General features: G+C 32.6%; 188 protein-coding genes, 5 tRNA genes and 1 other RNA gene (2 of these 194 running past the window's edge). 80 read left to right on the forward strand and 114 right to left on the reverse strand.

The window, feature by feature from the left end; all coding sequences use genetic code 11:
- From C8C83_RS15560 to C8C83_RS15570, 3 genes are all read right to left on the reverse strand, one after another.
- Nucleotides 1–221: the 5' portion of a DUF6691 family protein gene (locus C8C83_RS15560; RefSeq protein WP_121329341.1), read on the reverse strand. Its footprint begins 259 nt before the window's first position; the window shows 221 of its 480 coding nt (coding positions 1–221); its start codon is at nucleotides 219–221; its stop codon lies off the left edge, out of view.
- A gap of 28 nt (nucleotides 222–249) precedes the next feature.
- Nucleotides 250–813, reverse strand: a complete 564-nt coding sequence (locus C8C83_RS15565) for a YeeE/YedE thiosulfate transporter family protein (protein WP_121329342.1) — start codon at nucleotides 811–813, stop codon at nucleotides 250–252.
- 95 nt (nucleotides 814–908) lie between these two features.
- Nucleotides 909–2321: an MBL fold metallo-hydrolase gene (locus tag C8C83_RS15570; protein WP_121329343.1), complete on the reverse strand. Its 1413-nt coding sequence runs from the start codon at nucleotides 2319–2321 to the stop codon at nucleotides 909–911.
- Nucleotides 2322–2556: 235 nt separating this feature from the next.
- On the opposite strand from C8C83_RS15570, the gene C8C83_RS15575 reads away from it, so the two are divergent.
- The 3 genes from C8C83_RS15575 (at nucleotide 2557) to cydB (ending at nucleotide 5872) form a co-directional block, all read left to right on the forward strand.
- Nucleotides 2557–3150 carry an HD domain-containing protein gene (locus C8C83_RS15575; protein ID WP_121330068.1) on the forward strand — a complete coding sequence of 198 codons (594 nt, stop codon included), beginning with the start codon at nucleotides 2557–2559 and terminating at the stop codon, nucleotides 3148–3150.
- A 296-nt stretch (nucleotides 3151–3446) separates the two neighbouring features.
- Nucleotides 3447–4793, forward strand: coding sequence for a cytochrome ubiquinol oxidase subunit I (locus C8C83_RS15580; RefSeq protein ID WP_121329344.1), 1347 nt, complete (start codon nucleotides 3447–3449; stop codon nucleotides 4791–4793).
- 2 nt (nucleotides 4794–4795) lie between these two features.
- Nucleotides 4796–5872 carry a cytochrome d ubiquinol oxidase subunit II gene (cydB, locus tag C8C83_RS15585; RefSeq protein ID WP_121329345.1) on the forward strand — a complete coding sequence of 359 codons (1077 nt, stop codon included), beginning with the start codon at nucleotides 4796–4798 and terminating at the stop codon, nucleotides 5870–5872.
- A gap of 124 nt (nucleotides 5873–5996) precedes the next feature.
- On the opposite strand, the gene C8C83_RS15590 is transcribed toward cydB, so the two are convergent.
- Nucleotides 5997–6800: a hypothetical protein gene (locus C8C83_RS15590; RefSeq protein ID WP_121329346.1), complete on the reverse strand. Its 804-nt coding sequence runs from the start codon at nucleotides 6798–6800 to the stop codon at nucleotides 5997–5999.
- Nucleotides 6801–7180: 380 nt separating this feature from the next.
- Here C8C83_RS15590 and C8C83_RS15595 point away from each other — a divergent pair, with 380 nt between their 5' ends.
- From C8C83_RS15595 to C8C83_RS15605, 3 genes are all read left to right on the forward strand, one after another.
- Entirely contained in the window at nucleotides 7181–7771 is a 591-nt protein-coding gene (locus tag C8C83_RS15595; RefSeq protein ID WP_121329347.1) for a Crp/Fnr family transcriptional regulator, read from the forward strand.
- Between the two features lie 100 nt (nucleotides 7772–7871).
- Nucleotides 7872–8630 (forward strand): glucose 1-dehydrogenase, encoded by a 759-nt coding sequence (locus tag C8C83_RS15600; RefSeq protein ID WP_121329348.1) that lies wholly within the window; start codon nucleotides 7872–7874, stop codon nucleotides 8628–8630.
- A gap of 198 nt (nucleotides 8631–8828) precedes the next feature.
- Nucleotides 8829–9242, forward strand: coding sequence for a helix-turn-helix transcriptional regulator (locus C8C83_RS15605; RefSeq protein WP_121329349.1), 414 nt, complete (start codon nucleotides 8829–8831; stop codon nucleotides 9240–9242).
- Between the two features lie 250 nt (nucleotides 9243–9492).
- Here the strand turns inward: C8C83_RS15605 and C8C83_RS15610 are convergent, their stop codons facing one another.
- Nucleotides 9493–10278 carry a sulfite exporter TauE/SafE family protein gene (locus C8C83_RS15610; protein WP_121329350.1) on the reverse strand — a complete coding sequence of 262 codons (786 nt, stop codon included), beginning with the start codon at nucleotides 10276–10278 and terminating at the stop codon, nucleotides 9493–9495.
- Between the two features lie 256 nt (nucleotides 10279–10534).
- Nucleotides 10535–11161: a Crp/Fnr family transcriptional regulator gene (locus C8C83_RS15615; protein WP_121329351.1), complete on the reverse strand. Its 627-nt coding sequence runs from the start codon at nucleotides 11159–11161 to the stop codon at nucleotides 10535–10537.
- Between the two features lie 719 nt (nucleotides 11162–11880).
- Between C8C83_RS15615 and C8C83_RS15620 the strand changes: the two genes are divergently transcribed.
- From C8C83_RS15620 to C8C83_RS15650, 7 genes are all read left to right on the forward strand, one after another.
- The gene (locus tag C8C83_RS15620) at nucleotides 11881–12192 is read left to right on the forward strand and encodes a rhodanese-like domain-containing protein (RefSeq protein ID WP_121329352.1); all 312 of its coding nucleotides are present in this window, start codon (nucleotides 11881–11883) and stop codon (nucleotides 12190–12192) included.
- A 77-nt stretch (nucleotides 12193–12269) separates the two neighbouring features.
- Nucleotides 12270–13850, forward strand: a complete 1581-nt coding sequence (locus C8C83_RS15625) for an NADP-dependent glyceraldehyde-3-phosphate dehydrogenase (RefSeq protein ID WP_121329353.1) — start codon at nucleotides 12270–12272, stop codon at nucleotides 13848–13850.
- 154 nt (nucleotides 13851–14004) lie between these two features.
- A complete protein-coding gene (locus C8C83_RS15630; protein ID WP_121329354.1) occupies nucleotides 14005–14616 on the forward strand; it encodes a tetratricopeptide repeat protein in 612 nt (203 codons plus the stop codon).
- Between the two features lie 172 nt (nucleotides 14617–14788).
- Complete coding sequence (locus C8C83_RS15635; RefSeq protein WP_121329355.1) at nucleotides 14789–16660, forward strand: M1 family metallopeptidase; 1872 nt, start codon at nucleotides 14789–14791, stop codon at nucleotides 16658–16660.
- Between the two features lie 319 nt (nucleotides 16661–16979).
- Complete coding sequence (locus tag C8C83_RS15640) at nucleotides 16980–18236, forward strand: alpha/beta hydrolase-fold protein (RefSeq protein WP_199735292.1); 1257 nt, start codon at nucleotides 16980–16982, stop codon at nucleotides 18234–18236.
- A 22-nt stretch (nucleotides 18237–18258) separates the two neighbouring features.
- Entirely contained in the window at nucleotides 18259–18651 is a 393-nt protein-coding gene (locus tag C8C83_RS15645; protein WP_121329357.1) for an ACT domain-containing protein, read from the forward strand.
- A 173-nt stretch (nucleotides 18652–18824) separates the two neighbouring features.
- Nucleotides 18825–19451 (forward strand): hypothetical protein, encoded by a 627-nt coding sequence (locus C8C83_RS15650; protein WP_121329358.1) that lies wholly within the window; start codon nucleotides 18825–18827, stop codon nucleotides 19449–19451.
- Nucleotides 19452–19499: 48 nt separating this feature from the next.
- On the opposite strand, the gene C8C83_RS15655 is transcribed toward C8C83_RS15650, so the two are convergent.
- Nucleotides 19500–20063: a porin family protein gene (locus C8C83_RS15655; RefSeq protein WP_121329359.1), complete on the reverse strand. Its 564-nt coding sequence runs from the start codon at nucleotides 20061–20063 to the stop codon at nucleotides 19500–19502.
- 200 nt (nucleotides 20064–20263) lie between these two features.
- Here C8C83_RS15655 and C8C83_RS15660 point away from each other — a divergent pair, with 200 nt between their 5' ends.
- The 5 genes from C8C83_RS15660 to C8C83_RS15680 all read left to right on the forward strand — a co-directional run bounded on the left by C8C83_RS15660 (nucleotide 20264) and on the right by C8C83_RS15680 (nucleotide 27216).
- Entirely contained in the window at nucleotides 20264–20668 is a 405-nt protein-coding gene (locus C8C83_RS15660; protein ID WP_121329360.1) for a GNAT family N-acetyltransferase, read from the forward strand.
- Between the two features lie 259 nt (nucleotides 20669–20927).
- Nucleotides 20928–21311 (forward strand): hypothetical protein, encoded by a 384-nt coding sequence (locus C8C83_RS15665; RefSeq protein WP_121330069.1) that lies wholly within the window; start codon nucleotides 20928–20930, stop codon nucleotides 21309–21311.
- Between the two features lie 177 nt (nucleotides 21312–21488).
- Nucleotides 21489–22571 (forward strand): efflux RND transporter periplasmic adaptor subunit, encoded by a 1083-nt coding sequence (locus tag C8C83_RS15670; protein ID WP_121329361.1) that lies wholly within the window; start codon nucleotides 21489–21491, stop codon nucleotides 22569–22571.
- Between the two features lie 33 nt (nucleotides 22572–22604).
- Nucleotides 22605–25772: an efflux RND transporter permease subunit gene (locus C8C83_RS15675; RefSeq protein WP_121329362.1), complete on the forward strand. Its 3168-nt coding sequence runs from the start codon at nucleotides 22605–22607 to the stop codon at nucleotides 25770–25772.
- Nucleotides 25765–27216, forward strand: a complete 1452-nt coding sequence (locus C8C83_RS15680) for a TolC family protein (RefSeq protein WP_121329363.1) — start codon at nucleotides 25765–25767, stop codon at nucleotides 27214–27216. Before C8C83_RS15675 ends, C8C83_RS15680 begins: the two co-directional genes overlap by 8 nt.
- Before the next feature lie 463 nt (nucleotides 27217–27679).
- On the opposite strand, the gene C8C83_RS15685 is transcribed toward C8C83_RS15680, so the two are convergent.
- Nucleotides 27680–29149 (reverse strand): ATP-binding protein, encoded by a 1470-nt coding sequence (locus C8C83_RS15685; RefSeq protein ID WP_347812785.1) that lies wholly within the window; start codon nucleotides 29147–29149, stop codon nucleotides 27680–27682.
- Nucleotides 29150–29444: 295 nt separating this feature from the next.
- A complete protein-coding gene (locus tag C8C83_RS15690; RefSeq protein ID WP_121329365.1) occupies nucleotides 29445–29645 on the reverse strand; it encodes a hypothetical protein in 201 nt (66 codons plus the stop codon).
- Between the two features lie 952 nt (nucleotides 29646–30597).
- On the opposite strand from C8C83_RS15690, the gene C8C83_RS15695 reads away from it, so the two are divergent.
- Complete coding sequence (locus C8C83_RS15695) at nucleotides 30598–31245, forward strand: hypothetical protein (RefSeq protein ID WP_121329366.1); 648 nt, start codon at nucleotides 30598–30600, stop codon at nucleotides 31243–31245.
- A gap of 442 nt (nucleotides 31246–31687) precedes the next feature.
- Nucleotides 31688–32059: a hypothetical protein gene (locus tag C8C83_RS15700; RefSeq protein WP_121329367.1), complete on the forward strand. Its 372-nt coding sequence runs from the start codon at nucleotides 31688–31690 to the stop codon at nucleotides 32057–32059.
- Nucleotides 32060–32211: 152 nt separating this feature from the next.
- Here C8C83_RS15700 and C8C83_RS15705 read toward each other — a convergent pair whose 3' ends face one another.
- Nucleotides 32212–32961 (reverse strand): DeoR/GlpR family DNA-binding transcription regulator, encoded by a 750-nt coding sequence (locus C8C83_RS15705; RefSeq protein ID WP_121329368.1) that lies wholly within the window; start codon nucleotides 32959–32961, stop codon nucleotides 32212–32214.
- An 86-nt stretch (nucleotides 32962–33047) separates the two neighbouring features.
- Between C8C83_RS15705 and C8C83_RS15710 the strand changes: the two genes are divergently transcribed.
- Nucleotides 33048–33584 carry a 5'(3')-deoxyribonucleotidase gene (locus tag C8C83_RS15710; RefSeq protein ID WP_121329369.1) on the forward strand — a complete coding sequence of 179 codons (537 nt, stop codon included), beginning with the start codon at nucleotides 33048–33050 and terminating at the stop codon, nucleotides 33582–33584.
- Nucleotides 33585–33656: 72 nt separating this feature from the next.
- Here the strand turns inward: C8C83_RS15710 and C8C83_RS27240 are convergent, their stop codons facing one another.
- The 10 genes from C8C83_RS27240 to C8C83_RS15755 all read right to left on the reverse strand — a co-directional run bounded on the left by C8C83_RS27240 (nucleotide 33657) and on the right by C8C83_RS15755 (nucleotide 41016).
- Nucleotides 33657–33821 (reverse strand): hypothetical protein, encoded by a 165-nt coding sequence (locus C8C83_RS27240; protein ID WP_158598159.1) that lies wholly within the window; start codon nucleotides 33819–33821, stop codon nucleotides 33657–33659.
- 72 nt (nucleotides 33822–33893) lie between these two features.
- Nucleotides 33894–35243, reverse strand: coding sequence for a GH1 family beta-glucosidase (locus tag C8C83_RS15715; RefSeq protein WP_121329370.1), 1350 nt, complete (start codon nucleotides 35241–35243; stop codon nucleotides 33894–33896).
- 219 nt (nucleotides 35244–35462) lie between these two features.
- Complete coding sequence (locus tag C8C83_RS15720; protein ID WP_121329371.1) at nucleotides 35463–35672, reverse strand: hypothetical protein; 210 nt, start codon at nucleotides 35670–35672, stop codon at nucleotides 35463–35465.
- A 27-nt stretch (nucleotides 35673–35699) separates the two neighbouring features.
- The gene (locus C8C83_RS15725; protein WP_233566095.1) at nucleotides 35700–36122 is read right to left on the reverse strand and encodes a hypothetical protein; all 423 of its coding nucleotides are present in this window, start codon (nucleotides 36120–36122) and stop codon (nucleotides 35700–35702) included.
- A 216-nt stretch (nucleotides 36123–36338) separates the two neighbouring features.
- Nucleotides 36339–36548 carry an NINE protein gene (locus C8C83_RS15730; protein ID WP_121329372.1) on the reverse strand — a complete coding sequence of 70 codons (210 nt, stop codon included), beginning with the start codon at nucleotides 36546–36548 and terminating at the stop codon, nucleotides 36339–36341.
- 3 nt (nucleotides 36549–36551) lie between these two features.
- A complete protein-coding gene (locus C8C83_RS15735; RefSeq protein ID WP_121329373.1) occupies nucleotides 36552–37154 on the reverse strand; it encodes a PH domain-containing protein in 603 nt (200 codons plus the stop codon).
- Nucleotides 37155–37166: 12 nt separating this feature from the next.
- The gene (locus C8C83_RS15740; RefSeq protein WP_121329374.1) at nucleotides 37167–38222 is read right to left on the reverse strand and encodes a type I restriction endonuclease; all 1056 of its coding nucleotides are present in this window, start codon (nucleotides 38220–38222) and stop codon (nucleotides 37167–37169) included.
- 164 nt (nucleotides 38223–38386) lie between these two features.
- Nucleotides 38387–39055 (reverse strand): response regulator transcription factor, encoded by a 669-nt coding sequence (locus tag C8C83_RS15745; protein WP_121329375.1) that lies wholly within the window; start codon nucleotides 39053–39055, stop codon nucleotides 38387–38389.
- A 7-nt stretch (nucleotides 39056–39062) separates the two neighbouring features.
- Nucleotides 39063–40772, reverse strand: a complete 1710-nt coding sequence (locus tag C8C83_RS15750) for an ATP-binding protein (RefSeq protein ID WP_121329376.1) — start codon at nucleotides 40770–40772, stop codon at nucleotides 39063–39065.
- A gap of 52 nt (nucleotides 40773–40824) precedes the next feature.
- Nucleotides 40825–41016: a hypothetical protein gene (locus C8C83_RS15755; protein ID WP_121329377.1), complete on the reverse strand. Its 192-nt coding sequence runs from the start codon at nucleotides 41014–41016 to the stop codon at nucleotides 40825–40827.
- 348 nt (nucleotides 41017–41364) lie between these two features.
- On the opposite strand from C8C83_RS15755, the gene C8C83_RS15760 reads away from it, so the two are divergent.
- Complete coding sequence (locus C8C83_RS15760; RefSeq protein WP_121329378.1) at nucleotides 41365–42465, forward strand: hypothetical protein; 1101 nt, start codon at nucleotides 41365–41367, stop codon at nucleotides 42463–42465.
- Nucleotides 42466–42611: 146 nt separating this feature from the next.
- Nucleotides 42612–43028 (forward strand): lipocalin family protein, encoded by a 417-nt coding sequence (locus C8C83_RS15765; protein WP_121329379.1) that lies wholly within the window; start codon nucleotides 42612–42614, stop codon nucleotides 43026–43028.
- Nucleotides 43029–43107: 79 nt separating this feature from the next.
- Here the strand turns inward: C8C83_RS15765 and C8C83_RS15770 are convergent, their stop codons facing one another.
- From C8C83_RS15770 to C8C83_RS15790, 5 genes are all read right to left on the reverse strand, one after another.
- Nucleotides 43108–47127, reverse strand: a complete 4020-nt coding sequence (locus C8C83_RS15770; protein WP_121329380.1) for a PAS domain S-box protein — start codon at nucleotides 47125–47127, stop codon at nucleotides 43108–43110.
- Nucleotides 47128–47139: 12 nt separating this feature from the next.
- Entirely contained in the window at nucleotides 47140–47589 is a 450-nt protein-coding gene (locus C8C83_RS15775; RefSeq protein ID WP_121329381.1) for a response regulator, read from the reverse strand.
- 369 nt (nucleotides 47590–47958) lie between these two features.
- Nucleotides 47959–49299 carry a hypothetical protein gene (locus tag C8C83_RS15780; protein WP_165877243.1) on the reverse strand — a complete coding sequence of 447 codons (1341 nt, stop codon included), beginning with the start codon at nucleotides 49297–49299 and terminating at the stop codon, nucleotides 47959–47961.
- 25 nt (nucleotides 49300–49324) lie between these two features.
- Entirely contained in the window at nucleotides 49325–51727 is a 2403-nt protein-coding gene (locus C8C83_RS15785; RefSeq protein WP_121329383.1) for a TonB-dependent receptor, read from the reverse strand.
- Between the two features lie 303 nt (nucleotides 51728–52030).
- Nucleotides 52031–52786 carry a LytTR family DNA-binding domain-containing protein gene (locus tag C8C83_RS15790; protein ID WP_121329384.1) on the reverse strand — a complete coding sequence of 252 codons (756 nt, stop codon included), beginning with the start codon at nucleotides 52784–52786 and terminating at the stop codon, nucleotides 52031–52033.
- A 168-nt stretch (nucleotides 52787–52954) separates the two neighbouring features.
- On the opposite strand from C8C83_RS15790, the gene C8C83_RS15795 reads away from it, so the two are divergent.
- On the forward strand, nucleotides 52955–53422 hold the full coding sequence (locus C8C83_RS15795) for a transcriptional regulator (RefSeq protein ID WP_121329385.1): 468 nt from the start codon (nucleotides 52955–52957) through the stop codon (nucleotides 53420–53422).
- Between the two features lie 53 nt (nucleotides 53423–53475).
- On the opposite strand, the gene C8C83_RS15800 is transcribed toward C8C83_RS15795, so the two are convergent.
- The 13 genes from C8C83_RS15800 to C8C83_RS15860 all read right to left on the reverse strand — a co-directional run bounded on the left by C8C83_RS15800 (nucleotide 53476) and on the right by C8C83_RS15860 (nucleotide 76705).
- Complete coding sequence (locus tag C8C83_RS15800) at nucleotides 53476–54795, reverse strand: RagB/SusD family nutrient uptake outer membrane protein (protein WP_121329386.1); 1320 nt, start codon at nucleotides 54793–54795, stop codon at nucleotides 53476–53478.
- 12 nt (nucleotides 54796–54807) lie between these two features.
- Entirely contained in the window at nucleotides 54808–58152 is a 3345-nt protein-coding gene (locus tag C8C83_RS15805; RefSeq protein WP_121329387.1) for a SusC/RagA family TonB-linked outer membrane protein, read from the reverse strand.
- 29 nt (nucleotides 58153–58181) lie between these two features.
- Nucleotides 58182–60782, reverse strand: coding sequence for a zinc-dependent metalloprotease (locus C8C83_RS15810; protein WP_121329388.1), 2601 nt, complete (start codon nucleotides 60780–60782; stop codon nucleotides 58182–58184).
- A gap of 106 nt (nucleotides 60783–60888) precedes the next feature.
- The gene (locus tag C8C83_RS15815; protein ID WP_121329389.1) at nucleotides 60889–62451 is read right to left on the reverse strand and encodes a histidine kinase; all 1563 of its coding nucleotides are present in this window, start codon (nucleotides 62449–62451) and stop codon (nucleotides 60889–60891) included.
- A gap of 394 nt (nucleotides 62452–62845) precedes the next feature.
- Nucleotides 62846–63400 (reverse strand): GNAT family N-acetyltransferase, encoded by a 555-nt coding sequence (locus C8C83_RS15820; protein ID WP_121329390.1) that lies wholly within the window; start codon nucleotides 63398–63400, stop codon nucleotides 62846–62848.
- 272 nt (nucleotides 63401–63672) lie between these two features.
- On the reverse strand, nucleotides 63673–65223 hold the full coding sequence (locus tag C8C83_RS15825) for a DHA2 family efflux MFS transporter permease subunit (RefSeq protein WP_121329391.1): 1551 nt from the start codon (nucleotides 65221–65223) through the stop codon (nucleotides 63673–63675).
- Nucleotides 65224–65388: 165 nt separating this feature from the next.
- Nucleotides 65389–65838 (reverse strand): PaaI family thioesterase, encoded by a 450-nt coding sequence (locus C8C83_RS15830; protein WP_233566096.1) that lies wholly within the window; start codon nucleotides 65836–65838, stop codon nucleotides 65389–65391.
- Between the two features lie 65 nt (nucleotides 65839–65903).
- Nucleotides 65904–66494 (reverse strand): TetR/AcrR family transcriptional regulator, encoded by a 591-nt coding sequence (locus tag C8C83_RS15835; RefSeq protein WP_121329392.1) that lies wholly within the window; start codon nucleotides 66492–66494, stop codon nucleotides 65904–65906.
- 453 nt (nucleotides 66495–66947) lie between these two features.
- A complete protein-coding gene (locus tag C8C83_RS15840; RefSeq protein ID WP_121329393.1) occupies nucleotides 66948–70163 on the reverse strand; it encodes a TonB-dependent receptor in 3216 nt (1071 codons plus the stop codon).
- A 1010-nt stretch (nucleotides 70164–71173) separates the two neighbouring features.
- Nucleotides 71174–72541, reverse strand: coding sequence for a HAMP domain-containing sensor histidine kinase (locus C8C83_RS15845; RefSeq protein WP_233566097.1), 1368 nt, complete (start codon nucleotides 72539–72541; stop codon nucleotides 71174–71176).
- Entirely contained in the window at nucleotides 72538–73230 is a 693-nt protein-coding gene (locus tag C8C83_RS15850; protein WP_121329394.1) for a response regulator transcription factor, read from the reverse strand. The genes C8C83_RS15845 and C8C83_RS15850 overlap by 4 nt, the downstream gene beginning before the upstream one ends.
- Nucleotides 73231–73261: 31 nt before the next feature.
- Nucleotides 73262–74179 (reverse strand): bestrophin family ion channel, encoded by a 918-nt coding sequence (locus tag C8C83_RS15855; protein ID WP_121329395.1) that lies wholly within the window; start codon nucleotides 74177–74179, stop codon nucleotides 73262–73264.
- A 177-nt stretch (nucleotides 74180–74356) separates the two neighbouring features.
- Entirely contained in the window at nucleotides 74357–76705 is a 2349-nt protein-coding gene (locus tag C8C83_RS15860) for a mechanosensitive ion channel domain-containing protein (protein ID WP_121329396.1), read from the reverse strand.
- Between the two features lie 374 nt (nucleotides 76706–77079).
- Here C8C83_RS15860 and C8C83_RS15865 point away from each other — a divergent pair, with 374 nt between their 5' ends.
- The gene (locus tag C8C83_RS15865; RefSeq protein WP_121329397.1) at nucleotides 77080–78681 is read left to right on the forward strand and encodes a Na+/H+ antiporter; all 1602 of its coding nucleotides are present in this window, start codon (nucleotides 77080–77082) and stop codon (nucleotides 78679–78681) included.
- 1 nt (nucleotide 78682) lies between these two features.
- On the opposite strand, the gene C8C83_RS15870 is transcribed toward C8C83_RS15865, so the two are convergent.
- Together C8C83_RS15870 and C8C83_RS15875 are read right to left on the reverse strand one after the other, a co-directional pair.
- Nucleotides 78683–79936, reverse strand: a complete 1254-nt coding sequence (locus C8C83_RS15870; RefSeq protein WP_121329398.1) for a restriction endonuclease — start codon at nucleotides 79934–79936, stop codon at nucleotides 78683–78685.
- Between the two features lies 1 nt (nucleotide 79937).
- Entirely contained in the window at nucleotides 79938–82499 is a 2562-nt protein-coding gene (locus C8C83_RS15875; RefSeq protein WP_121329399.1) for an AAA family ATPase, read from the reverse strand.
- A 401-nt stretch (nucleotides 82500–82900) separates the two neighbouring features.
- Here C8C83_RS15875 and C8C83_RS15880 point away from each other — a divergent pair, with 401 nt between their 5' ends.
- The 10 genes from C8C83_RS15880 (at nucleotide 82901) to C8C83_RS15925 (ending at nucleotide 95071) form a co-directional block, all read left to right on the forward strand.
- Complete coding sequence (locus C8C83_RS15880) at nucleotides 82901–84463, forward strand: type I restriction-modification system subunit M (protein ID WP_121329400.1); 1563 nt, start codon at nucleotides 82901–82903, stop codon at nucleotides 84461–84463.
- A gap of 38 nt (nucleotides 84464–84501) precedes the next feature.
- Entirely contained in the window at nucleotides 84502–85740 is a 1239-nt protein-coding gene (locus tag C8C83_RS15885; RefSeq protein ID WP_199735293.1) for a restriction endonuclease subunit S, read from the forward strand.
- A 20-nt stretch (nucleotides 85741–85760) separates the two neighbouring features.
- Nucleotides 85761–85988: a hypothetical protein gene (locus C8C83_RS15890; protein ID WP_121329402.1), complete on the forward strand. Its 228-nt coding sequence runs from the start codon at nucleotides 85761–85763 to the stop codon at nucleotides 85986–85988.
- Nucleotides 85985–86686 (forward strand): hypothetical protein, encoded by a 702-nt coding sequence (locus tag C8C83_RS15895; RefSeq protein WP_121329403.1) that lies wholly within the window; start codon nucleotides 85985–85987, stop codon nucleotides 86684–86686. The genes C8C83_RS15890 and C8C83_RS15895 overlap by 4 nt, the downstream gene beginning before the upstream one ends.
- Before the next feature lie 16 nt (nucleotides 86687–86702).
- Complete coding sequence (locus tag C8C83_RS15900) at nucleotides 86703–89582, forward strand: type I restriction endonuclease subunit R (RefSeq protein WP_121329404.1); 2880 nt, start codon at nucleotides 86703–86705, stop codon at nucleotides 89580–89582.
- Between the two features lie 590 nt (nucleotides 89583–90172).
- Nucleotides 90173–91627 carry a glycosyltransferase gene (locus C8C83_RS15905; RefSeq protein ID WP_121329405.1) on the forward strand — a complete coding sequence of 485 codons (1455 nt, stop codon included), beginning with the start codon at nucleotides 90173–90175 and terminating at the stop codon, nucleotides 91625–91627.
- 460 nt (nucleotides 91628–92087) lie between these two features.
- Entirely contained in the window at nucleotides 92088–92684 is a 597-nt protein-coding gene (locus tag C8C83_RS15910) for a TetR/AcrR family transcriptional regulator (RefSeq protein ID WP_121329406.1), read from the forward strand.
- Between the two features lie 6 nt (nucleotides 92685–92690).
- Nucleotides 92691–92918 (forward strand): hypothetical protein, encoded by a 228-nt coding sequence (locus C8C83_RS15915; protein ID WP_121329407.1) that lies wholly within the window; start codon nucleotides 92691–92693, stop codon nucleotides 92916–92918.
- Nucleotides 92919–92940: 22 nt separating this feature from the next.
- Complete coding sequence (locus tag C8C83_RS15920) at nucleotides 92941–94188, forward strand: MFS transporter (RefSeq protein WP_121329408.1); 1248 nt, start codon at nucleotides 92941–92943, stop codon at nucleotides 94186–94188.
- A gap of 283 nt (nucleotides 94189–94471) precedes the next feature.
- Nucleotides 94472–95071, forward strand: coding sequence for a murein L,D-transpeptidase catalytic domain-containing protein (locus C8C83_RS15925; protein WP_121329409.1), 600 nt, complete (start codon nucleotides 94472–94474; stop codon nucleotides 95069–95071).
- A 260-nt stretch (nucleotides 95072–95331) separates the two neighbouring features.
- Here C8C83_RS15925 and C8C83_RS15930 read toward each other — a convergent pair whose 3' ends face one another.
- From C8C83_RS15930 to C8C83_RS16060, 27 genes are all read right to left on the reverse strand, one after another.
- Nucleotides 95332–96159, reverse strand: coding sequence for an NmrA family transcriptional regulator (locus C8C83_RS15930; RefSeq protein WP_121329410.1), 828 nt, complete (start codon nucleotides 96157–96159; stop codon nucleotides 95332–95334).
- 72 nt (nucleotides 96160–96231) lie between these two features.
- On the reverse strand, nucleotides 96232–97110 hold the full coding sequence (locus C8C83_RS15935) for an AraC family transcriptional regulator (protein ID WP_121329411.1): 879 nt from the start codon (nucleotides 97108–97110) through the stop codon (nucleotides 96232–96234).
- A 383-nt stretch (nucleotides 97111–97493) separates the two neighbouring features.
- Nucleotides 97494–98525 (reverse strand): hypothetical protein, encoded by a 1032-nt coding sequence (locus C8C83_RS15940; RefSeq protein ID WP_121329412.1) that lies wholly within the window; start codon nucleotides 98523–98525, stop codon nucleotides 97494–97496.
- Entirely contained in the window at nucleotides 98516–99754 is a 1239-nt protein-coding gene (locus tag C8C83_RS15945; RefSeq protein ID WP_121329413.1) for a hypothetical protein, read from the reverse strand. The genes C8C83_RS15940 and C8C83_RS15945 overlap by 10 nt, the downstream gene beginning before the upstream one ends.
- A gap of 382 nt (nucleotides 99755–100136) precedes the next feature.
- On the reverse strand, nucleotides 100137–101009 hold the full coding sequence (locus C8C83_RS15950) for a hypothetical protein (RefSeq protein WP_121329414.1): 873 nt from the start codon (nucleotides 101007–101009) through the stop codon (nucleotides 100137–100139).
- A gap of 17 nt (nucleotides 101010–101026) precedes the next feature.
- Nucleotides 101027–103240, reverse strand: coding sequence for a hypothetical protein (locus C8C83_RS15955; RefSeq protein ID WP_121329415.1), 2214 nt, complete (start codon nucleotides 103238–103240; stop codon nucleotides 101027–101029).
- 59 nt (nucleotides 103241–103299) lie between these two features.
- On the reverse strand, nucleotides 103300–105549 hold the full coding sequence (locus C8C83_RS15960) for a hypothetical protein (protein ID WP_121329416.1): 2250 nt from the start codon (nucleotides 105547–105549) through the stop codon (nucleotides 103300–103302).
- Between the two features lie 17 nt (nucleotides 105550–105566).
- Nucleotides 105567–107627 carry a hypothetical protein gene (locus C8C83_RS15965; protein WP_121329417.1) on the reverse strand — a complete coding sequence of 687 codons (2061 nt, stop codon included), beginning with the start codon at nucleotides 107625–107627 and terminating at the stop codon, nucleotides 105567–105569.
- A 53-nt stretch (nucleotides 107628–107680) separates the two neighbouring features.
- On the reverse strand, nucleotides 107681–108076 hold the full coding sequence (locus tag C8C83_RS15970; protein ID WP_121329418.1) for a hypothetical protein: 396 nt from the start codon (nucleotides 108074–108076) through the stop codon (nucleotides 107681–107683).
- Between the two features lie 122 nt (nucleotides 108077–108198).
- Nucleotides 108199–108669, reverse strand: a complete 471-nt coding sequence (locus C8C83_RS15975) for a phage holin family protein (protein WP_099708945.1) — start codon at nucleotides 108667–108669, stop codon at nucleotides 108199–108201.
- Nucleotides 108670–108684: 15 nt separating this feature from the next.
- Nucleotides 108685–109149 (reverse strand): hypothetical protein, encoded by a 465-nt coding sequence (locus C8C83_RS15980; protein ID WP_121329419.1) that lies wholly within the window; start codon nucleotides 109147–109149, stop codon nucleotides 108685–108687.
- Between the two features lie 82 nt (nucleotides 109150–109231).
- Nucleotides 109232–111769 carry a hypothetical protein gene (locus C8C83_RS15985; protein WP_121329420.1) on the reverse strand — a complete coding sequence of 846 codons (2538 nt, stop codon included), beginning with the start codon at nucleotides 111767–111769 and terminating at the stop codon, nucleotides 109232–109234.
- A 32-nt stretch (nucleotides 111770–111801) separates the two neighbouring features.
- Nucleotides 111802–112464 carry a hypothetical protein gene (locus C8C83_RS15990; protein ID WP_121329421.1) on the reverse strand — a complete coding sequence of 221 codons (663 nt, stop codon included), beginning with the start codon at nucleotides 112462–112464 and terminating at the stop codon, nucleotides 111802–111804.
- Between the two features lie 15 nt (nucleotides 112465–112479).
- Nucleotides 112480–113547, reverse strand: a complete 1068-nt coding sequence (locus C8C83_RS15995; RefSeq protein WP_121329422.1) for a hypothetical protein — start codon at nucleotides 113545–113547, stop codon at nucleotides 112480–112482.
- Nucleotides 113548–113750: 203 nt separating this feature from the next.
- On the reverse strand, nucleotides 113751–114053 hold the full coding sequence (locus C8C83_RS16000; protein ID WP_121329423.1) for a hypothetical protein: 303 nt from the start codon (nucleotides 114051–114053) through the stop codon (nucleotides 113751–113753).
- Nucleotides 114040–114342, reverse strand: coding sequence for a hypothetical protein (locus C8C83_RS16005; protein WP_121329424.1), 303 nt, complete (start codon nucleotides 114340–114342; stop codon nucleotides 114040–114042). The genes C8C83_RS16000 and C8C83_RS16005 overlap by 14 nt, the downstream gene beginning before the upstream one ends.
- 234 nt (nucleotides 114343–114576) lie before the next feature.
- Nucleotides 114577–114909, reverse strand: coding sequence for a hypothetical protein (locus tag C8C83_RS16010; RefSeq protein WP_121329425.1), 333 nt, complete (start codon nucleotides 114907–114909; stop codon nucleotides 114577–114579).
- 6 nt (nucleotides 114910–114915) lie between these two features.
- Nucleotides 114916–115386, reverse strand: coding sequence for a hypothetical protein (locus tag C8C83_RS16015; RefSeq protein ID WP_121329426.1), 471 nt, complete (start codon nucleotides 115384–115386; stop codon nucleotides 114916–114918).
- 4 nt (nucleotides 115387–115390) lie between these two features.
- On the reverse strand, nucleotides 115391–115873 hold the full coding sequence (locus C8C83_RS16020) for a M15 family metallopeptidase (RefSeq protein ID WP_132011806.1): 483 nt from the start codon (nucleotides 115871–115873) through the stop codon (nucleotides 115391–115393).
- Between the two features lie 436 nt (nucleotides 115874–116309).
- Nucleotides 116310–116660 carry a hypothetical protein gene (locus C8C83_RS16025; RefSeq protein WP_121329428.1) on the reverse strand — a complete coding sequence of 117 codons (351 nt, stop codon included), beginning with the start codon at nucleotides 116658–116660 and terminating at the stop codon, nucleotides 116310–116312.
- Nucleotides 116661–116797: 137 nt separating this feature from the next.
- Entirely contained in the window at nucleotides 116798–117334 is a 537-nt protein-coding gene (locus C8C83_RS16030) for a hypothetical protein (protein WP_121329429.1), read from the reverse strand.
- The gene (locus C8C83_RS16035; protein ID WP_121329430.1) at nucleotides 117331–118212 is read right to left on the reverse strand and encodes a hypothetical protein; all 882 of its coding nucleotides are present in this window, start codon (nucleotides 118210–118212) and stop codon (nucleotides 117331–117333) included. The genes C8C83_RS16030 and C8C83_RS16035 overlap by 4 nt, the downstream gene beginning before the upstream one ends.
- 36 nt (nucleotides 118213–118248) lie before the next feature.
- Complete coding sequence (locus C8C83_RS16040; protein WP_121329431.1) at nucleotides 118249–118593, reverse strand: hypothetical protein; 345 nt, start codon at nucleotides 118591–118593, stop codon at nucleotides 118249–118251.
- Between the two features lie 426 nt (nucleotides 118594–119019).
- Nucleotides 119020–119445, reverse strand: coding sequence for a hypothetical protein (locus C8C83_RS16045; RefSeq protein WP_035684757.1), 426 nt, complete (start codon nucleotides 119443–119445; stop codon nucleotides 119020–119022).
- Nucleotides 119446–119572: 127 nt separating this feature from the next.
- The gene (locus tag C8C83_RS16050) at nucleotides 119573–120733 is read right to left on the reverse strand and encodes a DUF2586 domain-containing protein (protein ID WP_121329432.1); all 1161 of its coding nucleotides are present in this window, start codon (nucleotides 120731–120733) and stop codon (nucleotides 119573–119575) included.
- Between the two features lie 304 nt (nucleotides 120734–121037).
- Entirely contained in the window at nucleotides 121038–121217 is a 180-nt protein-coding gene (locus C8C83_RS16055; RefSeq protein ID WP_110889218.1) for a hypothetical protein, read from the reverse strand.
- A gap of 112 nt (nucleotides 121218–121329) precedes the next feature.
- Entirely contained in the window at nucleotides 121330–121905 is a 576-nt protein-coding gene (locus tag C8C83_RS16060) for a hypothetical protein (protein WP_121329433.1), read from the reverse strand.
- Between the two features lie 284 nt (nucleotides 121906–122189).
- Here C8C83_RS16060 and C8C83_RS16065 point away from each other — a divergent pair, with 284 nt between their 5' ends.
- Nucleotides 122190–122990, forward strand: a complete 801-nt coding sequence (locus C8C83_RS16065; RefSeq protein WP_089350580.1) for a S24 family peptidase — start codon at nucleotides 122190–122192, stop codon at nucleotides 122988–122990.
- A gap of 94 nt (nucleotides 122991–123084) precedes the next feature.
- Here the strand turns inward: C8C83_RS16065 and C8C83_RS16070 are convergent, their stop codons facing one another.
- The 15 genes from C8C83_RS16070 to C8C83_RS16140 form a co-directional block, all read right to left on the reverse strand.
- Entirely contained in the window at nucleotides 123085–123753 is a 669-nt protein-coding gene (locus C8C83_RS16070) for a hypothetical protein (RefSeq protein ID WP_132011807.1), read from the reverse strand.
- 75 nt (nucleotides 123754–123828) lie between these two features.
- Nucleotides 123829–124482 carry a hypothetical protein gene (locus C8C83_RS16075; RefSeq protein ID WP_121329435.1) on the reverse strand — a complete coding sequence of 218 codons (654 nt, stop codon included), beginning with the start codon at nucleotides 124480–124482 and terminating at the stop codon, nucleotides 123829–123831.
- Between the two features lie 61 nt (nucleotides 124483–124543).
- The gene (locus tag C8C83_RS16080) at nucleotides 124544–125506 is read right to left on the reverse strand and encodes a hypothetical protein (protein ID WP_121329436.1); all 963 of its coding nucleotides are present in this window, start codon (nucleotides 125504–125506) and stop codon (nucleotides 124544–124546) included.
- A gap of 11 nt (nucleotides 125507–125517) precedes the next feature.
- Nucleotides 125518–126147: a DUF4280 domain-containing protein gene (locus C8C83_RS16085; RefSeq protein ID WP_121329437.1), complete on the reverse strand. Its 630-nt coding sequence runs from the start codon at nucleotides 126145–126147 to the stop codon at nucleotides 125518–125520.
- 3 nt (nucleotides 126148–126150) lie between these two features.
- Nucleotides 126151–127149: a hypothetical protein gene (locus tag C8C83_RS27340; RefSeq protein ID WP_199735294.1), complete on the reverse strand. Its 999-nt coding sequence runs from the start codon at nucleotides 127147–127149 to the stop codon at nucleotides 126151–126153.
- A 10-nt stretch (nucleotides 127150–127159) separates the two neighbouring features.
- Complete coding sequence (locus C8C83_RS16095) at nucleotides 127160–128464, reverse strand: hypothetical protein (protein ID WP_121329438.1); 1305 nt, start codon at nucleotides 128462–128464, stop codon at nucleotides 127160–127162.
- A complete protein-coding gene (locus tag C8C83_RS16100) occupies nucleotides 128457–129014 on the reverse strand; it encodes a DUF6046 domain-containing protein (RefSeq protein ID WP_121329439.1) in 558 nt (185 codons plus the stop codon). The genes C8C83_RS16095 and C8C83_RS16100 overlap by 8 nt, the downstream gene beginning before the upstream one ends.
- A 21-nt stretch (nucleotides 129015–129035) precedes the next feature.
- Entirely contained in the window at nucleotides 129036–129506 is a 471-nt protein-coding gene (locus C8C83_RS16105; RefSeq protein ID WP_121329440.1) for a hypothetical protein, read from the reverse strand.
- A gap of 67 nt (nucleotides 129507–129573) precedes the next feature.
- Nucleotides 129574–129768, reverse strand: coding sequence for a hypothetical protein (locus C8C83_RS16110; RefSeq protein ID WP_121329441.1), 195 nt, complete (start codon nucleotides 129766–129768; stop codon nucleotides 129574–129576).
- 392 nt (nucleotides 129769–130160) lie between these two features.
- On the reverse strand, nucleotides 130161–132392 hold the full coding sequence (locus C8C83_RS16115) for a pyocin knob domain-containing protein (RefSeq protein ID WP_121329443.1): 2232 nt from the start codon (nucleotides 132390–132392) through the stop codon (nucleotides 130161–130163).
- Nucleotides 132393–132880: 488 nt separating this feature from the next.
- Complete coding sequence (locus C8C83_RS16120; RefSeq protein WP_121329444.1) at nucleotides 132881–134593, reverse strand: leucine-rich repeat domain-containing protein; 1713 nt, start codon at nucleotides 134591–134593, stop codon at nucleotides 132881–132883.
- 378 nt (nucleotides 134594–134971) lie between these two features.
- The gene (locus tag C8C83_RS16125) at nucleotides 134972–137557 is read right to left on the reverse strand and encodes a hypothetical protein (RefSeq protein WP_132011808.1); all 2586 of its coding nucleotides are present in this window, start codon (nucleotides 137555–137557) and stop codon (nucleotides 134972–134974) included.
- A 237-nt stretch (nucleotides 137558–137794) separates the two neighbouring features.
- A complete protein-coding gene (locus C8C83_RS16130) occupies nucleotides 137795–137986 on the reverse strand; it encodes a hypothetical protein (RefSeq protein ID WP_121329446.1) in 192 nt (63 codons plus the stop codon).
- A 34-nt stretch (nucleotides 137987–138020) separates the two neighbouring features.
- Nucleotides 138021–139289: a hypothetical protein gene (locus C8C83_RS16135; protein WP_132011809.1), complete on the reverse strand. Its 1269-nt coding sequence runs from the start codon at nucleotides 139287–139289 to the stop codon at nucleotides 138021–138023.
- A gap of 37 nt (nucleotides 139290–139326) precedes the next feature.
- Nucleotides 139327–139944, reverse strand: a complete 618-nt coding sequence (locus C8C83_RS16140) for a hypothetical protein (protein WP_121329448.1) — start codon at nucleotides 139942–139944, stop codon at nucleotides 139327–139329.
- A gap of 477 nt (nucleotides 139945–140421) precedes the next feature.
- Between C8C83_RS16140 and C8C83_RS16145 the strand changes: the two genes are divergently transcribed.
- Both C8C83_RS16145 and C8C83_RS16150 read left to right on the forward strand, forming a co-directional pair.
- Entirely contained in the window at nucleotides 140422–144474 is a 4053-nt protein-coding gene (locus tag C8C83_RS16145; protein ID WP_132011810.1) for a hypothetical protein, read from the forward strand.
- Between the two features lie 180 nt (nucleotides 144475–144654).
- A complete protein-coding gene (locus C8C83_RS16150) occupies nucleotides 144655–145725 on the forward strand; it encodes an ankyrin repeat domain-containing protein (RefSeq protein ID WP_121329452.1) in 1071 nt (356 codons plus the stop codon).
- A gap of 141 nt (nucleotides 145726–145866) precedes the next feature.
- Here C8C83_RS16150 and C8C83_RS16155 read toward each other — a convergent pair whose 3' ends face one another.
- Complete coding sequence (locus C8C83_RS16155) at nucleotides 145867–146841, reverse strand: hypothetical protein (RefSeq protein WP_121329453.1); 975 nt, start codon at nucleotides 146839–146841, stop codon at nucleotides 145867–145869.
- 423 nt (nucleotides 146842–147264) lie between these two features.
- Between C8C83_RS16155 and C8C83_RS16160 the strand changes: the two genes are divergently transcribed.
- From C8C83_RS16160 to C8C83_RS16170, 4 genes are all read left to right on the forward strand, one after another.
- Complete coding sequence (locus tag C8C83_RS16160) at nucleotides 147265–148875, forward strand: hypothetical protein (RefSeq protein ID WP_121329454.1); 1611 nt, start codon at nucleotides 147265–147267, stop codon at nucleotides 148873–148875.
- A gap of 192 nt (nucleotides 148876–149067) precedes the next feature.
- On the forward strand, nucleotides 149068–149205 hold the full coding sequence (locus C8C83_RS27245; RefSeq protein ID WP_158598161.1) for a hypothetical protein: 138 nt from the start codon (nucleotides 149068–149070) through the stop codon (nucleotides 149203–149205).
- A 96-nt stretch (nucleotides 149206–149301) separates the two neighbouring features.
- A complete protein-coding gene (locus C8C83_RS16165) occupies nucleotides 149302–155448 on the forward strand; it encodes a M4 family metallopeptidase (protein ID WP_121329455.1) in 6147 nt (2048 codons plus the stop codon).
- Nucleotides 155449–155518: 70 nt separating this feature from the next.
- Complete coding sequence (locus tag C8C83_RS16170) at nucleotides 155519–156157, forward strand: porin family protein (protein ID WP_121329456.1); 639 nt, start codon at nucleotides 155519–155521, stop codon at nucleotides 156155–156157.
- A gap of 365 nt (nucleotides 156158–156522) precedes the next feature.
- On the opposite strand, the gene C8C83_RS16175 is transcribed toward C8C83_RS16170, so the two are convergent.
- From C8C83_RS16175 to C8C83_RS16185, 3 genes are all read right to left on the reverse strand, one after another.
- On the reverse strand, nucleotides 156523–158340 hold the full coding sequence (locus C8C83_RS16175) for a hypothetical protein (protein WP_121329457.1): 1818 nt from the start codon (nucleotides 158338–158340) through the stop codon (nucleotides 156523–156525).
- Between the two features lie 239 nt (nucleotides 158341–158579).
- Nucleotides 158580–158975, reverse strand: a transfer-messenger RNA (tmRNA) gene (gene ssrA, locus C8C83_RS16180).
- 229 nt (nucleotides 158976–159204) lie between these two features.
- On the reverse strand, nucleotides 159205–160407 hold the full coding sequence (locus C8C83_RS16185; protein ID WP_121329458.1) for a serine hydrolase domain-containing protein: 1203 nt from the start codon (nucleotides 160405–160407) through the stop codon (nucleotides 159205–159207).
- A 240-nt stretch (nucleotides 160408–160647) separates the two neighbouring features.
- Between C8C83_RS16185 and C8C83_RS16190 the strand changes: the two genes are divergently transcribed.
- On the forward strand, nucleotides 160648–161850 hold the full coding sequence (locus C8C83_RS16190) for an NAD(P)-dependent oxidoreductase (RefSeq protein WP_121329459.1): 1203 nt from the start codon (nucleotides 160648–160650) through the stop codon (nucleotides 161848–161850).
- Nucleotides 161851–161984: 134 nt separating this feature from the next.
- On the opposite strand, the gene fumC is transcribed toward C8C83_RS16190, so the two are convergent.
- Nucleotides 161985–163370, reverse strand: a complete 1386-nt coding sequence (fumC, locus tag C8C83_RS16195; RefSeq protein WP_121329460.1) for a class II fumarate hydratase — start codon at nucleotides 163368–163370, stop codon at nucleotides 161985–161987.
- A gap of 409 nt (nucleotides 163371–163779) precedes the next feature.
- Here fumC and C8C83_RS16200 point away from each other — a divergent pair, with 409 nt between their 5' ends.
- The gene (locus tag C8C83_RS16200; protein WP_026984685.1) at nucleotides 163780–163953 is read left to right on the forward strand and encodes a hypothetical protein; all 174 of its coding nucleotides are present in this window, start codon (nucleotides 163780–163782) and stop codon (nucleotides 163951–163953) included.
- Nucleotides 163954–164257: 304 nt separating this feature from the next.
- On the opposite strand, the gene C8C83_RS16205 is transcribed toward C8C83_RS16200, so the two are convergent.
- Nucleotides 164258–166768 (reverse strand): outer membrane beta-barrel family protein, encoded by a 2511-nt coding sequence (locus tag C8C83_RS16205; protein ID WP_121329461.1) that lies wholly within the window; start codon nucleotides 166766–166768, stop codon nucleotides 164258–164260.
- A gap of 92 nt (nucleotides 166769–166860) precedes the next feature.
- Nucleotides 166861–167205 (reverse strand): arsenate reductase (glutaredoxin), encoded by a 345-nt coding sequence (gene arsC / locus C8C83_RS16210; RefSeq protein ID WP_121329462.1) that lies wholly within the window; start codon nucleotides 167203–167205, stop codon nucleotides 166861–166863.
- A gap of 146 nt (nucleotides 167206–167351) precedes the next feature.
- Here arsC and C8C83_RS16215 point away from each other — a divergent pair, with 146 nt between their 5' ends.
- Entirely contained in the window at nucleotides 167352–168281 is a 930-nt protein-coding gene (locus tag C8C83_RS16215; RefSeq protein ID WP_121329463.1) for a CPBP family intramembrane glutamic endopeptidase, read from the forward strand.
- Nucleotides 168282–168288: 7 nt separating this feature from the next.
- The gene (locus C8C83_RS16220) at nucleotides 168289–169329 is read left to right on the forward strand and encodes an AMP-binding protein (RefSeq protein ID WP_121330073.1); all 1041 of its coding nucleotides are present in this window, start codon (nucleotides 168289–168291) and stop codon (nucleotides 169327–169329) included.
- Nucleotides 169330–169906: 577 nt separating this feature from the next.
- On the opposite strand, the gene C8C83_RS16225 is transcribed toward C8C83_RS16220, so the two are convergent.
- From C8C83_RS16225 to C8C83_RS16235, 3 genes are all read right to left on the reverse strand, one after another.
- The gene (locus C8C83_RS16225; protein WP_121329464.1) at nucleotides 169907–171136 is read right to left on the reverse strand and encodes a methyltransferase domain-containing protein; all 1230 of its coding nucleotides are present in this window, start codon (nucleotides 171134–171136) and stop codon (nucleotides 169907–169909) included.
- Between the two features lie 145 nt (nucleotides 171137–171281).
- The gene (locus C8C83_RS16230) at nucleotides 171282–173255 is read right to left on the reverse strand and encodes a KUP/HAK/KT family potassium transporter (protein WP_121329465.1); all 1974 of its coding nucleotides are present in this window, start codon (nucleotides 173253–173255) and stop codon (nucleotides 171282–171284) included.
- A 134-nt stretch (nucleotides 173256–173389) separates the two neighbouring features.
- Nucleotides 173390–174709 (reverse strand): hypothetical protein, encoded by a 1320-nt coding sequence (locus tag C8C83_RS16235; RefSeq protein ID WP_121329466.1) that lies wholly within the window; start codon nucleotides 174707–174709, stop codon nucleotides 173390–173392.
- A gap of 122 nt (nucleotides 174710–174831) precedes the next feature.
- Between C8C83_RS16235 and C8C83_RS16240 the strand changes: the two genes are divergently transcribed.
- Nucleotides 174832–175893, forward strand: a complete 1062-nt coding sequence (locus C8C83_RS16240) for an oxidoreductase (RefSeq protein WP_121329467.1) — start codon at nucleotides 174832–174834, stop codon at nucleotides 175891–175893.
- Nucleotides 175894–176188: 295 nt separating this feature from the next.
- Here the strand turns inward: C8C83_RS16240 and C8C83_RS16245 are convergent, their stop codons facing one another.
- The 5 genes from C8C83_RS16245 to C8C83_RS27405 all read right to left on the reverse strand — a co-directional run bounded on the left by C8C83_RS16245 (nucleotide 176189) and on the right by C8C83_RS27405 (nucleotide 179247).
- A complete protein-coding gene (locus tag C8C83_RS16245; protein WP_121329468.1) occupies nucleotides 176189–176647 on the reverse strand; it encodes a sensor of ECF-type sigma factor in 459 nt (152 codons plus the stop codon).
- Nucleotides 176648–176662: 15 nt separating this feature from the next.
- The gene (locus C8C83_RS16250) at nucleotides 176663–177082 is read right to left on the reverse strand and encodes a hypothetical protein (RefSeq protein WP_121329469.1); all 420 of its coding nucleotides are present in this window, start codon (nucleotides 177080–177082) and stop codon (nucleotides 176663–176665) included.
- Nucleotides 177083–177115: 33 nt separating this feature from the next.
- Nucleotides 177116–177658, reverse strand: coding sequence for a sigma-70 family RNA polymerase sigma factor (locus C8C83_RS16255; RefSeq protein ID WP_121329470.1), 543 nt, complete (start codon nucleotides 177656–177658; stop codon nucleotides 177116–177118).
- A 69-nt stretch (nucleotides 177659–177727) separates the two neighbouring features.
- Nucleotides 177728–178867: an SRPBCC family protein gene (locus tag C8C83_RS16260; RefSeq protein WP_121329471.1), complete on the reverse strand. Its 1140-nt coding sequence runs from the start codon at nucleotides 178865–178867 to the stop codon at nucleotides 177728–177730.
- Between the two features lie 191 nt (nucleotides 178868–179058).
- Nucleotides 179059–179247: a hypothetical protein gene (locus C8C83_RS27405; RefSeq protein WP_089354292.1), complete on the reverse strand. Its 189-nt coding sequence runs from the start codon at nucleotides 179245–179247 to the stop codon at nucleotides 179059–179061.
- Nucleotides 179248–179329: 82 nt separating this feature from the next.
- Between C8C83_RS27405 and C8C83_RS16270 the strand changes: the two genes are divergently transcribed.
- Nucleotides 179330–179710 (forward strand): nucleoside triphosphate pyrophosphohydrolase family protein, encoded by a 381-nt coding sequence (locus tag C8C83_RS16270; RefSeq protein ID WP_099708895.1) that lies wholly within the window; start codon nucleotides 179330–179332, stop codon nucleotides 179708–179710.
- A gap of 353 nt (nucleotides 179711–180063) precedes the next feature.
- Here C8C83_RS16270 and C8C83_RS16275 read toward each other — a convergent pair whose 3' ends face one another.
- Together C8C83_RS16275 and C8C83_RS16280 are read right to left on the reverse strand one after the other, a co-directional pair.
- Nucleotides 180064–181038 (reverse strand): integrase core domain-containing protein, encoded by a 975-nt coding sequence (locus C8C83_RS16275; protein WP_121331222.1) that lies wholly within the window; start codon nucleotides 181036–181038, stop codon nucleotides 180064–180066.
- A gap of 141 nt (nucleotides 181039–181179) precedes the next feature.
- Complete coding sequence (locus C8C83_RS16280; RefSeq protein WP_121330074.1) at nucleotides 181180–182250, reverse strand: branched-chain amino acid aminotransferase; 1071 nt, start codon at nucleotides 182248–182250, stop codon at nucleotides 181180–181182.
- A 307-nt stretch (nucleotides 182251–182557) separates the two neighbouring features.
- Here C8C83_RS16280 and mnmD point away from each other — a divergent pair, with 307 nt between their 5' ends.
- Together mnmD and C8C83_RS27410 are read left to right on the forward strand one after the other, a co-directional pair.
- Nucleotides 182558–183223, forward strand: coding sequence for a tRNA (5-methylaminomethyl-2-thiouridine)(34)-methyltransferase MnmD (gene mnmD / locus C8C83_RS16285; RefSeq protein WP_121329473.1), 666 nt, complete (start codon nucleotides 182558–182560; stop codon nucleotides 183221–183223).
- Nucleotides 183224–183389: 166 nt separating this feature from the next.
- Entirely contained in the window at nucleotides 183390–183587 is a 198-nt protein-coding gene (locus C8C83_RS27410; RefSeq protein WP_017496117.1) for a hypothetical protein, read from the forward strand.
- Between the two features lie 32 nt (nucleotides 183588–183619).
- Here the strand turns inward: C8C83_RS27410 and C8C83_RS16295 are convergent, their stop codons facing one another.
- The gene (locus tag C8C83_RS16295; RefSeq protein WP_121329474.1) at nucleotides 183620–184561 is read right to left on the reverse strand and encodes a LysR substrate-binding domain-containing protein; all 942 of its coding nucleotides are present in this window, start codon (nucleotides 184559–184561) and stop codon (nucleotides 183620–183622) included.
- Between the two features lie 107 nt (nucleotides 184562–184668).
- Between C8C83_RS16295 and C8C83_RS16300 the strand changes: the two genes are divergently transcribed.
- The 4 genes from C8C83_RS16300 (at nucleotide 184669) to can (ending at nucleotide 188059) form a co-directional block, all read left to right on the forward strand.
- On the forward strand, nucleotides 184669–185148 hold the full coding sequence (locus tag C8C83_RS16300) for a Dps family protein (RefSeq protein WP_121330075.1): 480 nt from the start codon (nucleotides 184669–184671) through the stop codon (nucleotides 185146–185148).
- 133 nt (nucleotides 185149–185281) lie between these two features.
- Complete coding sequence (locus C8C83_RS16305) at nucleotides 185282–185566, forward strand: hypothetical protein (protein ID WP_121329475.1); 285 nt, start codon at nucleotides 185282–185284, stop codon at nucleotides 185564–185566.
- Nucleotides 185567–185648: 82 nt separating this feature from the next.
- Complete coding sequence (locus tag C8C83_RS16310; protein WP_121329476.1) at nucleotides 185649–187298, forward strand: SulP family inorganic anion transporter; 1650 nt, start codon at nucleotides 185649–185651, stop codon at nucleotides 187296–187298.
- Between the two features lie 122 nt (nucleotides 187299–187420).
- The gene (can, locus tag C8C83_RS16315) at nucleotides 187421–188059 is read left to right on the forward strand and encodes a carbonate dehydratase (protein WP_121329477.1); all 639 of its coding nucleotides are present in this window, start codon (nucleotides 187421–187423) and stop codon (nucleotides 188057–188059) included.
- 34 nt (nucleotides 188060–188093) lie between these two features.
- On the opposite strand, the gene C8C83_RS16320 is transcribed toward can, so the two are convergent.
- Both C8C83_RS16320 and C8C83_RS16325 read right to left on the reverse strand, forming a co-directional pair.
- Nucleotides 188094–189296: an LETM1-related biofilm-associated protein gene (locus tag C8C83_RS16320; protein WP_099708888.1), complete on the reverse strand. Its 1203-nt coding sequence runs from the start codon at nucleotides 189294–189296 to the stop codon at nucleotides 188094–188096.
- Nucleotides 189297–189402: 106 nt separating this feature from the next.
- A complete protein-coding gene (locus tag C8C83_RS16325; RefSeq protein WP_121329478.1) occupies nucleotides 189403–189930 on the reverse strand; it encodes a superoxide dismutase family protein in 528 nt (175 codons plus the stop codon).
- Between the two features lie 211 nt (nucleotides 189931–190141).
- Here C8C83_RS16325 and C8C83_RS16330 point away from each other — a divergent pair, with 211 nt between their 5' ends.
- The 4 genes from C8C83_RS16330 to C8C83_RS16345 all read left to right on the forward strand — a co-directional run bounded on the left by C8C83_RS16330 (nucleotide 190142) and on the right by C8C83_RS16345 (nucleotide 192679).
- Nucleotides 190142–190576: an META domain-containing protein gene (locus C8C83_RS16330; RefSeq protein WP_121329479.1), complete on the forward strand. Its 435-nt coding sequence runs from the start codon at nucleotides 190142–190144 to the stop codon at nucleotides 190574–190576.
- Between the two features lie 37 nt (nucleotides 190577–190613).
- Nucleotides 190614–191132, forward strand: a complete 519-nt coding sequence (locus tag C8C83_RS16335) for a DUF4251 domain-containing protein (protein ID WP_121329480.1) — start codon at nucleotides 190614–190616, stop codon at nucleotides 191130–191132.
- Between the two features lie 80 nt (nucleotides 191133–191212).
- On the forward strand, nucleotides 191213–192091 hold the full coding sequence (locus C8C83_RS16340) for a transporter (protein WP_121329481.1): 879 nt from the start codon (nucleotides 191213–191215) through the stop codon (nucleotides 192089–192091).
- Between the two features lie 96 nt (nucleotides 192092–192187).
- Entirely contained in the window at nucleotides 192188–192679 is a 492-nt protein-coding gene (locus tag C8C83_RS16345; RefSeq protein WP_121329482.1) for a hypothetical protein, read from the forward strand.
- A gap of 63 nt (nucleotides 192680–192742) precedes the next feature.
- Here the strand turns inward: C8C83_RS16345 and C8C83_RS16350 are convergent, their stop codons facing one another.
- The 10 genes from C8C83_RS16350 to C8C83_RS16395 all read right to left on the reverse strand — a co-directional run bounded on the left by C8C83_RS16350 (nucleotide 192743) and on the right by C8C83_RS16395 (nucleotide 205454).
- Nucleotides 192743–193639 carry a mechanosensitive ion channel domain-containing protein gene (locus C8C83_RS16350; RefSeq protein ID WP_121329483.1) on the reverse strand — a complete coding sequence of 299 codons (897 nt, stop codon included), beginning with the start codon at nucleotides 193637–193639 and terminating at the stop codon, nucleotides 192743–192745.
- A complete protein-coding gene (locus tag C8C83_RS16355; protein WP_121329484.1) occupies nucleotides 193640–195229 on the reverse strand; it encodes a hypothetical protein in 1590 nt (529 codons plus the stop codon).
- A gap of 91 nt (nucleotides 195230–195320) precedes the next feature.
- Complete coding sequence (locus C8C83_RS16360; protein WP_233566099.1) at nucleotides 195321–196334, reverse strand: glycoside hydrolase family 18 protein; 1014 nt, start codon at nucleotides 196332–196334, stop codon at nucleotides 195321–195323.
- A 344-nt stretch (nucleotides 196335–196678) separates the two neighbouring features.
- Nucleotides 196679–198484 (reverse strand): acyl-CoA dehydrogenase family protein, encoded by a 1806-nt coding sequence (locus C8C83_RS16365; RefSeq protein ID WP_121330076.1) that lies wholly within the window; start codon nucleotides 198482–198484, stop codon nucleotides 196679–196681.
- 32 nt (nucleotides 198485–198516) lie between these two features.
- Nucleotides 198517–198882 (reverse strand): four helix bundle protein, encoded by a 366-nt coding sequence (locus C8C83_RS16370; protein ID WP_121329486.1) that lies wholly within the window; start codon nucleotides 198880–198882, stop codon nucleotides 198517–198519.
- A gap of 126 nt (nucleotides 198883–199008) precedes the next feature.
- Complete coding sequence (locus C8C83_RS16375) at nucleotides 199009–200190, reverse strand: acetyl-CoA C-acyltransferase (protein ID WP_055096034.1); 1182 nt, start codon at nucleotides 200188–200190, stop codon at nucleotides 199009–199011.
- A gap of 102 nt (nucleotides 200191–200292) precedes the next feature.
- Nucleotides 200293–202683, reverse strand: a complete 2391-nt coding sequence (locus tag C8C83_RS16380; RefSeq protein ID WP_132011811.1) for a 3-hydroxyacyl-CoA dehydrogenase/enoyl-CoA hydratase family protein — start codon at nucleotides 202681–202683, stop codon at nucleotides 200293–200295.
- A 56-nt stretch (nucleotides 202684–202739) separates the two neighbouring features.
- Complete coding sequence (locus C8C83_RS16385) at nucleotides 202740–203198, reverse strand: MarR family transcriptional regulator (protein ID WP_121329487.1); 459 nt, start codon at nucleotides 203196–203198, stop codon at nucleotides 202740–202742.
- A 246-nt stretch (nucleotides 203199–203444) separates the two neighbouring features.
- Nucleotides 203445–204458 carry a WYL domain-containing protein gene (locus C8C83_RS16390; protein WP_121329488.1) on the reverse strand — a complete coding sequence of 338 codons (1014 nt, stop codon included), beginning with the start codon at nucleotides 204456–204458 and terminating at the stop codon, nucleotides 203445–203447.
- 381 nt (nucleotides 204459–204839) lie between these two features.
- On the reverse strand, nucleotides 204840–205454 hold the full coding sequence (locus C8C83_RS16395) for a hypothetical protein (RefSeq protein WP_121329489.1): 615 nt from the start codon (nucleotides 205452–205454) through the stop codon (nucleotides 204840–204842).
- A gap of 126 nt (nucleotides 205455–205580) precedes the next feature.
- On the opposite strand from C8C83_RS16395, the gene C8C83_RS16400 reads away from it, so the two are divergent.
- From C8C83_RS16400 to C8C83_RS16485, 18 genes are all read left to right on the forward strand, one after another.
- Entirely contained in the window at nucleotides 205581–207098 is a 1518-nt protein-coding gene (locus C8C83_RS16400; protein WP_121329490.1) for a TROVE domain-containing protein, read from the forward strand.
- 733 nt (nucleotides 207099–207831) lie between these two features.
- Nucleotides 207832–208362 carry a hypothetical protein gene (locus C8C83_RS16405; RefSeq protein ID WP_121329491.1) on the forward strand — a complete coding sequence of 177 codons (531 nt, stop codon included), beginning with the start codon at nucleotides 207832–207834 and terminating at the stop codon, nucleotides 208360–208362.
- A gap of 64 nt (nucleotides 208363–208426) precedes the next feature.
- Nucleotides 208427–209197, forward strand: a complete 771-nt coding sequence (locus C8C83_RS16410) for a hypothetical protein (protein WP_121329492.1) — start codon at nucleotides 208427–208429, stop codon at nucleotides 209195–209197.
- A gap of 265 nt (nucleotides 209198–209462) precedes the next feature.
- Nucleotides 209463–210479, forward strand: coding sequence for an RNA ligase (locus tag C8C83_RS16415; RefSeq protein WP_121329493.1), 1017 nt, complete (start codon nucleotides 209463–209465; stop codon nucleotides 210477–210479).
- A 1-nt stretch (nucleotide 210480) separates the two neighbouring features.
- On the forward strand, nucleotides 210481–211353 hold the full coding sequence (locus tag C8C83_RS16420) for an AAA family ATPase (protein ID WP_121329494.1): 873 nt from the start codon (nucleotides 210481–210483) through the stop codon (nucleotides 211351–211353).
- Between the two features lie 315 nt (nucleotides 211354–211668).
- Nucleotides 211669–212469: a TatD family hydrolase gene (locus C8C83_RS16425; RefSeq protein ID WP_121329495.1), complete on the forward strand. Its 801-nt coding sequence runs from the start codon at nucleotides 211669–211671 to the stop codon at nucleotides 212467–212469.
- A gap of 196 nt (nucleotides 212470–212665) precedes the next feature.
- The gene (locus C8C83_RS16430) at nucleotides 212666–213607 is read left to right on the forward strand and encodes a multicopper oxidase domain-containing protein (protein WP_233566100.1); all 942 of its coding nucleotides are present in this window, start codon (nucleotides 212666–212668) and stop codon (nucleotides 213605–213607) included.
- Nucleotides 213608–213625: 18 nt separating this feature from the next.
- On the forward strand, nucleotides 213626–214054 hold the full coding sequence (locus C8C83_RS16435) for a hypothetical protein (protein WP_121329496.1): 429 nt from the start codon (nucleotides 213626–213628) through the stop codon (nucleotides 214052–214054).
- A 40-nt stretch (nucleotides 214055–214094) separates the two neighbouring features.
- Complete coding sequence (locus tag C8C83_RS16440) at nucleotides 214095–215570, forward strand: tyrosinase family protein (RefSeq protein WP_121329497.1); 1476 nt, start codon at nucleotides 214095–214097, stop codon at nucleotides 215568–215570.
- 123 nt (nucleotides 215571–215693) lie between these two features.
- A complete protein-coding gene (locus C8C83_RS16445) occupies nucleotides 215694–216506 on the forward strand; it encodes a hypothetical protein (protein ID WP_132011812.1) in 813 nt (270 codons plus the stop codon).
- A gap of 20 nt (nucleotides 216507–216526) precedes the next feature.
- Complete coding sequence (locus C8C83_RS16450) at nucleotides 216527–217216, forward strand: hypothetical protein (protein WP_132011813.1); 690 nt, start codon at nucleotides 216527–216529, stop codon at nucleotides 217214–217216.
- Between the two features lies 1 nt (nucleotide 217217).
- Entirely contained in the window at nucleotides 217218–218588 is a 1371-nt protein-coding gene (locus C8C83_RS16455; protein ID WP_132011814.1) for an SDR family oxidoreductase, read from the forward strand.
- 4 nt (nucleotides 218589–218592) lie between these two features.
- Nucleotides 218593–218664: transfer RNA gene (locus C8C83_RS16460), tRNA-Trp, on the forward strand.
- A gap of 2 nt (nucleotides 218665–218666) precedes the next feature.
- Nucleotides 218667–218741: transfer RNA gene (locus tag C8C83_RS16465), tRNA-Gly, on the forward strand.
- A 91-nt stretch (nucleotides 218742–218832) separates the two neighbouring features.
- A tRNA-Ser gene (locus C8C83_RS16470) sits at nucleotides 218833–218906 on the forward strand.
- A gap of 110 nt (nucleotides 218907–219016) precedes the next feature.
- A tRNA-Trp gene (locus tag C8C83_RS16475) sits at nucleotides 219017–219091 on the forward strand.
- Nucleotides 219092–219315: 224 nt separating this feature from the next.
- Complete coding sequence (locus C8C83_RS16480) at nucleotides 219316–220404, forward strand: metallophosphoesterase (protein ID WP_121329501.1); 1089 nt, start codon at nucleotides 219316–219318, stop codon at nucleotides 220402–220404.
- The gene (locus tag C8C83_RS16485; protein ID WP_132011815.1) at nucleotides 220401–224003 is read left to right on the forward strand and encodes a hypothetical protein; all 3603 of its coding nucleotides are present in this window, start codon (nucleotides 220401–220403) and stop codon (nucleotides 224001–224003) included. The genes C8C83_RS16480 and C8C83_RS16485 overlap by 4 nt, the downstream gene beginning before the upstream one ends.
- A 114-nt stretch (nucleotides 224004–224117) precedes the next feature.
- Here C8C83_RS16485 and C8C83_RS16490 read toward each other — a convergent pair whose 3' ends face one another.
- Both C8C83_RS16490 and C8C83_RS16495 read right to left on the reverse strand, forming a co-directional pair.
- Complete coding sequence (locus tag C8C83_RS16490; protein WP_121329504.1) at nucleotides 224118–224516, reverse strand: helix-turn-helix transcriptional regulator; 399 nt, start codon at nucleotides 224514–224516, stop codon at nucleotides 224118–224120.
- Between the two features lie 128 nt (nucleotides 224517–224644).
- A complete protein-coding gene (locus C8C83_RS16495; protein WP_121329505.1) occupies nucleotides 224645–225520 on the reverse strand; it encodes a hypothetical protein in 876 nt (291 codons plus the stop codon).
- Nucleotides 225521–226934: 1414 nt separating this feature from the next.
- Between C8C83_RS16495 and C8C83_RS27250 the strand changes: the two genes are divergently transcribed.
- From C8C83_RS27250 to C8C83_RS16515, 4 genes are all read left to right on the forward strand, one after another.
- Nucleotides 226935–227006: transfer RNA gene (locus tag C8C83_RS27250), tRNA-Pro, on the forward strand.
- 271 nt (nucleotides 227007–227277) lie between these two features.
- Complete coding sequence (locus C8C83_RS16505; RefSeq protein WP_121329506.1) at nucleotides 227278–227847, forward strand: hypothetical protein; 570 nt, start codon at nucleotides 227278–227280, stop codon at nucleotides 227845–227847.
- Nucleotides 227848–227957: 110 nt separating this feature from the next.
- Nucleotides 227958–228743, forward strand: coding sequence for a hypothetical protein (locus C8C83_RS16510; protein WP_121329507.1), 786 nt, complete (start codon nucleotides 227958–227960; stop codon nucleotides 228741–228743).
- A 927-nt stretch (nucleotides 228744–229670) separates the two neighbouring features.
- Nucleotides 229671–230686: the 5' portion of a slipin family protein gene (locus tag C8C83_RS16515; RefSeq protein ID WP_132011816.1), read on the forward strand. The gene runs 82 nt beyond the window's last position; the window shows 1016 of its 1098 coding nt (coding positions 1–1016); the start codon lies at nucleotides 229671–229673; the stop codon falls past the right edge of the window.

The following is a 230686-nucleotide window of genomic DNA, read 5'->3' on the forward strand; positions in this document are numbered from 1 at the left end:
ATTCCAACTACAACAGCGCTTCCAATTACGCCATACATAAAGAAAGATTGTAGTTGAAACATTTCCTGAATACGAAACCAACTAATGATTTCGGCTTTTACGAATACAATTCCAAAGAAGATTCCAACGATTAAATACTTAAGATTTGAGAATCCCGAATCTTTGATTTGGCTTCCGTTTATTCCTTCAGTATCTGTATTTTTATTTTCTAAATTATTCATTTTTGAAATTTTAAAGTGAAAGGATATCTTAAAGTGAAAGGATATAAGGCAGAATCAAATTAGCCATAATAAAACCACCAATCATAAAACAGATTGTGGCAACCAATGAAGGCCATTGCAAGTTTGAAATTCCCATAATCGCGTGTCCGCTTGTACATCCGCCCGCATAACGCGTCCCAAAACCAACCAGAAATCCACCAACAACAATCATGATAAAACCACGAAGCGTAAATAGACTTTCCCAAGAGAAAAGCTCTTTTGGCAATAATCCCGAATGATCCGTGATTCCGTAACTCGCTAATTGGTCTGAAAGTTTAGCGGTAATTTCAACCGGATTTGGATTTGCCAGAAAATTTGCAGCGATAATTCCGCCAAGAAAAATTCCGAAAACGAAGAATAAATTCCAGCTTTCTTTTTTCCAGTCGTATTTAAAGAATGAAATATTTGCCGGAATACAAGCCGCACAAATATGTCGCAATGACGAACTAATCCCGAAAGATTTATTTCCGATAATCAATAAAATAGGAACAGTTAACCCAATTAAAGGTCCTGCAATATACCAAGGCCATGGTTCTTTTAAAATTTCTAACATATTTTTTAAGGTTCTAAGTTGCTAAGGTTCTAAGTTACTAAGGTTTCTTTTAAGTTCAAAGACTAAAATCTTAGAACCTCAGCACCTTATATTTATTACAATACTTTACTTTGACAAACGAAATCTGATTTTGGAATATTCGTTTTTGAAATCGCTGCAAAACCGCCTTCAATTTCAGTGAAGTTTCTAAAACCGCGAGCTTGCAAAATCGAAGAAGCAATCATACTTCTGTATCCGGCAGCACAATGTAAATAGAAATGCTCATTTGGATTAATATCTTTTACCCAATCATTAATAAAAGCCAACGGTTTATTGTAAGCTTCATCAATATGTTCGGCGCTATATTCTGTTTCTTTTCGAATGTCGATTACTTTATCTTCTTTAAGATTTAATTGACTCGCAAATTGTTCCGCTGAAATTCGGTTTACCGTATCGATTTCAAAACCCGCTTTCTGCCAAGCTTCAAAACCACCTTCAAGATGTCCAACAATTGCATCAAAACCTACACGGCTTAAACGCGTTACAGTTTCTTCTTCAAGACCAGCTTCTGTTACTAATATTATAGGTTGTTTTACATCTGCAATCAAAGTTCCAACCCACGGCGCAAAATCTCCGTTGATACCAATATTAATAGATTGCGGAATAAATCCTTTATAAAAATCAACATTTTTTCTAGTATCTAAGATTAAAGCTCCGGTTTCTTCGGCTACAGCCTCAAAATCTTCTGCTTTAATAGCTTTCATTCCGTTGTGCAAAACCGATTCGAAACTTTCGTAACCTTTTTTATTCATTGCCACATTCATACTGAAATAAGCTGGCGGAGGTAATAATCCGTCTGTTACTTCGGTAATAAATTCAGCTTCAGTCATATTTTCGCGTAAAGCGTAATTCGTAGCTTTTTGATTCCCAATAGTCGAAACTGTTTCTTTACTCATGTTTTTTCCACAAGCGCTTCCTGCTCCGTGCGCAGGATAAACAATTACATCATCTGCAAGTGTCATGATTTTGTCTCTTAACGAATGAAATAAAATTCCCGCCAATTGATCCTGAGTCATTCCCGCAGCTTTCTGAGCCAAATCAGGACGACCAACATCGCCAATAAACAAAGTATCTCCAGAGAAAATCGCGTGATCTTTTCCGTTTTCGTCAATTAGTAAATACGTTGTACTTTCCATCGTGTGACCCGGAGTATGCAACGCTTTTATCGTAATATTTCCGATTTTGAATTCCTGTCCGTCTTTTGCAGAAATGCAATCAAATTCGCAAGCAGCATTTGGTCCGTAGACGATTGGAGCCTGAGTTTCTTTGCTCAAATCGATATGACCGGAAACGAAATCAGCATGGAAATGCGTCTCAAAAATATATTTCAATTTTACGTTATCGCGCTCTAATCGATCTAAATAAGGCTGAATTTCTCTAAGCGGATCAATAATGGCCGCTTCACCATTTGAAGTAATATAATAAGCACCTTGCGCTAGACATCCGGTGTAAATTTGTTCTATTTTCATGATATAAAATCTAAAATAATGAAGCACAAAGGTAACTCGGTTTTTTGGTAAATTAAGTGACTATTGTTACAGAAATTTGCTTTTTGTGTAAAAAAAACATTTGACGTTTTACCATATAAACCCTATAGGAAATTCAAAACGCGATATAATCTGCGTCAGGCTAAAATGAACTTAAATAACTTATATGGTGAGAAAAAAAATCTGCGTAATTTTACAACTGACGAAAATTATTGATATGAAAACAGAAGATTTATTCAATCAAATTGCTTTTATAAAAGAGATTGATAAAGTAAAATACATTCAGCGAAGAACAAAGCTTTTTAATAGTGACCGAAACGAAAATGATGCTGAACACAGTTGGCATTTGGCTTTGATGGCGATTGTTTTGGCTGAACATTCAAATGAGCCAATTGATGTTTTGAAAGTCGTAAAAATGGTTTTGATTCATGATATTGTTGAAATCGATGCCGGAGATATTTTTCTATACGATACGCAAATAAATCACGATAACACCGATCAAGAACGATTGGCGGCAAATCGTATTTTTGGTTTATTGCCTAAAAATCAAGCCGACGAAATGATCGCAATTTGGGAAGAATTTGAAACCGGAGAAACCAACGAAGCAAAATTCGCAAGATCTATGGACAGATTAGAACCTTTATTACAAAATACTTCTAACAATGGAGGAACATGGAAGGAATATGGCGTGCCTTATAGTAAGGTTTACGAAAAAAAGAGTGTTATAAAAGAAGGATCAAAAGAGATTTGGAATTACGCAGAAGGATTGATTAATGAAAGCGTCGAAAAAGGAATTCTCAAAAAAGAGTAATTTTTTAAACACAGAGCTCCAAGTCCAATATATCTACGATATTGTCATTTCGACGAAGGAGAAATCTTCGCAAGTAACTCTGCAACGTAAACCCAATCTTTGTCGAGTTTCTCGTGAAGATTTCTCCTTCGTCGAAATGACAAACTTTGTGGGCATCAGAATTAAATATAAGTGTTTTTTATACATATTAAATTGTTGAAAAGTTTAACAAATGTTGAGCGATAAACTTTTTTTTAAGGCAGGAATTTCGGGTTTTAATGGGTAAATTTGTGGGACTTCATAAATAAAATACCACTATGGAAGAAATGCTTTTTTATGACCGAATGCAATTCGCCTTCACAATTACTTTTCATTATCTTTTTCCGCAACTTACAATGGGTCTTTCGCTGATCATTGTTTATTTTAAGTGGAAATATCTAAAAACTCAAAACGAACAATATAATCACGCCACGCATTTCTGGATGAAAATTTTTGCCTTGAATTTTGCGATGGGCGTTGTAACCGGAATCCCAATGGAGTTTCAATTTGGAACCAATTGGGCAAAATTTTCGGAGTTAACTGGCGGAATCATTGGACAGACGCTGGCAATGGAAGGAATGTTTTCTTTCTTTCTCGAATCTTCTTTTTTAGGTTTATTTTTATTTGGAGAAAAACTCCTTGGACATAAATGGCATTTTGTAACCGGATTATTGATTTGCATTGGTTCTTGGGCAAGCGGATTTTTAATTATTGCCACACATTCCTGGATGCAGAATCCTGTAGGTTACGAAATCCTTGAAAACGGAAAATTTGTCCTTAATAATTTCCAGGCTTTATTCCTTAATCCTTGGTTGTGGCCATCTTATTTGCACAATCAGGCAGCTTCATTAGTGACAAGTTCGTTTGTTGTGGCGGGAATTGGATCTTTTTATATTCTAAGCAAAAAGAATGTTTCTTTTGGAAAATTGTTTTTGAAAACCGGTGTTATCTTCGGATTGATTTCGTGTATAATTGTAGCGGTTCCAACAGGAGATTTATTAGCTAAAAACGTAGTGAAATATCAACCTGTAACTTTTGCAGGAATGGAAGGAATTTTCCATACCGAAAAGAAAGGTTCTGAAATTGTCCTGATTGGTCAACCTGACGTAAAAGACAAAAAATTGGACAATAAAATCGCGGTTCCAAATATCCTGAGTTTCCTGACTTATGGAAACTGGAATCAGGAAATAAAAGGTTTAGATCAGTTCGAAGAAGATTTGCATCCAACCAATATTTCGGGATTGTATTATGCGTATCATATTATGGTAGGTTTAGGAACGCTTTTTATTGGATTAATGGTTTTAGCGCTTTTTCAATTAATTAGAGGGAAATTATTCGAAACCAAATGGATTTTATGGTCGCTTATGTTTATGATGCCATTTCCGTATATCGCAAATACAACCGGCTGGTACACCGCCGAATTAGGAAGACAACCTTGGCTGGTTTATAATTTATTGCGAACGGCTGCGGGAGCATCACCAACGGTTTCGTCCGGAAATACCTTGTTTACTTTACTGGGCTTTATAGGATTGTACCTTTTACTGGGAATGTTGTTTTTGCTTTTGATTGGAAAAATCATCAATAAAGGACCTCATAATGTTGAACTGAATTCAGAAAAAATATAGTTATGGAATTTTTTTGGTACGTAGTTTTAATGGGAATTCTGGCCGTTTATATTGTATTAGACGGTTACGATTTTGGAGCAGGAATAATTCATTTATTTTTTGCCAAAACAGAAAAAGATAAAAAAGCAATCACAAATGCGATTGGACCGTTTTGGGATGCCAACGAAGTTTGGATTATTGCCGCGGGAGGAGTTTTGTTTTTTGCTTTTCCAACTTTATACGCTTCGTCATTTAGCGGATTTTATTTGCCGTTGATTATGATTTTATGGCTTTTGATTTTCCGTGCAATTGGTCTCGAAATGCGCGGACAAGTGCATCATCCAATGTGGGAAAGTATTTGGGATAAAGCATTTGGAATCGCAAGTTTGCTTTTGGCATTGTTTTTTGGGATCGCCTTAGGAAATATTGTTCGAGGCGTGAATCTTGGAATGGTAACCAACGGAGTTTCGACGCAAGAAGCGCATTTTTTCTTTTTGCCTTTATGGAATCCTACTTTCAGTCCGCAAGCGAATGAATTGGGAATTATCGATTGGTTTACACTTTTCCTCGGAATTGTAAGTGTTGTCGCTTTGACGATTCATGGCGCAAACTGGATTATCTTTAAAACGAATTCTTCTTTAAATACTCAGCTTAAAAATGTAGTGTTTAAACTGAATATTGTTCTTTTGATTTTGGTTTGTATTTCGTTGCAAATCTGGCATTTTATTGAGCCAAAACCATTTCATAATTTTATTGAAACGCCAATTCTTTGGTTTTTTCCTCTAATGACTTTTGTTGGAATTTTAGGATTATTCAAAATACGTTCGTTTAAAAAAGACGGTCATGGATTTATATTTTCGACCTTATTTTTAGTTGGCGGATTTGCTTCAACAGCGGTTTCGATTTTTCCGAATGTTTTGCCTTCGACCAATAATGTAAATCCATCATTAACGATTTACAATACTGCAGCCGGAGAATACGGATTGAATGCCGGAATGAGTTGGTTTTTTATCGCTTTGTTTCTGGTGATTATTTATTTTATTATTCAATATCGCGTTTTTAGCGGAAAAATGGATGATATTGGATATGGGGAACATTAAGTTTTTTTGCCACTAATTACACGAATTTTTACGAATTAAATATTATGAATAGCCGTTGGTTTTAACCAGCGGCTTTTTGTTTTTAAGAAATAAGGCTTTAGCCAAAATGTAGCGATATAAAAACTTAATTCATTAAAAATTCAGTTTTATTAATGAGATAGGTATTCAAAACTTTTTGAAAAGACGTTAATTCGATGTTTTCAGATTTGATTATTTTTCCATCGCTGTATATTTCATATTGACCATTATTAGGAGATTTTTTGGTCCATAAAATTCCATTTTTGATTTTGCCTAATTGGTCAGTTTTTAAATATGCAGTTACGTTTTCTCCAGATTCAGATTTTATTTTTTCTCTATACTTGCTTAAATAAATTCGGAGAAGTGCATCTTCCTGAGAGAAAAAATCTGCTATTTCATTAAAAAGTAAATCAATATTTACGTTGTTTTCGGATGTTTTTAGAAAGACATATAATTTATAGCTTTTTTCATAATCGCCTTCGGGGAATTTGTCGAAATAATTATTATACAAATAGCTAAAGTTTTTATTGTCTGATATTTTGCTGTAAATCAAACTATTCGAAGGTAGATTGCTAATTTTAAAATCAAAAAATTCTATTGAGGAAATAAGGTTGCCTTTATAAAAAAACTCACTAACTTTTTTTTGATTCTTGACATATATCTTTATAACAGCGTCTTTTTCGATCTCATTTTTAATAATTATCGTGTCTTTTTCTTTAGTAAAAAAATAAATATTACCATAATAAGCAGCAGAAACCTCAACCGAAAAACTCTCGAGTTTATTATCAATATTGTATTGTTTAATAATTGCTCCGCTTTCAATATCAATTTTTTCGGTTTTCGAGTTGTTCGCTTCTTGTGCGAAAACGGAGAAACTGAATAATAACAATATTATTATTTGTTTTTTCATTCGTTTTATATTTTATCAGATTATTCTCTGTAATATCAAAAGTAGCTTATCGAATGATAAAATGTTTCTATCTCTGGGAATTATTTTTTCTCAAGTGTATGTTATAGTTTTGTTTATTCGAAAAAAGGATATATTTGGCTAAAGCCGAAATCGAATGTTTCCTAAATTCCGTTGGTTGAAACCAGCGGCTATTCAAATGTAATATCGATTATTTTTTCTAGTGTGGTTGCTTCGTTCCTCGCAATGACGTAGCGTGTGTCTTTGCGAGGAACGAAGCAATCTCATGCTTTGTGCACGTTTCGAATAGTTCTAGTATTAATATCATTTTTTGGAATAAATTTGTAAAACTATCAAGCTGCTCTAAAAATAATTAAAATTCCATGGAAGACCTGACATCATTTATTGAAAACATTAATAAGAAAGTTGTTTTGTTACCAGACGAAATGGATGTTTTATTGTCTGAGTTTAAAGTTCGGAAAATAAAGAAAAGACAATTTATTGTACAACCGGAATTTGTAAACAAGCAAAGAACTTATGTGCTTGAAGGATCTTTTCGGGCTTATGTTGTCGACGAAAAAGGTACGGAACATACGATTCAGTTTGCTATTGAAGATTGGTGGATCGCAGATTACAATAGTTATATCTACCAAACTCCGGCAACGATGTTTATTGTTGCGCTTGAAGATAGTGTGATTCTACAAATAAATCATGAAGCAGAGCAGAAACTGAAAGCGTCCAGTCATAATCTTGAAACATTATTTCGTTTAATGGCCGAAAAATCTGCGGCATTTTATGCGCGTCGGATTATTGCAATGCTTACGCAAAATGCCGAACAACGTTATAGCGAGTTTCTGGAAAAGTTTCCAAAAGTTGCGCAACGCCTTCCACAATACGCTCTTGCGTCTTACCTTAATATGACGACAGAGTTTTTATCTAAGATTCGTAATGAAAAAGTCAAGAAAAAAGGTTGAACTAGTTCAACCTTTTTTCCTAAGATACTTCAACTTTTCAGCTTGACTTAATACCCAACTTTGCTTTATCAATTAACAACTTATAATTAATAAAGTAAAGATGGAAAATTTAGGAAAATTAAACGGGAAAGTAGCATTAATAACTGGCGCATCAAAAGGTATTGGTGCAGGTATCGCTAAAGCATATGCAAATCAGGGCGCGACTGTAATCGTAAATTATGCAAGTAGTAAGTATGATGCAGATAAAGTCGTTGAGGAAATAATTGCTAACGGCGGAAAAGCAATTGCAATACAAGGGAATGTCGAAAAATCAGCAGATGTAAAACGCATTTTTGAAGAAATCGTAAAATCATTTGGAAAACTGGATATTCTAGTAAATAATGCCGGTATTTATAAATTTGCAGGAATTGATGATATTACTGAAGAATCATTCCATAATATGTTCAACATTAATGTATTGGGAAGCGTACTTACGATTCAGCAAGCGGTGAAATTATTTGGAGACAAAGGCGGCGTAATCATTAATACGGGTTCTATAGTTTCGACGCTTGATATGCCTACGACATTAATTTACACGCAAACAAAATATGCTGTTGATGCAATGACGCGCATTCTTGCCAAAGAACTTGGCCCGAAAAATATACGTATCAATTCTATTAATCCTGGATTGATCGAAACGGAAGGTTCTCATAGTTCCGGAGTTATGAATGGAGATGCAGAAAAATGGCATGTTTCTGAAACACCACTTGGGCGAGTAGGAAAACCAGAAGATATTGCAAAAGTTGCGGTATTTCTTGCTTCCGAAGATTCTAACTGGATTACTGGCGAAACCATTGCCGTTTCTGGTGGACAACGCTAAATTGAACTTTGGTTCTCAAAAACATTAAAGACAAATCCGTTTACTCTTAGGAATAAACGGATTTTTTAATTTTCATCTTTGTCAAAGTTTTAAACTTTGACAAAGATTGCGGATGAATTGTAAAATGTATCTTACAAAATAGAAGATGTATTTTATCATACCTGTAATTTTCTAAAGAATTTTAAATATCTTTGAATTATGAGCACAGCAACAAAACCAAAACATATTGGGCGAAATATTAGCCGAATCAGAGAACTTCGCGGAATGAAACAAGAAGCGCTTGCACAAGCAATTGGTTCAAACCAACAAGCGATTTCCGGAATTGAATCTAGTGAGGAAATTGATGCTAAAAAACTGGAACAAATTGCAAAAGCACTTGGAGTTACAGTAGAAGCAATTGAGAATTTTTCGGAAGAATCGGTTTTTAATTTCTTTAATAACTTTTACGATAATAGTGCAAGTAATGGTCAAGGTTCATCTGGACCTATTTTTACTTTCAATCCTCTAGATAAAGTAGTTGAACTTTATGAACGTTTGATTCAGGCTGAAAAAGAATTAGTTCAGGCAGAAAAAGAAAAGGTTGAATATCTTGAAAAGCTTTTGAAAAAATAAAAATATTAAGGGGCTTTAAGATACCTGAGTTTGCGTTAGGGATAGGAGTGATATCTCCCGAATTAGAAAAACAAGGCTTTTTAGCCGTAGTTTTTGTTAATCGGGAATTTAGTGGATAGCCCGACCGAAGGGAACGCCCAAAAAATACAAATCCGTTTACTCTTAGGAATAAACGGATTTTTTAGTTTTCATCTTTGTCAAAGTTCAAAACTTTGACAAAGATTGCTCTACAAGTAAAACTAAATTTGAATTAAAATAAAACCTCTTTTGTAATAATATAAAATCCCATTACGAGAACAAACCATCCAAAAATGGGTTTAAGTTTTGTGCCGTCTATTTTTTTAGAAAGCTGACTTCCAAGTAACATTCCCAGAAGTGCCATTGAGGAAACGCCTAATAAAAAAGTGTAATTTATGGGAGTTCCAATGTATAAATCGCCTCCAAAACCTATTGTGGAATTTATGGTAATAATCAATAATGATGTTCCTACGGCTTGTTTCATAGGTAAATTTGCAAAAAACAACAAAGCAGGAATTATTAGGAATCCACCGCCGGCACCAAGAAATCCGGTTATGATTCCAACGATGAAACCTATTATACTTAATTGTGTGTAATTTGTTTCGGTTGCTTTTATTTCGGTTTTGTTTTTTCGAATCATCGAAATCGAAGCTGTAATCATTAATATCGAAAAGATTATCATGATCAGAAAATCTTTGGAAACAGAATATGACGCAATGCAAAATAGAGTAGAAGCGATTTGAGGAAATATTACTTCACGAATAATCAGAATCGAAACCACAGACGGAATCGCAAAATACAATGCCGATTTAAGTTTTAGATTTCCCATTTTGTAATGGTTGTAACTTCCAAATAAAGCGGTTAATCCAACAATAAATAAGGAATATGAAGTGGCTTGCTCCGGATTTACTTTGAACAAATACACCAAAATAGGAATTGTCAATATCGATCCGCCGCCACCAATTAAGCCCAGTGAAATCCCGATGATGATTGAAGCAAAATAACCTAAATATTCCATTGCATTTGTTTTGATGCAAAGGTGGTTTGTAAAATAAAAACCCACAGTAACATTTATCACACAAGGATGTTTTTGTTACGGATTTATATATTGCCCGCGGATTTGGCGGATTAAACGGGTTTTCGCAGGTTTTTTCTTTTTTCTATTGATGATTAAATTTATCAATTGGAAAGTTTACGGATTAAGAGTTTTACAGTGCAAAAAAAAAAATCAGTAAAATTCAGTTTAATCCGCCAAATCCGTGGGCAAAAAAAACTTATTTTAAAAGTTCTATTTGGTTTCGGTTTAGTTTGACCAAACCTCTTTGTTCCATTTTTTTGAGTAATCTCGAAACGACTTCTCTTGAAGTATTTAATTCTGAAGCAATTTCCTGATGTGATAAATTTACTTCAGAACAACCACAAGCGTCGGAATGTCTTTTGAGATAAAATTCTAAACGTTCATCCATAGAACGGAAAGCGATATTGTCGACAACTTCTAAGACTTCTTCAAATCGATTTCTGTAGGTTTCGATTACGAATTCGTACCAGGATCTGTGTTCCATCATCCATTTATCCATCATTTGCAACGGAATCATCATTACCGAAACATCTTCGACAACTTTTGCCATAATCTGACTTTTCTCGCTTTTAGTGGCACAAATCATCGAAATGGCGCAAGCCTGACCTGGTTGTAAATAATACATTAGAAATTCGCCGCCATCTTCGCCTTCGCGATAGATTTTGATTTTTCCTTTGGTGATCAAAACTGTATTCTTAATATATTGTCCGGTTCGCATTAAAATGGTTCCGGCTTCGTAATGCTGTAAACTTCCGTTTTCTTCGATTGTCGAAATAAGTTCGTTGGAGAAATTTGGGAATATATTTTTTAATGAATTTTGCATTGGTTAAGTGTTGAAATTATTGGGCCACGGATTTTACGGATTGAACTGGTTTGCACAGATTTATTTATTTTTTTGCCACGAATTTCACGAATCAACACGAATTAATTAGTGAAAATTTGTGCAATTTGTGGCGAACAATTTTAATCCTTTAATCTGTGGCAAAAAACTATTTTTATCCACTAATTTTGGGAATCAGCAATTATTAATTCGTGCTAATTCGTGCAATTCGTGGCGAACCTTTTTAATTATTTTAATCCTTTAATCTGTGGCAAAAAACTATTTTTATCCACTAATTTTGGGAATCAGCAATTATTAATTCGTGCTAATTCGTGCAATTCGTGGCGAACCTTTTTAATCATTTTAATCCTTTAATCTGTGGCAAAAAATAAATTTTAGTATAGTAAATTAGTGAAAATTAGCGAAATTAGTGGCAAACATTTTTTATCAAATTAAAGTTAAAAACTATAATTTTTTACAAAGATAGCAGATTGGAATGGTTTAAATTATCAGAAAACTATATTTAAGATGTAAAAAGGAAAATGAAAAAATCCTATTTTCGATCGAGTTTATAGACTATATTTTTAAAAATAGTAAGTAAATTTGTCTTTCACTGATTATAATCCTTTCTCTAAAACGTTTTCTGAGAATAATAATCGAAATCGCATTTGGCACGTTTTTAATTAATAGAAACGTCGTAATTTTACAAAAACACATTTATTATGAATTTATCACAAGAAGATTGGGTTAATCAGCTAGCTGCTGACGAGAATGCAGTTATACTTGACGTAAGAACTGAAGACGAATTTAATGACGGCTATATCGAAAATGCCGTAAATATCGACATTAATAAAGGACAAGGTTTTATTTATGAAATCGAAGAATTAGATAAAAACAAAAACTATTATGTGTATTGTCGTTCTGGTGCCAGAAGTGCTAAAGCATGTCAGATAATGAATGAGTTAGGTATAAATAATGCCTACAATTTGCTTGGTGGAATCCTGGACTGGGAAGGGGAAACAGTGAATCCATAAAAGATAGAAAAAGAGGCGCGAAAAGCCTCTTTTTTCGTTTAAAATGCTATTAATAACCAAACATAAATTACCAAATTATGAGTTTAATACCAGAAGAATATCAAATTAAAACTCTTATAAATCAAGATACTTATCTTGTAAACGGAGAACTAAAACAATGGACAGGGCAAACTACACCTGTTTTTTCTACAATTTCATCTACAGAAAAATATACACCAACATTATTAGGATCGATTCCGTTTATGGCAGAGAAAGAAGCTGCCGAAGTTGTTGAAGCTGCAAATGCTGCTTATAATAAAGGACAAGGTTTATGGCCAACTATGAAAGTGGTTGATCGTATTAAATGCATGGAGAACTTCGTAAAACAAATGAAGGAAACGCGTCAGGAAGTTGTGAAGCTCCTAATGTGGGAAATTGGAAAAAATCTTGGTGATTCTGAAAAAGAGTTTGACAGAACTGTTGAATATATTTACGATACGATCGCCAGCTATAAAGAATTAAACGGACGTAGTGCGCATTTTGAAAAAGTACAAGGTGTAAACGCTATGATTCGTCGTGGACCTCTTGGAGTTGTATTGTGTCTTGGACCTTACAATTATCCGCTTAATGAAACTTTTTCTTTGTTGATTCCGGCTTTGATTATGGGAAATACTGTAATCTTTAAACCTGCAAAACATGGCGTTTTATGTATTTCGCCATTGTTGGAAGCGTTTAGAAGCAGTTTTCCAAAAGGTGTTATTAATATTGTTTATGGTAGAGGTCGTGAAGTGGCTTCTCCAATCATGAAATCTGGAAAAATTGATGTTTTGGCATTAATCGGAAACAGTAAATCTGCGATTGCATTGCAAGATCAACATCCAAATAAAAACAGATTGCGTTTGATTCTAGGTTTAGAAGCAAAAAATCCAGCGATTATTTTACCTGATGCCGATTTAGATTTGGCAATTCAGGAATGTATTGCAGGAACTTTATCATTCAACGGACAACGTTGTACGGCTTTAAAAGTACTTTATGTTCATGAATCTATTGCAGAAGAATTTAACAAACGTTTCTCTGAAAAAGTAGATGCATTGGTATTTGGAAATCCTTGGGAAAAAGGAGCTTCGTTAACACCACTTCCAGAGACTGAAAAACCAGCTTATATTCAGGGATTAATTGATGATGCAACACATAAAGGTGCAAAAATATTGAACGAAAAAGGAGGAAAACATACCGATAATTATATTTTTCCAGCGGTTCTTTATCCTGTAAATAAACAAATGCGTGTGTATCACGAAGAACAATTTGGACCAGTTGTGCCAATTATTTCTTTCAAAGATATTAGCGAACCTCTTGAAGATATGGCCGAATCAAACTACGGACAACAAGTAAGTTTATTCGGGAAAGATATTAAAACTTTGGCACCGCTTATCGATGCTTTAGTAAACTTAGTTTGTAGAGTAAACCTCAACAGTTCTTGTCAGAGAGGTCCTGATGCATTCCCTTTTACTGGTCGTAAAGATTCTGCTGTAGGAACTTTGAGTATTCCTGATGCTTTGCGCTCATTTTCAATTCGTACGTTCGTGGCTTCAAAAGATATCGCTTATAATAATGAAATTCTGCAAGAGCTATTAAATAGCAAAGAATCGAATTTTATAAATACCGATTATATTTTGTAATTCCGAGGTTATATATTAATTGTAGACGCCGTCTTTTTCTTTTTGAATTAGACGGTTTTTATTTTCTAAATAATATTAGGTGTATTTTCTTTCAAAATAAATATATTGTATTACTTTTACTACATTTTTAATTTAAAAAAAAATGAAGTCTAAAATGAAACAATCTATAATTGCATTTCTTCTCTTATTTGCATTAAACTCGTGGTCTCAAAACGATAAAAAATTATGGCTTCAGGAAAATAAGTATAATTTAGGATTATCTTACTTTCAGAAAAAACAATTTAATAAAGCTATTGAGCCTCTTTTATTTGCCTATAAAATCAATCCCGAATCGGAAATTGGCAAAGAATCAAAAATTAAAATTGATTTACTCAAACCAATTCTTAGAAATAATTTCATGAATAAGATAATTGGAACTTGGAATTTAAGTGGTAGTGAACCAACGTGGGTATACAAAGATTTAAAAAACATTAGGCTTAATGATACCTTGATGGTTGTTACAAGTCAAGAAATTGCTTTTTACGTAAAAAATATAAAAACAAAAGAAACCAGACTGATTAGAACAGATAAAATGGAATTTTATGACGTTCTTGAAAATAATAATTCAGTTACAGAAATTGTAAATTCAGATAACGAATTATGGGCTTTTATCGTAGACGAATCTCTAAATGGTCTTCATTTAATTCATAGTGGTGATGTGACTTCTTCAGGAAAAAAAGCGATCGATTTAGATAATAAAGAAGCGTATTATAGTAGAGTTAAATAAAATGAGATTCCTATTGCTGGTTTTTATATTTACAAACATCTTTTTCTTTTTAAGAATTAGATGTTTTTTTTATTTAAAAATGATATAATTTTATACAGAATTGTAACATTCATTGAGAAAACTTATCTAATATGATAATCAGTATTAAACAATCAAAATTTTGAAACCACTTATGGAAAAAAAAACATTCCAATTTGTATTTATTACATTGTTGTTTTTGGCGCAAAATGGCTTTGCACAGGAGCTTTATATGCCTAGAAATATAAAAGAAGCTTACGCAAAAGGTACACGTTCAAAGGACGGAAAACCAGGAAAAAACTATTGGCAGAATCATGGAAAATATACAATGGACATTTCTGTAGATCCAAAAACTAAGCTTGTTAGCGGAACAGAAACTATCGTTTATGAAAATAATAGTAATGATACGCTAAGAAATCTGGCTGTTAGATTTGTAAATAATCTTCACAAACCTTCTTCGCCAAGAAGCGGAAGTGTAAATGATGATTTTTTAAGTAACGGATTAACGATTACGTCTTTTAAAATTGAAGGTGATGTTTATAAAGAAGATGCCAGAAGCTGGGGAACAGTTGGAAATGTAAAAATGAACAAACCAATTTTGCCTCATTCTAAAGCTACAATTTCTATTGATTGGAATTATCCATTATCAAAAGAGAGTGGGAGAGAAGGACAAATCGATGAAACTACTTTTTTTGTAGCGTATAGTTATCCACGTGTTTCTGTTTTTGATGATTATAATATGTGGGACAGATTGCCGCATACAGATCGTCAGGAGTTTTATAATGATTTTAATGATTATAGCTTTACTGTAAAAGCGCCGAAAAACTACGTGGTTTATGCAACCGGAGATTTATTAAATCCTGATGAGGTTTTGCAGCCTGAATTTTCAGCTCGTTTGAAAAAATCATATGTTACAGATGAAATTATGCATATCGCAAACGAAGCGGAGTTAAAAAGTGGAGTTGTAACCAAACAAAATGATTGGAATGTTTGGAAGTTTGAAGCCAAAAATATCTCAGATGTTTGTTTTGGATTAAGTGATCATTATTTATGGGATGCGAGCAGTGTTTTGGTAGATAAAAAGACAAATCGTCGTGCAAGTGTTCAGGCAGCTTATGATGTAAAAGGAACTGATTTTGTAAACTCGATAAAAAACAATCAATTTGCTTTAGATTTCTTTTCGAATAGCTGGCCGGGAGTTCCGTATCCGTTTTCTAAAATGACTGCTTTTCAGGGTTTTGCAGATATGGAGTATCCAATGATGTGTAACGATTCACAAATAGGAGACCCTGTTTTTTCACAATTAGTTCAGGATCACGAAGTGGCACATACCTATTTTCCATTTTATATGGGAATCAACGAAACTCGTTATGCCTTTATGGATGAAGGCTGGGCAACTACTTTTGAGTATTTAATAGGTATTGCTGAACATGGTAAAGCAGCTGCGGATAAATTCTATCAGGATTTTAGAATAAAAGATTATATAAGTGATGTTTCTACAGAAGAAGATCAGCCAATAATCACAATGTCTACACAAGTTTCTGGCGCAGGTTATGGAAATAATTCATACGGAAAAGCGTCTCTTTCTTACCTGGCTTTAAAAGATATGCTTGGAGATGATTTGTTCAAAAAATCATTACACGCTTACATGGACAATTGGAATGGAAAACACCCAATTCCGTGGGATTATTTTAATTCGATGAATACAGCTTCAGGAAGAAACCTGAATTGGTTCTTTAACAACTGGTTTTTTACCAATAACTATATTGATCTTTCGGTACGAAATGTAAATCAAAATGTTGTTACTGTTGCAAATGAAGGAGGTTTTGTGATTCCGTTTGACGTGGTTGTTACTTATCAGGATAATACGAAAGAAACGATACATCAAACGCCGGCAGTGTGGGAAACAAATCAGAAATTGGCAAAAGTTATTTTGAAAAACAAAAAAACAATCAAGCAAGTTATTTTAGATGGAGGTATTTTTATGGATGCCACGCCTTCAAATAATACTTGGTCTGCTAATTAGAAAAGACATAAAAAAAGGCGCCTTTTTCAATAGAAAAGGCGCTTTTTTGTTTGGGACAAATTGATTATTAAGTTTTGAGATTTATTGATATCAATTGAAGATTGAATTGTGCCTTTAGGCACTAAATATTGGTAGAAAACATTAATTGGAGCAAATCTAGCGTGCCGTAGGTACGCAATAACGGTCGTTTTGTTGCGTACCTGCGGCACGCTAACAAATTTTAAATTTAAATAACTACCAATATTTAGTGCCTAAAGGCACATTTCATTTCTTGATTTGTAATTATTAACTAATCGATAATAAATTAAAATATATATGTATGAATTACTTAATAGATACTTTTAGAAAAAAGATAATAGTCGTAAGTTTTTTTATGTTATTGACCAGTTTTGCTTTTGCTCAGAAAAAAGACAAAATCGAAATTGGAACAGTTGATAGTATTGCTTCCAAAGTTTTAAATGAGAATAGAAAAATTTGGGTTCATTTACCTAAAAGTTCACAAAATAATGGTTTTGCAAAACAAAAATATCCAGTCGTTTATGTACTTGATGGTGACGGACATTTTAGTTCTGTTGTGGGAATGATTGAAGAAATGAGCGAAGTAAACGGAAACACAAACTGTCCCGAAATGATTGTGGTGGGAATTACGAACACCAACAGAAATAGAGATTTAACGCCTACACATTCAGATATTGATCTTCCTTTTGTGCCTAAAAACTTAAGCGAACAATCTGGTGGAGGTGAAAAATTTGTCGAGTTTCTTGAAAAAGAATTGATTCCATATATCAATAATAAATATCCTGCGGCACCTTACAAAACCTTAATTGGACATTCTTTTGGAGGATTAACAGCGATTAATATTTTGACAAATCACAGCAATTTATTCAACTCTTATATTGCTATAGATCCGAGTATGTGGTGGGATCATCAGAAATTTTTGGCTGAAACTGAGAAAAAACTAGCAAATAAAAATCTAGCAAACATTTCGCTATTCATGGCAGCTGCAAATACAATGGATGATAATATGAATGTTGTAAAAGTTCGAAAAGATACTACAGTTTTTACAAGACATATCAGAGCAATTTTGGATTTGAATGATTTTTTCGCCAAGAATAAAAAAAGCAATCTGAATTATGATTATAAATACTATAACGATGATAATCATGGATCAGTTCCATTGATCGCTACTTATGATGGTCTTCGGTTTATATTCAAATTCAACCAATTAAAACTTTCAGTATCGGAACAAATTAATTTTAATAAAGATGTTTTTGCTAAAATTGAAAAGCATTTTAAAAATGTGTCGAAACATTTAGGTTACAAAGTAGCTGTTCCTGAAAACACGGTAAATACTTATGGTTATCAGTCTTTGGGTAAAAAAGATATGGATTTAGCTGGTTATTTGTTTAAAATGAATGTTGCAAATTATCCGGATAGTCCAAATGTTTATGATTCTCTTGGGGATTTTTATGAAGCAAATGGAGATAAGAAAAATGCCATTGCGAGTTATGAAAAAGCATTGGTTTTGGATAAAAACTTTCAGGAAACAAAAGGGAAATTAGAAAAATTAAAATAATTGTTATTTAATAAAGTTTAAAATGTCGGGAGAAAAAAATCTGGAGAAATTGCTTAAGAGCATGAAACCTCAACATAATTTAGGAGAATATGTTTTTTGTAAAGTGGAGAAATTAGGAAATCTTAACTTGAATGATATCGAAATGTTTTTTAAAGAAAAAGAAGCTATTACATTAATTCTTAAAAAAGAAATAGCAGAACAATTAAATCTGGAATATTCGGTTGTAATGTCATGGTTAACGCTTACTGTTCATTCGTCATTAGAAGCTGTTGGTTTGACCGCGGCATTTTCTAAAGCACTCTCTGAAAATGGAATTAGCTGTAATGTTGTAGCGGCTTTTTATCACGACCATATTTTTGTGAATGCAAATGATACAGACAAAGCAATGAAAGTTCTAAATGCATTTTCAGAATAAGTTTCAGTATTTTTTTTGGTTAAATAAATAACATCAAAAGGTAGTTTAAATTTAATAGATTCCTTTCTAAGACTTCTATTAAGGTTAATGTGTTAAAATAAATAGAAATATGGAAAACCATAAAAGGTTGTAAGATTAATAGGTTATGTTTGTGGATAAAACATACGAAATAAATGAAAAACCTCTACTTTTTTATTGTTATCTTATTATTAAATATTCAGGTTTTTGCTCAGAACAATTCTAAGGTTACATTCCAAAAAAACAGATATGAATTAGCTGTTTCTTATTTTAAGAAAGCTGATTTTAGTAAAGCTATTGATCTATATTACATTGCCGCCAGGGTCATACCAGAGAATGAGATTGGTATTGCATCTCTTAAAAAAGTAGATTCTTTGCGAGTTATTTTAAGAGAGCGATTATTAGATAAAGCATTGGGTACCTGGAAAAAGGTTGGAGACAAACCAGGTTGGGCTGTCGATCAGGCAAGTATTAATGCAGGAAAAACTTCGGATAAGCTTGTAGAAATTAATAAAACGCAGATTTTATATTTCGAAAAAAATAAGAAAACACAAGAAAAGAAACTGATAAAAACAGAGGATTTAGTTTATTATAATGGAGAGAATTCAGAAGATGCTTCATTCTCGAATGTAATCTTATCAGATGGTAATGTTTGGCATTGTTCCATAAATGACAGTTCAGATGAAATGCATGTAATTAAGATTGCTAAAAAAGATGAAAATGGTACTGAAGAAATAAAAAGCGATAATGAAGAGCGATTTTATATCAAAGTAGAAGAATAAAAAAAGGGAATCAAAATTTTGATTCCCTTTTTTGTATGATAAAATATTTTACAAGAACTTAAATCCAAGCGAGAAATTTGAAACTGCAGTTTTTATATTTCTTCCTGAAGGATCAAGATCTGTAACGCCTGCAAGATATCTGTAATCGAGAGTAAGTTTCCATAAATCGACACCAACACCACCAAGAATACTGCTATTGTTTTTTTTGAAAGCAACAATATTTAGATTATTATTTGCACTTATATCCGAATAATTCTTCCAGTTGTATCCGGCAAAAAGGCGTACGTTTCCAAGTTTTCCTAAAGGAATGATTTTGAAACCAACAAGGATAGTTGCATCGCTTCCTGCTAACTCATAATCAGTTTCACCAATTCCTGTTTGCGAAAGGCTAAATTTTGATTTAGCATATCCGAGCTCGCCCTGAGCGTACAACATTAACAAATTAACGCGAACAAATCCGGCAACGCCATAGCCGGTTCCAGAGCTTTTTGAACTAAAATCATCAGTAAGAGGAGAAGTTATGTTATAAGAAACCTGAGGTCCAAATTGTATTAATTGTGCAAAACCATTTACACTAATACATAGTAATACTGCTAAAATGAATTTTTTCATAACTGTGGCTGTTTTTTTTAGATGCTATAAAAATAGATATTATTAATGTAATTCGAAAGATTTATCTTATTTATTTGGCGTTAATCTGAGTTTTTAATTCTGTATGTTTTTGATAATGAATAAAATGCCATTACAGGCGTTTAGGAAAGATGTAAGCTTAAAAAATATTAAATTTGAAGACTTCAAAAGATAGAAAAATAATGGAAATTAAAACAATCAATGCATCTCAAACCTGGGAAATCAGACATAAAGTAATGTGGCCGGATAAATCTATTGCATTTGTACAATTAGAAGAAGATAATTTGGGATTACATTTTGGAGTTTTTGATCAGGAAAAATTAGTATCTATTGTTTCTTGTTTTGTTGATAATCAGGAAATGCAATTTAGAAAACTGGCAACTTTAGAAGAATATCAAGGTAAAGGAATTGCCTCTGAATTGTTAAATTTTATTTTTGAAGTTGCTAAAAAACAAAATTTGAGCAAAATATGGTGCAATGCAAGAAGCAATAAAAAGTCATTTTATGAGAAATTTGGAATGATAGATACACATAAAATTTTTTCTAAAGAAGGACAGGAATTTACGATAATGGAAATTTTTTTATAGAAAAAGTATCGGATTTTATTGAAATAAGATAAAGACTATCAGGTATTTGTGAATTTGTTCAGTTTCTGTTGGTATACTTCTGAAAAAGACAATAGTTAAAAGCTTCAATCATTCTTTTTTGCCATTTTAGCATAAAACGCTATGTTTAATTATTGAATAAGGAATGTTAAAAAATGAAAACGTTTTCGTTTGTTTCTACATGTTAAGACTTTCTTATTTTATTTTTTTTGTTCCAATCTTTTATTACTTTCGCACCCAAATGAGAAAGTTAATAGTATTTTTAGTATTCATGAATATGCTTCTGTTCGGCGGAGGGCAATATCTTAATGCTGGTACTCCTCAAAACTTTCATCAACATACTCTTGAGAAAAAGCACCGGGTAAAATTCACAAATCAGGATCAGGGATCTTCAATTATCGAAGATGCTGATGTAGATCTTGAAGAGGAATATCTTGGAAGTGATGATCTTAAAGATGGACTTACGAATAAATTTTTTGCAACAAACTACAGTTTACTTGACAATTGGTATCTTTCCTTTTCAAGTCAGACTATTGTAAATAATTACAATCGTTTTAAATTCTTCGTGCCATTCTGTGGCAACTCAAATCCTATTTACATTACCCAACAGGTTTTAAGAATTTGATTCAACAGTATACATTGGTTGCCTAAGTTGTGATCTGCATATCTTGTTGATGTATATTTTTTTTCTACTTCTTCTTGTATGAAAGTTTAGTTATAACTAAGGTTAGCTGATGCATTTTTTCATCTAAAGGAATCACTGTATTCCAAGCATTCAATCGCTTAATTTCCAAACTAAATCATGAAAAGAATTATCTTGTTCACAGGCTTAATTGGCCTAGTGTGCCTTACTAGTTGTACAACTAAAAAAGAAGAAAAAGAAGAAGTGGAAAAATTTACCGCAACAAATCCGGTACTAATTGACACTTCGTTTGTAAAAGAATATGTTTCTCAGATTAAATCTGTACGTAACATTGAAATCCGTGCTCAGGAAAAAGGATTTCTACAAAACATTTATGTTGATGAAGGGCAGTTTGTAAAAAAAGGACAACTGTTATTTAAAATTATGCCAAATATGTATCAGGCTGAATTGCTTAAAGCACAGGCTGAACAAAGATCAGTAGAGATAGAATTGCAAAATTCAAAATTACTGGCAGATAAAAATATCGTTTCTAAAAACGAATTAAGTGTAGCTCAGGCAAAACTGCAATCAGCAAAAGCTGAGGTTGCATTAGCAAAACTTCACTTATCATTTACAGAAATCAGAGCTCCGTTTGACGGAACTATCGATCGTATTCCATTAAAATTAGGAAGTCTTATTGACGAAGGCGAATTAATGACAAGTCTTTCAGACAACAGTCAGATGTTTGCGTATTTCAATGTTTCAGAGCCAGAATACATCCAATATCAAACAGATGTGAAAGATCGTGCTGATAATAAAGTAAGCTTGGTTTTGGCTAATGGTGATACTTTTAAAGAACAAGGAAAAGTAGAACTTATCGAAAGTGAATTTAATAATGAAACCGGAAATATCGCTTTTAGAGCAAGATTCCCTAATTCAGGAAAATTGCTTAGAAACGGAGAAACAGGACAAGTTAAAATGTTAGTGCCTCTTAAAAATGCGATTATAATTCCGCAAAAAGCAACTTATGAAATTCAGGATAAAAAGTATCTTTTTGTTATTGATAAAAACAACAAAGTAAATTCGAGAGAGATTACAATTACAGGCGAAATTCCTGATTTGTATGTAGTTAAAAGCGGAGTTACTCAAAATGACAAAATTTTACTTGAAGGAGTTCAGAAAGTAAAAGAGAACGACAAAATTAAATATGAATTCCAATCTCCAAAAGAGGTAATGAATCATTTGCGTACAAAAGCAGAATAGATTTAACTGGTTTAATCATTAAAAAAATATAAAATGTTTAATAAATTTATTCAAAGACCTGTATTGTCGATAGTAATATCGCTTATAATTGTCTTTTTAGGGGTATTGTCGGTATTAAGTTTGCCTATTACACAGTTCCCTACAATCTCACCACCAATGGTGAATGTTACCGCAGATTATCCAGGATCTAACGGTGAATTAATGATCAAAGCGGTTGTTATTCCTCTTGAAAGAGCTTTAAATGGAGTTCCTGGAATGAAATATATGGCTTCTGATGCCGGAAATGATGGTGAAGCTACTATAAAAGTTGTTTTTAACTTAGGAACAGATCCAAATCAGGCTGCGATCAACGTTCAAAACCGTGTAGCTTCGGTTACCAATAAATTACCTCCATTAGTTATTAGAGAGGGTATTAAAATTACCCGAGAAGTGCCGAGTATGTTGATGTACGTGAATCTTTACAGTACAGACAAAAATACCGACATGAAGTTCTTGTATAACTATGCTGATATCAACGTACTTTCTGAATTAAAAAGGGTAAATGGTATTGGTTCCGGAGATATCTTAGGAACACGTGAATATGCAATGCGTATTTGGTTGAAACCAGATCGTATGTTGGCTTATAAAATTTCTGCCGATGAGATAATGGATGCATTATCAAGTCAGAGTTTGGAAGCTTCGCCTGGTAAAACAGGAGAAAGTTCTGGTAAACGTTCTCAGGCTTTTGAATATGTATTAAAGTATTCAGGACGTTTTACAACAAAAGAACAATACGAGAACATTATTGTAAAATCAAATGCTAACGGGGAACTTTTACGTTTGAAAGATGTTGCCAAAGTAGAATTTGGAAGTTCGATGTACGATATTTATTCGAATTTGAATGGAAGACCTTCTGCGGCTATTGTATTGAAACAATCGTTTGGTAGTAATGCCAATCAGGTTATTGAAGAGGTAAAAGCTAAATTAGAAAAAATCAAGCAAAGATTCCCTAAAGGAATGGATTATGAAATTTCGTATGACGTTTCTAAATTCCTTGATGCTTCTATCGAAAAAGTAATTCACACTCTTGTAGAAGCTTTTATTCTGGTAGGTATAGTAGTATTCCTTTTCTTGGGAGACTGGCGTTCTACGGTTATTCCGGCAATTGCGGTTCCGGTATCTTTGATCGGAACGTTTGTATTCATGACATTCTTTGATATTTCATTGAACTTAATTACATTATTTGCTTTAGTTCTAGCGATTGGAGTTGTCGTCGATGATGCGATTGTGGTAATTGAAGCTGTTCACGCCAAGATGGAGGAAGAGCATCTTTCGCCACTTAAAGCAACTAAAAAAGCGATGCATGAAATTGCAGGAGCGATTATAGCGATTACATTCTTAATGGCTGCGGTATTTATTCCTGTAGCGTTTATGTCTGGTCCGGTTGGGGTATTTTACAGACAGTTCTCTGTAACTATGGCAACGGCAATTATCCTTTCTGGTGTTGTGGCTTTGACTTTGACACCGGCACTTTGTGCGATGATGTTAAAAAACAATCACGGTGAGGTTAAAAAGAAAACACCTGTAAACGTATTTATTGATGGATTCAATAATAAATTCAATTTAGCGCAAGGTAAATACCAAAATTTATTAGGTAAAATTGTAAATAGAAGAGCCGTTACTATTATTGCACTTCTTGGATTTTGTGCCGGAACATGGATGATTAGTAGTACAGTTCCTTCCGGGTTTATCCCGAATGAGGATCAGGGTATGTTTTATGCTGTTATTCAAACGCCACCGGGTTCATCATTAGAAAGAACCAATAATATTGCAGAAAGACTTCAAAAAATTGCAGAAAAAATTGATGGAGTAAAATCAGTTTCTTCATTAGCAGGTTATGAAATTCTGTCTGAAGGTACAGGTTCTAACTCAGGAACTTGTTTGGTGAATCTTAAAGACTGGAGCGACAGAAAGCATTCTGTTCTTGAGATTATGGCCGAAATGGAAGAAAAATCTAAAGATATTGCAGGTGCAAATATTGAGTTTTTCCAACCGCCTGCTGTACCAGGATATGGTGCTGCCGGAGGATTTGAGCTTCGTTTATTAGATAAAACAGGTTCTGGAGATTACAAAAAAATGGAGCAGGTTAATAATGATTTTGTTAAGGAGTTAAATACTCATCCGGAATTATCAAACGTGTTCAGTTTTTATAGTTCTAGTTTCCCTCAATACATGATGAAAGTAGACAACGATATGGCTCAGCAAAAAGGAGTTTCTATCGAAAACGCCATGAATACTTTGTCAACTCTTGTGGGTAGTAACTACGAAATTAGTTTCATTAAATACGGAATTAACTATAAAGTAATCGTTCAGGCTTCTCCGGAATACCGTGCTCAGCCAGATGATATCTTGAAGTTGTATGTAAAAAACAATCGGGATGAAATGGTTCCTTTTTCTGCTTTCATGAGATTAGAAAAAGTATACGGACTTTCTGAGATTACAAGACATAACATGTACACTTCTACACAAATTAGTGGATCTGCAGCACCGGGATATAGTTCTGGTACAGCGATTAAAGTAATTCAGGAAGTTGCAGCTAAAAAATTACCTAGAGGTTATGATATTGACTGGGCAGGTATCTCTGCCGATGAGGTTGCTCAGGGTAATCAGGCTATTTGGGTATTCATGATTTGTTTAGGATTTGTTTACCTGGTTTTGGCTGCTCAATATGAGAGTTTTATTTTACCACTTTCTGTAATCCTTTCTTTGCCAGCAGGTATTTTTGGAGCTTTCTTATTATTGAAATTAACAGGATTAGAAAACAACATTTATGCTCAGGTTGCCATGGTAATGCTTATTGGTTTATTGGGTAAAAATGCCGTACTGATTGTAGAGTTTGCGATACAGCGACATGCTGCAGGCAAAACAGTTCTTGAAGCAGCAATGGAAGGAGCGAAAGCGAGGTTCCGTCCAATTTTGATGACTTCATTTGCGTTTATTGCCGGATTATTGCCACTTGCTTTTGCTACTGGTCCGGGTAAAATTGGTAACAGAACCATTGGTACTGCCGCTGCCGGAGGTATGCTTATCGGAACTATTTGTGGTGTATTTGTAATTCCAGGATTGTATTACATTTTTGGAAAAATTGCAGAAAGACACAAATTAGTTAAACATGAAGAAGAGAATCCATTAACAGAAGAAATTGATAACAATCATGTATAAATTCAAATCATATCAATATGGTATTGCATTAGGTTTATGTTTTACGGTTGCAGGGTGTAAAGCCCCTGCGCCTGAGGCAGCGCCTACTACAAGTACGCCAGTTCCTGAATCATTTGGTCAGACTGCCCAAACTCAGGACGCAAACAATAATACATCAGCATTGCAATGGAAAGATTATTTTAAAGATCAAAACCTTGTTGACCTGATCGATGTTGCATTAAAAAACAATCAGGAATTAAATATCACTTTGCAGGAAATTGAAATCGCAAAGAATGATATCCGAGTTAAAAAAGGACTTTTATTGCCTACAGTTGGTGTTCGCGCCGGAGCTGGAGTAGAGAAAGTTGGTAGATATACAAGCCAGGGTGCGGGTGATGCTACAACAGAAATTAAACCTGGAGTAGAAACTCCTGATCCGCTTGGGGATTTTACAATTGCGGCTTATGCTAATTGGGAAGTTGATATCTGGAAAAAATTACGTAATTCTAAAAAAGCAGCTTTAAACAGATATTTAGCTACAGTTGAAGGTAAAAACTTCGTGATTACAAATCTTATTGCTGAAGTTGCTGATTCTTATTATGAATTATTGGCTTTGGACAATCAATTGGATATTATAAATCAAACGATCAAATTGCAGTCAAACGCTTTAGAAATTGTAAAAATTCAAAAGCAGGCTGCAAGAGCAACAGAACTTGGAGTTAAGAAGTTTGAAGCCGAAGTTTTGACTTCAAAAAGTATGGAGTTTGATATTCGCCAGCAAATAAAAGAAGCGGAGAATAAAATCAACTTTTTGTTGGGTAGATATCCACAGGAAATTAAAAGAACAAGCAGTACCAATTTCTTAAGTTTATTGCCTGCAGCAGTTAGTTCTGGAATTCCGTCTCAATTATTAGCAAATCGTCCTGATGTTAAACAAGCAGAATTAGAGCTTGTAGCAGCAAAATTAGACGTAAAAGTCGCTCGTGCTGAGTTTTATCCTTCATTGGATATTTCAGCAGCGTTTGGAATACAAGCATTTAAGCCAGCTTATTTGTTTACATTTCCAGAGTCAATTTTATATTCTATTGCAGGAGATTTAGCTGCGCCATTGATTAACAGAAATGCAATTAAAGCTGAATTTGCAAGTGCAAACGCCAGACAACTTCAGGCATTATATAATTATGATCGTACGGTTTTGAATGCTTATTTAGAGGTTTCAAACCAACTTTCTAAGATTGAAAACTTACAGAAAGGATACGATCTTAAATCGCAACAAGTTGATGCTTTAAACACATCAATTGATGTTTCTAATGATTTATTTAAGTCAGCGAGAGTTGATTATTTCGAAGTTTTAATGACTCAACGTGATGCATTAGAAGCGAAATTAGAATTAGTAGATACTAAAAAGGAACAACTGAATGCGGCGGTCCATGTTTACAGAGACTTAGGCGGCGGTTGGAAATAGAATGCCTATTTTTTAATTAGTTATTAGTAGGAGAGCCTTCCAGAAGTAAAATTCTGGGAGGTTTTTTTATGTTAAAAAAAGTCAGCTGTAATTAAAAATTAAACTTTTTTATGAAAATTGATGTCCTGGTCCTGATAGTTCCTAAGTGTTTGGAGAAAATTTTTTTGTGGCGGTCCAGATAGTTATCGCGCAATGTTATTAAATTAAAGGGAAATCTAAAAAAAAATACTTAACAGTTTAATAAAGAAAGTAATTAGAAAATCCGTTTTTATCAGCGTTTTCGCTTTAGCGAATCAGTAAAATCAGCGTCTAATTTTGACGCGGATAAAACAGATTTACTTTGTAAAAACGCAGATAAAAACGGTTTTTATTTTCTAAAAGCTTAACTTAATGACATTGTACGAACGATAGCGAACTGACTAATCAAATAGTTACTTATAAAATAATAACTAATAATTTATATTTATTTAGGAATGGATATTTTTGCTCTAAAGCCTTTATCAGGTTCTGTTTCAAAATCAATAGTTCCTTTTACAGCTTGAATGCGGCTTTCCATGTTTTTGAGACCATTTTTTACCATCTTTGTTTTTTCGGAACCTTTACCATTATCAGTATAGTTTATTAAGATTGATTTTGGATCATTTTCAAATTTTATAACAACCAGCTTTGCCATACTGTGTTTCTTCATATTCACCATTAATTCCTGTAAAATTCGGCTAATAGTGACTTTTTTGGTGTCGTCGATGAGTTCCCAGTTTATGTCATCCAAATTAGTAATCATGATATTTCTTTCGCTGGTATTGTAAGTCGAAAGCATTTCTTTTATGGTGGAAGTAAAATTTATGCCAGTATCAATTTTATTATTTTCTTTTGAAATACCTCGCACACGTCCGTAAATATCGTCTAATTTCTGTAATAAATTCTCTTTAGTGTTTTCGTGAGATAATGTTTGAGATTCGGCAAAAGCAATCACATGATACACATCGTTTGCTAACTCATCATGAATTTGTTTAGCAATTCTAGCTTCTGTATTGTACGAAGTCTTAAATTCTATAGCTTTGTTTTTGTTTTTATAATAACGGATTAAAATCGCTATTAGAATAACTAAAAAGATAAAAATGATAACAAAGACAATTCGTAGATATGTAGCTTTTTGAAGTGATAATTCGTTTTCGGCTTTTTCTAAACGAAGTTTTACATTTTCGTCTTTTTCTTTTTTGGCATCGTATTTTATTTTGGCAAACTTGTTTTTAAAGTTATTTCTAACTTTAATAAGGCTGTCGTTTAAGGTAAAATACCTTTGCACATATTTGCTTGCTTGGTTTTTATGGTTATTAGAGATTAAAATTTGCAGCGCTTCTAATCTTTCGTCAACACTATTTAGTTTTGTAGATGTATTATAAGCAGCAAGAGCATTTTCATCTGATTTCTCTATGTCCTTTTTAGCATAATAATCGGCAAGATGTAAGTAGCTCTCAATACTTCCATAAGTATCCTTAAATTCAATTCTGGTCTGGAGTGCATCCTTCATTAAACGGAATCCTTTTTCGTCTTTGCCATTTTTAAAATAAGCATAACCTAAGTTGTCCAGAAGTCTGGCTTCACGAATTTCTTGACCTTTTTCCTTTAATAATTTTTTGCTTAAAAGAGATTCTAAAAGAATGATTGCGTTATCATATTTTTTTTGTTGGATATAAACAGCCGCAATATTACTTAAGGGGTTAAGCTTATAAATGGGATCTTTAAACTCATTAGCAGCTTCTTTATAATAATGAATAGCATCGTTATAAAAAGAAAGTTCTTTGTCAGCGACGCCTAATATATTCTTTATTGCCGCCTTATCCTCACTTCTTTTTTTAACATAGAGTAATGCTTCGGTAACTGTTTCCTTACTACCATAGTAATCTCCGTTGACTTGCTGAATTGCTGCCATTTGGATAAGTATATACCCAATATTAGCACTGTCCTTTAAGGTTTCAAAAAGTTGTTTAGATGTATTATACTCGTAAAATGAAGTGTTGAAATTTTGTTTGCCGTAATCTTCAATTGCTTTATCTCGTATACGATATGCTTCTTTTTGTAGTGATTCTGTGTTGGTAGAAATGGTCTTTTTTTCAGTACACGAAAAAAGAAAAAGAAAAAGAAATGTAATAAAATAAAAAAACGGGGACCGTAACATATAAATTTACTTTCCCCGAAAATAGTAATTAATTAGATACTAAAAATATTTATTTAGGTTTTGGAATGACAGTAGGTGGTTTCGTAGGATCCGTGCCATCACCAGGACCTTCCGTGCCTTTGTCTCCTGCTTGCAAAGAATCTTTTATTTTTTCTGTTTTCTTTGTTGGCGGTGTCTCGTACTCATCAGGAGTACAAGAAAATATCGTGAATAATGACGCAATAGCGACAAAAAGTATTAGCTTTTTCATTTTGATTTAATTTAGAAATTAGACATAGGTATTGCTGTCCGGAGTTCACCCAGAGTTTTTGGTTGGCAATACCAAATTGGTTTTTGGGAAGTAAACCGTGTAGAACTGTAAGACGTTTTTTTATACTTCCCGAATAAATCCGGTCTTACTGTTTTTTACACTGTTAATTAGAACTAGTTTTTATTATTGTTTTAGTCTGCAGACAAAACTTGAACTAATTTCTATGGCAAAGAAAAGGCGCTTTGAGCCCATTGTTTATAGGGGATTCCCAGAATTCCCGCGTTTTCCTGAGATTCCCAGGAATTCCTGAAAAAAGAATATAATGCACAATAAATTTAGGCTCGTAAGAGCTTGTTATGTGAATAAAAAACTAAACTTGACCTTTATTTAATAGAGGCAAAAAGTCTTAAAAAGGTTGGTTTGGACTATTAAAAAAAACATAAAAATGTATATTGAAGAGATCAATAAATTGATTTTAATATTGGAGCAGGTTTAATTGTTGGAAAACGAGAAATAAAGATTAGAATTAGATACTAAAAATAGATTAGTTTTTGGGCAGATTTTCACACTCATGGCGGTAGAAGAGAATAAAGCAAATAGTAAATTGGAGGCTATAAAAAATATTTTTTTTCATTTTGGTTTAGATTAAAAATTAGGCATGAGTATTGCTATCCAGAGTTTATCCAGAGCTTGTTAATAGTAGTTCCAAGATTGATTTTTGGGGAAGTAAAGTAAGACGTTTTTTATACTTCCCGAATAAATCCGGTCTTACGGTTTTTTACACTGTTAATTTGAACTAGTTTTATATTTTTGTTTTAATCTGCAGACAAAACATGAACTAATTTCTATGATAAACGAAAGGCATTTTTGAGACTTTTGTTTATAAGAGATTATCAAAATTTCTGCGGTTTACTGAGATTCCCAAGATTTCCTATAAAAAACCATATATACCATGCATTCCAAGACATTAGAAGAATATAAAAAAGGCATTAAAATTAAATATGAGATCGTAAAAGAAGGAGAACACTTCGATTACTTATACAATCCTTCTCGTGGAAAACTCCGCGATTTGTGTTGGCTTATTTTTGAGAATAACCCAACTCAAGATGATTTAAATGTCTTTAAGAATTTATTGTGTTTAGATTTTGATCATACTAAAAAGAATAAGTTTAAGGAGCAAAAAGATAAGTTTAGGCCTATTGAGACCTTCTTTAAGGGCGAAACAGATCCGTTGAATATTGATGCAATAAATCTTGCGGCAGTTATAGTTGATTTTCAACCGCGTCCTTTTAAAAAGTTCAACGAAAAGTGTAGAATTGGAGAAACCCAACAAATTAAGAATGCCGATAAAGCGGAGATAGTCGTTGAAAGTGAGAAAGAAATCATAGAAGTAGATGGTTTTGTGAAAAATGAAAATGAAGAGTCGAAAGAGGATCTTAAAAAAGGAAATTTGTATTCTAATTTTCAAGATGTATTTTCTAAAATAAAAACTCAGAAAATAAATCCGGAAAAAATAATTATGGTTGGAATTGGAACAATAGCTTTGGTTTCTTCAGCATGTTTAAAAAAATTAGATAGAATGATTTCTAAATCTAAATAAAGCTGAGAAGAAGCATTGCGAAAAATAAAATGCTTAAAGAAGTAAAAGGAATGATTTTTTGAGAAGTAATTCTGGAGTTTAAAAAGTCTGTTTTTCGGCATATATTTATTGTTATTTACACTATAAAGATAAGCAAAACTTATCAGAAAACCTAGTAAATACGGGAGAAATTGCCGTTTTTTGTTGCTTTTTTTACAGGTTTTTTTTAATTTTTTTTTAAAATTTTTTGCCTGCAATAACGGATTTAAAAAGCCGTAAAATTTGCTTTTTTGAGGTAATTGGATTGTAGTAGAATTAGTTTTTACAAAGTAAATTTTTCACGCAGATTTAAAATAATTTAAGCAGATACACGCAGATTTATTTTCTTTTTAATTTGCTTAAATCTGTAAAATCTGCGTGAAACAAGAAGGTGTTTTTAATCATCAATAGAAGTCAATAAATAATGAGAAAGTTATTAATCTTAATAGTCATGTTTTTGTCAATAAGCTGTACTCAAAAAGAGTTTATAATCTCTATTGAACAACCACATGAGAATAAACTTGATGGTTTGAAAGTTGAAATAAATTTAGATGAAAATAAAGCAAAAGAGTTTCATTTAAAGTCAACAAATATTGCGCCTTCTTATGAAACGACTCATTTTTTAATTTCGGAAGAAGGGAAACATCATTTAACCGTCAAATTAAAAGATTCCGTGTATAAGTATCAAATATATTATCCATCAGAAAAATACATTATTATAGGGCCTTATTTAAAAAAGAATGGTAAAATTCGGCTTGGTATTTTAAAACAAAAAGAGAAGTTTATTTTTCATTAAATAATTATTTCAATATTTCTGATAAAATGAATGCCTAGCCCTGATAGAAGTGGAAATCCTTTTGCTTTTTTCTTTAAAAAGCAAAAGATTGAAACGTATAGCAGGAAATAGCTCCTTATAAATATTGTACAACCTAAAAATAAACTCTAGAATTAAACAATTGTTACACCAGAATTTCTGTAAGGCTTTAAAATTTCTTCTTCTGGTGAAGCATTTGTTACCAGAACATCAATATTGCTAATTGGTCCAATAAAATAAGATTCGGCGGTATCTACTTTTTCAATTGAACTCAATGCTATGACGTAATTAGAATTTTGAATCATAGTTTTTTTAATCTGAGAATCTTCGTGTATAACGCCTGTAAGCCCGCGTTCGTGATGTATACTGCAAACACCAAGAATACAGATATCGGCTCTAAAATTGCGGAAGAAATCTATAGTTTCAATACTTGCCGTAGTAAAGGATGTTTTGCACATTTTTCCGCCTGCAAAAATCAGATCAATATTTGGTAAATCTTCGATTAATGCTGCAACGGGAAAACTGTTTGTAATAACCGTTATTTTTAAATCGTATGGAAAACTTGCGACTAAAGCCAAAGAAGTTGTTCCGCCATCGATAAACACAACCTGACCGTCTTTTAAGTAAGAGATTGCTTTTTCGGCAATGATCTTTTTGTTTTCGACGTCGTGTTTTTCTCTGCTTCTATAATGTAAGGGAATTGGAGAAGGAGCAACCGCACCTCCGCGAACTGCTTTTAATAATCCCTGATCTGAGAGTTCTTTTACATCTCGTCTTATCGTGTCTTCAGAAACATTTAAGTATCCGCTGAGTTCGAGTAATGTTACGCGATGCTCTTTTGATAAGTATTCTAAAATTACTTTTTGACGCTCTTCTTTTTTCATACGATGCAAATTTATATTGCAAAAGTAAATTAAAATTGCAATATATTGCAATATTTGCGTAATTTTGTTGCAAAATAAAGCTAAAAATGAAAAAGAAAACTATTGCTGTCGATATGGATGGCGTGCTTGCCGATATCGAGGCACATTTAATTGAGCATTATAATGAAGCTAATGGAACAACATTAACCAGAGAAAGTATTCAGGGTTTAAGCGAAGAAGATGCTTTTGTAGAAAGAGATCTTTTGAGAGGAATTTTGAATAAAGAGAATTTCTTTAGAAACTTACCTGTAATGGATGATGCAGTTGAAAGTTTGCGTCAATTGCAGGAAAACTTCGAAATATTTATTGTTTCTGCTGCAACTGAATTTCCGGTTTCGCTTGCCGAAAAAATTGCATGGCTTGAAGAACATTTTCCGTTTATTAAGTGGGAGAATATTATTCTTTGCGGAAGTAAAAGAATTATTAATACAGATTATATGATTGACGATCATCCTAAAAATCTGGATTATTGCATGGGAAAACCTATTATGTTTACAGCGTTTCATAATGTAAATAAAACGCATCACTTGCGTGTAAATAACTGGAAAGAAGTTGTTGCGGTTTTGAATGAAACACTGAATTAATGTGTAAACAAAAAGCCTTTCGGAAGTTGACTTCCGAAAGGCTTTTTGCTTTTTTAAATGTTTAAAAAAGAACTATAAATGAAGATCGTTGTTGATTTCTACCTCATCAGATTCTTGGTAGAAATTTAATTCTTCTTCAATTTTTTTACGGTCTTTTTTATTTTGTTTTACCAGAAAGTAAACTAATAAAACAACGCCAATAACTATCGCGCTCAATACATACCGGTTGATTTCCATAATAATTTATTTAAGTTTATACTGAGATTAATTCAATTTAGGTATTCTTAAATCTATTTTACGGTTTGGTTTTTAGGATAAAAAATCACGAAACCATAATCCTGAATGTTTAATTGTTCTTTGTTGCGTGTCAAAATCTACATGAATAAGTCCGAATCTGGCATTGTAACCTTCTGCCCATTCGAAGTTATCAGTAAGACTCCAAACAAAATAACCATCAACATTATAACCGTCTTTTTTGGCTTTCAAAATCTGTTCTAAATGATCTTGTATATAATGTGTGCGCTTGATATCGTAGACTTTTCCGTTTTTAAGAATGTCCGGGAAAGCAGCACCATTTTCGGTAATTATAATTTTTTTGATGTTGTAACTATTGAATTTTTTAAGAACGTGATAAAGTGCGGGAGGATAAACTTCCCAACCCATATCTGTTGCAATAACATTTCTTTTTTCGGCACTAATTAATTCAGCACCAATATACGGAATTAATAATGAAGATCTTACTATTTCTCTCGTATAACATTGAAGTCCAATGAAATCAAACTCAAAAGCGAGGTTTTTTAAGTCATCTTCAAGAATATAATTATTCAGTTTTTTAAGCACCGGCAAATCTGCTTGCGGATAACCCAAACCTAAAATTGGCTCAATAAAAGTTCTGTTCAATAAAGTATCGACGCGTTTTGCAGCTTCTATATCTTTTGGAGATTGAGAAAAAGGTTCGATATGTGTACACGAAAAAGTAGTACCAATATTAGCGTCCGGAATTAGATTTCGCAATTTTTTTCCGCCTGCAGCTGTAGCTAGAGTTACATGATGCATGGCTTTAAGATAATTGGTAATTCCTTTTTTTCCGGGAGCGTGAATGCCCAGGAAATATCCTGCTCCGGTAAAAACGGAAGGTTCATTTATGACCATCCAGTTTTTGACGCGATCTCCAAAATATTGTGCGCAAACTTCGACATATTCTGAAAACCAGGAAACCGATTCGCGATTTGTCCATCCACCTTTTACTTCTAAATCGTGGGGTAAATCCCAATGATAAAGCGTAATCCAGGGTTCTATTCCAGATGCGAGTAAAGAATCTATGATTTTGTTGTAATAATCTATTCCTGCCTGATTTACAGGATGAGTTCCTGTGGGCATAATTCGTGGCCAACTGATAGAGAATCTGAAATTCGGAATATTTAATTCGTTTATCAGATCAATATCATTCTGGTAAGAATTATAAAAATCGCAAGCAGTCAGGGCATGATGTCCATTTTTGATTTTTCCTTTTTGAGAGGTAAAAACGTCCCAGATAGAAGAACCTTTTCCGTCGGCATCATGTGCACCTTCAATTTGGAAAGCGGCGGTTGAAACACCCCACAAGAAATCTTGCCCAAATTGGTCTTTGTGTAAAAATGCGGTATCAATTTTATTCATTCAATTGTGCTTTCCTTTTTAATTTTGAATTTCTAATTTATTAATGAAGGAAAGAAGATTGCATAGCTCTTAAAAAAAGCCATTCTTTGAATGAAACCAAAAAATTTAGATTGAAGAATTTCATGACGTTTAGTTTTATTCAAATTAACAAAACTAATGTGAATTTATTGTAAAGTCATTATTATCAAATGATTAAATGAATAATTGTCTTGTAATACATCAATCTTCCCAACCACAAAGTGTGAGTCCGAAACCTTGTGCCTGCGAAATGGATACTTTTGTAATCTCATGTCGGCATGAAGTTAATCCACGGCAATTATCGGTATAATGGTATTTTTTTGCGCCTGTTGGTCCACAAATATAGACTTTAGTCTCAACTGGACAAAAGGAGGTTAAGAGGATAAAAACGAAGATCAGATTATATTTCATTTTAATAAGATTTGGGGCTAACTGTAGTTATTGCACTACTAAGAAATATTCATTTCCTCTTTCGTCAAAAGCTTTTAGTTTTCCGTGCTCAATCCATTCGGTTTTTATGTTGAGTTCCGGCACAGAATCATTGATTAGAATTCCAGCGCCATATTTCCCCTCGACATTAATGTTTCCAAAAACAGAATCTCCTTTTATATTAACGCCTTTTACATTATAATTATACTCATAATGACCAGAATTTCCGGTTCGGTATTTATACTGATATTGCGTATCAACATGGTAGGTTTTAGCTTCTTCAGGAGTTATTGTTTTTCGGTCTTCAGCAGTAATTACCTCCTTATAAAATGTGTTTATTTTTTGAGGAGCCGGAGCAGAAACATGTTTGCAAGAAAGGATTCCAAGCGAAAGAAATGACAATAGGATTAGGTAGTTTTTTTGCACAAGCATTGATTTATTTAGATAATCTTAAAACAGGTTTTAAAATCTTGTTATTTTTTAATAGTGATAAATCTAATTAGAATTACTTTCTTTAGAATGAGTAGTTATACGTGATTTTATCGAAAGATTTAATGAGAAGAAAGTTTTTGGGAAAGTGGATTTAAACAGAAAAAAGAGGACATTGTAGTTCCTCTTTAAAAGCTTAAATGATTTTTTTTAAACCATTTAAAATCCGGTATTATATTTTACGTTAAAAGAATGATCAGACATAAATACAAGTCCGAAGAATTGAAAAAAGGCTAATATTGCTGGAATAAATGTCCAACAAAATAATAGGTAAAGAATCCCTTGACCTGATTGCCCTAAATAAAATTTATGGATTCCGATTCCTCCTAAAAAGAATGTCAAAATTGCTGCGGTAGTTTTACTTTTCATAATTTACATTTTAGATAAAATTTCTGTTTTCTTTGAGTCAAATTCTATTTGTGAAATGATTTCACTTTCTAATAATTTTTTTAGCTTTTGAAGTGTTTCTAACGGATCTTCTTTTTGCTCGACATTTTGTTGAGTTGGTATATTTGCATTAACAGTTATTCCTCCGCCAGCAATAGCTCTTTTATTTTCAAGATCATGTTCACGTCTGAAAACAACCATTTCTTCTTCTTTTTGCTGAGCAAATTGATACAATTTTCGGGCTTGAGCCTTTGGTAAATAATCAAGCATATTCACATGTCCTTTAATTGTCTTCATAGAAAAAGTTGCCCCCATAATTCCTTCTTTCATATGACAATCTAATATGTCTTTCCAGGCATAATCCTGAAAATCCATAGATAAACCTAAATTTCGCGGTCTGCAGAAAATGATTCTTTTATTGGTTAAAGCAATGCAATCCGGAGATAAATTTATAGCCGGTTTTTTTTGTACGGCGATGTATTCTACTTCTTCACCAGAAGTAAGTAATCCGTTGACTTTTACTAATAGTTTTTCAACTGCTTTTGGGTCTTGTTCTTCGTTTAAGAATTTTTTTAAATCGTTTATCATAATATTTAGTTTTTATTCGGTTTCATATAATCCAACAGTTTCTAACAATTCTTTTTCGAATTGATAAAGATCATCAATAGATGAAATAGGTAATTTTGTTTCGGTTTTGTTGTCATTAAAAAGGCTGACATATTTTTTACTTCCGTTAAGATGAAGACGGCAAAGAGGTTTACGATTATTATCGTCCAGTAAAATTCCAAAATAAGATTGTGTGTCATGGTAAACAATTCGACTAACAGGAAGTTTTCGTCTTAGTATCGCAACAACAATGCGGTAGCCATCAAGTTCTTCTTCGCTGGTAATAATTTTGCTTTCTTCTTCCAGAGATTCAACTTGTTCATCTTGTTGTTTAATTGTTTCTTTAGTAAGAGCGGCTTTTAAACGATCATTTATTTTTTCGCTGATAAATTGGTTTAGAGATTTTTGAACTAAATCCTTAAATTCTTCAACCACTTTTTCAGTTAATCTTCCTGTATAAACCTTATTTGCAAAATGTTTTGTGAAATCATTCGAAGGATTTTCGAGTTCACTATTAATTTGCTTTTTTATTTCTTTAATATATTTTAATGCGCTTGCATTTGTAACAATATTATCAACGTTGAAACTGGATTTGTGAAATTTTGCAACCTCAGTGATTGTGTTTTCTTTTAGATTTGTAATGTCAAATTCCAAAAATGGTTTTTGATCCATTTTGTTTTTATCATCTAAATCTGTGAAAAACTGATACTGAATTCCGTTTGTTAAAAGAGCAAATCGGGTTTTAGTAACATGAAAATATCGGAATAATTGGGAATTATGTACCGTTAGATTTTCTTTCCAACTTTTGCATTCTACTATTATAATTGGTTCTCCGTTTTGAAAGATGGCGTAATCTACTTTTTCTCCTTTTTTTAAGCCTAGATCGGCGGTAAATTCAGGAACTACTTCTAGCGGATTAAAAGCGTCGTAGCCAAGAATATGTATAAAAGGCAATACAAAAGCATGCTTGGTAGATTCTTCTGTTTCAATTTTACTTTTAAGCTGATCGATTTTATCAGCCAATGATTTAAGTTGAATATTGATTTCCATAATTTCTATTTATAGTTAGTATTTTAGTTTTTGATATTTCAAAAGTAAAACCAATCATAACCAGTATTTTACGGAAATCCATAATCCGATTTTTTTTTAATTTTTAGCCATAAAAAAAGCTCCCGAAGGAGCTTTATAATTTTAAAAAAAGGAATGTAGAACAATTAGATAATACCCATATCTTTTGTGATAGAAACCAAATGAATGGTATTGTTTGCTTTGAAAAAGTCTTTTAGTTTAGAAAGTCTTTTTTCCATAGCACTTTTACTGTTGGGTTTTTTACCTGAGTCTTTAAAGATTTTTATGATCTCATCTTGTGGAGTTCCTGCTGATAAATATTTTAAAATCTCAATGTCTAAATCGTCTATTTCGAAATTATTTTTTTCCTGAAGTGCAGAAGCAACTTCGTGCGAAATGAATCTTTGATCTGAAGTAGAAATAATATGAATTGCTTTTTTTAGATCTTCAATGCTATTTCGTCCTTTTAATACAAAACCGTTGACATCTGAATTATCGAAAAGAGATTTAATTCGAAAGCTTTTATCTTCAACAGAATAAGCTATGATTTTAATATCAGGCTGTAATTCACGCACTTTTTCGATAAGTTCATCACCGCACGAAATTTTTACGTCGCGATGGTCTTTTTTAAAAGACAGATCACTAATTAATAAGTCATACGGTTCATTATCCAGAATAGCTTTTCGGATTTTTAAAAAGGCATCATCACAATATTTTGCATGTTGAAAATTTATAATATCTAAATCTTTTAAGGTTTGCTCGATTCCTAAATTTATATCTTCAAGGTCTTCGGCAATTATTACTTTTTTAAACATATGGCTTTTATTTAGGCAGCGTTATTTTTACTTTAAATCCTTTATCTGGTTCTGTATCAAAAGTAATAGTTCCTTTTATGGCCAGAATACGGATTTCCATATTTTGTAAACCATTTTTAATAATTTTATCTTTTTCACAGCCTTTTCCATTATCTGTATAATCAATAAAAACTGTTTTTCCGTTGCTTTCAAATTTTATAACAACCAATGATGCGTTACTATGTTTTTTCATATTCACCATTAATTCTTGCAGAATTCTATGAATCGTAACTTTTTTAATATTATCTACTAATTCCCAATTTACTTTTTCAATATTATTAATGATTACGTTTGCTTTCGGACTATTATAAGTCGAAAGCATTTCTTTTAAGTTTACAGCATAATTTGATGTGATATCAATCGTACTATTTTCTTGTGAAATTCTGCGGACACGCGAATAGATATTGTCTAATTTGTGAATGAGAGATTCTTTTATAGTCGTAGAGGCTAAAGATTGTGTTTGTGTAAAAGTCATCGCATGAAAAACATCATTTGCCAATTCATCGTGGATATCTTTGGCAATTCTGGTTTCAGTTTCATAAGAAGCTTTTATTTTTTCAATTCTGTTTTTGTTTCGATAATATTTTCTCCCGTAAATTAATATAGTGAAGAGAATAATGATTCCAAGAACAGAAAAGGTTCTTTGATACTTCGCTTTTTGAAGTGCCAATTGATTCTCTACTTTCTCTAAACGTAATTTCTGATTCTCGTCTTTTTCTTTTTTGGAGTCGTATTTAATCTTCGCAAATTTGTTTTTAAAGTTGTTTCGGATTTTAATAATACTATCGTTTAAGAAAACAAATTTCTTCGCATATTTAGTATTATCAATATCAGAATCATTTGAAATTAAAAAAGAAAGTGCTTTTAATCTTTCATCAATACTATTAGATGTTGTAGCTGATTGATATGCATTTAGCGCATGTTGATTTGATTTTTCGGGATTGATTTTGCTATAGTATTCGGCTAAATGCAGATTACTTTGAATTGAACCATAGGTATCATTGTCTCGATTTCTCATTTTTAGACTTTCTTCCATTAGCGAAAGACCTTTATCTGATAAGCCTTTTTTGAAGTATGCATAACCCAGATTATCCAGAATCCTGTATTTTTTTATAAGCGCTTCTTTTGTTTGGAAATTATTTTGACTAAGTAAAGATTCTAATATTTGAATTGCAGAATCGTATTTTTTTTGCTCAATATAAACAGCGGCAATGTTGTTTAAAGGAGATTGTTTTGAAGCTTCATTATCCAGTTCTTTTATAGATTCCTTGTAATACGAAATAGCATCATTATATAAGGAGAGTTCTTTGTCGGCAATTCCAAAGAAATTATTAATAGAAGCACTATAAAGATCTTTCTTTCTGATATAAGGTAACGCTTCTGTTAATGTTTCTTTACTGCCATAATAATCTCCGTTTATTTGTTGTATCCAAGCCATTTGAATTAAACTATAGGCAATATTGGCACTATCTTTTAAATTTTCATATAGTATTTTAGACTTATTGAAGTTGTAAAAAGCACTATTAAAGTTCTTTTCGTTGAGGTTTAATAATCCTTTCTCTCTTATTTCAAATGCTTTTTCTCTTGCAGCATCAACGTTTACAGATACTGTCGTTTTCTCTTTACAGGAAAAAAAACTTAAGAAAATGATGAAACAAAAAAACGGGGATCGTAGCATAGAAGTTACTTTCCCCGAATTTATGAATTAATTATAAACCACCTTGTTTAATTTATGGTTTTTTTGGAGGTGGTGGAACAATGATTGGATCATCACCAGGTCCTGAAGGTGGCATATCAGTCATAGAAGCTTTTTTAACTTCGGTTACTTTATCTTTGTTTCCTGTTTCGAATTCGTCTGCTGTACAAGAAAATATTGTAAGACTCAATAGCGCGCACGCTCCCATTGTAAATAAATTTTTCATTTTTTTTATGATTTTAAATTTTTACTAAAGGGCATTGCCGTTCAAAAAGGTTCTGAACTTTGTTATAGCAATACCCAAATTGCTTTGGGAAGTGGAGCACGTAGATCAGTAAGAGTAATATTTATACTTCCCGGATAAATTTCGTCTTACGGATTTCCGTACTTTAAATTGAACTAGTTTTGTATTTTTGTTTTAACCTGCAGATTAAAATACTAACTGATTCTGAAGGCAAAGTAAAGGCAGTTTTTCACCAGTGTTTATAAGGAATTCCGGGATGGATTAAATTTCCTGTCTAATCCGAAAAATCCTGAGAAATCCGATAAAAAATCCTGAAAATCCTGAAGGCTTATGAAAAAAAATACTTTAGAAGAAATTGAAAATAGTTACAAAGAAGCTATTAGAAATAAATTTAGAATTGAAAGAGTCGAAGGGAAGCACTCACATTATTTAAATAATCCTTCGCAAGCACTTTTAAGAGATTTGTGTTGGGATATTTTTAGCTCAAATCCAAAAACTGAAGACTTAAGTGTATATCGGAATTTTTTTAGGGCTGAATTTAAATCTGAAGAAGATACTTCAACTACCTATACCAATAAATTTAAAAAAGTTGGAGGGTTTTATAAAGGAGATAAAGAGCCTGCAAATATTAGTACTGTAGATTTAGCTGCAATTCTCGTAGATTTTCATCCAAGACCTTTTAATAAGTTTAAAAAAGAGATAGATGAAGAAGAGATGAAATTGATAAATGAATTAAGAGATACTAATTTTATTCCTAAAGAAGTTTCATCTAATGAATTAATAGAGAAAACGGATATAAATAGTTTTGCAGATTTTACTGATGTTAATATTGTTCCTAAAGAAATTTCATCTATTGAGTTAATAGAGAAAACGGAGATAAAAAGTTTTGCTGATTCAAATGCAAATTTTACTGATATAAAATCAGAACTAGAATCAATTAATCTTATAGGACAAACTGTTACAGAAAAGGAAGCGGAAAATGGTATGGAAAATGGAATACCTCCATCAAAACCCCAAAGCAGATTAGAGAAGATTAGGGAAAAGATTTTGGCTAATTTTTGGAAAAACTTTTTGATTACGACAATTGTAGTAGGTGCTCTTTTTGTATCAATAATAATTTCGGCTTCTTTCTTTAAGAAAGATTGTATGGTTTGGGTTAATGATCATTATGAAGAAAGAGATAGGTCAGAAGGCGGATTTTGCGATACTTATTATGATGAACGATATTTTGATCTAAAAAAGATTAGCGTATGCGATACAACAACTTTCTTTGATAATAATGGTAAACCAAAAGTTTGGTATATAAGAATTGGTAATTCTTTAGAATACTTTGATCGATTTGCTCCTTATCCAGAAGATACAAATAGATATTTGAAGCCTATAACAAACTATATGATTAAAACGCATATAGCAGGTAAGCCATGTAAGTAAATATTGTATTTTTTGTTTTGATAGATTTTTTTAAGTAAGAAATTACATTAATTATGTAAATGAAAGCGAATATTATATAACATCTTTCATCGATGTTGGATATAATTTAGCCATATACAAATAATTAATTTTTAAAGAAATCAAACATGAAAACTAAACGTATATTACTAGGACTATTATTGAGTATTGGATTATTTACTGTGTCGTGCAGCAGCGATGATAACGAAGGAGAAACAATCGTGCCAATACAAGGGAAATACAATTTAAGCCAGACAGGAACAATTGTTGACGGAAAAGAAGTATTAATAGATGCTCCACAAAATGCAAGTGGATGTAAAAAAGATTATTTAGACTTAAGACTGAGTAATGCAGCAGTTATAGGAGATTATAACGGTTCTGATTGTGCTTTAACAGAAACTACAGGAACTTACGCAAGATCTCATAATGATTTAACTATTTCGGTAGGTAATTTAAGTACCACCGCCGATATTATGAATCTAACTAATAAAGAGTTGAAAATAAAAGACAAAACTACTGGTATAATTACAGTTTACACTAGGTAATTAGTCTACATTAGGAAAATAAAAAAGGGAAATAACTTTAAAGTTATTTCCCTTTTTTTATAGATTTTTGTTTTTATAATTATTTCACGGGAATATAAATATCAAATGTGGCTCCAATGTTTTGTTCGCCTGTTGCAGTGATAAAACCGTTATGATTATCGACGATTTTTTTTACGATTGCAAGACCAATTCCTGTTCCTGTGTATTCTAATTTTCCGTGCAAACGCTGAAAAACTTCAAATATCTTGTCACTATATTGCTGTTCAAAACCAATTCCGTTATCGGTAATTCTAATGTGGCAATAATTGATCTGGTCACTTAGCTTATCATAATCTAAAGCTAATCCTTTAGCAATTTCGCAGTTTATTTTTATTATCGAATGAGTTTCGGGTTTCGAAAATTTAAGCGAATTACTCACCAGATTGTATAATAATTGCCTGAACTGAAACGGAATTACATCAGCGTCACATGTGTTTTCAACTTCTATAATGGCGTGTTGTTGTTCGAGTTCTTCTTTTAAATCATCTTTTACCTCATCAATAATTTTAGCCAGATCTGTTTTTTCAAATACACGTTCCTGTATGTTAGTTCTTGAATACGATAACAAATCATTAATTAAGGTTTGCATTCTTTGTGCTGCATTTTGCATTCGGAGGAATTTATCTTTTCCTGTTTCAGATAAATTTTCCAATTCTTTCTCCATGATCTGAGTGGCAAAAGTTTGTATTTTCCTTAATGGTTCCTGCAAATCATGACTTGAAATATAGGCAAAAGACTGAAGCTCTTTGTTCATTAGTTCCAGTTCTGTATTTTTTTGTGCAAGTTCTAATGCGCTTTGTTTTAACTTGTCGTTGTCTCTCTTTTTTTCGGTAAGATCGTGTGTTACTTTAGAGAATCCAATTACTTGATTTTTCTTGTTGTGAACTGCTGTAATTACCACATTTGCCCAAAAGTAGGTTCCATCGTTACGAACACGCCAGCCTTCCTGGGTTGCTCTTCCTTTTTCGGCTGCCAGGTTTAGGAGCTTTTCCGGAAGATTACTTTTTCGATCTTCTTCAGTATAAAAAACAGAGAAATATTTTCCAATAATTTCTTCTGCTTTGTATCCTTTTATTTTCTCGGCACCAAGATTCCAGTTTTCAATTATACCTTCATGATTTAGATATAAAATGGCATAATCCTGCACTTCTTCGACCATTAAATGATAACGTTCTTCACTTTTTCTAAGCGATTCATTTATCTGACTCAGCTCTTTGGTTCTTACCGTTACTTGTTGTTCGAGTTCGTGTGTAAATGCTTTTTCGGTATGGATATCTGTAAAAGCTCCAACCCATTTTATAATTTTATTTTCTTTGTTAAAAACAGGTTCCCCAATTACGGTATGCCATCTGTAGTTTCCATCTTTGCGTCTTACACGAACGTCGCATCTGTAGACTTCACCGGTTTCTAAACTATGGCTCCATACTTTGACATTTTCATCATAATCTTCAGGATGAATCATGGCTTTCCATTCTGTTTCACCGGCGGGTTTTATTCCAGTATATTCAAACCATTTTCCTGAGGCAAATAAAGCATTTCCTTTTTCATCGGTTTCCCATATTAATTGCGGAATACTCTCTGTTAACGAACGGAATCTTTTTTCGCTTTCTTCGATTTTTTTGCGTGCTTCAACTTTTTCGGTTACATCTATCAAAGTCATTTTTATTCCCGAAATGTTCCCGTCTGATTCAAGCAATGGAGCGAATTCAAAATCAATATAAAATTGATGCTTTCCATCTTTACCATTTATATAGAAAAGCGATTCTGACTCTGCATGAACTTCACCTGTTTTGTAAACATTGGATAGAAACTGCGCGTATTTTTGTTGTTCGAGTTCCGGGAAAATGTCAAGCAAGTTTTTGTCCTGCACGTCACTTTCTTCTTTTTTCCAGATATTTTTGAGAAGAGCAATATTGGCAATTTCAATTTTCATATCCTTGCCTTTCAAAATTGCTTTTGGTACAGGAGATTGCATTACCAGATTACGAAATCTTTTCTCGCTTTCTTCAAGTTCCTGCTGATGATTTTTTTCATCTGTAATGTCTCTAATAGTACCAATTAATTTCTCAGGATTATTTTCTTCATCATAGAAAACTTTTCCTTTTCCTTCCATCCAGTGAATCGATTGATCTTTCCAGATCATTCTCGCTTCATAATTCAAATATCCAGAAGACAATGCTTCTTTAAACGCTTTATTTCGAATGTGCATATCATCCGGATGAAGATGTTTGAGCAATTGTTCGTGCGTTAATTCTACATTTTCGGTATATCCGCCAACGATTTCGAGGTATCTTTTAGAATATTTAGGCTCTCTTGTTTTTACGTTTAATTCCCAGGTTCCAAGTTCACTGGCTTCAACTATGATTTTAAGTCTTTCTTCGTTTTGCTCGATTTTTTTCCGAACCTCAACTTTTTCACTGACTTCAGTAACGGTCACAATAATTCCTGAAATTGTTCCGTCCTCTTCTTTTAATGGATGATATAGAAAATCAAAATAGGAGATACTCAATTTTCCATAACGCTTTAACGGAATCGGAACTTCATTTCCATGAAAAGGAATTCCGGTTGTCAAAACACCATTTAATAGTGAAGTGACAGATTCTTCAACTTCCGGCAAAGAATCAAATAAAGGTCTGCCAACAAAATTATTTTCCTGTCTGTCGACTAATTTTAGATAAGCTTCATTGGCTGTTTCGACCATAAAATTTGAACCGCGTAAAATAGTAATTCCTACAGGAGCTTGTTTTACAGTATTTCTGAAACGTTTATCGGCTTCTTCAATTTTTTTCTTTGCTAAATTCAAATCAGTCAGGTCAACTCCGGTATTCATTACGGCATAAACATCTCCATTTATATCGTAAAGAGGTGTTAAACTGTAATTGAAATAATAGGTAAGCGATTCTCCATTAATGGTAAGATCGAGCGGAGTATTTTTTGTATGGAAAGATTCTCCAGTTTCCAGAACGGCATTAATTTGTTCAAATACCAATTGATTGTCCAATTCAGGAAGAACATCCTTAAATGATTTTCCGATAACATCGCTCCCTTTTCCCCATAATTTAATAATAGAATCATTGGCCAATTCTACAATCATTTCCTTGCCAACATAAACGGCGATAGGAAAGGGGGCATTCTCAACAATCTGTCTTATTTTTTGTTCGCTTTCTTCGACTTTTGATCGTGCCAGAATCTGCGGTGTTACTTCGATCGCTATAGCAACAACGCCGGATATTGTTCCGTCAGTTTCTTTGAGCGCTTCATAAACAAAATTGATATAGGTCGTTTCAACTTTTCCATTTCGTGGCAATAGAATTGAAAGTTCGTTGGCAGTAAATTTTTCACCGGTTTTATAAACGTTGTCCAATAAAACTTCCAAATCCTGATTCTGAGCTTCAGGCAAGGCTTCAAAAATAGGTTTGTTAATTACCTTTTCATATTCCGTTCCCCACAACTGAATCATTTGCGCATTGGCAATTTCTACAATATGATTTTTACCTCTAAAAACACACATTGCAACCGGAGCCTGCATGATATTATTTATAAATCGGGTATTGCTTTCCTGTAATGCTTGGGTTGCTTTTTTCTTTTCTGTTGTTTCCATTACGGTAACCAAAACACCGCCAATTGTTCCGTCTTCTTTTTTAATTGGACTGTACGCGAAATCAAAATAGCATTCTTCATCAAATCCGTTACGGTTTAAAACAACCATAAAATCAGGAGAACTAAGCGCTTTTCCTGTCATAACTTCACCAAACATTGGACCTATAGTATCCCAGATTTCAGAGAAGGTTTCTTTTGAACTAATTCCTAAAGCTTCGGGATGTTTTGTTAAACCCAGAATAGGACGAAAGCTATCATTATAAAGCTGTGTATAGTCATTTCCCCACGCAATATACATCCCAAACGGATTATTGAGCATTACGGAAACCATTGTACACAGACTTTGTGGCCAGTTTTCGGGATTTCCTAAAGACGTTTTGCTCCAATCTTTAGTACGAGATAATTCTCCCATCTCTCCGCCATCGGCCAGAAAATAATGCTCCTTATTTGCGGGTTTCATTCCAAAAACTATTTAGGGTTGAAGAATAAATTTTGCCCTGATGGGTTGTTTAAAATTATTTTCAGATGTTATGGCTAATGCGTCGCCAATAACCTTTTTTAATTTAGAAAATTCACCGGGTTTACGAATGTAATAAGTAGCCCCTTTTTCGTACATTAAATCAACAATGTCAGTATCCAGAGAAGTTGAAAAAATTATGACAGGAAGGTTTTTAAGTTCTTCTTTATTCTTTATTTCAGCCAGACATTCGTGACCATTTTTACGAGGCATGTTGAGGTCAAGAAACAGAATATCAGGTAGGTTTTCAGAGAAATTTTCGCCTAAATAATTCATTAATTCCACGCCGTCATTCACAGTTACAAGAGATACCGGAAGCTCTAATTCATCTAAGGCTTCTTTAAAGAAAGCACAATCATCCTGATCATCATCTGCTAGTAAAAGATTGTAATTCTGTTTGCTCATTTTATAGTAGGATAAAAAATTATGTAAACCGAAATATGATTTACTTCTGCTAAGGTAGAGCTATTTTAATTACAAATAGTTATGAGTATTGTAATAAATTTAACTCTTTTGGATGATAATTCATAACTGAAGTTTTAAAATAATAGGTCATTTATAATTATTAGAGGAGAATAATTACGTCATTATAAACAAAATTAGAAACAAAAAAAGAGCTGTTTTTTGACAGCTCTTTTAATAAAAAAAAAATAATCCAACAAATGATACTCTCATTAGGGACATTCTACTCCAGAGATCTGAAGCAGAATGTTCTAATTTTAAAAAAACAAGTAATCGCATTTGCTACAACAGCATTTCTGCTACTGTAAATTTTTAGAATACACCAATATAATGGTTTCCTGGCTTGTTGATTAGTTTTGCACCTTTTGTAACAGCTCCGGTAGGAATATCAATTACATAGATATTTCCGTCTTTTCCAACAGGTGTAACGGCTAAATAAAGTTCGTTTCCATCTACTACAAAACCTTGGTATTGACCAAAATCTAAAGCTGGATCATAAGCAATACCTTCTACTTTTTGAACTGTTTTTGCATTCAGATCAATTCTTGCTACAAAACCTTGTTCACCAGCTCCGGCGTGCGTATAAAGTGCATAAGCAATTCCGTTTCCTGCATATCTCCAAGCGTCGATATAAGATCCTTTTACGCCAAGAGCAGTATCTAAACTAAGAACAAATGAATTGTCATATTCATTATTTTGGTTGATTTTTAAAATATAAGAACCTTTATTAGTGTCTCTTTGAGTTGCCTGATAAATATTACCATCTGTTCCTAAAAAGCTATTGAAACTACGGAAACCGCTTGTATCTCCAAAGCCAACTGTTGAGGTAATAATTTTTGGATTTTCTAACGAAGGATAATCTACCACAACAGATTTAGAACCTAAACGCTCAAATGTAGCTTCGTTTTGTCCTGTAGTTGGATTCGTTTTACGCATCCATGTACCAACGATTAATTTGTTTCCGGCTTTGTTTAATGTCGGCGCATCCAAACGGAAAATATGATGTCCAAGTGCTTCTTCCTCAGCAGTCAATGGAAGTTCGTATTGTTTGTATCCTGAAATTAAAATGTTTTTAAGATCTAATCCTAAGATTGTTGCAGTTCCTCTTGTATGTTTATACGTTTTATCGTCATTGGTTTTGATAACCGGAGCACTTACATTCACAGCAATACCAGATTTATCTCCATCAAAAAGTTTGTTCCATCTTGGTGATGTTCCTGCATATTGAGCAATATTTACAGTAGTTCCTGATTGTACAAAATTTTTGGCTCCGTTTACTTTATACGTCATAAACTCTCCACCGTTTGCACCTGTATAAGTGATATTAAAAAGCGTGCTTCCATCTACAGACGATTGCAAACGTGCAGTTCTGTTAGATTGAACCGGCATTCCGTTATCATAAACATTGATAGAATAATTTGGATCTTTTGCATTTTGCTTCGTTACAGCATAAACCATAGTTCCACCGTTTCCGTCCCCCGGCGCATCTTGCATTAATGCTCCCGATACGGTGATCCAACGAGCTGGCACTTCCGGATCTACCGGAATTACAGGATCTGTATTTTTGTCGTCATTGCTGCTGCAACTTACGGTAAATGATAATGTGCTTAAAACTAAACCACATGCAAGTAGTTTGAACGTACTTTTTCTCATATTCATTGTTTTAAAAAATTAGATATTAAAAATTATTGATGGTATAATTCAGCTTTAGATAAAAAGCGCGTCCGGGTTTTTGAACGGCGTAATTATCGAAAATCTGTTTATCGAATATATTTTTGGCATCAAAACTCACCACAAACTGCTTATTCGGAAAAGCATAACTCAAACCCAAATCCTGAGAAAATTGTGCAGGTGTTTCAGAGTTAATTACATCAATCCAAAGCGTAGCAAACGGATCAACATAACCACAGTTGTAGTAGAGATTTAATTGTGAATTTTTTTGTATCAGTTCTTTAAAATTGTACTGAACATTTGCGTTTAAAGTAAAGAAAGGCTCATTTGGCAATTGTTTGTCGTAGTTTAATAATTGACCTCCATTATTGTCATATTGCATTTTGAACAACGAATTGAACTTTGAAGTATTCATCGAAATAAACAAACGATCTTTGAAAACATAATCAAAAGAAGCTTCAAAACCAATTGATTGCGTTAGGGTTAAATTCTCAAATGGCAAAATTTGTATGGCATCATTTACACGATTTCCAGAAGTTCTAACAATTTTATCTTTTGCATTTCTTAAAAAACCAGATGCTGCAATCGATATTTTGTGTTGGTTTATTTTGTAAGGGCCAAATTGAAATCCAGCATTAAAATTGTCACTTTGTTCCGGTTTCAAATTAGAATTTCCGCTTATGTTTTCGCCGGGATTTCCAAATATTTCATTTTCGTTTGGTAGCCGAATCGCTTTTTCCGCAGATGCCGAAATCATGATTTTTGGAGTAATAAAATAAGAAGTTGCAAGTCCGTAGCCAAAATAAGGCATAGTGCTTAGAGTCTTTTTTTCGACTATTACATTCTGACCATTTTGATTTACTATTTCCGGTTTATTTTCGTTTACCTTTTGCTCATAGAATTTCCCAAAAATATTGGTTCTTAAACGAGAATCAAAAGCCTGCATTTCGTAAGCCAGAGATGTAACTGTTTTTTGTAAATCGCGTGTTGCTTCAAAATTGTTTTGAAATTCCGGTTTTATTAAATCGTCATCATTTCTGTCAACAGTATAAAATAAATTACTAAAAACGATTCTGTTTTTTTCGTTGATGTTATATGTAAATATGCTTCTTGAACTTAAGATGTTTTGTGTAATTGTATTAATTGTTGGTCCGGCTTGCTGTGCGCCACTACTGGATAAAATGTGCTTATTGTATAAATCAATTGCTTTTTCTCCAAACCAATTGTAATTCCATTTGACGGTATCATTTACCACTTCGTGTCTTTTGCTGAAGACCGTATTGGTTGAAAAATCAAGACCTTTAAATAGGAAATCTTTTTTTGAATAATTCAAACTTATCGCTGTTGCATCGGCTTCAGAAAAACGTCCTTTATATGGTTTTGTCATATATTGACCGTGCTGAATTTGATTGTGATCTTCGGACATGTTTAAGCCAATTAAAAAAGTATCAGCCCATTTAACATCTGTAAAACCGGCTTCAAATCTTCCGCCATAAGATCTGTATCTGTTCTCGAAACGTTTTACTCTCACATAATCATATCTTCCGTTAGGCAAAGTATTGTAAACAAATCTTCCCCAAATCTCATAATCGTTATCCGAATAATTATAGAATCCTGAACCTTTTAAAGTAAAACCGGATTTGTCGCGATACGTTGTGTTAAAGTTAGATTGAATAGTATTAAAAGAACCGTAAGAAATAGAAGCATTCAAAGTGTTTTTGGCTCCTTTTTTTAGTACAACATTTATAGCGCCGCCCAATGCATCATCTGCTAAATAGGCTGGTGTAACTCCTTTATAAACTTCGATACGCTCAATTAATGCGGGCGGAATACTGTTTAAATTAAATGAAGATCCATAAGTAGAAAGCGGAATTCCATCGATGAAAATTCTAATGGAGTTTCCGGACATTCCGTTGAGGTTGTAATTAACGCTCGAACCCATTCCTCCGTTTTGCCTGATTCTTACTCCCGCAGAACGATCCAGTAATTCATTGGTTTGGAGATTTCTATTTGCAGCATCTTTTGTTTCGATTACGTTTACCGAAAAACCTTTGTTTGTAATTTCTTTTTTTACCGAAGTTTTTTGAATTACTACTTCTTTTAAAGCTTTTGGATCATTTTTTTCAAGAAGAATATTTAGCTTTTGAAAAGGATTATTCAGAACGAAATTTATGGTTTTTGCTTTCGCTTCAAGCGAAGAGATTACTAAAGTGTAGTTTCCGTATGATAATCCTTTTATTTCAAATTGACCGTCGTTGTCGACAATAACAAATTTCTGAGTTTCTGTAACCGTTACCGAAGCTCCCAAGGCAGATTCAGTATTTCCAAAAGTGACTTTTCCACTAATATTTCCCTTTTGAGACCAGCCTGAAAAATGAACGAATAAAAACACAAACAATAGAAAACGCATAACTTATTTACTTATCAATAGAAGGGCAAACTTACGGCGTTGTTTATATTTAATCTAAATAAAGCAATTAGAAGATTATTAGATTTACATTAGAAATTTTAATGTTGGAATAGGGGAGTTAACTCGTTGATTGAATATGGAATACAAGTTGTAGAAGAAAACACGAATTACACGAATTAGCACAAATTCATTAGTAAAATTAATTTAACGTGTCAAGCTAACTTTTATAATTAGTGTAAATTAGTGAAATTCGTGTTTTGAATTAAACTTAAATTGTGTTGATAAGCAGGAAAGATTTTGTGTTTAAGAATCCAACCAATTTTTGAAATTATTAATTTCTTTTTTACTCAAAATAATAGGTTCACTATCCGGAATAGCAACATTTAAAAGCAACTCAATCTTTTGACTTGAATGCTTGATGATTTCCTGAATATGATGTCTGTTTATGATATATTTTCGGTTGACTTTAAAGAAGAGAACCGGATCAAGTTTATTGATTAAATCCTTAAGATTACTATTGTACAAATAGCTGTTGGCAGTTGTATAAATAAAAAGGTGTTTTCCGGTGGCAAAAAAATAGGTGATTGCCGTATCATTTATCGAAATGAGTTTGTCTCTGTGATTTACCAAAAAATGATGCTGAATGTTGCTTTGATTTTCAATTTCAACAAGCGATTCAACAATTAAGTTGGTATTAAAGGTTTCTTTTATGTTTCTGTATTTGATTAAAGCTTCCAGTAATTCTTCTTCTTCATAAGGTTTCAGAAGATAATCGATCGTGAAATGCTTGAAAACTTTTACAGCATAAGAATCGTAAGCAGTAATAAAAATAACGGGACATGAAACGAGTGTTTGCTCAAAAATGTCCAGACTTTTTCCGTCTCCCAAGTGAATATCCATAAAGGCAAGATCAACCGTATTTGTTTTAAAAAAGGCGACAGCGTCTTTTACAGATTTAACTACTGATATTTCATTTATTGAAAGTATCGTTTGTTGCTCCAGAATTGATTTCAGATAGCTTGACGCCAGATATTCATCTTCAATTATGACAATTTTCATTCGGTTTATTTTTTTGCAAAGGTAAAAAAACTTCCTCTGCATAGTATTATTGTTTTGTAGAAGTTATTGATGGCTATTTTTCAGTTATTTGGAGAAAGCAAAGGATAGTTAAAATTATACAATATGTATAATTTTTGATTATATTACAGGTTTTTTAAATTAAAGAATATGAAAAATAAAGAAATTCAAATTAGCGATATTTGGAATGACAAGAAGAAAGACGATGTGAAAAATATTATAAAATCCCATTCTTCAAAACAATCCAAAGAACAGATATTAAAGAATCAATTGCTTTCTATTCAATATAAATTGGAAGATTATATTCAAAACGAAAATGATACTGAGGTTTTAAAAGTTCTTGATTTTGTTAAGATGTATTTAAAAACGCTTAATATTACTAAGAAGGAATTAGCATCTTATTTTGAAATGAAAGACAGTAATCTTCATAAGTATCTTATAGGAGAAAGAAAGTTAAATGCAAAACTGGTTTTAAAGTTAAGTACTTTTTCGCATACCAAACCAGAGCAATGGTACAGAGTTGAGGTGAAAAACGAGTTGATCGAATTGAATAAAGAAAAAGCTAATGTAGAAGCTTATAAAAAGTATGATTACCGCAATTTAATCCAAGCAGTATAACTGTTTATAAAAGTAAAAAGCCGTCTCAATAATTATTGAGACGGCTTTTTCAATTACAATTCAGGATTATTTAATCGTGCTTCTTGAGGAAATGGAAGCGTATAACGCGGGTCATTTTCTATCAGAGTATAATTATCTCCACCATATGTATGGATGATTTGTTTTTGAGTAGTTCTTCTTAAATCAAACCAACGGTGACCTTCAACTGCAAACTCACGTTGTCTTTCCTGAGCAATAAGATCAAGAAGCTGAGTTTGTGTCATTGCAGCAATAGATGTGCTTAATGTGTTGAATCCTGCAGCGTTGTATCTGTTTTTGATAAAAGCTAAAACTGTTGCTCTTGTCGTTGGAAGATCGTTCAATTGTGCTGAAGCTTCTGCTTTTGTCAAATATAATTCAGAAGTTCTGAAAGTACATTTTTGAGCGATATCTCCACCTTTTCTAAATTTGAATCTGCTTCCGCTTGTCTGATAATACAAAGCAAAACGTAAGTCGTTTGTTTTATCATAAGCACCAGTTAAAGTTGGTGAAGCATATGTAGTTCCTTTTAGAATATTGATAAAAGGATCTTCAAGCGCTAATATAGATTCCGGTCCATTATAAAGGTTAGGCAAAGCTGGTGTAGCATTTAAGTCTATTAAAGCATTTTTGTATGTCATTGCTTTATTTGCAGACTCAATAGCTTTGGCCCATTCTTTTCTGTAAAGGAAAATACGAGATTCCATAGCATATAAAGAAGCTTTAGAAAAACGGTAATTGATACCAGTTGTTTGCGTATCTAAATTCAATAGTTTTTTTGCCTCTTCATTATCAGATAAAATCTGATCATAAACAACAGCAACACTTTGAGGAACATAAGCTTGCTCTAAATCAATTTTTAAAGCCAATGGAACACCTTTGTCTGTTGCAGCTGTTGCAGCATTATAAGGTTTGCTGAATAAGTTCAGTAAATCAAAGTAAGTCAAAGCTCTTAATGCATAAGCTTCTCCAAGTAATTGGTCTTTCTCTGCAGAAGGCGCTAACTTTTGGCTTGCTTCAGTAATAATTACATTCGTATAAAAAATCCTGTTGTATAAAGCTGCATAAGGAAAGCTGTTTGTAGTTTTATCAGGATTGATATCGTTCCAGATATAATGATCTCTATAGAAAGTTGCATTATCATTAAATTCATCAAAAGTCAATTCGTCTGCTCTCACAGCAGATAATGCTTTATGAATTGCAGTTATCGAATATGCTCTTGTCATTACAGCTCTGTAATCTTGCAAAGTTTCCGGAATTACTTTACCTACTGGCTTAACATCAAGATAATTATCACAGCTTACGGTAGTAATCGCTACACTGGCAAAGAATACGTATTTTAATATATTTTTCATTTTTGAATCAGATTAAAAAGTTAGGTTACATCCTAAAGAAATTGATCTTGGGATTGGTTGTGCATAGATATTTCCGAAAGTTTCTGGATCAAAGTAACCTTTATAATCAGAGCTGATTACGAATAGGTTTCTACCTTCAATACTAAATCTAACGTTCTCCATAAACAAACTGTTTATAGCTTTTTTAGGCAAAGAATATCCAAAACGAATACTGCTTACACGCATAAAACTCATTTCGTGAACCCACGTATCTAAATAATTGTACATTTCTAGTGGAGCTGCTCCTGGAGAATACCATTGGTAAGCCATCCATGAATCTCCTGTGCCTGAAGTTGGACTAGTAATTCCAGGTATATGTGAACCTGTATTAGTAGGTGACCATGCATTAAGTGCATCAGTAGTATAATTTTGACCACGATCTAAACTTGTACCATTGAAAGTAGGTTTTTCAACGACAGTTTGTTTAATATTGAAAGTAGTAGCAATTGTAAGATCAAAATTATGAACTTTGAATGTATTCATGAAACCACCAGTAAACTTAGGATCTAAATCTCCTACATAAGTAAACAAATCTCTTGTTTCAGCATCTGTAAGTTTAGATTGAGATAGAACTCCCGGGAAAAAATCTGCATAAGGGTCAAAAAGGGCAAAAAAGGTTTGTGAGTTTACAGTTTCTCCTTTTTTATTTACAAATAAAGGATAACCGTTTTCATCAATTCCTGCAGTTTTTAATGCGAATACCGCATTAACCGGAAGTCCTTCTCTAGAAGGTAAATAACTGTTTGATCTTGTTTGAATACGATCTACATTACTTTTATTATGAGCAAAATTAATTGTTGTATTCCATTTAAAGTTTGGATGATCAATGTTTCTTGTAGACAAAGAAATTTCATATCCTCTATTAGTTACCTGCGCCCAGTTAGCATTTGTATATTCAAATCCGTTTTCTAGAGCAAGCGATTGTAAACCAATTAAATCAGTACTTTTTCTTCCGTAAACATCAGTAACAATGTTGATACGATTTTTGAATAAACCAAGGTCCATTCCAACGTTAGTATTAGTAGTTTTTTCCCATCTTAATTTATCATTTGGAGGAGATAATACTGTAAGAATAGGTTCTGTTTGTCCTGGTAAAATAACAGCTGTTTGGTTGATACCAACTACATACGGTGAAGTATTTTTGTCGATATTTCCTTGTAAACCGTAAGATGCACGTAATCTTAAATTAGAAATCACGTCATTGTCTTTTAAGAAATTTTCTTCAGATACTGCCCATGAACCAGAAACTGCCCATAATGGTAAGTATTTGTATTTAGGGTCTGCACCAAATAAATCTGATCCGTCATAACGAACACTTCCAAAGAAAGTATATTTTCTGTCATAAGTATAAGATGCTGTTGCAAAAAATGATGCAAATGCATTTTCGTTCTCAGTCTTTAAATATGTTCTGTAGTTTGAGTCAGCTGCATAGCTTGCAGTTGGGAAAATAATTTGAGCAGTAGTCAATGTTTTTGGGTCAAAACCAAAACCTTTTGTAGCAATAGAAGTGTTTTTGTTTTTTCTTAATTCGTTACCAACCATAAATTCTAACTCATGTTTTCCTCCAAGAGTAGTATTATAGTTTACCATAGTTTTCCAGTTGTATTGGAAAAAGTCAGTGTTTGAATTTTGGATAATTCCACCAACAGGAAGGAAATAATTATAAGTTCCGTTTGAAAATACACTTGTTTTTTCTCTTTCTTTTCTTGTATAGTAAGAGTCTTTACCAGCATATTTTTCAGAAGAATTATTATCAAACTGTAAACCAATTTGAGTACTTGCTTTTAAGTTTTTTGTAATATTATAATCAACATCAAGTAATGCTTTTACAGATCTTGTTATTAATTCATAATTTGTATTTTCTCTTTCTTCTAAGAAATTAAAAGGAAGAGCTACAGTTCCGTTTCCATATCCTTTGATATCTTTATCATATCTATAGCTTCCATCAGCATTGAATGGAGTCAAATATGGGTTTACGTTTCTTGAATAGTTAGAAGGATTTGTAAAACCATCTGTATCCGAAAGATAACTTGTTTTCTTACTTTGAGTACCAAAAATTCCAACACCAACATGTAATTTATCAGTTACATCAAAGTTGTTTTTTAAGGTAAGGTTGTATCTGTCGAAACCAGTTCCTACAGTAGCTCCATCTTCATTGTAAGCTCCTAAAGAGAAATAGTAATCAGATCTTTCTCCACCACCAGATAAACTTAATCCGTATTGTGTGTTAAAAGCAGCTCTGTACAATAAATCACCCCAATTAGTGTTATTGTTTCTCAAAGAATTGATTGAGTTTTGTGTTGTTGGACTTAGAGACGAAAAACCTCCCGATCTATAGGCTCCTAATTCATTAGCCTGGTTTAGAATGCGGGAAATTTCCCCAGCCGTGTCTCTGTAAGTCAAATCTTCTCTTGAAGCTAGCGAAAGTTCAAAATCTACTTTTTGAGAAGAATTCATAAGGTTTAATTTAGAAAAATCAGGTTTTTGAGTCACAAAAGTATTAACGTTAAAGTCTACTTTCATGTTTCCTTTTCTTCCTTTTTTAGTCGTTACAACGATAACTCCGTTTGCAGCTCTTGCTCCGTAAATAGCAGTTGCAGCAGCATCTTTTAATATGGTAATATCTTTGATATCATCAGGGTTTAATCCCGCGATAGAAAAGTTACTTAATACATCTATATTGTCTTTGTCATAGTTTTGAGGAACATCATTTCCTTCAAGAGGTAAACCATCTAAAACCCATAACGGATCTTGTGCACCATTAAGAGATGCAGTACCACGAATTCTGATTTTTGAGATTGTTCCAGGAGCTCCCGTTTGTTGCGTTACCGCTACACCCGCAACCTGACCAATTAACATTTGATCCAAACTCGCAACACCCGCTTGTTTGATATCTGCCATTTCAACTTGTGCAACAGCCGATGTTAATTTTCTTTTCTCGATTTTTTGGTAACCTGTTACAACGATCTCTTTCAATTCTGCTGCGTCAGATTTTAAAGAAATTGTATAGTTATTTTGTGATGTAATATCAATAGTATAAGGTAGGTAACCCATATAAGTTACTCTTAAACTTTTCATGTTACTGTTGATTTTAAATTCAAATGTACCGTCAAAATCAGTTACGGTTCCAAGGCTTGAACTTTGGATCACACCTTTTTGTTGTGTGTTATTAGATACGGCACTGTTCTCAACAAAAACAGTAACACCAGGTATTGGCAATCCGTCTTTGGCATCAACTACCGTCCCTTTAATTGTCCTTTCCTGCGCATACCCGGAAAGGGCAAGAAGGAAACTCAGCATGTAAAATAAATTCTTCATTAGTTTGTGTTTGGAGTTTGGTTAAAATTTTATAATGTGTTGCTTAATGCCTTTTCAATACGCTGAATCAAATCAAAATAGTGATTCTTTGTTTCTTGGTTTCCGATGCTTCTTTTAGATTTCAATAATTGAAGTATCTGATTTAATTCGCCTTTTTTATCAGAGGTAACTTCTGTAACTCTTTTTAGAGAAGACTGATTAATGTTACGTGCCATTTTTGATTCATCTAAATAATCACATAAATGAGGCATGCTTAATGTTTCTTCTAATTGAAGTGTTTTTTTAACATCAGTTTTTTCAAAAAGTTTGTTTGTCGAAACAATCAATACATCTACATAATTCTTTTGAGTCATACGTTCCAAAATCGTTAATGACTTATTCTGGATTGTTGGAGCAAAAATGTTTTGACGTAAGGTTTGGAATAACTGTGTAACCGTAAATACATTTTCTTTAGCACCATTACGCTGATACAATTCATTTTCAGTCATTCGTAGTAAACGATCATCACCTAACATCGTGTACAAAACATTGTATTGTAATTCTCTTACCAATGTATAAGGTGTATATTCATACGGTCCTAATGGTGAATCTTTCAACGGATTTGTTTTATCCAGAATCGGATTAAAAAACAACCATTCAGGAGTTGTAATTGTGTTCTTTAATAAATACGCAACCGCTCTTTTTTGTATTGCAGCCGGAACCGGAACATAACTTGCTTTATTATCACCATGAACAGTAGTATTCAAATAAATACCGCCCAAATTGTTTAATACGTGATAGTTATATAAATTCCATTGACCAATCGCACCTATATAAAGTTTTCCAGTTTGGTAATAAGATTCGTCTTTATCATAACTCCATTCCAGAATATTGCTTACAACTCTTTTTAAGTTTTTAAGACCATATTCACTCGCTTTCATTGCATCATCACCTAAATCTTCAGATTGAGATCGAGGATCGATTGTCTCATTTCCATCTTGTTGTTCTCCGTAGAAATAAAGAGGATCATTTTGATGTTTTGCAATCAGATTATTTAATGCTGCGTGCTCTTCAGTTTGATCTCCGTACCATCTGTAACCCCATTCGATAGCATATTTATCATATTCACCAATTTTTGGCGTGATAGCTTCTACGTGATCTTCAGGTTGAGCAATATAATTGTAACGAGCATAATCCATGATTGATGGAGCAGTTCCGCCCATTTTTGCCGTAAATTCTTTAGATCTTAGAGATTCTACAGGATATGCAAAAGAAGCTCCCATATTATGTTTCAGACCAAAAGTATGTCCAACTTCGTGAGACGATACAAAGCGAATTGCTTCACCCATATGTTCATCACTAAATTTGTTTCCTCTTGCTTTTGGATCAATTGCACCAGTTTGAATACGCATCCAGCTTTGCAAAGAAGTCATTACATTATGCCACCAGATAATATCTGATTCAATAATTTCTCCACTTCTTGGATCTACAACTGCAGGTCCCATCGCATTTGATTTTTGTGACGCTACATAAGTAATAACCGAATAACGAACATCATCAATATCAAAATCAGTATCTTCTGCCGTAGGTTCTTTTGCGATTACAGCATTTTTAAAACCTGCTCTCTCAAAAGCTACTTGCCAATCGCGAACACCTTCTATAATATAAGAACGCCATTGTTTAGGAGTCGATGGATCGATATAATATATAATAGGTTTCTTAGGTTCTACTAGTTCTCCTTTTTTGTATTTTTCAATGTCTTCTTTTTTAGGCTCTAATCTCCAACGTGTAATCAATTCTTTTTCAAGAACAGCGTGTTGACTGTCATTAAAGTACCAGTGTTTATCAGAGAAATATCCAATACGATTGTCTGCAAAACGAGGTTGCATAGGAACTTTGTCCAATAATATAATATTAGAAGTAACCCCAATTGTAACCGATAATGCAGGACCGCCTTCACTTACAGAAGTCGTAAGCTGCGATTTAACAACGATATTTTTAGGAAATGTTTTCACACTTTCTATATACGATAAGTCCGATTTTACAGATCCGCCAAAGCCAATATTGCTTAATACATCATTGAAACTTTTTTGTTTTCCGTCAAAAACCTTATTTGCCTTGATAATAACCGATGTCGAATCATTATTTTTTGTTTCGATATCAAAGACCTCTATAATAGACTCAGAAAAGTTACTGTTTACAGAAGCTGTAATTGCGTCGCCAACCGGAGAAGAAACTTTAGGTTCTGAAGATTTTACCCAAACTTTTTTAGCAACAAGATCTTTGTGAAAAGTGATGATTTTATTTTCGTAATTCATTCCTTTATTAAGACCTGCATCATTAACAGGTAAAGGAACATTTGAAATTTTATTAACCACTAGAAACTCTCTTTGAAAAAGGGAATCATTTATTTCTAAATAAAGATCCGTTTTTACCTGAATCGTATTGAACAATCCTTTTTTGAAAGTTCCTTGTTTTATAAGATCATTATATTTTTTTCCTTTTGAAGATTTAACCGTGTCTTTAACTGCCTCTGTTTTGTCTTCTTTCTTCTTTTTATCCTTCTTTTGAGAAACCATCGTGCCGGTACTAAATAATAGTGCCAGAACTAAGATGATTTTTAGGGTTCTCAACATTGCATTTTTCCCCATTTAAAGTTAATTTTAGGTTAATTTTATGATAAAAATATAATGGCAGATTTGTTAAAAAAAACAAAAAGGAGTGAGTGGCTTTTTTTTGGGAGTGAATGTTTTCTTTCTATCCAATTAAGGGTAAAATGCAAGTAAAATCTCCGTCTTTTTTGAAGGTTTGAAAGTCTTTTTTAGAGTAGAAATTGTATATACTTTCTAAATATTTATGACCAAACTTGGATTCTTTCCCAAAGTTTTGCTTTTCGTTTAAGTTATTGGTAATGATTACTACATTTTCTTTAATATCGATCGTTATTTTCAAAGGATTTTCATCAGAAGCGATATTATGTTTGATAGCATTTTCTACTGCAATCTGAAAAGCTAAGTAAGGCACTTTCTTAGCCAGAATGCTTTCATCTTCGATTGTAATCGTAAAAACAAATTCTTCTGTAAACCTGGTTTGTTGCAGAAAAATGTATTTTTCGATAAAAAGCAATTCTTCCTGTACCGTAACAATATTATTTACGGGAGGATTAATAAGGTATCGGTAAATCTTAGAAAGATTCAAAGTAAATTTTCGAGCCACGCCAGTATTACTTTCAATAAGCATATAAAGCGAGTTCAAAGAATTAAATAAAAAGTGCGGATTAATTTGCTCCTTTAATTGTTGCAGTTGGATTAACGCTTTCTCTTTATTGATTTTTTCATTTTCCAGAAGCAGCTTATTTTTTTCCTGCGACAAAATTTCTTTTTCCTGAAAATTTCTGCGTGTAAAAATCGTAAACAAATAAAAGAACACAATTAGAATTGCCGTCGTAATAACGTAAATTAAGGAAGCATAATTTTTTACAGCATCTACATCTTCTGATGAAACCTTTTTTGGAAAATTAACACACAAATACCAATTCGTTCCTTTTATATTCAATCGCTTGGTATATCGTACAATGTCCAATCCCAAATATTCTGAAAGTGCAATTCTCCTGCTAAAGCCATTGGCATCTGAAAAAGTAGTGTCGCGAGCGGATATATTTGTTATTTTAAAAATATTCTTTTTTAGTAATTTTATTTCAGGATGATAAATGATCGTTCCTTTTTTATCAAATACAAAAGCATAATTGGATACCTTTTGATCTACCGTTGCGAAATAAGATTGTAGTGATCGAAAATCAATATCATATCCATATCGAATTACGTTACCATTTGTAGCGACATATTTATAATAAATACGCCAGAAAAAACCTTGTTGATTATTGACTATACTATTGAACTCTTTTAGGGTTTGGTTTTTGGCGATGAAATCTTTTATTGATGTTTCTAAATTGGCACTATTTTTAGAAGTAGTAAATTCTATTTTTTGATTATTAATCTGAAACCAATTGTTTTTAACAATACTGTCGTTGGCATGAATCGCACTTAGAACTTTTAAATTATCCGATAAGTTTTTGGTATTGCTCATTTCAACAATACGTTTTAGCTCGTTTTGAGTTTCAAGAAAACGTGATAACTCCTTCGCCATAACCTCCTGCTTTTTCTGGGCGCTGCGATTTTGAGTTTCTGTAGTAGTTTTTTCAGTGATTTGAGTCATCAAACCACTTAATATATAAATAGAAAGAAGCGTAAGAACAATGAGGATGATTCCTAAAATGAAAAAGTTCCTGCCGGAAAAAGTATTTCTAAAATTAAATTTCAAAGGTGTATTTTAAAATATAAGAACATCTTTTTGTCCTTATAGCAATGTGGTATTATTTTTTTTCGTGCGCAAATATATAATTTTTTGACTGATACAGATTTAGTTATAAAAAGTTAACAGTATTTTCGACGATGCGCTTAGTAAAAATCTTGTTAAGGGAGAAATGTAGTTTGAAAATTGTTTAAAGTTTCAGGTTTCAGGTTTGAAATTGGGTTTAAGGCTTGTGTGGATTTTTACCGTAAAGTTCACAAAGTTTTTTTTTAGTATGTTTTTACAAAACACAAAGTTCGCAAAGCTATGTTTTTAAACTTTGCGAACTTTGCGTAAACCTTTGCGAACTTTGCGGTTAAATATAAAGTGTAGTATTTCAAACCTGAAACCTGAAACAAAAAAATTAAGAAATCTGAAGATGTTCTAAAGTTTTTCCAACCAAAGTTTTTGTTCCCACAGATTTGAAACCGAGTTTTAAATATAATTTTTTAGCATTCGGATTATCTTCGTCAACCAATAAACCTAAAGTTTGATTATTTTTGGTTACAAATTCCTCGATCAAAAATTGCAGTAATTTAGATCCGATTCCTTTTCCCTGATGTTTGGGATTTACGCCCAGAGAATCAATGTAGAATTCTCCGCTTTGGGTTTCGTTTTCAGGATTAAAATCAGGATTAAAGTTTGCGTGAACATATTCAATAATTGGCAACCTCAACGCGATTAAATCAGCTCCGTTGTAAATATTTACAACACCAATAATTTCGTTGTTTTCTTCGGCTACAAAACAATTTTCATACGAGTATTGATTATTTTCTCTTTGTACAAAATATAGCAGAAAATCTCTTGCGCTATTGTAATCTTTTTTTTCAATAAATTTATAGATGATATCTTCCATTGCCAATAACAAACATGGTGCAATAAATTGGGAATCGGTTTGAGTGGCTTTTCTAATAATCATTGTCTAAATTTTTGATGAATTACAAAATTACACCAAGTTTTATAGTTTGTCTTTATTATTAAAGGGAATTAACATAATGTTACGGAGAACAAATCTCTCGCAAAGACGTAAAATCGCAAAGGTTTTGTCATTTCGACGGAGGAGAAATCACACGCGTAACTCTACAAAGATTGGAGATTAAGTGGGCTGAATTTCTAGTGTGATTTCTCCTCCGTCGAAATGACAAGATTGTGGTTAAACTTTGCGCCTTTGCGAGAAATAAGTTTATATCTTTAATGATCAGAAATTATAACGCCTGGTTTTACCTTATTTGATTTGTTCATTACGAATAATAAAAGCGGTAATGTGATCACAAAGAATAATCCAACGATGACAAAAGCATCTCTATAACTCAACAAAGACGATTGTCTGACGATGACATTTTCCATGAGTTTCAGGGCTTTTATTTTGGCTTCATTATAAGCAAAACCTTTATGCTGAAAATAATTGATGTACGCATTAATTCTATCCATTGCTTTTACATTATCCGGTGTAACGTTTGAAATTAGTACGTTTCGATGATCTGCAAAACGATGCGCGATATAAGTATTGATAATTGATACGCCAAAAGAACCGCCCAATTGACGCATCATATTGTTTAACGCCGCGCCTTGCCCAACATCTTTGTCTTTGAGCGAAGAAACAGCCAACATTGTTAACGGAACTGTAAGCAAAGCAAGTCCAAGTGCTCTAAAAATAAGTGCTGTAGAAACTTCAGAAGCGCTGGTGTTTAAAGTAATACCGGACATTCTCCAATTGAAATAAATAAAGAGTACAAATCCTAAAGCAATTATGGCAACGGGAGAAACTCCTTTTTGCAATAAGGTTCCGCATATTTTTAAGGCTAATAATGCCATTAAAGCGCCGGGAAGTAAAAGTAAACCCGTTTGATAAGGCGAGAAATTTAAAAGACGCTGTACAACAACAGGACTTAGATATATAGAAATAAACATTCCGAAACCGGTGACAAAGGTTAGAATCGCGGCTATAATTAAGGACTTACTTTTCAGAACCCGAAGATTCACGACGGGTTTATCGACTTTTAGTTCCCAATAGATAAAAAGGCATAAAGTGGTTACGGCAATAACAGTTAAAATAATAATGTATCTGGTTTCGAACCAATCTTCGACTTCGCCTCTTTCGAGAACAGTTTGAAGCGAACCAACGCCAATAGCTAATAATGCAATTCCTGTCCAGTCTACTTTTGCTTTTTCGGGTTTTACAGGAGGTTCTTTTAGTAGAAAGTAACACGAAATCGTAACCAAAATCCCTATTGGAATATTGATTAAAAAGATCCACGGCCAATCGTAATTTTCAGTAATATAACCGCCAAGAGTTGGACCAATTGTTGGACCTATAAAAATTCCTGCACCAAATAAAGCTCCTGCTGTTGATTGTTTTTCTTTTGGAAAAAGCTCAAACACAACAACCTGAGATATTGATAAAAGTGCGCCTCCGCCAATTCCCTGAAAAAACCTAAAAAATACCAACATCCAGATTGTGGAAGAATGTCCGCACATGAAAGAACAAAACGTAAAAAGTATTACGGAACCAATATAATAATTTCGTCTTCCGAGATTGGCACTCAAAAAACTTGTAATCGGAATAATGATAACATTGGCGATTGCATAAGCAGTAATTACCCAGGAAGTATCTTCGAGAGTTGCGCCCAGATTTCCGCTCATATGGTACAAAGCAACATTGACAATTGAAATATCAATTAGCTCCATAATCGCGGCGAGGATTACGGTAAAGATGAGTAGTTTTCGATTAAATGGTGTCATAATTTTAAATTATACCAATCGGTATATTTTTGATTAAAAAATAACACGAATTGCACTAATTCTCACTAATTTGTTTGTGAAATTAATTTCACAAACAAGGTTAACGCATTAAAATTTGTGTAAATTCGTGCAATTCGTGTTCTGATTTACTTTATATGAATTAACTTATGAGTTTCTTTTAGAGAGATCCGTTTTAAGCATATTCGAAGTAGCTCTGGCGATTAATCTGGTTTGGTCTTCATTCCATATTTCGCATTGTGCATTTACTAGTTGTTTTCCTTTTTTGATTACAGATGTTTTGGCAAAAATGGTGTCTCCTACTTTCGCTGGAGCGAAATAATCAACCACAAGATTTATAGTTACATAAAAGCTATTTTCATTATAAGAAAACATTGTTGAGCCAATACAATCGTCTGCTATTGCAGCTGTAACTCCGCCATGAAGCGTTTTGATTGGGTTTGACATTTCTTCTCTGATCAGATATTTAAAAGTTACACTTCCTTCTTCAGCAGCAATTACAACTGGTCGCATCCAAAGCATAAAAGGCGATGGTGATGCGGTAAATTCTCTGTCAATATGGTTTTGGAGTTCTTGTAATCTCGAAATTGTTTCCATTTTAGTTTTGATTTTAATTTAATATACCAATTGGTATTTTTTATGGTAAAAAAATAGTTGTTGCTTTATTCTAAGTCTTCAATGAGTTTATTTAGCGAGAGCATTACTGTAGATAAATCATTTAGATTTCCTGTAATTTTCGAAATCATTACACCGCCTTCAATAAGAGCTATTATGGTTAATGCGGTTTTTTCAGGATTTATTTCTTTGGCTTTAAATTCACCGGCAAGAATTCCATGTTCTATCAATTGAATCAGTTTTCTTTTCCAGAAAAGGATAATGCGCTCTACATTTTTTTTAAGAACCGGATGCGTGTCATCAGCTTCTGTGGCGGTATTTAGAATTGGACAACCACCTTTTGTTACTCTTAGATTCAAATAGTTAGAGTAGAGTCGGGGATAAACGAGAAGCCTGTCTTTGAAGGTGTTTTGCTTTTCGATTTCCTGCGAAAAAGCATCTTGCAGTTTTTTTACATTGTATTGAAAAGCAGCAAGAGCAACCTCATCTTTATTTTCGAAATTTCCGTAAATACTTCCTTTTGTAAGTCCGGTCGCTTCTGTAATATCGCTCATAGACGTGCCGCTATATCCTTTCATATTAAAGATAGGAGCAGTTTGTTCGATAATAAATTGCTTGGTTCTTTCGGCTTTACTCATGACGATTCTATTTATTATTTTGCAAATATATACCAATCGGTATAATTATTTTTATTTTTTGGGAATTATTTTGTTATTGAATGTTTTGCGCAGTTATTTTAAAACATAGAATTGAAGTTTTGGGTAATGTCATTAAGATAAAGAAAGTACTTAAATATTTGTATCGCATAAATCTCTCGCAAAGACGCAAAGTCGCAATTATTTGTCATTTCGACGAAGGAGAAATCACACTAGTAATTCGACAAAGATTGGCGACTTTCTGTACGGAGTTTCGCGTGTGATTTCTCCTCCGTCGAAATGACAATATTGTGTTTAATCTTTGCGAGAGATTCATTCGAAACATAATAAAAAAAGAAACTTAATTTTAATATTATGATCCTAATAAAAACAAGTCCGCCAGTTCCAAAATTGAAACTGGCGGACAAAAAAAATAAAAAATAAACACTGTCTTTGTTAGAACGAATATCTAACCCCAAATTGTCCCTGGAATCTTGACGCTAACTGATCTACAGTATAAGGCGCTGATGAAGGTCTTTGGAAAGTATATGTTGGATCACCAGTGGCAACACCTCCAAGGTTTCCTGATTTTGTTAAACCAAGGCTCGCTGTTGAATTGTATGTATTTGGAACAAAGTAACTTCTTCCCCAATCTTTGTTGATAAGGTTACCAACGTTTGCCATGCTAAATGAAATTTGGAATGTACCAACTTTTGTAACTTTGATTTCATCCATTAATTTCAAATCTGCTTGAATATTCCATGGAGTTGTATCTCCATTTCTTTGTGTGAAAGTTCCTCTTCTGCTTTTTAAATAATCGTTTCCGTTAACAAAAGCTTCGTAATCTGCAACTTGTTGTGCTGCTGTTGCTGATGGAACTCCTGTTGAACTTACGCCAATATATTTCGCCGCTTCTGTTGCATCTTTAAAGATATAAGCCAATCCTGCTGCTTGTCCTGTTCCTGCAATTGTTGAGTTTACAAATCCCCAAGAGAACGGATTTCCTGATTGTGCATTGAAATATACATTAGCAGAGAAAGTATTATTGTCAGCCAATTTTACTGCATATCCTACATTCGAAACGATTCTGTGTTTGATATTAAAGTTTGAAGTTGCCAATTGAGGATCATTTGGTGTCAATGATTGGTTCATTTGGAAGTTACTTTCCATAGAGTTACGAATTCCGTTTGTAACGTCACGAGAATCTCCGTAAGTATAAGCAACCATGAAATTTAAACCAAAATCATATGTTTTTGAAATCATCTCAGTAATGCTGTATCTGTAACCTTTGCTTGTATTTGACAATAAATAAGCATTTGAAAAAGCCGGGTTGATATTAGCCGAATAAATTGGCATTTGGTGATTTGTATCGTAAGAGAAATAAGTTGGATTATCCAGTTTATTTACTTGTTGAAATTCAAGATCACGAATCACTTTTGTATAAATACCTTCAGTTGTAAATTTATATCCGTCTATGATTTTATCGATTGCCAATGAGTTTCTTAAAACAGCCGGCATTTTGAATTTGTTATCCACTAAATCTGCCTGAACTTTTGGCGTAGCATCATGATATCCGTTTAATCCGTTGTTTGCCAATGGATCTCCGGCAGCTGCAACCTGAGCAGGAGTAAGGTTATTTTTGTCATAACTTCCGTAACCTACACCGTCATTATAATAAGCATAACCTAACCATGCAAACGGAATACGTCCTGTAAATACTCCAGATCCACCTCTTAAAACTAATGTTTTATCTTCGTCAACATTATATGTAAATCCTATTCTTGGAGACACTAAAGCTGTGCTAAAAAAGTTATTGTTTATTTGGCTTAATGGCGTGTATGTGTATGTATTACCATAATTAGGATCTGCAGGAGAATTTTGAACTTGCGGGCTTAATTTTGGTTTATTTGGCAAGTCTGTATAATCAACCCTTACTCCAGGAGTAACTTTTAATTTACTGCCAATTCTGATCTCGTCTTGTGCGTAAACACTATATAAATTTACTTTGAATTTTGCGTAAGGATTATTGAAGATTTCGTCTCTTGTAGAACCATCAAAAGGGTAAGTTCCACGAACACGAGAAGGAAGTTTGTTAAGGAAATCATCTAATGATTTATATGAAACTCTTCCGTTTAGCGAATTTACAAATCCGTAATTGATGTCGTAAAACTCGTTGTGTGTACCAAATAATAAAGTGTGGTTTCCTGTTTTGTAAGTTAGGTTATCTGTGATTTCAGCAGTATTTTGCTTCATATTAAATACTGTAGCTTCACGATCGTTTCCTAAGAAAATTGTTCCTCCTTTGTAACCAATTTCTGTTTGAGGAAACATGATATTGCTTGATTTTGGATCACGATAATCTTTGATTGCAGAATAACTTGCAATAAACGAGTTTGACCATTGACTATTGAAATGACTTTTTAGTTCTAAAACCGTACTAATAGATTGGTTTTTCTGCGTAAAATCCATGCTAGAGAATCTAAAGTTAGCCGCGTCACGCTCTAAGTTTGAAGCCTGAGAAATTACTGTATTGTTTCTTAATGAAAGAGAGTGTTTCTCGTTAATTTTCCAATCTAATTTGTTGAAGAATTTTTGGCTTTTTGCAAAGTTGTTGTATGCTCCAGAGCTTCCTACATCAAATCCGTAGTTTGTTTTAACAAAATTAGAAATCTGATCTGCAGTAGCATTATCTACTAATGAAGTCAATTTTCCAGCAGAATTTGTTTGTCCTGCATTGTAAAATAAAGGATCCGTTCTTTCCGCATATTCCATGTTTGTAAAGAAGAAAAGTTTATCCTTAACAATTGGCAATCCTAATCTAAAACCTACTTGATAATCACCAAAAGAACTTGGCATTTTTGAACCGTCACCAGCATTATTTGGACCTGTAATTGCAGCACTTCTGCCATAACTATAAATAGAACCTGTTACTTCGTTTGTACCGCTTCGAGTAACGGCATTTACGCTTCCTCCTAAAAAGTTTCCTAATTTAATATCATAAGGAGCAATATAAACCTGAATATCCTGAATCGCATCTAAGCTTATAGAATTTGATCTTGTACTACTTCCTGGCATTCCCGAAGTTCCGGATTGACCACCTAAAGATGGGCTAAAACCTATCGCATCATTGTTTATAGAACCGTCGATAGTTACGTTATTGTATCTAAAGTTAGTTCCTGCAAATGAGTTGTTTGAACTCTGCGGAACCAGTTTTGTAACATCCTGAATACCTCTGTTTATTAACGGAAGTCCGTTTACTTGTTTTTCACCAATATTGGTTCCGTTATTTTTTGATGACGGCTTAGAACTCGTAATTACAACTTCTTCCAATACATTGTTGTCTGCTTTACTAACCACAATTGTTGGCAAATCATTATCACCAAGTGTTAAAAATATTTGTGCATTAGAATAATCTTTGGTGCCTGAACTTTTAATTTCCAGTTCATAAGGGCCACCGGCATTTAAATTTTCGAAACTAAATCTACCTTGTTTATCAGTTGTAGCTCTGTAAACAGCGTTTGTAGGTAAATGTGTTAATGTAACCTCAGCGTCAGTAAGTGGGCTGGTTCCATCATTAACTTTGGCAGATAATGACGAGGTTGTAATTTGAGCAAAAATGTTTCCCATAACAAGAAGCATAAATGCCGAAAAAAAGAGTTTTAGTTTTGTCATGTTGTTTTTAGTTTTTATTTGACAAAGAAACTCAGTTTGTTTCGATCGGATTTAACGGTTTTGTTAACTTAAAATGATAAAAATATTCATTGTTAACCCAAAATTATGAACGTGTTATTTCTGTTTTAATCAATTATACCTTTAAAATCAATAGTTTAAACAAAATGCTAAAAATAAGTAGATTAGGTTTGTATTTGAAGTAGATTAGAGAAAGATTAGAGTGTTAAATTAATGTTACCGATTGTAAAAATAAGGGTTCGCGAATTGTAACATTTTTGCTAAAAAAGATGTTTTTCAAAGCTAGTTTGTCATTTTGAGGAACGAGAAATGACATAAAATGAGACGAATTTGTAAACTATGATGGATTAAAATCCATCCCTACAATATAAATCGAGCCGAAGGCTCTTTACAAAAGTTCCGGAGGAACGACTTATCTTGTAGCAACGGATTTTAATCCGTTGTATCGGAATGTAATCAACCATATTTTATGTCATCTCGACCGAAGGGAAAAATCACACATAAAAATCCGCATCTAAAATCGCCAATCTTTGTAGAGCTACTTGTGTGTCCTTCGACTTCGCTCAGGATGACAAACTAGATGGAAATGTTGTTATGAAAATGATTGCCCTAGCCCCGATAGAAGTGGAAATCCTTTTGTGGCGGGGTTCGCCACAAAAGATTGGAAAGTATAGCGGGATTAGCTCCTGAAAAAATTACGCAAATTTAACATCAGATCAGCAAAATTTGGGTAAAAAAAATATTTTAATCCTTTAAGCGATGGTAATTATTTAAACACTTTAAATATTATCAAACTATAATAGATTTTAAATTAGCATAGTATTGAATAGCGTCCAACTTTAGTTGGATGAAAAATAAAGCACAATATAAAAGGCTTTAGCCAAATTATTACTCATTCGGCTAAAGCCTTTTTATATTCAATTTTTATTCTCCAGCTAAAGCTGGAGTCTATTCAAAAAAATTGTCTTTTACTAATCCTTTAGATTATGATTCTAAGGAAATACTAAAGAAAATGTAGTGCCTTTTTCTAATTCAGAATCTACGATTAGATTAATATTATGAAGTTTTAGAATTTGCATAGTTATAAAAAGTCCCAATCCTTGTCCCTGAATATGACGCGTTCTGTCGCTTCTGAAAAAGAGATCAAAAATAGATTCTCTATCAGTTTCTGAAATTCCCGGACCTTGATCTGTGATTTTTATCAGAAGCTTTCCTTCATTCGAAAAAGCAAATACGTTGACTTGTTCAGGCGACGAAAATTTAATCGCATTATCGAGAATATTGTATAAAGCGATAAAAATCATGTGTTTATTTCCATGAATGGAAAGCAAATCTTCATCATCAGAAATTGCATCAAAATTGACAGAAACTTTAGCTTCGGGATATTCGATAGCTTTCTTTTCCAGAACATTCCATAATACTTCATCGATTCTAACCGACTCCATTTGCTGCGGTTCAGAAAGTTCAAGTCCTGATAAAACCAAAAGTCCTTCGAGAGTAGATTTGAGATGTAAAGTATCTTTTTTGAGTGATTTTAAAATTTGCTGATATTGCTCGTTTGTTCTTGGTTGTTGCAGCGAAACATCAATGTCTCCGATAATAATAGTTAGCGGAGTTTTTAATTCATGCGAAGCGTTTTTGAGAAAGTTGTTCTGAATCATGATTCCGCTTTCGAGTCTTTCCAGAAGATAGTTGAAAGTGGTAACAAGCTCTTTAATTTCGTCTTTTCCGCTTGTTTGCGGGATTTCCAGCCTCGAATGAAGGTTTTCGGTCGTAATCGTATTTACTTTGGCTATAACTTGCTCAAAAGGCAGAAAAGTTTGTTTGGCTAAAAAAGTTCCCAAAAGATAATTTATCGGGATTCCGGCAAGATAAAAAAGGATAAACATTATACCTAAAATCTCCAATTGTCGGTTTCCTGTGCGATCAATTCCGGAAACGACAATGATAAAATCTCCCTGATTGTCTTTATAAAATAAACCTACAAATTGCCTTGTATTGACTTTAAAATGCAGAATTTTTTCTTTTTTAATCAGATTAAAATATTGGTCACTTAGCTTAAAATCAACATTATCCTCTACAAAAAGTTTTTTTGTTTTGGCATCATAAACCCTTATCGATTCATTATTTATGCGATTGTATTGTATTTCGATTTGACGATAACGCGCGCTGTTAATCTCTTTGATTTCGTCTTTTTCGAAGTAAAAAAGAGCCGTTGTCATTGCATGATCTTCGAGATTATCATAATAGAGATCTTTCATGTGAGTTCTAAACAACAAGAAAGAACCCGCCATTACAAGTCCAACCGTAAAGGCAAAAAGCAAACTGGAATTAACCGCGAGTTTGTTTTTAAGATTCATGACTCATGACTCTTTTGTTTGAGCATATATCCCGTTCCTTTTATGGTATGAATTAGTGGCGTAGCAAAGTTTTTGTCGACTTTATTTCGCAGATAATTGATGTAAACATCGACAGTATTAGAATTCATGTCAAGATCAATAGTCCAAACTGCCTGAGCAATTGCAATTCTCGACAAAGCCGTTTCTCTGTTTTTCATGAAAAAAATCAGAAGTTTAAGTTCTCTCGAAGATAAATTAAGTTCTTTTCCGTCTCTCGTGGCGCTTTGTTCCTTCATATTGATCTCAATTCCGGCATAAGATTGAAAGTCTAATATTCCGGTACTAAATTCGGCACGACGAAGCTGAGCGTTTATTCTCGCCAGAAGTTCTTCAAACAAAAAGGGTTTTGCGAGATAATCATCGGCACCGGATTGTAATCCTTTTACTTTTTCATGCGGAGTATCTAATGCGCTCAAAATAAGAATAGGCAGAAGTATTTTTCGGTTTCTTAAAACTTCACAAACTTCAAATCCTGTAATATCCGGAAGCATAATATCGAGAATAATGATATCGTAATCATTTTCCATGACTTCATTTATGGCGTCATATCCTTTCGAAACTGACTTAACCTGATAGAGATTTTCTTCAAGTCCTCTCGAAATAAAAGAAGCAACTCTGGGATCGTCTTCAACTAATAAAACTCTATTCATAACCGAATATAATTGGGGTGTGCAATATTATTTATGTGATATAATAAGTATTTTGGGTACTTATTGGAGTTACTTTTTTATCGTTTAATTCTAATAATGTATTTTCTATCATTTGCGACATTGCGTCTAATGCAAGGTCATTTGGCTGAAGACCAAAAGGATTTTCTAACTCATCGGCAATTGCTTCAAGAGCGACGAAAGTATATGCTATAAAAACAATTATAAAAGGCGTAATCCAGCCCATTGTTTCGACAAAACCAAAAGACAACAGAAAGCAATAAATGTAAACCGTTCTGTGCAATAAAACGCTGTAAGTATAAGGAATTGGCGTTCCTGCGATTCGTTCGCATCCGCCAACAATGTCGGAGAGTTTGTTCAGATTTTCTTCAAAAGCAAGTTGTGTAACACTGTCTATTTTGTTTTCTGATTTGGCATTTCTGACCCAAACTCCCAATTCTCTTAAAATAATTATAGGTTTGAATTTGACTTCTTTAAGTTGTTCAGCAAGTTCTTTTGGCAGAAGCCGATTCATATCATTCTCAGAATTTGTTTCTCTAAGCTGATGTTTTAAACTGTAGACAAATGCAATAAGTAAGTTGGTAAAATTCTCTCGTTTGGCTTCATATTCTGCATCGTTAATCAACGTAATACTTTGTCTGGTAAGAGATCGGGTATCGTTTAATAATGCGCCCCAAAGTTTTCTGCCTTCCCAAAAACGATCATAACTTACATTGTTTCTAAAACCCAAAAATATAGCCAATGCAATCCCGAATAAAGTGAAAATTGCGGGGTTAATGTGTAAATTATATTTAAGAAGATAAGGCTTGAAATAAACCACCAAAAGGGAGAATAAAAGCAATAACAGAAGCCTCGGAAGGAGTTGCGGCAAAACGGAACCTCTCCATTCAAAGAGCATTTTAAACCAGGTATTCTTTTTCTTTATTATCATTTGGAAAAAACGAAATTCTAAGATATAAAAGTAATTAAAAGTGGTATCGCTCGCAAAAAATTACAGAAAATATAATGGTCTTTATTTACGGTGCATTTTAAGGAGATTAATCATTTAAAAAAGCCGTCAAATTGTAGTAATAAGACGGCTTTTGAAATTAAGATTTTGACTGTTTTTTTAGGTTGATAAAGTTAAACCTTTAGCTTTAAAATTACCAAAAAGTACTTGTCTTGCACTACTTATTGTTTCTTCGGTACGGTAAATACTGCACCAGAATTTTACTTGTAATTTGAATTTTTCTTCAGAAATTGCACTGTAATAAATCTGTGGCGTTTTAGTATTATTTACCATTTGCATGCTTTCCAGAGATTCAATTATAAGTGCATTAATATCCTCTGGCATTACATCTCCCGAAACTTCTAAAGTGATTTCTACCAATTTAAAATTGTCTGTATAAGTCCAGTTTGTAATGTTTTGAGAAAGTAAATTACCATTCGGAATAATGATTTCGGCACCGTTTGGCGCATTGATTTTCGTGGTACGTAATCCCATAGATTTTACACGACCGGATTCATTACTAATATCGATTACATCGCCAATTTGGATTGGTTTATCGAAAATTAAAATAATACCCGAAACAAAATTGTTAACCACATTCTGAAGTCCAAGTCCAACACCGACACCTAAAGCTCCTAATAAAATACTTAGTTTGTCTAGTGGCATTCCCGAAGCTGCAACAGCCAAAAGATAACCGACTATTAAAACCACAAGTCTTGTAATCAATAGTTTAGAATGTTGTCTTTTATTGACGTTTTCTTCGTTTTCATCGTCAATTTCGCCAAAAAAGTAAGCAACATAATTTTGCAATAAATGCGCTACCCAAATAATGATGAAAAACAAAACTATGTTTCCTAAAGTAAAAGTGATGCTTCCAATAGTATTTGGATGACTTAATATGGTGACTAAACCGGAACGAAGAGATTCCCAAGCATTTAAATTAGCTGCGATCACAACAATCCACATATAGCTAATTATGATAATGAAAGGTTTTTTGAGCGTGTCAGACAGACTTTCGTGATCGAAGATTTTTTCGATTCCACGTTTAATTCTGGTAGTGTAAATCTGTAAAAGAATAACTTCTAAAACAATCTTCAAAAGAACACTTAAAGCGACAATTTGTGTCAAAGAAATGAAAGCCGTAAGACTTAACATATTGGCAAGCGAAACTCTTCCTAGAAGATTATCAAAGATTGACAAAATATTCAGACCGATAAAAATGATAGTCGCCCATTTAAAAAATCCTTTAATATAAAGTTGTTCTTTTAAAGTTTTAATCTGAACTAAACCGTAACGGATTCCTAAAATATTGATTACAATAAAAGCACAACGCTGAATAAATCCTACTGCAATAAACAAGTCAAGGAAACACAAAACAAAGAATAGTACTAAAAGAAATATCCAGTTTTTCATGGCAACTGCAGGCCATCTATTCTTAAAAAGAACCGTAAGAAGTCCCAAAAGTACCAACTGAATTAATTCTATAAACAATGCCGGAGCATATAAATTACTGACAACGGCAATATTAAGACCAATAACTGAAACGGGAATTATAACACCTCGATTTAAATATTTGAAGTTAAACTGAGCCAAATTATCGGCATGTGCATTACTGTTTAGGTATTTTAAATTGCGTGAAATGTACCAACCCAACAATCCCATTAATAAAACCAATGTGATCAAACCGCCAGCTCTGTAACTTAGATAATAAGCTGCGACATTTTCTTCGATAATGATCTTAGCTTTTATGTTTTGACCGACTATTTTTTTAGCTGTCGTATCACTTTTGCTCCATAAAGTAGGATATTCTTCCTTCAGCATTCCGATGCCTGATTGTTCAAGTTTGCTGTCAACGGTAATTAAAGCATTCGAAACCGCAATTTTTCTTTCAACTGTAAGTCTTTTGTTTTTGTTTAAAATACCTTGATTTTTGGTCATTAAACTGTCCGTGCTTAGGTATCTGCTTTTAAGATTTGCGAATTCTTTTTTAAATTGTTTGCGACGAATCGTGTCTTTCAAAAGACCCATTAAGGTTTTGTCCTTGCGTAAATCAATCACTCTGCCTTTGATTTTTTCAAGAGCAAGATTACGCGAATTGATTGCTGTATTTTGTTCTTCAAGTTCCTGCTGAATTTCTTTCAGCACGATACGATACATTTGCTGATTGCGCACATTAGGATTTGCACCTTTTAAACTCTCGAGAATAAGATCAAGTTTACTTTGTGTTCTTTTGATATCACCAAATAAATGATGACTATTTCCATCAAATTCGGTGTCATTGTGAGCAGATTCCAAAACTTCGCCGGCTTTTTCGATCGCCATTAGATAATCACTGTCTGTAGTGGTTTCCTGAAATAGCGAAGATTTGGTTTCTGCTTTTGGAGGAGTTGTTTGCGAATAGGCGAGTGGCGTGTAAAATAAGACTGCTAATAAGGCAAGTAAACAAATAGAATATCTTTTCTGAATCATAATTTAGGGCATAAATTTAAGGGTCAAATGTAATTTTTTTTAAAGTATTTATGATGAAGAGTATGATAAAATTTGGTTAAAAGAGAGATTGCTTTTTGCCACAGATTAAAAAGGATTAAAATGATTTATCGCTTAGCAACTTTGTCAAAGTTTAAAACTTTGACAAAGTTTCAAAAGTAAACGAGATATAGTTTTACACAAAGAAACTCACAGAAAGTAGAAAATAAAATCTGTTAAATCAGCCAAATCTGTGTGCAAAAAAAAAACGTAAACAGGAGAAAATCATTTTAATCCATTTAATCTGTGGCTAAAAAAGAAAAATTAAAAATATTATATTCGTACTCTCATACTAAAAACACAGAAACACCTAGAAAATGGAGAATATTACCGTAATTATCATGTTACTATTTGGAGTCGCATTCCTGAGTCTTGTTAGTAAAAAATATAATTTCCCAATTCCAATTGTGTTGGTGCTTTGCGGAGTTGTGATTAGTATTATTCCAGGACTTCCGGTGATTGCATTAAGTCCCGAAGTTGTTTTTATCGTCTTTTTACCGCCGCTTTTATATCACGCAGCTTGGTACACCAGTTGGTCTGACTTCAAGCAAACTATTAGGCCAATTACTTTGGCGGCTGTAGGTTTAGTGCTTTTTACGACTGTTGCCGTAGCTTTTGCTGCACATATGCTGATTGATGATATCTCCTGGCCGTTAGCTTTTTTATTGGGGGCAATAGTTTCTCCGCCTGATGCTGTTTCGGCTACTTCTATAACAAAAGGTTTGGGTTTACACCCTAGATTAATTGCCATTCTCGAAGGCGAAAGTCTGGTAAATGATGCGAGTGGTTTAGTAGCTTACAAATATGCTTTGACCGCTATTACAGCTGGAAATTTTGTACTCTGGCAAGCAGGATTGAATTTTGTTGTGATGTCGGTTATAGGAATCGTGATTGGTTTAGGTGTAGGATATATTATGAGTTTTATTCATAAAAGATTTGTTTGCGACGAAGTTATCGAAGCAACTTTAACTTTATTAACACCTTTTGCCTCTTATTTAATTGCCGAACATTTCGAAGCTTCGGGAGTTTTGGCCGTTGTGGCGACAGGACTTTTTCTTTCGGCGAGATCAGGAACGATTTTTACACACGAAAGCCGAATCATGACAGGAACAATTTGGAGTGTTTTAACGAATATCTTAAACGGATTAATCTTTATCCTAATCGGATTGCAATTGCGTCAAATTATCGAAGGAATCGGTGATTATTCCGGTTGGTCATTGTTTGTTTGGGGTGCTTCGGTAAGTTTGGTCGTGATTTTAGTACGTTTTTTATGGGTGATTCCGGCAACTTTGCTTCCAAGATATATCAGTAAAAAAATCCGTTTACAGGAAGAATTTGATTTCCGAAATATGATTGTTTTTGGTTGGTCGGGAATGCGTGGTGTAGTTTCGATGGCGGCTGCATTGGCGCTTCCGCTAATGATGAACGAAACAGAAGAATTCCCTCTTCGAAACCTCATCATTTATCTGGTATTTTGTGTAATTCTTTCGACTTTGGTAATTCAGGGATTGACTTTGCCTTGGTTAATCAAGAAATTAAAAATTGAAAAATATTCAATCCTGGCCGAAGAATACGAAATAAGAAACGTAATTGTTTCGCAAACCATTACTCACATCGAAGATAATTTCTCGTTACTCAACGACGACTTGCTCCACAACATAAAAAGCAAATACGAAGTAAAATTCAATCGCCTCCAAAAAACTGAACTTCCAGCCAACTTCTTCGGAAAAGGAAATCTAATGGGCGGCGAGATTTTCAACGATTTCACCAAACTTCAAATTGATCTCCTAAACGTAGAACGAGGAAAACTAGAATCGATGCACAAATCAGGTTCTGTAAATGAAGAGATTTTCAGGAAGATTGAGAAGGAGTTGGATTTGGAGGAGACTAGGTTGTGGATGGAGATGTATGAGGAGTAAGTTATACTTTATCGACAAATTGTTTAATTACCTCTCTAATTTTTATCTGCCACTCTTTTATTTTATTTTCTACATTAATTAAAACAACGCTACATATTTTATCATCATGATTTCCATCCTTTTTTAAATAAATTCCTGCTTTACTATCTTTATTGTTTCCAGGATAAACCAACGCTACTTTTGTAGCGTCAAAATATTCATGATATACATACATTTGTCTTAAATCATCTGGCGATGGATTATAGCCGTTTAGATTTTTCCATTTAGTATCTAATACAATGTTACCATTATTGGTTTCAATAAAAATATCGGGTTTCATTGCTGTTCTTCTGCCGTTTTCAGGTTTCCAAAAAAACTTTGAAGTTTGTGCTTTTATCTTGATATAATCATTTTTATTTTTCTTTAAGCTTACATATATAAATTGCTCCCAAAGCATATTCATATCAAACATAAGAGCCAAAACATGGTTTCTTCCTTTGCTTACATCAGGATGATATTTCAATAACAATAATTTAGCAATTTCAATTGCTTTTTGATAATGTTGATTTTTTCTATTATAAATTAATTTTTCAAAAGTAGCATCTGGAATTTTTATATCTGGCATTTCAGGAAAATGCAAAAGCAAAACTCCAATACGGCTATGCAAATCATTATTGGTGTTAATCTGTTTTAATAACTTTATCGTTTTATATAGAATGAAATGTAACGTGTGTTCAATATCATAAATCGAATGGCGAACATAAAAACGTTCTTGATGGAATAGATTTTGTTGAATATGTTTACTGAATTGTAAACTGCCTTTTAATGCAGTAACATTTCCTTCTTTTTTTCGGTACTTTTTTACTAAACCATTATGAAGTAAATATTCTACTTCTTTGATAAATAACTCAAAATATAAATCTAAAATTGTATTAGGTTTTATTTTTAAATTACTGGAGCTTGTCGATTTTATATCAAAGCTTCCTACAGCTCGCAACATTCCAATTAATAGGTCACGCCATTTTTTATCTTCTGCTACTGAATGTGGAGTTTTATCAGCCTTTGGCAATACTTCGATTAAGGTATTGCCAACCTGTATGACGCCGACATGTTCATTAAATTGAACTCCATTATAGACTAATTTATAGAAAGGTTTCCCGTTTCCATAATAGCGTTCTAAAGCTTCAAATTGATCTTTAGTGATTTTCTTTTCACCTCTATCAAAACGAAGAATTTCATGTTCAAAAACAACAATATTTTCTTTTATTTTGCTCAAATTACTTATTCATTAAAACTTGGATAGCCTTTTCAAAATCCATAATTACATCAACTTTATTAAGAGTTAACCTGTAATCTTCGCCTTTTCTATAATCAACAATTTCATAAACATTTTTATTATCAAAATCATCAATGGCATCATCAAAATCAGCAAAGATATCTAATCCTTTATCTGATTCTTTCAAACTCACAAAACCCTTTCCTAGTACCAAACCAATTTTGCTATAATCTCCAAAGAAATATTCTTGAAGCAAGGGAATTATATTTTTATAAAAAGAATCTATAATTGAAATTTTATCTTTGTTAAGTAAATAGGAATGACCTATTTTATGATCTTTGTCTAATAATTTTTCAATTCTTAAATTGATTGTTTTAAGTATTTCAGAAGCTTTGTATCCGAAAATATCATTTTGCAATTCTTCTAAACTATATAGTGGTGGCATTTCCTCAAAACAAAAACGTCTTCTTAGAGCAGCGTCCAAAGCTTCAACACTTCTGTCAGCGGTATTCATCGTGCCAATTATAAATAAATTGGCAGGTACTCCAAATTCTTCTTGGCTGTATGGTAATGTTATATCTGCTATCTCATTCTCTTTGCCTAATCTTTTATCGTCCTCAATTAAGGTAATTAATTCTCCAAAAACGCTTGATACATTGCAACGATTAATTTCATCTAAAAAGATGACATGAATTTTATTTTCTGCTATTGCTTTTTCAAACAGATATTTTCTTTCATCTTTTGTATGTTCAAGACAATCTTTCAAATTTATGAAACCTGCTTTTTGTGATGCTTTTTCACAGGCATTATAGAAGATCCCCTTTCTAATTTCATAAATTACTTTTTCACTTCTTTCGTCTTCATCATCTTCTAAATTTTCTTTGCTTAAGTCAGGTTTGATCCCTTCAATAAAGTCCTCATAAGTTAAACTTTGATGGCAAGTTGTAAATGTATAATCTTTACTTTTTTTAGTGTCATCACTCTTTTTAAATTCTTCAAAAGCATCTACTAATGGTATAAATTCTAATTGAAATAAAGTTCGACTATCTAATCTCCACTCAGAGTTTGCTTCTTTATAAAATACCCTTTCTCCAACACGATGAGCTAACTTAACATTTTCACATTCATCAACTGTATGGTGTTGCAAACTGCTCCACAATCGCGTATTTAATCGTTTAACACTGCTTGAGCCAAGCTTTGCAATAATTAAAGGATGTTTAGCTAATTCTGGTACAGTAATATTTTCTTTTTCTAGTAAGGCCAAACCAATAACTTGCCACCATGTATAATTTTTAACAAATGAAGTATAATCTATTTCAGTACTTGTTTTTTCCTTTAAATTCCAATCTTCAATTATTTGTTGAAGTTTATAGGTTTTTCCTGTTCCTGGTGGACCATATAGAATTTGGTTTAACGAACTTTTATTGTTATTATTCATAATAGAAGATGTTGCAGAATTATTATTTGTAGGCATTGTGGTTATATCTGGTTCGGATATTATTGGAGTTAAATTATCTTGTACAGGATACGCCCATCCTTTGTATGTTGCAAAAGAAGTGGCTGGTATTGATTGAACTCTTTCGAATTTTCTAGTAAGAAATACAATGTTTGCCGACTTATTGTCATCATTATACTTAGTGAAATCATTTTCGTATCCATCTATTTTTTTAAATTTAGAAGGCCAGTTCTTTTCTTTTAATTGAATATCATTTTCTACAAAATCAATAATTTCAGCTACATATTGTACATTGCCATGAACGGAATAAAATAACTTAAAATATCCACCATCATTAATTTTGCTTCGTAACATCTTCAATGTGTTATTTGTCCCTGTTGGTCTTTTAGAATTCCATAAGATAGTACAATCACTTCCCTGCATATTATTTATAGCATTATCTTTCCATGGAGTATTATCAGAAGCCATTAATCCAATGATATCATCCAGCCATTCTTTTCTGATAAAATAAATAATGCAAGAAAGTAAATAAGTATAGTTTTTAATATTACTTACGTTAATTTGATAATAAGAAAAATATTCTTCTAAATCTTTTATGAAGTCATTTGGATTATATTCTTTTTGAAATAATGTTTGTGAAATCATTGTTCTATGGTTTTCACTTAAAATCGTAGCATTATTTGTTGGATCAAGAAGATAATTTATTGCATTTCGAATAGAACCAACTGGGACAGCATTTGGATTAAATTTGAAGGTTATTAATTTTTCAACCCAATGATTCATTCTTACATAAGCCATTGCTAAAGTTCTATTATCATCGTATTGATTGAAATAATCCTTGCTTTTTGCTTTGCTATCACAATATGAAATAATTTCAAATAATAAGTTGAGTATTTCATTGATGGTTTGCCTTTTAATAGCTAGTTTTTGCAAACCTTCGTAATCAGCAGCTAATTTTTCTAAATCGGATTTGTCTTCATTATTTATGGATAGATTCAGCCATTTTTGTAATGCATCTTGACCTTTTTGAAAAAAGAAATCTTGAGTATTAATTATTCTTTCAGTAAATTGATTTGTTAAATATTGTTCGATTCTTTCTTTTATCATTTTTAATTTTCTAATATTTATAATGGAGCAAAATTTGATTAAGCATATAATATTCTCCAAAGTTTTCTACTTAATCTAATTTTTACTAGCAACGATTGTACTTATCCTTATTTAAAAAACAAATATTAGTATTTAGTAATTATCATCTTTACGGAAAACCATAATAAACTGCTGTTTTTTTAGGCAAGTATACCACTAAATAATAATTAAATTGTAAGTATTTTTACTTGTTTTAATTAAAAAATAATGCTTTGCTTATGTTTTTGATTGTTATTTAATTTTAATTGTTTTAAACAGATAAGTAAAATATATTACTAGACTTTATGGCTTTCCTCTTTACACTTCGGTATATATTCAATACTTTAGCACTCATAATTATAATGTAAAAAAATACTTGCTTAATGGCAGCCGAACAAAAACAAAAATTAGAACAACAACTCTGGAATATCGCAAACACGCTTCGTGGAAAAATGGATGCCGATGATTTCAGGGACTACATATTAGGTTTTATCTTCTACAAATACTTGAGTACAAAAATGGATTTGTATGCCAATGAAGTATTGAAACCAGACGGTTTGATATTTCAGGAAATCGAAGGACATGCAGATGAAGCTTTATTAAAACAAGAATTAAAATCATTGGCAATTGATAAATTGGGTTTTTTCTTAGAACCGTCTGAATTGTTTTCGGAGTTGGCAAGAAGAGGAAACGCTGGCGGGAAAAATAATTTTATTTTAGGAGATTTAGCCAAAGTATTGACGCACATTGAGCAAAGTACAATGGGCTCTGAAAGTGAAGAAGACTTTGGAAATCTATTTTCTGATTTAGATTTAACCTCTCATAAACTTGGAAAATCAGAAGCTGACAAAAACGAATTGATTGTAAAAGTGCTCGTGCATCTTGACGAAATTGATTTTGATTTAGAAAATACCGATAGTGATGTTCTTGGTGATGCTTACGAATACTTAATTGGTAAGTTTGCAAGTGGCGCAGGAAAAAAAGCAGGAGAATTTTACACGCCACAACAAGTGAGTAGTATTTTGGCACAATTGGTAACTGTTGGTAAAGACAAACTTAAAAGTGTTTACGACCCAACGTGTGGTTCTGGTTCTTTATTATTGCGCGTTGCTAAAGAAGTAAAAACGGTAAATGCTTTTTACGGGCAGGAAATGAATCCTACGACTTACAACTTATGTCGTATGAATATGATTATGCACGATGTTCATTACAAACGTTTTGATATTAAAAATGAAGATACTTTAGAACGTCCTCAACATTATGATATGCGTTTTGAAGCTATTGTTGCAAATCCTCCATTTTCTGCAAACTGGAGCGCAAGTCCTTTGCATATGAACGATGAGCGTTTTTCTGCTTACGGAAAACTCGCACCAAGTAGCAAAGCCGATTTTGCTTTTGTGCAACACATGGTACACCAACTTGAAGAAAACGGAACTATGGCAGTAGTTTTACCACACGGTGTTTTGTTTCGTGGCGGTGCCGAAGGACACATTCGTGAATATTTAATAAAAGAAAAAAATTACTTGGATGCCGTAATTGGTTTACCAGCCAATATCTTTTACGGAACTGGTATTCCTACTTGTATTTTGGTTTTGAAGAAAAAACGAACCGATGCTCAAAATATTTTATTTATAGACGCAAGCCAATATTACGAAAAAGTGAAAACCCAAAACGTATTGCGAACTGAAGATATAGACAAAATTATTAGCATTTATAAAAATCGCATTACAGAAGAAAAATATAGTTATCTCGTAAAGACGCAATTCATCGCGTCTCAAGATTACAACCTAAACATCCCTCGTTATGTAGATACTTTTGAAGAAGAAGATGATATAGATTTAAAAACCATAATTACTGAATTAAGAGAGCTGGATAAGATTGGTAAAATTACAGATTTAACAATTGCTGAGTTTTGTAGTGAATTAGGAATTGAAACACCATTTTAATGACTACAGAAACTTTATATTACGAAAAGAGAGAAACTTTGGTTCCGGAATTAAGATTTAAGGAGTTTGAAGGAGAATGGACTGAAAAATATCTAGGAAATTGCATTGATTTGCTTACAGATTATCATGCTAATGGATCTTACGAAAGATTAAAAGAGAATGTTGAGTTACTGGAAGAAGAAAATTATGCTGTAATAATACGCACAACAAATTTTGAAAAAAAAGACTTTCAAAAAAATCTTTTATACATTGATGAAAATGCATTCAATTTTCTCAAAAAATCAAAAGTTTATCCAGACGATATAATAATAAATAAAATTGCAAATGCAGGAGCTACCTATTTAATGCCAGATTTAAACAGACCTGTTTCATTGGCAATGAATTTATTTCTTCTTAGGATAAAAAAGGAGCATTCTGCCCGATATATATATACTCAAATAAAAACAAAGGAACATTTGTTAAGAGCATTAGCTTCTGGAACAGGAACTAAAACTATTACAAAACAAGATGTTAGGAATTTTGAAATAAATATTCCAACACTCAAAGAACAACAAAAAATAGCTTCTTTTTTAAGTGCGGTCGATAAAAAAATACAGCAACTTTCTCGGAGAAAAGAATTATTAGAGCAATACAAAAAAGGCCTAATGCAAGAATTGTTCTTTGGTAAATTGCGATTTAAAGATGAGAATGGGGGGGATTATCCAGATTGGGAGGAGAAAAAATTGGGAAATATTGTTACTTTATTGAAAGACGGCTCACATGGCTCTCATAAAGATGTTCCCGATGGTAAATACTATCTTTTGAGTGCTAAAAACATACGCAATGGTCAAATAAATATTGACGATGATGATAGGAAAATTTCAGAAGCTGATTTCAATGCAATTTACAAAAACTATAGTCTTAAAGAGAATGATATTTTGTTAACTATAGTTGGAACAATAGGTCGTCTTGCAATATACAAAGGCGAGAAAAACATTTCATTTCAAAGGAGTGTGGCATTTTTTCGTTTTGAAAATGTTTATTCTAATTATATGTTTCAATTAATGAATGGAAATGCATTTCAAAAAGAATTGGAAAACAGAAAAGTAGTAAGCGCACAACCAGGAATTTATTTAGGCGATTTAGCAAAAATAAGTCTAAATATTCCTCACTTTGAAGAACAACAAAAAATCGCCAATTTTTTATCAACCATCGACACAAAAATAGAAAGTGTGAATCAACAAATAACTCAAACGCAAACTTTTAAAAAAGGTTTGTTGCAGAAAATGTTTGTATAAAATTAATTAAATATAATATTATGAACTTAACAAAAGAAAAATTATTAGAATTTGGTTGGTTACCTGATGATTATCGAGGATTTACATTCCTGCGCAATGGCGAACTTGTTTTGATTCCAATGGCAGGAGTATGGACTTTAGGACGTTTAATTTTCGGACAACCGCACATACCATTTGGAGTTCCGTCAGAATATATATTTACTGAAGATGATTATGCTAGAGTAATGAGTGAATTACCCACAACATGAAAATTTTAGGTTATTCAGAACGTGGTATAATTAATTCATTAATCTTCTCAATTGGTGAGGATAAAGAGCTAATGCGTGAGTTTGTCAAATTAATTAACGTACCCGAAATTGAAGAACCAAATAATATCATTATTGATTATACAATTCTGTTAGAGCAATCGTTTTCTCGTTTTGGTGATTCTGATTTAATTATTATTCTTGAATATGAAAATCCAAAAGATAAAAGGGTTTTATTTATAGAAGGTAAAGTGAATACTTCAAACAGTAATTGGAATATTCAATCTCAATTTAATAAATACAATGCATCAAAAGAGGGTGAAAATAAAATAAAACCTAAAAATTATTGGTCAAATTTATTTTCCCAGCTTCATTTAAAGAAGTTACTAGTTGAGAAATGGAATGATATTAAAAATGATAACAAGTTTGAAATAAATGAAGCTTATTTAGGGAAAAGAAAAATAGGAAGTAATCCAGTTGTTTTGCAAGCATTCGAATTAATAAAATGCTGTGAAAAGAATGCTTATTTTGTTGGACTAATTCCATCTAATGAATCAGAAATTGAAATGTTTAAGCAGAATAATAAAACTGGGTATCATTTTCTTTCCTGGCAAAAAGTACATGAATTTTGTCAAGATCATAATTTAAAAAAAGTACTTGAAATTTTTGATTATAATAAGGGACAAATTTATAAATATTAGGATTTAATAGTAACATATGAGTCATCAATCTGAAGCTGTTTTAGAAAATAATTTAATCAAGCAATTGGTTGGTTTAGGGTTTGCATCTGTAAAAATTCAGGATGGAGAATCTTTGGTTTTTAACCTTAAAAAGCAACTTGAACTTTTTAATGAAACTACTTTTACTGCTAAGGAATTTGATGCTATTTTAAATCATTTAGCCAAAGGCAATGTTTTTGAAAAAGCCAAAACACTAAGAGATTATTATAATTTAACCAAAGAAGACGGAACTTCTTTTTATGTTCGTTTTTTTAATACTGAAGATAATAGCCAAAATTTATTTCAGGTTACCAACCAAATAAGTTTGGAGGGAAGCTATAAAAATCGTTTTGATGTAACGCTTTTGGTCAACGGTTTACCTTTGGTTCAAATAGAACTCAAACGTTCTGGTATTGAAATCAAAGAAGCTTTCAGCCAAATCAATCGTTACCAAATGCATTCTTTTTGGAGTAATCATGGTTTGTTTCAATATGTACAATTGTTTGTAATAAGCAATGGAGTTAACACCAAATATTTAGCAAACAACAAATTGCAATCGGTCAAGCAAACTTTCTTTTGGGCAGATGCAAATAATAAAAACATTAGAGAGTTACCTGATTTTACAGCCGCTTTTCTGAATCCAAATCATTTGGGTAAAATGATATCCCATTATATCGTGATCAACGAAACCCATAAGGTAATGATGGTCTTGCGACCTTATCAATATTTTGGAACAGAAGCCATTATTCATCAGGTCAAAAACTCAAATGATAATGCTTATATCTGGCACACAACAGGTTCTGGTAAAACCTTGACTTCGTTTAAAGCAAGCCAAATCTTAATGGAATTGCCAGATGTTTGCAAAGTTGTTTTTGTAGTCGATAGAAAAGATCTGGATTATCAAACAATGAACGAGTTTAATGCTTTCAAAAAAGATAGCGTTGATGTTACTGATAATACACAATCTTTGATTAGGCAATTAACGGATAATACTAAATTGGTTTTAACAACCATTCAGAAATTAAACAATGCCGTTTCAGAACGTTTTAAAGGTAATATTGAACCTTTGCGACATAAGAAGATCGTTTTTATTTTTGATGAATGCCATCGTTCTCAATTTGGAGAAACGCATGAACGCATTACAAAATTCTTTGAAAAAAGTCAGTTAATCGGCTTTACAGGAACGCCGATATTTGCTGAAAACGCTTCTAAAAATGATTTGGGAAAACGAACCACAAAAGATTTGTTTGGTAACTGTTTGCATAAATACGTGATTACGGATGCTATTCGAGATCAAAATGTACTGCGTTTTGGAATTGAATATGTAGGAAAATATAAAAACAAAAGCAATACATTTATAGATATTGAAGTTGAAGATATCGATAAGCAAGAAGTTTTGGATTCCAATAAAAGAATCAATAAAATTGTTGATTATATTATTGCTTATCACAATCAAAAAACATTTAATAGAGACTATTCGGCATTGTTGGCAGTTAGTAGTATTGACAATGTAATTAAATACTACGATCTTTTTCAGCAAAAGAAAGTATCCGGTGAACACGATTTGCGTATTGCTACGATTTTTACCTATGGCACTAATGAAGATTCAGATGAAGCACAGGATTTTCTTCCTGCTGATGAAGTAGATTTTGATGTTTTGGCAGAGCCAAGAACTCTATATGAATCTAGTCATACAAGAGATAAACTCGAAAAATATATTGGTCATTATAACGTAATGTTTGGCACTAGTTTTACAAACAAAGACAGTTCATCATTTGAAAAATATTTCCAAAATATAAGTAAACGATTAAAAAATCGTGAAAAAGAAAATTTCAATAATGAACAAGATCGTTTGGATATTGTAATCGTTGTCAATATGATGCTTACTGGTTTTGATGCCAAAAAAGTAAATACTCTTTATGTAGATAAAAACCTGAAGCAACATGGTTTAATACAAGCTTATTCAAGAACAAATAGAATTTTAGGAGAACAGAAGTCGCAAGGAAACATTTTATCGTTCAGAAATCTTAAAAAAGCAACTGATGATGCAATTACTTTATTTTCGAATAAAGAGGCAATAGAAGTTGTCACGATGCCTGATTATGAAACAATAGCGGAGAAGTTTGACGAAGCATTAAAATTATTAAGAGAAATAACGCCAACTTACCAAAGTGTAGATAATTTAGAAAGCGAGGAAGACGAAGCGCAATTTGTACAAGCTTTTAGAAAGTTGATGCGGGCAATGAATGTGCTGCAATCCTACACTGATTTTGATTGGGAGGATTTACCAATTGATGAGCAGGAATTTGAAGACTACAAAAGCAAGTATCTGGATTTATACGAAAAAGTAAAACAAGACAATAAAAAACAAAAAACATCTATACTTGATGATATTGATTTTGAATTAGAATTAATTCACAGAGATCAAATTAATGTTGCTTATATTCTGAAATTATTAGCACAACTAAAGGGAGCTAAAACTCCTAGTACGACGGCAACTCAAAGAAAAATTATTATAGATTTATTGGGTGGTGATATTCAATTGAGAAGTAAAAGAGAATTAATTCAGAAATTCATTGATGAGAACATGCCACTAATTAAAGATGGCGATTCTATTGAAGATGAGTTCGAAAAATTCTGGCAAGATCAAAAAGTATTAGCGTTAGGAAAACTATGCGAAGAAGAACATCTGGATAAAGCGCAATTTAAAGCATTGATCGATGCTTATATTTATAGTGGTAGAGAACCAATAAAAGACGAAGTTTTTCAATGTTTAGATAATAGACCAAGTATTCTTCAAGCAAGAGTTATTGGTGATCGAATTATTGCTAGAATGAAGGAATTCGTAGAGGTTTTTGTAAAGGGAATGATGGCTTAGTAGTTGTTCGGGATTTCCGAACAACTGATTTTTCATTCAGTAATTTTTTCTCTTGTTTTTCTTGTACGTTTATTTACCCTTTTTTGAAATGTATTTTCTAATGAAACCTAAATCCCTAGCCCTGATAGAAGCGGTATCCCTTTTCTTGCTCTTTTAGCAAGGAAAAGATACAAGCGGATAGCAGGAAATAGCTCCAGAAAAAGAAATCCCAAAATTTTAAAATCCCAAATCCCAAAATTTACCTGTTGCTTATCCCTCGAGTCCAAATTCCAAAAAAACTTCAACTACAATAATAAACTCCAAAAAACGTTTTTAATAAACTTCGTCACACTCAAAGACACCAAAACCCCAACCCAAAACCTCTCAAAACCCCAGTAAAAACTGTATACTGTATCCTAAAAACGTATAATAATTACACACATCAAAAACGGGTAAAATACCTAAACAACTCAAAACCAGTAAAAACTGATAATGGCACAACGCTTGCAAAATGGGATAATGTAAATTCCTTTTCGATAAATGAAAATTACGCATCGAGAGGAAAGCAAATTAAATAAAAGCCCATAGAAAGCAATCAAAAGTAGTGTCATATGAAAAGTGAAACCTTAACATCAGAACAATTTTATACTTCAAATCCAGATCTTAGTAACGAACAAGCCTTAAAAAGTTCCATTTTTCGAATTAGTAATGACAATGTAGCGGCAAAAAAAGTAAGCGAGCGCACTAAAAGTAAGTTCGGATTATTTGTGTTAGTAAGCACATTTGCCTTATTGTTTGTTGGAGCATATTCCGTTTATCATTTACAATCCGACTTTGATCAGTTTCAAATCGACCGAATGAATTCTTCTTGGGGATTTCCGTTTTTGGTCGTTGCAGGATTACTATTTGTTTTTCAAACAGGAGTATTTCTGTATAATTTATACTTGTATTTTAGCTACAAACCAATCGAATCAGTTTCGGATGAAATGTTGCCAACTTGTACCGTAATCGTTCCTGCGTATAACGAAGGAAAACTGGTTTGGGATACTTTATTGAGTTTGGCAGATAGTGATTTTCCGGCGCATAAGCTAGAAATTCTAGCGGTTGACGACGGAAGTAAAGATGATACTTGGTACTGGATGCAACAAGCCAAAATAAAATTAGGTGATCGTTTAACTATTTTTCAACAACCTGAAAACAAAGGAAAACGTCACGCGCTACACCGTGGATTCGAACTAGGAATGGGAGAAATTTTTGTAACAGTTGATAGTGATTCAATTGTGAAAAAAGATACACTAAGAAATTTAGTAAGTCCGTTTGTGGTAGATGAAAAATGTGGTGCAGTTGCAGGAAACGTTCATGTTTTGAATAGCAAAAAAGCAATCTTGCCCAAAATGCTTAACGTAAGTTTCGTTATGAGTTTTGAATTCATGCGTTCTGCCGAAAGCAAATTAGGTTCTGTACTTTGTACTCCGGGAGCAGCGGCAGCTTATCGAAAAACTTCGGTTTTTGCTTGTCTTGACGAATGGATCAATCAAACTTTTATGGGACAACCATCTGATATTGGCGAAGACCGTGCGATGACAAATATGATCCTAAAACAAGGTCAACATGTGGTATTTCAAAGAAACGCTTATGTATTGACAAACGTTCCTGAAGAATACACCGGATTATACAAAATGTTCATTAGATGGAGTAGAAGTAATGTACGTGAGAATATTGCAATGGCTAAATATGTTTTTACCGATTTTAGAAAAGAATCTAAATTTGGAGCACGACTTTTATGGTTCAACCAAGCTCTAAAAATCGTTATGGCGTATCCGTTTATGATTTTTATGTTTGTGTTTATCGCCATGCATCCGTTATTATTTTTGAGCTCAACATTATTAGGGATCTTAATTGTATCAAGTTTTCCGGTATTGTTTTACGCTAAAAGATACAATCTTGCAGATTCGCTTTGGGCATATTCTTATAGTGTTTTCTACACCTTCAGTTTATTCTGGATAACACCTTATGCCATTGTTACCGCCAATAAAAGAGGCTGGTTGACACGTGGTTTAGTCTAAAAATAATTGTAATTAAAAAAATAGAATTGATTTGTTTTTTTGCAACTCCTGTTCCTACGAGCAGGAGTTTTTTTATGCACTAAAACGTCGACATAATTTTTTTTAGGAGCTAATCCCGCTATCCATTCCAATCTTTTGTTGCTCCTGATAGCTATCGGGACCGCAACAAAAGGATTTCCACTTCTATCGGGGCTAGGGCAATCATTTTCAGAATAATACTTTCGTAAACAATCATATTATATTTCAGTCATAGCCCGTGGTTTCAACCATGGGAAACGAATCATAATAGTCATACCCAATTCTATATTTTGTACCAGTTTTTTAAGTTGTTGATCGCGTTCTAAACCCGACAGGTTTTAAAAACCTGTCGGGTTTGTCGATGAAAATAATTTCGATAAAAAAAAATAAATAAAAGAATGTTCATTCATTTATTATTTTATCTTTGTCAAAAATAATCAGTATGAGAGTAAGAGATGTTGACAAAGAAAAATTGGTAATCGAAACCGCAATTGATCAAATTGTACGTGACGGATTTCAAGGTTTCAGTATGAACAAGCTCGCGAAGGCGTGTTCTATTTCTGTTGGCACGCTCTACATTTATTACAAAGACAAGGATGATTTGATTCAGAAAATAGGTGCCATTATCGCTCTGAAATTTTTTACCAGTACAGTAAAAGATTTTGCGCCCGAAATGTCATTTGAGGAAGGTTTATGGAGACAGTGGGAAAACCGCGCCAACTTTACCATGAAATATCCGAAAGAAGTTGCATTTTTTGAGATCATAAAACATTCGCCTCATTCAGAAGCTATTCTGGATTCTATTAAAGAGTTTGCAGATTTTAGAAAGATTATGAGTGAGTTTATTGACAATGGACTTCGTAAAAAAGAAATTGTCCCAATGACATTTGAGGCTTTTTGGTCAGTGGCTTACGGACCTTTATACACATTGTTGAATATGCATACTGAAGGTAAGAGTATGGGAGGAAAACCATTTAAACTTACCAGAGAGATTATGAAAGAAGCTTTTAAGAGTACAGTTAAAGGACTAAAACCATGAAAAATTATGGAAACGAATTTGAATACAATACACATTTTCAAAACAAATATTAAACAAATCAATCCAGATTGCGATATGCACAGAACACTGGATAATCATTCGGATATACAACAATGGAGCATCGATCACGAAGATGTTGATTGCGTGCTTCGCGTAGTATCGAATGTATTAAAACCTGACGCCATTATCGAGATGATCAACGAATTTGGTCACGAATGTCAGGAATTATCATAATTTAAAAAAATAACCAGTTTATATGAAAAAAACATCGGGGGATAGCCCCAAATTTACGTCACACGAAATTATCATTATCGCCATTCTTGCATTCTTGCAGTTTACGGTAATTCTTGATTTTGTTGTGATTTCTCCACTAGGAGATATTTTAATGAAAACACTTAATATGACTACGGCAAATTTTGGTTTTGCTGTTTCTGCTTATGCTTTTAGTGCCGGAATTTCCGGACTTTTGGCCGCAGGTTTCGCAGATAAATTTGACCGAAAAAAACTCTTGATTTTCTTTTATACAGGATTTATTGCAGGTACCATTTTCTGTGCGCTTTCTACAAGTTACGAAATGTTGCTTTTAGCACGTATCGTTACCGGACTTTTTGGTGGAGTAATTGGTTCCGTTTCATTAGCAATCGTAACCGATTTATTTGTCATTCATCAAAGAGGTCGTGTTATGGGATTTATCCAAATGGCATATGCAGCAAGTCAGATTTTAGGAATACCAATTGGACTATATTGCGCTAATCATTGGGGATGGCATTCTTCTTTTTTAATGATCGCTAGTTTAGGAGTACTAATTCTTGTTGCCATTATAACACAAATGCAGGCAATTAATAAACACTTAGAACTGCAATTAGACAAAAGTCCGTTTTTGCATCTTTGGCATACTTTGAGCAATAAACAATATCAAATTGGTTTTGCATCTATTGCATTTCTTTCGATAGGAGGTTTTATGTTACAGCCTTTCGGAAGTGCATTTCTAGTGAATAATATCCATATTAGTCAGCTAGAATTGCCAATGGTATTTTTCTTTACAGGACTTTCGGTACTTTTTATAATGCCACTTGTTGGAAAATTAAGCGACAAAGTAAGCAAGTTCAAATTATTTGCAGCAGGTTCAGTGCTTTCTGTAATTATGATTATAATCTACACGAACTTAACTCCAATTCCACTTTGGGAAGTTGTAGTGCTAAATATGATCCTATTTATGGGAATCATGAGCCGTATGATTCCGGCAACAACATTAAATACTGGAATTCCTGAAATGAAAGATCGTGGCGCTTACATGTCGATATCATCCTCCTTACAACAAATTGCAGGTGGAATCGCAGCGGTTTGTGCCGGATTTATTGTACATCAGGAAACAAAAACTTCTCCAATCGAGAATTATGATATACTAGGATATGTAATTGCGGTAATTACACTTTTATCAGTATTTCTAATCTGGAGAGTAAATCAATTAGTACAATCAAAAGATAAAGATTTTAAAGAATAAAAACATTCTTCATTATCGATTCGAATATCTAAAACCTTGTGAAATTTCTATTTTACAAGGTTTTTTCATGAAAGATAAAGACTTGTTATTGAGTGTTTTATTTGTGATTAATAAGTCTTATTGTGTTGTTTTGTAGTTTTTTAAGGTAGTTTTTATTTTCATGTCCAATGTAAATTTGCAGACTGAAATTAAAATCTAAACAATAGTTGATATTCTGTTTTGTAAAACGATTGAAGTTGTTTTATAAACATCAAAATTGTTCTGATTTTTAAACTGCATTTTTATGAAAACATTGAATCTAATCTTATTTTTTACAATATCTTTTTTTGGCGGAATAAAAGAATACAACACAAATAGTTTGCTTTCAGAAGCCGAATTGGAGCGATTTAATAGTCAGGTGACCGAAGTGAAAACAATGATTCACGCTAAAAGTAATTACAACACTAAAATTGCTTTTTTTGTGGATATGAAAATCAAGTCCGGCAAAAACAGATTTTTTGTTTACGACTTAGAAAATGGTAAAATTCTCGATCAGGGACTTGTCGCCAACGGTTCCGGTTCTGAAACTAATGTTAGAGGAGATTTAAAATTTAGTAACGAACCCAATTCAAAAAGTACTTCGTTAGGTAAATATGTTGTCGGGAAATCTTATAAAGGAATGTTTGGCAAATCGTATAAATTATCTGGTTTGGAAGAAACGAATAGTAATGCAATTATGCGTGCAATCGTTTTACATCCTTATTCAGCCGTTCCCGAAGAAGAGCAGGATTATTATATTTCGAATAGTAAAGGATGTCCAATGGTAAGCGAAAAATTCTTTAAAAGACTCGAGAAAATAATTGATGGTTCTAAAACGAGTATAGTTTTGAATGTTTATTATTAAGGGAATAATGTAAAAGCTTGTCGGTTATCGACAAGCTTTTTTTGTTGTAATTGCTTTTTTATGGCACGCGGATGACGCTGATTGAACGGATTTAAGCGGGATTTATTTTATTTTAGGAAGTGTAATTGTAATCTTTGTCATTTCGACGCAGGAGAAATCACACGCGTAACTCGACAAAGATTGGCTACATACTACACGGAATTTCTTGTGTGATTTCTCCTCCGTCGAAATGACAATATTGTGTGTAAATACAATTAATTTCAAGAATTCCAGATTCCGGTTTGGGCTGTTTCTTTCGCGTAAGCAGAAAAATCTTTTGCTTTCCTGCCTAAAACTTTTTCGATGTCAGAAGTTATGCTTGAATTTCGTCCGTCTAATACTTGTTCGAAAAGATAATTTATTAGCCAAATATGATCTTCGGGAACTTGATATTCCTTTAGCATTTGTGTGTATTTAGCTAAAGCTAAAGGCTGAAAAGTGATATTTCTGCCAGTAACCTCAGCGATTTCGCTCATGACTTCTTTAAAGGTTAGTAATCTCGGACCGGTTAATTCATACGTCTGACCGTTGTGTTTATCGTCTAAAAGTACCAATGTAACAACCTCAGCAATATCATCAGCATCTGTAAAAGGTTCTAATGTTTCGGCTCTTGGCAAAGCTACAATTCCGGCTAAAATTGGATCCAGGAAAAAGCTTTCGCTAAAGTTTTGGTTGAACCAACTTGCTTGCACAATTGTCCAGTTTTTTGCATTTCGTTTTACTGCTTCTTCACAAAGTTGCGCTTCTTTTTCGCCTCTTCCAGAAAGTAAAACGACTTTTCGGACGCCTGATTTTGTGGCAAGACGAGTAAAATTCTCAATTGAATCTTCGGCTGAAGGAATTGCCAAATCTGGCTGAAAAGTAATATAAACCGAATCAATATCCTGAAGAACGGCTTCCCAGGTTTCTGGTTTTTCCCAATCAAAAGGAATTTTCTCATTTCGGGAACCTAAACGAATTTCGATATTGGCAATTTTTTCTAATCTTTCGACTACTCTGCGTCCAGTTTTCCCATTAGAACCCAAGACTAAAATTTTGTGTTTGTTCATGTCAATAGTTTTTTAATTGATTATTGACACAAAGTTGCAGCCATTATAAACAAATCATTTGTCTGAAAAGAATTATGATTTGTTTGAAAGGAACTGTTGCCGAACTTCATTGGGACGCATTCCGAATTTCTTGTGAAATGCATTCGAAAACGAACTTAAACTTTCGTAGCCAACTTCCCAAGCTGATTCTTGTACGGTTCTTTCGCTTTCGCGGAGTAATTCGTATGCTTTATGAAGTCGTTCTTCCTGAACATATTTAAAAACCGGAATGCCAAATAATTCCTTGAAGTTCTTTTTGAGTTTGTTACTATTCAAACCTACCATTTGAGATAATTGCGTAATCGAAGGAGGTTTCGAATAACTATTAGTTACAATTTCTTTGGCTTTATAAAGTTTGTTTTTGTCTGTTTCCGAAAAGTCAATTTTGGTTCCTGTGGTTAAAAGAGCATAAAAATGTGCCAATAATTCATTGATCTGGCTTTTTAAAAACAACAATCTTGTATTTCCTGTATAAGAAGTATTAAAGATTTTCTGAACCGCCAATTGCATATCAAGCGTCATATAAAAGGAGGGACCTTCGACAAAATGTTCTTTCGGATTTAGTAAGTCCGGAAGATGCTTTTCAAAAATTTCTTTTTCGGCCTCAGGCAAAGAATGAAGATGTTTAGGTTTCGTAAAAATACTAATCGATTGTAACGGTTTATCGGGTTCGATTTTATGGGAGAATTCTACTTTTTGATTTCCAAAGAAACAAATTGCCAAACCTGTTGTGTTCGTCAAATATTTGGTTTGATTGTTATGTTTGATTTCTAGTTCGACATTGCCAGAACCGTAAAAAGCAAACCCAACGGCGTCACCATCAATTTCACACTTCTGAACAAAAGTTTTAGAAGTATTCGATTGTTCGATTAAAACAATAAAGTCATTTAATTCTATGATATCTGTTGTCATTGGTTTTTAGATATTTGACTACAAAAAGTATGAAAAGTTACCATTTATTTTTAATTCGGTATTTATGATGATTGAAGTTTTATAAAGAAACGTTGTTACAATACAAAAACCTGTGGAGTTATAAATATAAAGGATGAATTTAACCGCAAAGTTCGCAAAGATTTAATTTTACTTTACGCAAATAGAAAACACAAAGATTCGCAAAGCTAGATCAACACAAAGCTTTGCGAACTTTGCGGTTAAAATGATTATTCAATGCAAAATATTTTATGTTTCTCCGCAGGTTTTTGTATTGTACCAACGTTTCCTATATTGATTAAAAATAAAAAGGGAATAGTTCTGAAACTATTCCCTTTTGAGTATTGAAAACTAATAAATTGAGTCTATTTGTGCTCTGTAATATTAGATTGATTCAGCTTAATAATTCGTATTTTTTTGTTTGTATTATCAGACAAGAAAAGGCGATCGTTAAGTTGCGCTGTACTAACAATTGTTCCAAAAGGATTTTGTCCCATAATGTCAGAAGCATTCACTCTTGCGTTGTATTTTTTATCTAAAAACTCCCCTTTAGGATAAAGACGTAAATAATTTACACTTCCAATATTTTCAGATGTAATTGCCCAATCTTTACTAAAATTGATGGCAATAGGCTTGGCATCAAAAGCTGTATTTGTTGGTTTTAAAGGTTCTGTCAACGAAGCTGCAGCATTAGCTTTAATAGACGCAATTTTATAATACAAATAGCTTTTGGCATCTCTTCCGGCTACTATTAAATTTCCGCTTTCAACATCCAAGGAATAAACCTGATCATAACCGTTTAAAGTATTTAGTTTGGCAATAGGTTTTAAATTCCAATCGCTGGTTTCTGTAATTTGAGTAGTTTCAAAAACTTTAATTGAGGTTTCTTTTTCCTTCACGAATACTAATCCGTCTCTAACTACAACACCAAAAACGTGTACAAAAGTTTGCCACCATTGCCCATTTCCAACCGTATTGATTCCTGCAGTTGTAGCTTCGTCCATCACAAAGAGTCTGGAGTCAACACTTCCAATATAAATGCGGCCATTATCAACGCTAACGGAAGAAAGTTTGGTAAACGGAATTGTAGTTGTTCCTTTTGTATATGCCGAAATTGTTTTTAGATGTTTTAAGGTCAGAGCGTCAAAGATTTCAAAAACGTCTCCATTACAAACGTACAATTTGTTGTTTGCAATTGTTATCCCTTGCGGATCTAAGGTTCCTTTTCCGTCTCCAATTTGGGCAGCGGTAATAGAAGCTTCTTCGGTTGGGTAATAATAGCTGGATGTTGGTGAGGTATTTTCTTGGTTGTCATCTTTGCTGCAATTGGTAAAAAGGCAAAGTAATGCTATAAAAAAAGGTATTTTGTTCATGATAGTTTTAGTGGTTATTTCCATTTTCCTTCTCCTTTATATTTTACTAAAAATGTATTTTTAGGATTAATAGTAAATACAGGTTTTTTGTAAGTACCGGTTAAATAAGTTGTTTTTGTGTAACTTTTTAAGACATCCGGATCAAGAAAAGGAAGATCATTTAAGTAAATCAGGTATTTATAAAACTCGGTTAACATTTCCTGCTGACCGCCACCTTGACCACTATTAGCTAAATTACTACTATGGCTGTAACCGCTATGATGCGAATATTCGTGTGACCAAACCGACATTTCTCCAACCCAATGTCCGGTTACATAACCGGATTCCCATTGCGAAGCTAATGCGCCACCGCCCCAGGCCGAACCTCCGCCAACCATTGCCATATTCAAATTTCGGTTGTCGATGTACGTATTATAAGCAGTTTCAATTTGAGCTTTGGTTAAATAATCATAAACACCGTCTACATCTTCGGCATTTCCGTGCCAGTTTAGTGCACCATTAACGGTCTCAGTTCCGGCTGCTGTGGCTTGTTCTCTTTTGTATCGATCAAAATTCATAAAGGTATCGTAATACAAAGGATGACTTATTGCATAAGAATAATTGATAATCATTGTAATGGCTTCTTTGGCCAAAACTGGATTCATTGGTAAAAATTTATTAGGATCGTCAGCAGGATTATTAAGGTGGTACTGTGTACTGAATTGTACTAATCGATTTGATTTTATCTTTTTGAATTTTTCGAATAAAGGATCACTTGATTCTACTGAAAACTGGATTGCACCAGACGAGAATCCTGAAATTTGATCAATTGTAACCGTTTTTCCATCCTCTAATTTGTAATCATGTTTTCCTTTGACTAAAGGAATTTGGTGAAAAGAACGGTGAAAAGCCGGAACTTTAGAAAATTCGTAGATTACAAATCGTTTGTCGTAATTGGCTAATTTTGCATAAACTTTTACATCTGTAAGTCCAACTGGGGAATAAAGGGAAATTTGTACAGAATCTTTTCCTTTTTGGATGACTTGCATCGGCTGATTTACGCGAAACCAACGGTCTTTGTTGTCATACATTTTAGAGGAACTTTCAGCGTCCTCAAACATGGTCATAGGTTTATTACCTGCAGGTAAATTTGTTGCGTCGATGCTCGACAGATACTCAGCTTTGTAATTTTCGTCTTTTGAATCGTCGCTGCATCCAACAAGGATTCCTGCGAATAATACAAAAGAGAAAAAATAAGAAATGGTTTTTCTCATAAGGTTTGTAGGTTAAATTTGGGATTTTAATTCTAGCACAAAACTATCATTATCCTTGCGGAAAACAAGAATATTGACAGAAAATTGCTGTTTTAATTTGTTATGTAAGTAAGTTTTTTTAGAATTTTGTTACATTCAAATTGTTCATTTATACCTAATTTATTACTAAAGCGAATGTAAAAGAGAATCAGAAAATGGACTTTTAAATTTGGTTAAAAGTGCTTTGAATTTGATTAAAAGTTAAGTGTTTGACTATTTGGATATAACTTTATTGGTTGTCAAAACTATTGAAAGGGGCAATTTTTTTTTAATATAAAAGATTAAAAGCCCTTTAAATCATTTTAAAGGGCTTTTGAATAGTTGTGTTTTATGTGTTTATTTATTATGGTACCGGTTCACCCAATATTTTCAACCAGCCTGTTTGTGATTTTACATAAATAGTATGTTCTCCACCGCTACTCAAAAGTGAGTCACAAATTACCTGAAACCCTACTAGTGCGTCTGGATAGGTTGCGTTTAAAAATGTGCTGGATAAGGCTGTAGAAGTATTGTTTAATACTGCTATATCATCTGTTGTAGCTAATTCACCATCTTTATTAGGTAATGATACTATATAGTCCTTTTTTCCGGCTGAAGCATTAAAATAGAGATGTTTTTTAAATCCTGTTCTTTTATCGAGTGCTTCAATTCGTTGCATGTCATAACTAACTTTCGCACCAGGGCTATCAGACACAAAGCCTGATAAACCATTACTATAGCCTAACGTTGTTATAGTGGCTGGTGTTGCATCATTGAGCCCAACTTTTATAACTTTGCCTCCCATGTTTAAATCATTTAGAGCACCGGTATAAGGAACGCTATCATCTGTAGTAGCTAAGACAAACGGTCCATGTGATTTTTCAGGGAAGATGTAACTTGCACTTGTATTGGGAGTAGTTTTTATGAAACTGAGAGAATTTGATGCATAATTGTTTTGATCAATGTATTCTATTCCAGTTGTTCTAAATTCCATTATTTGATTTGTAGTATCATTTCGAGATCTAAATAAATCGGGTTGCCAATTGGTTTCAAGTCCGTTGTAAATTCCTGAACCAAAATAAGTTATTCTTTCTTCTCCGGAAAATATATTCCCTCCATCTTTGGTAGATTGAAAACTTACTGGTTTATTATCTTTAATTGATACCTCAACATTTCCTGTTTCCGGATCAGGTTCATTACCGTTTACTGTTCTAATTCCGTATTTTTTCTTAGTCATTTTCTTGTGTTTTTAAATTAGTCATTAATGTCGCTTATAACTAAATTATCGTCGTTGTCGTAATAACGGATTTTAGTTGTTCCATCAGGTCTATTGTATATTTCCTTTGAAATAGAAGGATTTAAAAGCAATGAATCTTCATAGGGTGGAATGTTATAAATACTTGAATTTTTAAGCAAACTTAAATTTGACATTGTAGAATCTGAAGGAATAAGATAATTTCCAGAGCTGGAACCTTCTTTAAAGGTGCATTGAGTTTGTCCGGAATTATTTTTAAATTCAACATTTTGTTGACCAGATCCTCCCGAAAAAGTTAAATATTCCTGATAACTATTTGGTCCGAATATGCAATTGGATTGCTCGGCAGAATCTAAAATTATCGATTTTTGATAACTTCCGGTAAAATTGATGTTTTCAAAATAAGAGTGAGAAACTGCAATGTTTGAAACACCTTTATAAAAGTTAGAATTAAAAGGATTGCCAAATTGAAATGCTTTAATTGCAGATTCTCTACCAAAATTATCATAATCAGATCTGTTATAAATTACATCGTTACCTGATTGAATTTCATATCTGCGAGAGATCGTGTCATTAGAATAATCATATTCAATAATATCTAAAACAGGTTTGTAATTATCTTCATTATATTGATCTTTTGTCCAATCGTAAGACAATGTGAATTGATCGTAATATTGTCCTATTGTTCCAGAATTGTTTGTCCAGGAGTATCCTCCCCAAATGGTTTTATCTCCTACAGAAATTGTCAATAAATCTATACTCTTAATTATTGTAGTTGATTTACTAATATCTCCTTTTATTGATGTAGCAGAATTCCAATCACCTGATAATGGGATAAAATTACCATTATTAATATTCCCTATTAATTTACCTGTAGAATCATTATTGGCTGTAATAAATTCATCATCAATGAATGGCAAAATAATATGACTATTCAAAACCCAGGTATAAGCTTCAATGTAAGCCATTATATAGACTTCATCCAAATCTTTAATTATTATTTTACCTGAAATAGCAGATCCTTGCGAAAATGGTCTTATGGTTCCAAATTCATCAATTCGTATAATACTTTCTATAAAATAACCTGCTATTGTTACATATATTTTTCCATTTGAATCAGCATTAATATCATTTACAGTGTTTGGCATTTCATATAATGATATTAAAGTACCATAAGAATTAAATTTTACTACAAATCTATTTTCATCAAAGCCGGTTAAATATATGCAATCATCCATTCCTATATTAACTATGGTACTAACGGTACCATAAAATATAATAGTAGATGTGCCGTCTGCAGTAAATCTAATAAGACTTTGGATTGAAATATCTACTGTATAAATGTTATTAAATGAATCGATACAAATATCTGAGAATTCTCCTCCTGTAGCAAATTCAGTTTCAATTCCAGTAGATGTAACTATTTTGCTAATTCTTTTAGGACCTATTATAAATAAATCATTATTAGAGTCAATTACCATTGCTTTTGATGACAGTACATCTAATGTTTTTATGAAATTAATGGTTCCATTAGGTTCTACACGATGTAAAGTATTATTCGCCAATACCACATATAAGTTATCATTCGAATCTATAACTACGTCATTGATATTTGCAGAAAATGTGGAAAACGCATTTATTCCTGGGCCACTTTTCTGAATTTTATTATTGTTATATGCCCATGCATAAATAATTTGAGATGTGGAATCAAATAACATATCTTGTGGTCTACCATAATTTGAATTCCAAGAAATGACTCTTTTAAAATTGGTTTGAACTAGATCGATTTTATTTTTTAAAGCTCCATATATTCCAAAACCATCAACACTCTGGTCATATCTAGGATTCCAAAATTCTCCATGACCATTTTTTTCTAATTTGTTATTTGTTGCTGCCCTTAAATAAATAGTAGTTCCGCTTGAGGTTCCATCATCATACAAAGCGGGATGAACTCCGCTTATTTTATAATAAGCGCCTGGAATCAAAGAATTATTACTTATTAAATTATCCAATTCTGATTTAGTCACAGAAATAGTTGAGCCACCGCCTAAAGAGCTTTGCGAAACATATTTTACAGTATTGTCGCTGCCTCTTACTAATATATCATCTTCTTTAGTACCTTCATTAACAGTTTGTAGTTTTAGAGGTTTGTTAATAATCTGTACTAGTGAAGGTTCTTCTTCAAGAGCCTTGTTAATATTATCTTTTATCATGTTGTTGTTTTCTTTTTTCGGTATTTTGCAAAAGATTGATTTTTGTCCATAACGCCGGTTTATTGGGTTATTGTAATAGCATATTGAATCCAACCTGAAACAGTTTTTTCATAGGTTAAAGCTCCGTTTGTAATATTTAAACATCTTACTCTAAAACCTGATAATGCATTTGGATATGTCGTTGTGAGAGTAGCACTTGACAATACTGTAGTTGTTACGTTATCTATGGCACCGGTATTGTCTACATAACCTTTAGTAACTAAAGAAGTAGCTCCACCAGAAACGATAAGAGCTTGTGTTAGGTTAGGTGTTTTTAATTCGCCTGTTGTGCTTTTTGTAATAGCAACATTACCAACTCCATCAGATATTGTTATCGTATTTGATGCTGAAGCGCTTAAACCTGTAACTTTTCCTAAAACTACGTTGCCACTTCCTGTTGTTATACCTGTGGTGTTACCATTATTTGGTGCAATAATCAGATTGTTGGAACCAGTTGTAATACCGCCACCAGCGGCAATAAATCCAGTATCGGCAACTATCACATTTGCGTTTCCAGTTGTAATGCCAGAACCAGCCTGTAAACCAATAGCAATATTGTACATACCGGTTGTTTGAGATCGTAAAGAAGTATCACCAATTGATATACCATTACCAGTTGTATTATTATACATTGCATTACTTCCAATTGCAATACTTCGATGGCCGAAAATATTTGAACCTGATACTCCCACATTACTTTTCAAAGCCGAAGCACCTATGGCAACATTGGCAGAACCAAATTGATTAGCGTTTAAAGTACTAGCTCCAATTGCTGTATTGTAGGATCCTGTAGTGTTAGATGTCGAAGAATAAGCTCCTATAGAAGTGTTAACTAATCCCGTTGTATTATAATATAAAGAGAATGAGCCGATACCTGTGTTGTAAGCTCCTGTTGTGTTACTATACAAAGATTCGTAACCTACGGCAGTACTATTATTACCTGTTGAATTTGAAAATAAAGAATAATCTCCTAAAACCACATTAGTCGTAAGATTGCCTCCACCTTTACCAATTCTTATTCCGTTAATTAATTTATCCACACCCCCTAATTCCTGTAATGATGTATTATCTACAAGACCAGTTGTTGTGCCTGATACGGGAGAATTGGTAGTTATGTCATCTAGTGTTGCTAATGTATAAGTTCCCGATGGCTTCTCAGGGAATTTATATTCACCTTTTCCATCAGTGAGTCTCTTCCATATCAGTTTATTTGATTTTAAATCATCCTGCGTTGCATAGGTTACATCATTTGTATAATAAGCAATACGATTGTTATCATTTTCACTACTTATAAAAAAACCATATGGAAGGACATCCGATCTTCTTCCGTATATAGCGTCAAGATTGGATATAGTATTAGCTGTTATTAATGAATAAGCTTTAGATTCATCACCTATTGACATGCTCATCCCAATAGCATTGTTACCAGATTCTAATACATTTTGTAATGTAGGGGACTTAATATCATCTAATGTGGCCAAATCATAATTTCCAGAAACTTTTGCTGGCAAGTAAAAATTTGTATTATTGTCTATAGGGTCTTTAAATAGTAATCTAGAAGTTAAATTTCCATCATCTTTTACTTGATATAGTATAACCTTGCCACTTTCTAATGCAAGAACACCTGCTTCATGATTAAACCTAGATGTAAGAATCAAATTAGAAAAAACATCTGTAGCCCTAATATCAGTGCTTACTCCAGAGTTTAAAGAAGGACTATCTATGTATGCTAAACCACCTCCTCCATTTAAGGCTTTTTGTAATGTAATATCGTCTAAAGTCGCTAAGGTTCCGTCTTTATCTTGAAAACTTGCTGTGTGGGTAATTTCAGAACCAATAACATCAGGAAATTTAACAACGAAGTTAGATCCTGAATTAAAATTAGTTGTCTGAATAACTTTACTACCGTATAATGTTACATTCTCTGTATCTGAAATGCTTAAAAAATCATCATTCAAATGAGAAGATTTGCCAGATTGATCATTATTATATGTAAACCCTGATTCAGAATCTACATTAATTGTTTTTTCAATTCCAGACAAAATATCTTCACGCTTAATTTCTATTATATTTGATTCTATTCTATTTGTCCATCTTGTATCTTCGTTAGAAGTAGTTAAAATTATTGGTATATCTGCGTTAGATATATTTCCGTTTTCCAAAGTTTGTTGTAAATCCTGAGAACCTCCAACCGATACCTCAACATCTCCTGTTTCCGGATCAGGTTCATTACCGTTTACTGTTCTAATTCCGTATTTTTTCTTAGTCATTTTTTTGTATTTTTAAATTAGTCATTAATGTCGCTTATAACTAAATTATCGTCGTTGTCGTAATAACGGATTTTAGTTGTTCCGTCAGGTCTATTGTATATTTCTTTTAAAATAGAAGGATTTAAAAGCAATGAATCTTCATTAGGTGAAATATTATAAATGTTTGAATTTTTAAGTAAACTTAAATTTGACATTGTAGAATTTGGTGGAAGTAGATAATTTCCTGAGCTAGAGCTTTCCTTAAGGTCACATTGAATCTGTCCGGAATTATTTCTAAATTCAACATTTTGTTGACTAGATCCTCTCGAAAAAGTTAAATATTCCTGATAACTATTTGGTCCGAATATACAGTTTGATTGCTCAGCAGAATTTAAAGTTATCGATCTTTGATAGCTTCCGGCAAAATTGATGTTTTCAAAATAAGAGTGAGAAACCGTAATGTTTGAAATTCCTTTGTAAAAGTTAGAATTAAAAGGATTGCCAAATTGAAATGCTTTTATTGCAGATTCTCTACCAAAATTATCGTAATCAACTCTGGAATAAATTACATCGCTACCTGATTCAATTTCATATCTGCGAGAGATTCTATCATTTGAATAATCATATTCAATTATATCTAAAACCGGGTTATAATTATCTTCATTATATTGATCTTTTGTCCAATCATAAGACAATGTAAATTGATCGTAATATTGTCCTTTTGTTCCTGAATTGTTTGTCCAGGAATATCCTCCCCAAATTGTTTTATCTCCTATGGAATGCGATTGTTCTGGTTCATCCGTTGAAAGTTTAATAACATTATTTGAATCCATATTTACAAAATATAAATCATTACCAGAAGAGCAAACCGCAAAAGGTGTGTAAAAGGATGGATTATCATAAATTACAGTTATTGAACCATCTGACATTATTTTAGCCGCATGAGAAGTATAGCCGTAAAGAACAATAACGTCGTCATTTGTATCTAGACATATTCCTCTTGCAGGAAATGGCACTCTTGCTAATATTGAAGATGTGCCATCAGGTAAGATTTTGGTTACTGTTCCAGTACTGGCATTACTGACATATAAATTTCCAGTTGCTCTGGAAAAGCATATATCTTGTGGAACTTCAATGCCAACAGCAAATATGTTTGATGTCGTACCATCTTGAAGAATTTTTGTAATACTTCCACTATTTGTTACATATACGTTGGCATCATTATCTAAACACATACTAAGAACTATATTTCCACAAGTTCCATGAATTGTGAAAGACCCATTTGGTAGAATTTTAACAACATCCTGATATGTGTAATTTGCCACATATACATTTCCGTCTGAATCTACGCATATATCAGAATTTCCATTTCTCCCCAAATCTGTCAATGTAGATAAAACACCAGATGAATCTAGTTTAGAAATTTTTTTTTCGCCACCGCCTATCATATAAACGACATCGTCTAAACCGATACATAATTTATCTGTTCTGGATCGGCTTGATGTATCGATATCAATTCTTGTTCCGTTAGGCAAGATTTTTGTAACACCACTGCCTCCTTGAACAGGATTTGCGTTTGCCGTATAAACAACACCATTACTATCAACAACTATGCTTTGTACATTATTTCCAGTACTTGATAATACTTGTGCATAATATCCTGCATCGTTCGGTGTATAAGTCTTTGAATTCCATATATTGAATCCATTGATTGACCGATCATATTTAGGATTATAAAACAATCCATGACCTTCTTTAGATAAAGTGTTTTCTGTTAAAGCTTGTAAAAATATTGTAGTTCCTGAATTAGTTCCATCATCATACAAACTTGGCTGTACTCCGCTTATTTTATAATTAGCATCAGGAATTAAAGAATTATTATTTATCAAATTATCTAATTCTGATTTAGTCACAGAAATAGTTGAACCACCTAAAGAGCTTTTTGAAATGTATTTTACAGTGTTATCAGCACCTCGCACAAGTATATCATCTTCGTTACTACCTTCATTAACAGTCTCTAATTTTAGCGGCTTGCTAATAATCTGCACCTTTGCGGATTCTTCTTCTTCAGGAGTTTTATTAATATTATTTTTTATCATTTCGTATTTTGTTTTTTAATTGTGAGATTTCAGTTTAAGAAATAGAGGTTACTTTATTTTCTAAAAACTATCAAACCATTCTTCACCTCATCAGATTCAAGAAAAGAACTGTTTTCCAGATCAAACTGAATGGTGAAATCTGTTTTGTAGTCCAATATTTCAAATTGTGATCCGTCTCCGGCAATGATTATGTCGAGGGATTTTTTTAAGTTTTCTATTTCCTCGTCACAAATCAATTCATTGCCGGATAAGAACAGATCATAGGTTTTTAGTTTTGTTTGTATTATGCTGCTAAAAGTTACTTTGTAAATTTCAGCATCAAAGAATGCTGCAGATGCTTTTTTGTTCACAACAGAAAAGGATTCGCTGAGATCTATTGTGTTTTTTATTCTTCTAATCTTAAATATTCGTTCTAATTGGTAAGGCGCATTTTTAGTTTCTACTTTCAAATTGGTTGGTTAGTTTAAAGACTGGAATTTAGATTCGGAAGAAAAAGAAAGTAGTTTTTTTTTATTTTTTAAAGTACTTGCGTGAATTGTTGCAGGTACTATTTTTGTGTTGAGCTATTGGTTTATTTTTCGATATGGTATTTAGGGTCAATTGTAATCAAAAGGCGTTTGAATAATTGTATCAAACGTTCTCTTATTGATTTAAGAATCAAGGTCATTGCGTCGAAATTTTCGACTTCTTTCTTTGTTTTTATGGCAATTATATTGCTGATTATGGAAATTCCGTCGCTAACAATAAGTAAATCCATTACTATGGTTACGAACCATTTAAAGTTGTAATTAAGTCCTTTACTCATTAATGCCAAAGCTGTTGGTATTAGCAATACGGCTAATTTTGATACAAATCCCAAGGCTAACTTTTTAAAGCTAAAGGCATTATTTAATACGATGGTTTTGATTATACCCAGAAAAGTATCCATTACCATTAAGTAAAACAGAACTTTGACAATTTCTACATCCATTTCCAGATACATAAAGACTCCATAAAGCAGTAATTTTAGTTCATTTGAATATTCTGAGATTTTATGCATCATAGTTTTTTTTGGGGTTTAGTCTTCTATTATAGATTTTTTGGCATGATCAAAATCAATTACTCCCAGTAAATTGGTGAATCTTTTTCCGAAATCGGTTAGCGTATTATCTCTTTCATTTTCGCCTAAATTGTCGCTTATGGTTTCCCGAATAACTCCAAATTGATTTGTAGACGAAGCGATAATAAAATTGTCATTTAATAATGCGCCGCCGACTGTATTTCCGGTAATGTCAATAGATAAACTAAGTTTTCTCAGATAGCTTAAAAAGCCTTTCCATTTTGTAATGGAGTATACAAAGCAAATAGGGTAGATGCCTAAAGAACAAATCAATGCAAACAAAAAAAGGGTCCATTCTGTGTAATGTTTTTTCGAAATAAATAAAGTTGGTAGAAGTAAAATAGTTAAGGGTATCATTGCCAAGATTGTGATTGAAAGCCACAGCAATGCCGAAGCTGTAAAAATAATTTTCACAATTTTCATGTATAGTCTTTTATGATTAATGATTTTAGAATAAATAATCTTTTGGGGTATAAAACCCCAAAAGATTATTACAGATTATTATTTATTGTTGTTCTATTGGTTGTTTATTGTTGTGAGCAACAATTCCGGAAATAACATAATTATCTACGTCTTCAACATCCAGAAGTATTACATCTAAAGGTTCTTCTTTAAAAATGATTGATTCAATAGCTTTTGTTTTTCCTGTTTTGTCAATTAATGACATGTCTTGTGACACATTTTTCACACAAACCCATTTCACATTTTCACCGTCTTCAGTTACTAATAACGGGTGTTGTCCGGTAGCTTTAATAGTCGTTTCTGCCGTTTTAATTTCGAAATAATTAGGTTGTAAACTTGCTTTTTTGCCTACTACAGTTACTTCTGCCTTAACACCTTCATTTAGTTTTCCGTTCCAAACCATGTAATCTCCATCAGATTCATCGATTTCATTCGGGAAAGAAAATCCTTGAAGTTTATCGCCAATTTCAATATTTTTCAGTTTTTTAGATTGTCCTGATGCCATTGTTACCAATGATTCTATATCGAAACATCCGCCTCCGCCTCCGCCACCTGGAGCTGTTAATGTAGTTTGTGAAACGACATCAGAACCACCAGATGTATTGTTGACAGCATCTCTCGCTACTATATAGTAAGAATATGTTGTACTGTATTCTAAATCACTATCAGTATAATAATTAGTTGAAATCAGACCAGGAATTTGAAGATAAGCTCCACCGCTTATTCTTCTCCATATTTCGTAATAAATAGCAGCTCCATTATTATTTGTAGAGTTATCCCACTGAAGATAGATTTCATTTGCATCTTGTAAATAGCTTGTTATATTTTGTGGTGTTGTAGGCGGCACTATTGTAGATGTGGTTACCTGTACAACATTGCTGGAAAGCGATGTGTTTCCTGCTGCATCTTTTGCCACAACATAAAAAGTGTAAGGCGTACCAGGAGTTAATCCATAAATAGTTCGGTTGAAAGTATTACCTACAGAGATTGGCGAAATAGCGTTTCCGAAGAGAACATACTCAGTAACACCAAATTCATCAGTTGCTCCTGACCAGCTTAAATATACACTTGTAGTACCAATGCTTTGTGCTGGTGCTATTAAAGTTGGTGCCGTTGGTGCCGTTTTATCCCTTGGACGTCCTGTGTATACGATAAATTGAACTACTCTGTATGGGTTCAAAAATGCGAAAGATTTTCCATCTCCAATTGTTCGCTCTAAAGCATCTCCATTGGCTTTGTAGCTTTCGCCTAAATTTCCAATTGCCATCTGAGTATTATCGCCTCCATCAGTGCTCGTTCCAGTAGAACTATTATTTTTGTAGTCACCAGATCCTGCAGCAAAACTTTTGAATGGAGAGTCTGGCTTGTGATGATAGTGCGGAGGCAATTCATTAATGGTTATATTCTTACTCATTCGGCCTCCCTCAGATCCTAGTGTTTCAAAAGGGAATACCGGAGTATTGTAATAATCTCTGTAATAGCTAAAACCATTACCTCCGTCTCCATCTAGTGCATCACTTTTTTCTTCACCAGTAAAAGTCTGATGTCCTACAGGCATTTTACCTTTTAATGGTAGATATTCTTCCCAACCTTCAGGAATTGGCTCAGGTTTTCCCCAAATTGCCACAATTCCATAAGGTATCGCCGTGGCAGGTTGTGTTTCTAATTTAGTAATTCGTTTAAGTAATGAATCTAGCAGATTATTGCTTTTAAAGACTTGATTTGCACTATCAGTTATCAATAAAGAATCTGAAGATTTATCAGCAATCATATAATTTTCAGTACTTATGCTAGTATTGTCTAAATATATTTTTCCGCCAACATGAGTGTTTGTCCAATTAGATTGATAATTTAGACTAAGATTTGTCGTTCCGGGAGTACTGGTATCAACCAAAGCTTTTGCTAAATAACCATTTATATTGGTAACATCGCCTTCAATTGCATCAATGTTTCCTTCGATAGCATTGATATTTCCTTGAATTGTAGTGATATTGTTTTGAATAGTACCGACGTTTCCTTCGATTACATCAATGTTTCCTTCGATAGCATTGATGTTTCCTTCAATTACATTGATGTTGTTTTGGATTGTACCAATGTTTGATCGAACTTCTTGTAGAATTTCATCAATTGTTTTGATATCTGTAATAATTTCGAAACTTCTTAAATCATAATATCTGATTGTTTGCACGTCGCCATTTTCAGAAACCAAAATCTCATCAGCATATTTATACTGACTGTATTCTGCTTCATAATCATGATAAGCAGTTTGAGACGCTCCGGTTCCGTAGATTAAGTTTTTATCAGTTCTGGTGGTTTTTAAACAACCCATTTGAGTTCCACTTACAATAGGATATAAAACTCCTACTTGATTTCCTGGGTTTGCGGGATCTTCCTGACGGATAACTGCCCAGCCTTTTTGCTCATTTGTGGCATGAGCTACAATATAATCGTTATTGAGATCGATGCTAAAATGTCTTTTTAAAGCTTCGTACAACTCAGATCTGTAGGCTGTTTGAAGTCTTTCTAAAGTTTCTTGCTCGAGAGGAAATCCTCCTTCGTGAGTAAAATTTACTTGTTTCATTTTTATGGATTTAAATGTCTGTTGTTTTTATATTATTTTTCTAAAACTTCTGGCGAATAAGCATAGGTTTCATAACTTTTTCCGGCTAGTTTGTAGAAGTTAAGAAGATTATGAAATTCAATATTTGCTATCTTAATAGCTGCCGCTGGTGAATTGTCATTATTTGGCTGAATAATGAATGTCCCGTTGTTAATTAAACTTTCAGGAATAAATACTCTGAAATTGGCATAAGCGACTGATGTGTAATCTTTGAGATGAGCGAGATAAACGGGTTTATTTTTTTTGTATTTATATTCCGGATGCGTGTATATTTTAAGTTGCGGAATCAGTAATTCGCCTTTTGCTCTGGTGTTATCTTCTAAAAAATAATCCGGCTCATAATATTCTTTGTGCAGATATACATATTGCAAAGTAGGCTTGACAGATTCGTCGATATAAATTAACTCGTCTACACGTTTTTGGTCTATACTTGCATTTGCATCGTAATTTTTGGTTGGATTAAAAGTTTCATTTAGAATTTTTTCCAGATAAATTACCTGACCTGTGTGTTGCATTTTATAAAGAGTTTCTTCATAAATAGAACGAATAGGTGAGAGCAAAACATTGAGCCAATCTGCATGTGTTTTTTTTCTAAGAATAGGAGGGATGAGCCATAATAATAGCTTTTCCCATTTTAAAATGGTGTATTTATTCATTGTTTATGTATTAGACTATTGTTTATCTCTGTAAAATGTATACGGAATATAGTTTACCTCAACCTCAAGATTTTCCAGATCAAAATAGCCTGCTTTTGGAATGAAATATTCTATTTTAGTCACATCTGACGGTGAAGTATTTGGCTCGTCACTTGGATTTGTTGCGGCATTAGTTTGAACTTTTGTCAAAATCGGAATCTTAATTCCTTGCGCTTTCTGAATGGCATCAACCAGATATGTTTTGACAAAAGCTCCATTGAATTCGATGTTTTTCAAATGATCTTTGATAGCATCTAATACCGGAAATACATCGCTATCCGAAATCAATGAACCGTTAAAAGGATCTAAATCATCTTTAGGATCACTTTCATCCGCTGCAATTAAACCCAAATCAGAATCCGGAGTTGAGATTTTTGACTGATAATATTCAAGATCTTTTGGATTGATATAAATACTTAAAGGATCTATGTAAACATTCAGTTTCAATTTTAGAATATCGCCCTGATCAGAACTTATATAAACTTGATTTCCTGCATCTTTGATTTTTGCAATATATTCCTTGAAGGCAAAAAGCTGATTTGGAACATCGATTCTTGAAATTTTTTGGTCTTTTACAGTGGCAACTTTTATAAAAACAACTCCAACTTTATTATGAAAATAATCTGATAAGATTTCCTTTGGTTCAGATGCTGGATTAAGCACCGTTTCTAAGTCAATTTCGCTTACAGCACAATGTTTAATTATTTTAGAATCCTCAATTTCTGATTCTGTAAGTCCTGTAGTATCAAATTGATATGAACCATCTCTCCAGACCAAAAACATTTCATTGCTGGAATCCGGATCTATGGGCATTCCGTAATGAAAATTCAAAGCCTGTTCTCTGTACCAATTCAAGGTGTGAGGTCTTGAAATCAGGGCGTTTTTTTCTACTATTTTTTCGTGAACCCAAATAGCGGTTGCTACGATATTGATCCAAAGTTTCCAAATGGCGGTTTTAGAGTCATTATTTAACTTTTCCAAGGAAGGTTGTTTCCCCTTTTCGTCCAGAATTTCCTTCTGTATTTCAGCAATTGTACGTGCCATATTTTAATTTTTTAATATAGTTTAGCCTGTAAGACATGTGTAATATGCTTATAGATAAATGTTTTGATGTTTTTTGTAAATACTACTGAGATGTAGTTTTCTTTTTAGAGAATTCTAAAAGAGCAGGTTTTAAAAGTAAAATTTCAGTCTTTTTTAAGGATTTAAAACTGATATTTTAAGAAATTGTAGAGAAGGAATTTTTATTAATAAATGATAAAATCATCTTCAATAATCATATAATCAATTCCGGAGAAATTGTCCAGTAAAAACTCTTCTTCTTCAGTAAGAGCCGTTGCTGGCTTTAGGTTTCTGGAATTGTAATATTCGACAATATCCTTTTTAAAAGCTTCTCTTCCAATTTTTAAATCCTGATATACAGAAATATCCTCTGTAATGTTAAATTGATCATTGTCTTCCAGAAGATCGAATACTTTTTCTATGCTTCCATATTCTTGCAAAGAGAGATCAAAAATGTTTTGGTTTTCCTGTGGTTTAGTAGTTTCCATCGATTTTAATGTTTTGTAAATCGTTGACATCTAGTGTTTTTACATAGAATTTGTCATACGATAATTGTTTGTCTATTTCGTTTTCAAGTCTTAGCCTGGAAGTTGCATCCGGACTGTTAATGTATTTTTTAATTCCTACTCCAAGTATCGGAAACTCTTTATAACTTCCTTTTTGACTTAGCAGTAAATGTTCGATGTTTTGCTGATCGGCCTCTTGAATAGCAAAATCTCCATAGCCAGAAGCATCCACTGTAATTAACAAGTCTTCATCTACGATAAAATCTTTCATATGTCGTTATTATTTGTTGTTTTATTAATTAATTTTTCCTTTGAATTTGCGCGCCATATCCAAAAGATCTTGTTTTATTTGATACTGTAAAAATACGCCATGCTTACGCTTTAACCAAGATTTTGAAGCTTGTAAATCAGTAGTTTCAGTAAATGAAAATTCATTTTTAATTCGCTTATAATGAGTTTTTTATAGTGTATTTTTTTCTTGCTTTTGAAGATGAGAACAAGGTTTTTAAACCACTGGAATAATTAGCTCAATAATAACTTTGAAGATTATTTTTGCAATATTATTTTTAAGAGTATTTAATCTGATTTTTGATATTCCGGCAGTTTGAAGCGTTTGCAAAGTGACTAAGTCAAGCTGACTTTTTATGAGCCATTCTAATTCTTCTTCGGTAATGTCACCAGAGGCCGAAAGTGTAAACCAGCGTTCGAGTTTTTCTCTTGATGTTTCCAAAAAAGTATTTAAATCCTTTTCTAATTCAGGTTTGAGATCTTTATAACTATTTGTTATAATCGCTTTTAATTTACTTTTTAACTCCCCTATAAATTTATCGTTATCCATTGGTTTTTATGTGTTTAGGTTGATTAAGTTTAAAAGCTCCTCTTTCGATTCTTTGTCTTTTTTAATTTCATATTGAATCAATAAATCCAAAGCATCTGAAACCTGTTTTTTAGCTTCTTCCAAAAACGCCTTAGAAAGAATTCCTTTTGTTTCCCAGCGTTTGAAAAAACCAGCCAAAAGATTTTTTTCTTTATCATTCAAAATCTTGCACATCGCAAATGTGATTTCGTTATTCGGCTTGTTTTTTTCATATTCAGCCAATTTATCAAGATCAAGTAATAGATTTTCAACTTGGTTTTTATGAAGAGTATAAGACTGAGTTGCGTCATTCATTAATTTTATTGTTTCTACTTTTAGTTCCGTAGTTTTTTGATAAGAATAATGATCGTAAAGTGCCGTTTTTGTCGAAATACAAGAAGTAATTGTAAACGAAAGAACGATTAGAAATGATGCAAGTTTTAATTTTGAAAGCTTCATCTGTTTATTTGTATAAGATTACATAGTTTTTTCTGTCACGTTTTAGCTTACTCAGCACTTTCCAGTCGCTATATCCTTTTTTGTCAAAATGCGGAAGATCTTTAAACGTTTTCCAGTCTCCGCCCCAGTTCCAGTTGTATTTAGCGAAGATTTTGACACATTCCTGCCAATCAGAAACTTGATCGTTATCCCAATCTTTAGCAGTATCCCAGGAAGCGGTTTTGCCATCTATAATCAGGCAAATGTCTACGGCAAAACCATAATTATGAATAGATTGTCCGCCTTTGGCATTCGTTACTTTTTTTCCGGGTTTAGTTCGTCCAAAAGCATAAAGATCTTCTTGTTCCTGAAAAGATCTGAGTCCTTGCGTAATTCTTACTTTTGCCTTTCCGGTTAAAGCCAGATCACATTCCTCGATAATTTTGGTAACTTCTTCCCTGACCGAAGGATGAAGCAAATCAATGTGTTTTTTTGTTGTTTGATCCATATTTGTATTTATTAATGATTTCTTTTTTGAGAATAAAAAGCCTTTCCTGATTGTTCATGAAACAATCACGGTTTTAATTATTCGGTAAGATTATTTGTGTTTTGGAATTTATTTTCGGTTATAATATTGCCTTAAATAATTCCTGAAAATGTTCTTTTTTTAGAACAATAATTTTGATGGAATAAGTGCTTTTAATTACAGTATAAAAATACGCCGAAATAGCGGGTTGTGAAAATAATATCAAGTTGTAAATCAGTAGTTTCAGTAGAGAATTTTGTGTTTTTTTATGCTTTTATTTTGGAGAGTAAAACGAAAAATAAAGGCAAAAAAAATCCCGTTTTTCTTAATTAGAAAAACGGGATTTTAATGGATTGAAAAGTAAGTTTTAAATATATTAATATGAAAAATTAACTTCAATATATCTTGCTTTTTTCTGTTATATCTTTAAGTTATAAATTCCTTCTAAGAACATTACATATCGCATTGGCTGCATTTCTCCATAAGAGAATAAAAATAATACATCTTCTTTAACACAAAAATACATATCGAGGTTATCCACTGATTTATATTTTGGAATAAAAGAATCTACTTTACTAAGATTTAGATCTGATAAAATTTGATTTAATTCTGATTCATTTATATAGTTCAATAAATCTTTTAAGGAATTATCGATAAAATCAGTAACCTTAAATTTGATTTTTTTATTTGCATATGCAATCTCAAATGTTTGATGGATTATATCACTTTCAAATCCATCAAATAGTTTTTCTCTTTTGTTATTGCTCATTCGTAAAATAGATACAAATATATTATTACTTATTTTTTTTTACTCGAAATTCAATTTTGGAAGGACAATCTCTAAATCCTAAATAATAATATTCTTTACTAACACTTTTAATATAAATAGTTTTATATGAATTGTTATTATAATTTGCCATATTTTTTTCTGACACGGGCTCTTTCCACAGATTGTGGGGATGTTGGACATAATAAGTCTTCTCTTAAGGAGTCGTAGTTAATTCCTTTAACTTCTTTTATGATTGAAAATTTGCTGTCAACTAACAACATTACGATAATTGATTCAAATATTGTTTCTTTGCTTTCTTCGCATTCTTGGTCATTGAGAAAAAAATGAGTGTTTTCTTCATTTAGTGTTATTGGTGCCAAAAAACTATTCATCAGATACAAATTTACATCATTCTTAACGGTTAGTATTTTATATATTGAAGAGGATGATTCTTTGCATAATTTTCCATCATTCCCTTTCAGATAGATAATGTATTTATTAAAGGGAATTGAGTAAATGCCTCCAATTACATATTTACTATTTATACTATTATTCTGCTTTTCGAAATAATCAATTATAGTCTTTTCTAGTGAATTAGAGATGACTGATTGTGCTTTAGTTGATACACTAAAACAGAAGAAACAGCTTAAACTTATTATTAATATCTTTTTCATTCTTCATATATTTTACCACCAGTTTCAAATTGAACTTTTCCATGATTATCTGGACCAAAAGTAGACCAACCCATATCTGTTTTAATATAACCTGGTAGATTGTTATGTTTATAAATGTTTTTGTCTCCAAATAAGCCTGGTACATCATCATCATCTGTGCCACTTGGTTTTGGACCTCCAAAAGTAGGATGTGTATGATAAAATCCAGCAATGTCATAAGATTTTGTACCAATCGTAAGACAAGTGGTTGTACCATCAAAACCCATATTGTTCATTAATTTTGGAAGTTTATTGAATTTACCTAATAGAACTCCATTTTCATCAAATCTTGAACCTGAATATTTTAATCCAACTAATAACAAATCATACACTTTTGTCCTCAAGTCATCTAAGTTTGCTGTTCTCTGACCAACCATCAAAGCCGAAACTTCTCTATCATACGCATCTTGGATTTTAAGCGTTAAATTCAAAAAAGAATTTAGATCTGGTCTATTATTAAATTTAATTTCATTAAAATCAGAATTAATAATGTTTTTACCTTCTAATTGTGCTAAAGCTCCTTTATTTGCTTTTCCTATAGATTGCACTTCTTTATATAAACGATCAAAATTGTTTTTTGTTTTACGTTTCAAAGTGACATTTCCATCCTGATCAATTTCATAATCGTTTCCAGAAGACATTCCGCCAGAATTGTTCAAATTTTCTGAATTTTGATCATTACAAACATAAGGATAATTCGTGCAAAAATTTTCCATCTCAACACTATTTTTATCATCTTCAATTTGCTGACGCCAAATACTCAGCATAATTTGCCTAAACCTGGCCATTTCAGACGCGCTGGTATCTTTTAGTTCTATATCGTGGTTTTTAACAATCATTATTATGGAGTTTTAAGGAGAACAGAAAAGGTTTTTTTAGATTACCTCTATTTTTACAGGTTTAGGTTGAATATGATCTGAGAATGCTGTGGTAATATTGAGACGCAAATCATCTTCTTGCTCAATTTTGCCATCGCCGCCCAAATAGCAGTTTTTGAATAAAACTTCAAGAGCCTTGAATTCATCCATTTTTGAGGCTTGCAATACAGCAGATCGAATGCTCATATCCGGTTTTTTGAAATACGCAAAAAGTGTAGTTTCATCGTCATCTGCAATGGTTAGTTTAACTACTTTTTTATGCTTGTATTTCCATTGGTTTAGTTGCGCTTGCGTAATATTTCCGTCAAGAACATCGGCAGTTTTTGAGATTGTTTCTTCCATTTTGAGAGGTATTATTTGTTTTTATGATAGGGTAATTGATGTCAGATTTAGTGGTGTCTTTTGCTTTTGCTGAAATGTATTAGCAGCGCATAATATTTTGAGACACAGATATAAATGTCAAATCGGTTATTGTAACGGATTGACGTTTTTCTATTCTTGATAGAAATTGAATTATTTATGAAAACGGATAAAAAAAAGAGGCTGCCTGAGTTATTTCTGTTGAAGTTGAATACCCTCGAAGCAGCCTCCTGAAGTAAATTCCCTGCTTAAAACGGACTAATAAAGAGCATGTAGAATAGTTTGCATGCAAAAATCATGTTGCTTTTGAACTTCTTTTTTGCGTAACGCGTTTGATATTGGTTTTCTCTTTTTAGTCGGTTTTAGAGACAGGGAAGGGGATTATGGTTTTAGGAATTTATAGGCTGATTAGTTCCACTCAACGTGAGAACAGATCAAGTCAAAAGAAACTGCAATTTTAGTATCTCCCTGGCTAATTCCTCTGCTGTTTGAGTTAAACTCACAGTTTCTTACTGTGTGTGTAATCACTTCGTTACTATCGTCAAGGTAACTTACGATAATGCTAAAAGGATTAATATCCTGTAATCTTTGTCCTTTTGGCAAAGCAGCCAAAATTGCTTCTACCTCATAGTTGTATAAAGTGATTGAAGCTTTTGCCTCGTATTTTCCTCTACCTCTATGAACTGGCATATCTCCGGCTCCGTAATGGTTTTCTTTAGATACTGAGTCGCTATAGTTTACAGCTGTAATTCCAGTAACGATGTTACCTGCAATACTTACTTCGATAGATGACCAGCTGTGTTGTTGTCCGTTAATTAATGGTAATTTATTCATATGTCGCTTTATTTGTTTTTTTAATAATCCCGATAACGTTCAGGAGCTATAACCTTCTTCAGCGTTTTGCAACAACTGAAGAATGGCAATAACATTGGTGAATTTTTATTGTTTTGTGAATGGTAAATTATGCTTTATCGATTCCAAAAGGATTTTTGAATCCAAGATCAACCATAATTTTGCGTGCAGTTCCAACCGGAGTAATTTCTGCTTTTACTTTTAATTCAGAAGTTGCTAAAATGTTTTGTTTTGGATCCACATAAACATCAAAAGCCGAAACTTCCTGATTTGCAATCATTCCTTCTAAAGCAGATCTGCATAAACCTTCAAAGCTTTTTGAAACTGATTGAGGTAATTTCCCGTCGATATCTACTAAAACCGGAGAAGCCAATTTTGGTAATAAAGCTGTACGCAATAAACGAGTTGCTTTGTTGATTGTACGGTTGTTTTCTACATAAGCAAAATCAGATGTTCCTGAAGTACAAGTTGCGCTATCGTTAAAATAAACGCCTGGTAAACCAGTATGAGTTCTTGCAAAAATGTATCTTTTTTCGTTTAAGTCACCTAAAAGCCCAAGAGTTTTAACTTCTTCTCCGCCTACAAAACCAGCTTTTGCGAAACCTTCACCAGTAAGATTGAATTTTTCGATCCAGGCGATGTTTTCAGATACTTTTGCTTTAGAAATTGCACCTAATGCTAATCCAACTGCTGCAGTATTTGGATAATCAACTGCTTTTTCAACATCCATAGCGATAACTACAGATACGTTTTCTGCTCCTAATTCAGCTAGAGAAGTTGCATCTTCAACAGTAAATCCTTTTCCTTCAAGGATAACTTCAAAAGGCATATAATCTACATAAGCATCCTTGGCTTGTGTTTGTGCTACAGCCACAGTGTCTAATGTATCTGCAAATGTTGCTGCTCCGGAATAGATGATTGCTAATTGACGAATGTTTCCGTTTGCTTTTTCCTGCATATCTTTTGCTTTCCCGGCAATAACTTTATAAGAGGTTGCTGCTGTTTTCATGATGTACAAATCACCAGAAGGATTCATTCTGAAAAATTGTTGAATTTGGTAGTAAACAGATTGACCACTTACATCGCCTAATTCTTTGATGCCATAAGCTTCAGCATCTTCTAATGAAGATAAAAGAACTACTTTGTCTGCATCAAGTTCGTCAGTGGTAACTCCGCTAAAAAGCAATCCTGAAACCATGTCTTGTTCTGGAGTTCTTCTTCCTAATCCGCCTGATAGTTTGTTAATTACTACATCGTTTAATTTACTCATAATATAAAATGTTTAATTGTTTAAAAATTTGTTTTTGGGTTTTTGCTCAAAAAAGGGCAAAAGAGGGGCTGTAACAAGTAGTGAAACTTGTTATAATCAATCGTTTATTGTTTAAAATGGTATTCGTAATCCAGAATCCAAAAAAGCAGAATTTCTATTTTTGGATGATTTGTAAAAACTGATTTTTTAATTGAATTTTGCTCTTGGCCAAGAGATAAATTTGCTTTTGATATCGAGTACAAATTTAAGATTCAATGTTGCTTTTTCCAATTTTTTTGATGGTCAAAGTCAGTAGTTTCAGTGCTTAAGCTCGGGCTTCAGTAGCGAGACCTTCATTTATAATAGTATAAATAGTGCGCTCTGTCAGGAACAAAGTATCCGAAAGTTCAGATACTACAACTTTCATTTGTTTAGCTTGATTTCTATTAAGATAGTTAATAACATAATCTCTCCTTTTGTCTAATAGTGTTCTGCTTCTTTTCATTTGTGGTATTTAAGATGGGATTAATTTAATTTAGCTTTTGGTTTTTTGGTGGCTTATATTTTATGAGTTTTAATTCATAGGGGTAACAATTTTAAACGAATAAACTTTTTGATTAATTAGTGGTATTGATATCGATATCTCCCTGAACCTGATTTGGATTTATTCCGATTATTCCAGAAGTTAAATCGTATCCTAAATCTTCTAATTCTGCATTACTTAATCCGTTGTTAAAAAGGATATATTTCTTTTTTAAAGTGTTTTCGATCAATGTCGTTTTATAAGTGATCTCCCAGATGAAATAATCGTTTTTATTCCAATACGTATGTTCGTTTGTGCATTGCTTTTCTCTAATCTTAAAAGTCGAATTAGTGTCAATGTTTGCATTACTAATACTGTTTGACAATACAGCTTTGTCTATTCGCTGTGCAATATCAAATGCATTTGCATAACTTGTAGATGAAATAGTATCAACCGGTAATACGATATACAAGCAAAATGACACATCTGCTTTGTAATTTTTTTCAGAAGATGTTTCCCAGTTTACAGTGTCGTATTTAAACATTGCTAACGGCGTTTCGATAGAAGTTTTAAAAACGGCATCACTATAAAGCTGAACTGTTGGCGCATTAGAAGTGAACTCCGCTTCGATTGCGTTCTTTTTTTCGGTATAAAAGTCTTTTAGAATCATATGATGGATTTATTTTCTACAAATATACAACATATGTTTTAAATTACACAACATATTACATTAAAAAATGCAGTTATTTCAGTAATATGATTTAATTTTTTATCTTGTATGTTCAAGTAATACAATAAGAAATGGGTTACAAATAGCTTGTAAATCAGCTATTTTAAAGAAAAAAAGTAAAAGTGTGCAATTATTCAAGATATATTATTTAGCTTTGCAACATATAGTGGAGTGTTTTGTTTTATCTAAAACATATTACATAATATAATAAAGACAACTACAACATGGAAATACATACTAAGATCAAACGTATTATAGACGAGATGAAGTTAAACAATAACTCATTTGCGAAGTTAATAGGAGTAACCAGTACTACGATAGATAGTATCACGATTGGAAGATTGCAAGCTGACGGAGATAGAAAAAGAACCAAACCTGGTTTTGATTTGCTTCAAAGTATCATTACACATTGCAATGTAAATCCGGATTATTTTTTTGGAGACAGCGATGAAATTTTCACCAATAAAACAACTGCTGAAGTTGGTTTAAATCTACCAAAGATTATTACGGTAAACGAAGACGGAGAGGAGAATATTAATTTTGTGGGAGTAAAAGCCCGCGCAGGTTATTTAGATGGTTATTCTGATCCGGAATATATGGAAACGCTTCCTTCTTTTAGTATGCCAATGCTAAAAAACGGAACTTACAGATGTTTTGAAATTAAAGGAAATTCGATGTCTACAACAATCCATGATGGAGATTATCTTTTTGGAAAATATGTCGATAATTTTGATGATATCCTTGACGGAAGAATCTATGTTATTATCAGTAAGAATGATGGAGTAGTGGTAAAAAGGGTTTTAAACCGAATTAGAGAAAGCGGAAAATTAATCCTGAAATCAGACAACAGAGACGGAAATTATCCAATGTATTCTATTTATGCCGAGGATATTCTGGAAGTTTGGTACGCAAGTATGTACGCTTCGAAACAAATGCCCGATCCAATTAATATTTATGAAAAGATTCATGATCTCGAAAGTAAGTTCTACGAAATGGAAGAGACTTTGAGAAAAAAGTTAAACTAGATAAAACAAAAAAAACTGCAACGTTATGTTGCAGTTTTTTTTATGATACATTTTATCAGTATGTTTTGATACTTCCGATGTGATAACAAGAAAATTAGTTTTCTTTATACTCATCACGCAATACACCTGGTTCGTCTTCTAATACTTCATTGCCACTAGGTTCTTCAAGACTTACACCAAACATTTCCATTATCATTTTTTCTTTTTCGGCACAGAGATCTAAACCTTCTAATTCCTTATTATTAAAACTCGTTCTTCGAAATACCTGGCTAGGAAATGCGATATAGTCTTTGTTTTTACCGTTTTTTACAAATAGCAAAATGATCTTAGGATAAGTATCTTCTATACCGCTGCAGCCCGTTATTCTGTATGTTAATTCGGTAATGTTGTCGTATTTTATTTCGTAATAATTAAAAAGAATATCTGAAATTTTATTCATTTGGTCTTTTGTAACTAATGTTTTAGAATCATGAAATTTTGATTTTAAGTAGTTTCGTGGTTCTTTATCCTCATAGTATTTTGGCGTTACAACATAAACCGAATCGTACGTTGAAAAAGGAAATAATAACTTTGTTTTTTCTAATGGAATTTTGAAAAAAGGCACAAGAGTATCTCTCTCATCAATCGGACTTGGTGGCGGTGGCGGCATGTTTAATTGAGCTTTACGAAAATTTAAATTTTCATGATAGAATTCACAATTATCGCCACAATAACTGTTTCTAAGCTCGTTGAGTTTGTTTTTTTGAGCATTACTAACTATCATAAATGAAATAGTTAGCAGAAGTGAGAGGATTGCTTTTTTTACCATAGTTTGTGAAATTCTTTGATCTGATTAAAGTTATTTAAAAGCTGAAGCAAGAGGTTCATACTTTGTTTTGATACCTAGATTATTAAAATATTTTTCTAAATCGTTGTACATATAATCACTTAAATCTAAGTTTTCTATTTTTCCAAATGTTTCTTTTGTTTTACATTCAAAACATATTTCTAAATACTCAAACACTTTGCCATTCTCGTCAAAAAATAAAATAGCATTTCTGGGTAAATAACAACCTCTTATAATTTCGGAACAATTAATATTTAATCTCGAACAAGTGTTGTATAATATGTCCGATAATTTTTCTATTTGCGAAAGATTTAAGATTTTAATTTGAGTTACATTTTCCAGTGAAAGTGAATCTAAATTATTTCTTGGCAGCTCAATTCCAATATTATATTCCAGATTTGTTACAGTTTTTCCAGTTTCTTTGTCATAAGTTTCGCTTGAAACTCTGGTCATACCATCAGAATTTAAATTGTACGATATGATTTTTATTTGAGAAGCTTTGTTAAAAGGATATGAATTTATTCGCTTTGAAAGATCAAATTTTGCATAAGTTCTTTCCTGAGGCTTGTTGTTTTCAAGTCCAATTGGTTTTGTTTTTGAAATTTTGTGCTGTCCATTTACAACAATAGTAGAGGATAGGCTAAGGCACAAAATAGTTTTTAGCATCTTTTTTAAATTCAGGATAATGAGACTCTTTTTTTATCAAATTTACTTTTTTTATTCTGATTTATTTAAATTCCGGATATGTCTCTTCTGTATTTTTTTTCCAACCCTCATATTTTGCTTTCCCCCAATGTTTAATATAAAAGGTTTCAAACGTTTTAGAAAAATATTGTTGTGCAAAGCCTTCTTTGTTAGTTTGTTGAGTTGTTAATTTTTCAGTTCTTGTTATCAGTTGGTATATTTTGGTTCCTTTACTAAATAACCATAAATCTTTTTTTGTAGTAATTGTTTTTTTTAGTTCTGTATCATAATATAGCCATCCATTTTTATTTTTCCATTGTGATGACAGAAATGAATTTAAAATACAGCGATAATTTTCTACGACCAGCTTTCCTATATTTTGATCCCCAGAATCATCAATAAGGGAAAAATTTGTGTTTCCAAATATTTTAATTTTTTTATCGGTAAGATCTGCAAGCTCTTCTAAGAATTCAGGTTTGTTGGCTTCATTACATGCAACCGAAAAGAATGCTCCATTATCCAGTATGGCTCCTATTAACATTTTTAAACCCAAAAATGTTTTAATTTTTAATTCATCAGGGCCATTTTTAGCAAACATAAGTTTAGACTTTTCAAGAATTTTTGTAGCATATGCCTCATTTATTTCTTTTGGAATTTCAGTTAGTTTAGAAATTACTAGTTTAATCTCCCGAATTTTATTTGCAAATAAAATAGCCCGAGCCAGACTGCTTTTAGGGTTTGAAGTGTCAGAAAATATATTACCATGATGTACAAGGCAAACATTTTTATATTCGTATTCTTTATTTAACTCTGCAATTTTTTCGAGATCTGCTATTCTATCCATTTTTACAACTTTCCAGATGTCATTATAGACTCTGTTAAATTGTAAAGTACCTCCAAGTTCTAAAACAATCAAAAGATTTATTTCCGTTTTATTTACAACTATTTTTTTATCTTGAAAACTAGTATTACCATTAACTTCTTTTATTCTAAATGTTCTTTCCATTTTTTTAGTTATTAGTTTACATTTTCAATTGCGATTTCTTCTTTTAAAATAGCAAGTCCATCGGTATTTACTTCACCAGTAAATTTTACTTGTTTGGTGTTTTCTTTAACGTCTTTTCCGTCTATTTCATCTATTATAACAACGATTGTTTCTCCTTCTTTGTAGTTTTTCGTTTCTACAACCAGGCTTACTTTGTCTCCAATATTTGCAGTATCTATTTCTCTGTCTAAATTTCCATTTTTCCAGGTAACATTTAATATTTCCTTTGTCAAAGGCGTTATCACAGACGGCGAATAATTATCAAGTACGACTATTTTTGGTCCAGTTTGAAGCGGATCTGTAATTTTGATATTTCCTCCAACAGTACATTTTAGTGTTGAGGTTTGTAAAAGAGCTTTTTTATCTCCTTCGAATACATTACTTGCAGGTTTTTCCCATTTAGGCACCAAAGCAGGACTACATGTTTTTTGAGTTATTGCACAGATTCCAGTAAGAAGAGTTTCGAAAGTTATATCACTATCGGTAGCCATCAATTTTTCCTGAACAAAAATTTTGTTTTGAGATTTCACGTCTAAAACGCCTCCAATGCCACCTTGATCACAGACACATAATGCGCCTTTACATACATATTTGGTAGCCATAATTTAATTGATTTTTACATTATCTCCGCTAATAATAGTATCTCCTGTGGCATTAATGTTGATTTTTTCAGTCGATTTAATATTTATATTTTTTGCTTCGATGTTAATATCTCCTTCACTTTTTAAGGTAATGGCTGTTTTTCCTTTCAGTTCGATTAAATTCTGATCATCTTTTTTTAATCGAATACTATCGCTTTCTCCATTTAGTTCAAATGATAGTTTTTTAAGCTCATCTTCTTCGAATAAGTATGCCGCTATTTTACTTCTTTCAATAGCTAAAGAAGCTTGCTTTTTATCTTCATCATTTTTTAATAAAATAGCGTAATTCTCAGGAGTTGCAACCATCGAATTTAACTCCTTGCCTGTGTTGTTCTTAAATTTGAAGGAAACATTATCTTTAGAAGCGCTCAAGACTAAGGATTCTTTTACTTCTTTGTTTTCAATAGAATTAAAAGTTGTGGTTAAGCTATCAGATGAAAAATGTGTGATTGCCAATGGCTTTTCATCATTATCAAAGTAGCTAATTTTAAAATGTTGTTCCTTATCAAACTCTATTTTAGCGACATCAATAATTTTAGTTTCATCAGTTTCAGTTTCGGTATCTGTGTTTATATAGCGAATATGTAGTTTATTGCCGTCAGCGCTATAATCCAGAAAAAAATTAGAGTCAAATTTAGATTGTATTCTTCCCATTAATCTGTCAACTTCAGAAAACTGCGAAACAAACGCTCTCGTTTCTACTCCGTCAATAATGGTAGCCAAAACCCAACTGTCTTTTTTTGGAATGGTAATAATTCCTTGTTCCACATCCAGAATTGAAGCTTTTAATCTTACGTTTTTAAGTATGGCGCCATCGGCACGCATAATATTTACCGTATAAGCATCATTTGTATTATGAGGTGATTCTGGCTCATTATTTATTTCGATGACTTTTGCCGCAAAAGTTTCGATAACCTGATTTTTACTGGCGACATCTTTTATTAGTTCTGTTATATTTCCCATTTTTGTTTTTTTAAATTGCTTCTACTCTACGTCCTATAAAAATCCTTTGTCTGTAACCGTTTTCGCCAAAGCTTCGTTCTACTTTTTCGACCTGAAAAGTTCCGTTTTTCTCTTTGTCCTTTGCATTTTCAAGAATCACCTTGTCTGTTGGTCGCACAAAAGGCTCACCAAAAGTCAAGAAAGAACCTTCGAATCCGCTTGGTTTGGATTCCATTGCTCTTAAAGCAGCATATTGATACAATTCTGAAGCAACTTGTGTAGTTACTTTTTTGAAAGCTGTTGGATCATTTGGCAAATCATCCGTATCATTATGCAAAACGTGGGTTTTTGTTAATTGCCCATTCGGATCGCCCAATTCAATGTAAATTGGAGTATTTGAGTTCTTAAAATATTTCTCAACTCGAGTACGTGTGTTTTTTGTAGATTCGTTAACAACGACCAATTTGTCTTCGATAATATTATAACGAAATCTAAAACGCGCTTTTCCAGGAAAACTTGAGGAAATTGATTTTCCGGCTTTTTCCAATTGAGAACTTAAAATGCTTAATCCCTGATTGATTAACTTTTTGACAAGTGTTCCGGCCAATGGACTTTTGATGAAATTTCTAGTTATAAAACCACCCAATTCAGCAAAAGTATGTTGTTGCGGATTATTGGTAATGGTAAGAACAGGGCCAGTTTCTTCGGTTTTAAAATACGTATAGATTCCTTTGTCTTTTAGCATTTCAAAAACCTGAGCAAGACTTTGGTTTCTGTTAACTAGTATATTACCCAATTCTTCGTCAAGAGCATTTACTTTAAAAGGCAGTTTTAATTCTTTAATTCTTTTTTCGAAAAAAGTTTTAGGATTAAAATTTTCAACATTTGTTGTTGGGTTTGTTGCGACAAGATTCAGAACGTCATTTTTGTTTTGAACATCATCATCTTTTACGGCTTTTACTTTTTTGAAAGCATACATTGTGTCTTCGCAAGTTATTGTCGCGGTTGTTATATCTGACTGAACTCCTGTGATATAACCTCTAAAAGCTGGTTTGTAATTACCATCATATCCCAGAAATATCTCGATGAAGTTTTCGACTTTAAAGAAATCATGGATTGTTTTTTCTTCACCGCTTGCATTTGCAAATAAGTTTTGGTCGAATCCTTTCGTATCTGTATATACTTTTTTTGGCATTACAAGAGTTGCCGTATCGGTCAGGGATTTGTACGAACTGTTTATGTCTACATTTTTGACATAAGTAAATTCATAATATTTAGGAGTTGGAATAAGTCGTATCGTTTCGTAGACTTTGATTCTGGCATTTAGTTTAAGCATTGTCTCTGATTATTAGTTCTACAGTTTCGTCTGATGTGGCGCTTGCAGTAAATTTTTGAATGTTTTTTGTTCCCGAAATTGATGGAATAGAATAAGAGTCGATCACTAATTCGTAAATACCAAATCGATTTAAAATGGCGTGTGTTACTCTTAAAGAATAAGGCGCATTTAAGAATTGTTTCAATAAAAAAAGCTTTTCTTTTGGATATTCATCTCCGGTTTCATTCGCAATTAATCCTTCGATCGAAACGCTGAAATCACCATTTGTGATATGCTCTTTTATGGTTGAATCTCTTCCTTCGATTCCTTCTTTTTTGATGACTTTTGAACGATTTAGATTTACGGTAACGGCATCGATTCGTAAACTTGGCAGATTAAGATCGCTTTTTACCAAAGGTTCAAAAACTAAAGGAGCAAAGACTCTTAAATTAAATTCGCCTCCGGTTTTGTCGATAATAAAATCTTTCGATTCAGATTCGTTATAATTAATTCCTGTGTATTCAGGATCTTTGGTATCTAAAACTTCGTTTACATTAAAATTGAATTTCATAATGATTTATTTTTTTGTTTTTTAATTTGAAAATGTTTGTGCAAATGCGGTCATGAGAGTATTTTCCATTCTTTTATCGTTGTGTTTTTGTAACCAAAGAGCTTCTTCAAGAAGTTTGTAAAACTCATTCATAGGTAATTGATACGGATCTACCTGAAAAGCCTGTCTGATAAGTGCAGCCGATTTTTTGAATTCGTCTTTTTGCGGAGTTGCATCTATCGTAAATTCGCTGTCTTTTTTTATCATCGCAACAATTGAATTTCCTGCAGAAAGCATGAATTCATCATCATAATTTTCCTGATCAAGGATACATTCTTTAAATAAAAACAAGATCGCTTCATGCGGATTATCTTTGTATATATTTTGGTAGTTTAAGAAGGTATCGAACGAAGGTTTTTTACAATAAGTAGTTGTTAATTCGTCGGCTGAGGTAAGTTTTAATACACTTCCGTATTTTTCTTTTAGGTTTTGTATGGCTGTTTCGTCTGGCATTTTTTTGTTTTTTAGAGATTTAGTCTTTTTGTTTTGGTACAGAATTAAACTTTATAATTTCAGAATATTAAATATTTGAATCTCTACTTTCTTTTTTAATAGCTTCAGTCAGACTTTCGCTTTTTTCAGATACGCTTAATGGCGCGATGTTAAAGCTTTCTATAAAAATGCTTCCTTCTGATGCTTGCGCTAAAGGATTTTTGAAATTACTCATGTCTGGTGTTTTAGGTGTTTCTCCTAAATCTTTTGGTGTATAATCCATGATTCGCTTATTGTTTTAATTGTTAATATGATGATTAGAATTATGTGTATAGTTGAGGTGTCCACTTTCAGAAATGTTTTGAAAGCAGGAGTTTTTTTGTGCCTTTTGGGCAAACTAATAGTTGGAATTAGAGTATGTAAAAATACGGCAGAAGTGTCTGAAAAACGAAAAATTGGAGTTGTGTTTTCAGTAGTTTCAGTAGAAAATAAATGTCTTTTAATTCGTTGATTTATAGGTTTTAATATCGATTCGTTAATCTTTTACAGGATTGTTAAAGCCAAATTTTCCGTGTCAAAAAAATACGCCAAAATCGAGAAAAGCTATTGTACTTTTCAATCGACTTTGACGTAAAAGGGCTATTGCTTTGGAACTTAATTTTTCTAATTAGTAGCTTAATTTAATTTCACCCATGCTGACCATGTTCCGTTGTTGCAATTTCGAACATAAGTATTAGGTATTGACCCCATTGAAATATAGGTTTGAGTTCCATAATCGCCAGCATCATCTGTTTTGCAGCTAGTTAACATTCCCCATGAAGGAGCAGTATCAGGGGCAAATTCACTTTGAGAATTTACCTGACAAGTATTAACAGAACTTCGTCTGTAACTTGTAAATAGAGTATTTAAATTCGTAATACTTTTATAAGGAACATCGGGAACGCTTATTTTTTCTCTTACTCCGCCATGAGTTTCCCACAATATTCCGTACCAATCACGTTCTATTGCTCCATCTTGTGGAATGGTAGTTAAATTTCCATTTGGAATTACCAATGCAGGTTTTACAGTGTCTCCTACGGGAGTTGTTAAAAAATCTCCTTTTAATGCTATTGTTCCTGCTTTATCTGGTATTAGAAAAGTTCTTGAAGTTGTTAGATTATCTGTATTTAATTCCGCTTGAACAGCTGCTCGACCAAATTTTATCCCTTTTGAGGTTACATCTGTTCTAAAGTCGCCATTAGAATTATGGGTAATTATTATTCCATCCGGTATTGTCATTAACATATTGTATGCTGTACCAGAAGGCTGCTTTAAATAGAGGGCTCCCGTGTTAAATGTTACATTCCCCTCAAAACCTTTATTACCGTTTATGGTTTGATTTCCGGATTTCTTTACATTTTCAAAATCTGTAAGTGCAACAAAAGCTGCAGTGGCTAATTGATTGGTGTTTGTTCCTAATGATGGTGTTGGACCTGTTGGGATTCCTTGAAATGTTGGTGAATTAATTGGAGCATAATATGTAGAGGATTGCCCACCAAGATTTGTCGCATTATTTGCTGTACCTGTAGTATTTTGATTTAATATTGGAAAATCACTCGCCGTTGCAATTACTGGAACACCGGTATTAGTTGTGTTTTTCAAAATACCGGTTGCTAATCCTGAAAGTAAAGTTCCATTAATTCCTTTTACAGTCAAAACAGTTGAACCAGTTGCATCACCTGTATGAGTTGCATTTGATACTTTTGAATCTAATTGTGTTTGAATGCTGGAAGTTACATCATTAAATGTTTGTTGATTTGCAGATTGGAATTTTTTTGTTGCTGTTTCGGTGATTTGGTCAGCTGCATAATCTCCAGTTTGGGCTGTAATTGCACCTTTACGGCCAAAAACGGTTGTTACATCACTAGTTGGTGTAAGCAATTCCTGCCAATCTGATAATAATGTTGGATTTTTACCTTTTAAGATAAAAGATTTATTTAAATCAGATCTTACTGCCAGGTCTCCGGTTTCTACAGCTAGAGCCAGCATTTCAGTTTCTGAAGCAACTACAAAAGTGTCATTTATGGTTATTGAAGGAATCTGTGAAGAGATCAGTTTTCCGTCAACACCAAGTCCGGCATATCCGTTTGCTACATTTTTATTGCTGGCATTTTCAGGAGTAAATCCAAGTGAATTTTGTTTAGCATTCCAAGTTGCTTTCTCAACATCTGTTACAAATCTATTATTTGTGTCCTGAGCAATAATACCTGGCGGATGATTTGCAGGATGTACATAATTTACGATTGTTGCAAGACGATTAATTTCTGTGTCTGCAAGCAAACTTTTTCCTGTAGATTTATCTACTTTGGTATTCTGCAATAGTTTTCCCATTTCGGCAGTCAAAGCTTTGGTTGTTCCGCCGGTTGTCAGGTCATTTATCAAAATAGAATTTAATGAAGTTTGAATGGTTTCAATAGCATCAACAATTTCCTGAATAGTATTTAAGTTACTATTATCTGAAGCCAACAACGTATTTATATTGTTAATTTGGTTTTGCAGAATTACACCTTGTTCCGCACTTAAAAGCGAAGTAGAACCACCGGAAACCAAGTCATTTATTATATCTAAATATTGACTTGCCAATTTTGTAAAACTGTTTAAAGGAGCATATCCATTAGAAATACCTTTTTGAGTTTTATCTTCTTTGGCAGCAAATAAAGTAGTATGTGCTGCTGTGTCAATTTTATGACTTTCGAATTGCGATTCATCTGTTTTAGAATCCAGTGTACTTTTCAGATTGGTTATACTGCTTTGTGGTATTGCCTCATCTTTATGCCAAAAGCTTTGCCAGGAATTCCAAAATTGTGTTTGAGTTGGTTTGTTGCCAGTTTTAAACCAGCCCAAAATGGTATTAATACTTGTTGCCATATTATATTGAAATTGATTACGAAATTAAATTGTAGATTTTGAGAAACCAGCGTTTTTTTAGCATCGCTTTTGTACAGAATGTACTGTGATTTGAGAGTGTAAAAATAGGGAATAGGAGCCCGAAAAACGAAAAAGAAGCGGCTTGCTTTCAGTAGTTTCAGTAGAAAAAAGAACAACGTTTGACTATTTGTTTTATGGTGCTTTTTTGCTGTCTGTCCAGGTTTGTGAATACAGTTTTTATGAGGGAATTAAATATCGTATTTACAACAAAACGCTATTTTTTATTCTTAAATATTTTTGATAAAAAACAAACCTAAAAATCATCATAGACTTGCATTTTCTGTGATTTTAGGTGTTAATTTTAATAATAGAAAAACGGTTTTTTCTTTAATTCATGATATTAACAACATACAACAACAAATACTTGCATTTTATATGGGAATTCATTTAAAGGATACTATTAAACACTTTTAGAATTAACCTAAATACTAATATAAATTCCAAGATTTAGCTAATAATGCCGTAGCTGTTGGTGTGCCTGTTGCTGCCCCATTATGATAAAGTCGTCCTGCATTTGGTACATTAGCGATCCAATCTATTAATGACCAGTCAAAATCAATTGCGTTTCCACTTAATTCTAATAAAGTTAAAGAATTTAATGTTGAGGATGGATTAAACTTATCAGCAGCTGTATTGCCTAAGTAAAGATATTTTAAATTATTTAAATCAGAGGATGGATTAAAGTTACCAATTGGATTACCAGCAAGTATTAAAGTTTCGATAGTAGGAGGTAGTACAGGATTAAATGCAGTTAAAAGATTTTGATTAATTTCCAGAGTATTTAAACGTGTTGGTATATTAAAAGTACTTATATCTTTTATTTGATTAGCTCCCATAAATAAATATTCTAATCCTTCATTGAGAGATATAGCAGGAGTTATTTCTTTAAACTTATTATTAATAAGGAATAATGATTTTAAAGATGTTATTGGATTAACTGGGGCAAACTTGGTTATTTGATTGTGACTTAATTCTAATTTTAATAAATTAGAAGGCATTGGTATTGACGGATTAAAATTTGTTAATAAATTAGAAGCAATTTGCAATTCTTCCAATGACGATGGTAACGCAATACTTGGATCAAAAACACTGATCTTATTAACATTAAGCCATAAGCTGGTTAACCCATCTGGTAGTGGGATATTTGGGTCAAAAACTTCTATATTATTATTATATAAATGTATTGATTTTAAATTGCTGGGTAATTTGATGGAAGGATTAAATATTTCTATAGAATTATTATTTAAAAATATTGCTTCTAAACCATCATTCAATCCAGTAGGATCAAAATTAACTATTCTATTATAATCCAAACTTAAAGAACGCAAACTATCAGGAAGAGAAATATCATTAACAAAATCTGTTAAATTGTTTCTATTTAATGCAAAACCATTTAAACTAGATAAAGTACTTATATCTGGCATTTTAGAAATATTATTTCCAGTTAAATACATATATTGGCAATATTCAAATCCATTTAGAATTTCTAATTCATTTATTCCCATATTATATAGAAATATTAATTGCATACCGCCTCTACCTGTAAAAGTTGCAGTATTACCAGAAATTATTACAGAATCAAAAACTGATGAGCTTTGTGATATAAAATAAGTATTCCAATCCTCTATATTTAATTTATTAGTAATTCCTTTTTCTGTACAAGTTGCATTAATATCGTCAAATATTAATCTTAAGATAGATCCTTGTAATTTCTTTACTACACAAACTATTGCATTATTTGTATCTGGATTTATAGGAATATTATATAAATCTCCTTCTACTAGCCCGGCTAACATTGCTTCTTTACTATTTATAAATTCACCTTTTATCTCTCCATTTGCTCTAATAATTGGATTTTGTGGGTCTGAGTTATCTACATTAATTCCTTTGACAGATTGAACGGCATTTCCATTTCCGAATATAATATCTCCGGAACCTAATATCGATTCTCCATTGATTGTTTTAAAATCAGATTTGTCTGTCTTTGAATTAAGTAATTCATCAATACCTTCAACATCCTTTACCGGAATTTTTTCGTTTTTATGTCGAAAAGAATCCCAAGTATCCCAAAATTGAGCTTGTGTTGGTTTTAAACCAGTTCTGAACCAGTTTTTTATTGTTTTTAATGTTTGTATTGCCATATTATATTGAAATTGATTACGAAATTAAATTGTAGATTTTGAGAAACCAGCGTTTTTTTAGCATCGCTTTTGTACAGAATGTACTGTGATTTGAGAGTGTAAAAATAGGGAAGGGGAGCCTGAAAAACGAAAAGTTGGAGTTGTGTTTTCAGTAGTTTCAGTAGCTTTTTTTGTTGTTTAAAGCTTTGGGATATATTTGGTTAGGCTTTTTAATTTGCCGTTTGTTGAAACTATTAATAATGATGAAATTTATAAAATAACAAAGCCACCATTACAAGTTTTTTGATCTTCTTATGGTGGCTTTGTATTAAATTATACTAAAAAAAGAAACTAAAATTTACTTCTGTTTTTTTTTTTGCATTTATTGCGAATATTGAATTAAAATGTAATCATTATAACTCCTGTTGATGTTCTATATAAATGATTAATTGGAAGTACGGTTTTAGCAGAAGTATTATCTTCAAAAACTGGAACATTCTCAATTATTTTATTATTCTTAATCCATTTTTGAGAAATTTCTTCCTCCAGTTGAATTATATTTCCGGTCTCAGTTGTAGTTAATAATTTGCTATATGGCTTTTCATATTTTTGCAAGTATGTGCCAACAGCTATCCAAATATTCCCCTTTGTACTAACCAATTGAGTCAACATATTTCCAGATGCATTAAGTAAACCTTTGTATGCGCCTGTTGCTACATTTGCTTGCCTAAATACATTTCCTGCAAATGAATAGATATTTCCATTAGAATAGGTTGGACTTATGTTATAACTTATGTTGAGGGCTTCTGAAGTGGTAATTCCTGTAGGATCTGTTTTATAAGCTGTTGCTCCAAAAGTACTTACGAAACGAACATAGGAATCAATAGGACCCTGATACACACGACCTGTACCTGTTCCTATTCTACTTGATACCCCTGCCATTGTTGTTTTAAATATGGGATTACTTCCAAATTGAGTAGTGTAAATATTATCAGAAGAATCAATTGCTAAATACGGATGATGATTTCCTATTGCTTTAATTGTAGATTTAACCCCTGCTGGTGTAATTTTATAAATTGTTCCCGCTGTTTGAGGATATGAATTAGCTAGCAGGATTAAATTTCCCAAAGAATCAAACACGATGTTTCTGCAATTTGGAACTCCGGTAGAGAGAGTAGTTACGGTACCATTAAGTGTAATTTTAGACACAGAACCGTCTCCCGAATTTGCCGTATATAAAATATCATTAGATACAACCAGTACTAATGGCGCTATACCTGCGGTGGCTAGTAAAGAAGATTCGCCTTTGTAGTTTATTTTGTATATATCATTATCTACCAGTGCATAAATGTTTCCTTGAGAATCTTCAACAATATTTTTAATAGTTCCTATATTCCATTCGGCAGTTTTAGTATACAAGTAATTTGAGGAATTTTTCAGTAAATTCAAATTTATGTTACTATTAACTTGCAATGGTGTGTCTAAAATCAATCTATCGGATTTATAGAAGTCATCCAGTACAATTTCTCCGGTATTTGTGGTTCTGTTACCTCTGTTTTGCTTTTCAAGTATAGTAGCAGATCCTGAACCATAAAGAATATTAAATACTCCCTTTGGATTTAATGAGAACACTATACCAGCTTGAGGAAAATTAAGTATGACACTAGAAGTTCCCAAAGTCGTATCAAATTTAATAAAATCTGATCCATCAAATCTGGCGTAATAAATATTACCTTCGAATAGTTCTACTGAATTCATGCGTTTACCGTTACCGGCAATTACGCCCAATCTAGTGATCTGACCTGTATTTGAAACTTTGCTTACAGTAAAGCTATCATTATCTAAAAAACCTGCCTGTACTTGATTAACGGTATAAACAGTATCCTTGTCTACAAAAAAGAAAGGTATACCATAAGTTGCACCTGAACCAAATGCTGAATATAGAACTTGACCCTCAGGGCTTATCTTATAAAAAGAGGCATCGCTATATCCAACATCAGTATATAAATTATCAAAGCTGTCAAATAAGATATTGTTATTTAAATAGTAATTAAAAGTTTTTGGAAATGTAAAAAACAGACTGGCTTCTAATGCTGTATTAAGTTTGTATATCGAATTTCCCAAAGCTTGGCTTACGTATATATTATTAGCCGAATCTATACCTAACTTACTAACCTGTGGAAGAAGTGTTTTGTCGTAAGCCGGAGACGTTAATACTCCGTTAGAATCAATCTTGTAAAGATTGAAATCTAAAGCTGTAAAGTAAATATTTCCCAGATTATCTGCGCACCAAGTGTTAATATAGGATTTTGCCTGAAAAGGAATAGCAGTTACTATTTTATCAGGGGTAATCTTAACAATTTGCATAGTTGAATTGTCTTGAAAATAAGCATTTCCTTTTTTATCAATTCCGCATTTAGCACTGATGGTCGAAAAGTATTTACTTAAATCTATTCTGGTTTCTGCAAACTTATCAGAAGAAAGCATGTTTGAGAATCTAAGTCCTGATTTTCCAGGAGCTCCTTGAATTAGTAATTCATTGTTATCTGATATAACATTACTATTAATAATATTATTTCCTTCGGCATTAAATTTAGGTAAATAGTTAGAAGTACCACTAACTGTTGTTCCTCCGGAAATTGTTACATCTCCTGAGCCTAGTAACGTTTGTCCGTTAATTGTACTTATATTAATTCCTGAAACTAACCGATCTTGTTTTTCTGCTAATGCCGGTACTATCGGATAATCTGCTGTGCCCGCCAGATCTCCGGATAATCTAATGATTCCTTTTTGATAATAGGTCGCATCTTGAATTTGTTCATCTTTACCAAATTCACTCCACGGAATAGATTTTATTTCATTATTAGCACCATGAACTAAAACATTGTCGGTTGGTTCACCTTTATTAACGGTATTTAATTTTAAAGGTTTATTGATATTTTGAGTGGGTCTTAATGCTCGTGTTTTGTCAGGTTGTTTTTCCATGTTTTCTTTCATTTGTTCGTTTTCTTTGAATTAAGTTGTTTTGTTACATGAAGTTTCTTAGAGGAAAATTTATTGTTTAAGTATTAATATAAACTTGTTTTAATGACAATAATGAAGCTAAGTTTGTCTTAATACATTTGTAAAAAACACCCAGGATTATCAGAAAATTTATGCCTCCAATAATCTTGAGTGCCTCAGTTTAAAAGTGACGTAATACTTTATTTTTAAATACAGATTTTATTTTTCTTCTTTCAAAAACAAAGGCGTAATACTTGGTAATGCAGCCGATAAAAACAAACCAATCAATTTAATTCTGTTGATGGTTATCAATGAAAAACCAGCTTCTTGCAAAAGATCGAATTTTGTATCGATAAAGCCTGTTAAGACAATTAAAAGACTAACGATTACAGCAATTTTTGTTTTGTACATATAAATTAGGTTTAAGTTTATTAGAGTAAGTATTTTAATACGTAATCATTAATACACCTGTTGAGGTACGATAAAGATTTCCTGCTGTCAAACCGCCTGCTAAAGCTGCTGTATTATCTGAATAAATAGGTACTTCAGTGATTTTTTTGTTTTGTTGTACCCATTCTTTTGTGGGAACGGCTTTTCCTGTGGGTTCTGCATTGATAAGTGCATTTGTGACACTAGGCAATGTTGCCAGTCCATTTTTTAAGATCGTAAACGCATCTGATCTAGATAACCATTTGCCATTACCAACATTAAAAATTCTATCAGTTGCGGAATAACTATACGAATTTGCGGCTGTATAATCAGTTGCATAAATTCCAACTACTGTTTCACCTACAGAATAAGCAGTATTGTACCCTCCTGAAGCAAATGAGTAATCACCAATTGCTCTGTTGCCATAACCGCCAATTATACCGCTTCCTGCGCCTAATGCTCTATTATCTTCTCCTCCCAGAACAGAGCCTTTACTTCCTGCCTGATTTCTATATCCGCCAACAACTACAGCAAAATCAGCTCCGCCTGTAGAGTTTGCGTCTCCGCCACCTATAAATGAATCGTGGCCGCTAGACATTATATTATTATGTCCGCCGGAAATGACACCATGAGAATTATTGTTAGTATTATTATATCCTCCTCCAATCGTAGCTCTCATTCCGGTAGCACCAACTGTTTCGCTTTCGCCATAACTATTACTTAAGTCTACAGCATCAGAACCAATGTTTCCAAAATATGCTGGATTTCGATCTGTTCTCACTATTCCATAACCATTACCTTCGCTTATTAAAGCGACTCCCATATCAGATTTTAAGGCAAGTTGTCCATTTTGGTTTGGTAAAGTGATAAAAGTTTGTGAGTAAAGTGTTTGCGAGTCAGAAGGACTTAGTTGAATACAATTACCTCTAGATGAATTGTAAAAAGAAATTGCTCCATTTCTTAGGTAAACTTTACTTCCGTTTGTTACATTTCGAACAGATATTTCATTATTACTTATTTTAGATTCGGTAAAAGAATTTGATATTATTAATGGTGATGTCGCGTTATTTCCATTGCTTAGAACATTTTGTAAATTCTGAGAACCGCCGCTTAGAACACTTTTAGGTATAAACTTTACAGTTTTATCTTTTCCCCAAACAAGTACGCTATCATTAGCAAAGCCTTTGTTAACTGTGCTCAGTTGTAAGGGTTTTGTTATGATTTGATTTTGTGCGCCAGCCATCATCCCGATGATTAACATGCACAGTATAATTACTTTTTTCATACTGATTATTTTTTTGTGATGTTTTATTCTGTTTTTTTTATTTTGATATTATAAATTCTTCAGAATCATCCAAACCACCAATGGTGTCTATTAATTTAATAATAGTACCAGATGGTAAATCAAGCCATGTTATAGATGTTTTTGGGTATGTACCATTGAACCAACCTCTGGAAAAATCCGATTCTCCCGGTCTCTTATACACAATATAAATTCCATTATATACACCACAGCTTAATGATCTTAGTAATACTTCGTCATTAAGTTCATAAGTAATAAGTTCACCGTAATATTGATCATTAGGATTGAATGATATAATTCTTCCTACACTATTGTTTGCTTTAGAAAAACTGCTCATCAAACTTGTATCTCCGCCATAATACGTTGCTTCACACAGGAAATTATTTTCGCAATATCCAATGACACTATCACCGATTTCTAATTCATCGGCTGTATTTGGGTCAACTTTAAAAATTAGAAACTGTCCTGATGGAATAATTTTATCTCCAAATAATGTATCAATTCCTTCAATATCTTTTGCTGGAATTTTTTCGCTTTTATGTCTGAAGGAATCCCAAGTGTCCCAAAATTGCAATTGTGTAGGTTTTAAACCTGTTCTAAACCAGCTTCTAATAGTTTTTAATGATTGTATAGCCATTTTTTATCTTTTTTAAATTATGTAATTAAGTTTTAATGATTTTTTTGTTGTTACCTCTATAATGAGTGGATTTTTGGTTTTTATAGAGTGCGAATGTTTTCTTTGAATGTTTGATTTGGCAAAAATTGAAAATTATTCTTATCAGGTATTTTTGGCATTTTAGTAATGCCATTTGGTAATACATAATCCATAATGGTTATTGTTTTAAAATGATTAATATAAAATGTTGTGATTACTTTTTTGAGAAAATCAGAGGCGAGTTAGCAAGTTGTTATGGTATAAAAACAGATGCCTCTATTTGATATTTGAGGGTGTAAAAGTAAGTCAGAAGAATACAAAATGAAGAGAAAAAAGCCCACTGTTTTCAGTAGTTTCAGTAGAATGTAAACTTGCTGAAACTACTGAATTCTAGAGGTTTGAAATTTCAAAATAACAGATGTTGATAGTACTTTTACATCCGGAAAAAACACTATAGCGATGAGTAAAAATGCAATTCACAATTTCAATCTTTCAATAAAAAATAGTGCTGATATAAAAAGTTCAGAACACTTAACAGAAGCTATCATAAAAGAGTTAGCCAAAGTTTCAAAAGAAATAAATCAGCAAAAAGATATAGAGCAAATATGGCAGGAGCAAAAAACTCTAAATGCTATTGCAAACAATTCTAGTACCTCAATCGGAGAAGGCGCTACAAATACTACTGCTGGAAAAAATGAAAAGCAACTAGTATCGGTGAGCAATACTTCTTCGGTTTCTGAGGGAACAAAAGAAAATCAAATAGTCTCAACTGGAGAAGGCATCAACGGCGTATTAAAGTTGGTTGGTAATACTTCTTCAGTTGGTGAGACAATAACATCAACTTCCAACGCTTCAATCGGAGAAGGCGTTGCTGATACCACTGGCGGTCCAATAATGAGTTCTGCCGAATCAGCCAACAATACTTCTCCGATTCAGGGAGCCCAGAATAATGCTAACACTATAATGTCTCAGACTTATGCAAATGTGGCAGCGCAACAAACGCTGGCAGTTCCTCAAATGCTTCAGGCTGGAATTGATGAACCAAGTATCGAAATTATTAAAGAAGAAATTAAAAAGAAATTAGATCAGGCTACTGCTATCAATGATACTGTTGCAAAAGACTATTGGACCAACATTTCCGAAGCTTTTAATAATATAAATACTTCTGCAAAAGATTTTGATGGTAAGCCAGAACATACGCTGTTTACACAAATGTATGCTTCATTAAAACAAGCAAATCAGGTTGTAACGGCTCAAAATTTTAATTGGGATATTGTTCGCGAAAAAATGATCAAATCGATTGATGCTAATATACTCAAAGGAAAAATTTCTAGTGACAGTTCGGTACGTTGGAAACTAATTCAAAAACAATTAAAGGATGATACAATTAATATCGCAAATCTGTTTGAACGATACAACGAATTATTTTTATTGCTAAAAGAAGTTGAAGGACTTGAAAAATTTCCATCTACGATTACCATAACCACAAAAACCAAAATCTATCCTAATTTAAGTGCTGACAGACTTTATGCCGAAATTGGAAAAGAAAATGTTTATGTTTTCTTAAAAGAAATAAATAACAAGGAGATTACGGGAAGTGGTGTAAATAAAGGAGCTGTTAAAATTAAAAATACTGACGCCACTAAATTTATCGTTGGAGAAAGCTTGGATTTTATTCTTGATGAGGTTCTTGTAAACGATATTAAGTTTGAAAAGAAAGATATCAATTGGATTGTTTATAATAGCCAAAAGAAAAATGACAAAGGAATTATTTTTATAAACGAAGGAACTTCCTTTAGTTATAATTTTGATACACCAGGAAAATATAAAGTAGAAGCTTATGGTAATAATCCGGGATCAAATAGTAATAAAAAGGAAATTGTAAAATTAGCGGCTTTTGTAGAAGTAGAAATAATCGCTCAGGAAATTACAATTGTACCTCCGGCAACAATTAAAACCAATTTTATAAGACCTTTTACAGAAGAACAGTCATTTAAAGTAACCTTAAAAAATCCTGAAGTAAAAACATTAAATCCGCTAAAACTTTATTATCAGATTGCTTATACAAACGCAGATAAAGTAACCACAATTTCAGACGAACAAGAATTGGATTCTACAGGTATTGTTAAGCTTGCTATGCCAAATTTTGGAGAATACAGTATTAAAGTGGTTAGTAAAGATCAATATACTTTGAATCAAAAATACAGTATTAAGACAATCAAAAACTTTATTAATAGCATTGAGATAACAGATAATAAGGCTGAAAAGGATATTTATTTATGGAGTATAACAAATCAAAAGGTCATATTTAAGGCTCAAAACTTTATGATTGAGCCAGCTACTCCACAGGAAAAACAAAATATAAAATGGCTGGTTTATGATAAAAATGGTAAAATATACGTACCGGATCGTTTGCCATTGCAATTAGAAAATAATGAGGCAGGAAAGCAATATTTGGTTAAAGGAGAATCTTTTACCTTTTCAATTCCTAAAGTAGAAGGTGAATTTACAATTGAAGCTTATAGTAATGTTAAACAAGGTTCTAAATCAACATCAATAAAAAAAATATTCGTAAAACATCCAGAAGTAACTGAAGCTTATTGGACTTATAATGACGGAAGCAAAAAGAAAACATCTGGCTTTACCGGAGAAATTAATCATATCAAAGCAAGTATTCCAGGATACTTTAATCAGCCGGTAAGAATTAAATTCTATTTAAACGACAGTAGGGAGGTTAATTATTATAATGATACTACAACCAATGGTGATGGTAAAATCAATAAAACCTTAAAATTTGATGCGAATTTGCAGAAACATTTTGGACTTAAAAATGGAAAAACTGCCAAAATTAGATTTGAACTCGAAGGAATACAAAAGGGAAATGTGCCTTATTTATTTAAGGAAAATGCCAACGCTTATAAAGAAACTTTATTAAATGTTACGACAAGTGCAAAAATAACCGATGCTTATTTCATGTATGACGGTAATCGTGTAAAACCGGAGGATAAAATTCCGTTTAGTAAGAAAGGTACCACTGTAACCATAGTTGCCAAAACACAAAATATGGTTGGAAAAGAAATTGTACTAACCGCTCATAAAGTGAGTGAAAATCCAGCTTTTAGACACGCGGTAAAAGTAAATTCAGAAGGTGTTGCTACTGTTAGTTTTATTATAATGCCCGCTAAAGCGGCAAAAAACGGAACCGTAAATAAGTACTATGTTGGTATTGAAGGATATTCTACGAAACATTTGACAGATAAGATGATTAATATGGTTGTAGGTGTAACGAGTAAAGGTAATAAAACAGCTAATTTAACATGGGGTTCTTTAGTTAACCAAAAATTTAGAGAAAAAGTAATAGAAATTTGTGAAGATTTATGGCCTGAAAATACAATAGAAATGGCCAATGGACTTATGGCAGTAATGTATAGAGAAACGAATAAAACATTTGCTGCTAATCAAATGGCTGGATATAAGTCGCTTATTTCGAGAGATCTAATGACCGCAAAAGATTTTGAAAACGACAATAAAAAAACTGGAGAAAGAGGTTCAAGAGCAGTTGGATTAATACAGTTTACTCAAGCTGCACTTGTAAGCATGAAAGAATTTAAAAATGGAGAAGGGTTTGAGAAGTTGCATGCACTAAAATTAAGTTACGCCAAAATGACTGAATTAGAGCAGCTTGAAAAGGTAAGGAAATATTTTAAAAGTGTTGCTCGCTTACCTAAAGTGCCAGAGGATATTTATGTGGCAGTATTTTCTCCTGGTTTTGTAGGTAAAGAGAATACCGACACTTTATACAAAAAAGGAACTGATAGTTATGATGCAAATCCAGGTTTGGATAAAAATAATAACGGAATTCAAAAAAGTGAACTCTTAGTAAAATATTATGAAAGTTTCAAAGAAGGAAATAAAAGTAATAATATTGCAGCGGTTAGTATTGCAGATAAGAAAAAAGAGGAGACTAAAAGAATACATAGTAAGATCGTTACTTTTGCTTCTGATCTATCACAAGAAAGAATTAATCAGATTAGTAACTCAACTATAAGAATTTTAGAAAATGCAGCTATTGATTCAGTAAACGAATTGATTGTCATAACGAGTACAATACGAAATCCGCTACAACAAGCAGCAGCTATGTATCATAACGAATCAACAGGTAACCATATTACTTACAAACTACCTGGTCAAAAAGTAATTAATGTCTATAATACTTCTGTAAAAAATGGAAATTCTAGAGAGGAGACTATAAGATTAATGACTGAAAAAATAATTGAGCTTACCAATTTAAAACAAACAGTTTCGAGACATTGTGTATCTGAGGAAGTTTATAAGAATTTTAATATTGTAGATATTCGTCTTTCATTACCTAATAAAAGAGATTTTGTATATAGCTTACTTAAAATAGATGCAGTGACTAAAATTATTCATCCTTTTACAAACATGAGACCCAATCCTAAATTACAATATGATAGTAAGGAACAAGCTGTACATGTCGAGATAAAACAATAAGTTCATATAATTAGTAAATAACACTCCGTTTTTTGATTTTTTTAATCAATAAAACGGAGTGTTGTTTGTTTTTTAATAATTTATATACTAAATATAAATTAGGCTGATTTGAAAATTTAATTAATTTAGCAGAGTAGAAAATTATATTAAATAACCCCAATTTATCCTTAATATTAAAAAATGCAAAAATCAAAATTAGTCTGTCTGCTATTATTACAAATTATAGTCTTGAGCTGTAAAAAATCAGAAAATGAAAATGTAATTAAAACGGCGTCAACTCAATCAGCTAAAGGAAATCAAGATCAAAACTATATCAAAAAAGCGATCGAATTAAACCAGGCAGATTTTGTTCATTATATAGATACAACTAAAAACATAAATGCTTTTTACAAATTTGATGAATCCAATTCCTATACAATATTGGGATATTGCTGCAAATTTGGAAGATATGATTTTGTAAAAAAGCTTATTTCAAAAAAAGCCGATATAGCTTTGGGTCAAGAGGATGAAGATTATCAATATGATGCACTTTATGTTGCAATAGAGAATCAAAATGAAAAAATAGTTGATTTACTTTTAGAAAATAAAGCAAATGTAAATAGTATCTATACAGAAGGTGGTCTTACACCACTTTCCTTTGCCTGTCAATTTTCTAATTTTCATATTGTTGAAGCATTAATTAATCATAATGCTGACATAAAAGGGAAGTATAATCCACAAACTGAAATGGCTTCTATTCCTATAATAGAAGCTGTAAAAAGTAAAAACAAAGAAGCGGTTAAATTATTAGTAGAAAAAGGTGCTGATGTAAATCAAGTTGATTTAGAAGAGACTTCAGCTTTAAGTTATGCTAAAGCCAATGATCCGGAAATTTATAATTTATTGAATCAGCTAAGTGATAAAGCAAAATCTAGCGCACCAATCGCAGAAAAATTTCAAGGGGAATTTGAAGTAAGCACAAAAGGAGAATTAACTAACGAAGGGACAGGAAGTACTACTTATCATTTTACGATTACAACAAACGGAATTGTATTAAAGTCAGAAGCTTTTGGGGGAGATTTTTTGTGCGAAGGAAATTATAAAGGAGTTGAAAAAGAAGGTGTTTTAGAATTGTATTACAACGAAAATGATGATCGTTGTAAACAATCAAAACCTAATTACCGAATAAAAAAAGACGGAGAAAAATATTTTATCAGAGGAGTTGGAGGTGAAGGAACTTATAACGAATGGGTAAAAATCGACAAAAAATAAGTTATAAATAGGGATGAACGTAAAAACAAAAGCTACCGGTTGAGGTAGCTTTTGTCTTTTAAAATAATTTTAATAGAAGTAATTCACATGAGAATTACTTAAATATTTAAGCTCCCCCGGGCTTTATTATTTTAAAATTATTTACAATTGATAAACAGATCCTCCACTAGCAGGCCATAAAGTATATGCCTGAGATAGAAAATTAGCATCAACATGTATTTTAGGACGTTTTGTGTTTTGAGTAAAATCTTGCAGCGTTATAGCAAAATTATTGTTGTTTTTGATGCTTAAATCAGTCAATAATGTATTACCAAAACACCAAAGAGCAGTTAATTTAGAATTTGAGTCAAAATTTAAACCAGTCCATTTGTTTGAAGAAACGTTTGTTTTTTCTAAAAGAGTTAATGGAGAAACATTCAAAGAAGTCAACTGATTAGACTGAATGAATAAACTTGTAAGCTTAGTGTTTCCATTAAGGTTTAAAGTAGTTAATTGATTACCATAACACCAAAGTCCCCATAAACCAGCAACATTAGAAGGAATTGTTAAACTATTAAGTTGGTTGCTATGACACCAAATTTGAGTAAGATTAATGTTTGATGAAAGATTCAAAGTCGTTAACAGATTGTTTTGACATTCTAACCAGCTTAAGGTAGTAATTGCCGAAACGTTTAAAGAAGTCAGTTGATTTCCATTTATAAGTAACTGTTGTAGCGAAGTAAAAGCCTGTATACCAGTTGCATCAGTAATATTTGCACCAGCGACATATAATCCTACACGTGATTTGTCAATATTGATGAAATTATCATTGGCTACAGCATCTTCTTGTCCTGCACCAGCATTAATTAATGCTAATCTGAAATTAGGATCCGGAACGTAAGTATTAACCCAAACTGCTGCAGTTTTTCCTGTAACTGAACCTTTTTTTAATTCAGATATAGCTTTTTCATCTCGAATGTAATTAGGGTCTTTAGAAAGCTTGTAATCTTCTGGAGTTGGATTCGCGTTAAATACGCTTTTTGGCAATTGAGCTGAAGATGTAGAAGCAGATTCATTGTTGTCTGTAGAACAAGCTACGAAGTTTAGCGCTAGCGCAATAAGAAGTAATTTTCTCATAAAAATTCAAATTTTAATTAGTGGTAATGTTAAAAGGTTATTTAATATACTTAATTTTCTCACAAATTAAATTCTTTCTTTTTTAAGATTAAATAAAAATAATGGTATTTTTCGTATAAGATTAAAAACTTTATTTTTATATTATAGGAATTTTAATAGGTAATGATGTTTTTGTTGGCTAAGTTTAAATTCTGGATTAAAAATGAAAAAAAGAGATTTTAATTGGTCAAAAAAAATGTAAACAGAATTTGCAGATTTCCTATAAAGACTTAAAAACTACAATTAAATAATATAGGCTGAATATAATCTCAATTGTGTTTTTCTTAAAAGAAATAAGTATTTTAAAGATTTTATCAAACATTTTAACAGACTTATCTTATTTGTTTTCTTTAATTTTGAAATTCTTTATTTGAATTTTTAAATATGATGTCACGATTATTTTTCTTATTGTTTCTTATTCTTTCTTTTAGCGTTCATTCCCAGTCGACAAAAGAGCTGATTGATAATTTAAATAGTATTAACGATCATCAGAAAAAAGCAGAACTGTGTCGCAAAATTGCGTTAAGATTGAAAGCATCCGATTGGGACAGAGCTATAAAGTATATTGAATTAGCCGAAACTGAAGCCAAAAATTCACAGGTTTCAGAAGATACTTTGGCAAATATTTACATTACGGCAGGAAAAATGTATTCTTCAAAAGAGGTATTGGATGTTGCTTTGCAATATTATCTAAAAGCCTACGATATTTACAAAAACACCGGCAATCTTGAGGAAGCATCTAAATTAGAAAACAATCTCGCAATTATTTACGGACAAGGAAAAAATAAAGATAAAGCGCTGGAATATTTCTTAAAAGTATATCGCTATCAAAAATCAAAAAATGATCCCGTTAAACTTGTCAAAGTCTTAAATAATATAGGAACTACATATTTAAGCGTAAATGTAGATTCGGCTTTGTATTACTATCACAAAGCTCATTTAATAAATAAAACCATAAAAGACAACGTTTTAAAAGTCTATGTCTCTACCAATCTAGCTCGGGCTTATGTTTTGAAAAACGACAAGAAGAATGCCGATTTTTATTTTGATCAGGCATTTTCTTTAGCAAAAGATCCAGTCGATCATTTAATACAAGCTTTTGTTTATGAATCCTATTCTGGTTATAAATTAAAAGAAAAAAACTATGACGCCGTAATTGTAAATGCAAAAAAAGCATTAGAATTATCTAAGGGAAATGAATATAGTTTTTCAGGTTTAAATCTGAATAAAATGCTTTATGAAGTCTATATAAGTAAAGAAGATTATAAAAATGCAGTTTATTATTTTCAGAATTATAATACAATAAATGATAGTATTCATGTAGAAGAAAAAGCAATAAACCTGGAAAAAATAAAGTTGGAGCAGGATTATAAAGTGCGCGCTCAGATAAAAACAATTAATGAAGAAAAGAAACGATTTAAATATTATGTGATCGGACTGATATTGATCGTTGGAATATTGATTTTAATTATTTTTTTGATAAAATACAGAAACAAGAATATTAAAAACCAACTGGAAAAAGAGAAGTTAAAAACAAATATGCAGGCGTTGAATCAAAATCTGGACGCAAAAAATAAGGTTTTGATAGGAAAAGCAATGGCAGAAATACATCGTACAGATACTATAAACGAAATCCTAACGGATCTTAAAAGCATCAAACTCAAAACCGTTAATAAAGAAATGCAGCAAGCTATTGATATAGTTTTAAAGCGTCTTGAAAAGAATTTGAATACAGATATCTGGCAAGAATTTGAAATAAGTTTCGAGCAGGTTCATAAATCTTTTTTCGACAAATTAACGGAGGATTATCCTTCTCTTACCCCAAAAGACCGCAGATTATGTGCGCTTTTATATTTGGATTTAACCACAAAAGAAATCTCTCAGATTACAGGGCAATCTTTTAAAGCTATTGAAAATGCCCGAACAAGACTCCGTAAAAAGTTCGATTTGACCAATGAAAAAGTAAATCTCTCTACTTATCTAAATACAATTTAAGTTAACTAATTATAAAGAAATAAACCAAGCTAATGATTTGATTTAGTTTGGTTTATTTTTTTTTGAGTGCTTTTGGGTGGAGCTTTTCTACCTGAGAGTGTTTTTGCTATACTCCTTTTTTTCGAAAATAAAAGCGTCCATTCTACATTTACAAAATCGATTACTGACCAAGTCGATAGTAAATAAATTATAATGAATCGTAAGAAAAAAAATACCCCTCCTAAAAGTTTAGAACAACTTTTAGAAGAAGCAGAAACAAAAAAGAAAACCCTTCTGAAAATTCTGGAAAAAATAACAAAAGAAAATCCTAAAGATCAAAACCAGAATTGATTTTTAGAATCCGCTTTTATGGTTTTGCTATGAACTATTAAAGTGTAAAAATGAATTAACTAAGCGCACTATATATTAATTTTTAAATTTAAAACAATGAACCAGATTTACTTTAAAACCAAGTATTTGTTTGTTCTGTTAGGTTTCTTTGTCTGTTCCGTGGGAATGGCACAGTCACCCGTTCCAAACAAGCTAAAAGGCAATGCGGTAACGGCATTAGGATCGCCGACTGCAAGCCAGACAAAAAATCAAGTTTCTAAAAAAACTAAGGATCAAATTTCCAGTCAGGATAGTGATGCGAATAATCTTTTTACCCAAAAAGAAGAGAAGATAAGCGGCAAAGAACTTTCTGCAGCAGAAAGCGAAGCGGTGCTAAAACGAGCACAACAAAGTCAAAATTTATTTACACAAAAATTAACGAATACTACTGCAAAAACAAATGCACAGGATTCTGTTAGCACAAAGGTGAAATCATTTGCTAAGTCTTCAAAATTAACGATAAAAAATATTTTTGAAGTTAAAAGAGAAGAGTTTGATTTAGCTTCGACTGATAAAATGCAATTAAAATCAGTTTCTGATAATCATGGTAGAACACTTGCTACTTATCAGCAATTGCATAATTCTATTCCGGTTGAAGGTGCTATTTATAAGGTTAGAGAAAATAAAACCAAGATTGATGCATTTGGAGCTACCGCTAAGAAATTGCCTGTTAATGGCAATTACAAAATAAATGCAGCTACAGCTTTTCAAAATGCATTAAAAACGGTAAATGCGAAGCAATATATTTGGGAAAGTAAAAAATTAGGATCTATCATTAATAAAAATATAAGCTCAAAACCGGAAGGTGATTTGGTTTATGTTGGGCCTAATTTTTCGCCTGAATTAACAGAATATTATCTGGCTTGGAAATTTGATATTTATGCGACTAATCCGCAATCAAGCCAAACCATTTATATCGATGCAAATTCAGGAAAAACAATTTTAAACATTGCGTTGGATCGTGATTCTAATCTTCCCGGGCAAACTATGGGTAAAGGTAAGGCACGCTATTCCGGAGACGTAACTTTTAATACCAAGCAATATGCTGATGGTTACAGATTAGAAGCTGATTATGGGAAATTTAAAATTCCTATGTATACCCTAAACATGAATCATGCAGATCAGGCTTCAGACGAAGTAATTACAGATTATATCGATGAAGATAATATCTGGAGTGAATTGCATAATGAAAATCATGATGAGGTTGCGCTTGACATTCATTGGGGAATGCAAAAAGCACTTGACTATTATGCGGAAAAATTTGACCGAAATAGTGTCGATAATAAAGGGTTAGAAATTATTAGTCTTGCGCATTTAGGCAATAATGTCGAAAATGCTTCATGGACTGGTGGCTGGGCACAATTTGGTGATGGTGTCAACAACTCGCCTTATGTAGGTTTAGGAATTACAGCACACGAGCTTACACATGCCGTAACACAATATTCTGCGGCGTTAATTTACCGTGGAGAATCTGGTGCAATGAATGAATCGTTCAGTGATATCTTTGGTATATCTGTTGAATTTTATGTTGGAAAAGATACTAAAGAAAATATTTGGTTATTGGGTAACGAATTGTACAAACATGGAAGCATGAGAAGTATGGGGAACCCAAAAGCTCAAAGTCAGCCGGACACTTACGGAGGTGTAAATTGGATAAATCCTTTAAATACTTCTTATGATAATGGTGGTGTGCATATTAATAGCGGAATCACTAACTATTGGTTCTATCTTTTAAGCGAAGGAGGAAAAGGGGTTAACGACCTTAATAACAGTTATGATGTAAAAGCTATTGGTCTTGCTAAGGCAGAAAAAATAGCATATATAACCCTTACGGAATACTTATCGCCGTCGTCAAACTTTAGCGATATGCGTCAGGCGACTTTGATGGTTGCCGAGGATTTATACGGAATGGGTTCTGAAGAATACAAACAAATTACCAATGCCTGGTATGCGATTGGTGTGGGAACTCAGTTTGCAGACAAACAATTTGCAGTTGTTACAGTAGAAAAACCTAGCGTTGCTTGTGGCTCTTTAAAAGGAGATGAACCTTTTTATGTTACAATTAAAAATACAGGATCTACTGTAATTAAAGCGGATAAGGCTTTAAACTATAAGTTAAGATTAATGATAGCCGGTTTTGGTGGAAGAATGAGTACACTTTATACTAATGATGGTGTTATTAGTTTTGATAAAGATCTGGCTGTAGGTGCAGAAACAGTTATAAAAATCCAGGAAAACCTTCCTTATAATGTAAGTCTAACGGCACTAAATTATGTAGAAGTTAAACTTGATTTTGACCCTATTACAGCGTTTGGTACAAAAGAGGGAATTTCGTTTGTGTCAAGTTACCTTGTTCCGCCGGCGCAAAAAGATTTAGATCTTAAAGTTGCAAGGTTGAATCTTCCTGAATATTCAGGTACGACTTTATCGGCAAATCATGCATTATCAATTACAATTTTTAATTTGGGTTGTCAGGATTTACCTGCCGGAACACAGTTAAAAGTAGGATATCAGGATAAATTTGCCGGAAATCAAACGATCTGGAAAGATATTACATTAAGCACTGTTTTTAAAGGAAACTCAGAAATGACAATTCCTTTTGATGGCACTGTCGATCTATCTGCAGTTGGTCTGCATACTTTTGATGCTTTTGTATCATACGACAACGATCCTGTAGCAACGAATAATACTGGAACAAATGCCGTTTATAACGGTATTGTAACTCAATTTCCTTATAGTCAAAATTTCGAAGGAACGCCTGGAGGATGGTATTCAGAATCATTGGCTACAAATCAAAAATTTATATGGCAAGCAAGTGCATATTCCTTTAGAGATACTAAATCTAAATATCTTTGGGCTACAGTACAACTTGGAGATACTGGTGATAGAGTCGCTTTAAATGCTGATTTTACATTGCAATCTCCTGTATTTGATTTTACAAATGTTGCATTTCCATATGTTGAGTTTGATATCATTTCTTTATTCCATAACGGATATGATGGTTTAATTGTCGAATATTCTGAAGATAACCAAAACTGGAAAAAAGTTACTGGTATCGATTATCCTTCAACTTTGCATTATGATAACGAAGGCGTATTATCTGGCCCATGGTTTACCGGAATCAATAATGATTTTAAAAAGGCTCCATTTGGAATGCGTTTAAATGAATTAGCGGGTAAAAAAGCTGCAATTCGTTTCCGCGTCGTTACAGATGATTACAATGATGGATTCTTAGGTGCTTTTATAGATAATATTCGTGTCGATAATGCACCTTATGATTTAGAACTTTCGGCTGTAAATGTAGATGCGGGAAGTTGTAAAATTGACAACACTAATGTAACAATTAAGGCTAAAATCATTAACAATTTTGCAACAACTGCTGAGCAGGTTAATGTTAATGTGAAAATTCTTGATAACGCACAAAATGAAATCTTTTCAAAAACAGAAAAAGCATCATTAGTGTTTGCTAAATTTCAAGATACGATTACATATTCTATTCCAAATATTAACTTAAAAACAATAGGTAGTAATACTATTTTGGTTTCTGTTTTTCCTGATGATATGACTAAGGATATTAAGCCGAAAAATAATTCTTATACATTGAGTTATGATAGTTGGAATAATGACGATATGAAAGTATCTGTACTTCCGTATACGATGGATTTTGAAGATGCAAGTCAATATAAAGGATGGAGAACTTCTGAAAATAAAGGAAGTGCCGGCTGGATACATGGTACGTATTTAGATTTACGCTCTCCAAGTTTTTTCCTGACAGATCATACTAAATTTATGGCAAGCAATGATGATAAATGTAATTGTGATGCTTCTAATGATAGATTAATCTCTCCGGTTTTTGACTTAAGCAACTATAAAGAAGCACATTTATCATTTGATGGTTTTGGAGATGGTCAAAGACTTTCAGACGGATATGTAAAAGTAAGTACAGATGGAGGTAATACATGGGAAACTGTGTTTAAAATGTATTATATCGATAATTGGATCCAATATCACGTAGATTTAACGCCTTATGCAGGAAAATCATGTGTGATGATAGCATTCCAGCATGATGATAACGGTTTATTTGCTAATGGTTTTGCGATAGATAATATTAAGGTTACAGAGAAAGCAGATTATTTACAGTTATCTGATTTAAGCGTTCCTGAAACGGTTTATGAAGATGCGCCTTCGCACGAATTTTTTATAGGTGCAACAAATGCTTATTATAACACAGTAGAGAAAGCTACGATCGAATATCAAATTACCCAAAATGGTAAAGCGGTTGGTGAACCGGTTACGCTGGAAAAAAATGATAAGATCTTGCAATATCAAACCATTGTTTATACAATAAATGGTATTCCGCAATTGGCGGCAGGAAATTATGAAGTTACAGTAAAAATAATTTCGAATGGACAGCTAAAAGCTGATGCACAAACTCTTACGAAATCTTTTCAGGTTGTTGCAAAAGCACCAAATTTAGAAACAGAAACTTTTTCGGATGTAGCTTTAGGTTCAATATTTGGATCAAAAGGATATACTTCAAATCAAAGTGATGATAACTATCCTTGGAGAGTTGTTACTAAACCGGATAATACAAACCTGACAGTTCCTAAAACGGATCATACAAGAGATGTAGCTGCAACGATGCTGTATAATCAGCTTGAAAATTATGCTATTTATGGAGAATTATTATCTCCGATGTATAAGTTATCTGAAAATGCAACGGCTTTAGAGTTTTATTATGCAATGCAATGCAACTACATTAACAGTTTAATTGTAGATGTTAAAACGGTAGGAGGGGAATGGACTGAAATATGGAGAGACTCTAAACATGGAGACTATGTTGATACAGAGTGGAAAAAAGGAGCAATCAACATAAAGAAATATGCAGGAAAATCTGTAATGTTTAGATTTAGACATGCTAAAGAAGGTGGATATTCATACATGGTATTAGATGATTTAAAAGTAATCACTGATGATGTTTTAGATGCATCTGTACAAATATTATCACCAAAAGATGTATGTGGCGGATCTGAATTTAAAGTGAAATTGACTAATGAAGGACAAATTGCCATTGCAGCAAACACAATTCAGTTAGATGTAAATTACATCAACACAAACGAAACTATTTCAGAAACTATTGAAGCTGGAATTCCGGTTGGAGAAAGTATCGAATATATTTTGAAAAAACAGCCAAAACTTGAAATAGGAGGTGATTCTCATGTGTTTAGTGTGAACGCAAAATTAGAAAATGACGCGGTTCAACAAAACAACGAAATTACAAACTACATCTATCAGGGAGTAGCTCAGGATTTTAAAATATTTGATAATTCAAGTATTCACGGATACGCAGGCAAAAGTTTATACATTGATGCTCAAACTAATTTTAGCGTTGATAAGTTAGAAGTTACTTCATACAAATGGAATACAGGTGCGGTTTCTAATGCTATTGAAATCAATCAGCCAGGAGATTACACTGTAACAGTTGTGACTAAAAACGGATGTACGCTTACAGAAAAAATCACAGCAACATTTGACACTTTTGAATCTGATTTAGAAAGTGGCGCTATTTGTGGTCCTGAAGTTGTTTTAAATCCGGGAAACTATAAATCTTACGAATGGTTTGACGGTTCAACAGAACCAACTTATACTACAAAAGAAAGTGGTGATTATTTCGTAACGGTTTATAATGAAAACGGAATTGGTAAAACTTTAAGTACGACAATTTCAATTCTTGAAAACAACATTGTACCGGAAATTCAGGTTGTAGGGGAGAAAAAATTAACAGCTTCAGTTGATGCAGCTTCGTACCAATGGTTTTTGAACGATAGACCTATTCCAAATGCAACTGAAAAATCTATAATTGCGATTTGGGAAGGAAGTTATAGTCTTCAAATAACTAATGATAACGGTTGTAATAGAATTTCGACGGCATTTGATTCAAAAGGTATGTTGCTTGGAAAAATAACAAATCCGTTTAGAGTTTTCCCTAATCCGGCTGTTGACAACGTAAACATCTTTTTGGGTGAAAAAATTGAAGGAGCAACAGAAATCAAAATGTACGCTATGGATGGAAAAGCCGTATGGAATAAAACCTATACAAGTATTCCGTCAACTATAAATCTAAGCGGATTAACTCCTGGAGTTTATGTTTTAGAATGTGTAGTAAAGGATAAAAAATACACAGCCAAGGTTATTAAAAAATAACAAAATACAGATAGAAATAAGGTAACTCTCCTTTGTGAGAGTTACCATTCTTAAAACAAATTATATACATATGAAAAAATCAATGTTCCTTATATGCACACTATTTTTTGGTGTGACTGTTATGGCTCAAACCCCAAAAGTTAAACTAGGTCTAAAAGCAGGTTTAAATTTGGCAAGCCTTAATTTTGATGAAAGCGAACTAAAATCATCAAACAAAACGGGATTTACGGCAGGGTTTATGGTCGAAATTCCAATGGCTAAAAACTTTTCGCTTCAACCAGAATTGTTGTACAGTCAGCAAGGATCAAAAACTTCCTTTTCTGATAAAGATGTAACCAATTCGCATTATAAAAGTACAATAGATCTGAATTATCTGAACATTCCTGTAATGCTAAAATACTATGTATTCGAAGGATTAAGTATACAAGCAGGACCTCAAATAGGAATACTTTTAAAAGCGAATAATAAATATGAAGATAATTTTTTAGGCTATGAAAATCAGGAAAGTTTTAACTTGAAAGATTATTCAACAGGTATCGATACTTCTGTGAATTTTGGATTGGGTTATCAATTTAAAGATAAATTCTACGCAGACGCGAGATATAATATTTCGTATTCGAATGCTTTCAAAGAAGGAGATGCAAATCACTTCATTAATAATGATATGAAAAACCGAGTTTTTCAAATAACAATTGGTTACTTTTTTTAATTTTTTGTAGGTTCTTAAAACCACTCTCTACCAGAGTGGTTTTATTTTGTTTTACAAATAAAAAAAAACAGATAAACTATTAAAGTTTTTTTAGTTAGATGTTTAGATATTTTAGAGATAAAAAAAGGAAGATGTATTTAAATATCTTCCTTTTTTTGTTCAATTGAGAGGGTCTCAATTGAACACTTAATTCCTATGTTGATGTTTATAGATAGGGTTCTAAAGAAGCCCTGAAGCTTTTTTTTAAGAATCGATATGTTTTTTAATTTGAATATTTCTTCTAGATCGGATTTTTTTTAAATTAAAACGAGAACAAGAATGTTACAAACTGTTAGATAGTTGAGTAACTTGAAAGAGTTAGAGATTTATGGTTTGCAATAAATGTAAACTCCATCCACTCCTGCTTCCTTGCATCCATTAATAAATGACGATAGGAACCATAGGATTTGTATTATTTCATTTCTTTCGGCAAAATATTCAGCATCTCTTAATTGTTGAAGCTTCACTTCTAATCCACTTTTGGAGATAAAATTCAATACTAAATAAACTTCTCTTTGATGGTTAGGCTCTAAAATAGTACTCTTAAATACATCAATAAAATTATTTATCGAATTACCTTTCCGTAACCTTCTAATTTGTGTTTGGACTCTATCATTATTATAATTACTATTCCAGAAATCTTGTTTAGAAGCTAACTGAAAATCCTGCGGCATTAAATTGCCTAAGTTTTTCAATGCTTGTCCGACAATATCTTGAAATGCGGATGCTGAATAATTAGTTTTTTTATATTTTGAATGAATAAATTTTATTTTATTTCCAACTATACTAATGTGATCTGCCCACTCTTTTCCAAGATCATCGCATATCAAATATTCTGAATCTTGTAAAAAGATGCTTTCGGTAATATTAAAAATAGATCTGGGACTAAAATTTGTGGAAGTTGCCGTAAATGTACCTTTTTCACTATTTGCATTTTGAAGTTGAGGATTAGGAAGGAATATTTTGAGAAAATTGTCAATATTACCTAAAAGCCTATTGTCTTTAAATAGTTTTCGATTAGTATAAATAAGTTCGCAATTGTCAAAATTTACTATGAATTGATTTGATACATTTATGTAATCAATAAGAGGTTGCATCTTTCCATTATCTTTAAATAAAATAATATTCTTTAGTTTTTGTGACCTTACTGAAATAGACTTTTCGTTCATTCTTATTTCTAAATCGTTTACATATGGATTCTGAATATCATAGGTTGTAAGACCAATAGTATTATGATTAGCAATCTGGAGCAAAGTTTCAACCTTTGATATGTATTTGATTAGATTTATTTGTCGTTGACTTCCATTTCTTAGAACAATTCGGGTCTCGTGAATTACATTTTGCTCCAAGTCTTCATATAATTTTGAGAATACAAATAAAATTGCGATAGGCATTAAATCATGTTTATGATCTTTAAAATCTATAGATTCAGAAAACATTGATAGAAAGGTTTGTCTATCTGTATGTGTTCGTAATCGCTCAACTTGTAAAAATCCCCATTTAGAAATTTCTCTAATAGTTGACTTTTTGCCAAATTTATTTATTCTTGAAGTATTCAATGAAAGAGAAGTTTTTTCGTCATCATTTTTTACCCTCAAATTATTTACCACGTAATTACTTGTGCCAAGAGGTGAGAGATTCTGTTGTAGATTAAGAGATTCTAGTGATTTTTGACGCATAGCACGATCAGAAACATTCATGTTTTGCATATTTAGTTTTTCGATTTGGGTGTCTTCATCAACATATAGAGTTGAAAGAACCTTGTAATCGATAGGTTCAAACTTTTCAAGAAATTCTCTAAGTTTACCAACATTTCGTCTAATGATCATTATGTAGTCATTAAAATCTATAATCAGTATATATGCTAGTTTTACTTCTTCCCAATTCTCTAAACTTTCTTCTAGAATAGATGGAATAGCCGTATATCGAAAGATACAAATAGAATAAGTAAAATTCTGTTCATTAATTATAATCTCTTTATTTATGACTCTTAGCAGATAGTTTCCCGTTTTTCCATTCGAAATTCTTCTGAATAAATTTGTAATAAGATATCTAGACAGGTTTACTTGGTTTGGATTTGAATAAAAATAAGCATTTTCATTAAATACGATTTGATTTAAAATCTCATTGTCTGTTAATTGCATAATTGAGTATTTTAGTTTCTTTCAAATGTATGCTACGTTTTACAATAACAATTACGGTTTTCCATATAGTGTTATAAGTGAGGATAGATATAATTAGAATTGTTAGGGAAAGTTTAGATCTTAATTTATTAATCTTTTATTATAAATTAATTTAGCTAATGTGAAAAATATTTAATATAAGATTAAATCAAGAATCTAAGAAATAAAAAAGCCTGTAAACATTAAGTTTACAGGCTTTTTTGTGGAGTCGCCGGGAATCGAACCCGGGTCCAAACAAGCAACTAAAGAGCTTTCTACACGTTTATTTCCTGATTGAATTTTCGATGTTAAGCTAGGTCAGGAACAACCACTCAACACTTATCTTCTTAATTTCGAAATCCACCCGAAGCTCATGGAAATCTAGGTCTATTTTTACGGTTCCCCTATACTGACCGCCACAAACCAAGGCTTTCAAGGAGAATCCAGCTTCCCTATCTTATAGGGACGTGGCTAATCTTACTATAATTCAGATTATGCAGCTAAAGCGTAGTTATTTTCGCCGTGTAAAATTGTAAGATCTTATATTTACGAGCAAGGTCTCAATGCTCGACGTGCTTACTTTTCAATTCGACTTGCTGTCAAAACCAGTCGACCCCAAAAATGAGTTTGCAAATTTATACTATTTGAAGTTACTTTGGTAATAAAATTTACACAAAAATTAGAAAGTTAAAAGTCAAAAGTTATAAAGTTTTTAAAGTCACATACTTATTTACTTTTACTTGTTTTATTTTCAGCCAATAGGTTTATTTTAAAAAGTACAAAGTGAATATTAGCAACTGTTTTTAAAGCTTTGTAACTTTTGACTTTCGACTTTTGACTATAGTTTTACTCTTCGTCTTTGAAATTAAAAGGATAATCACCAAAAATAGGAGCCAGTTTACGAACAGCATAAGTGTTTCTGGTCATCTTGTTAGATAATGCAATAATGGTCACATGCTCTTTCATCAACGGAATATATGATGAGGTATTTCCATGCCACCATCCATTGTGGAAATAATAATTTTGTCCGGTTTCCCAATTAATCATTCTAATTCCTAAACCGTAATTTTTAGTTCCTTTTCGTTCGTTACTGTTACCAGTATAAACTTCTTTTAATAAAGCAGGTTTCAAAAAGTCAGGAGAATTTCTGGCTCTGTCAAATTTCAAAAGATCTCTTACTGTAGAGAAAATGTTTTTATCTCCATATACGTTATCCAAATAATCAAAACCAATTTCGGCACCGTTACCTTTATAAGAAGGTACAATTGTTTTGCGATCTTTATCATCGTCAAAAACATAAGTATTTGTCATTCCCAAAGGTTTGAAAATCATTTGAGACATTGCTTCCTTATATTTTAATCCGGTAATTTTTTCGATTATAAGAGCCAGCATTGCATAATTGGTATTGCAATAACCAAAACGAGTTCCGGTTTTTGATTCTAATCCAATATTTTTTGTGGCTAAAATGTCTAATATATCTTGATTGGTAAGTTGATTATGTCTGTCCCAAACTGATTTATCATGATCTGTGAAATAAGCATAATTACGCATTCCGCTACGGTGACTTAACAACATTCTAACGGTACAATCTTCGTACGGAAATGTTTTTAAAATTGTATTTACCTTTTGATCTAAATCAATTTTGCCGGCGTTTACCAATTTTAAAACCGCTGTAGCAGTAAGTACTTTACTTACAGAAGCAATTTGAACAGGTGTATTTGCGGTTATTTTAGTTCCTTCATTTTTATTTGCATAACCATTATAGCGTTCAAAAATAATTTGTCCATTTCTGGCAACCAAAAAACTTCCGTTCATGCTATTGTTTGGCCAGTTTTTGCTGTAAAAGTGATTTATTCGTCCGGCTACAGAATTTATATAGGCCTGTGTTATTCGTTTTTCAGGACCTAAAGGCTTCATTTTTGGTAAGGTATCTTCTATTGTTGAAGCTTTGTCAACACTCGTTTTTTTATCTTTTCCGCACGAACTTAAAACTAAAATTAGAATAAGTATTTGTGCTATATTTGTTCTCTTAAGGAAATTCATTTGCATCGTTCTTGAAAAACAAATATATCGAATTCAATATTTATGTTTTGATATTTTTAGTTAACTAAAAAGTAGTTTTTAACACAAAATTAACTTGATTTTTATTTAGTCGATTGTTATCCAGCTTTTAACGGTTTTTAAAGATTCTAAATTGTATTTTGACAACAAAACTTTAACGAAAATTGTTATATTTGAAACAAATTATACGCAAAAAGTTATATTAATAATTACCTCAAACTTATTTAAATGAAATTTGGAATCATAAAAGAAAGAAAAAGCCCACCAGATCGCCGAGTTGTTTTTGCTCCGGGCGAATTGGCAAAACTCAAACAAACGTATCATGATGCTGTTGTTGAGGTAGAAAGTTCAGATATCAGAATTTTTTCAGACCTTCAATATAAAAGTATGGGCATTACCGTTACAGAAGATGTGTCAGGTTGTGATGTTTTATTTGGTGTAAAAGAAGTTCCTGTAGAAAATTTAATTCCAAATAAAGCTTATTTTTTCTTTTCGCATACAATCAAAAAGCAACCTTATAATAGAAAATTATTGCAAGCTATTTTAGAGAAGAACATTGATTTGTATGATCATGAAACTATTGTTGATGCAGAAAATCGACGTTTAATTGGTTTTGGAAAATATGCCGGAATGGTTGGTGTTTACAACGGAATACGTGCTTTTGGAATAAAATTTGAATTATTTAAATTACCAAAAGCAGAAACTCTTGGAGGTAAAGACGATTTAATTAAGCATTTGAAGCGTATTACAATGCCAGCTTTAAAGTTCGTAATTACAGGAACTGGAAAGGTGGGAAGCGGAGCTAAAGAAATTCTGGACGCCATTAAAATAAAAGAAATTACGGTTGAGAATTATTTGACTAAAAATTATACACAAGCTGTTTATGTGCAGTTAGATGTTTTAGAATATAATAAACGTATCGATGGTGAGGTTTTAGATTTTAATGATTTTATTGCACATCCTGAAGCTTATGTTTCAGATTTTGAAAAATTCACCAAAGTCACGGATATTTATTTCGCAGGACATTTTTACGCAAGTGGAGCTCCAATGATTTTGACGAAAGAAATGCTTAATGCAAATGATTGCAAACTTAAAGTCGTTGCCGATATTTCGTGCGATGTAAATGGACCAATTGCTTGTACTTTGAGATCTTCGACAATTGCAGAACCTTTATATGGTTATTTTCCGTTAGAAGACAAAGAAGTAGATGTTTTTCATCCTGCTGCGGTTGTAGTAATGGCGGTTGATAATTTGCCATGCGAAATCCCGAAAGACGCAAGTGAAGGTTTTGGAGAGCAATTCATGGAACACGTAATTCCTGCTTTCTTTAACAATGATAAAGAAGGAATCCTAAAACGTGCAAAAATTACCGAAAACGGAAAGTTAACACCAAGATTTGCTTATTTGCAAGATTATGTGGACGGGAAGTAATTATAAATTATGAGTTATGAATTATTAGTTCATTAATTATAATTTTAAGAAATAATAAAAGCGGTAGAAGGATTTTTAGATCTTCTACCGCTTTTTTTTAACTCATAATTTATAATTCATAACTCATAATTTTTTTAAACCATTTCCTCCGGTTTTACCCACGCGTCAAAATCTTCTGGCGTTACATAACCCAAACGAACGGCTTCGTCTTTTAGAGTTGTTCCGTTTTTGTGTGCGGTTTGTGCGATTTCGGCGGCTTTATAATAACCAATTTTTGTATTTAGAGCGGTTACTAACATTAATGAATTGTCTACAAGTTCTTTTATTCGTTTGTAGTTTGGTTCGATTCCTTGTGCGCAATGTTCGTCGAAAGAGATACAAGCGTCTCCCAAAAGTCTTGCGGATTGAAGAAAGTTTGCTGCTATTACAGGTTTAAAAACGTTTAGTTCATAATGTCCTTGCATTCCGCCAACAGAAATTGCCATGTCGTTTCCTATCACTTGTGCGCAAACCATTGTTAAGGCTTCACATTGTGTAGGGTTTACTTTTCCGGGCATAATTGATGATCCTGGTTCGTTTTCCGGAATATGGATTTCGCCAATTCCTGATCGCGGTCCAGAAGCTAACATTCTGACATCGTTTGCAATTTTATTCAAAGAAACCGCCAGTTGTTTCAAAGCTCCGTGTGTTTCGATAATTGCATCGTGAGCTGCAAGAGCTTCAAACTTATTCTCGGCAGTTATAAAAGGATGATTCGTGAATTTTGCTATATATTCGGCAACTTTAACGTCGTATCCTTTTGGAGTATTTAATCCGGTTCCTACTGCGGTTCCGCCTAAAGCGATTTCTGATAAGTGAGCGAGAGTATTTTTAAGTGCTTTTAATCCGAATGATAATTGAGCAGCATATCCTGAAATTTCCTGTCCTAATGTTAATGGCGTTGCATCCATAAGATGTGTGCGTCCAATTTTTACAACATCTTTGAATTCCGCTGCTTTTTTGACTAAAGTTCCGTGTAGTTTTTCGACACCGGGAATAGTCGTTTCGACAATCATTTTGTAAGCTGCAATGTGCATTCCGGTTGGGAAAGTATCGTTTGATGATTGTGATTTATTTACATCATCATTTGCTTTGATAAATTGTTCGCCTTCGCCAATATTAAATCCTTTTAGAACTTGTGCACGATTAGCAATAACTTCGTTTACGTTCATGTTACTTTGTGTTCCTGAACCGGTTTGCCAGATCACAAGCGGAAATTCGTCGTTTAATTGTCCGGCTAGAATTTCGTCGCAAACGGCTGCGATAGCGTCACGTTTTTCGATTGGTAAAACACCTAAATCATAGTTTGCATAAGCGGCTGCTTTTTTTAGATAAGCAAAACCTTCAATGATTTCGTGTGGCATTGATGCCGATGGTCCAATTTTGAAATTATTTCTGGAACGTTCTGTTTGTGCTCCCCAATATTTATCTGCCGGGACCTGAACTTCGCCCATCGTATCTTTTTCTATTCTGTATTTCATGGTGTTGTATGTAAAAGGTTAAATGTGATTTGTGAAATGTTGTGCTGAATGGTACGCGGATGACGCTGATTTACTTCGTAAAGAAGCGGATTAAAACTGATTTTTTTCTTTTATGATTGAATCTTCTTATGAAAACGGTTGCCCTAGCCCTGATGGGAGCGGCATCCTTTTATGGCGGGGTTCGCCATAAAAGATATAGTGTACAGCAGGAAATAGCTCCTGAAAATACTTATCTTCTTCTGTTTTAGATTGTTTGATTGTATAGGAATTAATCATGTCAAAAAAAGCTTATTTAAAATGAGTTTAAATATACGGATTATTGTGATTTTATAAAAATTGATTTGGATTTTATTGCTAACGAAAAATATAAAACTTACATTTGTCCTTACATTCAAAAATTCCGGAAAACATGTTTGAATTTTCACAGTACTTAGGCTTTTTACTTTTCTTGACCATACTAACTATAGGGTTTTGGTTGATGTTTTTCTTAGTTGGTTTCGTATCTTATTGGGTTACGGGAGCAAGCTGGGAAATGTTCAAAGAGAAAAGAGCAAAAAAGAGACAAGAAGAGCAATCAATTTAATTTTAAATTGACTTCAAATAAGAAAGGACCCGTTTATTCGAGTCCTTTTTTTTTTGTTTAAATACCAATAAAAAAGAATAGATCAATACTAATACTTGTGTAGAAAGATTAAATATTTTGTGTTAGCTAATTATTTTAACCACAAAGAACGCAAGGTTTTATCTTATTGTTATGGTTATAAACGCAAAGTTCGCAAAGCTTTATCAATTATAGCTTTGCGAACTTTGTGTTTGTATAAAATCTTATGAATAAAAAACCTTGCGTTCTTTGCGGTTAAATTTATCCTTAATTTTTTTAAACTAAATTATCCAGGATAATCTCCTCCGCCATCATTTCCGTCATTTTTAGGCGCTGCATTTTTATCGCGATCGCTTTTGGCTTTGTTAAAGCGGTAGGTAAACGATAAGTTGAATTGACGTCTACGGAATTGCATTTCGCTATAAGCGTTTTGGCTTTCGTGTGTCACATCGTTTTCAAGATAAGTGTAAGACCTCATGATTCGTGAATTGAAAATATCACTAATATTGAAAGCAATTGTAGCTTTGTCTTTTAGAACATCTTTGCTAAATGCAGTATTCATTCCAAACTGACCTAAGTTTTTACCTTGAGCTGTTTTTTGTTCGCCATTATAGGTGCCGCTTAATTGCCAGTCAATTTTGTATGGTAATGTTAGTTTTGAGTTGATTCTGGCAAACCATGTATTAGCTTGATTATCCAGATTTTGTACAACTGTATTTCCGTTAAAATCGGTATATGTGTTGTCTCCGGTAGTTTTTACGTTGTAAAAGTTGAAGTTACTGTTGATTCTCCATATTTTGAATGGTGTATAATTCAATGTAAATTCAAAACCAAATTTTTGCTCTCTTCCTAGGTTAATTGGGCGGCTCAAAATAACAGGAATTCCTTCTACTGGTTCGCCTGGAGTAGGAGTTATGACCTTGCCGTCAGGAGTTACAACCTTGCCTGTAGGAGTTCTCACGAAACTGAAAACGTCTTTTGTGTTTTCGAAATATGCTGAGGTATTAAACGTTAATTTGTCCCAACGTTTGATGTATCCAATATCGAATTTGTCTGTCAAAGAAGGGTCTAAATCCGGATTTCCTTGAAAAATATTAACATTACTGGAGTAATTCGTCGCAGGATTCATGAAACGTCCTCTAGGTCTTGTTAGACGCTTGCTGTAACTTGCTGTAAAATTGCTTTTGTCTGAAATTTCATAACTAACAAATGCGCTTGGAAACAAATTGTTGTATTTTTTGCTATTGAAATCGTTAGTGTCTAATAAGTTTACCTGAATATTAGTGTCTTCCCAACGCAACCCAAATAAATAAGAGAACTTATTTACTTTGAAACCGTATTGCGTGTAAATTGCGTTTATGTTTTCCTTGTATTCTAAAGTATTTGAAAGATCCGGATCTGGTTTACCATCAATGCCAGTTATTACATATTCATTGTTCAGGTCGCCAAAACTTCCTTTATATCCGGCTTCAAACTGACTTCCTTCGCCTAATGGCAATACGTAATCTGCTTGTAATTGCACTTGTTTCTGCACCTGATCATTCAATGAAGTATTGAAATTTGGTGATGCTGTAATAGTGCTGTTACTATCGTCTGTATTTCTTGAAATCGATAAATCGGCAGTAAGTTTGTGTCCCTTATCGTTGAAGTTTTTGATTAAGTTTGACGTATATTCTACGTTTTCACTTCCGGTAACACCATCATTTAAACGGTATGAATTGCCTGTAAAATCATGTGCTGCGCCAAAATTGCTGTAAGTGATATAATCTCTTGTATCTCCAGAACTCTTTTGGTAATTAATGGCGTTTGTCCAGAATGTATTTGGAGCAACAGTCCATTCTATACCAGCTCTTCCGTTAAATCCGTCAGAAGTTCTTTTAGTGTCACGATCTTCGTCCAGGTATCCTTTTGCATTTCCGTTTGCATCAACATATTGAGTGTTAGTTAAACCGGCACCTTCGCTTGTTCTTCGATTGTAGCCAAGAGTGGTGAAATAGTTTAATTTCTCTGTTTTATAATTTAAGTTTCCGCTTAAACCATACGTTTCAGGAAGTCCGGTTGAGGCAATGAAAGTTCCGTTTAAACCTTGATTTTTTCCTTTTTTAAGAATGATATTGATGATTCCTGATCCACCTTCGGCATCGTAACGTGCTGATGGATTGGTAATAACTTCGACTTTGTCAATAGCATCAGCCGGAAGCTGACGTAAAGCTTCGGCAACATTGATCGCGTTTGAAGGTCTTCCGTCAATTAAGATTCGGATATTATCGCTTCCTCTTAAACTCACATTTCCTTCTGTATCAACAGAAACCGATGGTACATTATCCAAAACGTCACTTACAGTTCCGCCTTTAACCATCATATCCTGACCAACATTGTATACTTTTTTATCTAATTTTATTTCTACAGTCGATTTTTCGGCACGAACCACAACTTCGTTCAATTGTGCGGCATCTTCAGACAGATTTACAACTCCTAAATTAGTATCTCCTGAAATGTTTTTTCCTTTGATTTCAGTTGCTTTAAACGAAATAAATTCAACTTTTATATCATAAGTTCCCGGAGCAACAGCAACCTCAAATTCCCCTTTTGGATTTGTGATTCCACCAGCAATAACTTTAGTGTCATTTGGAGCCATTAACGAAATTGTTGCGTATTCAAGTGGTTGTTTGCTTACTTTTTCGAAAACTTTTCCGGTAACTTTTACTTTGTTTTTACCAGTTGGAGGTTGTTGTGCATAGTTGTATAAACTTGTAAAAAGGAATACAAGCAATACAGCAAATTTGATTTTTTTCATCGTTTTTTGGTTTCTTTTCTTCTTAGACCACAAATGTACCTTTTGGTTTAAAGACAAGAATCACAAAAAAATGTTAATACGACATTTTATAACTATTCTAAAAAAGAAGCAACATTATCTAAATCTCTTCCAATAATTGCTTTTTCGTCTTTGATTACAATTGGACGTTCTATTAAAATAGGATTATCAATCATCGCCTGGATAATTTCGTCGTTAGTCAATTCTTTTCCTTTGTAATTTTCGATCCAGATTTTTTCTTTTACGCGAACTAATTGAATCGGATCTAAACTTAATTTTCCAAGTAAATCTTTCAGTTCATTAAGAGTTGGAGTCTCTGTTAAATAAGGAATAATCTCATATTTTTGGTTGGTTTGTTCGATAAATGCCAAACAATTTCTTGATTTTCCGCAACGTGGATTATGGTAAACTTGTATCATTTTGTTATATTTAAGGTGTTCTAATTGAGTTAAAGTAAATTTTTGGTACTTTAGCAAGGCCAAAAATAAGATTTACTTATTAATTTAAATATCTTTTAATGTAGGATTGTTAAAGATATTGTTTTTCATTTTAAAATTTTAAATATATGTTTTTAGAACAAGGGATTAAACCTGAAAATGTTTTTTGGAAATATTTAATAGGATCGGTTTTTATTATTACAGCCTCCTTTATCGGTCAGATTCCTTTTACAATAGCGGTTTATTTTGGTTACGATGGCAAAGACGCTTTTCCAACAGATAGTGATGCAGCTTTGAAAATGTTTGAGCCAAATCTAACCTTGTTTTTGGTAATGATTTCTTTTGCATTTGCCCTTGCCGGAGTTTGGTTTGTGGTAAAATATCTGCACCATCAAACGCTTTTGTCTGTTTCTACTTCAAGAAATAAAGTAGATTGGAACCGTATTTTGTTTTCGTTCGGTTTATGGTCTTTCTTTTCCATTTTAAGTTTTTTGTTTGTTTATTTTCAATCACCAGCGAATTTTGTGTGGAACTTTAAATTAGTTCCATTCTTGATTTTGGTTGCGATTGGAACAATATTAATACCTATTCAAACCAGTACCGAAGAGTATGTGTTTAGAGGTTATTTAATGCAGGGATTCGCAAATTTGGCTCAAAATAGATGGTTTCCGCTTATGATGACGTCACTTATATTTGGTTCCATGCATTGGTTTAATCCCGAAGTGACCAAAATGGGAAATATTATTATGATCTATTATATAGGAACGGGTTTGTTTTTAGGTGTTATCACGCTTATGGATGAAGGAATGGAATTAGCTTTAGGATTTCATGCCGCAAACAATTTGATTGGAGCTTTGTTAGTTACATCAGATTGGTCTGTTTTTCAGACAAACTCGATTTTCAAAGATATGTCTGAACCTTCGGCAGGTTTTGATGTGATTTTGCCGGTTGTAGTGGTTTATCCTATTTTGCTTTTTATTTTTAGTAAAAAATACAACTGGACCAATTGGAAAGAAAGATTAACGGGTAAAATAAATGTTTTACAATCACCAAATTAATATTAAAATGTCAAAGTTAACACATAAGAATGTTCATAATTATTTCAAGCTAAATGGTTATCATTTAAACGGAAAAGATTTATGCACGGTAGGATATAGTTATATAAAAGAAGGCGATGCTGCTGAGAAAGTCATCGGTGAATTTTTACTGGATTGGTTTGATGATAAAGAGTATATCGAAATGACCACTTCCGGAACAACGGGACTTCCTAAGTTAGTTCGTTTAGAAAAACAAGCTATGATTCAGTCTGCTTTAGCGACTGGAGATTTCTTTGGCTTAGAACCAGGAAATAAAGCTTTATTGTGTTTACCGGTTCAGTTTATCGCAGGAAAAATGATGTTGGTTCGAAGCTTGATTTTAGGCTTGGACCTTGATGTTGTTTCGCCGAGTACAGAACCATTAACGAATAATTCGACAAAATATGATTTTGTAGCAATGGTGCCTTTGCAAGTTCAAAACTCAATTGAAGGTTTGAAAAATGTAAAGAAACTGATTATTGGTGGTGCCAAAATGGACAGTGCTCTTGAAGAGAAACTTTTACCGCTAAAAACCGAAATCTACGAGACATACGGAATGACGGAAACCATCACACATATTGCTGCTAAAAAAGTAGGTGATAGTGTATTTTCGATTTTACCAAATGTGAAAATTGCTAAAGATGATCGTGATTGTTTGGTAATTACTGTTCCTTCTATTTCTGATGAGCCGATTGTGACAAATGATCTTGTAGAATTGGTAAATGAGAATCAATTTATCTTTTTAGGAAGAATCGATAATGTGATTAATAGTGGAGGAGTGAAGCTGATTCCAGAGCAAATCGAAGCAAAGCTAATCGGAAAGATTGACGCCAGATTTTTTGTTACCGGAATTCCGGATACTGTTTTAGGCGAAAAATTAATTCTGGTTATAGAAGGCGAAAAACAAGAATTTGCTTCTGACTTTTTTGATGTTCTTGGGAAATTTGAAAAACCAAAAGAAATTGTTTTTGTTCCAAAGTTTAAAGAGAATGAAAATGGGAAGTTATTGCGTAAGCCTAGCTTGGTGTAGTTTTTTTACCATATAAGTTAATAAGTTCATTTAAAAATACGTTGAGAGTGAAGTCCCTACGGGACAATCTGGACGTATAATGTGTATCTTTTTACCAACATTTAATCTCTACGAGATATTTCTTATGATTTGATATTTCTACATAATGTATATAAACATCAAGTAGAATACTCTGCTAGGAGTTAAACGTTGGTAAGAAAAAAGGAAGATAAATAAGAAATATTGCGTCGATAAAATGTTTATACATCAAGTAGAAAACTAAAGACAAACAGGAGATATCTCGTCAATATAATATATAAACATCAAGTGGAATACTCCGCTAGGAGTTAAAGGTAGGTAGGCAAACAGGAAATATTCCGTCGATAAAATATATAAACGTCAAGTGGATTACTCCGCTAGGAGTTAAAGGTCGGTAGAAAAAAAATAAAGACAAACAAAAAAAATGTCCCGTAGGGACTACACAATACATACAGCATATATTAAATGAACTTATATCACTTATATGGTGAGAAAAAAAATAAAAGCCTTTAGATTTTTAATTTTCTAAAGGCTTTCTTTTTATTTTAATTTGTGTGAATTATTCCGAAATAACAGCATTTTTTCTTTCTAACAATGCCATATAGAATCCGTCGAAACCAGATTCAGAAGCTAGAATTTTACGATCTTTTATGAAAGTAAATTGCTTTCCGATTTCAGTTTTTAAGAACTTTTCTACTTGCTCTTGGTTTTCAGATGGTAAAACCGAACAAGTTGCATAAACCAGTTTTCCACCTGGTTTTACAATTTTAGAATAACTCTCTAAAACTTCCGCTTGAACTTTACGGATGTTATCAATAAATTCAGGTTGTAATTTCCATTTTGCATCAGGATTTCTTTTAAGAACTCCTAAACCACTGCAAGGCGCATCGATTAATACACGATCAGCTTTCTCGTGTAGTTTTTTGATCACTTTTGTCGTGTCTATAATACGATATTCAATATTAAAAGCGCCATTTCTTTTTGCTCTTAATTTCAATTGCTTTAGTTTGCTTTCGTATAAATCCATTGCAATCAATTGTCCTTTGTTTTCCATCAAAGAAGCGATGTGCAATGTTTTTCCTCCAGCTCCGGCGCAAGTGTCCACAACACGCATTCCAGGTTTTACATCAAGAAAACCGGCAACCAATTGTGAGTTTGCATCCTGAACTTCAAAAAGTCCTTGTTTAAAAGCATCTGTTAAAAACACGTTTGCTCTTTCTTTTAAAACTAAAGCTTCAGGCTGATCTTTTAAATATTCTGTTTCGATATTCAAATCCATCAACGTGTTTCTCAGGCTTTCTTTAGTTCCTTTAAGGGTATTTGTTCTTAAAATAACTTTAGCAGGTTGGTTTTGAGCCGCAATTTCTGTCGACCAAACTTTTTCTCCTAGTTCTTTTACCCCCAATTCATCCATCCAATCCGGAATAGATTCTTTAAGTGCTCTGACTTTTGAAAGTTCGTCAAAACGTCCTTTGATTTTTCTTTCAGGAGTTCCTTCTAATTGTCTCCAATCAGGAATTGGATATCCTCTTAAAACTGCCCAAACTGCAAACATTCTCCAAAGATTATCTCTGTCGAACGGTTCTTTTACTTCGGCAATTTCTGCATATAATCGTTTCCAACGAACAATTTCGTATATCGTTTCAGCAACAAACTTCCTGTCAGAACTTCCCCAACGTTTGTCTTTTTTTAAGGCTCTAGCTACCACTTTATCTGCATATTCTCCTTCATTGAAAATTGCATTTAAAGAATCGATGGTAGTATAAACTAAATTTCTGTGTAATCTCATTTTAATTATTTGAGTTGCAAAGGTACTATTAATTGATTGAAAGTTAAATTTTTAATTTTGATTGTTGGTTTAACTTTCTTTAAAAAGAAAAAAAAACACTCTAATAAGTTTAAAAGAGTGTTTTTTGAATGTATTTGTAAATGCTTTATTTTATAATTCTCGTTAATCCGATATTTTCCGGAGCGTGAAGCACCATTGGGAATTTCTCTATTTTAACCGAACTACTATCTAAACCAAAAGCTCTTTCTTCAGATAAACTCAGTTTCTTGATGAAGAAGTAAGAGTTCATGATGATATTTTCGTGCCATCTTAAATCGTTATCATTTGATAAGAATTTCTCAGACAATACAAATTTGAAATCGCCAATAATATTGTTTTTGTTCAAAGATTCGTAACGGCTTGTAATATCTACTTCGCCACGTTTTACCATATCACGAATTACTTCTCTAAACATTAAATTGATTTTTGTAGGTTCTCTAAATCCTAAGTTAAAATCGATTCTGTAAATATCATCTTTCGCAATTTCAGTAACTTTATATTGTGTTTTATAAGGTTCCGTAAGAATGTTTACGTGTACAAACCAGTAGATATCAGCTCTTTTTGGACGCTTTTGTAAAATCGAATAAATAACTTTTTCTTCCAGTTCATCAACACGGTTTGCATTCGTCATATAAACCAAATGCGTTGCGTATTTCGGGATAGATAAGTCTTCGCTTAATTCCATTAATACTTTTTTATAATCGTCAATTTTGATGATTTTAGTATAGCTTTTGTTGATTTTCTTTGCCAAATACCAAATTGTCATAATCGAAATCAAAAGTATTGCAATGATTAAAGTTACGTAACCACCTTCGGCAAACTTTGTAATATTTGCAAATAAGAAACTGAACTCAATCAATAAATAAATTGTGATAAGCGGAACCATTAAATACAGTTTTACTCTTTTCATTATTAAATAATAATTAAGTAAAATTGTAGTCATGATCATACATAAAATGATAGCAAGACCATATGCATGCTCCATGTTTCCTGATTTCTGAAAGTGTAAAACAATTCCAACACAACCAAAGAATAATAACCAGTTGATTGACGGAATATATAATTGTCCTTTTACTTCAGTAGGATATTTGATTTTTACTTTCGGCCAGAAATTCAAACGCATTGCTTCGTTGATCAAAGTAAATGATCCACTGATAAGCGCTTGAGAAGCAATTACAGCAGCAAGAGTTGCAACTACAATTCCAAATGGTAAAAACCAATGTGGCATAATCAAGTAAAACGGATTCCCATTTTCTCCACCTAATTGTTGCAATGTGCTTCCTTCGTGGTGTATTAGATAGGCTGCCTGACCAAAGTAGTTTAATACTAAAGTAGTTTTTACAAAAATCCAGCTAATTCTAATGTTTTTTCTTCCGCAGTGTCCCATGTCTGAGTACAAAGCTTCGGCTCCGGTAGTACATAAAAATACAAAACCAAGAACGAAAAATCCATCAGGATGTATCGATAATAAATGATAAGCGTAATAAGGATTGATTGCTTTTACAACTTCAGGATGACTCATGATTTGTAGAGCACCCAATGTTCCTAACATGGCAAACCAGATTAACATCATTGGTGCGAAAAACTTACCAACTAGTTTAGTTCCAAATTGTTGAATGGTAAATAGAACAAATAAAATCCCGATAACAATATAAACAATTGTCTCTGTTTCCATCGTTGGATAGAAAGCTCTAATACCTTCAACGGCAGATGAAATCGAGATTGGCGGTGTTATAATTCCGTCTGCAAGTAAGGCACTTCCTCCAATAATGGCGGGCACAATGAGCCACTGAATCTTCGTTTTTTTAACTAAAGCATAAAGAGCAAAAATTCCACCTTCACCATGATTGTCGGCACTTAAAGTAATAAGTACGTACTTAATTGTAGTTTGCAAAGTCAATGTCCAGAAAACACAAGAAATACCACCTAAAACAATATCGGCATTAATTGCATAATCACCAAGTATGGCTTTCATTACATATAATGGAGAAGTACCAATATCTCCATAAATAATTCCCAATGTTATCAATAAACCCCCTATAGACAACTTACTATGTAAGTTTTTATGCGATGCGCTCATGTATGTTTTTATAAAAGACGGTTGCAAATTTACTGTTTTAAAACAAATTAGCATCAATTATAATTAAAAAGATAAAAAAAAGCACAATCGTTAAATTGTGCTTTTGATTTTTATCTGAAAATGCGATTTTAATATTAACCTCTTCTTCCGCCATAGCTTCTGTTGCCTGATCCGCTTTCACGTTGAGGTTGACTGCCTCTTGATTCCTGGCTTGCTCTCGGAGCTTCAGAACGTTGTGTGTTTTGAGGCGCTTGTTGTCTTGGCGCACTCGCTCTGTTATCAGAATAACTTCTTGGAGATTCTGTTCTTTGAGGAGCTGGAGTAGAAACTCTGTTGGTATTCATATTGTCTTGTGAATTTCCTCTGGAATAACCTCCATTATTTTGACCGTAATCTCTTCTGTTATTTGTATTATCAACTCTTACCGGATTACTTACAGTTGCAGAGTTGTCTCTGTTTGTAGTATTTACACGATTTGTGTTGTAACTTCTATCAGAATTTGTTCTGTCAACTCTTACCGGATTGTTTACAGTTGCGGCGTTATCTCTGTTTGTTGTATTTACACGATTTGTGTTGTAGCTTCTGTCAGAGTTTGTTCTGTAGTCCGTATAATTTCTGTTTGGAGTTCTATTGTCTGATGGTGTAGAAACTCTTCCGGAATTAGATCTGTCTGTATTGTATGAGTTTTGAGTTCTGTTATAATCTCTGCTTGCAACACGTCTTTGGTCTAGGTCATATCTATTTGTTACATTAGAATGTCTTTGAGTAAAACCGTAGTCAGGACGTCTTGTTTCGTAACCATAACTACGTCTTGATTGGTATAAAACCGGCGCAACATAACTTCTTCTTGTGCTTACATAATTGTAATGATTGTTTACATTGATGCATACATTTATGTTGTTTCTATATCTGTAAATAGGGTAAGGTCTCCATGCTGCATAATACGTTGGATATACATTCCAGCCCCATGTAGAATAATATGGTCTGTAATTTGTAACCCAAAATGAGCTGTAAATTACCGGAGCAACACTGTAAACTGGCTCATAAATATAGTTGTCTCCGTACAAGTAAGTATTACCAACAACCTGAACGCTAACTTTGTTATAATTATCTCTTTCTACATCAATTGTAGCAACATCCTGATAAACATCGCGATCAAGAACAGCTTGAATAATTACTACGTGTGTTCTGTTTTCTACTGATTCTATAACTCTTAAATAATCAACTTCATTGTCATCATTTAAGTCAAGATTTGAAATTTGGTATTTTGGATCGTTCAAACGTCTTTCGAAGTCCTGCAGATTTGCTGATTCTCCAAACATAGAAGCAACCGCTCTTAAATCTAAGTTATCGCTGATATCTGAATTTTTTGCATAAACAGTAGTTTGGCTTTGTGCTTTACAAGAACTGAAACCTATTGCTATAATAGCTATTAAAAGTAATTTCGTTTTCATGGCAAAATCATATTAAGATTGATATTTTGTAGATATCCAATTACTGTGCCAGAAAAAAAAACAAAACTTAAATTATATGTGAGAATTAATTGTATTTTAGCAATAAATAAATCTTAACCTATATGAAAAAAGTATTATTGTTTTGTGGCGCTTTTATTTTATTTATGTCTTTTAAAACATTGAGTGAGAGTGATAAAAGAGTACTTTATAGTGGTTTTACCTCAATGCAAATTGATACTTTATTTCAGGATAAAATTAGTATTAGAGCAATATCAATTGATAAAAATAAAATTTGGTATGGAGCTGATAATTCCCGTTTTGGATACTATGATTTAGATAAAAAAGAGAAATTCGAAGAACATATTTATCGTGATACTTTAAAGTTAGAATTTAGAAGTATTGCTCAAACTTCAAAAGATATTTTCTTATTAAGTGTTGGGAATCCTGCGTTACTTTATTCTGTTTCTAAAAAAACAAATAAAGTAAAATTGGTGTACAAAGAAGTAAACCCTAAAATATTTTACGATAGCATGCAATTTTGGAATGATAAAGAAGGAATCGCTATTGGAGATCCAACCGAAGATACTTTTTCGATCATTGTAACTCGTGATGGAGGAGAAACATGGACTAAAATATTATCTGATAAATTACCGACAAATGCAACTGGTGAAGCGGCTTTTGCAGCCAGTAATACAAATATTGTAATACAAGGAGAGGATACATGGCTGGTTTCCGGAGGGAAAAAAGCACGTGTTTTTTATTCGCCTGATAAAGCAAAAACATGGAAAGTGGTTGAAACACCAATTGTTCAGGGTAAAACTATGACAGGTATTTTTACAGCTGACTTTTATGATTCTAAAACCGGATTTATTGCGGGTGGCGATTATGAATCTCCAAACAAAAAATCAGATAATAAAGCTTTTACGAAAGATGGCGGAAAGACCTGGCAATTAATTGGTCAGGAAATGGGATTTGGTTATGCGTCATGTGTGCAATATGTTCCGGGCGGAAATGGGAAAGAAATTGTTTGTGTAGGATCTGAAGGAATACAATATTCTCAAAATGGAGGACAGAACTGGACGCAATTGTCTACAGATTCAAAACTCTTCACAATTCGTTTTGTAAATAGAAACCTTGCGATTGCTGCAGGTCATAATAAAGTGGTAAGACTACGTTTCAAATAGTCCTGAAATAATAAGAACCCTAAATAATAAAGTAAGTATTATTATATAGGGTTCTTATCGCTGTTGTTTTTTGTGAGCAAACAATGGAATCAAGAGTTGCACTGTGCCGTTAGGTACTCAATATTGGTAGTCATTGTAGATTCGAAATACGTTGGCGTGCCGTAGGTACGCAACAAAATGACTGCTATTGCGTACCTACGGCACGCTAAATTTATTTCAATTCATATTTTCTACCAATATTTAGTGTCTAACGACACAAATTGTAGGTATTAAACTTTTGATTAGCTTAATTATATTAATCTTTTCCTGCTTTGTCTCGGTATTGTTTTAGTAATTTTCGATTAAAATCGTCTTCAGATTTTTTTAGTTTCAATATCTTTTTTGCCGAAAGTATCTTTTTTACATCCGAGCCATATTTGACTCTTAAAAGATACAACTCTTTATCAGTAGCTTCCATTTGAGAAAGTAACGATGCTGCTTCTTTTTCAGAAATAGAATTGATATTGTCACCATCTAATCGTTGCAAATACGTTTTCATTTTTTGATGTCTCAATTCGAATTGTTTATCGTCATAAGCATTATAAATAGGCCAGAACTTCTCAGCTTCAGTAGGAGTTAATTCTAGTTCAGTTGTTAAAAAAGAAACTTTATAAGCCTTGATTTTTTCACGTTTCTCATCTGTTTTTTCGTTTTGAGCATAAAAAGAAAAGCTTACTAAAAACAGAATTAGCGGTAGTATTTTTTGAATTTTCATCGTTTAAATTTTGTTTTATTCTGAAATTAAATGTTCTATGTTTGGACTCGATACTAATATATCTTCAAGAGTTTCATCTTCTATGATAACATTTTTGTTTAGCTTTTGAATGTCTTTAGAATCTAAATTCTGAATCAAATCATATTGATTTAAATTAGACTGATAAGCTAAATACGTTTCTAAAGTATCCTCATCAAGTTCTTTAGAAGTTTCGTTGTAATTGTTTATTATCGGAATCATTAAGGCAATAACAATAATGGCGGCGGCAAGAATTGAAAGTACTGTTTTACGTTTGTAAAACGGAATTACTTTTACTTCTTTTTTATCATCGTTAATCTGTTGTAAAACTTTTGCCGAAAGGTCATCAAAGTAATGATCCGGAGTTTTAAATCCGGTTGATATTTTTGGTTCGTTTTCTAATTTAAATGCTTTCATAATAACAATAAGATAGATTTTGTTATAAAAGGTTTAATTTGATGTAACATATATTTCAATTTTTTTTACAGCATGATGATAAGAAGCCTTTAAAGCTCCTACTGAAGTTCCTAAAATTTCGGCTATTTCTTCATATTTTAATTCTTGAAAATACTTCATTTTAAAAACCAATTGTTGCTTTTCCGGCAAGGTGATTATGGCTTTTTGAAGTTTGATCTGGATTTCGTCACCATCAAAATAAACATCGGCTTTTAAGTTGTCAATGGCTTTATTTTGAAGCGCTTCAGATGTTATACCGTTTAATTTTGCTTTTTGATTTAAAAAAGTCAAAGCTTCATTAGTGGCAATTCGATACATCCAGGAAAAAAGTTTACTTTCTCCTTTAAAGTTTTTTAAATATTGATGCACTTTTACAAATGTATTCTGCAAGACATCATCTGTATCATCATGATTTAGAACAATGTTTCGAATATGAGAATACAAAGGTTTTTGATATTCAGACAAGAGTTTTTGAAACGCAATATTTTGCGTTTTAGGATCTAGTAACTGTTGTATGAATTCCTTTTCGTCTATCAAACTTTTTGATTTATCAAACTTTAGTATTAGAGTGAATTTTAAGCAAAAGGTTTAATTGGACCTGTGTTTTTAAAATTCAGATTCTTCTTCCGGAGTTTTTGCAGCCGGAGTTGCAGCTGGTTTTGGTTTTGCAGGTTCTGTAGTAGTTTGTTGAGGTGCGTAAACCGGAACTTTTGCAACAGGAACCACTTTTGGTTTTGTTGGAAAATAAATCTCCGTCATTAACTTAGAAGGACTTTTTACGTCTAATTTGCTAACTGTTAAGATTTCAAGATGTGACCACGATAAATCAGGGAAGATTTTTTCGTTGTTTATATAGGCAGTTGTTTTTGCAATTGCTTCATTCGTATGAGAATAGTCTCCTGTCAAAGTTGTTTTTACAGCTTCAAAACCATTTAGTTTTCCACCTAAAATATCACTTCCTGAAGTTGTTGTAATTTCTCTGCTTGTTGGTAAACAAATCGAAATTTTAGCCAATCCCGTTGCTGTATCATAAGTATGGTAAATAATAAATGGTTTTCCGTTTGTTGCTAAACCATTGTTTTTACTGAACTCAATAAGTTTCGGAATTACAACGCGGGCATTTTTATTTACTTTCGAAATTTCGCTTGTAAAAGTTTGTTTGATATAAGGAGTTTCGACTTTCTTGACAACACCATTTACTTTTATAGCATAAGTTTTTGTTTCGAAATCTAAGTTTTTATCAATGTTTGCAAGGCTTTTTTCGTAAATAGTTCCAATAACTTTATCAGAACCTCCGTTTAAAGCGGTATAAATTTTGAAAAGAAAGCTCATTGTTCCTGTTCCTTTCCAGGTAACTTTTGTTTTTCCTGCAAGAGTATCTTTAAAAGTCCAGTTTACATCAGCTTCAGTTCCGTCATATTTCATTTTTTGCTGAATGCTTTCGCCTTCTTTAGTTTTAAGCGTAATTACATTTCCTGCACCATCAGGACTTGCAAAATAAAACGAAGCGCCGTTTCCGGATGTTTTATTTGGAAAGGTCATTTTTATCGAAGGATCTTCTACAGACCAGGATTCAAAATCTTCATAATTTCTAAAATCATTTACATAGTTATACACGGTCGCTTTTGGCGAATTTATCACTTTGCTTCTTTCTACAGAAAAAATCCCTTTTTGGGTAGCGACAAAAACAGTGAGAGCAACTAAGCTTAATAATAATAAAAGAAATAAATATTTTAGAATCTTCATTGTAGTAGGTTGTTTGGTGTCGTAAAGTTATAAATTTTATTACTAGTCGCACTAGTAGCGCCGCAATAAAAGTACACTTTATAAATTTATTTGATCAAAAAAAGTTTCAAATAAAACGATTTTGAAGAAGTTTAATTGTACTTTTTTAAGATTTATTTTTATTTATAAATCTAAGTATATTGTTTTAAGGACTATCTTTTGAAAAAGAATTTGATTACAAACAAAATCGCAATAAAAAGCAAGAATACAATTAAGACTTTATAATTTCCTTTGTAGAAAACTTTGTGTAATGCCAGATCTTTTCGGTAGGCAAATATCATTACGATTACAAATGCAATAAAAAAACAGAGTGCGAATATTAATTGTCCTTGACTAAACATAGTAAAAAATTATTTTTGACAAATTTAGAGAATTGTATATGATTTGTTGCTAATTTGCCACTTCATTTAATCAATTAATATCATGAGGAAACAACTTGATGCAGTAACTGAATTTCATACTGCTTTTAAAATAGGTCATAGTCAATCTCCAATTGCTGATTTGGGAGAATCTAAAAAACTGCTTCGTTATAATTTAATGAAAGAAGAAAACGAAGAGTATCTTGAAGCAGTTCAAAATAATGATTTGGTTGAAATTGCTGATGCGCTGGGAGATATGATGTATATTTTGTGCGGAACAATTATTGAACACGGTTTGCAAGATAAAATCGAAGCTGTTTTTGACGAGATTCAACGTAGTAATATGAGTAAACTTGGCGAAGATGGACAACCAATTTACAGAGAAGACGGAAAAGTAATGAAAGGTCCGAATTATTTTAAACCCGATTTCTCGAAATTATTGTAAATAGGTTTAACCGCAAAGTGCGCTAAGATTTAATTTTTCTTTACGCATAGAAAATACAAAGTTCGCAAAGCTTTGCGTCATTTTTGTCATTTCGACGAAGGAGAAATCACACTAGAAACTCCGCAATCAAAATCGTCAATCAAAATCGTCAATCAAAATCGTCAATCAAAATCGTCAATCTTTGCCGAATCCCGCGTGAGATTTCTCCTCTGTCGAAATGACAAGATTGAGCGTATAAAATCCGTTTTAATCTGTGTTTTCGCAAAGCGAATCCGCGTCATCCGCGTTCTATATTGCCAATCTTTGTAGAGTTTCGCGTGTGATTTCTCCTCTGTCGAAATTGTAAAGGTTACTTATTTCGGTAACGGATTTATCATTTCGATTGGTTTCTTTCCATCAATACCTTGATGTGGTCTTTCATGATTATAATAATATAGATATTGCAATAATTCTTCTTTTAATTCTTCATGAGAATCAAAATCTGTATCTCTCAATAAATCATCTTCCAGAGTTCTCCAAAAGCGTTCAACTTTACCATTGGTTTGTGGTCTGTATGGTTTTGTATACCTGTGCACAATTCCTAGTTCCATTAGCATTCTCTCAAAAGGATGATTGTTTTTTACTTTGCTTGTTTTAGGTCCAAATTCAGCTCCATTATCAGATAATATCTCTTCAAATTTTATTTCATAATGATCACTTAGGATGTTTAAACATTTCAATGCCGCAAACATAACTGTTAAACTGGTGATATCAGAAACTAATTCAGCCCAGGCAATTCGACTGTAATCATCTATTACACAAACTAAATAGCGATTTTTATTTTCCCCTTTAATTATACTTTTGCTCAAATAATGACAATCAATATGACCAAGTTGTCCCATTCTTTCCTTGATTATTTTTTGATGATTCTTTTTAATCTTCGGAGTTAATCTATTTATTTTATTGCGTTTTAAAATATTATAAACTCCAGAATATGATGGTGTATGCTTTCCTAATTTGGGTCTTAAGATACTAACAATTTCATATTTGTTGTTTCCTTTTTCTCGTAATTCAATTACTTTTTGCTCTATAAAAGGCAAAGGACGTCTGGTTTTATATTTAGGCCCTCTTTTTTGGGGTAATAAATCAATGGATTTCCCACTTTGTTTAAAGCGATTATAATACTTTAAAAAACTCTTTCGGCACGTATTATTTGCTGCATAAAAATCCAGTGCTTTTTTATACAAAGGATGAGTTTTATTTTTTACCTGTTCATATTCTTTTATTAAAAAACGATACTTCTCTAAATAGTTCCGCTCTAAAGTGGAATCCTGACTATTATTTCTCATTGTAACAAAATTTATTAAAGTTAAATTTTGTTACCGAAATATCTAACATCTACAGAAATGACAAGATTGTGTTTAATTATATAAAATAGAAAACCCGATAACTGTGAAGCTATCGGGTTTTTATATTTAAAAGTCTTTTAGTTATTGAACTTTTACAGTCCATCCAAAAGTATCTTCAGAAAGTTTGTTTTGAAGACTAGTTAATTTTTCTTTTAAAAGAGCACCATAAGTATTCTCAATTGGAGCCATTTCATAATAAACATCCTGGTAAGAGAATCCTTTGATTACGCTGATAACTGCAGCAGTTCCTGCACCAAAAATTTCTTTTAAAGATCCGTTTTTAGCCGCTTCTACTAATTCTGAAACAATAACAGGACGAACTTCAACTTTAAGACCTTCTTTTTCTGCCATTTCAATTAAACTTTTTCTGGTAATACCATCCAAAATTCTTTCACTTGTTGGAGCTGTTAATAAAGTATCGTTAATTCTGAAGAAAACATTCATAGTTCCAGCTTCTTCCAGTTTAGTATGCGTTGCATCATCAGTCCAGATTATTTGTTGGAAACCGTCTTTGTTTGCTAAGTCAGTTGGGTAAAACTGTGCAGCATAGTTTCCGGCAGCTTTTGCAGCACCAATTCCACCATTTGCAGCTCTACTATAATGTTCAGCAATAATAACTTTTACTTCACCTGAATAATACGATTTTGCAGGAGAAAGTAAAATCATGAATTTATATTCGTCAGAAGGATTTGCAATAACTCCGGCTCCGGTTGCGATCATAAAAGGACGGATGTACATACTAGCTCCGTTTCCTCTTTGAATCCATTCCTGATCAATTTTTAATAATTCGTTCAAACCATCCATAAAAACACTTTCCGGAACTTCTGGCATTGCCATACGAACTGCAGAATTGTTAAAACGTTTGTAGTTTTCATCTGGTCTAAACAACCAAACATCATTATTATCATCCTTATAAGCTTTCATTCCTTCAAAAATAGCTTGCCCGTAATGAAAGACTTTTGAAGAAGGATCCATTAAAATTGGAGCATAAGGCTTAATGACAGGATTTTGCCACTCTCCATTTTTAAAATCACATTCGAATAAATGGTCTGTAAAAACAGCACCAAAGCTTAAGTTTTCAAAGTCTACTTCGCTTATTTTTGACGAAGTTGCTTTTCTGATTTCAATTTTGCTTGCTTGAGTTGTACTCATAATAATGTTAGTTTTGTGTGTAATTTTCATTTCAATAGATTGAATCTAAAGCAATGATCAGGTATGAATAGTATTTACTGAATGCAAAATTAAGTAAAAATATATAATTTACTTAGTAAAACTGCATTATTTAGAGCCTTTAACTGAGATTTGTTTATCTTATAATAAAGTCAAAAAAAACGTTCGGTTTTATAAAGAATTTATGAAAAAAGTACGGATTTTTAAGGCTTTACGCATTTGTTTTGATTAATTTTGACTCGAAAAATGGCTTAAAATCGTACAAAAATGTACTACAAATTTATAAATAGTGGAAAGAGAGATAATTAAAACGCTGGATGGGTCAACAACAATTCATTTGAAGGAATGGGACGAATGTTATCATTCTAAACATGGAGCAATTCAGGAAGCAAAACATGTATTTATAAAAAACGGACTTTCCTTATTTGAAAATAATCCGGTGAGTATTCTTGAAATTGGTTTTGGAACAGGATTGAATGCTTTTATTACTTTTTTAGAATCAGAACAAAAACAACAACAAATAGATTATGTTGGAGTAGAAGCGTATCCAGTAAATGCTGAAGAAGTTTTGGCAATGAATTATGTTGCTGAATTGGAGGCATTGGAATTTGATAACATTTTTCAGAAAATGCATAAAAGTGAATGGAATGAAAAAACGCAAATTTGCAACCTTTTCTCGTTAACCAAAAGGAAACAATTTTTTGATGAAATCGACGATTTAGAAATTTTTGATTTGATTTACTTTGATGCCTTCGGATATCGCGTTCAACCGGAGTTGTGGAGTACTGAAATTTTCAGGAAAATGTACAATAGTTTAAAACCAAATGGAGTTTTGGTAACATACGCCGCTCGCGGAGTTGTTAAAAGAAGTATGATTGAAGTTGGTTTTACTGTCGAAAAATTGGCAGGTCCTCCGGGGAAACGAGAGATGTTTCGAGCGTTTAAAAAGGTTTAAATGAGTTGTTTAGAACGATTCTATATTGATTTATATTTATTAAGAAAACGTATTCGTTGCTAAAGTTTTTAAAAAAATAAGTTAAATTGAATGTATATGAATGATATTTGTTTAAATTTGTTGCGAGTTTAAAAATATAGATAACCCCCGAAAATCTTATTTTATTATGTCAAAAATGATGTTTGATTACACGAAATCAATACTTGAGAGAGTAAGTTTCGATCCGATACTTTTCTGCAAAGAGTTAGAAAAAGCTATCAAAACACTGTTACCGTACGAAATGGAACAATTGCAAGAATGGTTATTAAATTTCATTATTGAAAAACCAGAGTTAAAACAAAGTTTACTACTAATTAAAGTATAAAAAAAGGAGCCAATTTGGCTCCTTTTTTATTTTTATTTCTTTTGTAGCGGACTAATGATTTGAACGTTCTGAAAAACAATTGCTCCTTTTACAACTCCGGCGATTGTAGATCGTAATGCGTCAATGATTTGCATTTTTAATTCGCTCTTAGGGTAAATTAAACTTACCTCACGAGCAGGTTTTGGTTCCTTAAAGTTACGCAGTTTCAGTTTGTCGGACTCTTTTAAGTCTAAGGTGTGCAAGTACGGAAGTAACGTTGTGCCCAAACCTTCGTCGGCCAATTTTATAAGGGTTTCAAAGCTTCCACTTTGAATCTGAAAATTAGTCTGATCGATATCAGAACCGTTTTTGCATAAATTCAAAATTCCGTCTCTAAAACAATGTCCGTCTTGCAAAAGCAAAATTTCGTTGAGGTTTAGATCAGAAACTTCGATTTCTTCCTTAGAAAAACTTGCGTGATGTTCCGGTATATAAGCTACGAAAGGTTCAAAATATAAAACGATTTCCTTAATTTTTTCGTCTTCAAGAGGCGTTGCAGCAATTGCAGCATCAAGATGACCGTTTTTTAACTTCGTAATAATTTCATCCGTGTTTAGCTCTTCGATTAAGAGTTTTACTTTCGGATATTTTTTGATGAAATTATTCAAAAACATTGGTAAAAGCGTTGGCATAATCGTTGGAATTATTCCCAAACGAAATTCTCCTCCAATAAAACCTTTTTGTTGTTCTACTATATCTTTGATTCTGTCTGCTTCATTGACAATGTTTTTTGCCTGATTAACAATTTTTTGGCCAATATCCGTAAGCTGAATAGGTTTTTTACTTCTGTCGAAGATCAAAATATTGAGTTCTTCTTCAATTTTTTGAATTTGCATACTTAAAGTAGGCTGGGTAACAAAACATTTCTCAGCAGCAAGCGTGAAGTTTTTATGTTCGGCCACGGCTAAGACATATTGTAATTGAGTTATAGTCATTTTGATAGTATTTTTTGATGCAAAAATAAGTAAATATAATTTTTTTTATCTTATTTTAAAAGAAGTTGTTTTAAATTTGTAGTAAACTTATTATAAAAAGAATGATTATGAAAACAAATATTTTAGGATTACCTGTAAAAGAGTCTGAATTGTTGGTAAAAGAACTAAATGTATTATTGTCAAACTTTCAGGTTTACTATCAAAATTTAAGAGGAATACATTGGAATATTCGTGGGAAACGTTTTTTTGATTTACATGTAAAGTTTGAAGAATTGTACACGGATGCACAATTAAAAATAGATATGATTGCCGAAAGAGTTTTGACAATTGGAGGAACTCCTTTACATACATTTGAAGATTATATTAAAAACAACAAATTAGCGGTTGGAAAAAATATTTCTAACGATGAAAAAGCGGTTCAGTTAATTGTTCATTCTTTGACTGATTTATTAAAAATTGAAAGAGAAATTCTAAAACAATCAGACGATATTAACGACGAAGGAACAAATTCTATGATGAGTGACTTCATTGCAGAGCAGGAAAAAACGATCTGGATGATGAATGCCTGGTTAGAAGAAGAGTTGTAATTAGTTGTTTCTGAATAAAATACAAACAGAATGTTGGCTTGCCTTCATTCTGTTTTTTTATGATTGTTAAATTTCTATAAAATTTTTGCCCGTCTCGCTTTGATTTTATCAGTTTAACACTATTTTTGCTCCAATGAAAAGAATCGCTCGCATATTATTATTCATATTTATTGCTTTCTTAGCAACGCCAACTATTGTGACGGTGCTTAAGAAAAGTAATGATACGTCTATGTTTTTCAGTTTTTCTGAAGAGGAGCATTCACATAAAGAACTTAAGGCTGCTGTTTATCCGGCAATACTTCAACATGAAGTTATTATGCCTGTTTATATTGAAAAAAAGACCATTGTGTCTGAAAATATTGTAAAACTAGACAATATTTCTCCGAGCATTTTTGCTCCACCTCCAAACTTGGCATAATACTTCCGATTATTTTGAACTGAACTGCATTTTGTAATAAATGTGGTCAATCTTTAATGAATAATTTTTTTAGTATTGTGTTATGACAAAAAAAATCAATCTTTTTGCCAACCTTAAATCTGATTTTGCTTCAGGTTTAGTGGTTTTCTTGGTGGCTCTTCCGTTGTGTTTAGGTATTGCAATGGCTTCTGGAGCGCCGTTATTTTCTGGAATTATCGCAGGTGTTATTGGTGGTATTGTGGTTGGTTATTTAAGCCAGTCACACATCAGTGTATCTGGACCAGCAGCTGGATTAACAGCTATTATTTTGACCGCTATTTCGGATCTTGGAGCTTTTGATGTGTTTTTATTGTCTGTTTTTATCGCAGGACTAATTCAATTAGCATTAGGGTTTTTAAGAGCTGGAAGTATCTCAAACTATTTTCCAACAAATGTAATAGAAGGAATGTTGGCCGGTATTGGTATCATCATTATCTTAAAACAATTGCCTCATGCTTTTGGTTATGATGCAGATTTTGAAGGAGATCAGGCATTTGTACAGAATGACGGAAGTAATTCATTTTCGTTTTTATTCGATGTTTTAAATCATATTCAATTAGGAGCAGTCGTTATATCATTGATTTCACTTGTAATTTTAATTTCATGGGAGAAAGTTCCATTTTTAAAGCGATTAAAATTAGTTCCGGGTGCATTAGTGGCCGTTATTGCCGGAGTACTTTTGAACGAATTTTTTGTTTCAACAGGAAGCTCATTGGCAATTGCAAAAGAACATTTGGTTTCCTTGCCAGTTCCAAAATCTTTTGACGAATTTAAATCTATTCTAATTACTCCAAACTTTACTGCTGTTACAAATCCACAGGTTTGGGTAGTTGCTATAACAATTGCCATTGTAGCTTCTATAGAAACATTACTTTGTATTGAAGCTTCTGATAGAATGGATGTTCAAAAACGTTATACTGACACAAATGTCGAACTTAGAGCTCAGGGAATTGGTAATATTGTGAGTTCACTTTTAGGTGGTTTACCAATGACATCTGTAGTTGTAAGATCATCTGCTAATAATAACGCTGGAGCCAGATCTAAAATGTCTGCTATTATTCACGGGGTGCTTTTGTTAATAAGTGTTTTGGCAATTCCGGCACTTTTAAACAAAATTCCATTGGCAACATTGGCGACTGTATTAATTTTAGTGGGATATAAATTAGCAAAACCAGCAACTTTCTTTCATTTCTGGGAAAAAGGAAAATACCAGTTTGTACCTTTTATTGCAACTTTAGTATTTGTTGTAGCGACAGATTTACTTAAAGGAGTTGCTTTAGGAATTATCATCAGTATCATTTTTGTATTAAGAGGAAACCTGAAAAGAGCTTATAGCTTCAAAAAAGAAGAGTATGAAGACGGAGACGTTATTCATATTGACTTGGCTCAGGAAGTTTCATTCTTAAACAAAGCGGCTATCAAATTGACATTGAATGAGATTCCTGAAAACTCAAAAGTAATCATCAATGCACATGATACAGAGTATATTGCGCACGATGTTTTGGATTTAATTCGCGAGTTTAAAGAAACGCGAGCTGTTGACCAAAACATTAAAGTGAAACTAAAAGGATTTAAAGAAGCCTACGAGCTTGAAAATTCACCGGACATTGGGAACCACGTGTCTATAGAACATTATTATGATGTTGCAAAAAGAGCTTTGGTTAAAAAAGAAACGGTAAAAGAAAACATTTAAACAAATTAATTTTAATTAAGGTATTTCTTGAGTGTGAGAAGTATTAAAAAATTAGATAACTTTACAGTAAGTTATTTTTGATATGTTTAAACATGTAGAAGTACCATTCAAAAAACAAAAAAATGAGAGAGTTTTATAAGCAGTTATTAGAAAACAACAAACAATGGGTTGAAAAATCATTAGCATTAGACCCAAATTATTTTGCAGATTTAGCTAAAGGTCAAACACCGCCATTATTATGGATTGGATGTTCTGACAGTCGTGTTCCTGCAAACGAAATTATTGGTGCTAAACCGGGTGAGGTTTTTGTACACCGTAATATTGCCAATATGGTCGTGCACTCTGATATGAATATGTTGAGTGTTCTGGATTATGCGGTAAATGTTCTAAAAGTAAAACACGTTATTGTTTGCGGACATTACGGTTGTGGTGGTGTAAAAGCTGCAATGGGTAATATGTCTGTTGGAATTATCGACAACTGGATTCGTCACATTAAAGATGAATACCGTTTGCACGATAAATACCTAAATTCTATTGAAGATGAAACGGAGCGTTTTAATGCTTTTGTTGAAATCAATGCCAAAGAGCAAGTTTACAACTTAGCAAAAACTTCGATTGTACAAGGAGCTTGGAAAAACGGTCAGGATTTAATGCTTCACGGATGGGTTTACGGATTAAATTCTGGTTTTGTTACCGATTTAAATGTAAACATTGCTTCGAATGCTGAATTAGACGAAGTTTACCAACTAAGTAATTTATAAGAAACAAAAAATCGCCTCAAAAGGGCGATTTTTTTTATTCGTTTTCGTCTAGATTTTCATTAAAAGCCGATGGTAACATTGTTGGAATAAACTTTATTAAAATCGGTAATAGTAAACTTCCGCCTGGAAGTAAAAATATCGTTAGTGACGGAATGGTTTTACAAATATCTAAAAGTTGTTTTTTTACCTTTTTCTTTTCCTTAGCATCCAAATCTCTGGTTGTAGAATAAGCCAACAGAATCATTAATTCTTTGCTTTGAACAATTTCCTTAACCAATCTGTTTTTGTTTCTTATAATCAGTTTTACAACGCTGTGCGTCATTTGATCATAAAAATGTTTTACCGGATTTGAATAATTAAAATACGGAATCTTCTTTTTATGCGTAGTAATAAAGTTATTGGTTGTCTCAACGCTTTTGGCTACAAATTCATCAGAAACCTGCATCATTGATCCTAACGAATACAAAAAGTAAGCTTCTTCATTTTCTACAACGCCATCGCTCCACAACGCCATTCCAGCCATATCAATCAAATAATATTGCTCAAGTTTATTATTGAAATAATCTAATTGTAGAGTTTCTAAAGTATCAACAGTAACTTTTGAAAACTTAGAATATCGTATCGAAGCTTCAAAAAGTTTGATTAGTAAATCATCATGTTGAGATTTTGCAGTTTTGGTTTTTAATGCCAAAGCTACAATACCAAGTACGGTTTCTTCAATACGTTTTAGGTATTTATCAGGAATTGATCCGTGTTCCAGATATTGTCTGAAAGCCAAAACATCAATAAACAAAAGTGCATTAGTAACTAAATGCGAAAAGTTTTTACTGATAATACTGTCATTCGTCTGAACGCGTTGATCTATTATATTCTCTAAAGATAGGGAAGGAGTGTCTTTTGGAAGTAAAATTTTGAAAATACTAAATCCTTCAGGATTCATTTCTTTGTAAAATTTTAAAACCTCCGTGATAAAATTATTAGGTTCAGAACTTCTTTTTTCGATACAAAAAACACCGTATAAAGTGTTTAATAAGGCGACTTTTGAAATCTCGGTTTTAAACCAGCCTTTTATTTCAATTGGAATTTGAGAATCTATAGAAATGATGTGACCGTAGATAAAACCAGTTTCTCTGACTTTATAGTAGAACGAATCTGTAGTTTCAAAAGGAATCGCTTCTGAAAACTTTTGTTCACTAAAAAACTTGTCTATCCAACCTGGAGCTGATGGGTTAATCATTAACTTTAATTTATAGCTGCAAAGCTATATCTTTTTCTCGTTTTGGGATTAATTTTAAATGAAATAACCACTACATTTTGTGAAAATATAGTGGTTATCGTGTTTTTTATTTGATGATTCCTGCACAAGCAACTCTTCCGCCGGCATTTCCGGTTGGTTGTGTGGTAAAATCGTCTGTTCCCTGATGTACAATTAAACCTTTTCCTAGGACATCTTTGGTTGCATCTCCACAACCAATACACCATTCGTCAGTAGTTAAAGTTATAGTTCCGTTTCCTTTTGCATCAGCAGTAAAGTTTCCTATATCACCTTTATGGTATTCAGCTGAGCCCCATTTCCCGTGTTTTTTGAAAGTAGGATTCCAGTGTCCGCCTGCAGAACTTCCGTCAGCAGCGCTACAATCTGATTTTTCGTGAATGTGAATCGCGTGAACTCCCGGTTGTAAACCAGCTACTTTTGCTGTAAAAGTTACTTTTCCGTTTTTCTCTGTAAAAGTTGCAGTTCCGCTAACGGTACTATTACTTTTTGGCTCTAATGCTACAGTTAAAGTTTTGGCATCAGCCGATTTTGTATTGGTTTTACAGCCAATTATTACGGCTGCAATTATTGCGAAACAAACAATTATTTTTTTCATATACGAGGCTTTTTGAATTAAAGATTAAGTAAATTTAACATAAAATTCCGACTTTGATTGAAGCCGAGAGTTAAATAAATCTAAAACTATAGATCACAATTTAATTATACTTTAAGCTAAAAACCCAAAATTATTGTGTAAATTCGTATGGCTTCGAATTTAAAAGCTTGAAAATTAGTGTTTATTGTTTTTTAATTTAATCTGTAGAATTATGATAAAAAATGTTTTAACGGTAGTTTTTTTAGGAGTTATTTTAATGTCTTGCAATGCTTCTAAAACTCAAAAAGAAGATTCGGTTTCTAAACTTGAAGGAACCTGGGAATTAAATTATATCAGTGGACCACGAATAGCTTTTGATGGTTTGTATCCTAATAAGAAGCCAACAATTAATTTTGATACCAAAGAAAATCGAGTTTCAGGAAACAGCAGTTGTAATAATTTTAATGGAAAACTAAGCGTAACCGGAAACAAAATTGATTTTACGCAACCAATGGCAATGACCAAAATGATGTGTATGGACGGACAAGGAGAACAGGTTTTTATGAGTACACTGCAAAAAATCACTTCGTATGATGTTACAGATAATGGTAAAACGCTGAATTTTATCTCAGGTGATATTGCAATGATGCGATTTACCAAAAAATAGAATCAGACTTTTCTAAACTTTATTAAATAAATGTCACATGAAAACTAGAATAACAGTATTGATGTTGTTTTGCTTTTTTAATATAGCTGTTTTTGCTCAGGAAAAGTCAAAGAAAGAATTGAAAGCAGAAAAGGAATTGCAAAAACAAAAAGCAATGGAAGATCTTATCAATTCTAAAGATTTTGCTTTTGAAGCTCAAAAAGCACAACCTTTGGGCGCAAGGCAGATTAACTTAGATTACAATACTTATTTTTTAAAATTTAATACCACCAAAACAACTTGCGATTTACCTTTTTTTGGCCGCGCCTTTAATGTGGCTTATGGAGGAGATGGCGGAATGAAGTTTGAAGGCGTGCCGGAAAATATTAAGATTGAAAAAAAGAAAAAAGGCTACAACATCACAGCGACTGTAAAAGGTCAGGATGATGTTTATAGTTTGTATTTTTCTGTTTTTCCTGACGGAGGAGCAACGCTTTCTGTTAATTGTAATAATAAAGCTGCTATTTCTTATCAGGGAGTTGTTGCAGCTCCTAAAAAAGACGAAAGCAAGAAATAGAATACGAATCATTGTGTCCCGAATTTCTATCGTTTATGCCGAAAAAGACCCTTTTTATTTTGCCTCAGAAACATTATTTGATGGCAGTGATTTTATTAGTTACAGTTTCAGGTTATAGTCAGGATTTAGAGCCCAGAGTTTATGCAAATGTTGCTAAAAACCTGAATGTAATTGCTGTTGGCTATGTTTTTATGGACGGAAATGTGCTAACAGATCCTTCTTTACCCATAAAAGATTTTACGATTCAGAGTCATAATGTAGCTGCAAATTATATTAGAACTTTTGGCTTGTATAATAAACTGGCGCGTGTACAGGTTTCGCTTCCCTATTCTTTTATGGATGGATCTTTAACAGGTACAAACGGAAATGTTTTAACAGGTTCAAGAACTGGTTTTGCCGACATGAAAGTGCGATTTGGAATCAACTTGTTAGGTTCTCCTGCGCTTGATAAATCTGAGTTTAGAAGCTTTGAACAAAAAACAATTTTGGGAGTTAGTTTGGTTACCTCCATTCCAACCGGTAAATATTACGATGATAAACAGGTGAATATAGGCACAAACCGTTGGGGATTTAAACCTGAAATTGGAGTTTCAAAACGTTTCGCTCATGTCTACGCCGAAGCTTATGGCGGGATTTGGTTTTATACCAATAATAATGATTATCTAAATGGCAAAAAACTAGAACAAAAAGCAACTTATAGTTTACAAGCTCACGCAAGTTATTACTTCAAAAACAACATGTGGATTGGTTTTAATACCAATTGGTTCTTTGGCGGAAAGACTGTAATAGATGGCGTTTCAGACGATAGCCAAATTGATAATTGGAGAGTAGGAGGGACTTTTTCTACTCCGGTTGCAAAAGGACAATCTGTTAAATTTCAATATCACGTAGGAGCTTATACCAATAACGGATTAAATTATTATGCACTTTCAGTTGCCTATCAATATTCGTTTTTTTAATAGTAAGAATATTTTTACTTAAAGTTTTTTAATATATTAAAAATCAGTATATTTGAAATTAGATACCCATTTATAAACAAACTAAATTTTATAAACATGAAAAAATTAAGTCTTATTCTTATTGTGGCAATTGCATCATTTTCTTCTTACGCTCAATCATCGTTTAAAGAAGATGTTGATGTTCTTCAAAGTGTTTACGGAAAATCAAAAAGTGATCTTGTAAAACAATACATGAATTTGTCAGATGCACAATCTACTGCTTTTACAAAAGTTTACGATAGTTATGAAACAGAACGTAAAGCACTTGGACAAACGAAGTTTCAGCTTATTAATGATTATGCTGCAAATTATGCAACCTTAACAGATGAAAAAGCGGATGAATTGGCAAAAGGAACTTTAAAAAATCATTTGGGTTATGAGAAATTATATTCTAAAACTTATGGACAAGCAAAGAAAGCAATCGGTGCTATAAATGCTGCTAAATTTATTCAGCTAGAAGTATATCTTCAAACGATAATCAGAGCCGAAATTCTGGAGTCAATTCCTTTTATTGGTGAATTAGATAAATCAAAAGTTCAAATAAACTAAGGTTTGTTTTTTTATATACAAAAAGCCGTTATTGATTCAATAACGGCTTTTATATTTAATATCTTATTCTGGTTTAGACTCTTTGTTGTTAATTTCTTTAATGTAAATGTCTTGTTTTGGAAAAGGGATTTCAATATTATTTTCTCTGAAACTTTTATCAATCATGATTATAAGATCACTTTTTACATCATTGGCAAACTTAATATGACCAACCCAAAATTTTACTACAATATCAATTGAACTGGCGCTAAATTCCTTAAACCAAATAATAGGTTCCGGATTTTGAAGCACTAAAGGATGATTAACCAAAATTTCTTCTAATAATCTTTTCGTCTCTTCCAGATTAGTTCCGTACGCAACACCAATCTCAATATCAGTACGTTTTTTATTGTTTGATAAAGTCCAGTTTGTTAAATGCTGGCTCAACAAATCACCATTTGGGATTATTACATCAGCTCCGTCAAAAGTAGCTACAACGCTGCTGCGAATACCAATTGATTTCATTTTTACCGTTTGTCCGCCAATATCAATCGTGTCATCAATATTAACCGGTTTTTCGAAAGCGATAATAAGACCGCTGACTAAGTTGTTTACCAAAGTCTGAAGACCAAATCCAATACCAACTCCCAATGCACTTATAATAATCGTAAGACGGTCAACCGGAATTCCAGAAGATATAAAAGCCAGGCTAATACCAATACTAAAAATGGCAATTTGAATAAGTATGAGCCAACTCCCAAATTTATTTGTTCTGTTTCCAGTCGTCGAGCGAACAGAATTGCTGGTTAAAAATGATACAATTTTGGCAATAAGTACAGAAGTTATAATAATGAAAAAGAAAATTAAGATGCTTTGATATGAATAGTTGATATCTCCAATAGTTCGTTGTTCATTAAAAAAATCAATAATTGGATCCAGAATTGCGTGAAAGAAATAAGAGTTTTTTCCAATCGAAACCAACTAGGCAAAAATGAATAAAGTATTAACTTTTGGACTAAATTTTATTTTTTCAAGTTCGCTTATGTTCAGTTGTTTTTCTTCGTTAGTTTCTCTTAAAAAGTTCGAATAATTTATAATGTCAATAATCAAACGATACGTATTGGTAAACAAATAATACATTAAAACTGTAACGATTCCATTAACCATTAATAGTTTTCCTAAGTTATAATTTTGGTCAATTAATATAAAAAATAAGGAAGCCACTTCAATAAAAATGGAAACGTAAAGGCTGTATCTAAAGAACGGATTCAGAATTTCTGTTTTCTTTTTTAAGATATAAATACCAAATGCCGCTGAGGTTAATGCTAAAAGAAGAATCAGAAAAACTTCTTTTACCGAATGAATTAAAATGTTGTTATCATACAATGCCAAAAGAATAAAAATGACATAGATTTTCCATACCCATTTTTCTTTTTTAGGAAAATATTCTTTGTTGACAATCGTTAGTGCTATAATCGAAATTAGCCAAATTAAAGCAGTGAAAGCAAAAGGCGGATAAAGAAATAGAAAATTAAATAAAGTAAATGAAATTAATATCGCGCATGAAACTGGATGTTCGAAGATTTGTTTTGAAAATCTTATCTTATCATAAAAGCCTTCTTTCTTGTATTTGTTTTTCAGAAATAGCAAGTATGTAATCAATGCAATCGCCAACAAAAACATTAAAATAATAGTATTAAAATGGTTGGAGATGAAGAAAAGTAAGATGATTAATTCTTTGGTTAACGAATAAAAAAAGGATTCATTGAAAGATAAATTATTTTGACTTGGTTTAAAAATTTTGCCATCCGGATGAAGTAAGTTTCTAAATTCATTTTTTCGAATATTATCTGTTTCAATTATATCATTTTGCAGCGCATATTTAAACTTCGTACCCAGTATTTGTAGTTTGCTAATACTATCCAGAGCATTTTTGAACCTCATATTAAGTAATCTGACCTCTGAGTTCATTTGTGAATAACGCTGGTAATATAACTTTTTTGTCAGTGAATCTTTAGGCAATGTAAATAGCGCTTTTTTAACGATCAAAGAATCAATTTTGCTTTGTATTGCACTTAATTGAAGATCATTTTTTTTGATTTTTTCCAATTGAATATCTACTCGGGTTTGCAATTCGTTAAGCATAACCGAGGTAACTGTTATATTTCTAAGTGTCTGAAAATCGTTTTTATTTTTGATGATGCCATCAATCGCCGTTTTTTTTAGTCTGATAACATAATCTAATTCAGAAGTAAAACCTTTGTAATCAATTCCTGTTTTTAGAATTAGATCAGCTTCCTGAATGTTTTTAGAAATAGCATCGAATAATAAAGCGCGTTGCCGGCTTATTTGGTTTTCTGCAAAATGGACATTACTTTTTTCTTCATCTAGTTTCAGTAGATTTTCTAATTTGTTTTTAGAATTTAAACTATCATTTGAAGAAGCGGTTTGCGAATAAGAAACTGAAATTTGTAATGCAATAAGAAGTAGTATCGTTGCTGATTTTAGACCACTTTTTTTTATTAAGGTATTATAAATAATAATTGTAAAGATTATAATATAACAGACCATAATAATTTCTTTTTTGAATATTATATCAAAAATACTACAAAAAAAAATATCCTAGAATAAATATTTATTTTAGGATATTTTTTAAGGTTTGTTATTTAGACTTCACTTCATAAATGGCATTTACCATTCCGTTTCGTGGAGAATCCAGAGAAAGTTCCCAGAACATGATTCCGCCTAATTTTTTAGATTTTACATATTCTGTTTTTGCTTTTATCGACGTTAAATCGTCTGATGTTGCAAATGTTTTTAATCCTGCATTGTACCAATACGGTGCTTTAGCTTTATCATCCCAAAAATATTTCCAGCCATTAGCTTCTGTGTAAGTAGTGGCAAAGTTTTTAAAATCAACACCTGGAATATGTTCTCCGGCTTGATAAAGTCCATTGTTTATATTTTCTACATTTTGCCATGTTCTCGAATAAAATGCACCACCAATAATTAATTTTTCAGCAGGAACTCCTTGTTTTAATAGGTAAGTAACGGCTCTGTCTGTAGATTCTTCCTTAGGATTTGTGCTGTATAAAGGCGTGTGATGTCCGGTAACTTTAGAATATCCGTTTACCAAATCATAGCTCATTATATTGATGCGATTTACTAAAGGTGCAACAGCTTTCCAATCAATAGATTCGTCTAAATATTTTTGAAAACCACCTGCAGCAAAACTCAATTCGTATTTTTTGCCTAATGTAGAGCGCAAAATTTTGATTAATTCTGTGAAATTTGGTTTATCGGCAGCTTGGTATAAATGCCCCGGAAGACCTTCAATCGCTGGATATTCCCAATCAAGATCTAAACCATCTACTTTAAAATAATTACTGACTTCTTTTACTGATTTTGCAAAAGTTAATCTTCCTTCAGCTGTAGAAAAAGCTGCAGAACAAGGCTCGCATCCGCCCCAACCGCCAAGTGAAAGTATAATTTTTAGTTGTGGATTTTTGGCTTTTAAAGACACCAAATACTTAATAGTTGTCGAATCCTTAGGAGAATCAACGCTTAGTTTACCATCTTTTAAATGACAAAAACTAAAAATAATTTGATTTAGTTTGTTGACTTCATATTCGTTAATTAGTTTATCATCGCCGGTATAGTAGGCAATAATGTCCATTTTTTTATTTTTTTGTGCGAAAGTATTTGTGGTACAAAAGCACAAAACAAATAGGGCAATTAGGTTAATTTGTTTCATTTTTAAGCTATTAGTTTTTTGAAATGCTAAATATAAAACATTAGAATCGAAAATTCACTATCATTTTTGTAACAGAAACGCAATTTTAATAAAGATTTGTGAAATGAGATTATAATCTAAAGTAGAGACGCACAGCAGTGCGTCTTCGCAATAAGGAGACGCACTGCTGTGCGCCTCTACAAAAAAATGGTGAAACAAAAATAAACCCGCACTGTTTCGGATTAGTGCGGGTTTAAACAAATTAAAAGCTAAAAACTATTTTTATATTAGAAGCAGTATTCGTTTTCTGCAACTAATTTAGATGTAATAACTTCTCTCAAAGCTACAACATTTGGATTGTTTGTGTATTTTGTAAAACGTTTAAGTCCCATTAACATCATACGTTGTTCGTCTCCTTCAGCGAAAGAAATAATTCCTTCTTTACCTCTTGAGTTTACGATATCTACTGCTTTATACAAGTATAATTTTGCCATAGCAATTTGCTCTTGTACTTTATCTTCACCTTGATTTTTAGCTAATTTCTCCGTTCTAAGAATAGTACTTTCAGCCATGTAAATTTCGATTAAGATATCAGAAGCAGCCATTAATAACTGTTGGTGAGAATCTAAATCAGGTCCGTATTTTTGAACAGCGCTTCCGGCAACCATTAAGAAAACTTTCTTAAGATTAGCGATAATTCCTTTTTCTTCAGCAAATAATTCAGAGAAATCTGGAGTATCAAAAGATGGAATTCCCATTAATTCTTCCTGAACTTTCATTGCAGGTCCAAGTAATTCAACGTGACCTTTCATAGCCTTTTTGATCAACATACCTACAGAAAGCATTCTGTTAATTTCGTTTGTTCCTTCGTAGATTCTAGCGATACGAGCATCTCTCCACGCACTTTCCATTGGAGTGTCTTCTGAGAATCCCATTCCACCAAAAATCTGAATTCCTTCGTCAGCACAAGCTTGAACGTCTTCAGAAACTGCTACTTTAAGGATAGAACATTCGATAGCATATTCTTCAACACCTTTTAATTCAGCTTCTTGATGAGTAGTTCCTTCAGCCTCACGAGCAGCGATTCTGTCTTCGATATCTTTTGCAGCACGGTAAGAAGCACTTTCTCCAGCGTATGCATTAGTTGCCATTTCAGCTAGTTTAGAACGGATTGCTCCAAAAGATGCAATTGCAGTGTTAAACTGAATTCTTTCGTTAGCATATTTTACTGCATTTGTAGTAACTCTACGTTGCGCATCTAAACAAGCTGCAGCCAATTTAATACGTCCAACGTTCAAAGCATTCATTGCAATTTTGAAACCGTTTCCTCTTTCAGACAACATGTTTTCAACAGGAACTTTAGTATCGTTGAAGAAAACCTGACGAGTAGAAGAAGCACGGATTCCTAATTTATGCTCTTCTTCATTCATAGAAATTCCGTTTGACGGATCGTTTTCTACGATGAAACCTGTAATATTTTTATCATCTCCAATACGAGCAAAAACGATGAAAACGCTACAGAAACCTGCATTCGAAATCCACATTTTTTGTCCAGTAATAGAGTAGTGCGTTCCATCTTCAGATAAAACCGCTTTAGTTTTTCCTGAGTTTGCATCAGATCCTGCGCCTGGTTCAGTCAAGCAATAAGCTCCAAACCATTCTCCAGAAGCTAATTTAGGAACGTATTTTTTCTTTTGTTCTTCAGTACCATAAAGTGTAATTGGCATAGTTCCAATTCCTGTATGCGCACCAAAAGCAGTTGAGAACGATCCTGTAGCACCAGAAATGTAATCACAAACCAGCATTGTAGATACAAATCCCATTCCTAATCCACCGTATTCCTCAGGAACTGCAACTCCTAGAAGTCCAAGTTCACCAGCTTTACGCATAGATGATTCAGTGTAAGCATAATCTTTTTTCTCAAAACGATCTTTGTGTGCCCATAATTCTTTGTCAACGAACTCTTTTACAGAGTCACGCATCATTAACTGCTCTTCCGAAAAATCTTCTGGTGTAAAGATATCTTCGCATTTTGTTTCCTTAACTAAAAACTGACCACCACGGGTTACGTTTTTTTCGATTGTATCTGCCATTTTGTTTTTGTTTAGATTAAAAGATGCAAGAATCAAGAAGAAAGATTGTTATCTAACTTGTTGATGAAACCTGTGGTCATCCTTTGAAATTCAATTATTTTGTTTTCTATTTCTTCTGTTTTTTCTTTTGATAAATAGTCGTTCTGACAAGCTATCAGTAATTGTGTTTGTAATTCAAATGAAGATCCTAGACTAATATTCAGATAATGCTGAAAATGTTTAGTACCTCTATTTGAGCCTTCAGCTATATTAGAAGGCATCGAAACAGAACATCTGTTCATTTGACTTGTCAAGCTATAGATTTCGAATTTTGGAAAAGTTGAGGTTAGTTTGTAAATATCATTTGTAATATTCATTGCTAAAATCCAAATTTTCAAATTCTTAAAATTATGTCTCATGTTTTTTGAGCCAAGATAAGAAAGAAAAACAAAAAGTAAGGTTTTTACTACTTTTCAAATATTGTTTTCAGAATATCTTCATTCCAAAATTAAGTCTTGCTTCTTGCTTCTTTTCTCTCAAAAAAACTATAATACCTCGTAAATCCCCGCAGAACCTTGTCCAGTTCCCACACACATAGAAACGATTCCGTATTTATTACCTCTGCGTTTCATTTCGTCGAATAACTGAACAGAAAGTTTAGCTCCTGTACAACCCAGAGGGTGTCCTAAAGCGATAGCTCCACCGTTTACGTTTACGATTTCCGGGTTAATGTTTAACTCGCGAGTTACTGCTAAAGCTTGTGAAGCAAAAGCCTCGTTTAATTCAATTAACTCGATGTCATTTAATGTTAATCCTGCTTGTTTCAATGCTTTCGGAATTGCTTTTACAGGACCAATACCCATGATTCTTGGCTCAACACCAGAAGAAGCAAAGTTTACAAGTCTTGCAATTGGCTCAAGATTTAATTCTTTTACCATATCCTCGCTCATGATTAAAACAAAAGCAGCACCATCACTCATTTGAGAAGAGTTTCCGGCAGTTACGCTTCCATCAGCAGCAAAAACAGGTCTTAAACCAGCCAAAGCAGCAACAGAAGTTCCAGCTCTTGGGCCTTCGTCTTGTTTTACAACGTATGATTTAGTTTCTTTTTTACCATTTTCATTGATGAAAGTCTGCTCAACAGTAATCGGAACGATTTGTTTGTCGAATTTTCCTTCAGCTTGTGCTTTCAAGGCTTTCATATGAGAGTTATAAGCAAACTCATCCTGATCTTCTCTTGAAATTTTATATTGATTAGCAACCGCTTCCGCAGTTAAACCCATTCCCCAATAGTAATCTTCGTGACCTGCAGCAGCAACTTTATAATCCGGAGTTGGTTTGTAACCTCCCATCGGAATAAAACTCATACTTTCTGCGCCACCAGCAATGATACAATCTGCCATTCCTGATTGGATTTTAGCAGTTGCCATTCCGATAGTTTCTAATCCAGATGCGCAATAACGGTTTACTGTTACACCAGGAACGTCTTCTACTTTTAATCCCATTAAAGAGATCAAACGTCCAACATTAAGTCCTTGTTCAGCTTCCGGCATGGCATTTCCTACCATAACGTCATCGATACGTTTTTTGTCAAAATCAGGCAATTCATCCATCATAAACTGAATGGTTTCTGCAGCTAATTCATCAGGTCTTTTAAATCTAAAAACCCCTTTTGGTGCTTTTCCTACCGCAGTACGGTAAGCTTTTACTATATATGCTGTTTTCATTTGTTTTTGTTTTTTAAGATTTTAGGAAAAAGAGGCAAGAGGCAAGAGAAAAGACAAAACTTAGTTTTGAAGTCTTGCTTCTTGCATCTTTCTTCTATTTTTCTAATTACGAAGTGGTTTTCCTTTAGTTAACATATACTGAATTCTCTCTAAAGTCTTACGTTCTGTACATAAACTCAAGAAAGCTTCACGTTCGATATCTAATAAATATTGTTCAGATACTAAAGTTGCTTCAGATAAATCACCACCAGCCATTACGTATGCAAGTTTGTTAGCGATTTTCTTGTCGTGCTCAGAAATGTATTTTCCAGCTTCCATTTGATCCGTTCCAACTAAGAACATACCAAGAGCTTGTTTTCCTAATACTTTCACATCAGTTCTTCTGATAGGTTGTGTATAACCAGCTTCTGCCATTAGCAAAGCATGTTTTTTAGCTTCAGCGATCTGACGATCTTTGTTTACTACAATAACATCTTTTCCATGTTGAAGAAGTCCTGTATCAAAAGCTTCATAACCAGAAGTCGAAACTTTTGCCATAGCGATTGTCAAGAAATACTCTTGAAGAACGTTTAATTCCACATCGTTTTTGCGGAATAAATCAGATGCTCTCAAAGCCATTTCTTTAGATCCACCACCACCAGGAAGTACACCAACACCAAATTCAACTAATCCCATATAAGTTTCTGCAGCAGCAACCACTTTATCAGCATGTAAGCTCATTTCGCAACCACCACCAAAAGTCATTCCGTGAGGCGCAACAACAACTGGAATCGAAGAATAACGAACGCGCATCATTGTGTCCTGGAACAATTTGATAGCCATATTCAATTCGTCATATTCCTGCTCAACTGCCATCATGAAAATCATTCCGATATTAGCACCAACAGAGAAATTCGCTGCTTGATTACCAATAACCAAACCTTGATATTCTTTTTCAGATAAGTCGATTGCTTTATTGATGGCAGCAAGAACGTCGCCACCAATAGTATTCATTTTAGATTGGAATTCTAAGTTCAAAATTCCATCTCCTAAATCCTGAATGATTGCACCACTGTTGCTCCAAACTTTTTTGCTTTCGCGAATGTTGTTTAGGATAATGAATGAATCTTGTCCAGGAACTTTAGTTTGCGATTTCGTTGGAATGTTATAGAAATAAGTCGCTCCTTCTTTTACAGAGTAGAAACTTTCGCTTCCTGAAGCCAACATTTCAGTAACCCATGCAGCTGGTTCAAGACCTTCTGCTTTCATGATTTCGATTCCGTTGGCAACACCAATAGCGTCCCAAATTTCGAATGGACCATTTTCCCATCCAAAACCAGCTTTCATCGCATCATCAATTTTGAATAATTCGTCTGAGATTTCAGGAATTCTGTTTGATACATAAGCAAACATTCCGGCGAAACTCTTACGGTAGAATTCACCCGCTTTATCTTTTCCTTTCACCAAAACTTTAAAACGATTGATAGGTTTATCAATAGTTTTTGTTAGTTCAAGCGTAGCAAAATTTGCTTTTTTAGCAGCGCGGTATTCTAGTGTATCTAAGTCTAAAGAAAGAATATCTTTATCTACTTTTTTATAAAAACCTTGACCAGTTTTGCTTCCTAACCAATTGTTCTCCATCATTTTTGTGATGAAATCAGGAAGTTTAAACAATTCGTGTTGTTCGTCGTTAGGGCAGTTTTCATAAATACCGTTGGCAACGTGTACCAAAGTATCTAAACCAACAACGTCAACCGTACGGAAAGTAGCCGATTTTGGACGACCGATAACTGGTCCAGTCAATTTATCAACTTCTTCAATCGTTAATCCCATTTCTTTTACCAAGTGGAATAAACTTTGGATTCCGTAAATACCAATTCTGTTTCCAATAAACGCTGGAGTATCTTTAGCAACAACCGAAGTTTTTCCTAAAAATTTAGATCCGTATTCGTTTAAGAAATCCAATACTTCAGTAGAAGTTTTTGGACCAGGAATAATTTCAAATAACTTTAAGTAACGCGCAGGGTTAAAAAAGTGAGTTCCGCAGAAGTGTTGTTGAAAATCTTCGCTTCTTCCTTCGCTCATAAAATGAATTGGAATACCAGAAGTGTTTGAAGTAACCAAAGTTCCCGGTTTACGGAATTTTTCGATTTGCTCAAAAACTAATTTTTTGATATCCAAACGTTCTACAACAACCTCGATAATCCAATCAACATTGGCAATTTTTGCCATATCATCAGTTGTGTTTCCAGTCGTGATTCTGTTAGCAAATTTTTGACTGTAAATAGGAGACGGTTTCGATTTTAATGAATTCGCCAAGTGCTCGTTTACTACACGGTTGCGAACAACTTTACTTTCAAGCGTTAATCCTTTTTTAGCTTCAGCTTCTGTCAGCTCGCGTGGTACGATGTCAAGTAATAAAACTTCAACACCAATATTGGCAAAATGACAAGCTATTCCTGAACCCATAATTCCGGATCCAATTACAGCAACTTTTTTAATTGTGCGTTTCATAAGTCGTTAATATTTGTTTTTGTTTTTTGAATTTGAAATTTCCTTAGCGGTTAAGGTTATTCATTTTCTATTTTGTCTGTTTGATTAAATATGTTCTTATCGTGAATAAGTTCGTTTATGATTTCTGAGACTTCGATAAAATGTTTCAGCTTTTCGTCAGAAACATGTTTTCTCACACTCTCATTAAATTTCAAAACTGTATTTTTAGATAATTCTCTTTTTTCTTTTCCAAATTCCGTCAGGTAGATCAAAACACCGCGACCATCACTTGGATTTTTTTTGCGAACAATCAAACCTTTATCCTCCATTGATTTCAATGTTCTCGTAAGGCTTGTGGCTTCCATACCCATTCTTGGCCCTAAAGCGGTCGATGGAGTTCCGTCTTCTTTATCTATACTTAAAAGTGCAAATCCCGTTGCCATTGTAGCATCGTATTTTGCAGCCTCTTCGTTATACATTCTTGATACGGCTTGCCATGTAGCTCTCAAAATATAATCTATTGTTTTGTCTTTCATAAGTAACTATATCGATTTCAAATATAATCAAAAAATACTATGCATGCATATTAATTTATGATAAATTTTTGGTTATTAAAAAAATATCTCTGAATTAGAGGGGTTTAGGGTTAATTTTTAATTGAAATATACTATTCTTTTTTGGGATTTTAACAAAATTTAAGACTTAAAAAACTTTTTCCGAGTCAAAAAGTCTCTAAAATTCTTCATTATGTAAAAAAAAGTATAATAAAGTACGAATAAACTTTAGTCTTCATATCGCTTTATCGCGTTTTGAAGGATTTTTTTCATCTTGTTTCTTAGGTATTCCGGTCGCAAAACCTCAATTCCATCTCCAAAACCCAATAAAATGCGTTCCATTTCATAATTAGAAGAAATCATTAAATGAACGATAATACTATTATCCTCATTTTCCTGAATCAGTCGTTGTGTGTGATGCAAAGGTTTTGTCAATACATAAGGAGCATTTGCGGCATCAATCCAAAGTTCAATTCTTCGTGGTTGTAAACCAGTATTTACCGTAACGCCAATTACGTTTTTATAATAAACATCAGCATCAAAATCCTCCTCTATATAAGGAAGATTAAAATCATAATCAATTGCAATGATTCTGTCCAAAGCCAGATTTGTAATCGGTTGAGAACCTTTAGTCTTCCCGATCAAAAACCAACGATTATTGAATTCCTTCAAAATAAAAGGATGAAAATGAAATTTACTTTCTTCCCGCGATTTAAACGATTTATACGTAATCATAAGCACAACCTTCTTGATAATCGCCTGATAAATCTCATCTAAATAATGCAAACCTTTCAAGCCTTCGTTTTTATCCAGATAAATAACCGGTTTCGTATGCGATTTCTCCGAGTAGATTTTATCCTCCAAACGCTGTAAAATATCCGAAACATCATTAAACAGCGAAAAATCCTTAAACTGCTTCAACATCGAAACCGTCTCCGTCAAAACATTCATATCCGTTTCCGTCAGCGGAATATCCGTTATCGTAAATTCGTCGTCATCATATTTATAAAACTTCTTATCATAAACGACAATTGGCGCGTTATAACCAAGCTTTTCACTTCGCATCAACTGAATATCCATTTGGATTGTTCGTTTGCTAATTGGGTTTGCTCGACCTTCATATTCAAACAAAGCTTCAGAGCAACATTCGATTAAATCTTCGAGAGTCCATTGCCTGTATTTATTCTGCAGACATTTGTCTATTGTTTTGTACCGTATTAAGGCGTTCTTGTTTTGTGACATATTATTATGTTTTTGCTCGCAAAGTTGGGAAGTCGCAAAGTTTTTTTTGTCTTTCGCAGATTAAGTAGATTAAGCAGATTTTTTTAATCATTTTAATCTCTTAATCTGTGGCTTAAAAAAAATGAATACTTTGCGACTTCGCGACTTCGCGAGATTCAAATTTTAGATATTTTAATTTCGTATAATTATTTCTTATTTTTGGGCATGTCCCTCTTGGTCGGGCTTTCCGTTTCAATTGTTCATTCCAATTATCCATTCCAATTATCGTAGAGGCGCACAGCAGTGCGTCTTTCGTAATGTGAATAAATTGTGGTTACGTTGCGTGAGACGCACTGCTGTGCGTCTCTACAGACATACTCTGCGACTTTACGCGATTAATATCTACGTCAACAACAAAATCTCTTTTTCAATATTAATTCTCGCTTTCTCTTCATATAAACCTCTGAATTCATCCGTTTGAAAAATAAACTCATATTCCAGAAAATGTTTCAACGCTTTTGCGCGTCCTGGTTTATAGAGAAAATCAGGATAAATGAGATATTCCTTTCTAATCTGTTCAAAGTAAATCTGATATTCATTCCATTTGCGGGCGAGAATTTTCAAATCAAAATCAATTAACCAATTAATATCTTCATTTGCATTATGCTGATGAAGTTGCGTTGCACAAATCGCATCAAAAACCAATTGACTATCAAAAGATATATTTTTAGGTAAAACCGATAATGCAAATTCAGCACTTTTGAGTTCATTATCTTTTTTAGAACTCTTATATACATAATCGTGGTAAAAAATCGAAAATAATATTTCGTCAGGATTTTGAAGTTTATCAGAATACGTTTCAAAACAGAGAATCATATCATTTATATGTGTCAGATTATGATAATATCTTGATTTACCGGAATATGCTTTTTCTAAATCAAGCCAATTTTGCTGAATTTCTTTATCAGTAAAACCAATATTAGCAAGCAATTCGGTATATTTTTCCTTTAGATTCATATCCTTTTTTACTCAAAAATAACATTCTTTTTTTACTGCGCAAAATAATTGCGTAGTAGTTCTGAAATCTTTGTAATGTCAAAAGAGAACAACGATAGATTGTTTAATTTTTAAAAACGAGAAATTATGAAATTCAATTTTTTAGCAAAAGAAAAAAACACTGTAGTTAATTACGAAAATGCAACCGCTTATACATTAACAACAGATTATGAATTGTATGCAGCGGTTGTAACAACAAGTTTGAATGCTTCATTTTATGAAAAAGATACAACTCGTTTAGAAAGAATTAAAGAGTTGATCAAAAAAGCCGATCCTGTTTTTGTTGCAAAACTAGCCGTTTATGCCCGAAACGAAATGCATATGCGTTCAGTTCCATTAGTTTTAATAGTAGAATTGGCCAAAATATATTCCGGTGATTCCTTAATCAGTAAAATGATTACACAAGTTATACAACGTGCAGACGAAATAACCGAATTATTGGCGTATTACCAAATGACAAACGAGAGAAACGGAATCAAAAAATTAAACCGTTTGTCGAAGCAAATACAAAAAGGTTTGGCACATTCATTCAATAAATTTGACGAATACCAATTCGCAAAATACAACCGTGATGGTGCAGTAAAATTAAAAGATGCCTTGTTTTTGGTACATCCAAAAGCAAAAGACGAAGCACAACAACTATTGTTTAATAAAATTGTAAACAATAGTTTAGAAACGCCATATACATGGGAAACGGAGTTGTCAAAAATAGGTCAGATAAAGTATTTTAACGAAGCCGAAAAGCAAAAAGCATTCACTCAAAAATGGGAAGAATTGATCGATAGTAACAAAATTGGTTACATGGCTTTGTTGCGAAACTTGCGAAATATTGTCGAAGCCAACGTTTCACGATTTCATATATTAAAAGTTTGTGATTATCTTTCTAATGAAAAAGCGGTCGCAAACTCAAAACAATTGCCATTCCGATTTTTAGCCGCTTATCGCGAGTTAAAAACAATGGATTCTAAATATACGTCCATGATTTTGGATGCTTTAGAAGATGCCGTTTTGGTAAGTGCGCAAAATATAAAAGGTTTCGATATCAATACATCCGTTGTAATCGCTTGTGATGTTTCTGGTTCGATGCAAAAAAATATCTCGCCAAAAAGTAAAGTAATGCTTTATGATATTGGTTTGATGTTGGGTATGTTGATGCAAAACCGTTGTAAAAATGTGGTAAGCGGTATGTTTGGTGATCGATGGAAAATAATCAATATGCCAAAACGAGCGATATTATCCAATGTAAACGAATATTACAAACGCGAAGGTGAAGTAGGTTATTCGACAAACGGTTATTTGGTTTTGGAAGATTTGATCAGCCGAAAAGAAATTGTAGATAAAGTGATGTTGTTTACAGATGTTCAAATGTGGAATAGCAATATGACAAAAGATTCATTTGCAAACTCCTGGAACCGCTATAAAAACATCGCACCAAATGCAAAATTGTATTTGTTTGATTTGGCAGGTTACGGTCAGGCACCAATAAATGTTGAGAAAAACGATGTGTATTTAATCGCAGGTTGGTCAGATAAAGTATTTGATGTATTGAATGCTTTAGACGATAAAAGCAGCGCATTAAATTACATCAACCGAATAGAATTGTAAAAATAAAATCTACTGCGCAAAATAATCGCGCAGTAGTATTTGAATCTTTGCAATAGAAATGTTCATTGAAAATAAAACAAGTGCCGTAAAAAAGAGTTCCTTCGTGTCGTGGGTTCAATTCCCATCAATTCTATTATAAAGATAGAATTGTAGCTCAGATGGTAGAGCAGAAATATGTTTCTTTTTGAATGTTGTCTTGTTTAAAAAAAATAGTATTGGTTTCGTAGATAAGAGTTACTTCGGGGGAATTGTAGTACAGGTTCGAATCCTGTTCAGTTTAGGCTGATAGTGAAATGGTAACACACAATTATATAGTCTCTTATTGATTATTATCCAATGCTTTAAATAAAAAAGAATGTCGTAAATAAGGGGTACTTCGTCTCAAATTTGGGGAGGAATAGCAAAGTTGTAGAAACAGCAAGGTTATCCAGTTCGACTCTGGCAAGACAAGCCCCGTTTCTCTTATTGCCTTTAACTTCTTTTTAAAACTGAAAAATGTCGTATGTGAGAAATACTTCGTTCCAAAAAGAATTCTCATCAATTGTTGCTTTTTCGAATTTATAAGATGCCGTGTATAAAGTGTTACTTCGCCTTAAATGAAAATCGTCACTTATACAATATTGCTCTTAAAAAAAAAGAGTGTCGTCAGGAAATGGTTACTTCGTTCCAAAGAAATTTAAACCATTCCTAAACATTACCTCTTTTAAAATTAAAAACATAAATATTTTAGATTATGACAATCAAAGAAATAAAATATAAAGCAGAAAAGAAGTTCGAAAAAATGCAACTCAGAGATGATTGTTATGGATTTCAAATACAACCTAATACCAAGTTTATAAAAGGTATTAGCAGAAAAGAAATCGATAAATTACAAGTATTATTTGGCTTTGATTTTCCTTGGGATTATAGAGAAATGCTTTTAATTCTGGGAGGAATAGATACTCCGGAAATTTCAATTGATCCGGACGGAGAAGAGGAAATAAGATTTAATAATTTTTTTTACCAATATCCAGGAGATATTGAGAAATCAAAGTGGTTGATTGAAGATATAAATACATTCAGGTTTTATGCAGAAGAAGTTTTAACAGAAGCAGGATTTGACGTTTCTAAAATTGTAGGTTACATTCCAATTTACAACCACAGAGTACTTGTTGTTTTCGAGAATAAATATCTTTCTCCAGTTATTTCTGTTATGGGTGGTGATATAATCGTATTCAGCAACAGTTTGAAAGAATATCTGAAGTACGAATTTTTAAATGATTAATAATTATACGGAATAATCACATAATGATGCAGCAATTTTGCGCCTTCATTTAATACAATTTATAATGAAAAATATTTTCCCATATCCGTATTATATTTATGGTTCTGATGATTCTACAGATCAGGATGTTATTATTATAGTTCCAAAAAAAGATATGCCGGAAACGCAGGAAGACCGAAAAAATAAGGTCTTTTTTCTTTTAAAAGAATATAATCTGAAATGGAATGCAACATTAGCGGTTATCGAAAATGGGAAAATTATAGATACAATTTTTACCAAATCATGGATTGATTCCATAAATAATGCTGTTCTTGAAACGTATAGTTTACATCAACAGGAATATGATTTATTAATAACCGAAAGACAAATTAGAAATAAAACATTGGCGATTTACAAAGCTGTTCGTACCGTTTTGACCATGCTGACACGAACAGAATACAGAACTCAGATTCGTCCAATTATAAAAGGAATTCATGATTTTAATTTGAAATTGGAAGTACTTGGCAAAATAGATTTTCTTTCACTTTCAGAGTTTCATCAGAAGAATACACCAGATACAGATATTTGGAAAATTATAGCTTTTTATGTCGGACAAAATATTGCTCTTATCGAAAATGATATTGAAATATATACCAAAAAGAACTTTGTAAGCCATTACAATGATTTGAGCGCCTTTATTTATAGAAAATCAATTACTGCTGATGATAAAATGATTTTGCAGCAATATGTTAGTCATTGGCTGAAACTGCTTCAAAATTTTGGAGAATTCAAATCGGAAAATGGTTTTTTGACTTGTAAAGAGGAATGTATTGATATGTTAAATGAAAAATTTTAATTGGTTTGATCGTTGTGTTTGTTATTTCGAGAGAGGAGAAATCTCCGTAAGAAGCTCGACAATGATTGACGACTTTGATTGCGGTGTTCCTGATGTAATTTTTTTAGTGTGGTTGCTTCGTTCCTCGCAATGACATAAAATGAGGAAACCGTTACGAAACAAAAACCTTTGCCTCTATGAACCTTTGCAACTTTGTACCTAAAAAAAAACCTACGCAAAATGATTGCGCACTAACTTTTGAATATTTGTTCAAAGAAAAGAACTAATGAATACAACGCTTTTAAAAGAGATGATTTCCAAAAATTATGTAAGGGTAAACAAACATCCTAAACATGATTTATATATTTATAATTATACGCAAAGTGCACAATTTGAGAGAATTTGGAATGAGGTTACTTTGGCGTGTAGAGGTTTAATTTTGGACGAAAAAGAGAATGTAATTGCAAGACCCTTTCCTAAGTTTTTTAATTTAGGCGAAATGGAAAATCAAATACTTCCGGATTCCACTTTTGAAGTTTATGATAAAATGGACGGTTCAATGGGAATTTTGTACTGGATGGATGAGGTTCCGTTTATGGCAAGCCGAGGTTCTTTTGCAAGCGCACAATCCCATAAAGCGAATGAAATGCTACAGGGAAAATATAGAAATTCATGGTCACTTTTGGATAAAAACAAAACCTATTTATTCGAGATTATTTATCCCGAAAACCGCATTGTTTTAGATTATGGTTCGGCGGAAGAATTGGTTTTATTAGCTATTATTGATACACAAACTGGTGAAGAATTTCCGCTGGAAGATATTGGTTTTCCTTTGGTTGAAAAATATAACGGAATCAAAGATATTTCCCTTTTAAAAGAAATGGATATTGCAAACAAAGAAGGTTTTATCATTAAATATGCAAACAACTTTAGAGTAAAAATTAAATTTGAAGAGTATCTTCGTTTACACCGAATTATTACTCAGGTTTCTAACTTGAATATCTGGGAATATTTGAAAACCAATCAGCCAATGGAAGAAATTCTGGAACGAGTTCCGGATGAGTTTTTTGATTGGGTGAAAGAGACCAAAGCAGATTTAGAAAATAAATATGCGGTAATAAAAGATCAGGCAAAAAAGGATTTCAAAGTATTAGAAACGGTCAAAGAAACCGCTTTTTATTTCATGACTTGTAAACATCCGGGCGTATTATTTGCAATGCTGAATAACAAAGATTATTCAGTCATTATATGGAAAATGATTCGGCCAACATTTGAAAAACCGTTTAATAGAGAAGAAGAATAAAATGAGAAAAGTAATTTTAATGAAAGGATTGCCGGGAAGTGGGAAATCTACTTTGGCTAAAAAGATAATTGCAGATAATCCTGAAACCTATAAAAGAATCAACAGAGACGATTTGCGCGCTATGTTTGATAACGGAAATACAACTCAAAGCAACGAGAAATTCGTTAAAAAAGTACGTGATTTATTAATCGTAAAAGCTTTGGAAGAAGGGAAAAGCATTGTGATTGATGATACCAATTTATCGGATACTAATTTTAGACGCGTTTCACAATTAGTTAAAGAATATAACACAAAATTTAATGAAAAGGTTGAAGTTGAGGTTATGGAAGTCAATACAGATGTTGCGGTTTGTATTGAAAGAGATGCTTTGAGAGAAAAACCAGTTGGAGAAAAAGTGATCAAAAAAATGCACCGACAATTCTTTAAAGATTCACCGGAATACGCAATCCAAAACCCGGATTTGCCAAAAGCTATTATCTGTGACCTTGACGGAACTTTGGCTTTAATGAATGGAAGAAGTCCTTTTGATGCAAGCAAATGTGATCAGGACGAAATCAATAATCCAGTGGCGAATGTTTTGAGAAATTACAAGAAATTAGGTTACGAGATATTATTAGTTTCAGGAAGAGAAGACCGATACAAAGAACCAACGTTGAGGTTTCTTGAAAAACACGAAATCGAATACGACGCTTTAATCATGCGAAAAACTCAGGATAGCCGAAAAGACTCCATCATCAAAACCGAAATCTATAACGAATCTATAAAAGATAAATACTTTGTAGAATTTGTTCTCGACGATAGAAACCAAGTAGTGGATACCTGGAGGAATGATCTGAAATTACCGTGCTTCCAGGTTTATTATGGGGATTTTTAAAGGAGGTTCAAAGGTTCAGAGTAACAAAGGGACAAAGGTGTGAGAAGTTAGAAGCAAGATGAAAGAAGCAAGAAGCTAGATGAAAGAAGCTAGATGAAAGAAGCAAGAAGCAAGATGAAAGAAGTTAGATGAAAGAAGCAAGAAGTTAGATAAACAGTGTGAGAAAAGAGAAATTAAGTTTGAACATAAAGTCTTGCCTCTTGTCTCTTGCCTCTTTACTCTCCAAAAAATAATAAAAAAATAAATTTAAGGTAAAAGAGAGGAAAAAAACCTTAGCACCTTAGCCTCTCAGAACCTTAGCAACTTAAAAAAGAAATGAAACAATACATAGACATAGGAATTAACCTAACCAATAAACAATTCCAAAACGACATAGACGATGTTGTACAAAACGCTTTAGACGCCGACGTGTCGCAAATGATACTAACCGGAACAAGCGTACGAAATAGTGAAGAATCTGCTCGAATAGCAAAAGAATATCAGGGAATATTATATGCAACGGCGGGAATTCATCCGCATGATGCGAAGAGTTTTGATGCACAGAGCATTTCGAAACTGAGAAATTTATTAAAACAGAAACACGTAGTTTCGGTAGGAGAGTGCGGACTCGATTTTGATCGGGATTTTTCGCCCAGAAATGTTCAGGAAACTTGTTACAAAGCTCAACTTGAATTGGCGATCGAAGTTCAGAAACCTTTGTTTTTGCACGAAAGAGCCGCTTTTGCAAAGTTTATGAGCATTACCAAAGAATATTTGCCACAATTGCCAAAAGCCGTTGTACATTGTTTTACGGGAAGTTTGCAAGAAGCCAAAACCTATCTCGATAACGGATTTTATCTCGGTTTTACCGGAGCAATTTCGGATAGTAAACGTTTTGAGCATTTAAAAGAAGTAATTCAATACGTTCCGCTTGATCGAATGATGATCGAAACCGATGCGCCATTTATGCTTCCAAAAAACACTCCGATTAATCTCTTGAAAAAATACCATGAACGCCGTTGCGAACCAGCTTTTCTGCCTTTTGTTGCGGCAACAGTTGCACAGTTCAAAGGAGTTTCGGGTATTATAGTTGCGGAGGAAACTACGAAAAATGCTAAGAACTTTTTTGGCATTTAATAATTTAACAAACTTCAATCCAAACAGACTAATTCTTCTATATAATCCATCTTAAACGGTAGTTTAGATTAAGTTTTTTATCTTGGGATTTTTACTACAAAAACAGGTATTTATACGCTGTTTTTTCGTTTTAAATAACTCTAATTTTGAATTTTAATATCAAACCACGGATGTTAATATTAATTGGAGTTTAGAAATGAAAGAACAGAATACAATCATATTGCTATTTTCTTTTTTGCTAATTACCACATTTTCATTTGCTCAAAATGAAAGATTAATTATTGGTAGAACAACCGGTAAGTTGTTTATTAATAAAGATTTAGTAATAAGAACTTTTGGTTTTGCCAATTCGCTTTCAGGACAGGTTACTTTGCCGGGATATGATATTGATGTAAAAGAGGGAGATAGTGTGAAAATCGATTTCTGGAACATTTCTCAAGGAAATCCAGTCTCTTTATATTGTAAGGAAATTGAATTCACACAACTGAATAAACAAAAACAAATAATGAATAAAAAAGAACCGGTTCACCACATGGAACACGGTTTTTATTCTTTTCAGGCAAAAAAATCAGGAACCTATTTGTATTATAGTCCTGAAAATTATCCGTTCAATCTTCAGGCTGGTATGTTTGGAGTAATTATTATCCGACCAAAAGAAAAAGATTCCTTAGCTGATAAACCTTCAACCGAAATACTTTGGTGCAGTAACGAAATAGATACCAAATGGCACACAGATGCTATTATGGGAACAGAATATGACGATTCGAATAAACCAATACTTCTTCCGGATTATAAACCGAATTACTTTCTGATAAATGGTAAAACACTTCTGAAAAACAAAGGTTTACAATCCTTTCAACTGAAACAAAATGCTGTATTACTCCGTTTAGTCAATGCAGGATTATATGTTCATGATATTCTATTTCCATTGGATACAAAACTTCAGATTATATCAGGAAATGGTAATCATATCAAGGTTTTAACTACAGGAAATAATGTAAAACTTAATCCTGGAGAATGTCTGGAGTTGTATGCTTTTTTAGGAAATACTGCCCAAAAAGCAAAGATTAGATATCAGTTTATAAATCCTCTTTCAAATAAAATATATCATCAGGCCGATATTCCGGTTTTTTATTAAAATCTAAACAAACACCCCATGAAAAAAAATCTACTTTACCTCATTATTCTCCTTTATTTTTCGTTTTCCTCTGCACAGAACAAACCCACTTTTTCTGTAGTGGGAAATGCAACAAATAAAGAAAGTGTGCAAAAAAATAAACGATTAGACATTTCTAAAATTAAAGTCGAAAACGTATCCAATAAACCCATATATCTGGTTTGGGAAACGGTTTCGAATACTTTTCCTAAAGAATGGGATTGTTCTATGTGTCAGCATGGAGCTTGCCAAATCGGAATTCCAAAAGGTTCTGCTTTCAGTAAGTTAAATGCAGATCAACAAGGATTTATTGCAATTCATGTTATTCCTGCCAATAAAACAGGAAACGGGATTGTTAAATTCAAAATCTACGATAAAGCAAATCCCGCTTATGCCGAAATTTTAACCTTTGAAGTTCAAGTCCTCTAATATTAAAACAAATCTATTATTAACCTAAAAAATAAGCAAAATGAAAAAAATTACTATATCATTATTTATTATTTTGATTACAATTTCTGGCTTTGGTCAGAGTTCAGGTAATGTAAAATATATTCGACACAATGTTAACACCGCCGAAGGTCAAGCAGATCTTTTGGCAATGAATACAGCCTTTAAAAAAATGCGCGAAATGGGCTGTGAGAATGGTCTTGGTTGGTATTATCAAGGCGCAATACATAATATTCCGGATTCAATTGCCGGAAAAAATGAGCTTTGTGCACAATATCAAACAAGCAAAGATAAATTGTGGGCTTGGGGCGATTGTACGCATAAAAGAAACTCAGAAGCTGCAAACTTAAATTTTCTTTTATGGCACAGATTGTACATTTGGTATTTAGAAAAAATAGTTAGGGATTTATCCGGAAAGCAAGATTTTGCGATACCATATTGGAACTACGGAAGCAAAGAAGTTGTCGATAATATTTTGCCAAAAGAAGCAAGAGACAAATCCGGTTCTTTGTATGCGCCAGCAAGATATAGTGTTCTTAACAACGGAAAACCAATTCCTGATAATGACCTTACACAAATTCAGTTAGCACTTGATGAATTAAAAACAAATCCTTCTTTTACAGGAGCGGCAGGATTTAGCAAAAACCTCGAAGGTGCGCCACATGGTTTTATGCACGATCTTATTGGAGGAGAATATGCAGATCCAAAAGAAAGCTATTATAATGAAATCTACCAATTAAAAGACTTTTCAGGATTAATGGCAAATGTTCCTTCGGCTGGATTTGATCCTGTTTTTTGGTTGCATCACAGTATGATTGACCGTATTTGGGAATCTTGGGATGTTTCGGCTTATGGGCAGCGTCCTACATTAGAACAGTTAAAAGCAAATCCCTGGACATATGAATTTATCGCACCAGACGGAACGCATATTACCTATACAATGGAGGAAGTCTACAAGATCGTTTTCAATTTAGATTATAAATATGACAATTTGCTTTATGGATCTAAAACTCCGGTTTTGGCTTCTAATGAATCAACTTCAAAAAAGAAAGTTTCATTTCAGGATTCAAAAGAGAAAGTTATTTGGGAACAAAAAATCGGAAAAACAATCGAAAATACTGGTTTTACGCATAAAGTGACAAGTGCATTCTCAAAAAGTACCAATAAAGTTTTTAAAACCGAAGCCAACTCAAAAATAATATTAAATCTGGATGTAGTTGTTTACAAAGAACCAAAAGATTTTTACACCGTTTATCTACGTTATCCTGGAAAAGCAGATCAATATGTGGGAACAATGACTTTCTTTGGAGTTGCTCATGATCACGGACTCGAAGCAAATCATACAGCAGCAGAAACAGGAATAAAACTTAATTTCTCGTATTATATTTCAGATGATTTGGTAAATACCGATAAGAATTTTGAAATTATTATAAAAAAGAGCGGAATTGGAGATGCCAAAGTAACACTTGAAAAAATTAGTGTATCAAAGGCAAATTAAGCTAAAGTATAAACTCAGAAAAACAAAAGCGCTTTGATATCAAGGCGCTTTTGTTATATATTTAAAACCCAATTTGAAGCAGTTATTTTGATTATATTTATTTAATTTGCCGAAAAAATAATAATGAAATTCGTACTGCACAGAACCATAATCATAAAATCATTAATTGCCGCATTAGCGATATTAGGAATTAAAAATTTTGTTTTCAAAAACCTTTCTTTCTACGGACAGGATTTTCACGACTTGATAGAATTGTCAGATATCACGATTATTTTTACAGGTGCATTTTTTGTATTTGGATTATTATTGGCAGCAACAATGACCGATTTTAAAGAAAGCGAAAAAATCCCGGGAGAAGTTGCTTCAAATCTGGAAGCGATCAAAGATTGGATTTATCTGGCTTTCAAAGCGCCAAGAACAGGAACTTCTGATTTGTGCAAGGAAGATTTAAACCGTACTTTTTTGCGCGAAGAAATGATTACCATTACCGATGGCATTATTGCCTGGATATATTCCAGTGGAAAAGATTCTACGGTTATTTTTCCTTTAATTCGAAAATCAAACGAAATTGCCTATTATTTTGCAGAAAGAGGCGTTGACAAAGAAGCCATAAAAGGCATACAGGAAAATACCAATGCAATGCGAAAACAACTTACGCGTGCCTATTCGATTTCGAGAAACAACTTCATCAAACCAGCTTATATCTTGCTTCAAAGTATTTTGTTTATTGTGATGTCGTTTTTATTGATTAGCAAATTCAAAAGCCCTTCGGCAGATTATTTGGTAACATCTGCGATTACATTTATATTTTGTTATTTGTATTTATTAATCAGCGGTTTAGATGATCCTTTTGATATTCATAACGGAGATACCAATGTCGATTTAAAACCTATTGACCGATTCAAACAACGATTGATTTCAGATTTTTTAGTTTGATAATCGAAAGCCAATAAATAATGAATGAGAACCAGTTTTATAACAAATTAAAAGTAACAATACCAAACTTGCCAAAAGAATGGAAAGATAAATATGCTTCGTTTCTTACCGATGAAAATTTAAACGATTTCTCGAAAAATCTGTTTTATTGGTATCAAAATCCAAATGCTGAAGTTTCAGGATTGCCTTATTTTAAAGAAGAGATTGTAATTTCTAAAGAAGTTTTTTTGCCTTATTTCAAAGCTGTTTTTGAAGCTTTAGAAAGTAATTCGGATCGATTGAAATTCGAAATTATTAATATGTTCGAAAATACGCCATTCGAAATTATTTTGCTTATTTTGGGACAACGATTAACATCGGCAAGTGTTCGTGATGAAACCGCAATTCCGCCTTCAAAAGAAATTCTTTTAGAAAGTTGTTTTCAGCCTTTTAATACAGAAACCTCGATTGTTGTGCGAGCTTGGGAAAAACATGTTGGCAGAAAAAAGGATAGTATTTTTGGCGAAATAAAAGGAAATAACCAACAGAAACAGGAAACCGTAGAAAAATTGGTTCACTATATTATTGCAAATAAAACATGGTGGAATGTATTTTTTCATTACAAACATGATGTCGTTTACGAAATTAGAATCCCAAACGGACAAGGAATGAGATGGTCGCGGGACGGAAAGAAATTCATTGGGTTTTTAGAACATTTTTTAGAAGAATAAAATGAAAGAAGATATAAAATATACTTTTAGTGACGAAGAATGGCAAAGTTGTATCAAGGTTTTAAACGCGCTGAAAGAGAATCCGTTTGAGAATCCGGATAACAATTTGTTTGCGGGTTTGATTACCAAAATTCATAAAAATGCAAAAAAGAATATTCGGACTGTAAGTTATACTTCAAAAAAGCAGGAAGATCTTCAAACAAGTCTAAATGCCGAATTGGTGTCAAAAGCTTTAAACGGAATCACTTTGTTTTCGGAAAAAGAGAATCCTGACGAACAGCAATTTACCGAATTAAATTTGCCTAAAAACTGTTATTGCTGCAATCAATCGTATAAGTTGGCGCATAGTTTCTACACGAGGCTTTGTCCGGATTGTGCGGTAGAAAATTATGCAAAACGTTTTCAGAATCTGGATTTAAAAGGCAGAAACGTTATTTTGACCGGAGGACGCGTAAAAGTTGGATTTGCAACCGCGCTTAGATTGTTGCGAAATAATGCTAATGTTGTGCTTACAACTCGTTTTCCTGCGCTGGCTTTAGAGCAATTTATGCAGGAAAGTGATTTCGAAAACTGGAAAGAAAACTTAATAGTTTATGGTTTAGATTTGAGAAATTTAAACGCGATTAATGACTTTATTTCGTTTTATAAATCTAAGTTCCAGAGTTTGGATATTTTGATCAATAATGCAGCGCAAACCATAAAATATACCGATGAATATTATCAGCCTTTGATTCAAAAAGAAGATAAATTATTGGATATATTTCAGTCGAATATAAATTTAATTGCAAATCAAACTGCCGTTACAAAAGAAGTAAAAGCATTAGAATATAGTTCTGGAGAGCAAACCGAAGTACAACTCACACGTTTTGGACAACCGGTTGACAATCGCGAAAAAACAAGTTGGAATTCGACTCTGGAAGAAATTAGTATGTATGAATTGGTTGAGGTTAATTTGATCAACCAAATTGCGCCTTATTTTTTAATAAAAGAGCTAAAACCATTGTTCCTGAACTCCCATTTTGAGGAACGTTTTATTGTAAATGTAACTTCGTCTGAAGGGATTTTTAGTTATACCAACAAAACCATTTTTCACCCGCATACCAATATGACAAAGGCGGCGTTGAATATGATGACGCTGACATCGGCAAAGGAATTTGCGGTTGATTCTATTTTTATGGCAAGTGTAGATGTTGGCTGGATTTCGACGGGAGCAAAAGAAAGTTTGCGAAAAAAACAATTTGAAGAAGGATATATTCCGCCGCTGGATTCTGTAGATGGCGCCAGTAGAATTTTTGATCCAATAGTTGACGGAATCAACGGAAAAAGTATATTTGGGGTCTTATTGAAAAACTATAAAGTTTCTCAATGGTAAAAATGGGATAGTAGTTTAATTGGAAAAATAATTGCAGCCACCGCAGTGGTTTTGGGTTCGAGTCCCAACTATCCGACAAAGGTGTTAGCTCAATTGGAAGAGCACTTGCCCACCACGCGAGCGGTTGCGGGTTCGAGTCCCATGCACACCTTTATTTTTTGAGGTTCAAAGGCTCAGAGTGGCAAAGGTTCAAAGCTTAAAAATAAAACTTTGTGTCTTAGTGCCTTCGTGGCAAATACATACAAAGGCGTTAGCTCAATTGGAAGAGCAGCAGTTTGCTAAACTGAGGGATGCAGGTTCGAGTCCTTGCACGCTTTTATTTTATTTATTTTAAAGGTTCAGAGGAACAAAGAAGCAAAGGTTCAAAGCTTAAAATAAAACTTTGCGTCTTTGTGCCTTCGTGGCATAAAAAAAATACAATCCTAATGAAGGTGTTAGCTCAATTGGAAGAGCGTTCCCCACCAAGGGGGAAGGATGCAGGTTCGAGTCCTTTGCACACCTTTATTTTTTTTTGGAGATTAAAGGAACGAAGATACTTTGGGCTATTTTTCTGTCTTGTGATGAAACTACAGTTACTGAGTTTAAAGGTATTTAGATTATAATTTAATTTGTTTTTAAACATAGATTTGTAAGCTTATTTTGTGAGTTTTTGGTTTTTTATTTGTTAATTTGAAATAGCCTATTATAATTAGAAATTTATATTTTTGAAACACTTTAAAGTTTTATAATGCGTATAGTACACCTGTCAGATATTCATCTCTCAAAAAGTAATTTTGATGAATTTAAAAATACATATTGTGAGGCTTTAATTAGAGATTTAATATCATTTGATAAAGAAAAAAAAATTGATATAATTGTTATTACTGGTGATTTAGTAGATAGAGGAGGACATTCGCTTTATAGTATTGATGGTTTTGAAGATAAATCAATTTATTCAAATCCCTATAGTATCTTTGAGAAAATTTTTATTAATCCGATAATTAGTGCTTTAGGGTTCTCAAAAGAGAATTTTTTATTTGTTCCTGGTAATCATGATATTGATGAAAGTGAAATATTACTTAAAGAAGAGTATGATTTAACAAAAACTTTATCGATAGACAATATTGATGATCATTTAAAAAGAAATGTAAATTTTAAGCATAGTAAAAGAATTAAAAAATTTAAAGAATTTGAAGAAGAATTTCATCGAGGACAATCAAATTATAAATACTCAAGTAATCAATCTGTTTTTTGTTATAATTTCGAAAATGTAAATATTGGATTTATTTTGATCAATGATTCTTGGAGATGCAGAAGCCAAAAATTAGATTGTGATGATAAGTTGATGTTTGGTGTAAATCAGTTTTTTAATGGTTTAACAACGCTTAGGGAATATGATACAAAATTAAATATTGCCCTAATACATCATCCTATTGATGATCTTACTGAAATAAGAGAAGTACAAAGGTGTCTAAATGTTTCGAACATAGGATTTTATTTATATGGGCATTATCATAGTAGTGATTTTAAAAAACATTATCAAGGATCATTTGATAATTGTTTTGGCATTAGGGGAAGAGCAAGCTTAAATAAGATAAATGAAGCTAATTCTTCTTATCAGCCCGGATATCAAATTATAGATTTGGACTTACAACATAAGGGGAAAATTACTGGAATACATTACAGGAAGTATAAATATGAATTTAATTATTTTGTATTTGATACTGATGTTTGCCAGACAGGAATAGATAAAGGTCCTTCAGACAAAGGAATAGAACTCAAAAGTGAGTTACAAGCTAAAAAATATTCTCTAGATAAATCACAATTTAAATCATGAATCAGAATTATTACGAATTAAGACATGTAATTAAATCTAATGAAAAATCGTTTAATTTTTATTTAGAAAATATCAATAAGCAAAAAACTTTAGAAGATAATATATTTGAGCACGATAAAATTGTTTTATTAGGTAATCCAGGAATAGGAAAATCAACTGAACTGAAAAATTTGTTTGATGGACTTTGGAGTAAAATTGATTCAAATGGTCTTGTACCTTTTTCAATAAATTTAAAAAATTTTAGGCCTGTAAATAATTTTGAAGATTTACTTGCTTATAAAGATTGGAAAACTCTTCCTCAAATAATATTTATATTAGACGGCTTAGATGAAATTGCTGAAATAGAAGATTTTTTATCAGCATTTGAAATCTTTATGAATCAACATAAACTGGCAAAATACAAATATGTAATTAGCTGTAGAACTAATATATTTGAAAAATATTTGATAAATATTGCCAATTTTGAGACATTTTATTTGGAAGATTTAACCTTTAAGCAATCAAGTTCCATTCTTAATAGAAAGTTTTCTATAAGATTAGAAGATTTAAGTCTTTCTGATAAGCATTACCAATATTTAAAAACTCCTTTTTTTTTAAATCTATTTGCAGAATATTTTATTTCTGAAAAAAAATTACCCGATTCAGATGCTAAGATGTGGGAAACCTATGTTAATAAACATATGGAACTTCAAAAAATAAAAGTGCAGAAAAGAAGAGTAATAAATATTCCAAGAGAAGTTAAAGAATTAAAAAAAATTGCTTTTTTAAATGAATTCCAACATAAAAATTTTATAACAGCAGTTGAATTAAATGATGCAGTAGGAGATAGTTATATAGAATTGATTGAGAATCCATTCTTTATCAATTTAGAAAATGAGCAAGAAAAATTTAGTTTTGAACACAGGCAGTTACAGGAATATTTTGTTGCCAAAACTCTTGCTGAAAAAAGTTTTGATGAGATACTGTCAATTATTAAGATTGATAATCTAGATAAACTACATCCTACATTATTTAATTCTATATCTTTTTTGCTCAATTTAATTACAGATGAAAATTCTATCAATCAATTAATTGATTGGATTGAAATAAATCAGATTGAATTATTAATTCGAGCAGATTCAGATCGAATAGATGAAAAATTAAAGATTAGAGTTTTTCAAAAATATTTCAGAGAAACTTGTATCGATAAAACATATTGGATAACTACTAACAGGACTTTTAATGTAAATGAAATTGCAAAATTTGGAGATTGTGAAACGAATTTTGATTATTTAATTAATATAATTGGGAATCAAGAGATACAATTTAGAGCTAGGATTTCTGCCCTAAATTTAATTAGTTTTTTTAGAAATATCTTAACTAAAAAATTCGATTGGTTTAAAATTTTTTTAGTTGAAAATTTAAAATCAATTGATAATTCTAAACAAATTAAATCAGCAATGCTTCAGTCTATTGCTATAATGAAAATATGTGTCAATGATGAAAAATACTTGGATGAATTGTTGAAAATATTTGAAGATGAAACTAATAAAGAAATAAATGTTGAACTCCTAAACATAATAAATGAATTTGATGACGTGGATAAATATTATAGCTTTATTAAAGAGGAGTTTTTAAGAGCAAATAATTTAAAACCGAGAATAGACCCAGATGAGGTTATTAGATCGAACAGTTATATTTTAAATCAATTAATATTGAAAATTAAAGATTCCGATATTTTTATTGATTTTGCTAAGTATTATTTTGATCCAAATAAAAATATTGATATCTATACAAGTGATGAAAATGAATTAATTGAAAAATGTTTAATATTTGATAGGGTAGATAATAATTTTATAACGAAGCTGTTTAAGGATATTGGTGTGAAAAAAACGCATTTTTATTTTGAAAGAAATGTTAGGGAATTAATTTCTAGAATCAGTGATGTTTCGGCAAATATTTATTTTAAATATTTGCTTGACAACTATGATTTTAAAGATATTAATTATCCATTGTCGTGTTTAGTAAATCACAAAAACATATGGTTTGTTATAGATAAGTTTAAGATTTCAAATCAATTAGATAGTAGAGAAATTGAATACTTCAGAAATTCAATTGCAAATAATCAAAAACGTGATATAGCTAGAGTTTTTAATGATGAAATGATTAAGAATGGTTTTGTTTTTAAAGAAGAATTTTTTTCTGATGAGCAAATAGCGGAAATTAAAATGAAGTTTGAAGAAAAGCCTCAAAAAAACTTTGATATCTTGTTTAAAACTGATGAATTGCTTGAAGAACTTAAGCAAATTTTTGATAGTAATGGGGAAGAAATTAGTCAGGAAAAATATTATGAAATCAATACGGATTGGTATAACAATAATGGTCATGGTAGTATAATTGATACTTCATTTGAAATATTAAGAAGTCTCGTTTATGAATTAGACGGACCACTTGTTTTTAATGATGTAAAAAAAATATTAGAGAATGAGGATTTTATTTTTGATGAAATAAAAGGTGATTTGCAGAAGGATGAGAAAATAAACAAAATTGTAATTCAAGAGACACAAAAAGAGGTTATAGAAGTTTGGATTAAGAAAAAGATATCTGAGATTAATTTTGATCAAATTTTTTCAATAAATGAAAATGGTTATTTATTATTACCAAATTATTACAAATGGGAAGCAGTAATTTATTTTTCACGTAAATTAAAAATACGCTTGCCAAAAGATTTTCTACTTAATTCTTTAATTATTCCTGAAACTACAGCATATGTTGATGAGGATAAATCTTGGTTTGATTTTTTTAGAGAGAATATTAATGATAATGATACTTTTAATGCTAAGGTTATAGAAAACATAAAAAATAATAACCTTTCGACATTTGTTTTAGATAAACATATAAACTATGCTCTTGAAAAAAATCTTAAATTAGTTTTCCCAGAAATTAGAAGATATTTATCAAAAGAAGGTAGAGAATATAATTTTAAAACTAAATTGTTAAGTTTTTATAAAATTGAGAATGATATTGAATTATTAAAAGAATGTTGTAGAAATATTTATTCTTTTAAGGCATGGGACGCAATTTCTATACTGCTAGAAGTAGGATTGGAGAAAGAATTTTGTATTGAAAAAGCTGTTACTTATTTAGATAATATTGACAATGATATTAATAAGTATTTTGTATCAAATGCATTAAATGTTCTCTTTCAATTAAAGTCTATAAAAGCTGTTGAGTATTATTTTAAATTTTTGAATGTTGACTTATATGATCGTGCTTATGCAAGTTATTTTATAAATTACGATGTCATTGAAAATTATAAAATATTAGAATCCTTTTTTGATCAGATTTATTTAGATAATAATTTTGATCGAATATTTTCGAATGCTGCAAATTTTTTAGATCAATATATTTTTAATCTGTCTAGAGAAGATGAATCTTATGCTAAAGTGCAAAGGATTTTATTTGGCATAAAGGAAAAATTGTTAAAGGATTCTAATGATCGAGGAATTTTTCAAATTAATTTATTAATTGATAATTCTAATAATAGTTATGTTAGTTCTAAATCAAAACCTTTATCTTTTAGTGAAGCTTTGAGTAAAGTTGAAGAAATTTTAAATTAAATAAACTTGCTCAGCAAAATCTACTAAAGTAATAACAACAATATCAATAACAACAAAAAAATGCGCAATTCACATTGCGCATTTTATATATAAGAAATTCTTTTATTAAGAATATTATTTCTCTTTCAACAACTTTTCTAAATATTCGACCTTTTCTTTTTCAGACTGAACCAAACGTTCGTAAAGCTCAACAACTTTATCAAGAGGATTAAAGTTACAATGATTAAAAGGACCATTTACTTGACCATTATTGGCACTATTATCATAAAAAGTATTAAAGTAATTAAAAACAGATTCTTCCGAGAAGTTTTCAAGTGCTTCAACTGTAACGCCAAGTGCTTTTGCAATTTCGGCAAGTTTTTTAGGATCAACTTCTTCGCTTCCTTCAATTCCGGAAATAGCTTGTTGGTTTGAGCCAATTGCCTGCGCAAGTGCTTCTTGTTTCATACCACGAAGTTCTCTGATTCGGCTAATATTTCTGCCAATGTGTTTTGGTTTAGTTGCTGTGCTCATAATTCAAAGGTATTTAAAATTCTTTTAAAAAATACTGATCGGTAAAAAACAAGATTGATTCGATAATATACCGTTTTGGTTGTTTTTTAGATTTAGTAAAAATACGCTTTTTCTTACTTTAATTGCAGTTAAGGAACAATTACATTTTCAACAGGTTTTGGTTTACTTAAATCAGAATCTTTGGTTTTTATAAACTTCAAATAAATAAAATATTCAACAAACGGAATCAGTAAAAACAAGAAGAAAAAGAACAATTCATGTTTCAGGATTTCTTTAAAAATATAATCTAAAATAGCTTGCAATTTGCGTCCCATTTCAGATTGTATCGAATTTTCGATTCGTTGAGGTTCGATTTTATCTAACTTTTGCAAAAGCGATTTGAATTGTGTGTAATCAATATCTTTTACGTTTTTCATGTTGGCTTGATCGTCAACAACTTTCATAAAACCATATACGCACGCGCTGTAAACTTCGGATTCATATTTTTTGAGCAAATACGAAGTCGACGAATTCTTAAAATTATCTACAGAAGCGTAACCGCTATTATTTTGTTTGATGTAAAGCGCCAAAGCCTGAGTCATAGATTTACTCACATCTTCAGACGATTTGGATAGCGTTTGAAGCGAATGCAAGAACTCTTTTTTCTCTTTTTCAGACGAAAATGTATTACCAATAGTTTTCGAATAAATATTAGAAGTTATGCTTTTATTCTCTGATCTCAAAACAGAATGTACGCCGTAAAAAAGCCCAATCATAGAAGAGAAATACAGAAAAACAACCATAAAATACGGAATCCAAAGCTTGGCAAACCAATTGTAATATTGTTTATCGCGAAAGAAAACATTTTTTCGGTACAAGTATACATTGAAAACGATTCCGAGAATAAGTCCAATAATTATAAATAAAACGATCCAGAAAATAAACCAACCAATATTGGGTAAAACATATTCTTTTGATATTTCCCAAATTTCAGACCAATTAATGCTATCGATAAATTCTTTCATATGTAGATTTAAGTGAGATAAAAATAGTTAAAACTTTTATTTAAATTAAAAATATTTTATGGGTTAGAAAAGTATGATTAAAGTTGTTGGAAGTATTTATAAAATTAAATTAACCCAAATATTGTCATTTCGACGGAGGAGAAATCTTCGCGAGTAACTCCGTAATCTAAAGTGACAATCTTTGTCGAGCTTCTTGTGGAGATTTGCTTCGCCTGTTCGCTATCGCTCGGGTCTCCTCCGTCGAAATGACAATATCGGGTTTACATTGTAGATTTTGTTACGTTTTTATCTTTGTCAAAGTTTAAAACTTTGACAAAGATTTCGTCGCGATAAGCTTTTTCATTTAAAGCTTTTATCATAAAAATCGAAATGACAAAAACTTAGCGACTTAGCGTCTTTGCGAGAAACCCATTCGCCACACTATTATATTTCCTTTAACTATTTTTTAACAAATCATGAGAGAAAAGTTATATTAATTAAAAAAATAAACTACATTTGCTCTCGAAATAAAAATAAAAGAATACATATGAACCTGTCAGCAATAAAAAATAGCAATCGTTTAGCGGAAGATTTTCCGGCTAAAGATTCAGGGCGTAATATGTATTTTATGGAATAGAAGGGTAAATTGTAGTTTCGAAACTCAGCATAAATATATAAAAGCGTCCTAATTGGGACGCTTTTTTTGTTTTAGACGCGTTTCTCCCGAAGCTTCGGGATGTTCAGATTGACAATAAAATGATAAAAAATAACCATTAACTAAAAATAATTAAAAAAATAATCGACCAAATGTTTAATGATTAAAATAAATAGCGAAATATAATCTTGAAAAGTAATCTGGTGAGAGACAGTCATTTGATACAAAAGGAGATCTGCCTCAGTTGGCGGACAGGGATTTCTATAGGTTTATTTAAGGGTTAACTATTTGATTATCAATAAAATAATTTCAAAAAAGATTTGGATAATTGATTTTTTCGACTTTATCTTTGCCGAAGAAAATCTGGAACACGGATTTCGAATAATAACAACGATTTCAATTTATAATACAATACACAAAATGGATTTTATTAAAAAAATATATAACGTACAAGCCCTATACCCAAGCTCAGAACTTGGACGTATAGCAATACAGGTGCATGAATATAGGCAATAGGATACGCATATCTTATTAGATCTCATGAAAGCACCTTTAATCGGGTGCTTTTTTTATGCCCAAAAATTAATGATTCCGTATTTCAATTGGTAGAAAAGAGGTGAATAACTTTAGAATGAAGGTTCGACCCCTTCCGGAATAACAAGTTCTCTAGAAGGAATGTTTTTGAAGGTTTTAAAAAGGTTCAAAGGCGCAGAGGTTCAAAGGTTCAAAGAAAAAAACTTAGCGACTCAGTATCTCAGAACCTTAGAACCTTCAAAAAAACTGAGAAGATAACGGTGGTTGTTTACCCGCTTTGGATGCGGGAGGTCGTAGGTTCGAATCCTACTTCTCAGACAAGGTTTTGTAAAGTTACAAAGGAGCAGAGGTTCAAAGGTTCAGAGGAAAAAAACTTTGCGACTTTGCGTCTTTGCGAGAGATTGACCAAGTGCGCTAAGAAAAAAAACTTAGCAACTTAGTATCTCAGTACCTCAGAACCTTAAAAAAAAAGCTGGAATGGCGGAATTGGTAGACGCGACTGATTTAGAATCGGTATTTTGAGAGTTCGAATCTCTTTTCCTGAACTAAAATGTTGTACAAAGTAATGTATAATCTAAAAAAATAAAAGATGAAAAAGATAAGTACACTATTCGCTAAAGATCCAAAGAATTTGGCAAGAGTAATAAATAAGATAAATGCCGAAAATGCTTGGGTAATTAATGGTGACGCCATTGCAACAAGAAAATTTGACGGAACATCTGTAGCCATTATTGATGGTGAATTGTTCAAAAGATTTGATGCCAAAAAAGGACGCGCAATTCCGTTAGGTGCAATTCCGTGTCAGGAAGCAGATTTGATTTCAGGACATCATCCGCACTGGATAAAATGTGATCGCATGAAATCTGAAGATAAGTTTTTCTTCGAAGGATTTGATTCTTTAGAAATTAAAGAAGATGGAACTTACGAATTATGCGGACCAAAAGTACAGGGAAATCCTGAAAAATTAGAGAAACATACTTTAATTAAACACGGAAGCGAAGTACTTGATTTTGTAAATCTTGGGTTTGAGGATTTAGAAAAATTCTTATCAGAAAATGATATCGAAGGAATTGTTTTTCACCATATCGCAGATGACAGAATGTGTAAGTTAAGAAAATCTGATTTCGGAATTAAACGCCTGGAATTGGAAAAAGTTTAGAAAGAGTTTTGCTGCAAAGGTTCAAAGGTGCAGAGGTTCAAAGGTTCAAAGAAAAAAAAGTTAGTGTCTTTGTGCCTTAGTGGCAAAAAAATAAATAAATATTAGAAATTATGAAACAAGATTACAACCGAATTGCTCTTGTAGGAATAGAACAAGAAGAATATGATATTATAAAAGCCAATTATTCTGGACATATTATTTGGCATCAATCAATTCCGAAAATTGTTGTTAAAGATGAAGTTCTTTATATGGAAAAATCAAACGGAATCGGAATGTTGCCTGTAGACAAAGTGGTTTATTATGGAATTTACGACAATGATTTTGACTTTATTTCTGGTTTGGCAATCTGGCGAGGTGCTTGTTATCCTAATGCTGCTGCGATGTTGGATTGTCGTTTTAAGATTCCGTGTCTGGTAAAAGCTTTAGCTCATTCGAGATTTAGCGCGCCACGAGGATTTATTAGCGCAGGCGCTTCGGTAAATGTTGGCAATGATACTGTTGCTAAATGGGGAAACTGGCATTGTGGCGAAAACAAACATCGTTTTACAGGAGAATGGGAAAGCGAATTTACCGCAACAACTGAACCTTATTACGAAGGTGAAGCCGTTAGGATTATGATAATTGGAGATGTTTATTGGCAAATAAAACTGGAAGGTGATTCGTGGTTAAAATCAATTCACCCGGATAATGCCGGATTTATGGAGGTTGATACTGAGTTACTTGCTGATACTTTGCATATTAAAAACACTTTGAATATGGATATGATTGGTAATGATTATATCGTTGCAAAAGACGGTTCTAAATATTTATTAGAAGTAAATCATATTCCAAACATAACCCGATTTGAAGACGTAAGACAAGTCTATTTATCGACCGTAATTGAATGGATAAAATAAAATTTTTGCACTGCGCAAAATCATTGCGCAGTGTAATTTGAATATTTGCTCAGGAAATAAAAAACGTTCTTTTAAAAAATGAAATACATCAAAGGAAACTTTGATTTACAATATCAAACAAGTCCTGTTGCGTGTTTCTGTATAGCACCATTGTAGGGAACTTTTCGCGAAAGCGTATTATGTTTTTCTATGCAACTTGATTTGGAGGTTTTAGGTTGTTTTCCAAAAAACGATCACAAACTATGTTGTGGGTTCGAGTCCCACTCGCAGCAATGCGATAACTCAATTGGATAGAGTAATAGAAATCAGACTCAAAATCTGTTTTTTAGAGACCATCACTCTTAAAAAGATGACCATTGAAAAAAAACTGATTTGTCTTTGTCAGTGAAACCTGGATTTTAGAATCCAAAAGTTTCACACTCAGGATAAAACCAGTGCGAACAGAAACGTATTTTGAAATACTCTTTTTCTTTTCGGTTTGATTGTTTGAGCGATTTTTTTAGAATTTAGAATCGCTTTCACAAAATAGAATTGCAAAACAATTGGAATATACAAAACTCCAACTATTCGTCCGTTTTCTCAGAGGAGAGAGACATTGAGGTTTTTTTATTTTTAGAGAAGATAGAAGCTGCTTAGTAGAAGCAAGATTTTAGAAGCAAGATTGTTGTGGATAGAATATAGAGAATAGAAAATAGAGGCAAGATTTTAGAAGCAAGATTGTTGAGAGTAGAAAATTGGCTTGAGAAAATAGACTTGAGAATAAAGATTATAGAGAATAGAGGCAAGATTTTAGAAGCAAGATTGTTGTGCTTAGAAAATTGACTTGATAAAATAGATTTTAGAAAATAGAAAATATAACTAAGTTTTTTGGCGGTTACAGAACATGAAACATGAAACCAAAAAAACTTGAAACAAAAATATAAAAAGATGATAAAGAAAGTAAAAATCGAGGCTTACCAAGTGGGTTTGGTGTTCGAAAACAGAAAATTAGTTAACGTTATTGAGCAAGGTTTACATTGGATTTTTGGGAACAAGAATGTAATGATTTACGATATGAATGCGAATTTCATTGCTCCGTTTGAGTTGAATGTTTTGTTGGAAAACGAAATATTGGCTTCAATGTTAGATGTTGTGGCTGTTGCCGATAACGAGATTGTTTTGCAATTCGTGAACGGAAACTTTAAAGGAACTTTGGCCGCAGGAAGATATGCGTTCTGGAAAGGAATTGTGAAAAATGAATTTACCAGAGTGGATCTTTCTAAGATTGAAATCACAGAGAATGTTTCGGTGAATTTGTTAGAACACAATCAGTTGAAATACTATGTTCGAAAATTTATCGTGTCTAGCAACGACAAAGCTTTGTTGTTTGTGAATGGAACTTTCGTGAAAGAATTAAAAGCGGGAACGCATTATTTCTGGAATAATACGATTACAATCGAAGTTAAAACTGTTGATGCAAGACAACAACAAGTGGAGATTTCCGGTCAAGAATTGCTGACAAAAGATAAGGCAGGATTAAGAATCAATTTCTTTGTGAGATACCAGGTTATTGATATTATGAAAGCACTTGTTGACAATAAAGATTTTGAAAAACAATTGTATGTGGCAATGCAATTGGCTTTAAGAGCTTTTGTTGGCGGATTGACTTTAGATGAGTTATTGGCGAAAAAAGATGCTATTGCAGAAGCGATTTTGGCTGAAGTAACCGTTAAAATTGACGAGTTAGGTTTGACAATTTCTGATGCGGGAATCCGTGACGTGATCTTGCCTGGAGATATGAAAGAAATCATGAATCAGGTTTTGGTTGCCGAGAAAAAAGCGCAAGCCAACAGCATTATGCGAAGAGAAGAAACTGCCGCAACTAGAAGTTTGCTAAACACAGCAAAGCTGATGGAAGAAAACGAAATGTTGTGGAAATTGAAAGAGATGGAATACGTGGAAAA

Origin of the sequence: Flavobacterium sp. 90, from assembly GCF_004339525.1 — a bacterium.
Taxonomy (GTDB): domain Bacteria; phylum Bacteroidota; class Bacteroidia; order Flavobacteriales; family Flavobacteriaceae; genus Flavobacterium.

What these genes read in the sequence shown, in the direction of transcription:
- C8C83_RS15565 (WP_121329342.1), bottom strand. Translation starts at nt 813, where the DNA reads ATGTTAGAAATTTTAAAAGAACCATGGCCTTGGTATATTGCAGGACCT.
- C8C83_RS15570 (WP_121329343.1), bottom strand. Translation starts at nt 2,321, where the DNA reads ATGAAAATAGAACAAATTTACACCGGATGTCTAGCGCAAGGTGCTTAT.
- C8C83_RS15575 (WP_121330068.1), top strand. Translation starts at nt 2,557, where the DNA reads ATGAAAACAGAAGATTTATTCAATCAAATTGCTTTTATAAAAGAGATT.
- C8C83_RS15580 (WP_121329344.1), top strand. Translation starts at nt 3,447, where the DNA reads ATGGAAGAAATGCTTTTTTATGACCGAATGCAATTCGCCTTCACAATT.
- cydB (WP_121329345.1), top strand. Translation starts at nt 4,796, where the DNA reads ATGGAATTTTTTTGGTACGTAGTTTTAATGGGAATTCTGGCCGTTTAT.
- C8C83_RS15590 (WP_121329346.1), bottom strand. Translation starts at nt 6,800, where the DNA reads ATGAAAAAACAAATAATAATATTGTTATTATTCAGTTTCTCCGTTTTC.
- C8C83_RS15595 (WP_121329347.1), top strand. Translation starts at nt 7,181, where the DNA reads ATGGAAGACCTGACATCATTTATTGAAAACATTAATAAGAAAGTTGTT.
- C8C83_RS15600 (WP_121329348.1), top strand. Translation starts at nt 7,872, where the DNA reads ATGGAAAATTTAGGAAAATTAAACGGGAAAGTAGCATTAATAACTGGC.
- C8C83_RS15605 (WP_121329349.1), top strand. Translation starts at nt 8,829, where the DNA reads ATGAGCACAGCAACAAAACCAAAACATATTGGGCGAAATATTAGCCGA.
- C8C83_RS15610 (WP_121329350.1), bottom strand. Translation starts at nt 10,278, where the DNA reads ATGGAATATTTAGGTTATTTTGCTTCAATCATCATCGGGATTTCACTG.
- C8C83_RS15615 (WP_121329351.1), bottom strand. Translation starts at nt 11,161, where the DNA reads ATGCAAAATTCATTAAAAAATATATTCCCAAATTTCTCCAACGAACTT.
- C8C83_RS15620 (WP_121329352.1), top strand. Translation starts at nt 11,881, where the DNA reads ATGAATTTATCACAAGAAGATTGGGTTAATCAGCTAGCTGCTGACGAG.
- C8C83_RS15625 (WP_121329353.1), top strand. Translation starts at nt 12,270, where the DNA reads ATGAGTTTAATACCAGAAGAATATCAAATTAAAACTCTTATAAATCAA.
- C8C83_RS15630 (WP_121329354.1), top strand. Translation starts at nt 14,005, where the DNA reads ATGAAACAATCTATAATTGCATTTCTTCTCTTATTTGCATTAAACTCG.
- C8C83_RS15635 (WP_121329355.1), top strand. Translation starts at nt 14,789, where the DNA reads ATGGAAAAAAAAACATTCCAATTTGTATTTATTACATTGTTGTTTTTG.
- C8C83_RS15640 (WP_199735292.1), top strand. Translation starts at nt 16,980, where the DNA reads ATGAATTACTTAATAGATACTTTTAGAAAAAAGATAATAGTCGTAAGT.
- C8C83_RS15645 (WP_121329357.1), top strand. Translation starts at nt 18,259, where the DNA reads ATGTCGGGAGAAAAAAATCTGGAGAAATTGCTTAAGAGCATGAAACCT.
- C8C83_RS15650 (WP_121329358.1), top strand. Translation starts at nt 18,825, where the DNA reads ATGAAAAACCTCTACTTTTTTATTGTTATCTTATTATTAAATATTCAG.
- C8C83_RS15655 (WP_121329359.1), bottom strand. Translation starts at nt 20,063, where the DNA reads ATGAAAAAATTCATTTTAGCAGTATTACTATGTATTAGTGTAAATGGT.
- C8C83_RS15660 (WP_121329360.1), top strand. Translation starts at nt 20,264, where the DNA reads ATGGAAATTAAAACAATCAATGCATCTCAAACCTGGGAAATCAGACAT.
- C8C83_RS15665 (WP_121330069.1), top strand. Translation starts at nt 20,928, where the DNA reads ATGAGAAAGTTAATAGTATTTTTAGTATTCATGAATATGCTTCTGTTC.
- C8C83_RS15670 (WP_121329361.1), top strand. Translation starts at nt 21,489, where the DNA reads ATGAAAAGAATTATCTTGTTCACAGGCTTAATTGGCCTAGTGTGCCTT.
- C8C83_RS15675 (WP_121329362.1), top strand. Translation starts at nt 22,605, where the DNA reads ATGTTTAATAAATTTATTCAAAGACCTGTATTGTCGATAGTAATATCG.
- C8C83_RS15680 (WP_121329363.1), top strand. Translation starts at nt 25,765, where the DNA reads ATGTATAAATTCAAATCATATCAATATGGTATTGCATTAGGTTTATGT.
- C8C83_RS15685 (WP_347812785.1), bottom strand. Translation starts at nt 29,149, where the DNA reads ATGGCAGCAATTCAGCAAGTCAACGGAGATTACTATGGTAGTAAGGAA.
- C8C83_RS15690 (WP_121329365.1), bottom strand. Translation starts at nt 29,645, where the DNA reads ATGAAAAAGCTAATACTTTTTGTCGCTATTGCGTCATTATTCACGATA.
- C8C83_RS15695 (WP_121329366.1), top strand. Translation starts at nt 30,598, where the DNA reads ATGCATTCCAAGACATTAGAAGAATATAAAAAAGGCATTAAAATTAAA.
- C8C83_RS15700 (WP_121329367.1), top strand. Translation starts at nt 31,688, where the DNA reads ATGAGAAAGTTATTAATCTTAATAGTCATGTTTTTGTCAATAAGCTGT.
- C8C83_RS15705 (WP_121329368.1), bottom strand. Translation starts at nt 32,961, where the DNA reads ATGAAAAAAGAAGAGCGTCAAAAAGTAATTTTAGAATACTTATCAAAA.
- C8C83_RS15710 (WP_121329369.1), top strand. Translation starts at nt 33,048, where the DNA reads ATGAAAAAGAAAACTATTGCTGTCGATATGGATGGCGTGCTTGCCGAT.
- C8C83_RS27240 (WP_158598159.1), bottom strand. Translation starts at nt 33,821, where the DNA reads ATGGAAATCAACCGGTATGTATTGAGCGCGATAGTTATTGGCGTTGTT.
- C8C83_RS15715 (WP_121329370.1), bottom strand. Translation starts at nt 35,243, where the DNA reads ATGAATAAAATTGATACCGCATTTTTACACAAAGACCAATTTGGGCAA.
- C8C83_RS15720 (WP_121329371.1), bottom strand. Translation starts at nt 35,672, where the DNA reads ATGAAATATAATCTGATCTTCGTTTTTATCCTCTTAACCTCCTTTTGT.
- C8C83_RS15725 (WP_233566095.1), bottom strand. Translation starts at nt 36,122, where the DNA reads ATGCTTGTGCAAAAAAACTACCTAATCCTATTGTCATTTCTTTCGCTT.
- C8C83_RS15730 (WP_121329372.1), bottom strand. Translation starts at nt 36,548, where the DNA reads ATGAAAAGTAAAACTACCGCAGCAATTTTGACATTCTTTTTAGGAGGA.
- C8C83_RS15735 (WP_121329373.1), bottom strand. Translation starts at nt 37,154, where the DNA reads ATGATAAACGATTTAAAAAAATTCTTAAACGAAGAACAAGACCCAAAA.
- C8C83_RS15740 (WP_121329374.1), bottom strand. Translation starts at nt 38,222, where the DNA reads ATGGAAATCAATATTCAACTTAAATCATTGGCTGATAAAATCGATCAG.
- C8C83_RS15745 (WP_121329375.1), bottom strand. Translation starts at nt 39,055, where the DNA reads ATGTTTAAAAAAGTAATAATTGCCGAAGACCTTGAAGATATAAATTTA.
- C8C83_RS15750 (WP_121329376.1), bottom strand. Translation starts at nt 40,772, where the DNA reads ATGCTACGATCCCCGTTTTTTTGTTTCATCATTTTCTTAAGTTTTTTT.
- C8C83_RS15755 (WP_121329377.1), bottom strand. Translation starts at nt 41,016, where the DNA reads ATGAAAAATTTATTTACAATGGGAGCGTGCGCGCTATTGAGTCTTACA.
- C8C83_RS15760 (WP_121329378.1), top strand. Translation starts at nt 41,365, where the DNA reads ATGAAAAAAAATACTTTAGAAGAAATTGAAAATAGTTACAAAGAAGCT.
- C8C83_RS15765 (WP_121329379.1), top strand. Translation starts at nt 42,612, where the DNA reads ATGAAAACTAAACGTATATTACTAGGACTATTATTGAGTATTGGATTA.
- C8C83_RS15770 (WP_121329380.1), bottom strand. Translation starts at nt 47,127, where the DNA reads ATGAAACCCGCAAATAAGGAGCATTATTTTCTGGCCGATGGCGGAGAG.
- C8C83_RS15775 (WP_121329381.1), bottom strand. Translation starts at nt 47,589, where the DNA reads ATGAGCAAACAGAATTACAATCTTTTACTAGCAGATGATGATCAGGAT.
- C8C83_RS15780 (WP_165877243.1), bottom strand. Translation starts at nt 49,299, where the DNA reads ATGAGAAAAAGTACGTTCAAACTACTTGCATGTGGTTTAGTTTTAAGC.
- C8C83_RS15785 (WP_121329383.1), bottom strand. Translation starts at nt 51,727, where the DNA reads ATGCGTTTTCTATTGTTTGTGTTTTTATTCGTTCATTTTTCAGGCTGG.
- C8C83_RS15790 (WP_121329384.1), bottom strand. Translation starts at nt 52,786, where the DNA reads ATGAAAATTGTCATAATTGAAGATGAATATCTGGCGTCAAGCTATCTG.
- C8C83_RS15795 (WP_121329385.1), top strand. Translation starts at nt 52,955, where the DNA reads ATGAAAAATAAAGAAATTCAAATTAGCGATATTTGGAATGACAAGAAG.
- C8C83_RS15800 (WP_121329386.1), bottom strand. Translation starts at nt 54,795, where the DNA reads ATGAAAAATATATTAAAATACGTATTCTTTGCCAGTGTAGCGATTACT.
- C8C83_RS15805 (WP_121329387.1), bottom strand. Translation starts at nt 58,152, where the DNA reads ATGAAGAATTTATTTTACATGCTGAGTTTCCTTCTTGCCCTTTCCGGG.
- C8C83_RS15810 (WP_121329388.1), bottom strand. Translation starts at nt 60,782, where the DNA reads ATGGGGAAAAATGCAATGTTGAGAACCCTAAAAATCATCTTAGTTCTG.
- C8C83_RS15820 (WP_121329390.1), bottom strand. Translation starts at nt 63,400, where the DNA reads ATGATTATTAGAAAAGCCACTCAAACCGATTCCCAATTTATTGCACCA.
- C8C83_RS15825 (WP_121329391.1), bottom strand. Translation starts at nt 65,223, where the DNA reads ATGACACCATTTAATCGAAAACTACTCATCTTTACCGTAATCCTCGCC.
- C8C83_RS15830 (WP_233566096.1), bottom strand. Translation starts at nt 65,838, where the DNA reads ATGGAAACAATTTCGAGATTACAAGAACTCCAAAACCATATTGACAGA.
- C8C83_RS15835 (WP_121329392.1), bottom strand. Translation starts at nt 66,494, where the DNA reads ATGAGTAAAGCCGAAAGAACCAAGCAATTTATTATCGAACAAACTGCT.
- C8C83_RS15840 (WP_121329393.1), bottom strand. Translation starts at nt 70,163, where the DNA reads ATGACAAAACTAAAACTCTTTTTTTCGGCATTTATGCTTCTTGTTATG.
- C8C83_RS15845 (WP_233566097.1), bottom strand. Translation starts at nt 72,541, where the DNA reads ATGAATCTTAAAAACAAACTCGCGGTTAATTCCAGTTTGCTTTTTGCC.
- C8C83_RS15850 (WP_121329394.1), bottom strand. Translation starts at nt 73,230, where the DNA reads ATGAATAGAGTTTTATTAGTTGAAGACGATCCCAGAGTTGCTTCTTTT.
- C8C83_RS15855 (WP_121329395.1), bottom strand. Translation starts at nt 74,179, where the DNA reads ATGATAATAAAGAAAAAGAATACCTGGTTTAAAATGCTCTTTGAATGG.
- C8C83_RS15860 (WP_121329396.1), bottom strand. Translation starts at nt 76,705, where the DNA reads ATGATTCAGAAAAGATATTCTATTTGTTTACTTGCCTTATTAGCAGTC.
- C8C83_RS15865 (WP_121329397.1), top strand. Translation starts at nt 77,080, where the DNA reads ATGGAGAATATTACCGTAATTATCATGTTACTATTTGGAGTCGCATTC.
- C8C83_RS15875 (WP_121329399.1), bottom strand. Translation starts at nt 82,499, where the DNA reads ATGATAAAAGAAAGAATCGAACAATATTTAACAAATCAATTTACTGAA.
- C8C83_RS15880 (WP_121329400.1), top strand. Translation starts at nt 82,901, where the DNA reads ATGGCAGCCGAACAAAAACAAAAATTAGAACAACAACTCTGGAATATC.
- C8C83_RS15890 (WP_121329402.1), top strand. Translation starts at nt 85,761, where the DNA reads ATGAACTTAACAAAAGAAAAATTATTAGAATTTGGTTGGTTACCTGAT.
- C8C83_RS15895 (WP_121329403.1), top strand. Translation starts at nt 85,985, where the DNA reads ATGAAAATTTTAGGTTATTCAGAACGTGGTATAATTAATTCATTAATC.
- C8C83_RS15900 (WP_121329404.1), top strand. Translation starts at nt 86,703, where the DNA reads ATGAGTCATCAATCTGAAGCTGTTTTAGAAAATAATTTAATCAAGCAA.
- C8C83_RS15905 (WP_121329405.1), top strand. Translation starts at nt 90,173, where the DNA reads ATGAAAAGTGAAACCTTAACATCAGAACAATTTTATACTTCAAATCCA.
- C8C83_RS15910 (WP_121329406.1), top strand. Translation starts at nt 92,088, where the DNA reads ATGAGAGTAAGAGATGTTGACAAAGAAAAATTGGTAATCGAAACCGCA.
- C8C83_RS15915 (WP_121329407.1), top strand. Translation starts at nt 92,691, where the DNA reads ATGGAAACGAATTTGAATACAATACACATTTTCAAAACAAATATTAAA.
- C8C83_RS15920 (WP_121329408.1), top strand. Translation starts at nt 92,941, where the DNA reads ATGAAAAAAACATCGGGGGATAGCCCCAAATTTACGTCACACGAAATT.
- C8C83_RS15925 (WP_121329409.1), top strand. Translation starts at nt 94,472, where the DNA reads ATGAAAACATTGAATCTAATCTTATTTTTTACAATATCTTTTTTTGGC.
- C8C83_RS15930 (WP_121329410.1), bottom strand. Translation starts at nt 96,159, where the DNA reads ATGAACAAACACAAAATTTTAGTCTTGGGTTCTAATGGGAAAACTGGA.
- C8C83_RS15935 (WP_121329411.1), bottom strand. Translation starts at nt 97,110, where the DNA reads ATGACAACAGATATCATAGAATTAAATGACTTTATTGTTTTAATCGAA.
- C8C83_RS15940 (WP_121329412.1), bottom strand. Translation starts at nt 98,525, where the DNA reads ATGGAAATAACCACTAAAACTATCATGAACAAAATACCTTTTTTTATA.
- C8C83_RS15945 (WP_121329413.1), bottom strand. Translation starts at nt 99,754, where the DNA reads ATGAGAAAAACCATTTCTTATTTTTTCTCTTTTGTATTATTCGCAGGA.
- C8C83_RS15950 (WP_121329414.1), bottom strand. Translation starts at nt 101,009, where the DNA reads ATGACTAAGAAAAAATACGGAATTAGAACAGTAAACGGTAATGAACCT.
- C8C83_RS15955 (WP_121329415.1), bottom strand. Translation starts at nt 103,240, where the DNA reads ATGATAAAAGATAATATTAACAAGGCTCTTGAAGAAGAACCTTCACTA.
- C8C83_RS15960 (WP_121329416.1), bottom strand. Translation starts at nt 105,549, where the DNA reads ATGACTAAGAAAAAATACGGAATTAGAACAGTAAACGGTAATGAACCT.
- C8C83_RS15965 (WP_121329417.1), bottom strand. Translation starts at nt 107,627, where the DNA reads ATGATAAAAAATAATATTAATAAAACTCCTGAAGAAGAAGAATCCGCA.
- C8C83_RS15975 (WP_099708945.1), bottom strand. Translation starts at nt 108,669, where the DNA reads ATGATGCATAAAATCTCAGAATATTCAAATGAACTAAAATTACTGCTT.
- C8C83_RS15980 (WP_121329419.1), bottom strand. Translation starts at nt 109,149, where the DNA reads ATGAAAATTGTGAAAATTATTTTTACAGCTTCGGCATTGCTGTGGCTT.
- C8C83_RS15985 (WP_121329420.1), bottom strand. Translation starts at nt 111,769, where the DNA reads ATGAAACAAGTAAATTTTACTCACGAAGGAGGATTTCCTCTCGAGCAA.
- C8C83_RS15990 (WP_121329421.1), bottom strand. Translation starts at nt 112,464, where the DNA reads ATGAATAAATACACCATTTTAAAATGGGAAAAGCTATTATTATGGCTC.
- C8C83_RS15995 (WP_121329422.1), bottom strand. Translation starts at nt 113,547, where the DNA reads ATGGCACGTACAATTGCTGAAATACAGAAGGAAATTCTGGACGAAAAG.
- C8C83_RS16000 (WP_121329423.1), bottom strand. Translation starts at nt 114,053, where the DNA reads ATGGAAACTACTAAACCACAGGAAAACCAAAACATTTTTGATCTCTCT.
- C8C83_RS16005 (WP_121329424.1), bottom strand. Translation starts at nt 114,342, where the DNA reads ATGAAAGATTTTATCGTAGATGAAGACTTGTTAATTACAGTGGATGCT.
- C8C83_RS16010 (WP_121329425.1), bottom strand. Translation starts at nt 114,909, where the DNA reads ATGGATAACGATAAATTTATAGGGGAGTTAAAAAGTAAATTAAAAGCG.
- C8C83_RS16015 (WP_121329426.1), bottom strand. Translation starts at nt 115,386, where the DNA reads ATGAAGCTTTCAAAATTAAAACTTGCATCATTTCTAATCGTTCTTTCG.
- C8C83_RS16020 (WP_132011806.1), bottom strand. Translation starts at nt 115,873, where the DNA reads ATGGATCAAACAACAAAAAAACACATTGATTTGCTTCATCCTTCGGTC.
- C8C83_RS16025 (WP_121329428.1), bottom strand. Translation starts at nt 116,660, where the DNA reads ATGAGCAATAACAAAAGAGAAAAACTATTTGATGGATTTGAAAGTGAT.
- C8C83_RS16030 (WP_121329429.1), bottom strand. Translation starts at nt 117,334, where the DNA reads ATGAAAAAGATATTAATAATAAGTTTAAGCTGTTTCTTCTGTTTTAGT.
- C8C83_RS16035 (WP_121329430.1), bottom strand. Translation starts at nt 118,212, where the DNA reads ATGATTGTTAAAAACCACGATATAGAACTAAAAGATACCAGCGCGTCT.
- C8C83_RS16040 (WP_121329431.1), bottom strand. Translation starts at nt 118,593, where the DNA reads ATGGAAGAAACAATCTCAAAAACTGCCGATGTTCTTGACGGAAATATT.
- C8C83_RS16045 (WP_035684757.1), bottom strand. Translation starts at nt 119,445, where the DNA reads ATGAATAAATTACCATTAATTAACGGACAACAACACAGCTGGTCATCT.
- C8C83_RS16050 (WP_121329432.1), bottom strand. Translation starts at nt 120,733, where the DNA reads ATGAGTAAATTAAACGATGTAGTAATTAACAAACTATCAGGCGGATTA.
- C8C83_RS16055 (WP_110889218.1), bottom strand. Translation starts at nt 121,217, where the DNA reads ATGAAAAGAAGCAGAACACTATTAGACAAAAGGAGAGATTATGTTATT.
- C8C83_RS16060 (WP_121329433.1), bottom strand. Translation starts at nt 121,905, where the DNA reads ATGATTCTAAAAGACTTTTATACCGAAAAAAAGAACGCAATCGAAGCG.
- C8C83_RS16065 (WP_089350580.1), top strand. Translation starts at nt 122,190, where the DNA reads ATGGAAATACATACTAAGATCAAACGTATTATAGACGAGATGAAGTTA.
- C8C83_RS16070 (WP_132011807.1), bottom strand. Translation starts at nt 123,753, where the DNA reads ATGATAGTTAGTAATGCTCAAAAAAACAAACTCAACGAGCTTAGAAAC.
- C8C83_RS16075 (WP_121329435.1), bottom strand. Translation starts at nt 124,482, where the DNA reads ATGCTAAAAACTATTTTGTGCCTTAGCCTATCCTCTACTATTGTTGTA.
- C8C83_RS16080 (WP_121329436.1), bottom strand. Translation starts at nt 125,506, where the DNA reads ATGGAAAGAACATTTAGAATAAAAGAAGTTAATGGTAATACTAGTTTT.
- C8C83_RS16085 (WP_121329437.1), bottom strand. Translation starts at nt 126,147, where the DNA reads ATGGCTACCAAATATGTATGTAAAGGCGCATTATGTGTCTGTGATCAA.
- C8C83_RS27340 (WP_199735294.1), bottom strand. Translation starts at nt 127,149, where the DNA reads ATGGGAAATATAACAGAACTAATAAAAGATGTCGCCAGTAAAAATCAG.
- C8C83_RS16095 (WP_121329438.1), bottom strand. Translation starts at nt 128,464, where the DNA reads ATGCTTAAACTAAATGCCAGAATCAAAGTCTACGAAACGATACGACTT.
- C8C83_RS16100 (WP_121329439.1), bottom strand. Translation starts at nt 129,014, where the DNA reads ATGAAATTCAATTTTAATGTAAACGAAGTTTTAGATACCAAAGATCCT.
- C8C83_RS16105 (WP_121329440.1), bottom strand. Translation starts at nt 129,506, where the DNA reads ATGCCAGACGAAACAGCCATACAAAACCTAAAAGAAAAATACGGAAGT.
- C8C83_RS16110 (WP_121329441.1), bottom strand. Translation starts at nt 129,768, where the DNA reads ATGGATTATACACCAAAAGATTTAGGAGAAACACCTAAAACACCAGAC.
- C8C83_RS16115 (WP_121329443.1), bottom strand. Translation starts at nt 132,392, where the DNA reads ATGGCAACAAGTATTAATACCATTTTGGGCTGGTTTAAAACTGGCAAC.
- C8C83_RS16120 (WP_121329444.1), bottom strand. Translation starts at nt 134,593, where the DNA reads ATGGCAATACAAACATTAAAAACAATAAAAAACTGGTTCAGAACTGGT.
- C8C83_RS16125 (WP_132011808.1), bottom strand. Translation starts at nt 137,557, where the DNA reads ATGGAAAAACAACCTGACAAAACACGAGCATTAAGACCCACTCAAAAT.
- C8C83_RS16130 (WP_121329446.1), bottom strand. Translation starts at nt 137,986, where the DNA reads ATGTACAAAACAAAAATTGCTGTAATCGTTAGTCTTTTAATTGTCTTA.
- C8C83_RS16135 (WP_132011809.1), bottom strand. Translation starts at nt 139,289, where the DNA reads ATGAAAAAAGTAATTATACTGTGCATGTTAATCATCGGGATGATGGCT.
- C8C83_RS16140 (WP_121329448.1), bottom strand. Translation starts at nt 139,944, where the DNA reads ATGGCTATACAATCATTAAAAACTATTAGAAGCTGGTTTAGAACAGGT.
- C8C83_RS16145 (WP_132011810.1), top strand. Translation starts at nt 140,422, where the DNA reads ATGAGTAAAAATGCAATTCACAATTTCAATCTTTCAATAAAAAATAGT.
- C8C83_RS16150 (WP_121329452.1), top strand. Translation starts at nt 144,655, where the DNA reads ATGCAAAAATCAAAATTAGTCTGTCTGCTATTATTACAAATTATAGTC.
- C8C83_RS16155 (WP_121329453.1), bottom strand. Translation starts at nt 146,841, where the DNA reads ATGAGAAAATTACTTCTTATTGCGCTAGCGCTAAACTTCGTAGCTTGT.
- C8C83_RS16160 (WP_121329454.1), top strand. Translation starts at nt 147,265, where the DNA reads ATGATGTCACGATTATTTTTCTTATTGTTTCTTATTCTTTCTTTTAGC.
- C8C83_RS27245 (WP_158598161.1), top strand. Translation starts at nt 149,068, where the DNA reads ATGAATCGTAAGAAAAAAAATACCCCTCCTAAAAGTTTAGAACAACTT.
- C8C83_RS16165 (WP_121329455.1), top strand. Translation starts at nt 149,302, where the DNA reads ATGAACCAGATTTACTTTAAAACCAAGTATTTGTTTGTTCTGTTAGGT.
- C8C83_RS16170 (WP_121329456.1), top strand. Translation starts at nt 155,519, where the DNA reads ATGAAAAAATCAATGTTCCTTATATGCACACTATTTTTTGGTGTGACT.
- C8C83_RS16175 (WP_121329457.1), bottom strand. Translation starts at nt 158,340, where the DNA reads ATGCAATTAACAGACAATGAGATTTTAAATCAAATCGTATTTAATGAA.
- C8C83_RS16185 (WP_121329458.1), bottom strand. Translation starts at nt 160,407, where the DNA reads ATGCAAATGAATTTCCTTAAGAGAACAAATATAGCACAAATACTTATT.
- C8C83_RS16190 (WP_121329459.1), top strand. Translation starts at nt 160,648, where the DNA reads ATGAAATTTGGAATCATAAAAGAAAGAAAAAGCCCACCAGATCGCCGA.
- fumC (WP_121329460.1), bottom strand. Translation starts at nt 163,370, where the DNA reads ATGAAATACAGAATAGAAAAAGATACGATGGGCGAAGTTCAGGTCCCG.
- C8C83_RS16200 (WP_026984685.1), top strand. Translation starts at nt 163,780, where the DNA reads ATGTTTGAATTTTCACAGTACTTAGGCTTTTTACTTTTCTTGACCATA.
- C8C83_RS16205 (WP_121329461.1), bottom strand. Translation starts at nt 166,768, where the DNA reads ATGAAAAAAATCAAATTTGCTGTATTGCTTGTATTCCTTTTTACAAGT.
- arsC (WP_121329462.1), bottom strand. Translation starts at nt 167,205, where the DNA reads ATGATACAAGTTTACCATAATCCACGTTGCGGAAAATCAAGAAATTGT.
- C8C83_RS16215 (WP_121329463.1), top strand. Translation starts at nt 167,352, where the DNA reads ATGTTTTTAGAACAAGGGATTAAACCTGAAAATGTTTTTTGGAAATAT.
- C8C83_RS16220 (WP_121330073.1), top strand. Translation starts at nt 168,289, where the DNA reads ATGTCAAAGTTAACACATAAGAATGTTCATAATTATTTCAAGCTAAAT.
- C8C83_RS16225 (WP_121329464.1), bottom strand. Translation starts at nt 171,136, where the DNA reads ATGAGATTACACAGAAATTTAGTTTATACTACCATCGATTCTTTAAAT.
- C8C83_RS16230 (WP_121329465.1), bottom strand. Translation starts at nt 173,255, where the DNA reads ATGAGCGCATCGCATAAAAACTTACATAGTAAGTTGTCTATAGGGGGT.
- C8C83_RS16235 (WP_121329466.1), bottom strand. Translation starts at nt 174,709, where the DNA reads ATGAAAACGAAATTACTTTTAATAGCTATTATAGCAATAGGTTTCAGT.
- C8C83_RS16240 (WP_121329467.1), top strand. Translation starts at nt 174,832, where the DNA reads ATGAAAAAAGTATTATTGTTTTGTGGCGCTTTTATTTTATTTATGTCT.
- C8C83_RS16245 (WP_121329468.1), bottom strand. Translation starts at nt 176,647, where the DNA reads ATGAAAATTCAAAAAATACTACCGCTAATTCTGTTTTTAGTAAGCTTT.
- C8C83_RS16250 (WP_121329469.1), bottom strand. Translation starts at nt 177,082, where the DNA reads ATGAAAGCATTTAAATTAGAAAACGAACCAAAAATATCAACCGGATTT.
- C8C83_RS16260 (WP_121329471.1), bottom strand. Translation starts at nt 178,867, where the DNA reads ATGAAGATTCTAAAATATTTATTTCTTTTATTATTATTAAGCTTAGTT.
- C8C83_RS27405 (WP_089354292.1), bottom strand. Translation starts at nt 179,247, where the DNA reads ATGTTTAGTCAAGGACAATTAATATTCGCACTCTGTTTTTTTATTGCA.
- C8C83_RS16270 (WP_099708895.1), top strand. Translation starts at nt 179,330, where the DNA reads ATGAGGAAACAACTTGATGCAGTAACTGAATTTCATACTGCTTTTAAA.
- C8C83_RS16275 (WP_121331222.1), bottom strand. Translation starts at nt 181,038, where the DNA reads ATGAGAAATAATAGTCAGGATTCCACTTTAGAGCGGAACTATTTAGAG.
- C8C83_RS16280 (WP_121330074.1), bottom strand. Translation starts at nt 182,250, where the DNA reads ATGAGTACAACTCAAGCAAGCAAAATTGAAATCAGAAAAGCAACTTCG.
- C8C83_RS27410 (WP_017496117.1), top strand. Translation starts at nt 183,390, where the DNA reads ATGTCAAAAATGATGTTTGATTACACGAAATCAATACTTGAGAGAGTA.
- C8C83_RS16295 (WP_121329474.1), bottom strand. Translation starts at nt 184,561, where the DNA reads ATGACTATAACTCAATTACAATATGTCTTAGCCGTGGCCGAACATAAA.
- C8C83_RS16300 (WP_121330075.1), top strand. Translation starts at nt 184,669, where the DNA reads ATGAAAACAAATATTTTAGGATTACCTGTAAAAGAGTCTGAATTGTTG.
- C8C83_RS16305 (WP_121329475.1), top strand. Translation starts at nt 185,282, where the DNA reads ATGAAAAGAATCGCTCGCATATTATTATTCATATTTATTGCTTTCTTA.
- C8C83_RS16310 (WP_121329476.1), top strand. Translation starts at nt 185,649, where the DNA reads ATGACAAAAAAAATCAATCTTTTTGCCAACCTTAAATCTGATTTTGCT.
- can (WP_121329477.1), top strand. Translation starts at nt 187,421, where the DNA reads ATGAGAGAGTTTTATAAGCAGTTATTAGAAAACAACAAACAATGGGTT.
- C8C83_RS16320 (WP_099708888.1), bottom strand. Translation starts at nt 189,296, where the DNA reads ATGATTAACCCATCAGCTCCAGGTTGGATAGACAAGTTTTTTAGTGAA.
- C8C83_RS16325 (WP_121329478.1), bottom strand. Translation starts at nt 189,930, where the DNA reads ATGAAAAAAATAATTGTTTGTTTCGCAATAATTGCAGCCGTAATAATT.
- C8C83_RS16330 (WP_121329479.1), top strand. Translation starts at nt 190,142, where the DNA reads ATGATAAAAAATGTTTTAACGGTAGTTTTTTTAGGAGTTATTTTAATG.
- C8C83_RS16335 (WP_121329480.1), top strand. Translation starts at nt 190,614, where the DNA reads ATGAAAACTAGAATAACAGTATTGATGTTGTTTTGCTTTTTTAATATA.
- C8C83_RS16340 (WP_121329481.1), top strand. Translation starts at nt 191,213, where the DNA reads ATGGCAGTGATTTTATTAGTTACAGTTTCAGGTTATAGTCAGGATTTA.
- C8C83_RS16345 (WP_121329482.1), top strand. Translation starts at nt 192,188, where the DNA reads ATGAAAAAATTAAGTCTTATTCTTATTGTGGCAATTGCATCATTTTCT.
- C8C83_RS16355 (WP_121329484.1), bottom strand. Translation starts at nt 195,229, where the DNA reads ATGGTCTGTTATATTATAATCTTTACAATTATTATTTATAATACCTTA.
- C8C83_RS16360 (WP_233566099.1), bottom strand. Translation starts at nt 196,334, where the DNA reads ATGGACATTATTGCCTACTATACCGGCGATGATAAACTAATTAACGAA.
- C8C83_RS16365 (WP_121330076.1), bottom strand. Translation starts at nt 198,484, where the DNA reads ATGGCAGATACAATCGAAAAAAACGTAACCCGTGGTGGTCAGTTTTTA.
- C8C83_RS16370 (WP_121329486.1), bottom strand. Translation starts at nt 198,882, where the DNA reads ATGAGACATAATTTTAAGAATTTGAAAATTTGGATTTTAGCAATGAAT.
- C8C83_RS16375 (WP_055096034.1), bottom strand. Translation starts at nt 200,190, where the DNA reads ATGAAAACAGCATATATAGTAAAAGCTTACCGTACTGCGGTAGGAAAA.
- C8C83_RS16380 (WP_132011811.1), bottom strand. Translation starts at nt 202,683, where the DNA reads ATGAAACGCACAATTAAAAAAGTTGCTGTAATTGGATCCGGAATTATG.
- C8C83_RS16385 (WP_121329487.1), bottom strand. Translation starts at nt 203,198, where the DNA reads ATGAAAGACAAAACAATAGATTATATTTTGAGAGCTACATGGCAAGCC.
- C8C83_RS16390 (WP_121329488.1), bottom strand. Translation starts at nt 204,458, where the DNA reads ATGTCACAAAACAAGAACGCCTTAATACGGTACAAAACAATAGACAAA.
- C8C83_RS16395 (WP_121329489.1), bottom strand. Translation starts at nt 205,454, where the DNA reads ATGAATCTAAAGGAAAAATATACCGAATTGCTTGCTAATATTGGTTTT.
- C8C83_RS16400 (WP_121329490.1), top strand. Translation starts at nt 205,581, where the DNA reads ATGAAATTCAATTTTTTAGCAAAAGAAAAAAACACTGTAGTTAATTAC.
- C8C83_RS16405 (WP_121329491.1), top strand. Translation starts at nt 207,832, where the DNA reads ATGACAATCAAAGAAATAAAATATAAAGCAGAAAAGAAGTTCGAAAAA.
- C8C83_RS16410 (WP_121329492.1), top strand. Translation starts at nt 208,427, where the DNA reads ATGAAAAATATTTTCCCATATCCGTATTATATTTATGGTTCTGATGAT.
- C8C83_RS16415 (WP_121329493.1), top strand. Translation starts at nt 209,463, where the DNA reads ATGAATACAACGCTTTTAAAAGAGATGATTTCCAAAAATTATGTAAGG.
- C8C83_RS16420 (WP_121329494.1), top strand. Translation starts at nt 210,481, where the DNA reads ATGAGAAAAGTAATTTTAATGAAAGGATTGCCGGGAAGTGGGAAATCT.
- C8C83_RS16425 (WP_121329495.1), top strand. Translation starts at nt 211,669, where the DNA reads ATGAAACAATACATAGACATAGGAATTAACCTAACCAATAAACAATTC.
- C8C83_RS16430 (WP_233566100.1), top strand. Translation starts at nt 212,666, where the DNA reads ATGAAAGAACAGAATACAATCATATTGCTATTTTCTTTTTTGCTAATT.
- C8C83_RS16435 (WP_121329496.1), top strand. Translation starts at nt 213,626, where the DNA reads ATGAAAAAAAATCTACTTTACCTCATTATTCTCCTTTATTTTTCGTTT.
- C8C83_RS16440 (WP_121329497.1), top strand. Translation starts at nt 214,095, where the DNA reads ATGAAAAAAATTACTATATCATTATTTATTATTTTGATTACAATTTCT.
- C8C83_RS16445 (WP_132011812.1), top strand. Translation starts at nt 215,694, where the DNA reads ATGAAATTCGTACTGCACAGAACCATAATCATAAAATCATTAATTGCC.
- C8C83_RS16450 (WP_132011813.1), top strand. Translation starts at nt 216,527, where the DNA reads ATGAATGAGAACCAGTTTTATAACAAATTAAAAGTAACAATACCAAAC.
- C8C83_RS16455 (WP_132011814.1), top strand. Translation starts at nt 217,218, where the DNA reads ATGAAAGAAGATATAAAATATACTTTTAGTGACGAAGAATGGCAAAGT.
- C8C83_RS16480 (WP_121329501.1), top strand. Translation starts at nt 219,316, where the DNA reads ATGCGTATAGTACACCTGTCAGATATTCATCTCTCAAAAAGTAATTTT.
- C8C83_RS16485 (WP_132011815.1), top strand. Translation starts at nt 220,401, where the DNA reads ATGAATCAGAATTATTACGAATTAAGACATGTAATTAAATCTAATGAA.
- C8C83_RS16490 (WP_121329504.1), bottom strand. Translation starts at nt 224,516, where the DNA reads ATGAGCACAGCAACTAAACCAAAACACATTGGCAGAAATATTAGCCGA.
- C8C83_RS16495 (WP_121329505.1), bottom strand. Translation starts at nt 225,520, where the DNA reads ATGAAAGAATTTATCGATAGCATTAATTGGTCTGAAATTTGGGAAATA.
- C8C83_RS16505 (WP_121329506.1), top strand. Translation starts at nt 227,278, where the DNA reads ATGAAAAAGATAAGTACACTATTCGCTAAAGATCCAAAGAATTTGGCA.
- C8C83_RS16510 (WP_121329507.1), top strand. Translation starts at nt 227,958, where the DNA reads ATGAAACAAGATTACAACCGAATTGCTCTTGTAGGAATAGAACAAGAA.